General features: G+C 52.9%; 176 protein-coding genes, 1 tRNA gene and 1 other annotated feature (1 of these 178 only partly in view). Of the genes, 83 read left to right on the top strand and 94 right to left on the bottom strand.

Annotation, left to right across the window (positions count from 1 at the left end):
- A protein-coding gene (locus OGX80_RS06775) for an HlyD family secretion protein (RefSeq protein WP_115180976.1) crosses the window boundary here: on the bottom strand, positions 1-974 show its 5' portion. 163 nt of this gene lie to the left of the window's left edge; 974 of the gene's 1,137 nt are visible here — the first part of the coding sequence; the start codon lies at positions 972-974; the stop codon falls past the left edge of the window.
- A gap of 2 nt (positions 975-976) precedes the next feature.
- Positions 977-1,360 (bottom strand): DUF3302 domain-containing protein, encoded by a 384-nt coding sequence (locus OGX80_RS06780; protein ID WP_115180975.1) that lies wholly within the window; start codon positions 1,358-1,360, stop codon positions 977-979.
- Positions 1,361-1,891: 531 nt separating this feature from the next.
- Here OGX80_RS06780 and mtlA point away from each other — a divergent pair.
- The 3 genes from mtlA to mtlR all read left to right on the top strand — a co-directional run bounded on the left by mtlA (position 1,892) and on the right by mtlR (position 5,743).
- The gene (mtlA, locus tag OGX80_RS06785) at positions 1,892-3,805 is read left to right on the top strand and encodes a PTS mannitol transporter subunit IICBA (RefSeq protein WP_012135735.1); all 1,914 of its coding nucleotides are present in this window, start codon (positions 1,892-1,894) and stop codon (positions 3,803-3,805) included.
- Positions 3,806-4,007: 202 nt separating this feature from the next.
- Complete coding sequence (gene mtlD, locus OGX80_RS06790; protein WP_024131058.1) at positions 4,008-5,156, top strand: mannitol-1-phosphate 5-dehydrogenase; 1,149 nt, start codon at positions 4,008-4,010, stop codon at positions 5,154-5,156.
- Positions 5,153-5,743 (top strand): mannitol operon repressor MtlR, encoded by a 591-nt coding sequence (gene mtlR, locus OGX80_RS06795; RefSeq protein WP_012135737.1) that lies wholly within the window; start codon positions 5,153-5,155, stop codon positions 5,741-5,743. The genes mtlD and mtlR overlap by 4 nt, the downstream gene beginning before the upstream one ends.
- A 12-nt stretch (positions 5,744-5,755) precedes the next feature.
- Here mtlR and OGX80_RS06800 read toward each other — a convergent pair whose 3' ends face one another.
- Positions 5,756-5,965, bottom strand: coding sequence for a hypothetical protein (locus tag OGX80_RS06800; RefSeq protein ID WP_012135738.1), 210 nt, complete (start codon positions 5,963-5,965; stop codon positions 5,756-5,758).
- 290 nt (positions 5,966-6,255) lie between these two features.
- On the opposite strand from OGX80_RS06800, the gene OGX80_RS06805 reads away from it, so the two are divergent.
- The 5 genes from OGX80_RS06805 (at position 6,256) to trmL (ending at position 11,122) form a co-directional block, all read left to right on the top strand.
- Positions 6,256-6,618 (top strand): YibL family ribosome-associated protein, encoded by a 363-nt coding sequence (locus OGX80_RS06805; RefSeq protein ID WP_012135739.1) that lies wholly within the window; start codon positions 6,256-6,258, stop codon positions 6,616-6,618.
- A 270-nt stretch (positions 6,619-6,888) separates the two neighbouring features.
- A complete protein-coding gene (gene lldP, locus OGX80_RS06810) occupies positions 6,889-8,544 on the top strand; it encodes an L-lactate permease (protein ID WP_047460287.1) in 1,656 nt (551 codons plus the stop codon).
- Positions 8,541-9,317, top strand: coding sequence for a transcriptional regulator LldR (gene lldR, locus OGX80_RS06815; RefSeq protein ID WP_115180974.1), 777 nt, complete (start codon positions 8,541-8,543; stop codon positions 9,315-9,317). Before lldP ends, lldR begins: the two co-directional genes overlap by 4 nt.
- Positions 9,314-10,504 carry a quinone-dependent L-lactate dehydrogenase gene (gene lldD, locus OGX80_RS06820; RefSeq protein WP_047460285.1) on the top strand — a complete coding sequence of 397 codons (1,191 nt, stop codon included), beginning with the start codon at positions 9,314-9,316 and terminating at the stop codon, positions 10,502-10,504. The genes lldR and lldD overlap by 4 nt, the downstream gene beginning before the upstream one ends.
- Before the next feature lie 144 nt (positions 10,505-10,648).
- The gene (gene trmL / locus OGX80_RS06825) at positions 10,649-11,122 is read left to right on the top strand and encodes a tRNA (uridine(34)/cytosine(34)/5-carboxymethylaminomethyluridine(34)-2'-O)-methyltransferase TrmL (protein WP_012135744.1); all 474 of its coding nucleotides are present in this window, start codon (positions 10,649-10,651) and stop codon (positions 11,120-11,122) included.
- Between the two features lie 81 nt (positions 11,123-11,203).
- Here trmL and cysE read toward each other — a convergent pair whose 3' ends face one another.
- From cysE to OGX80_RS06850, 5 genes are all read right to left on the bottom strand, one after another.
- Positions 11,204-12,025 carry a serine O-acetyltransferase gene (gene cysE, locus OGX80_RS06830; protein ID WP_012135745.1) on the bottom strand — a complete coding sequence of 274 codons (822 nt, stop codon included), beginning with the start codon at positions 12,023-12,025 and terminating at the stop codon, positions 11,204-11,206.
- A gap of 77 nt (positions 12,026-12,102) precedes the next feature.
- Positions 12,103-13,122, bottom strand: coding sequence for an NAD(P)H-dependent glycerol-3-phosphate dehydrogenase (gene gpsA / locus OGX80_RS06835; protein ID WP_012135746.1), 1,020 nt, complete (start codon positions 13,120-13,122; stop codon positions 12,103-12,105).
- Entirely contained in the window at positions 13,122-13,589 is a 468-nt protein-coding gene (secB, locus tag OGX80_RS06840; RefSeq protein ID WP_003024155.1) for a protein-export chaperone SecB, read from the bottom strand. Before secB ends, gpsA begins: the two co-directional genes overlap by 1 nt.
- A gap of 47 nt (positions 13,590-13,636) precedes the next feature.
- Complete coding sequence (gene grxC / locus OGX80_RS06845) at positions 13,637-13,888, bottom strand: glutaredoxin 3 (RefSeq protein WP_047358806.1); 252 nt, start codon at positions 13,886-13,888, stop codon at positions 13,637-13,639.
- A gap of 27 nt (positions 13,889-13,915) precedes the next feature.
- Positions 13,916-14,347, bottom strand: a complete 432-nt coding sequence (locus OGX80_RS06850; RefSeq protein WP_012135748.1) for a rhodanese-like domain-containing protein — start codon at positions 14,345-14,347, stop codon at positions 13,916-13,918.
- 247 nt (positions 14,348-14,594) lie between these two features.
- Between OGX80_RS06850 and gpmM the strand changes: the two genes are divergently transcribed.
- The 3 genes from gpmM to OGX80_RS06865 are packed head-to-tail and all read left to right on the top strand — an operon-like array spanning position 14,595 to position 18,401.
- Positions 14,595-16,139, top strand: coding sequence for a 2,3-bisphosphoglycerate-independent phosphoglycerate mutase (gene gpmM, locus OGX80_RS06855; RefSeq protein WP_115180973.1), 1,545 nt, complete (start codon positions 14,595-14,597; stop codon positions 16,137-16,139).
- A gap of 33 nt (positions 16,140-16,172) precedes the next feature.
- Positions 16,173-17,432, top strand: a complete 1,260-nt coding sequence (envC, locus tag OGX80_RS06860) for a murein hydrolase activator EnvC (RefSeq protein WP_230012564.1) — start codon at positions 16,173-16,175, stop codon at positions 17,430-17,432.
- A 3-nt stretch (positions 17,433-17,435) separates the two neighbouring features.
- Entirely contained in the window at positions 17,436-18,401 is a 966-nt protein-coding gene (locus tag OGX80_RS06865) for a divergent polysaccharide deacetylase family protein (protein WP_115180972.1), read from the top strand.
- Here OGX80_RS06865 and OGX80_RS06870 read toward each other — a convergent pair.
- Complete coding sequence (locus OGX80_RS06870; protein ID WP_115180971.1) at positions 18,388-19,422, bottom strand: glycosyltransferase; 1,035 nt, start codon at positions 19,420-19,422, stop codon at positions 18,388-18,390. The two genes, OGX80_RS06865 and OGX80_RS06870, sit on opposite strands and share 14 nt — an antisense overlap.
- Before the next feature lie 179 nt (positions 19,423-19,601).
- Here OGX80_RS06870 and rfaY point away from each other — a divergent pair, with 179 nt between their 5' ends.
- Positions 19,602-20,288, top strand: coding sequence for a lipopolysaccharide core heptose(II) kinase RfaY (gene rfaY, locus OGX80_RS06875; protein ID WP_115180970.1), 687 nt, complete (start codon positions 19,602-19,604; stop codon positions 20,286-20,288).
- A gap of 53 nt (positions 20,289-20,341) precedes the next feature.
- Here the strand turns inward: rfaY and tdh are convergent, their stop codons facing one another.
- Both tdh and kbl read right to left on the bottom strand, forming a co-directional pair.
- Entirely contained in the window at positions 20,342-21,367 is a 1,026-nt protein-coding gene (gene tdh, locus OGX80_RS06880) for an L-threonine 3-dehydrogenase (RefSeq protein ID WP_012135756.1), read from the bottom strand.
- Positions 21,368-21,376: 9 nt separating this feature from the next.
- Entirely contained in the window at positions 21,377-22,573 is a 1,197-nt protein-coding gene (gene kbl, locus OGX80_RS06885) for a glycine C-acetyltransferase (protein ID WP_012135757.1), read from the bottom strand.
- A 215-nt stretch (positions 22,574-22,788) separates the two neighbouring features.
- Between kbl and rfaD the strand changes: the two genes are divergently transcribed.
- Genes rfaD through OGX80_RS06920 form a run of 7 tightly spaced genes read left to right on the top strand, consistent with a single transcriptional unit; the run spans position 22,789 to position 30,058 of the window.
- Positions 22,789-23,721 carry an ADP-glyceromanno-heptose 6-epimerase gene (rfaD, locus tag OGX80_RS06890; RefSeq protein ID WP_012135758.1) on the top strand — a complete coding sequence of 311 codons (933 nt, stop codon included), beginning with the start codon at positions 22,789-22,791 and terminating at the stop codon, positions 23,719-23,721.
- A gap of 8 nt (positions 23,722-23,729) precedes the next feature.
- Entirely contained in the window at positions 23,730-24,776 is a 1,047-nt protein-coding gene (gene rfaF / locus OGX80_RS06895; protein ID WP_058668282.1) for an ADP-heptose--LPS heptosyltransferase RfaF, read from the top strand.
- 3 nt (positions 24,777-24,779) lie between these two features.
- A complete protein-coding gene (gene rfaC, locus OGX80_RS06900; RefSeq protein WP_060815899.1) occupies positions 24,780-25,748 on the top strand; it encodes a lipopolysaccharide heptosyltransferase RfaC in 969 nt (322 codons plus the stop codon).
- An 18-nt stretch (positions 25,749-25,766) separates the two neighbouring features.
- Positions 25,767-27,050: an O-antigen ligase family protein gene (locus OGX80_RS06905; protein ID WP_175479751.1), complete on the top strand. Its 1,284-nt coding sequence runs from the start codon at positions 25,767-25,769 to the stop codon at positions 27,048-27,050.
- Complete coding sequence (locus tag OGX80_RS06910; protein ID WP_115180969.1) at positions 27,043-28,056, top strand: glycosyltransferase family 2 protein; 1,014 nt, start codon at positions 27,043-27,045, stop codon at positions 28,054-28,056. Before OGX80_RS06905 ends, OGX80_RS06910 begins: the two co-directional genes overlap by 8 nt.
- 1 nt (position 28,057) lies before the next feature.
- Positions 28,058-29,113 (top strand): lipopolysaccharide core heptosyltransferase RfaQ, encoded by a 1,056-nt coding sequence (rfaQ, locus tag OGX80_RS06915; RefSeq protein WP_115180968.1) that lies wholly within the window; start codon positions 28,058-28,060, stop codon positions 29,111-29,113.
- Positions 29,114-30,058, top strand: a complete 945-nt coding sequence (locus OGX80_RS06920) for a glycosyltransferase family 8 protein (RefSeq protein WP_115180967.1) — start codon at positions 29,114-29,116, stop codon at positions 30,056-30,058. It abuts the gene before it with no gap.
- Between the two features lie 25 nt (positions 30,059-30,083).
- On the opposite strand, the gene OGX80_RS06925 is transcribed toward OGX80_RS06920, so the two are convergent.
- Genes OGX80_RS06925 through OGX80_RS06940 form a run of 4 tightly spaced genes read right to left on the bottom strand, consistent with a single transcriptional unit; the run spans position 30,084 to position 34,079 of the window.
- The gene (locus OGX80_RS06925) at positions 30,084-31,076 is read right to left on the bottom strand and encodes a glycosyltransferase family 8 protein (RefSeq protein WP_058668285.1); all 993 of its coding nucleotides are present in this window, start codon (positions 31,074-31,076) and stop codon (positions 30,084-30,086) included.
- Positions 31,077-31,113: 37 nt separating this feature from the next.
- Positions 31,114-32,133, bottom strand: coding sequence for a glycosyltransferase family 8 protein (locus tag OGX80_RS06930; protein ID WP_012135766.1), 1,020 nt, complete (start codon positions 32,131-32,133; stop codon positions 31,114-31,116).
- 31 nt (positions 32,134-32,164) lie between these two features.
- Positions 32,165-32,962 carry a lipopolysaccharide core heptose(I) kinase RfaP gene (gene rfaP, locus OGX80_RS06935; RefSeq protein ID WP_071259183.1) on the bottom strand — a complete coding sequence of 266 codons (798 nt, stop codon included), beginning with the start codon at positions 32,960-32,962 and terminating at the stop codon, positions 32,165-32,167.
- A complete protein-coding gene (locus tag OGX80_RS06940) occupies positions 32,955-34,079 on the bottom strand; it encodes a glycosyltransferase family 4 protein (protein WP_115180966.1) in 1,125 nt (374 codons plus the stop codon). Before OGX80_RS06940 ends, rfaP begins: the two co-directional genes overlap by 8 nt.
- A gap of 422 nt (positions 34,080-34,501) precedes the next feature.
- On the opposite strand from OGX80_RS06940, the gene waaA reads away from it, so the two are divergent.
- A complete protein-coding gene (gene waaA / locus OGX80_RS06945) occupies positions 34,502-35,779 on the top strand; it encodes a lipid IV(A) 3-deoxy-D-manno-octulosonic acid transferase (protein ID WP_012135770.1) in 1,278 nt (425 codons plus the stop codon).
- Positions 35,780-35,787: 8 nt separating this feature from the next.
- Positions 35,788-36,267: a pantetheine-phosphate adenylyltransferase gene (gene coaD / locus OGX80_RS06950; RefSeq protein WP_115180965.1), complete on the top strand. Its 480-nt coding sequence runs from the start codon at positions 35,788-35,790 to the stop codon at positions 36,265-36,267.
- 51 nt (positions 36,268-36,318) lie between these two features.
- Here coaD and mutM read toward each other — a convergent pair whose 3' ends face one another.
- The 4 genes from mutM to radC all read right to left on the bottom strand — a co-directional run bounded on the left by mutM (position 36,319) and on the right by radC (position 38,530).
- Entirely contained in the window at positions 36,319-37,128 is an 810-nt protein-coding gene (gene mutM, locus OGX80_RS06955) for a bifunctional DNA-formamidopyrimidine glycosylase/DNA-(apurinic or apyrimidinic site) lyase (protein WP_071259180.1), read from the bottom strand.
- Positions 37,129-37,226: 98 nt separating this feature from the next.
- Positions 37,227-37,394, bottom strand: coding sequence for a 50S ribosomal protein L33 (gene rpmG / locus OGX80_RS06960; RefSeq protein WP_001051798.1), 168 nt, complete (start codon positions 37,392-37,394; stop codon positions 37,227-37,229).
- Between the two features lie 20 nt (positions 37,395-37,414).
- Positions 37,415-37,651 (bottom strand): 50S ribosomal protein L28, encoded by a 237-nt coding sequence (gene rpmB / locus OGX80_RS06965; RefSeq protein WP_003024071.1) that lies wholly within the window; start codon positions 37,649-37,651, stop codon positions 37,415-37,417.
- 216 nt (positions 37,652-37,867) lie between these two features.
- Entirely contained in the window at positions 37,868-38,530 is a 663-nt protein-coding gene (gene radC / locus OGX80_RS06970) for a RadC family protein (RefSeq protein WP_047460249.1), read from the bottom strand.
- Positions 38,531-38,703: 173 nt separating this feature from the next.
- On the opposite strand from radC, the gene coaBC reads away from it, so the two are divergent.
- The 3 genes from coaBC (at position 38,704) to slmA (ending at position 41,066) form a co-directional block, all read left to right on the top strand.
- On the top strand, positions 38,704-39,924 hold the full coding sequence (gene coaBC / locus OGX80_RS06975) for a bifunctional phosphopantothenoylcysteine decarboxylase/phosphopantothenate--cysteine ligase CoaBC (RefSeq protein ID WP_115182298.1): 1,221 nt from the start codon (positions 38,704-38,706) through the stop codon (positions 39,922-39,924).
- Positions 39,902-40,360 (top strand): dUTP diphosphatase, encoded by a 459-nt coding sequence (gene dut / locus OGX80_RS06980; RefSeq protein ID WP_006687626.1) that lies wholly within the window; start codon positions 39,902-39,904, stop codon positions 40,358-40,360. The genes coaBC and dut overlap by 23 nt, the downstream gene beginning before the upstream one ends.
- Positions 40,361-40,469: 109 nt before the next feature.
- Positions 40,470-41,066, top strand: coding sequence for a nucleoid occlusion factor SlmA (gene slmA / locus OGX80_RS06985; RefSeq protein ID WP_012135776.1), 597 nt, complete (start codon positions 40,470-40,472; stop codon positions 41,064-41,066).
- A 75-nt stretch (positions 41,067-41,141) separates the two neighbouring features.
- Here slmA and pyrE read toward each other — a convergent pair whose 3' ends face one another.
- Complete coding sequence (pyrE, locus tag OGX80_RS06990; protein ID WP_115180964.1) at positions 41,142-41,783, bottom strand: orotate phosphoribosyltransferase; 642 nt, start codon at positions 41,781-41,783, stop codon at positions 41,142-41,144.
- Positions 41,784-41,847: 64 nt separating this feature from the next.
- Positions 41,848-42,564 (bottom strand): ribonuclease PH, encoded by a 717-nt coding sequence (rph, locus tag OGX80_RS06995; RefSeq protein WP_012135779.1) that lies wholly within the window; start codon positions 42,562-42,564, stop codon positions 41,848-41,850.
- Positions 42,565-42,689: 125 nt separating this feature from the next.
- On the opposite strand from rph, the gene OGX80_RS07000 reads away from it, so the two are divergent.
- Together OGX80_RS07000 and OGX80_RS07005 are read left to right on the top strand one after the other, a co-directional pair.
- Complete coding sequence (locus OGX80_RS07000) at positions 42,690-43,553, top strand: YicC/YloC family endoribonuclease (protein ID WP_012135780.1); 864 nt, start codon at positions 42,690-42,692, stop codon at positions 43,551-43,553.
- 257 nt (positions 43,554-43,810) lie between these two features.
- Entirely contained in the window at positions 43,811-44,428 is a 618-nt protein-coding gene (locus tag OGX80_RS07005) for a trimeric intracellular cation channel family protein (RefSeq protein WP_047460236.1), read from the top strand.
- On the opposite strand, the gene ligB is transcribed toward OGX80_RS07005, so the two are convergent.
- Positions 44,425-46,107, bottom strand: a complete 1,683-nt coding sequence (ligB, locus tag OGX80_RS07010) for an NAD-dependent DNA ligase LigB (protein WP_115180963.1) — start codon at positions 46,105-46,107, stop codon at positions 44,425-44,427. The genes OGX80_RS07005 and ligB overlap by 4 nt on opposite strands.
- A 256-nt stretch (positions 46,108-46,363) precedes the next feature.
- Between ligB and gmk the strand changes: the two genes are divergently transcribed.
- From gmk to OGX80_RS07065, 11 genes are all read left to right on the top strand, one after another.
- Complete coding sequence (gene gmk, locus OGX80_RS07015; protein WP_012135783.1) at positions 46,364-46,987, top strand: guanylate kinase; 624 nt, start codon at positions 46,364-46,366, stop codon at positions 46,985-46,987.
- Between the two features lie 54 nt (positions 46,988-47,041).
- The gene (rpoZ, locus tag OGX80_RS07020) at positions 47,042-47,317 is read left to right on the top strand and encodes a DNA-directed RNA polymerase subunit omega (protein ID WP_000135058.1); all 276 of its coding nucleotides are present in this window, start codon (positions 47,042-47,044) and stop codon (positions 47,315-47,317) included.
- An 18-nt stretch (positions 47,318-47,335) separates the two neighbouring features.
- Positions 47,336-49,447 (top strand): bifunctional GTP diphosphokinase/guanosine-3',5'-bis pyrophosphate 3'-pyrophosphohydrolase, encoded by a 2,112-nt coding sequence (spoT, locus tag OGX80_RS07025; protein ID WP_058668291.1) that lies wholly within the window; start codon positions 47,336-47,338, stop codon positions 49,445-49,447.
- A gap of 4 nt (positions 49,448-49,451) precedes the next feature.
- On the top strand, positions 49,452-50,141 hold the full coding sequence (trmH, locus tag OGX80_RS07030) for a tRNA (guanosine(18)-2'-O)-methyltransferase TrmH (protein ID WP_049011031.1): 690 nt from the start codon (positions 49,452-49,454) through the stop codon (positions 50,139-50,141).
- Positions 50,142-50,145: 4 nt separating this feature from the next.
- Entirely contained in the window at positions 50,146-52,227 is a 2,082-nt protein-coding gene (gene recG / locus OGX80_RS07035; protein ID WP_286471137.1) for an ATP-dependent DNA helicase RecG, read from the top strand.
- Between the two features lie 103 nt (positions 52,228-52,330).
- Positions 52,331-53,722, top strand: a complete 1,392-nt coding sequence (gene xanP, locus OGX80_RS07040) for a xanthine/proton symporter XanP (RefSeq protein WP_024131065.1) — start codon at positions 52,331-52,333, stop codon at positions 53,720-53,722.
- A gap of 121 nt (positions 53,723-53,843) precedes the next feature.
- A complete protein-coding gene (locus tag OGX80_RS07045) occupies positions 53,844-55,553 on the top strand; it encodes an AsmA family protein (RefSeq protein ID WP_112001397.1) in 1,710 nt (569 codons plus the stop codon).
- A 249-nt stretch (positions 55,554-55,802) separates the two neighbouring features.
- Positions 55,803-55,897 (top strand) — tRNA-Sec (locus tag OGX80_RS07050).
- Positions 55,898-56,058: 161 nt separating this feature from the next.
- Positions 56,059-57,228, top strand: coding sequence for a tyrosine-type recombinase/integrase (locus OGX80_RS07055; protein WP_097540736.1), 1,170 nt, complete (start codon positions 56,059-56,061; stop codon positions 57,226-57,228).
- A 69-nt stretch (positions 57,229-57,297) separates the two neighbouring features.
- A complete protein-coding gene (locus tag OGX80_RS07060) occupies positions 57,298-58,167 on the top strand; it encodes an HAD family hydrolase (RefSeq protein ID WP_097540737.1) in 870 nt (289 codons plus the stop codon).
- Entirely contained in the window at positions 58,167-58,811 is a 645-nt protein-coding gene (locus OGX80_RS07065) for a hypothetical protein (RefSeq protein ID WP_206804992.1), read from the top strand. The genes OGX80_RS07060 and OGX80_RS07065 overlap by 1 nt, the downstream gene beginning before the upstream one ends.
- Positions 58,812-59,210: 399 nt before the next feature.
- Here OGX80_RS07065 and OGX80_RS07070 read toward each other — a convergent pair whose 3' ends face one another.
- The 3 genes from OGX80_RS07070 to sid are packed head-to-tail and all read right to left on the bottom strand — an operon-like array spanning position 59,211 to position 60,767.
- A complete protein-coding gene (locus OGX80_RS07070; RefSeq protein WP_286471138.1) occupies positions 59,211-59,774 on the bottom strand; it encodes a phage polarity suppression protein in 564 nt (187 codons plus the stop codon).
- A gap of 28 nt (positions 59,775-59,802) precedes the next feature.
- Entirely contained in the window at positions 59,803-60,021 is a 219-nt protein-coding gene (locus OGX80_RS07075; RefSeq protein WP_014830132.1) for an ogr/Delta-like zinc finger family protein, read from the bottom strand.
- A 2-nt stretch (positions 60,022-60,023) separates the two neighbouring features.
- A complete protein-coding gene (sid, locus tag OGX80_RS07080) occupies positions 60,024-60,767 on the bottom strand; it encodes a capsid size-determining scaffold Sid (protein ID WP_286471140.1) in 744 nt (247 codons plus the stop codon).
- 539 nt (positions 60,768-61,306) lie between these two features.
- Here sid and OGX80_RS07085 point away from each other — a divergent pair.
- The 6 genes from OGX80_RS07085 to OGX80_RS07110 all read left to right on the top strand — a co-directional run bounded on the left by OGX80_RS07085 (position 61,307) and on the right by OGX80_RS07110 (position 66,314).
- Positions 61,307-61,573: a helix-turn-helix transcriptional regulator gene (locus tag OGX80_RS07085; protein WP_032983267.1), complete on the top strand. Its 267-nt coding sequence runs from the start codon at positions 61,307-61,309 to the stop codon at positions 61,571-61,573.
- Entirely contained in the window at positions 61,570-62,118 is a 549-nt protein-coding gene (locus tag OGX80_RS07090; protein WP_286471141.1) for a host cell division inhibitor Icd-like protein, read from the top strand. Before OGX80_RS07085 ends, OGX80_RS07090 begins: the two co-directional genes overlap by 4 nt.
- Positions 62,115-62,342, top strand: a complete 228-nt coding sequence (locus OGX80_RS07095) for a hypothetical protein (protein WP_032983269.1) — start codon at positions 62,115-62,117, stop codon at positions 62,340-62,342. Before OGX80_RS07090 ends, OGX80_RS07095 begins: the two co-directional genes overlap by 4 nt.
- Complete coding sequence (locus OGX80_RS07100; RefSeq protein WP_151347784.1) at positions 62,339-62,659, top strand: DUF5375 domain-containing protein; 321 nt, start codon at positions 62,339-62,341, stop codon at positions 62,657-62,659. Before OGX80_RS07095 ends, OGX80_RS07100 begins: the two co-directional genes overlap by 4 nt.
- A 14-nt stretch (positions 62,660-62,673) precedes the next feature.
- Entirely contained in the window at positions 62,674-65,007 is a 2,334-nt protein-coding gene (locus OGX80_RS07105; protein WP_286471142.1) for a primase-helicase zinc-binding domain-containing protein, read from the top strand.
- Between the two features lie 494 nt (positions 65,008-65,501).
- Positions 65,502-66,314 carry a hypothetical protein gene (locus OGX80_RS07110; RefSeq protein WP_042714425.1) on the top strand — a complete coding sequence of 271 codons (813 nt, stop codon included), beginning with the start codon at positions 65,502-65,504 and terminating at the stop codon, positions 66,312-66,314.
- Between the two features lie 408 nt (positions 66,315-66,722).
- Here the strand turns inward: OGX80_RS07110 and OGX80_RS07115 are convergent, their stop codons facing one another.
- The gene (locus OGX80_RS07115) at positions 66,723-67,631 is read right to left on the bottom strand and encodes a LysR family transcriptional regulator (RefSeq protein WP_115180954.1); all 909 of its coding nucleotides are present in this window, start codon (positions 67,629-67,631) and stop codon (positions 66,723-66,725) included.
- Positions 67,632-67,742: 111 nt separating this feature from the next.
- Between OGX80_RS07115 and OGX80_RS07120 the strand changes: the two genes are divergently transcribed.
- From OGX80_RS07120 to OGX80_RS07130, 3 genes are all read left to right on the top strand, one after another.
- Positions 67,743-68,750 (top strand): zinc-binding alcohol dehydrogenase family protein, encoded by a 1,008-nt coding sequence (locus OGX80_RS07120; protein WP_115180953.1) that lies wholly within the window; start codon positions 67,743-67,745, stop codon positions 68,748-68,750.
- A 127-nt stretch (positions 68,751-68,877) separates the two neighbouring features.
- The gene (locus OGX80_RS07125; RefSeq protein WP_058668298.1) at positions 68,878-69,966 is read left to right on the top strand and encodes an AAA family ATPase; all 1,089 of its coding nucleotides are present in this window, start codon (positions 68,878-68,880) and stop codon (positions 69,964-69,966) included.
- Positions 69,967-70,059: 93 nt separating this feature from the next.
- A complete protein-coding gene (locus OGX80_RS07130) occupies positions 70,060-70,962 on the top strand; it encodes a carboxylate/amino acid/amine transporter (RefSeq protein WP_024131066.1) in 903 nt (300 codons plus the stop codon).
- A 44-nt stretch (positions 70,963-71,006) separates the two neighbouring features.
- Here OGX80_RS07130 and OGX80_RS07135 read toward each other — a convergent pair whose 3' ends face one another.
- The 14 genes from OGX80_RS07135 to dagR form a co-directional block, all read right to left on the bottom strand.
- Positions 71,007-71,645: a helix-turn-helix domain-containing protein gene (locus tag OGX80_RS07135; protein WP_012135796.1), complete on the bottom strand. Its 639-nt coding sequence runs from the start codon at positions 71,643-71,645 to the stop codon at positions 71,007-71,009.
- A 16-nt stretch (positions 71,646-71,661) separates the two neighbouring features.
- The gene (locus tag OGX80_RS07140; protein ID WP_115180952.1) at positions 71,662-72,393 is read right to left on the bottom strand and encodes a fimbrial biogenesis chaperone; all 732 of its coding nucleotides are present in this window, start codon (positions 72,391-72,393) and stop codon (positions 71,662-71,664) included.
- Positions 72,394-72,403: 10 nt separating this feature from the next.
- Positions 72,404-73,489, bottom strand: coding sequence for a fimbrial protein (locus OGX80_RS07145; RefSeq protein ID WP_049008083.1), 1,086 nt, complete (start codon positions 73,487-73,489; stop codon positions 72,404-72,406).
- Between the two features lie 14 nt (positions 73,490-73,503).
- Positions 73,504-75,924 (bottom strand): fimbria/pilus outer membrane usher protein, encoded by a 2,421-nt coding sequence (locus tag OGX80_RS07150; RefSeq protein ID WP_223849112.1) that lies wholly within the window; start codon positions 75,922-75,924, stop codon positions 73,504-73,506.
- Between the two features lie 94 nt (positions 75,925-76,018).
- Positions 76,019-76,765, bottom strand: a complete 747-nt coding sequence (locus OGX80_RS07155) for a fimbria/pilus periplasmic chaperone (RefSeq protein WP_012135800.1) — start codon at positions 76,763-76,765, stop codon at positions 76,019-76,021.
- Positions 76,766-76,817: 52 nt separating this feature from the next.
- On the bottom strand, positions 76,818-77,375 hold the full coding sequence (locus OGX80_RS07160) for a fimbrial protein (protein ID WP_114848127.1): 558 nt from the start codon (positions 77,373-77,375) through the stop codon (positions 76,818-76,820).
- A gap of 901 nt (positions 77,376-78,276) precedes the next feature.
- Positions 78,277-79,095 (bottom strand): lipoprotein NlpA, encoded by an 819-nt coding sequence (gene nlpA / locus OGX80_RS07165; RefSeq protein ID WP_104867991.1) that lies wholly within the window; start codon positions 79,093-79,095, stop codon positions 78,277-78,279.
- 160 nt (positions 79,096-79,255) lie between these two features.
- Positions 79,256-79,999, bottom strand: coding sequence for a 2-dehydro-3-deoxy-phosphogluconate aldolase (dagF, locus tag OGX80_RS07170; RefSeq protein ID WP_115180951.1), 744 nt, complete (start codon positions 79,997-79,999; stop codon positions 79,256-79,258).
- On the bottom strand, positions 79,986-81,095 hold the full coding sequence (dgaE, locus tag OGX80_RS07175; protein WP_115180950.1) for a D-glucosaminate-6-phosphate ammonia lyase: 1,110 nt from the start codon (positions 81,093-81,095) through the stop codon (positions 79,986-79,988). Before dgaE ends, dagF begins: the two co-directional genes overlap by 14 nt.
- 3 nt (positions 81,096-81,098) lie before the next feature.
- On the bottom strand, positions 81,099-81,959 hold the full coding sequence (locus OGX80_RS07180) for a PTS system mannose/fructose/sorbose family transporter subunit IID (RefSeq protein ID WP_012135806.1): 861 nt from the start codon (positions 81,957-81,959) through the stop codon (positions 81,099-81,101).
- The gene (locus OGX80_RS07185; RefSeq protein WP_012135807.1) at positions 81,956-82,705 is read right to left on the bottom strand and encodes a PTS mannose/fructose/sorbose/N-acetylgalactosamine transporter subunit IIC; all 750 of its coding nucleotides are present in this window, start codon (positions 82,703-82,705) and stop codon (positions 81,956-81,958) included. Before OGX80_RS07185 ends, OGX80_RS07180 begins: the two co-directional genes overlap by 4 nt.
- Positions 82,706-82,728: 23 nt before the next feature.
- On the bottom strand, positions 82,729-83,214 hold the full coding sequence (locus OGX80_RS07190; RefSeq protein WP_042323421.1) for a PTS sugar transporter subunit IIB: 486 nt from the start codon (positions 83,212-83,214) through the stop codon (positions 82,729-82,731).
- 11 nt (positions 83,215-83,225) lie between these two features.
- A complete protein-coding gene (locus tag OGX80_RS07195) occupies positions 83,226-83,651 on the bottom strand; it encodes a PTS sugar transporter subunit IIA (RefSeq protein WP_115180949.1) in 426 nt (141 codons plus the stop codon).
- Between the two features lie 260 nt (positions 83,652-83,911).
- On the bottom strand, positions 83,912-86,710 hold the full coding sequence (gene dagR, locus OGX80_RS07200) for a transcriptional regulator DagR (protein WP_012135811.1): 2,799 nt from the start codon (positions 86,708-86,710) through the stop codon (positions 83,912-83,914).
- Positions 86,711-86,898: 188 nt separating this feature from the next.
- On the opposite strand from dagR, the gene OGX80_RS07205 reads away from it, so the two are divergent.
- On the top strand, positions 86,899-87,192 hold the full coding sequence (locus OGX80_RS07205) for a YicS family protein (protein ID WP_024131070.1): 294 nt from the start codon (positions 86,899-86,901) through the stop codon (positions 87,190-87,192).
- Between the two features lie 39 nt (positions 87,193-87,231).
- Here OGX80_RS07205 and nepI read toward each other — a convergent pair whose 3' ends face one another.
- The 3 genes from nepI to OGX80_RS07220 form a co-directional block, all read right to left on the bottom strand.
- Positions 87,232-88,425 carry a purine ribonucleoside efflux pump NepI gene (gene nepI / locus OGX80_RS07210; RefSeq protein ID WP_024131071.1) on the bottom strand — a complete coding sequence of 398 codons (1,194 nt, stop codon included), beginning with the start codon at positions 88,423-88,425 and terminating at the stop codon, positions 87,232-87,234.
- Between the two features lie 152 nt (positions 88,426-88,577).
- Positions 88,578-89,030 (bottom strand): DUF1198 domain-containing protein, encoded by a 453-nt coding sequence (locus tag OGX80_RS07215; RefSeq protein WP_012135814.1) that lies wholly within the window; start codon positions 89,028-89,030, stop codon positions 88,578-88,580.
- Positions 89,031-89,041: 11 nt separating this feature from the next.
- Positions 89,042-89,797 (bottom strand): IclR family transcriptional regulator, encoded by a 756-nt coding sequence (locus OGX80_RS07220; RefSeq protein WP_012135815.1) that lies wholly within the window; start codon positions 89,795-89,797, stop codon positions 89,042-89,044.
- 243 nt (positions 89,798-90,040) lie between these two features.
- On the opposite strand from OGX80_RS07220, the gene OGX80_RS07225 reads away from it, so the two are divergent.
- The 5 genes from OGX80_RS07225 (at position 90,041) to OGX80_RS07245 (ending at position 95,411) form a co-directional block, all read left to right on the top strand.
- The gene (locus tag OGX80_RS07225; protein ID WP_115180948.1) at positions 90,041-90,940 is read left to right on the top strand and encodes a dihydrodipicolinate synthase family protein; all 900 of its coding nucleotides are present in this window, start codon (positions 90,041-90,043) and stop codon (positions 90,938-90,940) included.
- 21 nt (positions 90,941-90,961) lie between these two features.
- Positions 90,962-92,479 (top strand): UxaA family hydrolase, encoded by a 1,518-nt coding sequence (locus OGX80_RS07230; protein WP_024130069.1) that lies wholly within the window; start codon positions 90,962-90,964, stop codon positions 92,477-92,479.
- Between the two features lie 138 nt (positions 92,480-92,617).
- Complete coding sequence (locus OGX80_RS07235; protein WP_233644195.1) at positions 92,618-93,853, top strand: MFS transporter; 1,236 nt, start codon at positions 92,618-92,620, stop codon at positions 93,851-93,853.
- Positions 93,854-93,907: 54 nt separating this feature from the next.
- Positions 93,908-94,810 carry a 2-dehydro-3-deoxygalactonokinase gene (locus OGX80_RS07240; protein WP_049008034.1) on the top strand — a complete coding sequence of 301 codons (903 nt, stop codon included), beginning with the start codon at positions 93,908-93,910 and terminating at the stop codon, positions 94,808-94,810.
- Positions 94,797-95,411 (top strand): 2-dehydro-3-deoxy-6-phosphogalactonate aldolase, encoded by a 615-nt coding sequence (locus OGX80_RS07245; protein ID WP_012000764.1) that lies wholly within the window; start codon positions 94,797-94,799, stop codon positions 95,409-95,411. Before OGX80_RS07240 ends, OGX80_RS07245 begins: the two co-directional genes overlap by 14 nt.
- Before the next feature lie 43 nt (positions 95,412-95,454).
- Here OGX80_RS07245 and uhpT read toward each other — a convergent pair whose 3' ends face one another.
- The 8 genes from uhpT to ivbL all read right to left on the bottom strand — a co-directional run bounded on the left by uhpT (position 95,455) and on the right by ivbL (position 104,036).
- A complete protein-coding gene (gene uhpT / locus OGX80_RS07250; RefSeq protein WP_012000765.1) occupies positions 95,455-96,846 on the bottom strand; it encodes a hexose-6-phosphate:phosphate antiporter UhpT in 1,392 nt (463 codons plus the stop codon).
- 144 nt (positions 96,847-96,990) lie between these two features.
- On the bottom strand, positions 96,991-98,319 hold the full coding sequence (locus tag OGX80_RS07255; protein ID WP_012000766.1) for an MFS transporter: 1,329 nt from the start codon (positions 98,317-98,319) through the stop codon (positions 96,991-96,993).
- Positions 98,320-98,328: 9 nt separating this feature from the next.
- The gene (uhpB, locus tag OGX80_RS07260; protein WP_115180946.1) at positions 98,329-99,831 is read right to left on the bottom strand and encodes a signal transduction histidine-protein kinase/phosphatase UhpB; all 1,503 of its coding nucleotides are present in this window, start codon (positions 99,829-99,831) and stop codon (positions 98,329-98,331) included.
- Positions 99,831-100,421, bottom strand: a complete 591-nt coding sequence (uhpA, locus tag OGX80_RS07265; RefSeq protein WP_024130070.1) for a response regulator transcription factor UhpA — start codon at positions 100,419-100,421, stop codon at positions 99,831-99,833. The genes uhpB and uhpA overlap by 1 nt, the downstream gene beginning before the upstream one ends.
- A 167-nt stretch (positions 100,422-100,588) precedes the next feature.
- Positions 100,589-101,590: a glycosyltransferase family 52 protein gene (locus tag OGX80_RS07270; protein ID WP_114848130.1), complete on the bottom strand. Its 1,002-nt coding sequence runs from the start codon at positions 101,588-101,590 to the stop codon at positions 100,589-100,591.
- 251 nt (positions 101,591-101,841) lie between these two features.
- Positions 101,842-102,132 (bottom strand): acetolactate synthase small subunit, encoded by a 291-nt coding sequence (ilvN, locus tag OGX80_RS07275; protein ID WP_012000771.1) that lies wholly within the window; start codon positions 102,130-102,132, stop codon positions 101,842-101,844.
- A 3-nt stretch (positions 102,133-102,135) separates the two neighbouring features.
- Positions 102,136-103,830, bottom strand: a complete 1,695-nt coding sequence (gene ilvB, locus OGX80_RS07280) for an acetolactate synthase large subunit (protein ID WP_233644194.1) — start codon at positions 103,828-103,830, stop codon at positions 102,136-102,138.
- Between the two features lie 107 nt (positions 103,831-103,937).
- On the bottom strand, positions 103,938-104,036 hold the full coding sequence (gene ivbL, locus OGX80_RS07285; protein ID WP_047460165.1) for an ilvB operon leader peptide IvbL: 99 nt from the start codon (positions 104,034-104,036) through the stop codon (positions 103,938-103,940).
- 530 nt (positions 104,037-104,566) lie between these two features.
- On the opposite strand from ivbL, the gene tisB reads away from it, so the two are divergent.
- The 3 genes from tisB to emrD all read left to right on the top strand — a co-directional run bounded on the left by tisB (position 104,567) and on the right by emrD (position 107,040).
- On the top strand, positions 104,567-104,656 hold the full coding sequence (gene tisB / locus OGX80_RS07290) for a type I toxin-antitoxin system toxin TisB (protein ID WP_047460159.1): 90 nt from the start codon (positions 104,567-104,569) through the stop codon (positions 104,654-104,656).
- A gap of 119 nt (positions 104,657-104,775) precedes the next feature.
- On the top strand, positions 104,776-105,609 hold the full coding sequence (locus OGX80_RS07295) for an EamA family transporter (protein ID WP_012000775.1): 834 nt from the start codon (positions 104,776-104,778) through the stop codon (positions 105,607-105,609).
- Positions 105,610-105,855: 246 nt separating this feature from the next.
- Entirely contained in the window at positions 105,856-107,040 is a 1,185-nt protein-coding gene (gene emrD / locus OGX80_RS07300; protein WP_115180944.1) for a multidrug efflux MFS transporter EmrD, read from the top strand.
- On the opposite strand, the gene OGX80_RS07305 is transcribed toward emrD, so the two are convergent.
- Entirely contained in the window at positions 106,967-108,028 is a 1,062-nt protein-coding gene (locus tag OGX80_RS07305) for a cellulase family glycosylhydrolase (protein WP_225622034.1), read from the bottom strand. The genes emrD and OGX80_RS07305 overlap by 74 nt on opposite strands.
- Before the next feature lie 89 nt (positions 108,029-108,117).
- The gene (gene dsdC / locus OGX80_RS07310; RefSeq protein WP_024130072.1) at positions 108,118-109,044 is read right to left on the bottom strand and encodes a DNA-binding transcriptional regulator DsdC; all 927 of its coding nucleotides are present in this window, start codon (positions 109,042-109,044) and stop codon (positions 108,118-108,120) included.
- Between the two features lie 227 nt (positions 109,045-109,271).
- Here dsdC and dsdX point away from each other — a divergent pair, with 227 nt between their 5' ends.
- Entirely contained in the window at positions 109,272-110,609 is a 1,338-nt protein-coding gene (gene dsdX / locus OGX80_RS07315) for a D-serine transporter DsdX (protein WP_012000780.1), read from the top strand.
- 17 nt (positions 110,610-110,626) lie between these two features.
- A complete protein-coding gene (dsdA, locus tag OGX80_RS07320; RefSeq protein WP_012000781.1) occupies positions 110,627-111,955 on the top strand; it encodes a D-serine ammonia-lyase in 1,329 nt (442 codons plus the stop codon).
- 12 nt (positions 111,956-111,967) lie between these two features.
- On the opposite strand, the gene OGX80_RS07325 is transcribed toward dsdA, so the two are convergent.
- From OGX80_RS07325 to OGX80_RS07345, 5 genes are all read right to left on the bottom strand, one after another.
- A complete protein-coding gene (locus OGX80_RS07325; protein WP_181899079.1) occupies positions 111,968-113,080 on the bottom strand; it encodes an anaerobic sulfatase maturase in 1,113 nt (370 codons plus the stop codon).
- A complete protein-coding gene (locus OGX80_RS07330; RefSeq protein ID WP_012000783.1) occupies positions 113,077-113,439 on the bottom strand; it encodes a DUF202 domain-containing protein in 363 nt (120 codons plus the stop codon). Before OGX80_RS07330 ends, OGX80_RS07325 begins: the two co-directional genes overlap by 4 nt.
- On the bottom strand, positions 113,429-113,776 hold the full coding sequence (locus OGX80_RS07335) for a YidH family protein (protein WP_012000784.1): 348 nt from the start codon (positions 113,774-113,776) through the stop codon (positions 113,429-113,431). Before OGX80_RS07335 ends, OGX80_RS07330 begins: the two co-directional genes overlap by 11 nt.
- A gap of 371 nt (positions 113,777-114,147) precedes the next feature.
- Positions 114,148-115,641 (bottom strand): sulfatase-like hydrolase/transferase, encoded by a 1,494-nt coding sequence (locus tag OGX80_RS07340; RefSeq protein WP_115180942.1) that lies wholly within the window; start codon positions 115,639-115,641, stop codon positions 114,148-114,150.
- Entirely contained in the window at positions 115,638-117,353 is a 1,716-nt protein-coding gene (locus OGX80_RS07345; protein WP_024130074.1) for a solute:sodium symporter family transporter, read from the bottom strand. Before OGX80_RS07345 ends, OGX80_RS07340 begins: the two co-directional genes overlap by 4 nt.
- A 167-nt stretch (positions 117,354-117,520) precedes the next feature.
- Here OGX80_RS07345 and OGX80_RS07350 point away from each other — a divergent pair, with 167 nt between their 5' ends.
- Positions 117,521-118,414 (top strand): helix-turn-helix transcriptional regulator, encoded by an 894-nt coding sequence (locus OGX80_RS07350; RefSeq protein ID WP_115180941.1) that lies wholly within the window; start codon positions 117,521-117,523, stop codon positions 118,412-118,414.
- On the opposite strand, the gene OGX80_RS07355 is transcribed toward OGX80_RS07350, so the two are convergent.
- Both OGX80_RS07355 and OGX80_RS07360 read right to left on the bottom strand, forming a co-directional pair.
- Positions 118,411-119,733 (bottom strand): 6-phospho-alpha-glucosidase, encoded by a 1,323-nt coding sequence (locus OGX80_RS07355; RefSeq protein WP_047460135.1) that lies wholly within the window; start codon positions 119,731-119,733, stop codon positions 118,411-118,413. The two genes, OGX80_RS07350 and OGX80_RS07355, sit on opposite strands and share 4 nt — an antisense overlap.
- Entirely contained in the window at positions 119,730-121,349 is a 1,620-nt protein-coding gene (locus OGX80_RS07360) for an alpha-glucoside-specific PTS transporter subunit IIBC (RefSeq protein ID WP_071259109.1), read from the bottom strand. Before OGX80_RS07360 ends, OGX80_RS07355 begins: the two co-directional genes overlap by 4 nt.
- Before the next feature lie 222 nt (positions 121,350-121,571).
- Here OGX80_RS07360 and OGX80_RS07365 point away from each other — a divergent pair, with 222 nt between their 5' ends.
- The gene (locus OGX80_RS07365) at positions 121,572-122,294 is read left to right on the top strand and encodes a GntR family transcriptional regulator (RefSeq protein ID WP_012000790.1); all 723 of its coding nucleotides are present in this window, start codon (positions 121,572-121,574) and stop codon (positions 122,292-122,294) included.
- Here the strand turns inward: OGX80_RS07365 and OGX80_RS07370 are convergent.
- The 3 genes from OGX80_RS07370 to ibpA form a co-directional block, all read right to left on the bottom strand.
- A complete protein-coding gene (locus tag OGX80_RS07370; RefSeq protein ID WP_101744157.1) occupies positions 122,291-123,952 on the bottom strand; it encodes a putative transporter in 1,662 nt (553 codons plus the stop codon). The genes OGX80_RS07365 and OGX80_RS07370 overlap by 4 nt on opposite strands.
- Before the next feature lie 234 nt (positions 123,953-124,186).
- On the bottom strand, positions 124,187-124,615 hold the full coding sequence (gene ibpB / locus OGX80_RS07375; protein WP_047460126.1) for a small heat shock chaperone IbpB: 429 nt from the start codon (positions 124,613-124,615) through the stop codon (positions 124,187-124,189).
- A gap of 112 nt (positions 124,616-124,727) precedes the next feature.
- On the bottom strand, positions 124,728-125,141 hold the full coding sequence (gene ibpA, locus OGX80_RS07380) for a small heat shock chaperone IbpA (RefSeq protein WP_006687722.1): 414 nt from the start codon (positions 125,139-125,141) through the stop codon (positions 124,728-124,730).
- Positions 125,135-125,207 (bottom strand) — a sequence feature (ROSE (Repression Of Heat Shock gene Expression) occurs in the 5'-region of heat shock genes and acts as an RNA thermometer to modulate expression.). It overlaps the preceding gene by 7 nt.
- A gap of 240 nt (positions 125,208-125,447) precedes the next feature.
- On the opposite strand from ibpA, the gene OGX80_RS07385 reads away from it, so the two are divergent.
- The gene (locus OGX80_RS07385; RefSeq protein WP_058668313.1) at positions 125,448-125,780 is read left to right on the top strand and encodes a YceK/YidQ family lipoprotein; all 333 of its coding nucleotides are present in this window, start codon (positions 125,448-125,450) and stop codon (positions 125,778-125,780) included.
- A 1-nt stretch (position 125,781) separates the two neighbouring features.
- Here OGX80_RS07385 and OGX80_RS07390 read toward each other — a convergent pair whose 3' ends face one another.
- Entirely contained in the window at positions 125,782-127,008 is a 1,227-nt protein-coding gene (locus OGX80_RS07390) for a YidR family protein (RefSeq protein WP_115180940.1), read from the bottom strand.
- A 335-nt stretch (positions 127,009-127,343) separates the two neighbouring features.
- Between OGX80_RS07390 and OGX80_RS07395 the strand changes: the two genes are divergently transcribed.
- From OGX80_RS07395 to senB, 4 genes are all read left to right on the top strand, one after another.
- On the top strand, positions 127,344-128,222 hold the full coding sequence (locus OGX80_RS07395) for a ChaN family lipoprotein (protein WP_115180939.1): 879 nt from the start codon (positions 127,344-127,346) through the stop codon (positions 128,220-128,222).
- 7 nt (positions 128,223-128,229) lie between these two features.
- Complete coding sequence (locus OGX80_RS07400) at positions 128,230-129,018, top strand: energy transducer TonB family protein (protein ID WP_114848139.1); 789 nt, start codon at positions 128,230-128,232, stop codon at positions 129,016-129,018.
- A gap of 164 nt (positions 129,019-129,182) precedes the next feature.
- Positions 129,183-131,444: a TonB-dependent receptor domain-containing protein gene (locus OGX80_RS07405; RefSeq protein WP_115180938.1), complete on the top strand. Its 2,262-nt coding sequence runs from the start codon at positions 129,183-129,185 to the stop codon at positions 131,442-131,444.
- Positions 131,445-131,512: 68 nt separating this feature from the next.
- Complete coding sequence (senB, locus tag OGX80_RS07410) at positions 131,513-132,688, top strand: enterotoxin production-related protein TieB (protein ID WP_024130080.1); 1,176 nt, start codon at positions 131,513-131,515, stop codon at positions 132,686-132,688.
- Positions 132,689-132,801: 113 nt separating this feature from the next.
- Here senB and yidA read toward each other — a convergent pair whose 3' ends face one another.
- The 5 genes from yidA to dnaA form a co-directional block, all read right to left on the bottom strand.
- Positions 132,802-133,614, bottom strand: a complete 813-nt coding sequence (gene yidA / locus OGX80_RS07415) for a sugar-phosphatase (RefSeq protein WP_012000803.1) — start codon at positions 133,612-133,614, stop codon at positions 132,802-132,804.
- 201 nt (positions 133,615-133,815) lie between these two features.
- On the bottom strand, positions 133,816-136,230 hold the full coding sequence (gyrB, locus tag OGX80_RS07420; RefSeq protein WP_012000804.1) for a DNA topoisomerase (ATP-hydrolyzing) subunit B: 2,415 nt from the start codon (positions 136,228-136,230) through the stop codon (positions 133,816-133,818).
- A 28-nt stretch (positions 136,231-136,258) separates the two neighbouring features.
- Positions 136,259-137,332 carry a DNA replication/repair protein RecF gene (gene recF / locus OGX80_RS07425; protein WP_012000805.1) on the bottom strand — a complete coding sequence of 358 codons (1,074 nt, stop codon included), beginning with the start codon at positions 137,330-137,332 and terminating at the stop codon, positions 136,259-136,261.
- On the bottom strand, positions 137,332-138,432 hold the full coding sequence (gene dnaN / locus OGX80_RS07430) for a DNA polymerase III subunit beta (protein WP_012000806.1): 1,101 nt from the start codon (positions 138,430-138,432) through the stop codon (positions 137,332-137,334). Before dnaN ends, recF begins: the two co-directional genes overlap by 1 nt.
- 4 nt (positions 138,433-138,436) lie before the next feature.
- Complete coding sequence (gene dnaA, locus OGX80_RS07435) at positions 138,437-139,840, bottom strand: chromosomal replication initiator protein DnaA (RefSeq protein ID WP_060815936.1); 1,404 nt, start codon at positions 139,838-139,840, stop codon at positions 138,437-138,439.
- 583 nt (positions 139,841-140,423) lie between these two features.
- On the opposite strand from dnaA, the gene OGX80_RS22395 reads away from it, so the two are divergent.
- From OGX80_RS22395 to OGX80_RS07480, 10 genes are all read left to right on the top strand, one after another.
- Positions 140,424-140,486 carry a hypothetical protein gene (locus OGX80_RS22395; RefSeq protein ID WP_419951021.1) on the top strand — a complete coding sequence of 21 codons (63 nt, stop codon included), beginning with the start codon at positions 140,424-140,426 and terminating at the stop codon, positions 140,484-140,486.
- A gap of 228 nt (positions 140,487-140,714) precedes the next feature.
- Positions 140,715-140,855, top strand: a complete 141-nt coding sequence (rpmH, locus tag OGX80_RS07440; RefSeq protein ID WP_000831330.1) for a 50S ribosomal protein L34 — start codon at positions 140,715-140,717, stop codon at positions 140,853-140,855.
- 17 nt (positions 140,856-140,872) lie between these two features.
- Positions 140,873-141,232 carry a ribonuclease P protein component gene (gene rnpA / locus OGX80_RS07445; RefSeq protein ID WP_012000809.1) on the top strand — a complete coding sequence of 120 codons (360 nt, stop codon included), beginning with the start codon at positions 140,873-140,875 and terminating at the stop codon, positions 141,230-141,232.
- Positions 141,196-141,453 (top strand): membrane protein insertion efficiency factor YidD, encoded by a 258-nt coding sequence (gene yidD / locus OGX80_RS07450; protein WP_001307474.1) that lies wholly within the window; start codon positions 141,196-141,198, stop codon positions 141,451-141,453. The genes rnpA and yidD overlap by 37 nt, the downstream gene beginning before the upstream one ends.
- Positions 141,454-141,455: 2 nt before the next feature.
- Entirely contained in the window at positions 141,456-143,102 is a 1,647-nt protein-coding gene (gene yidC / locus OGX80_RS07455) for a membrane protein insertase YidC (RefSeq protein WP_012000810.1), read from the top strand.
- A gap of 101 nt (positions 143,103-143,203) precedes the next feature.
- Positions 143,204-144,568 (top strand): tRNA uridine-5-carboxymethylaminomethyl(34) synthesis GTPase MnmE, encoded by a 1,365-nt coding sequence (mnmE, locus tag OGX80_RS07460; RefSeq protein WP_024130083.1) that lies wholly within the window; start codon positions 143,204-143,206, stop codon positions 144,566-144,568.
- A 180-nt stretch (positions 144,569-144,748) separates the two neighbouring features.
- Positions 144,749-145,921, top strand: coding sequence for an MFS transporter (locus tag OGX80_RS07465; protein ID WP_012000813.1), 1,173 nt, complete (start codon positions 144,749-144,751; stop codon positions 145,919-145,921).
- Positions 145,890-146,849, top strand: coding sequence for an HTH-type transcriptional regulator YidZ (gene yidZ, locus OGX80_RS07470; protein ID WP_012000814.1), 960 nt, complete (start codon positions 145,890-145,892; stop codon positions 146,847-146,849). Before OGX80_RS07465 ends, yidZ begins: the two co-directional genes overlap by 32 nt.
- Before the next feature lie 147 nt (positions 146,850-146,996).
- Positions 146,997-147,749 carry a 4'-phosphopantetheinyl transferase family protein gene (locus tag OGX80_RS07475; protein WP_024130084.1) on the top strand — a complete coding sequence of 251 codons (753 nt, stop codon included), beginning with the start codon at positions 146,997-146,999 and terminating at the stop codon, positions 147,747-147,749.
- Positions 147,750-147,789: 40 nt separating this feature from the next.
- Positions 147,790-148,356, top strand: coding sequence for an NADPH-dependent FMN reductase (locus tag OGX80_RS07480; protein WP_012000816.1), 567 nt, complete (start codon positions 147,790-147,792; stop codon positions 148,354-148,356).
- A gap of 125 nt (positions 148,357-148,481) precedes the next feature.
- Here OGX80_RS07480 and adeP read toward each other — a convergent pair whose 3' ends face one another.
- Complete coding sequence (gene adeP, locus OGX80_RS07485) at positions 148,482-149,819, bottom strand: adenine permease AdeP (protein ID WP_012000818.1); 1,338 nt, start codon at positions 149,817-149,819, stop codon at positions 148,482-148,484.
- A 164-nt stretch (positions 149,820-149,983) separates the two neighbouring features.
- On the opposite strand from adeP, the gene yieH reads away from it, so the two are divergent.
- A complete protein-coding gene (yieH, locus tag OGX80_RS07490) occupies positions 149,984-150,649 on the top strand; it encodes a 6-phosphogluconate phosphatase (protein WP_115182297.1) in 666 nt (221 codons plus the stop codon).
- Between the two features lie 121 nt (positions 150,650-150,770).
- Here the strand turns inward: yieH and phoU are convergent, their stop codons facing one another.
- The 20 genes from phoU to asnC all read right to left on the bottom strand — a co-directional run bounded on the left by phoU (position 150,771) and on the right by asnC (position 170,985).
- Positions 150,771-151,496 (bottom strand): phosphate signaling complex protein PhoU, encoded by a 726-nt coding sequence (gene phoU / locus OGX80_RS07495; protein WP_012000820.1) that lies wholly within the window; start codon positions 151,494-151,496, stop codon positions 150,771-150,773.
- 13 nt (positions 151,497-151,509) lie between these two features.
- Positions 151,510-152,283, bottom strand: coding sequence for a phosphate ABC transporter ATP-binding protein PstB (gene pstB / locus OGX80_RS07500; protein ID WP_012000821.1), 774 nt, complete (start codon positions 152,281-152,283; stop codon positions 151,510-151,512).
- Between the two features lie 110 nt (positions 152,284-152,393).
- Positions 152,394-153,284, bottom strand: a complete 891-nt coding sequence (pstA, locus tag OGX80_RS07505; RefSeq protein ID WP_012000822.1) for a phosphate ABC transporter permease PstA — start codon at positions 153,282-153,284, stop codon at positions 152,394-152,396.
- Positions 153,284-154,243, bottom strand: a complete 960-nt coding sequence (gene pstC, locus OGX80_RS07510; protein ID WP_012000823.1) for a phosphate ABC transporter permease PstC — start codon at positions 154,241-154,243, stop codon at positions 153,284-153,286. The genes pstA and pstC overlap by 1 nt, the downstream gene beginning before the upstream one ends.
- Positions 154,244-154,387: 144 nt before the next feature.
- The gene (pstS, locus tag OGX80_RS07515) at positions 154,388-155,428 is read right to left on the bottom strand and encodes a phosphate ABC transporter substrate-binding protein PstS (protein ID WP_024130085.1); all 1,041 of its coding nucleotides are present in this window, start codon (positions 155,426-155,428) and stop codon (positions 154,388-154,390) included.
- Between the two features lie 318 nt (positions 155,429-155,746).
- Positions 155,747-157,576, bottom strand: a complete 1,830-nt coding sequence (gene glmS / locus OGX80_RS07520) for a glutamine--fructose-6-phosphate transaminase (isomerizing) (protein ID WP_115182296.1) — start codon at positions 157,574-157,576, stop codon at positions 155,747-155,749.
- A 239-nt stretch (positions 157,577-157,815) separates the two neighbouring features.
- A complete protein-coding gene (gene glmU / locus OGX80_RS07525) occupies positions 157,816-159,186 on the bottom strand; it encodes a bifunctional UDP-N-acetylglucosamine diphosphorylase/glucosamine-1-phosphate N-acetyltransferase GlmU (RefSeq protein WP_115182295.1) in 1,371 nt (456 codons plus the stop codon).
- 312 nt (positions 159,187-159,498) lie between these two features.
- Complete coding sequence (locus tag OGX80_RS07530; protein ID WP_012000828.1) at positions 159,499-159,918, bottom strand: F0F1 ATP synthase subunit epsilon; 420 nt, start codon at positions 159,916-159,918, stop codon at positions 159,499-159,501.
- Between the two features lie 20 nt (positions 159,919-159,938).
- Positions 159,939-161,321, bottom strand: a complete 1,383-nt coding sequence (gene atpD / locus OGX80_RS07535) for a F0F1 ATP synthase subunit beta (RefSeq protein ID WP_012000829.1) — start codon at positions 161,319-161,321, stop codon at positions 159,939-159,941.
- Between the two features lie 26 nt (positions 161,322-161,347).
- Positions 161,348-162,211, bottom strand: a complete 864-nt coding sequence (atpG, locus tag OGX80_RS07540) for a F0F1 ATP synthase subunit gamma (RefSeq protein ID WP_047460091.1) — start codon at positions 162,209-162,211, stop codon at positions 161,348-161,350.
- Between the two features lie 50 nt (positions 162,212-162,261).
- Positions 162,262-163,803, bottom strand: coding sequence for a F0F1 ATP synthase subunit alpha (gene atpA, locus OGX80_RS07545; protein ID WP_012000831.1), 1,542 nt, complete (start codon positions 163,801-163,803; stop codon positions 162,262-162,264).
- A 12-nt stretch (positions 163,804-163,815) separates the two neighbouring features.
- The gene (gene atpH / locus OGX80_RS07550; protein ID WP_012000833.1) at positions 163,816-164,349 is read right to left on the bottom strand and encodes a F0F1 ATP synthase subunit delta; all 534 of its coding nucleotides are present in this window, start codon (positions 164,347-164,349) and stop codon (positions 163,816-163,818) included.
- A gap of 14 nt (positions 164,350-164,363) precedes the next feature.
- Positions 164,364-164,834, bottom strand: a complete 471-nt coding sequence (gene atpF / locus OGX80_RS07555; protein WP_003827022.1) for a F0F1 ATP synthase subunit B — start codon at positions 164,832-164,834, stop codon at positions 164,364-164,366.
- Between the two features lie 59 nt (positions 164,835-164,893).
- Positions 164,894-165,133, bottom strand: a complete 240-nt coding sequence (gene atpE, locus OGX80_RS07560; protein WP_000429386.1) for a F0F1 ATP synthase subunit C — start codon at positions 165,131-165,133, stop codon at positions 164,894-164,896.
- A gap of 47 nt (positions 165,134-165,180) precedes the next feature.
- Positions 165,181-165,996: a F0F1 ATP synthase subunit A gene (atpB, locus tag OGX80_RS07565; protein ID WP_047460083.1), complete on the bottom strand. Its 816-nt coding sequence runs from the start codon at positions 165,994-165,996 to the stop codon at positions 165,181-165,183.
- 8 nt (positions 165,997-166,004) lie between these two features.
- The gene (gene atpI / locus OGX80_RS07570) at positions 166,005-166,385 is read right to left on the bottom strand and encodes a F0F1 ATP synthase subunit I (RefSeq protein ID WP_012131096.1); all 381 of its coding nucleotides are present in this window, start codon (positions 166,383-166,385) and stop codon (positions 166,005-166,007) included.
- A 615-nt stretch (positions 166,386-167,000) separates the two neighbouring features.
- On the bottom strand, positions 167,001-167,624 hold the full coding sequence (rsmG, locus tag OGX80_RS07575) for a 16S rRNA (guanine(527)-N(7))-methyltransferase RsmG (RefSeq protein WP_047460080.1): 624 nt from the start codon (positions 167,622-167,624) through the stop codon (positions 167,001-167,003).
- 102 nt (positions 167,625-167,726) lie between these two features.
- Positions 167,727-169,616 carry a tRNA uridine-5-carboxymethylaminomethyl(34) synthesis enzyme MnmG gene (mnmG, locus tag OGX80_RS07580; RefSeq protein WP_114848146.1) on the bottom strand — a complete coding sequence of 630 codons (1,890 nt, stop codon included), beginning with the start codon at positions 169,614-169,616 and terminating at the stop codon, positions 167,727-167,729.
- A gap of 372 nt (positions 169,617-169,988) precedes the next feature.
- The gene (gene mioC / locus OGX80_RS07585) at positions 169,989-170,438 is read right to left on the bottom strand and encodes an FMN-binding protein MioC (protein WP_115182294.1); all 450 of its coding nucleotides are present in this window, start codon (positions 170,436-170,438) and stop codon (positions 169,989-169,991) included.
- Positions 170,439-170,526: 88 nt separating this feature from the next.
- Entirely contained in the window at positions 170,527-170,985 is a 459-nt protein-coding gene (gene asnC / locus OGX80_RS07590; RefSeq protein ID WP_012131100.1) for a transcriptional regulator AsnC, read from the bottom strand.
- Positions 170,986-171,136: 151 nt separating this feature from the next.
- Here asnC and asnA point away from each other — a divergent pair, with 151 nt between their 5' ends.
- On the top strand, positions 171,137-172,129 hold the full coding sequence (gene asnA / locus OGX80_RS07595) for an aspartate--ammonia ligase (protein ID WP_115182293.1): 993 nt from the start codon (positions 171,137-171,139) through the stop codon (positions 172,127-172,129).
- 4 nt (positions 172,130-172,133) lie between these two features.
- On the opposite strand, the gene viaA is transcribed toward asnA, so the two are convergent.
- Together viaA and ravA are read right to left on the bottom strand one after the other, a co-directional pair.
- Complete coding sequence (viaA, locus tag OGX80_RS07600) at positions 172,134-173,585, bottom strand: ATPase RavA stimulator ViaA (RefSeq protein WP_012131102.1); 1,452 nt, start codon at positions 173,583-173,585, stop codon at positions 172,134-172,136.
- Complete coding sequence (gene ravA, locus OGX80_RS07605) at positions 173,579-175,075, bottom strand: ATPase RavA (RefSeq protein WP_024130087.1); 1,497 nt, start codon at positions 175,073-175,075, stop codon at positions 173,579-173,581. The genes viaA and ravA overlap by 7 nt, the downstream gene beginning before the upstream one ends.
- Positions 175,076-175,379: 304 nt before the next feature.
- Between ravA and kup the strand changes: the two genes are divergently transcribed.
- The 7 genes from kup to rbsR all read left to right on the top strand — a co-directional run bounded on the left by kup (position 175,380) and on the right by rbsR (position 183,311).
- Positions 175,380-177,248 carry a low affinity potassium transporter Kup gene (gene kup / locus OGX80_RS07610; RefSeq protein ID WP_012131104.1) on the top strand — a complete coding sequence of 623 codons (1,869 nt, stop codon included), beginning with the start codon at positions 175,380-175,382 and terminating at the stop codon, positions 177,246-177,248.
- Positions 177,249-177,420: 172 nt separating this feature from the next.
- Entirely contained in the window at positions 177,421-177,840 is a 420-nt protein-coding gene (gene rbsD, locus OGX80_RS07615; RefSeq protein WP_047460068.1) for a D-ribose pyranase, read from the top strand.
- 7 nt (positions 177,841-177,847) lie between these two features.
- Positions 177,848-179,353 (top strand): ribose ABC transporter ATP-binding protein RbsA, encoded by a 1,506-nt coding sequence (rbsA, locus tag OGX80_RS07620; RefSeq protein WP_012131106.1) that lies wholly within the window; start codon positions 177,848-177,850, stop codon positions 179,351-179,353.
- 5 nt (positions 179,354-179,358) lie between these two features.
- A complete protein-coding gene (gene rbsC, locus OGX80_RS07625) occupies positions 179,359-180,324 on the top strand; it encodes a ribose ABC transporter permease (RefSeq protein ID WP_012131107.1) in 966 nt (321 codons plus the stop codon).
- A gap of 24 nt (positions 180,325-180,348) precedes the next feature.
- Positions 180,349-181,239 (top strand): ribose ABC transporter substrate-binding protein RbsB, encoded by an 891-nt coding sequence (gene rbsB, locus OGX80_RS07630; protein ID WP_012131108.1) that lies wholly within the window; start codon positions 180,349-180,351, stop codon positions 181,237-181,239.
- Positions 181,240-181,379: 140 nt separating this feature from the next.
- Positions 181,380-182,309 (top strand): ribokinase, encoded by a 930-nt coding sequence (rbsK, locus tag OGX80_RS07635; protein WP_012131109.1) that lies wholly within the window; start codon positions 181,380-181,382, stop codon positions 182,307-182,309.
- Positions 182,310-182,312: 3 nt separating this feature from the next.
- Positions 182,313-183,311, top strand: a complete 999-nt coding sequence (gene rbsR / locus OGX80_RS07640; protein WP_080975464.1) for a ribose operon transcriptional repressor RbsR — start codon at positions 182,313-182,315, stop codon at positions 183,309-183,311.
- Here the strand turns inward: rbsR and mdtD are convergent.
- Both mdtD and OGX80_RS07650 read right to left on the bottom strand, forming a co-directional pair.
- Positions 183,277-184,704, bottom strand: a complete 1,428-nt coding sequence (gene mdtD / locus OGX80_RS07645) for a multidrug transporter subunit MdtD (RefSeq protein ID WP_049010855.1) — start codon at positions 184,702-184,704, stop codon at positions 183,277-183,279. The two genes, rbsR and mdtD, sit on opposite strands and share 35 nt — an antisense overlap.
- An 11-nt stretch (positions 184,705-184,715) precedes the next feature.
- Complete coding sequence (locus OGX80_RS07650; protein ID WP_012131112.1) at positions 184,716-185,420, bottom strand: FadR/GntR family transcriptional regulator; 705 nt, start codon at positions 185,418-185,420, stop codon at positions 184,716-184,718.
- Between the last annotated feature and the right edge of the window lie 202 nt (positions 185,421-185,622).

The raw sequence follows: 185,622 nt of genomic DNA on the forward strand, positions 1-185,622 counted from the left end.
AGCACGCCGTCCATCCCCGGCGTTACGCTTAAGGACTGTAATGTTCCCTGCGCCTGGTAAGAACCGCCGGGCACAACCGGTAAAATACTCAACAACTTGCCCTGGAATACCTGGCCGGGCAGCGCATTGAACACCACTTCTGCCTCATCTCCCGCCTCAAGACGTAATAATGAGTTCTGCCGGAACTGGGCGACAATTTGCCGTTTTTGTTCGGGAATAAAAACCATTACCGGGCGCAGCGGCAGCGCGGCGGCATAGCTACCGGGCCGGATAAGCACCTGGGTCACATAGCCATTGCTCGGCGCGCGAATAACCGTCTGTTCAAGATTGTATTTCGCCTCGGCCAGCTGCGCCCGCAGGCTGACGATTTGCGACTGCTCGCCATCGACCATGCTGTCCAGTTGGCTCTGGATCTGCGTTTGCTCAGCAACAGAACCTTTTACCATCGCATCCTGCGCTAAATAGTTTTGCCGCGCGTTATCGATATCGCTTTCAGAAAACGGATTCACCCTCGCCTGACTGCCTTTCAGATAGCGCTGATAATCCTTATAGAGGCGGTCGCGTTCTGCGGACACCCGCGTGGTATTGGCCTGAGCCTCCGCTAATTGCGCCTTCAGGGTATGTATATTATGCGTGGTCGTGACCAGGTCAGCCTGTAACCTGTCGACCCGCGCCTGATACCGCACGGGATCGATTTTGAATAAAACATCGCCTTTTTTAATCAGCTGATTATTTTTATCCGTTACCTCACTCACAATACCTGTTACCTGCGGCGTAATAGGAATAGAAATAACCGCTTTCTGCGCCGTAAAAGTATAGGGGTGGTTATAGTTCATTAATAATATAAGTCCGCTAACTAAAAATACCCCGCCTAATGCCGCCGTGGAAAGTGTCCATTGATTCACCGGAATCCTGAATATTTTAAATACCGCCCAGGCTAATGCTACGTAGGTCAAAACAATCAACAGATCCATGATTAGCTCTCCGACGGGGGAATATCAGGGGACTGTACCTCAGCCAGCTTTCGCTCCAGCGCTTCCACACGTTTCGACAAGGCGATAAGTTCCGTGTCAGGCTCCGGTTCTGGCCCCGGCTCAGGTTCCTTTTCCTGCGGTGAAACATGCGCTTGCATGCCCCAGCCCCGTTCAGGCTGATAAAGCGTGGCCCAAATCCACAGAAACGGCCAAATAACATGAAGCGTAAACAGACTGACCCAACCAGCAGTATGAATAGCATCAGCATGGGGGTGGTTTCGTTTTTTAGCGATCAGATAAGGGATGTCATGAATCATGATGATTCCATAAAAAATCACCAGAAAAACAAAGATCAATACTCCTAACGCGAAATAATTTAGAAACATACCTGCTCCGGCTTCACGCTAATAAGAGTGTTAAATGACAGGCGGCGTATTACGATTCCACCGATATTTTGAACATAATTCGAGTCCGCCATTTTCGCCATCAAACCCAAAGATAATTTTGCACGGCGAGAGGTTGCTCAATTACACATCAGAATGAAGCATGAGGCGGAATCTGCTTAAGATCACACCACACAGGTTTCGGATGAAAATATCTTGTGATTTAGATCACAAAAATTCAACAAACCCTCAAATCAAAAATGTGAAACAGTTCACATTTAAACGCTATTTCCACCGGTGATTCCGGGTTTGTTGTTTTTTTACACAGCTGTTTTGTGATCAATATCACATCAATAACCACCATCTACCCTATATTCATGTGATCTAAATCACACAACAAGCCAGCAACTGGACAGTTGAACGATTCAGTGCCAGATTTCGCACTATCTACAGGGTCCGGCTACCTCTGCCGCTACATTAACAAACCTCGGGCTTCGAGCCTGCGCGACAGCAAACATAAGAAGGGGTGTTTTTATGTCATCCGATATTAAGATCAAAGTGCAAAGCTTTGGTCGTTTCCTCAGCAATATGGTGATGCCAAATATCGGCGCGTTTATCGCGTGGGGTATTATCACCGCATTATTTATTCCAACAGGGTGGTTGCCTAACGAAACGCTGGCAAAGCTCGTTGGTCCGATGATCACCTACCTCCTGCCGCTGCTGATCGGTTATACCGGTGGTAAGCTGGTAGGCGGCGAGCGCGGCGGCGTGGTCGGTGCTATCACCACGATGGGCGTTATCGTCGGTGCGGACATGCCGATGTTCCTCGGCTCAATGATCGCAGGCCCGCTGGGCGGCTACTGCATCAAGAAATTCGATAGCTGGGTAGACGGTAAGATCAAATCCGGTTTCGAAATGCTGGTGAATAACTTCTCCGCTGGCATCATCGGGATGATCCTCGCGATTCTGGCGTTCCTCGGCATTGGCCCGGCGGTTGAAGTCCTGTCCAAACTGCTGGCAGCCGGCGTTAACTTCATGGTTGTCCATGACATGCTGCCGCTGGCGTCTATCTTCGTTGAACCGGCGAAAATCCTGTTCCTCAACAACGCGATCAACCACGGTATCTTCTCGCCGCTGGGTATTCAGCAGTCCCATGAGCTGGGTAAATCCATCTTCTTCCTGATCGAAGCTAACCCAGGCCCGGGTATGGGTATCCTGATGGCGTACATGTTCTTCGGTCGCGGCAGCGCAAAACAGTCTGCTGGCGGTGCGGCAATCATCCACTTCCTGGGCGGTATCCACGAAATTTACTTCCCGTACGTGCTGATGAACCCGCGTCTGATCCTGGCCGTTATCCTCGGTGGTATGACTGGCGTGTTTACGCTGACCATCCTGAACGGCGGTCTGGTTTCTCCGGCGTCTCCGGGTTCTATCCTGGCGGTACTGGCGATGACGCCAAAAGGCGCCTACTTCGCTAACATCACGGCGATTATCGCTGCTATGGCGGTCTCCTTCATCATTGCCTCCATTCTGCTGAAAACCAGCAAAGTGAAAGAAGATGATGATATCGACGCGGCAACCCGTCGCGTGCAGGACATGAAAGCAGAATCTAAAGGCGCATCCGCGCTGTCCGCTGGCGATGTGACCAACGACCTGAGCCATGTACGTAAAATCATCGTTGCCTGTGATGCCGGTATGGGTTCCAGCGCAATGGGTGCGGGCGTACTGCGCAAAAAAGTTCAGGATGCGGGTCTGAGCCAGATTTCCGTCACCAACAGCGCGATCAACAACCTGCCGCCGGATGTCGACCTGGTCATCACTCACCGTGACCTGACCGAGCGCGCCATGCGCCAGGTTCCGCAAGCGCAGCACATTTCGCTGACCAACTTCCTGGATAGCGGACTGTACACCAGCCTGACCGAACGTCTGGTTGCCGCGCAGCGCCACAACACCAACGAAGAGAAAGTACGCGACCATCTGAAAGACAGCTTTGATGAAGGGGATAACAACCTGTTCAAGCTGGGCGCAGAAAACATCTTCCTGGGTCGTAAAGCCGCCACTAAAGAAGAAGCCATTCGCTTTGCGGGCGAGCAACTGGTGAAAGGCGGTTATGTTGAGCCAGAATACATCGACGCCATGCTGGAACGTGAAAAACTGACCCCGACTTATCTGGGTGAGTCTATCGCCGTACCGCACGGCACCGTGGAAGCCAAAGACCGCGTGCTGAAAACCGGTGTGGTCTTCTGCCAGTACCCGGAAGGCGTTCGCTTCGGTGAAGAAGAAGACGATATCGCCCGCCTGGTCATTGGTATCGCGGCGCGTAACAACGAGCACATCCAGGTCATCACCAGCCTGACTAACGCGCTGGATGATGAGTCCGTGATCGAGCGTCTGGCGCATACCACCAGCGTGGATGAAGTGCTGGAACTGCTGGCCGGTCGTAAGTAAGTCCGTTGCCCGGTGGCGCTCACGCTTACCGGGCCTACGATGTGCAGTTCCCGTAGGCCGGCATCATGCCCGGCGACGCTGCTAGCGGGCCTGCGGTGTACGGTTTCCTCTCCCGCAAGGGAGAGGGTTTGGGTGAGGGGGGAAGCCATGCGGTCCCTCACCCCAGCCCTCTCGGGTAAAAACATTAATGAAGGTTAACACTATGAAAGCATTACATTTTGGCGCAGGTAATATCGGTCGTGGATTTATCGGCAAACTGCTGGCTGACGCGGGGATACAACTGACGTTCGCGGATGTAAACCAGGTCGTGCTCGACGCCCTGAATGCCCGTCATAGCTATCAGGTTCATGTGGTGGGTGAAAATGAGCAGGTTGATACGGTTTCCGGCGTTAATGCCGTGAGCAGCATCAGCGATGACGTGGTTGAGCTGATTGCGCATGTCGATTTGGTCACGACCGCCGTTGGGCCAGTAGTACTGGAACGCATTGCTCCGGCCATCGCCAAAGGCCTGGTTAAACGTAAAACGCAGGGGATTGAAGCGCCGCTTAACATCATTGCCTGCGAAAACATGGTGCGCGGCACCACGCAATTGAAAGGTCATGTGATGAACGCCCTGGCGGATGAAGACAAAGCCTGGGTTGAACAACATGTCGGTTTTGTCGATTCCGCCGTCGACCGTATCGTGCCGCCTTCTGCCTCCGCCACGAACGACCCGCTGGAAGTCACCGTGGAAACCTTCAGCGAGTGGATTGTCGATAAAACGCAGTTCAAAGGCGCGCTGCCAGATATTCCAGGTATGGAATTAACCGATAACCTGATGGCATTTGTCGAACGTAAACTCTTCACGCTGAACACCGGGCATGCTATAACCGCGTACCTCGGAAAATTAACCGGTCATCAGACCATCCGTGACGCGATTCTCGATGAGAAAATCCGCGCTGTGGTAAAAGGGGCGATGGAAGAGAGCGGCGCGGTGCTGATCAAACGCTACGGTTTTGATGCCGACAAACATGCGGCATACATTCAGAAAATCCTCGGTCGTTTTGAAAACCCGTATCTGAAAGATGACGTTGAGCGCGTTGGCCGCCAGCCGCTGCGTAAACTGAGTGCGGGCGACCGTCTGATCAAACCGCTGCTGGGCACGCTGGAATACGGCCTGCCGCACGTTAACCTGGTCAACGGTATCGCTGCCGCGATGCACTTTACCAGCGAAGACGATCCGCAGGCCCAGGAACTGGCTGCGCTGATCGCAGAGAAAGGGCCGCAGGAAGCGCTGGCGCAAATTTCCGGGCTGGATGTAAACAGCGAAGTGGTAGCGGAGGCGGTTAACGCATACAACGCGACCAAATGAGGCAAAATACGGCGCAGGTCATCCTGCGCCCGAATGACAGATTGTCAGATATGCAGGCAATAATGGAACAAACCCAGGCCTTTGAAAACCGCGTGCTTGAGCGTCTGAATGCTGGCAAAACCGTACGAAGTTTCCTCATCACCGCCGTAGAGTTACTCACCGAGGCGGTGAATATTCTGGTACTTCAGGTGTTTCGCAAAGACGATTATGCGGTGAAATACGCAGTAGAACCGTTGCTCGACGGCGATGGACCGCTGGGCGATCTCTCGGTGCGTCTGAAGCTGATCTACGGTCTGGGGGTACTCAGTCGCCCTGAATACGAAGATGCGGAACTGCTGATGGCGCTGCGTGAAGAACTGAATCACGACGGTAATGAATATGCGTTCACCGACGACGAAATTCTCGGGCCGTTTGGCGAACTGCACTGCGTGACGGCGTTACCGCCGCCGCCGCATTTTGAGACCTCTGACCCGGGTTTATACGCCATGCAAATTCAGCGCTACCAGCAAGCGGTACGCTCAACGATGGTGCTTTCCCTGACCGAGCTGATTTCTAAAATCAGCTTAAAAAAAGCCTTTCAAAAATAGACCGTCAACCACTTACTGTTTTTCTTCCGGCTGCGGCTGATAGAGCTGGCGATAATATTCCAGACGTTGCAGGTACATCTGCGCATTTGCCTTCGGCACCTCATCAGGAACCATATCGCGCGGCGGCGTTTTATTCAGATACTCCCGAAATGCCTGACTCGAAGCCATAAAATCTACAGCCTTATCAATAAGAAGCGGAACGTTGTCACCTATTTTGACCATGATGATATCTCCATGTATTCTCCGCGTCGGGGAATGCGCGGCCGCTAATTTTAGTTTAGGCTCAGACAGGGTTTTCTATTGGGGAAAACGTGCTTAATCGCAAACCGCCATGCAGAAACCGTTAACATCACGTTTTGTTTATTAAATAAGTATTAAATCAAGACGTTACACAATCAATTAGCATTATAATACTTGCCTTATTTGATTATTTTTATCCCATTAGTTGTGAATAATCCCGCTCTGCGCGCATACTATAGAAAATTCATCCTGGTTCCATCAGAAGCTATCCCATGAAAGAAGTCGAAAAAAACGAAATTAAACGTCTGAGCGATCGCCTGGACGCCATCCGCCACCAGCAGGCCTCGCTATCCCTTGTCGATGCCGCTGACAAATATGCCGAACTGGAAAAAGAGAAAGCCACGCTGGAAGCCGAGATCGTGCGCCTGCGTGACGTTCACAGCCAGAAGCTGAGTAAAGAAGCGCAAAAGCTGATGAACCTGCCGTTTCGCCGCGCGATTACCAAAAAAGAACAGGCCGATATGGGCAAGCTGAAGAAAAGCGTGCGCGGTCTGGTTGTCGTCCACCCAATGACGGCATTAGGCCGTGAAATGGGTCTGAAAGAGATGACCGGTTTCGCAAAAACCGAGTTTTAACCTTCTGCCGGGTACGCGCACGCTTGCCCGGCCCGCCCTTTCCCTCGCCTCCCTCAATTGGCCCAACCAATTATCCCTTAATCCGATCACTGGTTCACAGTTCATTAAAATTCACCTACACTAGCGTTGCCAATAAGCAACATTTGATTAACCATTCATTGTCATTACCCCTACATCCCAATATTGGCAGGGCCACTTTTACACATAATGTGACAAAGAGATGAGCAAAAGACTCATTGCATTATGCGTGTGACCCTCAGGAGACCTGCAATGAATCTCTGGCAACAAAACTACGATCCGGCCGGTAACATCTGGATTTCCAGCCTGATCGCATCGCTTCCGATCCTGTTCTTTTTCTTCGCGCTGATTAAGCTCAAGCTGAAAGGCTACATCGCCGCCTCCTGGACGGTCGCAATCGCGCTGGCTGTCGCGCTGCTGTTTTACAAAATGCCGGTGGATAACGCTCTGGCTGCGGTGGTGTATGGCTTCTTCTATGGTCTGTGGCCGATTGCCTGGATCATTATCGCCGCCGTCTTTGTCTATAAAATCTCTGTCAGAACCGGGCAATTCGACATCATCCGGTCATCAATATTGTCAATTACCCCTGACCAGCGTCTGCAAATGCTGATCGTCGGCTTTTCCTTCGGGGCATTCCTTGAAGGGGCAGCGGGCTTTGGCGCGCCAGTGGCGATTACTGCGGCTCTGTTAGTCGGCCTGGGCTTTAATCCGCTGTATGCGGCGGGTTTGTGCCTGATCGTTAACACCGCGCCGGTCGCGTTTGGCGCGATGGGGATTCCGATTCTGGTGGCCGGTCAGGTCACCGGGCTGGACAGCTTTGAGATCGGCCAGATGGTCGGCCGTCAGTTGCCGTTCCTGACCATTATCGTGCTGTTCTGGATCATGGCGATTATGGACGGCTGGCGCGGCGTGAAAGAGACCTGGCCTGCGGTGATGGTGGCGGGTGGTTCATTTGCTATCGCCCAGTACCTCAGCTCTAACTTTATCGGCCCGGAACTGCCGGACATCATCTCGTCGCTGGTCTCGCTGGTCTGTCTGACGCTGTTCCTGAAACGCTGGCAGCCGGTACGTATTTTCCGCTTTGGCGATATGGGCGCTTCACAGGTCGATCAGACGCTGGACCGCACCCATTACACGGTTGGTCAAATCGTTCGCGCATGGTCGCCGTTCCTGTTCCTGACTGCAACCGTTACCCTCTGGAGCGTTCCGCCGTTTAAAGCGATGTTTGCCCCAGGCGGCGCGCTGTACGACTGGGTGATTAATATTCCGGTTCCGCATCTCGATAAGCTGGTTGCCCGTATGCCGCCAGTGGTGCATGAGGCAACCGCCTACGCTGCGGTCTATAAGTTCGACTGGTTCTCCGCTACCGGTACGGCCATTCTGTTCGCTGCGCTGCTGTCCGTCGTCTGGCTGAAAATGAAACCATCTGCCGCAATCCAGACATTCGGCAGCACGCTGAAAGAGTTAGCGCTGCCGATTTACTCCATCGGGATGGTGCTGGCATTCGCGTTTATCTCTAACTACTCCGGGCTCTCCTCTACGCTGGCGTTAGCGCTGGCGCATACGGGCAGCGCCTTTACCTTCTTCTCGCCGTTCCTTGGCTGGCTGGGCGTATTCCTGACGGGGTCTGATACCTCATCAAACGCGCTGTTTGCCGCCCTGCAGGCGACGGCCGCCCAGCAAATCGGCGTCTCTGACGTGCTGATGGTGGCGGCGAATACCACCGGCGGCGTAACCGGTAAGATGATCTCTCCGCAGTCTATCGCCATTGCCTGTGCGGCAGTGGGTCTGGTAGGGAAAGAGTCCGACCTGTTCCGCTTTACCGTTAAACACAGCCTGATTTTCACCTGCATGGTGGGTGTGATTACCACACTTCAGGCCTATGTCTTAACCTGGATGATTCCGTGATTGTGATGCCAAAACGCCTGTCAGACGAGGTTGCTTCTCGTGTGCGGACGCTGATTGAAGAACAACAGCTGGAGGCGGGCATGAAGTTGCCCGCCGAGCGCCAGCTGGCCGTACAACTGGGCGTGTCGCGCAATTCTCTGCGCGAGGCGCTGGCGAAACTGGTCAGTGAAGGCGTGCTGATCAGCCGCCGGGGCGGCGGAACGTTCGTTCGCTGGCAGCATGAAACCTGGTCCGAACAGAATATCGTTCAGCCGTTGAAAACGCTGATGGCGGACGACCCGGACTACAGCTTCGACATTCTGGAAGCCCGCCACGCCATTGAAGCCAGCACCGCCTGGCACGCCGCGATGCGCGCCACGCCCGCTGATAAAGAGAAAATTAAGCTCTGCTTTGACGCCACGCTCAGTGAGGACCCGGACCTCGCCTCCCAGGCGGATGTTCGCTTCCATCTCGCGATTGCGGAGGCCTCGCACAACGTCGTGCTGTTGCAGACCATGCGCGGCTTCTTTGATGTCCTGCAATCATCCGTGAAGCAGAGCCGCCAGCGTATGTATCTCGTTCCGCCGGTGTTTTCAAAACTGACGGAACAACATCAGGCGGTGATGGACGCCATTCTGGCCGGTGATGCCGACGGCGCACGTAAAGCCATGATGGCGCACCTCAGTTTCGTCCACACCACCATTAAACGATTTGATGAAGACCAAGCCCGCCAGGCGCGTATTACCCGCCTGCCCGGTGACCATAATGAGATTTCCAGGGAGAACAAAGCATGATCATTTCAGCAGCCAGCGATTATCGCGCCGCAGCCCAACGCATTCTGCCCCCTTTCTTGTTCCACTACATCGACGGCGGCGCCTATGCGGAATATACCCTGCGTCGTAACGTGGAAGACTTGTCAGAGGTGGCGCTCCGCCAGCGCGTGCTGAAGAATATGTCCGACCTGAGCCTGGAAACCACCCTGTTTAACGAAAAGCTGTCGATGCCGGTTGCACTGGCTCCGGTTGGCCTGTGCGGAATGTATGCGCGTCGCGGTGAAGTTCAGGCCGCCGCCGCCGCCGATGCGAAAGGGATTCCGTTTACCCTCTCCACCGTTTCTGTCTGCCCCATCGAGGAAGTCGCGCCGACGATTAAACGCCCGATGTGGTTCCAGCTGTACGTCCTGCGCGATCGCGGTTTTATGCGTAACGCGCTGGAGCGCGCCAAAGCGGCGGGCTGCTCCACGCTGGTCTTTACCGTCGATATGCCAACGCCTGGCGCGCGTTACCGTGACGCCCACTCCGGGATGAGCGGCCCGAATGCCGCCCTGCGCCGCTATTGGCAGGCTGCAACCCATCCGCAATGGGCCTGGGATGTCGGCCTGAACGGTCGTCCGCACGATCTTGGCAATATCTCCGCCTACCTTGGCAAACCGACCGGGCTGGAAGATTACATCGGCTGGCTGGCGAACAACTTCGATCCGTCGATTTCCTGGAAAGACCTGGAGTGGATCCGTGAATTCTGGGACGGCCCAATGGTGATCAAAGGGATCCTCGATCCCGAAGACGCCCGCGACGCGGTACGCTTTGGCGCTGATGGCATCGTGGTCTCTAACCACGGCGGCCGCCAGCTCGACGGCGTACTCTCCTCCGCCCGCGCCCTGCCCGCCATTGCCGATGCGGTGAAAGGCGATATCGCCATTCTGGCGGACAGCGGAATTCGTAATGGTCTGGACGTGGTACGCATGATTGCGCTTGGGGCCGATAGCGTACTGCTTGGCCGTGCGTATCTGTACGCGCTGGCGACGGCGGGTCAGGCTGGCGTGGCGAACCTGCTGGATCTGATCGAAAAAGAGATGAAAGTCGCCATGACGCTGACCGGCGCAAAATCAATCAGCGAGATCAGCCGTGATTCGCTGGTGCAGGAACTCGGTAAGTCTGTTCCGGCTGCGCTGGCGCCACTATCGCAGGGTGATGCGGCGTAGGCTGGATAAGGCGTCAGCCGCCATCCGACAATGTAATGTGCATCAGGGATGCCTGATGGCGCTACGCTTATCAGGCCTACTACAGGGTGAGGGTGAACGTATTTTCTGCTATTCTGCCCCCCGCACTTAAGGGGGCAGTTAAGCATGTTGAATATCGTATTATTCGAACCAGAAATCCCACCAAACACCGGCAATATTATTCGTCTTTGCGCCAATACCGGTTTTCGTCTGCATATTATCGAACCGATGGGCTTCACATGGGATGATAAACGTCTGCGCCGCGCGGGGCTGGACTATCACGAGTTTGCCGCCGTACAGCGCCATCACGATTACGCCGCCTTTGTCGCCGCCGAAAACCCACAGCGTCTGTTTGCTCTGACCACCAAAGGCACCCCTGCCCATAGCGCGGTGAGTTATCAGGATGGGGACTACCTGATGTTTGGCCCGGAAACGCGCGGTTTACCGGCGACCATTCTCGACGCGCTGCCCGCAGAACAAAAAATTCGTATTCCAATGATGCCGGACAGCCGCAGCATGAACCTGTCGAACGCGGTGTCGGTCGTGGTGTATGAGGCATGGCGCCAGTTGGGGTATCCTGGCGCGGTATTGCGTCGTTGATTTCTGTCGGATGGCGGCTGACGCCTTATCCGACCTACGGAGTTGGTAGGCCCGGTAAGCGCAGCGCCACCGGGCATAAAGTCAGATGCCGTCGCCGTATTCGAACGTATGGTGAATCCCGTTAAAATGCTGATCCATATCCATTGACGGCTTATCGCTGTCGGGCTTGCCGACAATCCGCGCCGGAACGCCCGCTGCGGTAGTGTGTGGCGGTACGGGCTGCAAGACCACGGAGCCCGCGCCAATCTTCGCGCCGCGCCCCACTTCGATATTGCCAAGGATCTTCGCCCCGGCGCCAATCATCACGCCTTCACGAATTTTGGGATGACGATCGCCGCTGGTTTTCCCGGTCCCGCCAAGCGTGACCGATTGCAGGATCGAGACATCGTTTTCGATTACCGCCGTTTCACCGACCACAATCCCCGTCGCGTGATCGAGCATAATGCCGCGTCCAATTTTCGCCGCCGGGTGAATATCGACCTGGAAGGTGACAGAAACCTGATTTTGCAGGAATATCGCCAGCGCGCGGCGGCCTTCATTCCATAACCAGTGGCCGATACGGTAGGCCTGGAGAGCATGGAAGCCTTTCAGATACAGAAGCGGCGTCGAGTATTTGTCTACCGCCGGGTCGCGGGTGCGTACCGCCTGAATATCACAGGCAGCAGAGGCGATCATTTCCGGGTCGGCGGCGTAGGCCTCTTCCACCACTTCACGGATGGCGATGGCAGGCATAATCGGAGATGCGAGTTTGTTCGCCAGCATATAGCTCAGCGCACTGCCCAGGTTTTCATGCTTGAGTAGCGTCGCGTGGTAGAAACTGGCCAGCATCGGCTCACAGTCCGCCAGAGCCCGGGCTTCGGCTTTAATATTGTTCCAGACGATATCCAGTTCTTCACATGACATTGCTGACTCCAGGTATCAGGCTAACGACCGGCCCGTTCTTCGCGGGCCGGGTCATTTAATAAAACAGATCCTTACGGCTAGTGGCGACTACGCTCGTCCTTGCGTGCACGACCTAATAACGTCAATGCTGCCTCGCGCGCGTTTTTTCCGCAATACAATACTTGATAAATTTCCTCGGTTATTGGCATTTCGACACCAAAACGGTGCGCCAACTCACGAACTTCTTTTGTATTACGGTAGCCTTCAACCACCTGACCAATTTTGTCCTGCGCGCTCTGAACATCCATGCCCTGACCGAGCATCATGCCGAAACGGCGGTTACGCGACTGGTTGTCAGTACAGGTCAGAACCAGGTCGCCCAGACCCGCCATTCCCATAAAGGTGGTCGGATCGGCCCCCAGCGCCGCGCCAAGACGCGACATTTCCGTCAGCCCACGCGTGATCAGCGCGGTACGTGCGTTTGCGCCAAAACCGATGCCGTCAGACATGCCTGCGCCAATCGCAATCACGTTTTTCACCGCACCGCCCAGCTGCACGCCGATGAAATCGGGGTTGCTGTAGACGCGAAAACTCTTACCGCAGTGCAAAAGTTCCTGCAAATCATCCGCGAAGGTTTCGTCCGTCGACGCCAGAGAAATTGCCGTCGGCAAACCCGCCGCCAGTTCTTTAGCGAATGTCGGGCCGGATATCACCGCCAGCGGGATGTCATCGCCCAACGCTTCACGGGCGACATCCTGCAACAGGCGCCCCGTTTCCGCTTCCAGACCTTTGGTCGCCCAGACCAGGCGCGCATCAGGACGCATCAGCGGTTTAATCTGTCGCAGCACCTCGCCAAAGACATGGCTTGGCACCACCACCAGGATGTTACGGCTGGCCGCCAGCGCGGTGGCTAAGTCGCTTTCAAGGCGTAGCGTATCGGGAAAAGGCACATCAGGGAGGAACGCGACGTTGCAGCGGTCTCGCTCAAGGGTCGCGACATGTTTAGGATCGTGGCCCCACAGGACAACCTGGTGGCCGTTTCTCGCCAGGGTGATGGCAAGAGCGGTGCCGTACGAGCCAGCACCGATCACAGTCATTGAAGCATTACTTTGGTTCATCAGGCATCCTGATGTTCTTCAGTACCTTCGCCAGCCTGCTGCTGTAAATAGTTCATGAACAGCGCATCGAAGTTAACCGGCGCAAGATTCAGTTGCGGGAACGTGCCGCGTGAAACCAGGCTGGTGATGCATTCGCGGGCATACGGGAACAGAATGTTCGGGCAGTATGCACCCAGGCAATGCGCCATCTGAGTTCCTTCAATACCACTGATGGAGAAAATGCCGCCCTGCTGAACTTCGCACAGGAAAGCGGTTTCTTCGCCCAGGGAAGCCGTTACGGTAACACGCAGTACCACTTCGTATACGTCATCTGCCAGTTGAGTAGACGCCGTATCAAGATCAAGTTTAACCTCTGGCTGCCAATCTTTCTGGAAAACATGCGGCGCATTTGGCGCTTCGAAAGACACATCCTTGGTGTAGATACGTTGGATCTGGAAAGCCATTTCGGTGTTATTTTGTTCTGACATGTGTAGAAAACCCTTTAGTGTTGTCCTTAAAATACTTGCGGCATGTTTTAACGCAGCAGGGGATCCAGTCCACCACGCGCATCCAACGCATACAAGTCGTCACAGCCGCCAATGTGCTGTGCATCAATAAAAATCTGCGGAACCGTCGTGCGGCCACTACGCTTGATCATCTCTTCACGTTTTACGGCATCGCCGTCAATCGGAAGTTCCTGGAAACTCACACCCTTACTGCTCAACAGCGCTTTTGCACGATGGCAAAACGGGCAGGTTGCTTTGGTGTAGATCTCGATGTTGGCCATGACTTATCTCCCGTGTTGAGTAACGCGTTATTTCCCGCGCACTAATGGCAGGTTCTCACCGCTCCAGCCCGCAACGCCTTCTTTCAGCACAAAAACTTTCTCAAAGCCCGCTTTGATCAGTGCGTTTGCGGATTCCTGACACTGCATACCGGAACCATCAACCACGATCAGAGGCTTATCTTTGTGCTTTTCAAGCTCGCCAACGTTGTTGGCCTTGATTTCGCTCGGCAGCAGGTTAGTCGCACCCGCGATATGGCCTTTGCGGAAGTCGTCACGCTGACGTAAATCCACCACAACGGCGTCTTCTTTGTTGATAAGACGCGTCGCTTCGCCGCGAGTAATAACCTTAACTTTAGACATCAGGCCTTTAAAAGTGGTGAACAACACCGCCACCAGTAGCGCAATCCAGGCGATACTCAGTATGGGATGGCGGCCAACAAATTGCATAATTTCTTGCATGGGGGGTAACAACTCCCGACTCAGTGATTAAAAAACCAGGAAAGGAGTATACCTGCGCGTTGGCGCAAATACAGCCAGAGCGTGCAATGGATTGCATTTTTGCGGGGCGCTACGGAAAAAAAACGTCGATCCGCGCCGTCCCCGGCTCGCTCTCTGCCCCATTCTTTGATCTTCTGAGGCTATTTTATCGATTCAGCTGTAGTAAAATTACGCAATTATTTTGTCTATTGAGTGTGAGGTTGTCGCAATGTCGGTTTCTAAAAAACCTATGGTACTGGTGATTCTGGATGGCTATGGCTACCGTGAAGACAGCCAGGATAACGCCATTTTTAATGCCAAAACCCCGGTAATGGATGCTCTGTGGGCAAAACGTCCGCATACCCTGATCGACGCTTCCGGTCTGGAAGTGGGTCTGCCGGACCGTCAGATGGGCAACTCCGAAGTGGGTCACGTTAACCTGGGCGCGGGCCGTATCGTGTATCAGGATCTGACGCGCCTGGATGTTGAAATTAAAGAACGTACCTTCTTCGCTAACCCGGTACTGACGGCGGCGGTCGATCAGGCGAAAAATACCGGTAAAGCCGTGCACATTATGGGTCTGCTGTCTGCGGGCGGCGTGCACAGCCACGAAGACCACATCATGGCGATGGTCGAACTGGCCGCAGAACGCGGCGCAGAGAAAATTTATCTGCACGCCTTCCTTGATGGCCGCGATACCCCGCCACGCAGCGCGGAATCCTCGCTGAAAAAATTCGAAGACAAGTTTGCCGCGCTGGGCAAAGGCCGCGTAGCGTCCATTATTGGTCGTTACTATGCAATGGACCGCGACAACCGCTGGGATCGCGTTGAGCAGGCCTATGACCTGATGACGCTGGCGCAGGGTGAGTTCCAGGCCGATACCGCCGTTGCTGGCCTGCTGGCTGCTTACGCGCGTGACGAAAACGACGAATTTGTGAAAGCGACCGTCATTCGCGCGGAAGGTCAGGCCGATGCCGCAATGGAAGACGGCGACACGCTGATTTTCATGAACTTCCGTGCTGACCGCGCCCGCGAAATTACCCGCGCGTTCGTTAATGCGGATTTCGACGGCTTCGCCCGTAAGAAAGTGGTTAATCTGAACTTCGTCATGCTGACCGAGTACGCCGCTGATATCAAAACCGCCGTGGCTTACCCACCGGCATCGCTGGCAAACACCTTCGGCGAGTGGATGGCGAAGAACGACAAAACCCAACTGCGCATTTCCGAAACGGAAAAATACGCCCACGTCACCTTCTTCTTCAACGGCGGCGTAGAAGAACCGTTTGCAGGCGAAGAACGCATCCTGATCAACTCGCCTAAAGTGGCTACCTACGATCTACAGCCGGAAATGAGTTCCGCAGAACTGACCGAAAAACTGGTTGCGGCTATCGGGAGCGGCAAGTATGACACCATCATCTGTAACTACCCGAACGGTGATATGGTCGGTCACACTGGCGTGATGGAAGCGGCGGTTAAAGCGGTTGAAGCGCTGGATCACTGCGTTGAGCAGGTTGCTAAAGCGGTTGAGTCCGTTGGCGGCCAACTGCTGATCACCGCAGACCACGGCAACGCCGAGCAGATGCGCGATCCATCCACCGGCCAGGCGCACACCGCGCATACCAACCTGCCGGTTCCGCTGATTTATGTCGGCGCGAAAAGCGTAAAAGCGGTCGAAGGCGGCAAACTTTCTGATATCGCACCGACGATGTTGACGCTGATGGGTATGGAAATCCCGAAAGAGATGACTGGTAAGCCGCTGTTCATCGTGGAATAATCCTTCCCCATGAGGGGAAAGGCGTTTAATTCCATTACACGGGCCGTGAAACCACGCAGGTTTTCAGTCAGGCCCATGATTTACGCCAGCGTGTTGAGCGCTGGCGTATTGTTGTGCGCCTTTTCCGCCCATGCGGATGACCGCGATCAGCTCAAATCCATCCAGGCGGATATCGCCGCCAAAGAGCGTGCCGTACGCCAGCAACAGCAGCAACGCTCCAGTTTGCTCGCACAGCTCAAAACGCAGGAAGAGGCCATCTCCGCCGCCGCGCGTAAACTGCGTGAAACCCAGAATACCCTTGCCCAGTTGAATAAGCAGATCGACGCGATGAACGCATCTATCGCGAAGCTGGAACAACAAAAAGCCATTCAGGAACGCAGCCTTGCCGCGCAGCTGGATGCGGCGTTTCGCCAGGGCGAGCATACGGGGATTCAGCTCATTCTTAGCGGTGAAGAGAGCCAGCGCGGGCAGCGTTTACAGGCCTATTTCGGTTATCTGAACCAGGCGCGCCAGGACACCATTGCCGAACTGAAACAGACGCGTGAAGAGGTGGCGTCTCAGAAGGCGGCGCTGGAAGAGAAACAGAGCCAGCAACAGACGCTGCTGTATGAACAACGCGCCCAACAGGCGAAGCTGGAACAGGCGCGTAATGAGCGTCAGAAAACGATCGCCGGTCTTGAGTCGTCAATCCAGCAGGGACAACAGCAGTTAAGTGAATTGCGGGCGAACGAATCCCGCCTGCGCAACAGCATCGCGCGCGCAGAGGCGGCCGCCAAAGCCCGGGCGGAGCGAGAAGCCCGCGAAGCGCAGGCGGTGCGCAATCGTCAGCAGGAAGCCACCCGCAAAGGCACAACCTACAAACCAACCGAAAGCGAAAAATCGTTGATGTCCCGTACCGGCGGTCTGGGTTCACCGCGCGGCCAGGCATTCTGGCCTGTTCGCGGCCCAACGCTGCATCGTTATGGCGAACAGCTGCAAGGTGAGCTACGTTGGAAAGGGATGGTTATCGGTGCGTCTGAAGGTACTGAAGTCAAAGCAATTGCGGACGGCAGGGTGATTCTGGCGGACTGGTTGCAGGGCTACGGTCTGGTCGTCGTCGTGGAACACGGTAAAGGCGATATGAGCCTTTACGGGTATAACCAGAGCGCACTGGTCAGCGTTGGCACACAGGTTCGCGCAGGCCAGCCTATTGCGCTTGTAGGCAGCAGCGGCGGTCAGGGCCGACCGTCACTCTATTTCGAAATTCGTCGCCAGGGTCAGGCCGTCAATCCACAGCCGTGGTTGGGAAGATAAGTTTTGCCTCACTTTCGTCGCACAATATTCTCACTCGCCAGCCTGCTGGCATTCGCCGCCCCTGTTTTTGCTGGCAAACTCGCCATCGTAATCGACGATTTTGGTTATCGTCCGCACAATGAAAATCAGGTGCTGGCGATGCCGTCCGCCCTCTCCGTTGCCGTCCTGCCCAATGCCCCACATGCCCGTGAAATGGCAACCAAAGCGCACAACAGCGGGCATGAGGTGCTGATCCATCTGCCGATGGCGCCGCTGAGCAAGCAGCCGCTGGAGAAAGATACGCTGCACCCGGAGATGAGCAGCGACGAAATTGAACGCATTATTCGCGATGCGGTGAATAAGGTGCCGTATGCCGTGGGTCTCAACAACCACATGGGCAGCGCGATGACCTCCAGCCTGTTCGGCATGCAAAAAGTGATGCAGGCGCTGGAGCGTTATAACCTTTACTTCCTCGACAGCATGACCATTGGCAACAGTCAGGCGATGCGTGCCGCCTCCGGGACGGGCGTGAAGGTGATTAAGCGCAAAGTGTTCCTTGATGATACGCAGAACGAAGCGGATATTCGTCGCCAGTTTAATCGCGCCATTGAGTTAGCCCGTCGCAACGGGTCAGCTATCGCAATTGGGCACCCACATCCATCAACGGTGCGAGTCCTTCAGCAGATGGTCTATAACCTGCCTGCGGATATTACGCTGGTGCGTCCGAGCAGCCTGCTCAACGAGCCGCAGACAGATACCTCTACGCCAAATCTGACGCCGCCGAAAAACGGTACGCCGGATGCGCCGCGAAATCCGTTCCGCGGCGTGAAGGTGTGTAAATCGAAGAAACCGTTAGAACCTGTCTACGCCAGCCGGTTCTTTAGCGTGTTAAGCGAAAGCATTACGCAGAGCACGATGGTGAACTACTTCCGGCATCAGTGGCAAGGCTGGGGCAAGATCGCTGCCCCCCAGAACGCTAACGCGGATTAATCGCTTTACGGGCAACGCGGTGGTGCGAGGCCGTTTTATCACGCCACCGGTATAACCGGCCCGACCACAACAGCGCCTGATAAGCCGCCTTCGCGCTTCGTATGTTAAGCATCATGCGCTTATACATGCCGGAGGCAAATATTTCGGCGATCATCCGCTGGCGAATAAGCGTGTCCTGCTCCTTACGCACCGCATGACACACCCGCAGCGCTTCCCAGGTAATTTGTTGCTTAAATTCAGGATAGACGGGAATGCGATCCGCATAATCACTATTCAGCTTTTCTAATAAACGCGTGATTTTAATGTAGTGTCGCTGGTAATGCAGATTACGCTCACCTTGTCGTTTCAGGCGGCTAACAGACTGATCGTGAAGAAAATATTTATACAACGCCTGTTCGGTATAGCGTACGCGCGTGGCATTGAACATCACTTCCGTGGTCCACAGGATATCCTGATGATGTAATCCTGGAACAAAGCTAATCGCGTGTTTTTCAATAAGGGCGCGCCGATAAACGCCCATCCAGACAACATGCGTCCAGCGACGTGAAGCCAGCCCCATACGCAGCCAGTCCGGGCCGGTTAATACCCCTGTCGACCGAATGCGATCCGCGGGGATGGATGGCCAGGTATGCCCCGTCTCAAGAATGCACCAGTCTGCATTACACTGCGCCACATCCAGGTCATCCTGTAGCGCCATGGTCATCAGCGTTTCATACATGTTCGGATACACCAAATCATCGGCATCGACAAAAGCAACGTAGTCGCCGGTCGCCGCGGCCAGCCCCCGGTTGCGGGCCACGGACGCGCCTGCATTATCCTGATGCAACAGGTGAACATGTGAATGGGTATCGGCAAAATGCCTTGCGATATCAACGGAGTTGTCGGTAGACCCGTCGTTAACAATGATGATCTCCAGCGCATTCCATGTTTGTGCAATCAAAGATTCCATGCATGCCTGGAAGCTATTACCCGCATTGTATAACGGAATAATAACACTCAGTGTACTTGTGCTGCTTTTCATAGAATGGCCCGTCAGTCTTTAATACATTGGCCCTTTCTACCGTGCTTTCATTAAGAAATTATTAAGTCCAGTGGAGATAATGGTTAAGGCGCACAAAACACCCTACAGATGAGAAGCCTCACCATGTATACTACGCCTTCGTATTATACGTATTTAGAATACTTATCTTGAGGGAAGTGATGACCATCAGTAAGACACATGAAAAGGGCTATACGGTCTATTACAAAGAGGAAAATAAAGACCTTAAGTCCCTGATGGATAAGTATATGAATAACGAAATCAGTGGCAAACCGCTGAACAGCGGCAACGAATTCCGCAGCGTAGAACTTGTTGAATACCGGTCACGGAAGTTCATCATCAAAAACGATCGCGAAATAGACCCACGATTTGAGAAAAAGATTCAGAATTTTCTCTCCGGGCCTTTTTATTCTCGGCTGATCCAAAAACTGGACAGCCTGGCGCCACAAGTGCGTGCCTGTACCGCCGATCTCTACTGTGTGGCCGAGAAAACACGTTTTCGCCAGTGCTATGATGTGTATACCCTTCATGAATATATTGAAGGGGAGCCATTAAATGATATTAATGAAAGCAATAAAGAAGATATTAAGGCGTGTATTCAGCAACTGCACCGGGCAGGTCTGGCCTCCAATGATATTCATGCCGGAAACTTTATCCGCACACCTTCCGGGGAATTGCGCATCATCGACTTATCCTGCAAAGGAAGTCTGAAAATTTGCCAGGCAAATGATATTTTAGTATTACAAAATAAATACCATATGAATATTGAAGGTCAGGGTCTGGTTTATAAACTTATTCAGCTTAAAGAGAAATTCAGACGCTTATCCCGCAAGATGCGCGGAAAATAAAAACGCCATTTTACGGCCAGGTTCGGGAAAACCTGGCCGCCAGCAGGATGCTGTCAGTCCCAGCTCAGAATCACTTTTCCTGACTGGCCTGAACGCATTGCATCAAAGCCTTTCTGGAACTCATCGATGGAGAAACGGTGGGTGATGATCGGAGACAGATCCAGACCAGACTGAATCAGCGCCGCCATCTTATACCAGGTTTCAAACATCTCACGACCGTAAATACCTTTAATAAACAGCCCCTTGAAGATCACCTTCGTCCAGTCGATAGACATATCCGAAGGCGGAATCCCCAGCATCGCGATACGACCGCCGTGGTTCATGGTATCCAGCATGGCGCGAAACGCAGGCGGCGCACCGGACATCTCCAAGCCGACATCAAACCCTTCAGTCATGCCCAGATTAGCCATCACGTCGGTCAGGTTCTCTTTCGCAACGTTCACCGTGTGGATGATGCCCATTTTACGCGCCAGTTCCAGACGGTACTCATTCACATCCGTGATCACGACATGACGCGCGCCCACATGTTTCGCTACCGCCGCCGCCATGATGCCGATCGGGCCGGCACCGGAAACCAGCACATCTTCACCGACCAGATCGAACGACAGCGCCGTGTGTACGGCATTGCCGAAGGGGTCGAAGATAGAGGCTAAATCATCGGAGATGTTATCCGGGATCTTAAAGGCGTTAAACGCCGGAAGTACCAGATATTCCGCAAAACAACCGGGACGGTTAACACCGACACCCAGAGTATTGCGGCACAAATGCGTACGGCCACCGCGACAGTTACGACAATGGCCGCAGGTAATATGGCCTTCGCCGGAAACGCGATCGCCAATCCTGAAGCCTTTAACTTCCTGACCGATACCGACCACCTCGCCGACATATTCATGCCCTACCACCATCGGAACTGGGATGGTTTTTTGCGACCATTCATCCCAGTTATAGATGTGAACGTCAGTGCCGCAGATGGCTGTTTTACGGATTTTAATCAGCAGATCGTTATGCCCGACTTCCGGTACCGGAACGTCAGTCATCCAGATGCCCTCTTCCGCTTTCAGTTTGGATAACGCTTTCATCTCACATCCTCAGGCAATAACGCCCAGTTGTTTACCAATACGTGTGAACGCCTCAACCGCACGCGTGATTTGCTCAGGGGTATGCGCCGCAGACATCTGGGTACGAATACGCGCCTGACCTTTCGGAACAACCGGATAGAAGAATCCGGTCACGTAAATCCCCTCTTTTTGCAGTTCGCGGGCAAATTGCTGCGCAACCACCGCATCACCCAGCATCACTGGAATAATAGCGTGATCGGCGCCAGCCAGCGTGAAGCCCGCAGCGGACATTTGCTCACGGAACTGACGCGCATTCGCCCACAGGCGATCGCGCAGTTCGCTCCCCGCCTCAACCATCTCCAGCACTTTAAGGGAGGCCGCCACAATGGCAGGCGCCAGGGAGTTAGAGAACAGATACGGACGGGAACGCTGACGCAGCCACTCCACCACCTCTTTACGCGCCGCCGTATAACCGCCAGATGCCCCACCCAGCGCTTTGCCTAACGTACCGGTAATGATGTCCACGCGTCCCATTACGTCACAGTATTCGTGAGAACCGCGACCGTTCTCCCCGACAAAACCGACAGCATGGGAGTCATCAACCATCACCAGCGCGCCGTAAATGTCTGCCAGGTCACAGACGCCTTTCAGGTTGGCGATAACGCCGTCCATCGAGAACACGCCGTCGGTGGCGATCAGCACATGACGAGCGCCAGCTTCACGGGCCTCTTTCAGACGAGCTTCCAGCTCCTGCATATCGTTGTTGGCATAGCGAAAACGCTTCGCTTTACACAGGCGAACGCCATCAATAATCGAGGCGTGGTTTAACGCATCCGAGATAATCGCATCTTCTGCGCCCAGCAGGGTTTCGAACAAGCCGCCGTTGGCGTCGAAGCAGGAAGAGTACAGAATAGCGTCTTCCATACCGAGGAAGTCCGCCAGTTTTTGCTCCAGCTGTTTATGGCTGTCCTGAGTGCCGCAGATAAAGCGCACTGAAGCCATGCCAAACCCGTGAGAATCCATTCCCGCTTTTGCTGCCGCAATCAGTTCGGGATGGTTAGCCAGCCCCAGATAGTTGTTGGCGCAAAAGTTGATGACGTGGCTTCCGTCTGCCACGGTGATGTCCGCCTGCTGCGCAGACGTGATAATGCGCTCTTCTTTAAACAATCCTTCCGCACGGGCGGTTTCCAGATCGTTGGTTAACTGCTTATAAAAATCCCCACGCATTGCGATTCTCCAGACTGGGCAAATTTCAGCACATATTACCCAAAGCTATACATTGATACGAGATGACGCATCATCACTTCTTGAAAATGCAGCATAAATCACGCGTACCCGCACAGCTTATCGGTGAATGGCTGAAGCCTGGGCCGTGTAGTGATATGATAAGAAGTATTCGTGTCTGAGATTGTCTCTGACTCCATAATTCGAAGGTTACAGTTATGATCATCGTTACCGGCGGCGCGGGCTTTATCGGCAGCAACATCGTTAAGTCCCTGAATGATAAAGGCATCACCGATATCCTGGTGGTGGACAACCTGAAAGACGGCACCAAGTTCGTCAACCTGGTGGACCTGAATATTGCTGACTATATGGATAAGGAAGACTTCCTGATCCAGATTATGGCCGGAGAAGAGTTCGGCGATATCGAAGCGGTTTTCCACGAAGGCGCCTGCTCTTCCACCACCGAGTGGGACGGCAAGTATATGATGGACAACAACTATCAATACTCCAAAGAGCTGCTGCACTACTGCCTGGAACGTGACATTCCGTTCCTGTATGCCTCCTCTGCGGCAACTTACGGCGGTCGCACCTCTGACTTCATTGAGTCTCGTGAATATGAGAAACCGCTAAACGTTTACGGCTACTCTAAATTCCTGTTCGACGAGTATGTGCGCCAGATCCTGCCTGAAGCCAGCTCGCAGATTGTGGGTTTCCGCTATTTCAACGTTTACGGACCGCGTGAAGGCCATAAAGGCAGCATGGCGAGCGTCGCTTTCCATCTGAATACTCAGCTCAACAACGGTGAAACGCCGAAACTGTTTGAAGGCAGCGAAAACTTCAAACGTGATTTTGTCTACGTCGGCGACGTGGCTGATGTAAACCTGTGGTTCTGGGAAAACGGCGTGTCCGGCATCTTTAACCTGGGCACCGGGCGCGCGGAATCCTTCCAGGCCGTGGCGGATGCCGCGCTGGCTTATCACAAGAAAAGCGATCTTGAGTACATTCCGTTCCCGGAAAAACTGAAAGGCCGTTACCAGGCGTTCACGCAGGCGGATCTGACCAATCTGCGCGCCGCAGGCTATGACAAACCGTTCAAGACCGTTGCCGAAGGCGTAACGGAGTATATGGCCTGGCTGAATCGCGACGCGTAAGAAGAAACATGAAAATACTGGTGATTGGTCCGTCCTGGGTAGGCGACATGATGATGTCGCAAAGTCTCTATCGCACGCTCAAGGCGCGCTATCCCCAGGCGATAATCGACGTGATGGCGCCCGCGTGGTGCCGCCCGTTATTGTCGCGTATGCCGGAGGTCAACGACGCGATCCCCATGCCGCTTGGCCACGGGGCGCTGGAAATTGGCGAGCGGCGCAAGCTCGGTCATCGTCTGCGTGAAAAGCGCTATGACCGCGCCTATGTTTTGCCGAATTCGTTTAAATCCGCACTCGTTCCTTTCTTTGCCGGCATTCCGCATCGCACCGGCTGGCGCGGCGAGATGCGCTACGGCCTGCTTAACGATGCGCGCGTGTTAGATAAAGAGGCCTGGCCATTAATGGTGGAACGCTATGTGGCGCTGGCCTACGACAAAGGCGTTATGCGAACTGCCCAGGATCTGCCGCAGCCTCTGTTATGGCCGCAGCTACAGGTGAGCGAGGGCGAAAAGTCCCTCATCTGCAACGAATTTTCTCTTTCCGCTGAACGTCCGATGATCGGTTTTTGCCCCGGCGCGGAATTTGGCCCGGCGAAACGCTGGCCGCATTATCACTATGCGGAACTGGCAAAGCAGCTCATCGATGAAGGCCACCAGATCGTCTTGTTTGGCTCAGCAAAAGATCATGACGCCGGAAATGAAATTCTGGCTACACTGAATACTGAGCAGCAGGCCTGGTGCCGCAATCTGGCGGGAGAAACGCAGCTGGAACAAGCTGTTATCCTTCTATCCGCCTGCAAAGCCGTTGTCACGAATGACTCTGGTTTAATGCATGTCGCCGCTGCGCTGAACCGTCCGCTGGTCGCGCTGTACGGCCCCAGCAGCCCGGACTTTACTCCTCCACTTTCGCATAAAGCGCGGGTTATCCGTCTGATTACGGGTTATCACAAGGTGCGCAAAGGGGATGCTGCGGAGGGGTATCATCAGAGCCTGATTGACATCACGCCGACGCGTGTCCTGGAAGAACTCAATAGTCTGTTATTACAAGAGGAAGCCTGACGGATGCGGGTTCTGATAGTCAAAACATCATCAATGGGGGATGTGTTACACACATTGCCCGCACTGACTGACGCACAGCAAGTCATCCCGGGTATTCAGTTTGATTGGGTGGTAGAAGAAGGATTCGCGCAAATTCCATCCTGGCACGATGCTGTCGATCGCGTGATTCCCGTCGCTATTCGCCGTTGGCGTAAGGCCTGGTTTTCCGCGCCCATCAAAGCTGAACGTAAAGCCTTTCGCGATGCCGTACAGGCACAGCAATACGATGCGATTATTGATGCCCAGGGGCTGGTAAAAAGCGCTGCGCTGGTCACAAGACTGGGACGCGGCGTAAAGCACGGCATGGACTGGAGTACGGCCCGGGAGCCCCTGGCCAGCCTGTTTTACAACCGAAAGCATCACATCGCTAAAGCGCAGCATGCCGTTGAACGCACTCGCGAGCTGTTCGCCAAAAGCCTGGGGTACAGCAAGCCACAGTCCCAGGGCGATTATGCGATTGCGCAACATTTCCTGAGCAATCTGAATGCAGACGCAGGGCAATATGCGGTATTTTTACACGCGACCACCCGAGACGATAAGCACTGGCCGGAAGCAAACTGGCGAGATCTGATCGGCCAACTGCGTGATGCGGGTGTACGCATTAAGCTGCCCTGGGGTGCGCCCCATGAAGAAGCACGGGCAAAAAGATTAGCGGAAGGATTTGATTATGTGGATGTTTTACCACGAATGAGTCTGGAAGAGGTCGCACGCGAGTTGGCGGGGGCAAAATTTGTAGTGTCCGTTGATACCGGGCTTAGCCATTTAACCGCCGCCCTTGATCGACCTAATATCACGCTGTATGGCCCGACCGATCCGGGACTGATTGGGGGATATGGGAAGAATCAGTGCGCGCAAAAGAGTCATTCAGGGAAGATGTCAACTCTGAGTGCGGATGCCGTCAAAGTATCATTGCTTGATTTTAATTTGCTATAACTTTTAAAGAGATTAATCATGCTTCGTGGACACACGTTTTCTCGCTTTATCCGCAGCACGCAAAATAATCCGTTTAACGTTATCTATTTTTTATTTTATGCCGGGTGCCTGACGACCCTGGCGATGCTGCTGATCAATCCAGACGAAGCTTTAAAAGTTTTTATTGCATGTGCGGTTCTGTCGCTACCGATTATCGGTAAACACAGCAAGTCACTTCTGAGTGATAAGAAAAACCTGCTGTTACCCGTGATGCTGCTGCTCTTCGGTTTAGTACAAATTATTTGGGTTGAGATCTTTAAAGAACCGGGCTCATCCTTTACTGGCGCTTATCGCTCATATCAGAACGGCGGTAAAGTGATGATCTTTGCCGCACTGATTGTCACAGCCCTGCAATCGCCAATCGCATGTGCGATGAAAGATCGTATAACCCGCTACTGGGTGATTGCGACGGCTGTTGGTTTGTATCTTTTTGCGGGTTATCAACTCCTCACCTCACCAGATCCGCTTAACTACCGTGTCGAACTGGGTTTTGAACATCCGACAGGAGCGGCTTATGCGTTGACGTTTGTCGCATTGCTCGCGTCACAGGCCATCATCAACTTGCGGCTGAAGCATACAATCCTGCTCTATTTATTACACTTTTTGGTATCACTGGCGGTTATCACTATAACGCAAACCCGCGCCGCCATTCTGGTCTATCCGGTTCTGAGCATAGGGCTATTTTTCTTACACTATCGGCATAACCGCACCGTTTTGCTGCGTACGTTACTGGCCTTTATTGTTCTCGCGGGGCTGGCAGCAATCCCTTTAAAATCGGTGATTGAAAAGCGCTATAACAGCTTCGTAACCGATATGCATTCTTACAGTAAGAATAACAGTAATACCTCGATTGGCGCCCGACTCGCGATGCAACGAGCGGGTATTGATGCTGGAAAAAACCACTACTGGGGCCAATCACTTGAACAACGCGATGCTGGAATGCGGGATTTTGCCCGACAGGATACCTCGTTAAGAGGAGCACTTGGGTTCGTCGACATCCATTTGCATAACGAATTCATTGATACTTTTTCTCTTAAAGGGATTTCTGGCGTCATCGCTCTGCTCTTTTTGTATCTGGCGATGTTTTTAAAAGCTTATACACAACGTAGCCCTCTGTTATTCATCATTTCCAGTGCTATAGTTATCTATGGTTTAAGCGACTTATTATTATACGCCAAAGGTGAAACTCTGAGCAGTATGCTGGCATTATGCGCGGCGATGATGCTGACACCAGGCACGATGAGAGAGTTATGCCATGATTAACGCTTCAGATTATTTGCTGAGCATTATTATACCGGCATACAACAATGCCGAATTCATTACGGATACGCTGGCGTCTTTACATCAGGGCATCACTAATGAGGTAGAAGTAATCATTATTAATGATGGCTCAACGGATTTGACTGAAGAACGCATAAATGCGTTTTATCGCGAACATCATTGCAATAACGTGAAATACATCTACCAGGAAAATCATGGTGTTGCGATTGCCCGCAACGTCGGGCTGTCACATGCGACAGGGAAGTATATTGGCTTTGTTGACAGCGATGACATTATTAGCCCGGATTATTTTTCGGTTCTTCTCCCTAAATTAAGAGAAGATAAATATGATATCGTTGAATTCAACTTAACCCGTGACATTAATAATCTCTATCAATGCAAAAAAGATAAGCCGGATGCGGTAAAACAGAGTGAAATTACGTTAACTGATGAAAATTTAACGCAGTTATTACCCACTTTCCGTGCGGGTCAATGGCACCTTGTAACAAAATTCTTTCGCCGTGACATTATTGGGCAAGACCGCTTCGAAGAACATCATCGTTATGAGGACATTATTTTTTGTCCATTTCAATACTTTAAATGCCATAAGATCTTAAAAATAGATAACAAGCTATATTATTATCGAATAAACGATCGGAGCATTACCGAGAATATTCTTGAAAATGATGCGCAATATATTTTCTTCGCCATGCGTAAAATGTGTGACTATATAAAAGAAAATGATGAAAAACGAACTGTAGCCACATTAATGATCATTAACTGCTTCCTTGAGGGACGCAAGTTGCTGCGCAAGAAGAAAGGTTATTATCGCTACGAAGAAGATATGATCAGTGACATTCAAGATGCACTAACATGCTGTGATACAAGCATCGTTAAAAGAAAAGTTATTTATAAAATGAAGTACCCACACATTGATCGTTTTATTTCAAAAATACGATTTAAAGCCATAAACGCTTGCAAAATGTTATTTGTTAGCAAGGAAAGTTAATATGTTTGATAAAGTAGAAAGAATTCTTATTTGCAAGCTTAAGTTTTATGGCGATGTTCTGCTCATTACCCCTGTTATTGCCAGTCTCCAGGCACGTTATCCGCACGCAAAAATTGATCTTCTTCTTTATAAAGACACCAGGGCAATTTTAGCTGCTGATGAGAGAATCAACAACTTTTACCTTATTGAAAAAAAGAAAGGTCTGCTGGAAACCATTAAAAATTATATATTGGTACGCCGCCAGCTGAAAAAAAACCACTATGACCTTATTGTCAACTTAACCGAGCAATGGCCTATTGGCGCACTTATCGCTTCCCTACGCCGCCCCTCTATTGCCTTTAAAAGGGACAAGAAGCAGTGGAATTGCCTTTTTACAAAAGTCACACCAACAACCGGAACTCATATTGTTGAGCAAAACTTATCCATTCTAAAAGGCCTCGACTTTAGTGAAAGCGAGCTCAAAAAAGAGATGTTGCTCTGCTATCGCGAGAGTGACTATCAATATTTACTGACTCAGCTTCCCGCGCTTCCCACGCAAAAATACGTTGTGATTCAACCCACTGCAAGACAGTCCTTTAAGTGCTGGGATGATGAGAAATTTGCGCATGTCATAGATTATTTGCAGCAACGCGGTCTGCATGTTTACCTGACCTGTGGACCCGCAGTACAAGAACAGCAGCAGGTAGCGCGTATCGCCGGACTGTGTCAATCACCACCAGACCTGACGGTGGCAGGTAAAACGACCTTCCTGCAACTGGCGGCGTTAATCGATCATGCAGTACTGTATATCGGCGTGGACTCCGCCCCCATGCATATGGCTGCCGCATTAGGTACGCCGCAGGTATGTTTGTTTGGCGCCACAAATTATCAACAGTGGAAACCCTGGTCAGATAAAGCTGCGCTGATCTGGGCAGGCGATTATCATCCAATGCCGACCCGGGCAGAACTGGACAGATCCCGGAAATACCTGACCTGGATACCAGAACACGCAGTTATTGACGCTATCGACACCGTGCTCCATGATAGCAACCCGGTTGAAGGAAATGAGACAGCGTAAATGGATAACAAAACTAACGTAATTAATATTGCCTACTGCACAGATGCTAATTATCTGGAGTATGTTGCCGTATCCATTATGTCTGTCATAATGAATAACCCTGAGCAATCTCTCGCATTTTTTGTCTTTGTCTATGATGTCAGCGATGAAGATATTGCGAAGCTACAGTCGACCAGTCATAAAATTCAGGTTATCACGATCGATAAGGCTGATATTGAAAAATATAACAATGATTTTGCGATAAAACATCTCAATCGCTCAACTTATATGCGTCTGGCTGTGCCCCGTTTACTTAAAGACAAAGTAGAGCGTTTTATCTATCTTGATGCCGATACGCTATGCTTTGACTCACTCAGTGAGATTAACAGCGTTGATATTGATGATGTTGTTTGCGCCGTCAGCCATGACTCTCTCAACATTCATGATAATAAACACGCCCGGCGATTAGGGCTGAGCATCGATCACTATTTTAACGCTGGTTTCCTCTATATTAATGTCGCGAACTGGATTAAGCATGACATTGAGCATAAAGCAAATACCGTGTTATTTGAGCAAGGAAAATCATTGCCTTACTTTGATCAGGATGCACTCAACATTGCAATAAACGGTAATATTACGTTTATTGATAACCGCTGGAATTTCCTGTTTAACTGGTTTACTGACGAACAGAAAGAAAATTTCTTCTATCACAGTGACACACTGCCAAGAATCATTCATTTTACGGGCGGAAGAAAGCCGTGGTATAAAGAACATACGGGGCTGTCGCAACAGCTTTATGTTTTCTACCACCATTTCACGCCCTGGCGGAATGCAGAGTTACGCTCTTATGCCCCTCGTATGAGGCCTACAGATTATCGGGTGTACTCCCGTCAGGCGGCAAAAAAAGGTAATTATTTTACCGCCATAAAATGGTACGCAAAGTACCTCAAAACCAAGATTCATTAAAAAAAGCTCCCCGAGGGGAGCTTTTTTACTTACCTTTGACTTTTTCGGCCAGATAGCCTATGTAGCTGATAATTGAAGAAATATATTTACCCTGTAGCCTTTCATGACGTGACTTCTTCTTATACTGCTTTGGCGTTCTGGCAGGCAACAACGGCACATTCGCCCATGGTGAAGCCTTCCATGCCTCCACAAAATACTGTGCAGACGGATAATTTGCCCAGGAATTCCAGGGTTTAGTTACCCCAATATAGTGAATAAGAATGGTATCTGCCGTTATATATTCTTTATAGCGTGATATATCTTTGCTTTTTAACTCTTGTTTTATACCATATATCGCATTGTAGATACGCGGTAAAAAGATCACTTTATTTAAGAAAAGAATATTTAAAACATCCTGATCGGGGAAAGAGAGTTTCTGATTTTTATCCAGGAGGATATCAAATGCAGCACCAATAAAGTTCTGCTCTTTCCACTTTTTAAGATTCGCATAGATCACACCAGAGTTAAAATAATCACTATTTTTCTCAATATCTCTGGCAGGACTATCATCGACGTCCCTTACTACCGCAGCAACATGCTCATCAAGGTTGAGATGACTCAATTCAACAAGTGAGCCTTTACATATCACGTCTGCATCAATGTACAGGAGTGAATCAACTTTTTCGCCTAAATATTCAAATGCGATAAAGCGGAAATACATCGCATGAGACCAGGCATTACCGCTGGGCAATACCTTTAGCCCCTCGGCATCCATAACATATATTGAGATGTTAGTAGAGAATTGCTGCGCCAGCATACTTATTTTCTGTTGATAATCATCATCCACATAATCAGTAAAAAGATGGAAATGGATATTGATGTCTTTATTATGTATCAACACTGATGTCATCGAAATCGCGGCGCCAAACATGAAGTTTTTATCAACACCCCAGGCGATATTGAGCTGTGGACTCTCCCCGGCTGGTGCTTGATTAAAATCAAGTATCTTTTTTATAGACTGATGGCAATCAAAAATCATTCACTACACCTATTTAAATTTATTTTCAACAAGCCACTCAATGCACTTTAGCGCCGTGTAGCTTATTTTTAATATACATTATATGGCTAAATATAGAACGAATATATTTTCGCTGTATCCTTTCATGGCGTGACTTACGCTTATATAATTTTGCCGTATTTGCATTGAGTAACGATTTTTCGGCCCATGCCGATTTTTTATAAGCCTCAATAAAGTACTTAGAAACCGGATAGTTAGCCCACGTATGCCACGGTTTTGTCACGCCGACATAATGAATTAATACCGTACTCTCAGTGATAAAGTCCTGATAACGATATTCATTTTTATTCTTCAGTTCCTGGTCTACGCCATAAATACAATTAAAATCACGCCTCAGCAGGATCACATGCCCAACAAATAAGATATTCAGGATATCCTGGTCAAAATAAAGCAGTTCTTTCTGACGCTCATGCAAAACTTCAAAGGCTTTGGATAACAGTTTTTTTTCTCTCCAGACATGGAGATTAGCGAATACCACCCCTGAATTAAAATAGTCACGAGCTAACTCAGGAATACCCAGTCTCTGCCCGGATTTTAAACGTACTCGATCAATATCATTAACAACAGCCGCATATTCTCCGGCAAAATGAATATCCGTCAGTTCCCGCAGCGAATTTTTACAAACGATATCGGCATCCAGATACAGCACAGAATCCAGTTCACGACTTAAATACTCGAACGCAAAATAGCGATAGTACATCGCATAGGTCCATGCTTTAGTACTCGGCAACTTGCGAAACGCCTCATTATCAAAAACTAAGACCGTTACCGTTGTACCATACATTTGCGTGAGTCGTTCCACGCTTTCCAGGTACTCATCATCAACATAGTCCGTCACAACATAGAAATGGATATCAATATCAGGGTTGTTCACCAACACTGATGTCATTGAAATTCCAGAGCCAAATAAAAAATTTCGATCTACACCATATGCAATATTCAACTTTTTGCTTTTCTGGTGTGTAGCGTTGTCGATAACCTTTTTTTGAATTATTACGTTTTCAAAATCAATGTTCATGATGAGATCACCTCAAACCCTGTATGTGATTTTATAACGCTTTTCTTATCGTTCTTTGTTTGATTTTTTGTGCTTTCGCCGCCGCTTGCTCAAGCAAACTGGCTTCCTTGCGAAGAATTTCACGCAGTGGCATCGAGAAATAAACGCGTAAAAAACGATAAATATCTCTCGAGGTCAGGCCAATTTCGAGTGAGGAGAAATAGAGTCCAATCAGATCCTTATCACGCCAGCGACGCGGCACCCGGCGACGAATTTGCGCGCGATGCAGATCAATCACGGAAAGTTTTATATCAGCCACATCAGCCGGTAATGGTTGCTGTAGTAAAAAATGGCAAATATAACAATCCCGATGATTCACCCCACCGCGATGCATTTTCCCCACCATCTCCGCCAGTCGGGTGATAATGGTTCGTTTTAAGGTGAGGTCAGGACGTTCTTCACTCCACCTGGCGCAAAAGTCTTCAAGACTTATTGCCGGCGAGAGATCTTCCGTGATGATAAACGATGTCCGCTGCAACGGATTAAACCCTTTTTGCCCAAACGCGACGCCGGTCATGGTATCAACATTCAGTGATTGCAGACGGTGAATAGCCAGCCACTCGCGATCCGCGCCAAGAACGGGCATACGCAAGGAAATGAGGTTTTTTAGCACTTCTTTCAGCGTGGTTCCGTGATGGTATTTCAGGAAATACCCTTTACCCATCATCTCAAAACGCAGCGTCCTCCGGGTCTCCAGAGCGCGGAAAACCTCTCCGTCCAGTTTCGTTACTTCGACAAACGGATCTTTACCTTGCCACTGCGTAGTGAATGGCTCTTTTAATTCAATCATTCTCAAAACCTAAAATGATATCAGCCGCTTTATCAGCCAGACTGTAGAGATCTTCTGTATCGGCAAAGTATCTTGCATTACTTGCCCATTCACTTCGCTGCTCACCTTTCTCCAGCGCATCGCAGAGGGAATCATTCAGGACTTCCTGTGCAAAAGGCTCCGGTATAACAACGCCACACTGCGCAGCATTGATATAGTGCGCATATCCACAAACTTCGGTGGTCAGCACGGGTAGCCCGGCGACAATCGCCTCTAATAATACGATTCCGGCCGCTTCCTGAACGGCAGGATGAAGCAGCAAATCAGCAGCAGACATCAGCGCTGAAATATCATCGCGCCCTGAAAAAAACTGCACCTGCTTCTCAATCCCTAGTTGACGCGCCTGGGCCTGATACCGGTCGGCCTTGTCTTGCCCGACAACCATCAATCGCGTACGTTGACGTATTGCTTCAGGTAAAGAAGCTACCGCCAGTAACGTTCTTGGTACGCCTTTGCGTTTAAAATCCGAACCTACCTGCAAAAGCAGGAACTGATCTAACCCAATGCCATTTTTTTCTCTGACAATCTGTCTGCTGTTTTCAGGTTGCTGGCTGTATTTCCTGTCCGGGTATATCCCTGGCGGCAAAATATGAAAACGGCGATCCTCAGTATGATAATGATGCTTAAAGTCACCGATTTGCTTATTTGTTAACATCAAAAGCTCGGTATGAGCACCTTGCTGGAAGGTCGCTTTTTCAAAAGCTGCATAGTGCTTATAACGACTGGTCAGCTTATAAAAGAAACCCTTTTCACGGGCGACTTTTTCCGCGTAGCACACATCTGCCGCATAATAGACATCGAGCCCGGGCATTTTATTAAACCCAACGACGCGATCGACGGGATGTTGGCTCAGGTAACTCTGAACCCACTGATAATACTGTTCATTTTTTCCATGATTAGTTCTGGCAGTCACCGGAACAAGGATAATTTCAAGGTCGGAGGGACGTTCGCCCTGCCACTGCTGAGTCAATACCTGAACATGATGGCCACGCGCCGCAACCGTATGCGCTATTCGCAGGAAATCACGCTGCAACCCGCCATAGGGAAAATATTTGTACAAACAAAAAGCAATGGTCATGCAATAATATCCGCGTTACGTCGCCAAACATCCCAGGCCAGGCAGGTAAAAGCGCCGTAATCCTTGTCTGCAAACAAAGACTACCCTCCATATTCCCGGCGCCCTGAAGGCTGATGGCTGCCTGAATTTGCGCAGTAGTATACCATTGATTAGCTCCCGAACCGAAATGAATGTTTTTTAAGCAAAAAGTTAATTTTTAATTTCAAAACAATAAGATGTAAACCATTACTACTGAAGGACAGAGCACAATTTCACGCGTTATTCGGCGTTAACAGCCTGTTTTGATGTATCTGGAGAAAAACACCTACCGCAAATAATGTATTGTCAATTCAGGTGTTTTAGTGCAACAAGGATAAAAATGATGGTAAAGCCCAGGCTAAATACATAGAATCCCCAGCACATCCATCAGTCAGCTATTTACTATGCTCGAATTGCTTTACACCGCCCTTCTCTACCTTATTCAGCCCTTGATCTGGATACGGCTTTGGGTGCGTGGACGTAAAGCGCCAGCCTACCGTAAACGCTGGGGCGAACGTTACGGTTTTTACCGTCATCCGCTTAAACCTGGCGGGATCATGCTGCATTCCGTCTCTGTGGGTGAAACACTGGCGGCAATTCCTTTAGTTCGCGCCCTGCGACACCGTTATCCTGATTTACCGATTACCGTCACCACCATGACGCCTACCGGCTCAGAGCGCGTACAGTCCGCATTCGGCAGCGATGTTCAACACGTCTATCTTCCTTATGATTTGCCCGATGCGCTCAACCGTTTCCTGAATAAAGTTGACCCTAAACTGGTGTTGATTATGGAAACCGAGCTCTGGCCGAACCTGATTGCCGCGCTGCATAAACGTCATATTCCGTTGGTTATCGCCAACGCGCGCCTTTCCGCCCGGTCGGCTGCTGGCTATACAAAGCTGGGGAAATTTGTTCGCAGACTGCTGCGTCGCATTACGCTAATCGCGGCGCAAAATGAAGAAGATGGCGCGCGTTTTATCGCGTTGGGTGCGAAAAATAACCAGCTCACCGTCACCGGCAGTCTGAAATTTGATATTTCCGTGACACCGCAGCTTGCAGCAAAAGCGGTTACGCTACGTCGCCAGTGGGCGCCGCACCGCCCGGTGTGGATCGCCACCAGTACGCATGACGGCGAAGAGAGTATTGTTATCGCCGCTCATCAGGCATTGCTGCATCAATTCCCTAACCTGCTGCTGATTCTGGTTCCTCGCCATCCAGAGCGGTTCCCGGATGCGATTAACCTCGTGCGCCAGGCAGGGCTCAGCTATACCACGCGTTCCTCAGGAGAGGTGCCGTCCGCCAGTACCCAGGTTGTTATTGGCGATACAATGGGCGAATTAATGCTACTGTATGGTATTGCGGATCTCGCATTTGTCGGCGGTTCGCTGGTTGAACGCGGAGGACATAACCCGCTGGAAGCTGCCGCACACGCGATACCGGTATTGATGGGCCCTCATACCTTTAACTTCAAAGATATTTGCGCCCGACTGGAGCAAGCAAGCGGGCTGATTACCGTAACCGATGCCACAACGCTGGTAAAAGAGGTTTCGTCTTTACTGACCGACGCGGATTATCGTAATTTCTACGGTCGACACGCCGTTGAAGTGCTGTACCAAAACCAGGGTGCGCTACAGCGTCTGTTACAACTGCTGGAACCTTACCTGCCACCGAAAACGCATTGAGGGCTGTCATGCAAAAACGGGCGATTTACCCAGGAACCTTCGATCCGATCACCAACGGCCATATTGATATCGTGACGCGCGCGACGCAGATGTTTGATCACGTTATCCTCGCCATTGCCGCCAGCCCCAGCAAAAAACCGATGTTTACCCTTGAAGAGCGTGTAGCGCTGGCGCAACAGGCGACGGCGCACCTCGGCAACGTGGAAGTCATGGGATTCAGCGATTTAATGGCCAACTTCGCGCGCATTCAGAAGGCCAATATTTTGATTCGCGGCTTGCGCGCCGTGGCTGATTTTGAATATGAAATGCAGCTGGCGCACATGAATCGCCATTTAATGCCGCAGCTTGAAAGCGTCTTCCTGATGCCTTCAAAAGAGTGGTCTTTTATCTCTTCTTCGCTGGTAAAAGAAGTGGCGCGCCATCAGGGCGACGTTACCCACTTCTTACCGGAGAACGTTCATCAGGCCTTGATGGATAAGCTGAAGTAAAATGCTTTTGCCGGATGGCGCGTCAGCGCGTTATCCGGCCTGCAATCCATCTTATTTCTGACACTGACGGCAGTAGAACGTCGCCCGTTGCGCGTGTTTAGTTGCAACGATCGGCGTACCGCAAACCCGGCACGGTTCCCCTTTACGTCCGTAAACCTGCAACTCCTGAGCAAAATAGCCCGGCTTACCGTCGCTTTGCAGAAAATCTTTCAACGTTGTACCACCCTGCTCGATGGAACGCAGTAAAACGGCCTTAATCACGCGGGCCAGCAGCTCACACTCAGCCTGCGATAATGACGACGCCAGACGGTCAGGATGGATGCCAGCCGCAAACAACGACTCGCTGGCGTAGATATTTCCCACGCCCACCACCAGTTTGTTATCCATCAGCCAGGGTTTAATTGCCGTTTTCTTCTTCGCACATTTCTGCTGCAAATAGGCCCCGTTAAAATCGTCGCTCAGCGGCTCCGGGCCGAGATGCGCCAGCACGTTATGCCCTTCCAGCTCTTTCGTCCACAGCCAGGCGCCAAAGCGGCGAGGATCGGTGTAGCGCAGGACTTTGCCATTGCTCATCACCAGATCAACGTGGTCATGTTTTTCAGCGGGAAGTTCTTCAGGAAGGATACGCAAACTGCCCGACATTCCCAGATGAATGATGATCCAGCCATCCGGTAACTCCAGCAGCAAATATTTCGCGCGGCGTTGAACGCTGAGCACGGGTTTATCGCTCAGGCGGTAGATCTCTTCCGATACCGGCCAGCGCAGACGTCCATTGCGCACATTGGCATGCAGAATGGTTGCCCCAACCAGATGCGGTTCAATGCCGCGGCGGCTGGTTTCAACTTCAGGTAATTCAGGCATAACGTCTCCGGCTCTGTTTCAGGTCTCATTAATATGGGGACGGCCAGAAAACAAAAAACCCCGCCGAAGCGAGGTTTTTCACTACATCAAAGCGAGAATTATTTGATTTTCGCTTCTTTGTAGATAACGTGCTGACGGACAACTGGATCGAACTTTTTCAGTTCCAGTTTTTCCGGCTTAGTACGTTTGTTCTTCGTGGTGGTATAGAAGTGACCAGTACCAGCAGAAGAAACCAGCTTGATTTTCTCACGAATACCTTTAGCCATGATTTATTTCCTCTAAGTACTTAGTACTTTTCGCCACGGGCACGCAGTTCGGACAGAACTGTTTCGATGCCTTTCTTATCAATTACACGCATACCTTTAGCAGATACACGCAGGGTGACAAAACGCTTCTCGCTCTCAACCCAGAAACGGTGAGAGTGCAGGTTAGGCAGGAAACGGCGTTTAGTCGCGTTCAGTGCGTGGGAACGGTTGTTACCGGTCACCGGACGCTTGCCAGTAACTTGGCAGACTCGGGACATGTCTATTCTCCAAAAATCAAATTAGCTCGAGCTTCGTATGGGGTATTGGCGCCTCGTCAGGCTTCTCAGCCTGGTTATCGCAGTTCATTGTGAACTCTCGATTGCCAGGCCCAAATGCCAAACCCGAGATTCTCAAAGGTGGCGTAGTATACGCTGTGTAAGCGATGTGCTCAAGTCCCGAACAGACAAAGATCCCGATGGATCGCGCGAAGTGTTCTAAATCCAACCACGTTCGGCAAAAGAAACGTACTCTCCGCGCCCAATCACAAGGTGATCCAGTACTCGTATATCCATGAACTGACAACATTTTACGACACGTTCGGTGATGAGTTTATCCGCTTTGCTCGGTTCTGCACACCCCGAGGGGTGATTATGCGCAAGGATCACCGCAGAAGCATTTAATTTTATCGCCTCGCGGATAATCTCGCGCGGATGCACCTCGACATGATTCAGCGTGCCGGAAAAAAGACGGCTGTGTTTAATCACCCGGTGCCGGGCATCCAGAAAGATCACCAGGAAGATCTCCCGCTCTTCCCCCGCCAACTGGCTTTGCAGAAACTCACGCGTCATTTCCGGGCTCAACAACGCGTTTTCCTTCATCATGCGCGCTTTGTAATAGCGCCTTGCCAGTTCGGCAATCCCCTTAAGCTGCGCATACTTAGCGATACCGATACCTGTACCGCGAAATTGCGCGAAATCCGCAGACAGCAACCCATAGAGCGACCCACTGCGTTGCAGCGTTTCATGCGCCAGAGCCATCACATCTTTTCCTGGCACTCCTGTACGTAAAAAGAGCGCCAGCAGTTCAACATCCGTCAGCGAACCAATTCCTGACTTCAACATTTTTTCCCGGGGCATTAAACGTTCCGGCGCATCCATACGTTCACCTCCTTAAGCACGCCTCATGGTGGCATAGCTCCTGGGGTGAATCGACGCCCGTATTTCACTCCTGCGTAGCGCCTCGCAAAGTGAATTACGGGCAACTGCACGACGGGATTCAGGATTGTGATAAAATGTCCGCCTTCTGGTGCAATCCAACAGGAAAGATCATGATGAGCCTGGCTGGCAAAAAAATCGTTCTCGGCGTGAGCGGCGGCATTGCTGCCTATAAAGCCCCTGAACTGGTGCGTCGTTTACGCGAACGCGGCGCCGACGTCCGCGTGGCGATGACCGAAGCGGCAAAAGCCTTTATCACGCCCCTGAGCCTACAGGCGGTGTCGGGTTATCCCGTTTCTGACAGTCTGCTTGACCCTGCCGCAGAAGCCGCGATGGGCCATATTGAGCTGGGGAAATGGGCGGATTTAGTTATCCTTGCGCCAGCCACGGCAGATCTGATCGCTCGCGTCGCTGCCGGTATGGCCAACGATCTGGTTTCAACGATTTGTCTGGCGACACCCGCCCCGATTGCCGTACTTCCGGCCATGAACCAGCAAATGTATCGCGCCGCCGCCACGCAACATAATCTGGATGTACTCGCGTCACGCGGAATGCTCATCTGGGGGCCGGACAGCGGCAGCCAGGCGTGTGGAGACGTGGGGCCAGGACGCATGATCGACCCGTTGACCATTGTGGATATGGCGACAGCGCATTTCTCCCCTGTCAACGATCTGCAACATCTCAACATCATGATTACGGCGGGTCCGACGCGCGAGCCGCTCGATCCGGTGCGTTATATCTCTAACCACAGCTCCGGTAAGATGGGATTTGCCATTGCCGCCGCCGCCGCACGACGCGGCGCCAACGTTACGCTGGTTTCCGGCCCCGTTGCGCTGCCCACGCCACCTTTTGTTCAGCGCATTGATGTGATGACCGCGCTGGAAATGGAAGCGGCAGTCCAGGCTGCAGTTCAGAAGCAGCATATTTTCATCGGCTGTGCTGCGGTTGCTGACTACCGTGCAGCCGCCGTCGCCAGTGAAAAAATTAAGAAACAGGCGACGCAGGGCGATGAATTAACAGTAAAAATGGTCAAGAACCCTGATATTGTCGCCGGGGTCGCCGCACTCAAAGACAAGCGACCTTATGTCGTTGGGTTTGCCGCGGAAACAAATAATGTGGAAGAATACGCCCGGCAAAAACGTATCCGCAAAAACCTTGATCTGATCTGCGCGAACGATGTTTCGCTTTCAACTCAAGGGTTTAATAGCGACAGCAACGCATTACACCTTTTCTGGCAGGATGGAGATAAAGCCTTACCGCTCGAACGGAAAGCGCTCCTGGGCCAATTATTACTCGACGAGATCGTGACCCGTTATGATGAAAAAAATCGACGTTAAGATTCTGGACCCGCGCGTTGGGCAGCAATTTCCGCTTCCAACTTATGCCACCTCCGGCTCCGCCGGACTTGACCTGCGCGCCTGTCTCGATGACGCCGTAGAACTGGCGCCTGGCGCAACGACGCTGGTGCCGACCGGTCTGGCGATTCATATTGCCGATCCGTCTCTGGCGGCGGTAATGCTGCCACGTTCCGGCCTGGGCCATAAGCATGGTATTGTGCTCGGCAATCTGGTCGGCCTGATCGACTCTGACTATCAGGGTCAGTTAATGGTTTCCATCTGGAACCGTGGCCAGGACAGCTTTACCATTGAGCCAGGCGAACGTATTGCTCAGATGGTTTTCGTACCGGTTGTACAGGCCGAATTTAATCTGGTGGAAGAGTTTGAAGCCACCGACCGTGGTGAAGGCGGCTTCGGCCATTCTGGTCGCAAGTAAGACATTTACGCATCCTGATAACGACATAACATCGCCGCAAACGCTGAGTTTGCGGTCATAGTGTGGATGCTCGCCTGGCAAGTGCTTATTTTCAGGGGTATTTTGTAACATGGCAGAAAAACAAACTGCGAAAAGGAATCGTCGCGAAGAAATACTTCAGTCTCTGGCGCTGATGCTGGAATCCAGCGATGGAAGCCAACGCATCACAACAGCGAAACTGGCAGCCTCCGTCGGCGTTTCTGAAGCGGCGCTGTATCGCCATTTTCCCAGTAAGACTCGCATGTTCGATAGTCTGATTGAGTTTATCGAAGACAGTCTGATTACCCGTATCAATCTGATCTTAAAAGATGAGAAAGACACCAGCGCGCGTCTGCGTTTAATCGTGTTGTTGATTCTGGGCTTCGGCGAACGCAACCCAGGCCTGACGCGTATCCTCACCGGTCATGCGTTAATGTTTGAACAAGATCGCCTGCAAGGACGGATTAACCAGCTGTTTGAGCGCATTGAAGCGCAGCTGCGTCAGGTTCTGCGGGAAAAAAGAATGCGCGAAGGAGAAGGGTACGCCACGGATGAAACCCTGCTGGCAAGTCAGTTGCTGGCGTTTTGTGAAGGGATGTTGTCCCGCTTTGTACGCAGCGAGTTCAAATACCGCCCAACGGACGATTTCGACGCCCGCTGGCCGTTGGTTGCCGCGCAATTGCAGTAACAGCGTAGCCGGATGGCGGCGATGCCTTATCCGGCCTTACAGGCCCGGTAAGCGCTACGCCGCCGGGCAATTCACTTAAACACCGTACGCTTCCCGATACGCACGCACTGCCGCCAGATGCTCCGCCATCTCTGGTTTCTCTTCCAGATACGCAATCAGGTCTTTCAGCGTGATAATCGAGATCACCTGACACCCGTAATCGAGTTCCACTTCCTGAATTGCGGAAATCTCGCCACGGCCACGCTCCTGACGATCCAAAGAAATCAGCACCCCCGCCAGACTTGCGCCATTCGCCTGGATAATCTCCATTGATTCACGAATCGCAGTACCCGCAGTGATCACATCATCCACCAGCATCACGCGTCCCTGTAATGGGCTCCCGACCAGACTTCCGCCTTCACCGTGGTCTTTGGCTTCCTTACGGTTAAAGCAGTACGGCAGGTCTTTATCATGGTGTTCCGCCAGTGCAACAGCGGTGGTCGTCGCAATCGGAATACCTTTATAGGCCGGACCAAACAGCAGATCGAAATCGATACCCGAATCCACCAACGCTTCGGCATAAAAACGTCCCAGCAGAGCCAGATCGCGCCCGGTATTAAACAGCCCGGCGTTGAAGAAATAGGGGCTTTTGCGCCCGGATTTCAGCGTAAATTCGCCAAACTTTAGTACCTGCTTGTTAAGCGCAAACTCAATAAACTGGCGCTGATACGGTTTCATGGATTCGCTCCTCATTTCACTTTATTACAGACAAAAAAAAGGCGACTCGCTGGTCGCCTTAAAATCAATTTTCTAACGCCGCTTTCTGCGTCGCTACAATGGATTCGATTCCCCCTCGGGCTAATGCCAACAAGGTAAGGAGTTCTTCGTGACTGAACGGCTCGCCTTCTGCCGTTCCCTGCACTTCAATAATTCGACCGTCTTCGGTCATTACCACGTTCATATCGGTTTCAGCCGCGGAGTCTTCAACGTACTCCAGATCGCAGAGCGCTTCACCATTCACGATGCCGACGGAAACCGCAGCCACCATCCCTTTCATCGGGTTGGTTTTCAGCTTACCGTTCGCGACCAGCTTGTTCAGCGCATCGGCCAGCGCAACGCAAGCCCCGGAGATAGATGCAGTACGCGTACCGCCGTCCGCCTGGATCACATCGCAATCCAGAGTGATAGTAAACTCGCCAAGCGTTTTAAGATCGACAGCAGCGCGCAGCGCGCGGGCGATCAGACGCTGGATTTCCATCGTGCGGCCGCCCTGCTTGCCTTTCGCCGCTTCACGCGCGTTACGAGTATGCGTAGCGCGTGGCAACATGCCATATTCTGCGGTGATCCACCCTTGGCCCTGCCCTTTCAAAAAGCGCGGTACGCCTTCTTCGATGGATGCCGTGCACAGCACTTTGGTATCTCCAAATTCGACCAGCACCGAGCCTTCAGCGTGTTTTGTATAGTTACGGGTCAGGGTTACGGGACGCACCTGATTAGCGCTACGGCCTGCTGGACGCATATTGAGATCTCCGGCTTGAAACGAATGTGGCTGCGCATTATACGGACTTCCGGCGGTTATTCCTATCCTGACAAGGCATGGATGGCTATAATCCTTCCATCTCTCCTTTAAAAACAGGAACGTCTATGATCCGCAGTATGACCGCCTACGCCCGGCGTGAAATCAAGGGTGAATGGGGTAGCGCTACCTGGGAAATGCGCTCGGTAAACCAGCGTTATCTGGAAACGTATTTTCGTCTGCCGGAACAGTTCCGTAGCCTTGAACCTGTTGTACGCGAACGCATTCGTACACGCCTGACGCGCGGAAAAATCGAATGTACTTTACGCTTTGAACCCGATGCCAGCGCGCAAGGCGAACTCATTCTGAATGAGAAGCTGGCAAAGCAGCTCGTTGCCTCCGCGAACTGGGTCAAAATGCAGAGCGATGAAGGGGAAATCAACCCGGTAGATATCCTGCGTTGGCCGGGCGTCATGGCCGCCCAGGAACAGGATCTGGACGCGATTGCCGCAGAGATCCTCGCCGCGCTGGACGGGACGCTGGATGACTTCATTGTCGCCCGGGAAACCGAAGGTCAGGCTTTGAAAGCGCTAATTGAGCAGCGTCTGGAAGGCGTCAGCGCTGAGGTAGTGAAAGTCCGCGCCCATATGCCGGAAATCCTGCAATGGCAGCGCGAACGTCTGGTAGCAAAACTGGAAGACGCACAGGTACAACTGGAAAATAACCGTCTGGAGCAAGAGCTGGTGCTGATGGCACAGCGCATTGACGTGGCGGAAGAGCTGGATCGTCTGGACGCGCACGTCAAAGAAACCTACAACATCCTGAAGAAAAAAGAGGCGGTTGGCCGTCGTCTGGACTTTATGATGCAGGAGTTCAACCGCGAGTCGAACACGCTGGCCTCCAAATCCATCAATGCTGATGTCACCAATTCTGCAATTGAGCTGAAAGTATTGATCGAGCAAATGCGCGAGCAGATTCAGAACATCGAGTAAACCTCATTCCCACGTAGCCCGTCGCGATGCGATGGTGCTACGTGCTTCCTTTACACTCCGTACTGCCCTCGCCACTTTCGAATTACTTTTTCTTATCCATTTTCTAATCCATTAAAAATGAATAACGCATAAATAGCGGATGAATCGCAATATCTGCATAAACTATAGTTATTAAAATTGCTTCACCTTAGAAAATCTCAATCGTGATATTACGCACAAATCGTTAGTCTCTGCCCTCAGTAAACCAGGGGGAAGACATGCTGTTACACGTTCTCTACTTAATTGGCATTACTGCCGAAGCCATGACCGGGGCGCTTGCTGCGGGTCGACGCCGCATGGATACATTTGGCGTTATTATCATTGCCACCGCGACAGCAATTGGCGGCGGTTCCGTACGCGATATTCTGCTCGGTCACTATCCGCTCGGTTGGGTACAGCACCCTGAGTACGTGATTATTGTCGCTTCTGCTGCGGTTCTGACGACGATCGTCGCCCCTGTAATGCCTTACCTACGCAAACTGTTCCTTGTACTTGATGCGCTGGGCTTAGTGGTCTTTTCTATTATCGGCGCTCAGGTTGCGCTGGATATGGGGCATAGCCCGGTCATCGCTATTGTGGCGGCTGTCATTACCGGCGTATTTGGCGGCGTATTGCGTGACATGTTCTGCAAACGTATTCCGCTGGTCTTCCAGAAAGAGCTGTATGCCGGTGTTTCCTTTGCGTCTGCCGTGTTGTACATCGCGCTACAACACTACGTATCCAACCACGACGTCGTGGTTATCTCCACGCTGGTTTTTGGCTTTACCGCTCGCTTGCTGGCGCTGCGTCTCAAACTTGGCCTGCCGGTGTTTTACTATCGCCACGAAGGTCACTAAGGGCTAAAGCCGTTAATATGCCGGGCAGCCAGCCAGTTGCCCAGCGCCCGTATTTCCGGGTTATCCCGCCACTGGATGACCCGCCTGGCGCGCCCCTCCCCTGTCGTCGGAAGCTGTTGCCAGTATTCTACCGTGCGTGCCAGTAACTGCCCCCATGAACGATCGCCGTTGGCCTTAAGCGCCCCCTGCGTTAACGGTATGCCCATCGCCATCACCCAGCGGATAAATGGCCGATGCCGCACCAGGTTAAACTGATGCCACAATTGCTTGCTTTTTTCTTTACTAAACCCAGGTGTCGCCTGTAGTTGTTCCTGCGTTAACGCGAGCCAGGAGAAAATATGCTCGAAACGATGCGCCTGGTGAAGCACACGCCATCCTGCTTCCCCCATCCCGTCAACCTCCAGCGCCTCCTTCGACCCCAGCCAGACCAGCCTGGCGATGAACTGCTCCTGGCATACCTCAGTCGCATAAAAACAGGTTAATGCGTTATAGCGATTCCCCGGCGGTGCGGGCTTATCCCGTTGAGTGCTACGCCAGACAACCTTATCAATACGCGGAATCCCCTGTCCGGCAAGGCTGACAAGAATGTGGTCACCTGGCGCAATGTCCCACTCCTCCCAACGCCTGACAGACCCTACATTTACGCGCTTCACCCGTTTATCATCCAGCATTACTGGCGCAAGCGACGCCACAACCGAGATTTTCCCGCTCTTGCCGACAGCAAACTGAACCCCGGTGACTTCAGCCACTTTTGCGACCGGAGGATACTTCCAGGCAACCAGCCAGTCGCCCTGCCCGGGCATCCAGTGTCTGGCCTCAGGTTCTTTACCCGTTCTTACCACGACCCCATCGGTAACGAACGGTAATCCCGTTGTCCACCATGCTGTACGCACGCGTTCAACATCATCAGCGCTTTTCACCGGTTGAGAATATTGTTGTGCAAAGCCAAATCCTGCCCCGGACAGTTGACGCAAGCGCTCAGGCATCGTTGCCGGGCCATCAGGCCATGCCCAGATGAAAACAGACAGCGACTGGAGCGACGAGGTGTTATTCTGGCGCATCATCATTCCGGCGACCTTCGAGCGGGCATTCATTCCTCCCATCTGCCGCTGAATATGGTTGTCGCGCAGCAAAAAAATCTCACCCTGCAACGTGCTATTGGCAAGCGCGCCTTTTGTGCTTTGCGGTACTGCGGGTATTAAACGCACCTTCTGCGTCCAGTCCTCGCCTTTAAGCCCGTTCCCCCGGCTAATCGCTCTGACCAGACGCCCATCCCGGTATACGAGAGTAACCGCCACTCCATCCACTTTCGGTTGCACCCACAAATCGCTGCGCTTACGCATCCACTGCTGCACCGCCTGTTTGTCCGCAAGCTTTCGCACACCCGTATGCGGAACAGGATGGGGCAATGAGCCGCTCACTGGCGGCGCCAGTTCTGCCCCGGTATCACCGCCAAAGCAGCGTTGCCATTGCACCAATTGCGCGCTGAGCTGATCGTAAACACTATCTTCTACCGCACTAACCCCCTGCTGCCAGTAACTGTCGTTCCACTGGGCAAGCTGCTGCTGTAGCCGGGCGATTTCGTCATTCGCTCTGGCTGGCGACCAGTCAGGGCAAGCCGCCCATACCGGGAAATGCCACAGCAACAGACTCAGCACGATACTTTTCCCTCTTCTCATCAGTACCTCCGCTGTAGATTGCGGGCCAGGTATAACGCAGGGCGTCATCAAAACCGAGAGGCAAAAAGCGATCGTGCGAACACGCTTCCAGACATTTTCATTGATTGCAGTAACTACACGGTAAATCAGGAAACAGGTACGCAAAACGCAATAAACTGACGCAAAAAGTGTGACAAAGGCTACGTCACATAGCGGCGACGTGTATAATAAGCTCGTATGTAGGCTCTCTTTCGATAATCACATACATAAGATACTCATGGCTCAAGGCACGCTTTATATTGTTTCTGCCCCCAGTGGCGCGGGTAAATCCAGCCTGATTCAGGCGTTGTTAAAAACCCAACCGTTGTATGACACCCAGGTTTCTGTTTCACACACCACGCGCGCGCCGCGTCCGGGTGAAGTGCATGGCGAGCATTATTTCTTTGTCGATCATCATGAGTTCAAAACCATGATTGGCAGAGATGCGTTTCTGGAGCACGCTGAAGTGTTTGGTAACTATTACGGCACATCGCGTGAAACCATTGAGCAAGTGCTGGCAACGGGTGTGGATGTTTTTCTGGATATCGACTGGCAGGGCGCGCAGCAAATTCGTGAGAAGATGCCGCAAGCGCGCAGTATCTTTATTTTACCGCCGTCCAAAATTGAGCTGGACCGCCGCCTTCGCGGGCGCGGTCAGGATAGCGAAGAAGTAATCGCAAAACGTATGGCGCAAGCTGTTGCAGAAATGAGCCATTACGCCGAATATGATTACCTTATTGTGAATGATGATTTCGACACCGCCCTGGGCGATCTGAAAACCATTATTCGCGCCGAACGTCTGCGCATGAGCCGCCAAAAGCAGCGTCATGACGCTTTAATCAGCAAACTGTTGGCAGACTGAACCCACTTTCAGTATTATGCCCAGTCATTTCTTCACCTGTGGAGCATTTTAAATATGGCACGCGTAACTGTTCAGGACGCTGTAGAGAAAATTGGTAACCGTTTTGACCTGGTACTGGTCGCCGCGCGTCGCGCTCGTCAGATGCAGGTAGGCGGCAAGGACCCGCTTGTACCGGAAGAAAACGATAAAACTACCGTAATCGCGCTGCGCGAAATCGAAGAAGGTCTGATCAACAACCAGATCCTCGACGTCCGTGAGCGCCAGGAACAGCAAGAGCAGGAAGCCGCTGAATTACAAGCCGTTACCGCTATTGCTGAAGGCCGTCGTTAATCACAAAGCGGGTCGCCCTTGTATCTGTTTGAAAGCCTGAATCAACTGATTCAAAACTACCTGCCTGAAGACCAGATAAAACGTCTTCAGCAGGCGTATCTCGTTGCACGTGACGCTCACGAGGGTCAGACACGTTCAAGCGGTGAACCCTATATCACGCACCCGGTTGCGGTAGCCTGTATTCTGGCCGAGATGAAACTCGACTATGAAACGCTGATGGCTGCGCTGCTGCATGACGTGATTGAAGATACTCCTGCGACCTACCAGGACATGGAACAGCTTTTTGGTAAAAGCGTTGCAGAGCTGGTAGAAGGGGTATCCAAGCTTGATAAGCTTAAGTTTCGCGATAAGAAAGAAGCGCAGGCTGAAAACTTTCGCAAGATGATTATGGCGATGGTGCAGGATATCCGCGTCATTCTCATCAAACTTGCCGACCGCACTCACAACATGCGCACGCTGGGCTCATTACGCCCGGATAAACGTCGCCGCATCGCCCGTGAAACCCTTGAGATCTACAGTCCGCTGGCGCACCGTTTAGGTATTCATCACATTAAAACCGAGCTGGAAGAGCTGGGTTTTGAAGCGCTGTACCCAAACCGCTATCGCGTGATTAAAGAAGTGGTAAAGGCCGCTCGCGGCAACCGCAAAGAGATGATTCAAAAAATCCTCTCTGAGATCGAAGGACGTTTACAGGAAGCAGGCATTCCGTGTCGCGTGAGCGGGCGTGAAAAGCATTTGTACTCTATCTACTGCAAAATGGTGCTCAAAGAGCAGCGTTTTCACTCCATCATGGACATCTACGCCTTTCGCGTGATCGTACATGATGCCGATACCTGCTATCGCGTACTCGGCCAGATGCACAGCCTGTATAAGCCGCGTCCGGGGCGCGTAAAAGACTATATCGCCATTCCCAAAGCGAACGGCTATCAGTCTTTACACACTTCGATGATCGGCCCGCACGGCGTTCCGGTTGAGGTACAAATCCGTACCGAAGACATGGACCAGATGGCGGAAATGGGGGTTGCAGCGCACTGGGCTTATAAAGAGCACGGTGAAACCAGCACCACCGCGCAAATCCGCGCCCAGCGCTGGATGCAAAGCCTGCTGGAGCTGCAACAGAGCGCCGGTAGCTCGTTTGAATTTATCGAGAGCGTTAAATCCGATCTCTTCCCGGATGAGATTTACGTTTTCACACCGGAAGGGCGCATTGTTGAGCTGCCTGCCGGTGCCACGCCGGTCGACTTCGCCTATGCCGTACATACCGATATCGGTCATGCCTGCGTAGGCGCGCGCGTCGACAGGCAGCCATACCCGCTGTCACAGCCGCTTACCAGCGGTCAGACCGTCGAAATTATTACCGCCCCTGGCGCACGCCCGAATGCGGCATGGCTTAACTTTGTCGTCAGCTCAAAAGCTCGCGCCAAAATTCGCCAGCTGCTGAAGAACCTCAAGCGTGATGATTCCGTCAGCCTGGGGCGCCGTTTGCTCAACCATGCCCTCGGCGGCAGCCGTAAACTGGCTGAAATCCCGCAGGAGAATATCCAGCGCGAACTGGAGCGTATGAAGCTCGCAACGCTGGACGATCTGCTGGCGGAAATTGGTCTGGGCAATGCGATGAGCGTGGTGGTGGCGAAAAATCTTCAGCAAGGCGAAGCCGCCGTACCTGCCACAACGCAGTCCAATCATGGGCATTTGCCGATTAAAGGCGCGGATGGCGTGCTGATCACCTTTGCGAAGTGCTGCCGCCCGATTCCAGGCGACCCGATCATTGCGCACGTCAGCCCAGGTAAAGGGTTAGTGATCCACCATGAATCCTGCCGCAACATCCGTGGTTACCAGAAAGAGCCAGAGAAGTTTATGGCTGTGGAATGGGACAAAGAGACGGAGCAGGAGTTCATCACCGAAATTAAGGTGGATATGTTTAACCACCAGGGGGCGCTGGCCAACCTGACGGCGGCAATCAACACGACGACCTCCAATATTCAGAGTCTGAATACGGAAGAAAAGGATGGTCGCGTCTATAGCGCCTTTATTCGCCTCACCGCGCGTGACCGTGTTCATCTGGCGAATATCATGCGCAAAATCCGCGTGATGCCGGACGTGATAAAAGTCACCCGTAACCGAAACTAGTTTTATGAACTTACAGCGTTATGCGCGTATCTGCGAGATGCTCGCCAGGCGTCAGCCTGATCTGACGGTCTGCATGGAGCAGGTCCACAAACCTCATAATGTCTCGGCGATCATTCGCACCGCCGACGCAGTAGGTGTACACGAAGTTCACGCCGTCTGGCCGGGCAGCCGTATGCGCACCATGGCGTCGGCGGCAGCGGGCAGCAATAGCTGGGTACAGGTGAAAACCCACCGTACCATCGGCGATGCGGTCAGCCATTTGAAGGGCCGGGGCATGCAGGTTCTGGCGACTCATCTCTCTGATAAAGCTGTTGATTTCCGCGAAATCGATTACACGCGCCCAACCTGCATCCTGATGGGGCAGGAGAAAACCGGCATCACCCAGGAAGCCTTAGACCTGGCGGATCAGGACATCATCATCCCGATGATCGGCATGGTGCAGTCACTTAACGTTTCCGTCGCTTCCGCTCTGATTCTCTACGAAGCGCAGCGCCAGCGGCAGAACGCCGGCATGTACCTGCGTGAAAACAGCATGCTGCCGGAAGACGAACAGCAGCGCCTGCTGTTTGAGGGCGGCTATCCGGTGCTGGCGAAAGTCGCTAAACGCAAGGGCCTGCCCTACCCTCATGTAAACATGCAGGGTGAGATCGAGGCCGACGCCGCCTGGTGGTCCACGATGCAGGCGGCAGGGTAATCACATGAAAGGCCGTTTGCTGGATGCCATCCCGCTCAATTCCTTAACCGGCGTTGGCGCGGCGCAAAGCAGCAAACTGGCGAAAATTGGCCTGCACACCGTGCAGGACCTCCTGTTGCACCTTCCCCTGCGTTATGAAGATCGCACCCATCTTTACCCGATTGGCGAACTGCTGCCGGGCATTTACGCCACTGTTGAAGGCGAAGTGCTGAACTGCAATATCACCTTCGGCGGTCGCAGGATGATGACCTGCCAGATTAGCGACGGCTCCGGCATTCTCACCATGCGCTTTTTCAACTTCAGCGCGGCAATGAAAAACAGCCTGGCGACCGGGCGGCGCGTACTGGCCTATGGTGAAGCCAAACGCGGGAAGTACGGCGCGGAGATGATTCACCCTGAATGCCGCGTGCAGGGCGATCTCAGCACGCCGGAGCTTCAGGAAACGCTCACGCCCGTTTATCCGACCACCGAAGGCATTAAGCAAGCCACGCTGCGTAAGCTCACCGACCAGGCGCTGGACCTGCTTGATACCTGCGCCATTGCCGAGCTTCTGCCGCCTGAACTTGCGCAAGGAATGATGAGCCTGCCGGAAGCCTTGCGCACGCTGCATCGCCCACCACCGTCGCTACAGCTTAGCGATCTGGAAACCGGGCAGCATCCGGCGCAGCGACGCCTGATTCTGGAAGAACTACTGGCGCATAACCTGAGCATGCTGGCGCTGCGTGCCGGCGCGCAGCGTTTTCACGCCCAGCCGCTTAGCGCGAACGATTCACTGAAGAATCAGCTGCTGGCCGCATTGCCGTTCAAACCAACGGGTGCGCAGGCGCGCGTGGTGGCGGAGATCGAACGCGACATGGCGCTCGATGTGCCAATGATGCGTCTGGTGCAGGGCGACGTCGGTTCCGGTAAAACGCTGGTCGCCGCGCTGGCTGCGCTACGCGCCATTGCGCACGGCAAACAGGTGGCGTTGATGGCGCCGACAGAACTGCTGGCCGAGCAGCATGCCAGTAACTTCCGCAACTGGTTTGCACCGCTTGGTATTGAAGTGGGTTGGCTGGCAGGTAAACAGAAGGGGAAAGCGCGCCTGGCGCAGCAGGAAGCCATCGCCAGCGGGCAGGTACAGATGGTGGTCGGCACCCACGCGATTTTCCAGGAGCAAGTGCAATTTAACGGGCTGGCGCTGGTGATTATCGATGAACAGCACCGCTTCGGCGTCCATCAACGCCTGGCGCTGTGGGAAAAAGGTCAGCAGCAGGGGTTCCACCCGCATCAGTTAATCATGACCGCAACGCCGATCCCCCGCACCCTGGCAATGACCGCCTATGCCGATCTCGATACCTCCGTGATTGATGAGCTACCGCCGGGTCGCACACCTGTCACTACCGTTGCCATCCCGGACACCCGTCGTAGCGATATTATCGATCGCGTCCGCAATGCCTGTACCCAGGAAGGCCGCCAGGCATACTGGGTCTGTACGTTGATTGAAGAGTCGGATTTGTTAGAAGCCCAGGCTGCGGAAGCGACATGGGAAGAGCTCAGGCTCGCCTTACCGGAGTTGAAGATTGGTCTGGTTCATGGGCGAATGAAACCCGCAGAGAAGCAGGCGGTGATGGCGGCCTTTAAGCAGGGTGAGCTGCACCTGCTGGTCGCAACAACGGTGATTGAAGTCGGGGTGGATGTCCCCAACGCCAGCCTGATGATTATCGAAAACCCGGAACGGTTAGGTCTGGCGCAATTACACCAGTTACGTGGACGCGTGGGCCGTGGCGCGGTGGCCTCCCATTGCGTACTGCTCTACAAATCACCGCTCTCGAAAACCGCGCAGAAGCGCCTTCAGGTCTTACGGGACAGCAACGACGGCTTTGTGATTGCGCAAAAGGATTTAGAGATTCGCGGCCCCGGTGAACTGCTGGGCACGCGTCAGACGGGTAACGCCGAGTTCAAAGTGGCGGATTTGCTGCGCGATCAGGCCATTATCCCGGATGTTCAACGCATTGCCCGTCACATTCACGAACATTATCCGCAACAGGCAACCGCCCTGATTGAACGCTGGATGCCCGAAACCGAGCGTTATTCCAACGCCTGATAACCCCCGCCCGAGACCGTTTGTAAAATTTATAAATGCAATCGTTTGCTTTTACCATCTGGTCAGATAAAATCACCGCTTTTCCACCATGGGATTGCCTCTGATGTCTGTTAACACCGTCGAGTCGGCAAATGCGCAACCGGTTGCGCAGACGCAAAACAGCGAACTGATTTACCGTCTTGAAGATCGCCCGCCACTCCCTCAAACCCTGTTTGCCGCCTGTCAGCACCTGCTGGCAATGTTCGTCGCGGTCATCACGCCAGCGCTGTTAATCTGCCAGGCGCTCGGTTTACCGGCACAAGATACTCAACACATTATCAGTATGTCGCTGTTCGCCTCCGGTGTGGCCTCAATTATTCAAATCAAAGCATGGGGGCCGGTCGGTTCAGGGTTGCTATCTATTCAGGGCACCAGTTTTAACTTTGTCGCCCCGCTGATTATGGGCGGCACCGCGCTGAAAACCGGCGGAGCGGACGTCCCCACCATGATGGCGGCGCTATTCGGCACGCTGATGCTGGCAAGCTGCACCGAGATGGTTCTCTCCCGCATACTGCATCTGGCGCGCCGCATTATCACACCGCTGGTCTCCGGCGTGGTGGTGATGATTATCGGCCTGTCGCTGATCCAGGTGGGTTTAACATCCATTGGCGGCGGCTATGCCGCAATGAGCGACAACACCTTTGGCGCGCCCAAAAACCTGATGCTGGCAGGCGTTGTACTGGCGCTGATCATCCTGCTTAACCGCCAGCGCAACCCTTACCTGCGCGTGGCTTCGCTGGTGATCGCGATGGCGGCAGGCTATCTGCTGGCCTGGTTTATGGGGATGTTGCCGGAAAACACCACACCGGCAACACAAGACTTAATCATGGTGCCCACGCCGCTGTACTACGGTCTGGGCATTGACTGGAACCTGCTGCTGCCGCTAATGCTGGTCTTTATGATCACCTCACTGGAGACCATCGGCGATATCACCGCCACCTCCGATGTCTCCGAGCAGCCGGTCTCCGGGCCGCTGTATATGAAGCGTCTGAAAGGCGGCGTGCTGGCTAACGGCCTGAACTCCTTTGTTTCCGCCGTGTTCAATACCTTCCCCAACTCCTGTTTCGGGCAGAATAACGGCGTGATTCAGTTGACCGGCGTGGCCAGCCGCTATGTCGGCTTTGTGGTAGCGCTGATGCTGATCCTGCTCGGCCTGTTCCCGGCAGTAAGCGGCTTTGTGCAGCACATTCCTGAACCGGTGCTCGGCGGCGCCACGCTGGTGATGTTCGGCACCATCGCCGCTTCCGGCGTGCGTATCGTCTCCCGTGAACCGCTGAACCGCCGCGCTATCCTGATTATCGCGCTGTCGCTGGCTGTCGGCCTGGGCGTTTCTCAGCAGCCGCTGATCCTGCAATTTGCGCCAGACTGGGTGAAAAACCTGCTCTCCTCCGGCATTGCCGCTGGGGGCATCACCGCTATCGTTCTGAACCTGATTTTCCCGCCAGAGAAACCGTAAGCGAAATGCGGCGATGATCGACAATCATCGCCGCTGTAACGCTCTTTCACCATTCCCGCCTTGAGGATTGCGCGTAAATCGTGCATAACTCAGATGTGTGCACTTCGCGGGATGGAAGACCATGAAATTTATTGGAAAGCTGATTCTCTACATATTGATTGCCCTTTTGGTGGTGATCCTCGGTCTCTATTTTCTGCTGCAAACCCGCTGGGGCGCGGAGCATGTGAGCGCCTGGATATCAGAGAACAGCGGGTACAGCCTGACATTTGATGTCATGGACCACCGCTTCTCCGCACCGTCCCACGTTTTGCTTGAGAACGTTACGTTTGGCCGGGATGGCCAGCCCGCCACGTTAGTCGCGAAAACGGTGGATATCGGCCTGAGCAGTCGCCAGATAACCGATCCCCTGCACGTCGACGCCATCCTGTTGCAGGACGGCACGCTTAATATCTCCCCGCAGACCGCACCGCTTCCTGTTCAGGCTGACCGCCTGCAATTACAGAACATGGCGCTTAACAGCCCGGGCGGTGAGTGGAACCTGAGCGCTCAGCGCGTTAACGGCGGCGTGGTTCCCTGGCGTCCCGAAGCGGGCAAGGTATTGGGGAATAAGGCGCAGATACAACTCAGCGCTGGTTCGCTCACGCTGAATGATGTTCCCGCGACCAACGTGCTGATTGAAGGCAGCATTGATAAGGAACAGGTAATCTTAAGCAACATTGGCGCAGACATTGCGCGCGGCGCCTTAACCGGCGTGGCGCGACGCAACGCGGACGGCAGTTGGGTGGTGGAAAATCTGCGTCTGAACGACATCCGGCTGCAAAGCGATAAATCGCTGACCGACTTTTTTGCCCCGCTTACCGCTATCCCGTCTCTGCAAATTGGCCGTCTTGAAGTGACCGATGCCCGCCTGCAAGGCCCGGACTGGGCAGTAACCGACCTCGATCTCAGTTTGCGCAACCTGACGTTCAGCAAAGATGACTGGCAGACGCAAGAAGGCAAACTGTCGATGAATGCCAGCGAGTTCATCTACGGTTCGCTGCATTTCTTCGATCCCATTCTGAATGCCGAATTCTCACCGCAGGGCATTGCGCTACGCCAGTTCACGACCCGCTGGGAAGGCGGTATGGTCAGAACATCCGGCAACTGGCTGCGTAATGGCAAAGCGCTAATCCTCGACGATGCCGCCATTGCCGGGCTGGAATACACGCTGCCGGAAAACTGGAAGCAGCAGTGGATGAAACCTCTGCCTGGCTGGTTAAACAGCCTGACGCTGAAAAAATTCAGCGCCAGTCGCAACCTGGTGATTGATATCGACCCGGCTTTCCCGTGGCAACTCACCGCGCTGGATGGTTATGGCGCAAATCTGGGACTGGTGCAGAACCATCAATGGGGCGTATGGAGTGGGAACGCAACGCTTAACGCGGCAGCCGCGACGTTTAACCGAGTGGACGTGCGTCGCCCCTCCCTGGCGCTGGCGGCAAACAGCAGCACAGTTAACATCAACGAGCTGAGCGCATTTACGGAGAAAGGGCTGTTAGAAGCCACGGCCAGCGTTTCACAACTCCCCCAGCGCCAGACAAAAGTCAGCCTGAACGGACGCGGCGTGCCAATGAACGTCTTGCAGCAATGGGGATGGCCTGCGCTGCCCATTTCCGGCGACGGCAACATCCAGCTTACCGCCAGCGGTAATATCCAGGCGGACGCCCCACTGAAGCCAACGGTAAACGGCCAGTTGCACGCGGTAAACGCCGATAAACAGCAGGTGACGCAAACAATGCGGGCAGGCGTTGTGTCAGGAGCGGAAGTCACGCAACCACAGCCTGCGCAATAGTGTGTTTTGCCCGGTGGCGCTACGCTTACCGGGCCTGTGACAGGTTTTCTCACGAAACGTCGCATGAACGTTATGCGTACTCATAATTCCCAAAAGATATGAAAACAGGTAACTCATGGATTTTGTGAAGATTTATATGAAACCGATCATGGTAAGGCGAAAGGCTGATGAAAAAAGTGAGAGGGGGGATGTGGAAACCTTGAGAAAGTAGCTATAATGCGCCCCGCCTCCATGTAGCAATGTGGGCGCGGAAGATCGTCGTCTCCGGTGAGGCGGCTGGACTTCAAATCCAGTTGGGGCCGCCAGCGGTCCCGGGCAGGTTCGACTCCTGTGATCTTCCGCCAAAATTCTTCCGCCGCCATCCGAGAAAGTCTTAAAATCCTTTATTTTCAAAATAGATAGTTAATCACTCATCCGTAACCGTCCGACAAGTTCTCCCTGAATCCATGAAAAATATGTATAGTGATGTGTATAGATTTTTTATACACATTTTTGACTTATACACATGCCACTATCAGACATACAAATTAAACGAGCAAAGCCCCAAGATAAGCCCTACACATTGAACGATGGGCAAGGCCTGTCATTACTCATCAATCCAGACGGCTCAAAGGGCTGGCGCTTCCGCTTTCGTTTTGCCGGTAAAGCACGGCTAATGTCATTTGGCAGCTACGACCTTGTGAGCCTCGCAGAAGCTCGTGAGAAACGTGATGCAGCTCGTAGGCAGGTAGCAAAAGGCATAGACCCAGTGGAAGAACGTAAAGCCCAAAAACTGGCGCAGCAACTCTCAACAGAGAACTCATTCGAAGCCATATGTCGAGAATGGCACACCAACAAAGCTGACCGCTGGACAGTGGCCTATCGCGAAGAAATCATTAAGACATTTGAGCAAGATGTGTTCCCGTTCATTGGTAAACGTCCTATCAGTGAAATCAAACCGTTAGAACTGCTTGAAGTATTGCGACGAATAGAAAAGCGTGGAGCACTAGAGAAGACCAGAAAAGTGCGGCAAAGATGTGGTGAGGTCTATCGGTATGCGATCATAACTGGCCGCGCTGAATACAATCCAGCGCCTGATTTAGCTATCGCTCTGGCCGTTCCTAAGCAAAAGCACCATCCTTTTTTGTCTGCTGAAGAGTTACCTCATTTTGTTCGGGATCTTGAAGCGTATACCGGCAGCATCATCACAAAAAATGCGACTAAGATTGTTATGTTAACTGGTGTAAGAACACAGGAAATGCGCTTTGCTACTTGGGATGAAATGGATTTGGATAAAGGACTATGGGAGATACCAGCGGATAGAATGAAAATGCAAAGACCACACATAGTCCCTCTCTCTTCTCAAGTTATTCAATTATTTCTCCAATTGAAGCCAATAACGGGAAGATATCCTTATATATTCATAGGAAGAAATAACCGCAGCAAACCGATTAGTAAAGAAACAGTCACACAAGTTATAGAGTTGTTGGGTTATAAAGGACGAGCTACAGGGCACGGATTCCGACACACAATGTCAACAATACTTCATGAGCAAGGATTTGACAGCAAATGGATTGAACTGCAGTTAGCTCATGCTGATAAAAATTCCATTAGGGGGATATATAATCATGCACAATACCTTGAAAATCGTCGGATTATGATGCAGTGGTACAGTGATATGTTATATCCAACCTGAACACATCATTAATAGAAAAGCATTGTAAAATGTTTTATAATATATGAAATCAAATATTTTGGAGTTTACATGAAAAAGACAGTATTAATAACAGATCTTGATAATACACTTTTTGATTGGTTTAGTGTTTGGTACAATAGTTTTAATGCCATGTTGAACAAAGTGGTGGAAATTTCAGAAATACCTAAAGCTGATTTAATTGAACAAATCAGGCCTATTCATCAAAAATATGGCACTGCTGAGTATTCATTTATTCTTGAAAGCATCCCATTGCTACAGAAAAAATATGGGGACCGCGAGTCTATTAATTTAGCAATGGATGAGGCTATCCACGCTTTTAGAAGCGCAAGAAAAAAGCATTTAATGCTGTACCCTACAGTATTAGAAACTTTGAAAACCCTTAAAGAAAAAGGGTGCTTTATTGTCGCTTACACTGAATCAAAAGCTTACTACTCAAATTTTCGACTTACTAAATTGGGGCTTGATGGCATTATTGATGTTTTGTTTTCGCCAGAAGATCATGAAATACCAGATGGTGAGGAAAAACAGGTGAAATATAATCTTGTGCATACTAAACAAGAATATACTCCTAAAGATGAAATCAAGCCAAACCCTCAACTACTTTTAGATATTATTGCATCCATTGGGGCTGCTCCAGAAGAATGTGTTTACATTGGCGATAGTGAAATGAAAGACATTGAAATGGCGCAAAATGCCAATGTTAGTGATGTATTCGCCAGTTACGGAACTGGTCATTTTGAGGAAAATAAAGATGGTTATGATCTTTTACGTGCTGTCACACACTGGACAGATGAAGATGTAGAAAGAGAAAGAAAAATAAAAGAAAATGCCTCTGGTGCCAAACCAACTCATACCGTAGAAGTTTTCTCAGATATTTTATCTATTTTTGAATTTTCAGAATTTAAAGGAAATAAATAATGGCGATGACCGATGAGGAGAAATTTTTAGCCACGATTAATCTTGAAGCGCTAAAGCTCAAGGTTGACGTATGGAAGACAATTATTGATGTGCAAAAGCACTTCAATGATCTCGAAATGAAAGTTCGTAACTTTGGGATTCTTATATTATCAGCATTTATTGGTGCAATAGGTGTTAGCTTTAACTCAAGCTCAAGTTTAGTCATTTTTGGAGGCAGCTACTCAGTTGCGGGAATGCTTGCATTTGGAGCAGCTATTGTTTGGTTGCTTTTCTATTTTGTTGACGTCTATTGGTATCATCCATTATTACTCGGCGCAGTAAAAAAGGGATTGGCTATTGAAAAAGAGATCGGTGTAGATATTGTAAATATAGATCTTACTAAAACAATCGGTGACAATAGCCCTAGGGACATTCTCTTCTTTAAGAATGTTCACAGCACTACCAAGGCTAAAATATTTTATTTTGGTGTGTTGGCTGTCCTATTAATCACAGGAGGTTGCATGATGATTTTTAGCTCTCCAAGCAAAACCAACCCTTATGAGCAAATAAAAATAGAAGCTCAGTGCACCAGGAATATAAACTATAATGGTTATCAGTGTTCTTTTAACTCCTTGCCAGAAAGCGCCAACAAGAAACAAAATTAAATTTCTCATGTAAATATATTCTCGTGGAAATAAAAGTAATCTTCCATCTTTCTAATAATGCCGCACTTTAGCGGCATTATACTAATTCCCCCCCTCCGACTTAACGCCCTCTAAGCTCACACGATGAATAACCTCATATAATAAATTATTGCCATTATGACGCCCTGAGATCAGAAAAATAAATTAATGTTAAGCCGCTAGCGCGCAATGCTCTCCCCGCCCCGCCTGCCCGCTTAAGGGGGCGCATTTAACGCAGGTGCATGACCTGCCTCAGGGCGCGCCAGTGCTGGCGCTGGCGGGGGTTCCAGTATCGGTAAAACGCATGCAAAACCATGCACCTTATGCATGCATGGCTTTTTTAGGGGAAAAAGGCGGGATTTTCGTGAATTTTTGAAAGGACTACTGTGCGGCCAGCTCTGCGCGTCGGCGGGTGTAATTCAGGTTCTGTGCGGGTGTGAATTTTTCACGATTATCATCGCGCGAGGCCGCATCAGGCCTGAATCCGATGGCCGTTAAATTGTCATTATCCTGCGCCGAATAATTAATTTTTTCACCGGCGGCCAGCCAGACCTGCAGCGCTTCACGCAGATAGTCGAGTGAGTGCTGCATGACGCAGCGCTGAATGGCGGAATGCTGCCCGGAATAATTCATCAGCTCCGGGGCAAGGGCGGCGGCCAGCTCCGCGCCGTGCGCCTGCATAAAATCATTCAGCCGGTTACGGATGCTGATTCGCTGCACCTCCTCATGCGAGCGGATATAACGCCCGGCAGCCTGATTTATTTCCCACTTTTTCACGTCGATAATTTCGCGCAGGGTTTGCAGGCTCCGGCCGCTGTGGCCGTTACCGGCAAGCTGTTCACGGTACGCCTGTTCGGCCTGCTTCAGTTCATCCCGGCGTTGCAGCCAGGCGGATTTATTTGCCTGACAGGCCTCAAAGGCTTTCTGTAGCGTCAGTGTGGTCACGTATGTCTCTCCTGATGTCTGACCGTGCTCACGCACCGGCACGGTTAACGGTGGCCGCCGGTGCGGGTACAGGGATAACCGGCTCAGTAACCGGTGAACGGATAATCCCGTCAACGGATTCAAGCGTACGGAAGGTCGCCGAGCACTCGACGTTCACGCACTGGTGATAGCGCTGTTTGACGTTCTCAGACAGATAGCGACTGGTGCGGGCGTGCGCACTGGTTTTGCAGAACGGGCAGTGAAACATGCTTATACCTCCGCTTTTGTCTCGCCATTATCAGCCAGTTTTCTGGCGAGCATCATTCTCTTCGCCGGGCTGCGTAACAGCTCCATATCGACACCGTTAATCTGCGGCCGGTGCATGCCCGTCACGGACAATACCGGCTCCTGCTTCATATCGAAGTGATACAGGCTGCCCTGACGGCTCAGCGCATCGCGCAGCTCGCCGACGACAACGGACTGGGGTGCACTGTCACCCTGCATTTCGAGGGCGCGAATGCGCAGCAGGAAAGCACGAATGAGCGCGGCGGGGAGCGTGTTGACCGCCTGAGCCCATTCCGCACCGGCATAAGTGGTAAAGGCATCATCATGCGCTGACAGGTATTTACTGGCGGTCGAGCAGGCATTCAGCATGGCGCGTGTCCGGTCAGTTTCCAGCTCCGCAATCAGGCCGGTGAACTCGTCGGCCAGCTCGCGACTGGCGATACGCCTGCTGTGCTCAGCTTTCATTTCAGGGGTGAGATTGCCGCGCAGGGTGCGGAAGCGACTGCGCCAGTCCTGCTCCGCCTCTGCACTCTCACTGAGGGCGGTCTGCCGCTCCTGCTTACAGCGTTCAATGGACGTATCAATCTCTTTCAGTTCCTGCATGCTGGCTGCGTGCGTGTCTCTGGCCGCAGTGAATGCGCTCAGCTTGTCGGTGATGCGCTGGCTGCTCTCTGCTGACTGTTGAGAGGCTACATTCTGCAGGGCGGTAATGACTGTTTCGGGTTTCATGTTCAGGCTCTCCGTGTGTTCAACCTGAAATGATTCTGCCCTTCATGACACAACATCTCGATTCATTGCAGTTGTGGCAGTTCTGGCACAAACAGCACTCAAAACCCGGCTTGCCAGAGAAAGGTCTCAGCAAAACCTTACTCATCGTTTGTTTTTTTACTGATAACTGTTCACCACTGTTCACCATAAATAAAAGTATAAATAATACAGTAAGTTAAAGGGTGAACAGTTGCAGGTCTGACTGTTCACCGTCTGTTCACCACTGTTCACCTGCCGTTCTGGCTTATCTTGGGGCTTTTATATTTTATTCCGGTCAATGCAGGAGGTATTAATCAGTAAAAGTAATCATGGGTTTTCCATCAATTGCCACTGATTGCCAGCAGTTGCCATGGGTTTGCCACATTCGATAAATCAACGGTCTGGATGCAAAATTGTCCGTAAAAGACTTGTTGCCCTGAGGATAAATATTCACAAAATAGAGAGCTACCCGAGGCCGGACGGACACGACCGGCACAGTATGGACTTTATGAGGTAGCCCGATGCACACCGCTTTTTCTTCCCCGTCTTCTGCCCCTGCCGCCCCGATGATGCCGGTCTCTGATGCCGTTCAGGAACGCTTTATCCGCCTGCCCGAAGTGATGCATCTTTGCGGTCTGTCCCGGTCGACCATTTACGACCTCATCAGCCGGGAGGCTTTCCCGAAACAAATCTCTCTCGGCGGAAAAAACGTGGCGTGGGCGCAGTCTGAAATCACGGCATGGATGGCAGATCGCATTGCCGAGCGTAACCGGGGCTATGACGCATGATGATGACCGTTCAGCAAACAGCCCCTTTTTCTGGCTTGCTTCCTGTCGCTGTTTCCAGGTATAGTTTTCCCGCTGTCGCAAAATCGACAGCCGGGCGTGAGAACCCGAGTTTAACTATGGCGACACCGGACGCGCCATGCGTCTTTTTTTGTGTCTATGCTTTTGTGCACCCATTTATCGGGCAACGGTTCTATGTCTGTTGCGCCTTCAAAATAATGGTGGCTCAGGCGGGGCAGCTTTCGGGCTGGCCGGTTTCCATAGTTGCCGGTTTCTCACCCCCGTCTGGGCTACCACCATTGCGTGAGAACTTCGGTGGTAGCTGTACACAGCTAACTATGGAGGTTGCCGCTATGGCTACGACCCTAACCCCGTCTCATCCGCAGTTTGTCTTTGTGTTTGCCGCCGTTCGTCGGGCAGACCGTAAACCCCGTATCTGTATGCTCCGCACCGTTGCCGGTGATGAACACGCCGCACGCCTGTCCCTCGTTCGCGATTACGTTCTGTCGTTCGCTGGCCGCCTGCCGGTTGCGGAGGTGCGACCATGAAACAGACCCTTATCACCCCTCATGATATCGAGTGCCTTGAGCATATGCGTAATCTCGGCCAGCTCGTTGACGAGCTGATGAAGGTGCAGGACTCAACCTCCGTTTGTCGCGACCCGGCGCAGCAGTTGCAGCTCACCTCCGTGATTTACCTCATGACCGCCCAGCTCGACGGCGTGGTCGAGCGCTGCAAAAAGCGCTGGCTGACCGGGGAGGACAACGTATGAAAAAGCCTCTTTCACCCGTATTACGCGCCGCGCTCTATCGCCGCGCCGTGGCCTGTGCATGGCTGACAGTATGCGAGCGTCAGCACCGCTACGAACACCTTACCCTTGATGCGCTGGAAAGCGCGATTGCCGACGAGCTGGAGGGCTTCTATCTGCGCCAGCACGGTGAGGAAAAAGGCCGCCAGATTGCCTGTGCACTGCTGGAAGATTTAATGGAAGCCGGACCGCTCATGGCCGCGCCGTCGCTGTCCTTTCTCGGGCTGGCCGTGATGGAGGAACTCTGCGCCCGTCACATTCAATCGCCTGTTATGCACTGAGGGAGAAAATAACGATGAAAATGAACGTAACGGAAACCGTAAAACAGGCGTGCGGCCACTGGCCGCGCATTCTCCCGGCGTTGGGTGTGAAGGTCATTAAAAACCGCCATCAGGCCTGCCCGGTGTGCGGCGGCTCTGACCGCTTCCGCTTTGATGATAAAGAGGGGCGCGGCACATGGTTCTGTAACCAGTGCGGTGCGGGTGACGGTCTTAAGCTGATAGAGAAAGTATTTGGCGTGACCGCATCAGAGGCAGCCAGAAAGGTAGATGCCGTGACCGGCAACCTGCCACCGGTTGCCCCCGAAATGATTGTGGCCGCAGAGGCTGAAACCGAAGCCGACCGTAAAGCGGCGGCCGCGCTGGCCGTCAGACTGATGGAGAAAACCCGCACGGCCAGCGGCAACGCCTATCTGACCCGCAAGGGATTCCCCGGTCATGAATGTGTCATGCTGACGGCCACACATAAAACCGGCGGCGTGACGTTCCGCGCCAGTGATGTGGTTGTCCCGCTGTATGACGATACCGGCGTGCTGGTTAACCTTCAGCTTATCAATTCTGAGGGGCTCAAACGCACCCTGAAAGGCGGGGCGGTAAAAGGAGCGTGTCACACCATCGAAGGAAAAAAACAGGCCGGAAAACGACTGTGGATTGCGGAGGGCTATGCAACCGCGCTCACCGTGCATCACCTGACAGGCGAAACCGTCATGGTGGCACTGTCGTCCGTGAACCTTCTTTCTCTGGCGAGCCTTGCCCGTCAGAAACACCCGGCCTGTCAGATTGTCCTCGCTGCTGACCGTGACCTTAACGGCGACGGCCAGAACAAAGCCACCGCGGCCGCAGAAGCCTGTGAGGGTATTGTCGCCCTGCCGCCGGTGTTTGGTGACTGGAATGATGCGTTTATGCAGCACGGCGGGGAGGCCACCCGAAAAGCGATTTATGATGCCATCCGGCCACCGGTACAAAGTCCGTTCGATACCATGAGCGAGGCGGAATTTACCGCCATGAGCGCCAGCGACAAGGCTCTGAGGGTGCATGAGCATTACGGCGAAGCGCTGGCGGTGGATGCGAACGGCCAGCTCCTGTCCCGTTATGAAGCAGGGATATGGAAAGTCGTTCAGCCGTCCAGCTTCGAACGCGACGTAGCCGGGCTTTTCCAGCGCCTGCGCGCCCCGTTCTCGTCGGGGAGAATCACCTCAGTGGTGGAGACGCTGAAGCTGATTATTCCTCAGCAGGCCGCACCGGCACGCCGTCTGATTGGTTTTCGCAACGGGGTACTCGATACCCGGAGCGGCCTGTTCAGCCCACACAGCAAATCACACTGGCTGCGCACGCTGTGCGACGTGGATTTTACTCCGCCGGTCGAGGGGGAAACGCTGGAAACCCATGCCCCGAATTTCTGGCGCTGGCTCGACCGTGCTGCCGGTAGCAGACCAGAAAAACGCGACGTGATTCTGGCCGCGCTGTTTATGGTGCTGGCGAACCGTTACGACTGGCAGCTCTTTCTCGAAGTCACCGGTCCCGGCGGGAGCGGGAAAAGTATACTGGCCGAAATCGCGACCCTGCTCGCCGGAGAGGATAACGCCACGTCGGCCGATATCGATACGCTGGAAGACCCGCGCAAGCGTGCCTCCCTGATTGGCTTCTCGCTAATCCGTCTGCCAGACCAGGAAAAATGGAGCGGTGACGGTGCAGGGCTGAAGGCCATCACCGGCGGCGATGCAGTTTCAGTTGACCCGAAATACCAGAATCCGTATTCAACGCATATTCCGGCTGTGATTCTGGCCGTGAATAACAACCCGATGCGCTTCACCGACCGCAGCGGCGGTGTGTCACGTCGCCGGGTGATTATTCACTTCCCGGAGCAGATTGCGCCGGAAGAGCGTGACCCGCAGCTCAGGGATAAAATTGCGCGCGAGCTGGCCGTCATCGTGCGCCAGCTTATGCAGAAATTCAGCGACCCGATGGCCGCGCGCGCACTGCTCCAGTCGCAGCAGAACTCCGACGAGGCACTCAGCATCAAGCGCGATGCTGACCCGACGTTTGATTTTTGCGGCTATCTGGAAATGCTGCCGCAGACTAACGGGATGTTTATGGGCAATGCCAGCATTGTCCCGCGTAATTACCGTAAATATCTCTATCACGCGTATCTGGCCTATATGGAGGCCAACGGGTACAGAAACGTGCTCAGCCTGAAAATGTTCGGGCTGGGGCTGCCCATGATGCTGAAAGAGTACGGCCTGAATTATGAGAAGCGGCACACAAAGCAGGGGATACAGACCAACCTGTCGCTGAAAGAGGAAAGCTACGGCGACTGGCTGCCGAAATGCGACGAACCTGCAGCGACTTAACCAACTCCAGACCGGCACCAGCCGGTCTTTTTCTTTCCGACCATTGTCATAAGGTGAACACTCCACTGTTCACCCTTCACCGTATATTCACCCTGTATCGCTTTGAAATTATTGATAAAAAACAAAAGGTGAACAGTGTGAACAGTAAAACCGGAAAAAACTTTTTATACCCCCCGTGTATTGCCTGACCGGGCGCAGCCAGAACGAGCAAAACGAACAAAGGTGAAGAGTCGACTGTTCACCCTTCACCAACTCATCACCACTTAACTTCATGATATAAAATGAGAAATAACAGAGGTGAACAGTGTGAACAGTCAAATGCAAAAGAACTTTTTTGTAGGTGTAGTCGAAACTAGTGCTTGAATGGAAAGTACTGCGTGCCCATAGTAACTAAAATGTTAATCCTTGATAGAAATCTCAATAATCGATTCATCTTTATGTTAAACAAGCATATATTTTAAGTATTGTCATGCAACATATAAGGAATCATTCAGATGGATGATGATAATTTCGATATTATTGAGCTTAGAAATGAAATAGATAGTTTAAATCCTTCTAATAAAAAAAGATTAGCAGAACAGTTTGCTCTTGCAGCATTAGGGAGCATACCTTGGATTGGAGGTTTTTTAGGTGCTATTGCAAATTTTAAAAGCGAAGAAGGCAATATAAAATTAAACTCATTACAAACAAAATGGCTTGAAGAACATCATAAAAAACTAGAAAATTTAAATTCAACTTTAAATATTATAGCAAAGAGATTTGAACAACTAGGCGAGGATATCAATGAAAGACTTGAGTCTGAGGAGTATCTTGATTTAGTCCGCAAAAGTTTTCGTGTATGGAATGATGCTGATACACAAGAAAAAAGACAGCTAGTCTCTAATATGATAACTAATGCCGTCAGTTCTAAAATATGCTCTGATGATATTATTCGTTTATTTATAGATTGGCTTAATATTTATCACGAAGTGCATTTTCAAGTCATCAGAATTATTTATCAAAATCCAGGCGTAACCCGTTATGAAATATGGATGGAATTGCATGAAATAATTCCTCGCGAAGATTCGGCTGAAGCTGATCTCTACAAAATGTTAATTAGAGATCTGTCAACAGGTGGAGTGATTAGGCAAGCACGTAATACCACAGAAGATGGTCAGTTCTTAAAACAAAGACATGCCCCGCAAGCCAAGCGAGGCACATCAACGCTTGAGTCTGCTTTCGAGAACACAAAATCTTATGTACTGACCGAACTAGGAAAGCAATTTGTGCACTATACAATGAATGAAGTAGTGACCAAGTTGGATTGAGCCGGTGTTAGATTGCTATACACTATTCCACAGTACATGTGTATAGCAATGCGTATAAACACATCATAATAAACTTAAAATGACAATATAAAACAATAATTTACAACCAAATATTGACTCCTGTGATCACCAAAGTTCCTCACTCTTCCCCTGGGTCTTAAGCCAATTCCCCAAACTCATTCCTTCATTGCGACCTGATCTTTAAACGCCCTCACCCATTATTAAGAAATCGATTATGGCTGTATCGTCCTGACGGCCTGGAGCGAACGGGAGAAAACATTACCTGGTGAACTAAAAGAAGCACAACCGCAGTTAAAAAGGATTAAGGGCGCGCTGATTCCCCTCGTCATATTGTGCGCCGGATGGCGCTTACGCTTATCCGGCCTACAAACGGCAACGCGTATCGCCTCACATCGGGGGGAGTTCCAGCCTTTCGCAGCGCGCTTTTACCGCTTCGTGCAGCAGGCGGACTGCCGTCGAAAGCTGTTTGCGGTGCGGGCAGATCATGTTCAGCGGGACTTTCTCTCCCTGATAATCTGGCATCAGGCGCTGCAATCGCCCGTCACGCACATCTTCAGAGACATCAAGCCAGGATTTATACGCCATCCCCTCTCCGGCGATAGCCAGTCGCCGGATAACTTCAGCATCGTCGCTCATCATGGTGCCGTTGACCTGTACGCTGCTGACGTCACCGTTGCGGATGAACGACCAGCGGTCATGCAGGCGTCCGCGCAACACGAACGTTAACGCATTCAGATTCGCTAAATCATCGGGATGACGCGGATCGCCGTGTTGCGCGACCCAGTCCGGCGAAGCCACCAGCACACGCCGGTTATCGGGGGAGACGGGCAGCGCGATGTAAGAAGCATCTTCCGTATTGCCGTAACGGAACGCGACATCAACCGGATCTTTAAATACATCGGCAACCTGATCGGAGAAAAACACCCGCAGGCGCAACGCAGGGTGGCGACGGCGAAACGACTGGAATACCGGGAGCAGTAAATTGCGCCCAAGATCGGAGGGCACGGCGATTTGCAGCGTACCGGAGATCTCATCTTCCGGCGTCTGAATTTTTTGCAGCCCGGCGTGCATCACCTCAAGCATCTGCCTGGCGTAAGGCAACCAGACCTCGCCTTCCGGCGTTAGCCGTAAGCTGCGGGTCGAGCGTGCGAACAGGCGAATATTTAACGTAGACTCCAGCCGTTTGATGGCGGAACTGACCTGGGCAGGCTGTACCCCGGCTTCCCGCGCCGCATCGCTAAAACTGTTTAGCGCCGCCGCGCGAACAAACAACGTGAGATCTTCAAGCCGGAACATTTTCACTCCCCGAATATAAGTCCTGTCGTCGTGAGGCTATTTTTCCCGTTCTGCTGGCGGTTTACCATCGAATTATACAAACGATAAACCTGTTCCCACACCGGAGACGTTATGAAAGCCATCGCAATTACCCGCGCCGCGCCAGAAGGCAGCAATATTGAGTTTTTACAGGACATTGACCTCCCTGTTCCGGTCGCCGCCGGACATGACCTGCTGGTTGAGGTGAAAGCCATCTCCGTTAACCCGGTCGATACCAAAGTACGCGCGGGTTTTAACGCAGAGACCCCGCGCGTGCTGGGCTGGGATGCCACAGGCGTAGTGAAATCAGTCGGCGAGGCGGTGACATTGTTCGCACCGGGGGATGAAGTCTGGTATGCCGGCGCGTTGGGCCGTCCGGGAAGCAACAGCGAGTTCCAGCTTGTTGATGAGCGCATCGTCGCGTTGAAACCCAAAACGCTGGATAATGCCGCCGCAGCAGCGCTGCCGCTGACCTCGATCACCGCATGGGAAATGTTGTTTGACCGCCTCGGCGTTGAAGAAGGCGGCAACGAAGGGGATACGTTGCTGATTGTCGGCGCCGCAGGCGGCGTGGGCTCCATCCTGACGCAGCTGGCCCGCAAACTCACCCGACTAACGGTGATCGGCACCGCATCGCGCCCGGAAAGCCAGAAATGGGTACGCGAAGCCGGTGCGCATCATGTCATCGACCATAGCAAACCGCTGACGGAAGAGCTGGCGCGGATCGGCATCAACACGGTGACGCACGTCGCCAGCCTGACCCACACTGATAAGCATTACCCGCAGCTCATCGAAGCCCTGGCGCCGCAGGGTAAGCTGGCGCTGATAGACGATCCGGCAACGCTCGACGCACGACCGCTGAAAACAAAGAGTATTTCGCTGCACTGGGAGTTTATGTTTACCCGCTCAATGTTTGAAACCGACGACATGCTCGCCCAGCATCAGCTACTGACCCGCGTGGCGCAGCTTATTGATGCTAAGGTGATTCACACCACGCTGGGCGAGCATTACGGAGCCATCAACGCGGCGAATATTCAGAAAGCGCACGCACAGCTTGAAACGGGCCGCTCCGTCGGCAAGATTGTGCTGGAAGGCTTCTGATAAGCCCCCCAGGGGCGAGAAAGTCGCCCCTGCTTTTTTATACGCCGCGTAAAACTATATGAACGGGTTGTCTCTTCCGGGACGAAATCGCTATGCTTGCCGCATCGCCCCTCTACCGCTAACGCCCATGATCAAAACGCTGCACATCGAAAACTACCGCTCGATTCGCCATCAGTCTCTGGAACTGGAACAGCTCAATATCGTCTTCGGCCCTAACGGCACCGGAAAGTCGAATATCTATAAGGCGATTCACCTGATGCACAGTGCGGCGCAGGGGCAGTTCTCACAGGCGCTGGCGAACGAAGGCGGCATTCTGAAGGTATTCTGGGCCGGGAAAACGCGCAGCGACCAGTTACGGCGCATGACTCTGGCGGTAGAAACAGAAACCTATGAATACGAGTTACAGGTAGGGTTTGTCGAGAAGCTCCCCTACCCGTCGCAGTTCGATCTCGACCCGGTCATCAAAGAGGAGTCTGTCTGGTTGAGCGGGCACACTCGCCGCCCCTCCTCACAGTTGATGAAACGTAAAAACCAGGTCGTATTCCTCAATAATATCCATCACGAGAAAGTCACCCACAGCGGCACGCTGTATGAGAACGAGTCGGTATTCGGCCAGTTGGGAGAGCCACACCTCTACCCGGAGGTATCGCAGATGCGAGAAATGCTGCGCAACTGGCGCTTTTATCATGAGTTTTCAGTCTCGTCTGGTTCTGCGATTCGTGTTCCACAGGTGGGATTCCGCTCACCGGTTCTGGCCAGCGACGGAGCAAACCTGGCGGCAGCGTTCCAGACAATCGTCGAGATTGGCGATGAACTGCTGCTGATGCGGATTCTCGATCGGGCATTTCCCGGTTGCGTATTCTACAGCGATAACAGCGGCGGCCGCTTTCGCCTGATGATGAAACGTGAAGGGTTGACCCGTCCGCTGGAACCTGCGGAGTTCTCGGATGGCACGCTACGTTTCCTGTGCCTGGCCGTAGCGCTGTTAAGCCCGCGACCGCCAGCTTTTATCGCGCTCAACGAACCGGAAAACAGCCTGCATCCGCAGATGTTGCCCGCCCTCGCCCAACTGATCGCCGAAGCCAGCCGCCATTCGCAAATCTGGCTCACCAGTCATTCGCCTGAACTGGCCAATCTGATCGAGAAACATGCCGCGTTTTCGCTGTATCAACTGGCGATGGAGGACGGTGAAACACAGCTTACCCGACTGTCGTAAAAGTGGGCGATGCTAACGCCCGTCTCGTTTGTGCCGCCATCTCTGCTATGATGCCTGCACATAAAAAAGACAAAACACCATGTTGAGGAAAAAATGGGGTCCACCAGAAGAGGGATGCTGAACGTCCTGATTGCCGCCGTATTATGGGGAAGTTCAGGAGTTTGCGCGCAGTACATTATGGAACAAAGCCAGATGTCGTCGCAGTTTCTGACCATGACGCGTCTGATATTCGCCGGGTTGATTCTGCTGATGCTCTCGTTTGTTCACGGCGACAAAGTATTCTCCATTTTCAAAAACCGCCAGGACGCCCTAAGCCTGCTGTTCTTTTCCATCATGGGGGCGCTTACCGTACAGCTCACCTTCCTGCTCACCATTGAGAAATCCAATGCCGCCACCGCAACGGTGCTGCAATTTTTATCGCCGACGATTATCGTGGCGTGGTTCTCGCTGGTACGGAAAGCGCGCCCCGGCATTCTGGTGCTGACGGCCATTCTCACCTCTCTTATTGGCACCTTTTTGCTGGTAACACACGGTAATCCGACATCGCTGTCTATCTCGCCTGCCGCGCTATTCTGGGGGATTGCCTCCGCGTTTGCCGCAGCGTTTTATACGACCTGGCCCTCTACGCTGATCGCGCGTTACGGCACGCTTCCTGTCGTTGGCTGGAGCATGTTGATCGGCGGCGTGATATTGCTGCCCTTCTATGCCGGACAGGGAACGGATTTTGTGGTCAGCGGCAGCCTGATTCTGGCGTTTTTCTATCTGGTGGTCATCGGCACATCGCTGACTTTCAGCCTGTATCTGAAAGGGGCGCAAATGATTGGCGGGCCGAAAGCGAGCATTCTGAGCTGCGCGGAACCGCTAAGCAGCGCGTTGTTATCGCTGCTGTTGCTGGGCATCAGCTTCACCCTGCCGGACTGGCTTGGTACATTGCTGATCCTCTCGTCGGTGGTGCTGATTTCAATGGATTCCCGCCGTCGCGCCCGGGCGGCATAAGGCAAAAGAGTGGACTCCAATAATCTGGTCCACTCTTTTATCGCTTATAATGTCGCGTTAATGTTTATTAGCCTTTTGTATAATCTGCAATTTTTCTGGTCGATAAGCTTACGCGTCAGCGCCCAGCGCTCCCGATAAACCAGTTTATCGCTCACATTTAATTCCAGTGCGATTTCTTTAACCGACATGCCTTGTAAGAGATGAAACACAATTTGCTGCTCACGCAGCGTGAACAAGAAACTACTTGAACGGCATTTTCTATTACCATTAATCACCGCATTACAATGCACCATGAAAGCATCCATGCGCTCCCTGACCGCCGTAAGGCCATGCAGTCCGGCAACCGAAAGGAAAGAGGTATGGTCAGGGTTATACATATCGACAAAAAAGAGTATATGATTAAAACGCATTCGCTTTATCTCTTCCCCTTTTGCCGAGAGGGTAATATCGTGTTCGAGCGTGCGACTGCGTTGTTTATACGTCGCATCAAACCGCAATGAAAACGGAATAAAATTACTGTACTTATCGATCAGGTGAAAGGGTATATCTTCATTAAGCCCCATTTTCAATCCTGATTCATGCAGGGCATCTTCAAAAAGTGTATGAATGGCAATACCATCATAAATATTTTTTGTCAGGTAAATAAATTTAAAACGTAAGGATGAAGGGTTAAAATTAAGCATAACGTTATCCTTCGCATTAGTAGTTATAGGTATTGACCACGCCATAATCATCAATCCATGAGAGTGTTTTGACTGTGCCCTCCCCTTTTGTGTTTTTGGGTAAAACAACCGTTTTAGTTGACAATGGCGCCCAAAGACCATCATCAGGTAATTGCTTTATTTCTGTACCGTCATTCAACGTAAGATCCATTAATGTTACGTACAAAGGTGAGTTATTCTTTACTAACAGGCAGCGTTTCCCTCCACAATCAGATAAAGAGATGTGTAATTCTTTTATACTTTCCTCAAGGGTGATTGCTGCCAGTGCAGTGGGCCGCCAGAATAACTTCACCCGAGTACGAAAAGCGACCTGTAGCGCGCTCTTCTCCGCTTTACTATCAGCCACAGGAGGGACTTCCAGCGTGTTCAGCCAGAATAAAGATTCTCTGTCAGCAGGTAATGTATGCTGGTCGCCAGTAAACTGTACCCGCACCGCCCGGGATGTTTTTCCTTCAAGCCGAAAAATCGGAGGTAAAATGATAAACGGTGTTTTAATCTCCTCGGGACGATCAAAAATATTGTCTTTTTCAGTCCACAACTGCAATAAAACGGGTTTCAGCCCTTCATTGTAAATAGTAAATGATGTTTCGCGCGCCTTTTCATTAATTATCACTCGCGTGTAATTAATATACGTTGCCGACATAGCCGATGACGGCAATAAAAGTAAAATCAGGAAGTGGTTCAGAACATATTTTAGCCGTTTCGCCATGCCCCCTCCTCTATTTATAGACAAGGGTGAATGTCACTGCACCTCTGACATCGCCAGAAGAGACATTTGCCGCAGTCTGATATAAACCGGCACGCAGTGGCACGGTATAATTCGCATTGTCCTGAGCCGGATCATAATCCGTCAGGAGATATGCCGTATTAAACGACAGAGGGATATTCTGATCGTCCAACAACTGAATACCCACGCCACTCGCCGTTGAGGTGCTCGCCAGCGCAAAAACACCGTTGGCGTTATCAATAATGGCCGTGGTCGGCGTAAACAAATAGCTGATGCTCGATAACCCTGCCGGGCATTTTGTAAAGTTCAGATTAAAATCAGTACGCGCGGCGGTATAACCTATGCCACTAAAATCCGTTCGGCTAACAGCCGGTAAATTAACCGTGACATCCGACGTCGTACAGGTTCCCCCGGTGGTGGATATGATCAGTCCTCCCGCCAGAAAATCAGCGATCATATAGGTGCCGCTGCCAACAGACGTACTGCCCCCGTATGTCTGGTAGTGTCGCATATACATCGGGTCAAAGACGGAAGTGCTGCCTGCGGTTAACGATGTCGACGTTTTTACAAAACGGATTTGGACATCCACGCCGAGATTCCATGAACTTCCATCGCCTGTCACCGTAAATAACTGCGAAGGCGTCTGCTGCCCTCCGGTCGCAATGGTAAGAGGATACCAGTCGCTGGTTTGCCCTTTTACCGTATAGCGCCAGCGAGCGATATACCCCAACCCGGTTTTTACCGTCGTGTTATAGACAGTATACGTTTGCCCATCGACCTGGGTAGTTCCCCAAACGGTGTAGGGGGGATACCCCTGTACCGCCATCGGGATGGCGTAGCTTTGATAATTGGTACGATGAGAGCAGGTCCATGCCGTCGGGTTATAAGAGGTCGCCCAGGTACCTAATAAATCGCCTACGGCAGCATCTTTACCCACCTGTACGGTCGTAGAGTCAAAGTACTGGTAGTAGCCATTGGTACGCTCACAGTTCACCCACGTCCCGTCCGCTCGCGCCACGCCGCACATCGCCGCCAGTGCCAGAAAAGAGAGGGCAATGCCCGTTACGATAGTTTTCATCTTTCACTCCTTAATTACTGGCATACCGCATCAGCCCGACGTAAGTCGGCGACATCTGCGCTTTTCTGCTCTGATAAGCGGTAACTGAACTGGCACTCCTGACCCGATCCACTTCCCCATTTCACGCGCAATTTGCCCGCCAGATTCTTAACGCGCGCAAAACTTTGCCCACCCTGGGCGATGTAACCGACAGTATTGCCGCTCTCATCGACCACATCGGCGCCAAAAGGCAGCACATCACCGGCATGGCGGAGAGTGAAAAGCACGGAATACCCTGTATCCGTGGCGTATTTCATCAACACCACGGCACCTGCGGTAGGGACGCTGTTCTGGCTGGTGACGTCCAGGGAGATGTCATTCGATAGCCCCCGAGGGTCGAGCTCAATCGTGTTCTGGCGATAGGGTGAGAGGTAAGGCACTGCGGCATTACCATTGCGGTTAAGGCTAAGGCTGCTGTTGTTTGCCACCTTTGCGCCTCCCGCATGTTCCGCTTCAATGACCGCCATGGTGTCCCCCATGATCGGCGTCAGCACAACGCCATTTTGCCAGGCGACAACACCGCCAGAGAGGTTCATGCCGTATTGCTGGTAGCCCTGGCCTGCTGAGAAACTGCCGCCCATGCTGGTCCACGGCGAAGTCCAGTTACCACTGACGCCGCCCGTGGTTTTATTGCTGCTATGGTCGTAGTCATCCTGATTGACGAACGCGCCCCAGTTATACTGACGGTTCTCCCCGGAGGTGCCGGCGATTGAGTTTTGCAGCCCCCGATGCCCGCTTTCCTGAACATAGGTGGTACTGAGATAAGCCGAGCGCGCGCTGTTCCCTAACGGCAGGGAAATCCCTATCGCGATTTTGTTATCCCATTTGTCTTTCACTAAATCGCGGGTACGGCTGGCGTTGAGGTTAAAATTGAACCACTTGAACGCATTGGTGTAACCCAACTGATACTCGGTATCACGCCCGCTTTTGTTCCAGTAATCCTGAGTGCTGGCACTGAGATTAATGCTCCCAAGCGTCTCGGAAATAGTTTGCGTTGCGCTGAGTTGCAGACGATTCTTGCGGTTAATACTGCTGGAATAAGCCCCTTTATTTGTCCGCTCTAAATCACGCATCAACATCGCATCGTCAATATCGTAATAACCGGAGCTGGAATAGCGATAGCTCGCCAGGGTGATATTGGTATCAACGACGGGCAGAATCCTGGCAAATGAAAAGCGGATGCTCTGGCCTTCACGTTTGCTGTTATCCGCAAGCGTCGTTCGCGCATGCGTTATGTCAGCAGAAAGCGCGCCAATGAGCGTATTGAGCGCGACGCCACCTGCGACCGATTGATAATCCTCCCCGCCCATCGCACCGGTGTAAGTGGTCAGTAAGTTAGTAAAACCATGACGGAATGTCCCCATCGCAATCTGTGGTTTCTCATTCACGGAGGTATTCCGATAGCGCCCCGCCATCAGCGAATAGCGACTGGTTCCCGGGCGGAGCAGTTCAGCGATGGAAGCATAGGTCACGGTAAAACTGTGCTCACTCCCATCTGCCTCTTTAATCGTTACCAGCAGATCGCCGCCGGTGCCATTGGGATACAGGTCATCAATACGGAACGCGCCAGGCGGAACCGTCGTTTGATAGATACGCGCGCCGCGCTGACTCACGCTGACGAGTGCGTTGGTGTTTGCAACACCAGTAATGACTGGCGCATAGCCTCGCTGGGAATCCTCATACATACGATCGTCAGAAGTCAGCATTACGCCCCGAAAACCAACGCTGTCGAAGACCTGGCCATCCGTGGTGGAATCACCCATCACCAGTTTGCTGCGCAGCGGAATAATGCCGCGCTCAAGATAAGTGCTGGTTGAGTCATAATGCCAACCCTGATCGTTGTTCCAGTTGAAAACACCGCGATAGCGTAAGCGCCAGGCATCCCAATTGAGCCCTCCCATCAGGCTCAGATACTGAGATGACATAGAGTCCGTTCCAGACATCTCTGCATGCCATGCGTTGTAATCATATTGCAACGTCGCAGCAGGAATACCGTTATCCCATAATTCAGGATTAACATAGCCGCGAACCTGGCGAAGCAGCCATATCTGAGGCGCCTGCACATTGATGCGCTGTGTCGTCACATCGTAATAAGCTGTTAAATCAGAAGATATATCACCAATACGCACACAACTTTCATTATTCTTTAACGACTGGCGCAGCATTGGATCAATTTTATCAATATCGATTCCCAGCGTTGATATCAGCTTCAGCGTAAAACACGGTTTGGCTACCACGGCATTGCTTTTATCATTTTCGAACTTAACTTCACCACGCCCTCGCCATTTGTCGTTCACATACAGATCGACATTATATTGTCCCTGCGGAACCGGGTTTCCCTGAGAATAGTTGCTAACATCAATCGCTGAGCGTAAAAAATCACTATTAAATTGCACTTCATCATTTTCAGCGAAGGCAACCTGAACAGAAATAAAAGATAAAACAACGAATTGAGCAATGCGGGTTAATCTCAGAGGACAAGAAATAACGTTATGGGCTACTTTGTAATTTTTGCTCATTTGTTGTTTCTCCACCATAATCATTTATTACACTGTAAAAAACTGAAGCACCGCTCAATTGCGTCGATTTTTTATTAGCGAGCGGAAATACTATTTCGCTTTTTGGCTTCACCATACGCTGGGGGAAGTTTTCTACAGCAGCTAATACAGCTGACCCTGTTGTTCGACGAATCTCAACCTTGCTGAAAGTGATGTAATAGGGAGAGTCGTTTACTACTTTTATGTTGTTCCCTTGTTGGAATATTTTTAATTCTTTATAAGACTGTAATGGTGTTGGTTGCAGATTATCCGGGCGGTAGAATAATTTTATTCGGGTACGAAATGCCAACTGCATATGTGTTTTGCCCGACGTTGAATCCTGTGCTTTTGGCGGAATTTCCAGCATGTTGAACCAAAACAAGGACTCCCTGTCCTGCGGCAATGACGGGTTCGTCGCCATGATTCGCACAGCTTGCCCCTTCGCCGGATCAATACGAACAACGGGAGGAGCAATGAGGAACGGAACCGTGATCTCCCCAGGCTTTGCATTTGGGTTACCATCATCCATCCATATTTGTAAAAGATAAGGATTATTCCCCCGGTTTTTTAACTGTACCGTTGATTCCTTGTCTTTTGCATTAAATACAATGCGTGTTCCGTTAATCACAACGTCAGCCATAGCGTTCAGTGAGAACGCCGAAAATAACAATACCAGCCCGGAAGATAATATCTTTAACATCTCATCACCTCATAATCAGGAGTAAAGGACGCCGCCTTTACTCCTGTCTTTATTACTCGTAAACCATGGTGTAATCGACCTGAGTCGTTACAGAACCCGCAGTAGATGCGCCAGTAGCATAATATTGCGCAAAGTAATTCAGCGTACCGTTTCCAGAAGAGATATCGACAGGGATATCATTCTGGCCATTCGCTACTGAAGCCCCTGCAACAATGGCGTCACGATCGGCGTTTAATAATTGAACCTGCACGTTAGTCGCTGCATCTGCCGCTGCTGAATCAATGTTCAGACGACCGGTTGTGCTATCAACATAAGCGCCAGGTTCGAAGTAGGTGCTGGCGGTATTTAAAGATGTTCCTGAGCAGTTACTCAGCGAGATAGTGAACGGCGTAGCACCTGCCGTTGCGCCTGCTGCGCCGAGCGTAGTAGCCGAAACGGTCGGCAGCGTTACCGTTGCATCATTACTGCCACCGTCGACAGAAATAGTACAAGTTGTATCAGTAATTTGTCCGTTAATTGTAATAGTTCCATCCACCGCAAATGCTGAAGCAGTAAATGCGGAAGTGATAACCATTGCTAACGCGGATAACGCATAATTATATTTACGCATAATAAATTCCCCTGGTGTTGTTGATATAAATGAACGACGTATTGAATGTGTTATTAAGGCAAAACAAACCTCACCCCATTATCAAAAATGAGTACTGAATAACACCTTCCGGTTCCATTGACATAATATACGCAAAACTTTCATCCGCAATATTAGGATTTTTCAACCAAAAGAAATCAAATCCAAATGCTTACAGGAAAATAAAGTACCGCATAATATCTGCGCTATTCACCATGCAAAATATATCGATAACCAGGTTTTTATAAGACAGTATCAGTTAAAAAAAGATAAAATTTTATAAATCAAATAAATTGATCCAGATCACTGCACGACCCAAAATAGTCGAAATTTAAACATATAAAAAACACAATAAAAACCAAATATCAAACAAACAGGAACAAAACGATCACATTTATTGCTGCATTATTAGCCAGAAAACACCACTTTTAGAATTACGAGAATAATCCTGACAATACGACTAAAGTATTTTATATAATTTATTAATAATTAATGGGTTATTACAAACAAATCATTTTTTTAATTTTTTGCAAGAATAATCCTATTTAGATTCTAAACGTAACTATTGTTAAGCCAAGGTTACAATACATACCATTTCCAGGAATTTTACCGGAACGATCTTTTCTTTTAATCACCTACTATTTCTCAGTATAAAAATCTAAAGATTGCTTACCACAACCTTACAAAAAAGGACAATCCACTATTAGAATCGGCTTTTTTGAGCACAAAAAAGAATGGAAGGGGAAAGTTTGTTGAAAACTCCGAACGGGGAAAAAAGAAGAGAAATTTCGCTATTGTCGTTAAGCGGGAAATACCATGCTGCATGGTATCGCCAGAAAAGAGTCTCTGGCGATAAAGTTCATTTAACTTAAAGCGTTACCGATCACCACCCCGGCACCGCGCCACCGTTAAAGATAGTCTCTGCGGCTTTCGCAACTTCCGACGATTGATAAGACTGCAAAAACGCTTTCACATTTTCAGCATCTTTGTTGTCTTCCCGCGCCACCAGTATGTTCACATACGGCGAGTTTTTATCTTCGATAAAGACGCTGTCATGTACCGGCGAAAGTCCGGTTTGCTGGATGTAGGTGGTGCTAATGATCGCCACATCCACTTTCGCATCGTCCAGTACGCGCGGCAGCTGCGCGCCTTCCAGTTCCATAATATTCAGATGACGTGGGTTGTCGGTGATATCCAGCGCCGTTGGTAACAGACCTTTCCCCTCTTTCAGGGTAATCAACTTCTCTTTTTGCAGCAGCAGGAGCGCACGCCCGAGGTTGGTCGGATCGTTAGGAATGGCGATCGTCGCCCCGTCTTTCAGTTGATCAACCGTTTTAATTTTTTTCGAGTAGCCCGCCATCGGGAAAACAAAGGTGTTGCCTACCGCTACCAGCGTGTAGTTATGGGCTTTGTTATCTTGTTCGAGGAACGGTCGATGCTGGAACACGTTGGCGTCCAGTTCGCCGTGATTGGTCGCATCGTTAGGCAGCAATGAACCGCTGAATCCTACCAGTTCCACATCAAGACCGTACTTCTCTTTGGCAACTTTCTTCGCGACTTCCGCCACATCCTGCTCGGCGCCGTTAATCACGCCGACTTTGATATGTTTCGCGTCGCTGCTTTGCTGATCGCACCCCGCCAGCAATATGCCCGCCAACAGTACCGCCGCCCCTGCCCGTAAATGAGGTATCGTCAATTTCACGTTTTTATCCTTATTAAATAACCATCTGATGGGTAATGAAATGACTATAGCGGGAAGGCCGCTGCGGTTTAAAAAACGAAAAGGCATCAGCAAGAAGAAAAAGGCATATACAAAAAGCCCGGTGGCGCGAACGCTTGCCGGGCCTACGTAAACTACGCCATCAAACCAGCGCTTTCACGATCTCTATTAACCTGACGATATCTTCAGGCCGGGTGTTTCCGGTTTGCGGATCGATAATCGAGCTGTAAACATGCGGCATCACGCGCGGCACGCCCGCCTCCAGACAGGTTTGCAAAATAACGCCGAAATTTTCCAGGGAAATGCCGCCGGTCGGTTCGATCAGCGTCATCCCGTTGCGGGCTGCGCTGGTTGCCAGCACATACAGCTCCGGTAACGACGTCTCGCCGCCCATCGGGAAAAACTTCGCCGCGTGCGCCCCCATATCCTGCATCATGCGTACCGCTGCATCGCAGGAAACGCGGGCCGGCGTCCCCTGGCTGCTGCAAACGCCAGTGGAGATAAGCACCTCGCCCGGCGTGCCTGTCGGGCTGACCAGCGCGTTGATATGCGTTTTTTCGCCGCCCGTTGCCGCCAGCGCGCCAGCGGCAAAACCACATCCGGTAAAGGTCTGGTTGACGTGCGCCGGGTGTACCTTTGCAGCAATCATCGCCGCCTTATAGTATTGCGCCGGATCGCCCGCTCCCAGCCCCACGGAGATGCACGGCACCTCCGCCATCCAGCGTTTTACCTCCTGAACACCGTCCTCCACTGAGGCAAACTGTGCGGAGAGGACGCCGATCGCCGCATGGCCTTCGGCAGCATCATAGATTTCCCTGGCATTGGCGATATCTTTCGCCAGTACGTTAATCGCCACACGATTACGATAAAAATTAATCTGCTGCATGGTCGGCAATCTCCTTCAGTCGCGCCACGATTAACGCCATTTCCCCTTCTGCGACCGTTCGCGGGTCGAGGCTGAAAACGCCCTGGTGGAGGTTATAGCGACGGGCATAAATGGCGATATCGCCGCCGCGCAGCTGAGCTTCGACTTCGCGGGCATCCAGCCCCAGTTCACGGGCATTCACCCGAATACGAATACGCCAGATCGCGCGCCCGGCCTCATCCTGCTCGATATCCGCACTCAACCCACGAATCGCTGAAATGGCGTCGGCTACCGGCTGAAGCTGTTCGGCGGTGACTACCGTCTGCCCCTGGTGATAATTCTCCAGCGCATATACCAGCCCAACCATATTCTCCTTACCGATCTTCATCGCTCTGGCGATGCCGTGATGCTGCGCTTTGCAGGCGGCGATCCACGTTCTCTTGCCGGTGATAAATCCAGAGGTTGGCGCATTGAAGGCTTTCGCGCCGCTGTAGACAACCATATCCGCGCCGCTCGCCACCCAGACGTGCAAATCCTCCTCGGCAGCAGCATCAACAATTAACGGCAGGTTGTGAATCTGCGCCACCTGGACGAAGTCTTCAATGCCCAACATCCCCTTCTGCACGCAGTGATGTGATTTCACATACAGCAGGGCGGCGGTGTCATCGGTAATCGCACTCTCCAGTTGCCAGCGCGCGGCCAGGTTGCTCGACCCCACTTCCACTACGCGCCCGCCTCCCAGACGGATCGCGCTGGTGATCGGCGCGCCGTAATCTACATTATGCCCACGCAGCATCACCACTTCATTGGCCATACCGGTACTGTCCGGCATCTGCGTGACCCGGGCCCGATCGCCACGGGTAATGGCGGCGGCAACGGCAATCGCAATTCCCGCCGAGGCGCATGAGGTAACATAACTGTCTTCAGCGCCGGTATAGCGGGAGACCCGCTCACCGGTTTTTTCCACCAGCTTGTCGATCTCGACAAAAGCGGAGGCCGCACGCGCCGTGGCGTGCATCACCTCCGGCGTGACGCTGGAGACGCCAAGAATCGTCATCTTGCCGCAGGCGTTAATCACCTGCTTCAGCCCCAGCTGTTGATAGATATTCTGTGTCATGGCTTACAACACTCCCAGCAGCGAGCAGACCACGCTAAGCGCCACAATCGACAGCAGAATGGTGGTATAACGCGGCCCTTTCTTCACCAGAAAGATGTAGATGGCAAATACTGCCGCCAGCGGCAGCAGGCCAGGCGCAATCGAATCGAGGATCTGCTGAACCACCACTTCAGAACCTTTCAGGGCGCTGATTTTCAGCGGGGTAGTGATCTTGACGTAGCTCGCCGACAGCGCCCCCATCATGATCAGCCCCAGCACGTTAGCGCCGTAGATCAGTTCCTTGATTCGCCCCCCTTGCAACAGCCCGACGATGGAATCACGCCCCAGCGTATAGCCTTTGTGAATCAGGCCGTAGCTGATCGCCAGCGTAATGGCCGGATAGAGAATCAGCGGCGCAATACCCCCGAATGCGCTGCCATTGGCGGCGAACGGAATAAAAATCGCAATCAACAGCGGCATCACCGCCGCCCAGACGATGGAATCACCCATCCCGGCCAGCGGCCCCATCAGGCCGGTTTTAATCCCGGTGATGGAGGCGTCGCTGATCGGTTCGCCACGCGTTTTCTGCTCTTCCATAGCGATGGAGATGCCCTGGATCACCGCGCCAAAGGTCTGTTCTGAGTTAAAGAAGTTCAGATGGCGCTTCAGCGCTTCCACCTGTTCCTCTTTTTGCGGGTAGAGTTTTTTGATGATCGGCGTCATCGAGGCGCAGAAAATCAGGCTCTGTAAACGTTCATAGGAGTTAGAAACCTCCGCGCCCAGCCAGTAGATAAACCACGCCCTGGTGATGTCCGCTTTGGTCAGCGCTCCGGTTTCCCGCGCACGCTCAACCAGTTCATGTTGCATTACGTCGCTGCTCATCATGCTGCTCCTTCATTTTTCGCCAGGCCTTTAATCAGGAAGGCCACACAGGTGCCGAAGATTGCCATCGCCATGATGTCAACCTTGAGGTACAGCACCGCGAAGAATCCACCGATAAACCACGGCAGCAGACTCTTTTTGCCGATCACCATAATGGTGATGGCGAAGCCCAGCGCCGGGAGGATCCCGCCCATGATTTCAAAGGAGTGGGTCAGCCAGTGCGGCATCAGCTTGAGGAAGCTTTCCACTACGTTCTGGCCGAAATAGTTGGCGGCGAACACCACCGGGAAACGCAGCGCCAGACCGAGTAACGCCGGGTAAAGGAAAGCGCAGCGCATAATGCCTGCCATGTTTGCCGTTTCCGCGTGTTTGTCGGCCATATGTACCCAGGCGGCGTTCAGCGTACGGCGTAGCTGGTCGAGGAATACGCCGATCACGCCAAACGGAATCGCCAGCGCAATCGCCAGGTTGGGGTCCATTCCGGCTTTAACCGCAATGGGGATCGAGATACAGGCCGCCAGCGCCGGATCTGACGGCACGTTGCCGCCCGGCGTCGAGGTCACGCCCAGATAGACGAGCTGCATACCCGCCCCGATGATCATCGCCGTCTGCATATTCCCGAGCAGCAGCCCCACAAAGACCGCGACAACCACCGGCTGAAGCAGCATGGCGGAGAAGGTGTAGCCAAGGCGTAATCGGGCAAACCAGTAATACAACCCCATCAGGCTTGCAAAGACTAAAGTATCCATAGTGTTATCCCATTATCAGAGGGTTAGAATTTTTTCAGGATATCGTCCAGCGACTGTGGTTTATCTTCCGGGATAGTCTGGAAGAACACCTGAATCCCACGACTTTTCAGGTCGTTAAGAATGCCAACGTCTTTTTCATCGAGCGTAATGTTCTGGAAAACCGCTTTGCGGTTTGGCCCACCGCCTAAGCCCCCAACCTGAATGGTGGTGACATCAAATCCCTGCTGCACGGCCTGTTGAATAGCCGCCAGAGACGGGAACAACACCAGCACATTGCCGTCGCCGAGTTGGTTTTCTTTCCACGATGCCGCAAAGCTCTGGTTGCTGTAGCAATCCACTTTGATGTTTGGCGGCGCGGCCATCAGGTAGATATTTTTCATAAACGGATCGGCGTCCAGTTCGTCACTGACCACGGCAATCCGGTTTGCCTGGGATTGTCCGACCCACTTCGTCACGACCTGCCCATGAATCAGACGGCTGTCGATGCGACATAACACGATGTTTGCCATAATGATTTTCCTTATTGTGATTGTTGTAATTGACGAACATGGGCGACGACATCCAGACAACTGCTGCGCCCGGCTTCCACCAGACCGCTCACGCAGGCGGTAAGCGGGCCGTGTTCGCGCCGATCCAGCGCCTCCAGCAGCAGCGAGGCGTTCAGCCCGGAAACCACCGCCACCGGATAATCCGCACTCAGTCGTGCCGCCACGTTGGAGGTCGTGCCGCCAACAAAATCGGTCAGAATAAGTGAGCCTGCCGGCATGGTTTTCACCACGGCTTCGACACGTTGATAAAACTCGCCCAGCGTATCCACGGGCATGAGCGCAATTTCTGTTACGCCTTTAATTTCCCCCATCACCATGCGAAGGCTGTTGCAGAGCTGTTGTCCCCAGCCGCCATGCGTCAGCAGCAGGATCTGGGGCAAGGATTCAGTGGTAGTCAAAATGGCCTCCTGGCTCGATTACATGAGACTGACAATGCCCGATAGCGTCACCGCCGTAGGCCGGATAAGGCGTTTACGCCGCCATCCGGCACACATTGCCCGGTGGCGCTACGCTTACCGGGCCTACGAACCGGGCCTACGAATAGCAAACGCCATCCGGCAAAACTCATCAGAGTAAGAGCAAAGGCTGTGCCAGGATTTGTGTCACGCGAGGGGAGAAGAGAGGTCTGGCGAGGCGCAGCGCCACGCCAGATAAGGGATCAGCTATAGAGTAATTCGTAGATATAAAAATATTCCGCGTCCGATAAACGGATGGCATAAGCCTCTTCAATCGGCAGGAAAGCCGATTTGATGACACTAAACGCGCGGGCATCCAGATCCGGTTTGTTTTCCAGCGCCATCTGTAACGGTTTTCGGTTAATCACGATACGCTCGACCATGCAGCAGCAGTGGATCAGGAAGCGCAGTGTCACCTGGCGGCTTGGTTTCAGCGAAAGCGTGGTGGTCAGATGGTTAAGCACCCCTTCCATTTCTTTCAGAATGCGCTGCGGGTTAAGCACTGAAATATGGTTGATGATGCTCTCCATCGTCAGCGCGCTGATAAAGCGCATTGCGCTACGTTCCATTTCCAGGCGGCGTTCAGCGCTGGTGAGGTCCGGCGTTAACAGGCTCAACACCAGTTCCGGCCCTTGCTCAGAGAACAATTCCTCCAGCGAAATGAATGGAATATCCGGCAGCCCCGGCTGGAAGGTGCCAACAATACCCGCCAGTCGTTCACTGGCATGCAGCGACTGCTGGACGCGCTCCAGGCTGCGAACATCGTTGTAATCGAGGATCACCATCCGCGTGTCCTGCGACATCAGCTCGCCAAAACTCTCCTCCAGCACCTTTTTGATTTTTTCCGCCGTGCCCATGCCGGTAATACAGGAGATAACCAGCACTTTGCCGCCGTTTTCCTGCTGTGGCGTACAAAGCTGGCAGGGGATGCTTTTACCCTGCATTAACGCCGCCAGCTGCGGCAGGTCGCTGGTTTCATAGCTTAAATCCAGCCCCACCTCCAGCAGGCTGGTCAGGGTTATATTTGGCATCAGCAGAACGTCAATCTGGAATAATTTGCTGATCGTACTGCCAAAATGTACCAGCGAGCCGATGTCCACCATCAGGATCAGCCGCTGATAACGTCGGGTCTGAATCATCTGGGTCAGGGTTTCCAGCGTGTCATGCACCGACTGCTCAAACGGCATATCAATAGCACTGAACAACTCGCGCTCCAGCACCCGATTCACATACTGCGCCATGCTTGTGGCCGTTGTTGCGCCGTGAGCAATCAGGATCACCCCGCAGTCCGGGCTGGCGTCGATACGCTGACGATAATGACGACACTCTTTGAGGAACAGACACAGCCAGACCACTTCCGTCGCCGGACACTGAATATGCAGCAATTCATTGATTTTTCGGCACAATAATGTGGCGTTATCGTACTCATCTTTGCAACGATCGAGGATCAGGCTGGAAGAATAAAGCTGCGGGATCAGGCCGCGCTGAACGTAGCCAATCAGCGCCAGAAAATGTTTACGCAGCGGATTTACCAGGTTCTCCGGCAGCGTAAACGTAAGCACCTGCTCCACGCAGCCAATAAGCAGCGTCACGCGTTCCTCAATCTGGTCGCCATAACGCGGCGGATGCGCAATATTGTCGCGACTGTAGAGGCCATATTCAAAAATCGAGCTGAGCTTATTTTTCAGGATCGCCAGCGTTTCCGCCGGAGGCACGTTACTGTTGCGCAGATTGACGTATTCGCGGGTCAGGAAGCTGTAAAAGAGATCGCTCTCTTCAATCTCGGCACCCGTCGCCAGCGACGTTTTCAAGGCGGGCAACGTGCGCGCGTCAACGTTCAAGCGCTCTTTGCCGTCAAACAGCGTGTCCACCAGCAAACGTTGCTCCGGCGTGGCGTTAAACGGCATTTCCGCCAGCCGTTTATCCAGTTGCAGCGTATCGTTATGCTCCGTCATCCCCGACGCCCACGCCTGAGCGCAGAGGAACTGGATATCACTCTTGAGCTGGCCGATGTTGCCTTCCAGCGGCTTATTCAGCAGCCAGAGCAGCAGCGTCTTGTCGATACTCACCGTGCGCTCAATTTTGCGACTTTCACGTTGCAAAAAGCCGACAATCAGCTCCACCTGTTCTTCGATTGAACGCTGGCGAATGCCCGGCAGATCGATACAGACCTGAATACGCCGCTGAAAAGTACGCAACAACGCCGAACTTACCGGTTCAGTCGTCGCGCAAATCAGGCGTACCGATATCGAACGCGCCTTGCTGCTTGCCCCCAGCGGACGGTATTCACCTTTATCGAGAATGGAGAACAGCTTTTCCTGCCCTTCATATGGCAGACGGTGTACCTCATCCAGCAACAGATAGCCGCCGTCCGCCTGCTCCACCAGGCCTGGTTTATTCTCGCTCGCTCCGGTAAACGCTCCCTGTCGATGACCAAACAGGTGCGAAGAGAGCAGTTCCGGGTTATGGGCATATTCCGCACAGTTAAAATAGACCAGCGGCGGCAGGGAGCCAGCGGCGTGCTCGCAGGCAAAGCGGTGCATCAGTTCAGCAAAGAAGGTTTTGCCAACGCCGGAAGGTCCGGTCAGCAACACATGCAACCCGTGGGGGTAAAGCACTGCGGCGCGGCCTTTTTCTACTGCATCGCGCAGGCTGCGATCGTAGCCAATCAGACCGGTAAAGGGATCGTCGATTGTGTGCCCTTCCTGACGCGGCAACAGATCGGCAATCGTACGTACTTCACGTTCGGCGTCATCCAGCTTACGCCCCAGCAGCGTTTCCAGCGCCTGACGGTGCAGGAAAAACACCGGGCGGCCCCGGCTTTTGATCGCCAGACCATCATTGCAGAGTTGATTGAGATCTTTACTGACCGAGTTGCGCGCCAGCCCGAGGTTAAAGCCAATGGCTTCCGCCGTAAATGCCGTCTCCTGCGCCAGATCGGCAAGATTCAGCCCGCGCGTCAGCCGTTCGAGTTCCCCCAGTATTACCTCAATCCGTCTCATCTCTTTACCGCTTAAGAAATAAATGATTGTTCAGAACATACACTATTCTGCTACGCAAGAAAGTGAGAGAGCGGGGAGAATCCGCCTACAACTTACAGACGAGACGGTTTTGCGAAGTAATGCGGACCGCTGAGAGAGTCGTGTTCTGTCTATACTTATGCTTAAACTTTGAATACTGGATGATGACGATGAAACAAACCGCCCTGCTGCTTTTTACCGCCCTTCTCGCGCTGCCAGGCATTGCGTTGGCTAACTCGCCTTATAGCTCGCTTCAGACCGCTAACGAAAAAAGCACCGTCCTGAAAGAGCTACGCAAAATGTGTACACCGCAGGCATCGCTGTCGGATGAGGCATGGGAGAAAATGATCATGTCGAATGAGAGTAATCAACAGCACATCCGCGAGGCGATCGTGGCGATAGAAAGGAACAACCAGAATAACTACTGGGAAGCGCTCGGCAAAGTCGAATGCCCGGATATGTAAAACGTCATGGGTGACCGAATCGTCACCCCTTTTGACGTATTATCGCGTCGTTTGTATGCGAACTTTTACCGTCACCAGCAGCGCCGTCAGCAACATCAGGCTGCCGGAGAGCGCCAGCGGCGACAGCAGACCAAGGTTATCAAGCGCATAGCCGCCAACAGCCGCACCGCAGGTATTGGCAAGCTGGATCACCGCAACCTGAACGGACCCGGCTTTTTCCGCCTGATCGGCAAGCGTACGGGTGATCCACGTTGACCACCCTACCGGCACCAGCGCAAACGACAGCCCCCAGACAATCGCGATCCCTGCCGCCACCACTTTTTCGCTTCCCCACAACGTCAGCACCAGCGCGCTGACGGCCAGAACCAACGGCGCGCCTGCCAGCGCCAGTTTGACCGAGCGTTTAAGAATAAAAGAGGAGAGCGACGTTCCCACAAAACTGGCGATGCCAAAGCTCAGCAGCACCAGCGTCAGGCCATCGACATCAAAGCCCGCCAGATTCATATACACCGGGCGGATGTAGGTAAAGAACGCGAACTGTCCGGCAAAGGACATAAAGATGGCGATCATCCCCGCCATTACGCCGGGACGTTGCAACAGACTGAAGATATTTTGTTTTTGGTGAGACGGTTCGCCAGGCAGCGAAGGTAACGATTTCACTACCCAAATAACACACAGTACGCCCATCACCGCCGCCGCGTTAAAAACATGACGCCAGCCAATAATCCCACCTAAAAAACTGCCCAGCGGCGCGGCGATCACCAGCGCGATGGAGACCGCGCCAAAAATAACCGACAACGCTTTAGGCACGGTACGCGGCGGCACCAGACGCATCGTCAACGAAGCCGACATCGCCCAGAATCCCCCCAACGCCAGCCCCAGGCAGGCACGCCCGGCCAACAGCAGCGTGAAGGAAGTTGCAAACGAGACCAGCAGACAGGAAAGCGTTAATAAAACGGCAAACAGGATCACCACATAGCGACGATCGGTCGCCTGAATAATTTGGGTGATAAACAGGCTGGCAAACATGGCGACAAACGCCGTTACCGTTACCGACTGCCCGGCGACGCCTTCAGAGATTCCGAGGTCCTGCGCCATCGGCGTCAGCAGGCTGACGGGCAAAAACTCAACGGTGATCAGGCAGGCAACACAGAACGCCACAGCGAAAACAGCCGACCAGTTTGGCCGGATAATCGTCTCAGCATGGGATTGTTCTTCGATTCTTGCACTCATTTCGTTACCTGCGTCTTTCTCTGCCAGAAAAGCCGTGCAGTGTAACATCTAAAGTGTGACGCATTTAACGTTTTAGCAACTATATTAATAGCCGGATGGCGCTGACGCTTATCCGGCCTACAGATTCATCGTGCCTGCGGGAATGGACGACTTCAATGCAACCAGTGCACGCCATCTTCAGGTTGAAAAAGGGCGTTGTAGCGTATCTGGAAGGCGTTAATCTCTTGCATATCCGGTTCTATTTCGCGCAGAAATCCCAGCGCCAGGCGTACCTGCGCGTCAGTAATTGGCGCGGCCAGACGCGTTTTTTGCAGCTGACGATACCACTGTTGCAGGTTCTGATCGCTGCCATCCACAATCACGATCTGCCAGATTAGCAATATCTGGGCGGCATTTTGCAGATGTGATTCATCAGGACGATGCAGGTACTGTAAAAACGCCTCTCCAGGCGCTTTACCCATCTGGTCGATCATTGACTCCACCGGCACCACGCTGATGCCCAGACGCTCGCTTAACCGACGAATCGCACGCCGGGCCCCCGAGGTGAGCACCCTGAAGCCAACAATAAACACCACGACCAGCGTGGCCAGCATAATCCAAATCATAACCTGCCCTGTTAAACCAACTTTGCAGAAAGCGCCTGACAGGCTTCACGAACCCACTGCGAATATTGTGGAATGCACTCTTTTGGCATTTGCAATTCAACACCGCTGATACTGATCGCAGCAATCACCTCATGATTACGATTAAACACCGGCGCAGCGATACAATAAATACCTGGGGAATCTTCCGCGTTATCAAAGACCCATCCTTGCTCACGGATTCTGGCAAACTCCTTTAGCAAGGCTTTCTTACTGGTGATGGTGGTCTCAGTGTATTGCGGTAACTGCTCATCCGGCAAAAGTTCGTCCATTTTGTCCTGCGGTAACCAGGCACAAAGCGCTTTCCCCACGCCGGAACTGTGCATCGGCAGCTTTTTACCGACCCAGGTACGAATACCGATTGGCTGAGTGTTCTCAAGCTTCATCAGGTAAATGGGCGCGACTTCATCCAGGATACCCAGATGGCAGGTCAGATCAGTTTGCTCACGCAATTTCTCCAGAACAGGCAGAGCAACGTTGCGGATATCAAATTGCTCCAGCGAACGATTACCCCATTCGTACAATTTCAGGCCCAGGAAAAAGCGCCCCTTTTCCAGACGCAAAAGGTGATGTTCGACCAATGCGTTTAACAATGATGACGTGCTGCTTTTAGGTAATGCTAAATCTTGTTGGATCTGGCTGAACGTCGCCCCTGGTGTATTGAAGAGGTAATTACAGATTTTTACCGTCTTATCCAGTGCGGGAACAGAGGTCGTAATATCCTGGCTCATACGAAATTAATCTTTTCTATTCATAGACTCCTCTCAGTATACCGCAATCACTTTCCTCAGGAATGCGGCTTTTTTGCGCATAGAGGAAGCACAGGCAATTCCTGAAATGTTAACCACCTAAATCAGATCGCTATCACAATTGTTCATTTGTTCTGCAAAAATCATTGACGAATGATTTGGATATTTGCTGTACTAATTTCAATATACAGAACATTAGTTCCATATACTGAACAAGAGGTAGCAATGTCGAACGTATTTAAAGGTATCTTTCCGCCAGTCCCAACCATTGTTGACAATCATGGCGAATTAGATCGCGCCGGAATGGCCACCATGATTGACCATGTCATTAACAACAGGGCTGACGGAATGCTGATTCTGGGCAGCGGCGGCGAGTTTTCACATTTTTCCACTGAGCAGAGAAAACAGATCGCCGAATTCAGTCTGCAATATGTTGCAGGAAGAGTACCGGTGTTAATTGGTATTGCCTGCGCCAGCACCGCAGAAACTATCCAGTTAGGTGAACACGCACAAAACGCAGGCGCTACGGGCGTACTGGTGGTGAATCCTTACTATGCGAAACTCAGTGATGACGCGCGTTTCACGCATTACAAACGCATTGCCGAAGCACTCAGTATACCTGTCTTTTTGTATAACTTCCCTGAGTTAACTGGCCAGGATATCGGTCTGGACGTGATCACCCGACTCGCCCGTGAAGTGCCTAATATTGTAGGAATTAAAGACACCATTGATAACATCAGCCACACCCGGGAAATTATTAATCGCGTCCACCCATTCCGCCCGGAGTTTATTGTCTTTAGCGGTTATGACGAATATTTGCTTGATACGCTATTGTTGGGCGGTCACGGTGGAATCCCTGCAACATTTAACTTTGCCCCACACATTACCAGAGGCATATATCAGGCATTTATTCGTGAAGACCTCACTACGGCTAAAGCACTACAGCAGCAACTGGCAACGCTTTCTCCTCTGTATACATTAGAACAGCCTTTTTTTGGCGTCATCAAGACAGCTATCAAATTAACTGGAGTGGATATTTCAACTGCCGTAGTTCCACCAGCCTTACCACTCAATGAGGAAAAAACAGCCCTTGTTCGAAATATTCTGGCCCGTATTACTCTGTAAATCAGCATGAGAGCAATGATAATGAACATCAACCCTGTACTAAAACTCAATCCAAAAGATGATGTGGTTATCGCAAGACAGTGTGTTCCCGCTGGCACCTGGCTTGAAGAAGAACAAATTACAGTTATCAGCGACATTCCCGCAGGACATAAAATTGCCCTACGCTCACTAAACATCGGAGAGGCAGTGAAACGGTATGGGCAGATTATCGGTTTCGCTACCCAACCTATTCAAGCCGGCGAGCATATACATATGCACAACCTGGGCATGGGCGATTTTGAGCGTGATTACGCCTGGGGCGTGGATCGGCATTCCCCCACACCCGCCGAACATCAGGATATATTTCAGGGAATTCGTCGCGCTGACGGGCGTGCCGCCACGCGTAACTATATTGGCATTTTAAGTTCGGTTAACTGTAGCGCGACGGTCGTCAGAGCGATTGAGGATCATTTTCGTCTACACGGTCTGGCCGATTACCCAAATGTCGATGGCGTGGTGTCGCTTCCACAAAGTTTTGGTTGCGCGATTGGCTCTAAAAGTGAGTCCATGGCGGTCATGCGGCGCACGATGGCAGGTTACGCCACACACGCCAACTTTGCTGGCGTCATTATTATTGGGCTGGGTTGTGAGTCCAGCCAAATCAAAGACATGATGAATGCCCATGGGTTGGAAGATGGTCCAATGATGCACAGCTATACTATCCAGGACGTTGGCGGAACACGGCATGCCATTCAGAAAGGGATTGATCTGGTAAATCAAATGCTTCCCCTCGCGAACCGGGTCATCCGCGAACCCATTCCCGCCTCGGAAATTATTCTGGCGCTGGAATGCGGTGGCTCTGACAGCTATTCCGGTATTTCCGCCAATCCAGCGCTCGGCTATGCGGTGGATAAGCTGGTACAGCAGGGTGGCACGGCCATTCTGTCTGAAACATCAGAAATTTATGGCGCAGAACATTTATTGACCCGCCGCGCTGTCTCGCGCGAGGTTGGCGAAAAACTGATTGCGCGGATTCACTGGTGGGAAGACTACTGTCGTCGCAGCGGAAGCGAAATGAATAACAACCCTTCAGCAGGTAATAAGGTTGGCGGACTTACCACGATTCTGGAGAAATCCCTCGGCGGTATTGCCAAAGCCGGAACCACTAATCTGACAGAGGTTTATGAATACGCAGAACCAGTTACAGCAAAAGGGTTCGTCTTTATGGATACCCCCGGCTATGACCCTATTGCCGTTACCGGGCAAATCGCAGGCGGCGCGAATCTGCTTTGCTTCACCACTGGCCGGGGTTCGGCATTTGGATCCAAACCAACGCCCAGCCTGAAACTGGCTACCAACAACGCGCTCTGGCTGCGCCAACAGGAAGATATGGACATTAACTGCGGCACCATTGTCGAAGGTGAAGAGACGATCGCAGAAGTCGGTGAACGTATTTATCAAATGATCCTTGATATGGCATCCGGCAAAAAAACAAAAAGTGAAGAATTTGGCTATGGTAGTCAGGAATTTGTCCCCTGGACAATTGGCTCCATAATGTAACGCTCCACAATATAACAATACCTCGTACCGCCATGCTCACTATGAGCATGGCAAGGAGTTCCTATGTCTATTGTTAACGTAAATACTGAAGAAGAAAAATTAAAGGCTACAACAGTAAGATGGCGAATATTTATTATTATGCTTTTGTTGGGTGCGATTAATTATATTGATCGCACATCGCTTTCTATTGCCATGCCCTATATTACCGATGAATTTGGCATTACTGATACCCGGGTTGTCGGTGTTATCCATAGCGCTTTCTTCTGGGCTTATGCACTGATGCAAATTCCCAGCGGCGTGATTGCAGATAAGTTCAAAGCCAGAAATATTATCGCACTGGCTACCATCTTATGGGGAGCATTCCAGGCCGTTGCCGCCTTATGTCACTCCATTTTCACGCTTTCACTTTCCCGTCTTGGTCTGGGCGTCACAGAATCCCCTATCATGCCCGCAGGCGCAAAATTAATGGGGACATGGTTAACGCCAACTGAGCGTGGGCGCGGCTCAATGTTGCTCGATGGCGGCGCGCCATTAGGAACCGCGCTGGGTGCGGTCATCATCGCCGGGTTGATTGCCTTTTTCGACTCGTGGCGTATGGCGTTTGTTGTCGCGGGGGTTGGCACGATGCTCGTCGGTTTACTGGCATGGTGGTATATCCGTACTTATCCGTCAGAACACCCACGTATTAACCAGGCGGAACTGGACCATATCACCGCGGAAAACGGCCCAGCCACCAACAGTAAAAAATACCGTCTCGCTGATATCAAACCTTACCTCAAGCAGCGCAATGTGCTTGCGTTGATCGGCGGATGGGTATGCTACAGCTTTGTGTTCTATGGCCTGATGACCTGGCTGCCACTCTATTTCCAGGCCACTTATGGCTTTGATATTAAGTCGATGGGTGGCGCGATGGCGCTGATCTTCCTGCTGTGCTTTATTGGTCAGCTCACAGGCGGTTACATCATGGATAAATGGCGCAGTAAAGGCGCAAAAACCAGCCGCGTTATGCATACCATGTTGGCAATTTCCGCCACTACCGCAGGGGTAGGGATTTTTCTGTGCGCCCAAAGTTCAACACCAGCCATTGCGATTACGTTGCTGACAATCGCGCTCTTCCCGTTACGTTGGGCCAGTGTCTACTGGTCAATACCGGGTCTGCTGGGAGCACAATCGGTAGCAGGGACTATCTGTGGCACCATGAACTTTACCAGTAACCTGTTCGCTGCCATTTTGCCTATTTTTATCGGCTTCCTGGTGCAATCTACCGGTAATTACTATGCCGCGATGATGTTCTTTGCGCTGGCCGCAGTGGGTTACCTCATCTGCTCGCTGCTCATTAACTTCGATAAAAAAATGGATATTGCTGAAAAGTAATTACCCGTCTCCGGCCCGCTCGCGGGCCATTTTTTATGGCATCAGGAACGAAGTATGTTCAATTCAGAGAACTTTATTGCCGTCGACTGGGGCTCCAGCAACCTACGCCTGTGGGTTTACCAGAAGGGGAGCTGTGTCTGGCGTCACGCCAGTCATGATGGGGTGATCAATCACCATGCAGGGCAGTTCAAAGATATTTGGCTGACATTGCTCGAACAGTGCCCACACACTCTGGCAGATAATACGACGGTTATCATGAGCGGCATGATTGGCAGCAATATTGGCTGGGTAGACAGTCACTATTTACTCTGTCCGGTCTCCCTGCAAACCCTGTCGCAGCATCTCACTCAAGTTCATGACGCGGGCCATCTCCCTGTATTCATCATTCCTGGTTTGCAGTTAGCGGGATCTGAAACCTGTAACGTGATGCGCGGTGAAGAAACACAGCTTCTTGGCGCGTTATCAGAAAATAGCTGGTATGCCTTCCCTGGCACCCACAGTAAATGGGTACGCATGGAGAACGATACGGTCCGTGATTTTCAAACCATCATGACCGGCGAATTTTTCCACCTGCTGACCCGACACTCCATCGTGGGAAAACACGCAACGGTACAACAGCACAATGTCGATGCTTTTTTAGCGGGCGCAAAACGTGGTCAACATGAAAACTGCCTTTCTCGCGGCGTCTTTGATCTCAGAGCACGAACACTAAGTCATATCCTTCCTCAGGACGCGCTTTTTGATGCCTTATCCGGTCTGCTGATCGGCCATGAAATCGCACAAATGCTGCAACATTACGCAATCCCTGCACACGAAGAAATTGTACTGGTCGGCAGCGACGAGCTGCTCGTCCGCTACCAGACCGTATTCCAGCTTTTTGGCCAGCGCTGTCGCCTCCTCAACGGTGAAACAGCATTCATTAACGGCATCAGGAGTGTTTTACATGAACATCCGTAATCCTTTAGTCGCAATACTACGAGGTATAACGCCCGATGAAGTTCTGGCGCATATTGATGTACTCGCAACAGCAGGTTTTACCACCGTAGAAATTCCGCTGAATTCCCCCGACTGGCAAACCAGTATCGCCATAGCCGTTGCACACTATGGTCAGACGATACATATCGGCGCAGGAACCGTGACCGCCGTTAGCGAAGTTAACCTGTTATCCGCATTCAAGTGCTCGTTTATTTTGACGCCGAATACCGACCCGTCAGTTATTGACGCGGCACGAGATGCCGGAATGACGACCTGTATCGGCTGTCATACCGCCAGCGAAGCGTTTGTCGCGATCCATCACGGCGCCAGCGCATTAAAAATTTTCCCGGCAGGCGAACTGGGGCCAGGATACATCCGCGCATTAAAAGCCGTTCTACCGACGCATATTCCACTCTATGCCGTCGGTGGCATCCGTCCCGACAATCTGGCTGACTATCTGAATGCAGGATGCATTGGCGCAGGATTAGGCAGCGATCTGTACCGCGCCGGACAAACCGTAAACCAGACGGCAAAAAATGCCCAGGCCTTTATCGAGGCGTGGAACGCCTGTAAGCAGCAATAAAAAAGCCCGGCGCCAGGCCGGGCAAAACGTTACCAATACACACTTAAGCGACTTTCAGTTGCTGTATTTTTTTCTCGCGGCGAATTTTGCGTTCTTCCAGCACCGCGACCATCGCCATCAGGCAGATGCAGCTAATGGCAGCGGCATCCAGCGCGGCGAAGGTGCCCGCCCAGCCGGTCAGACCAAAGACTGGCGTACCGTCGGCAATCATCCCCAGCCCCAGCTTGGCGAAGCTGTCGCCGATCAGGTAAGCGAAGGTGCCTTTAATGCCGTCCGCCGCGCCGATCGCTTTTTTCGGAACGAAGCCGACTGCCGCCACGCCGATCAGCAACTGCGGGCCAAACACCAGGAAGCCGAGCGCGAACAGGGACGCCAGATAGACGTACTGGTTGCTGGCATGCTGGTAAACGCCGAGGGTGGCGATAATCAGCGCCAGCGCAACGCAGGCCACCAGCGCGCGACGACCGTTCGCCAGATCCGACAGCCAGCCCCACAGCAGCGTGCCGACCAGCGCGCCCACTTCAAACAGGGTAAAGCCCTGAATCGCCACTTCTTTAGAAAGTTTCAGTTCCTGGAATGCGTAAACGGTAGACCACTGGTCGATACCAATACGCACCACGTACAGGAAGATGTTGGAGAAGCACAGCAGCCAGATCACTTTGTTTTTCAGGACGTATTCCACAAAGATCTGCCACTTGGTCATCTCATTTTCTTCGGTCTCTTTGTCCTCTTCGCTGATCTCTTCGCCGAATAACTCTTCCGCCTTACCAAGACCATAAGATTCCGGGGAGTCGCTGCCAAAGCGCAGGCCGATGAAGCCCACAATCAGCGCGATGATCGACGGGAAGATAAACATGCCGATCACATGGCCGTCGAACAGGTAGTTCGCGCCGAACAGCGCCACGCCTGCCGCGCCAGCGCCGCCGAGGTTGTGGGAGATATTCCAGAAGCCGAGGAAGGTGCCGCGCTTACGACGGGGCGTCCATTTGGTGATGGTGGAGTAACTGCACGACCCGCCGGTACTCTGGAAGAAACCGCTCAGCGCGTAGAAGGCGATCATCAGGAACAGGCTAACGGAACCACTCCCCATGCTGGCGCTGAAGCCCAGCATACAGATAGCGGAAAGAATCAGCATAAACGGCAGGAACTGCTTGGTGTTTTTGCCGTCGGCATAGTAGGAAACCAGCGTTTTGCCTACGCCATAGGTGATCGAGAAGCCCAGACCAATCATCCCCAGTTGCGTCATGCTCAGCCCGTAGGTGGAGATCATGTCGTTCTGGGCGATGTTGAAGTTTTTGCGGATCAGGTACATGGTCAGGTAGCCGATAAAGACCACCAGATAGGACTGCATGAACGGTTTGAACCACATTTTGCGCCGTACATCGAGCGGCAGATCCAGGGTCGGCTTACGCACCTGGTTTAAGAAGTTCAGCATGGGACGGGTATCTCCTGATTTTTTAAGCCTGCTTTATTGCAGGCATTGTAAAAATCAGTCGCCCAACCAGCCTGAGACAGCGTCCAGGCGAAACCGGGAAAATTTCTTAGTTTTGCCCCACTCGGGGTAAAAAGGTGAAGTCCGTCACGTAATGCTGGCCTCGCGCGGCGCCTGCGCGTTCAAAAACGGCAGCAGCAGCAAGGCGGAAATGCCCGCCGCAATGGCAATCACCACAAAGAACCCGGTCCAGTGCCAGGTTTCCATCACCTGCGCCAGCGGCCAGCCGGAGAGCGATGCGCCAAGATAGGCAAACAGACCGACAAAACCGGTTGCCGCCCCCGCCGCCTCTTTGTGCGAACATTCCGCAGCCGCCATGCCGATCAGCATCTGTGGGCCAAAGACAAAAAAGCCGGTGGTGAAGAAGCACGCCGCCTGCATCACGTAACTGGCGAACGGCATCAGCCATAACGAACCGACAGAGAGCAGTATTCCGGCAGCGAAAATCAGGTTCATTGGCCCACGGTTGCCGTTGAACAGTTTATCTGAACCCCAGCCCGCCACCAGCGCGCCGATAAACCCGCCCAGCTCGAACATCGTGACCGCCGTGTTGGCGGTGACCAGATCGACACCCAGCGTCTCCGACATATACAGGTTGCCCCAGTCGTTGATCGCCGCGCGTACCACGTACACCAACACATAGCACAGCGAGAGCAGCCAGATATAGGGATTCAACAGCACGTATTTGGTCAGGATCTCTTTGCGGGTCAGCCCCGCGCCCTCCTGCTGCTGAGCGATTTCCAGCTCATCATGCCGCCAGTCTCCGACCGCTGGCAAACCGATAGCCTGTGGCCTGTCGCGCAGCCGCCAGCAGAGAAAAATACCGACGATAATCGCCAGCGTTCCGGCAATCATCATCCCGGCGCGCCAGCCGTAATGCAGAGCGGCAGCAGCCATGACGATCGGAATCAGCGCCCCACCGACGTTATGCGCAGTATTCCAGATAGCCCACCACCCGCCACGCTCATTACGCGAGTACCAGGACGTCAGCAGACGGGCGCACACCGGCGCTCCCCAGCCCTGGAAGAAGGCATTCAACGCCCACAGTAATGCAAAGGCCCACAGCGACGTGGAGAAACCGAACAGGATATTCACCACGCCGGTGGCGATCAGCCCAATGCCCATAAAATAACGGGCGTTGGAACGGTCGCTGACGATGCCAGAGACAAACTTCGACAGGCCATAGGTGATGTAAAACAGCGTCGCCAGCAGGCCGATATCACTGCGGGTCAGCACACCGCTGACGAGGATCTCCGGCACGGCGGCATTAAAACTTTTACGGGTGAAATAGAACAGCGCGTAGCCAAGCCAGATGGTAAGTAAGATCTGTCGCCGCCAGTAGCGGTAACGCGCATCGACTTCGTGTTTATCGGTTATCAACGGCGCATTTGCCGGAGCTTTCAGAAACGTCAGCATCGCCGCTCCTTAAATGTAACGCAGAGGCAACGACACGCTAACGCGCGTGCCGTGCGTACAGGAGATGGCCAGCACGCCGCCAAGCGCCGTCACGCGCTCGCGCATCCCGGTCAGACCAAAGCCTTGCTGGCCGGAATCCGGCGGCAGGCCGCTGCCATCATCTTCAATCACCAACATCAGCCGCTCATCCTGCTGCCAGCCCTGTAGCGTAACCGCGCTGGCATTAGCGTGTTTCACAATGTTGTTCAGCCCTTCCTGACAGACGCGAAACAGCGTTACCCGCTGGCTTTCGCTGAGCGCAGACTCGTCTATTCGCCAGTCGATATGGCTGATGATGCCGCGACTTTCCAGCTCCATTTCCCGCATCAGCGAACGGATAGCCTGTTCCAGCGTCAGGTCATCCAACTGGCGTGGACGCAAGCGCCCCAGCAGGCGACGCACCGCGTCATACACGCCCAGCGACAGTTGCTCAATGTGCGCCCCGCTCTGTTTTACGCCGCCATTATCCACCGCCAGTCGCTGTACAATTCCCGCCTGAGTGCGAATGGCGGTGATGGTCTGACCGATGTCGTCGTGCAGTTCCCGCGCTACGTCGCGCCGCACGCTCTCTTCCGTTTCCAGCAGGCGTTCCGCCAGACGATGGTTACGCGCCAGCTCATTTTGCAGCGACTGGTTGAGTTCGCGCAGGCGCTGAATCCCCGCGCCAAGCAGCAGCCCGGTCAGGCTTTGCGCCAACAGAGAAAGCAGTAAATCAACGGGATGATCGTGCCAGGTCTGGCTGGCAATCAGCGCGATGGCATTCATCAACGTCGCGATCAGCGCCCCTTGCCAGCCGTAATGCCAGGCGAGCGCAATAATCGGCAGCGCAAGGCAGAACGGCGTAAAGCGTGACAGCTCAGCCGGTAGACCCAGTTGTAGCCACAGGCTGACAGTGAACAGCAGCAGATACCAGACCAGATGCCGCCCGCGCCAGTTCACCGGCTGCGAGACCAGCGCCGGGCCGAGCGGTAACCAGGTGGTGCTGGTCAGGTAATGCCAGAACACCAGACAGATGGGCGCCAGCGTCAACCCGCCGGTAAGCGTCAGCAGCAGCGCGTTTAACGTCTCTTCCCCCTGGCCTAACCAGGGCAGAGACTGTAACAATGCCGCCGCCGTCAAGGCCGCGCCCTGTAACAGCAGGGTGCGCCAGTCGCGCTGATGGCGATAGCGGGAGATTAATGCCACAGGCAGCAGCGTCAACAGGCTTCCGATCATCAAAAGCGGTAGATGCGCCAGCGCCACTTCCTGCGCCAGCCACCAGACCAACAGCCATTCCGCGCCCAGCAATACCGGCCAGTAGCTGCGCGGACACTGCAACATCAGCCCCAGGCGTAAACCGAACGGGAACAGCAGTACCGCCAGCTCCGGGCGCTCAACCAGGTGCAGGCTGATGCTCCACAGGCAAAACCACGCGGCGGAGAAGATAAAAAAGCAGGCGATAACGGTAATTAACCGGGAGAGGATGGTTTTCATCACCAGCCATCAAACATGCGGCGCGCCAGTTCAACATCGTTGCTGACGCCCAGCTTTTCCAGAAGATTGGCGCGATGTACGTGTACCGTTTTTGGCGACAGCCCCAGCTCGGCGGCGATCTCTTTCACCGCCATTCCCTGCGCCAGCTTTTCCGCCACCTGGCGTTCACGTCTGGTCAGCGGGTCCTGCCGTCCGGCCGCCAGTTTAACGGCGATATCCGGCGTCAGGTAACAGCCGCCCGTCGCCACCGTGTGTACCGCGGCAATCAGCTCGTCAGGGCTACAGCGCTTGGAAAGGAAACCGCGCGCACCGGCGTTCAGCGCCTGTTCCACCAGCGCCGGACTGTCATGTACCGACAGCATTATCGTCGCCATCCCTTTAGGAAGCTGACTTAATAACTCCAGCCCGGAGATATCCGGCATGGAGATATCGCAGATGCAGACCTGCACGCCGCGCCCCGGTAATCCCGCCAGCGCCTCCTGCCCCGAGCCAAACTCGGCCACAACCTGTAAATCAGGTTCCAGCCCCAGCAGCTGCGCAAAGCCGGAGCGGACGATAAGGTGATCGTCAATAAGGGCGATGGTGATCATGGTTCTGTCCTGGTACTTGAAAGTGCCTGATGGCGCTGCGCTTATCAGGCCTACGGATGGGAGCCGTTGTAGGCCGGCCATCCAGCAAAGCGCTTACCTTAACGATAAGCGCATGGCTGTTCAAGCCGTGAGCAGTATTCAATGCGTCTGGCGGGCGTACGGCTCCGTTACGGTTCCATACAGTCCAGGTCGCAGATACGCACTTTGTCGCTATCAGAAAAAAGCGCAAAGGAATCCCGAATATCGGGCCGGATCAGGGTGGTTTTGAGCAGTGTGATGTAAACATTCTCTAATTTCATCACATTAAGCTGGCAAGTGCTTGCAAAACCAAAGACATTCACTCGCTGGTAAGCCGAGGATAACTGGCAAATATAATCTTCAGAAATGGCATTCAGCGTAATTTCCGTCATGCCAAACACCTGCTGGCTGTACTCTCTTGGGTGCCTGAGGTACTGGAGTGAAGGATAGTGCGCTGCGAGCGTCTCTATCTTATGAATCAACGCAATAAGGTTGGAATCATTTTTCACATCAAGGATATCTTTAAATTTCGAGCCCACAAAGACATTGATCTCCCCGGCATAGACAGGCGCACTGCGCTCAGTATGCAAGCGCTGTTTCTCCTCTGAGAGAACATCAATATAAACAATATCGCAGTCTACATTTCTACTTTTGCTTTTATGCTTTACGATAGAGAAATGCAGCTCACTTCTTTTCGCGATATCCCTGATATTATAATGCTGACCAAGCCACATTCGCGTTAACTTACGACCGGGGCCTTTTCGTAGTTTTATTTGTTTATCAAGATAGCCTGCGGAGTTGATACTCAGAATGCCATCATCAAACGTTCTAATCTTAACGTCATCAGACAACATTTTTAGAATGTATTGCACTGAAAGATGGCTGATATTCGCCATATAGACATAATGGATTGTTTTATGAGAAAGAAAGCGATTGATTTTCAGCATGTTAATAAAGCCATAATCCATACTGGCGACTAAGCCAGAAGAGAATTCATTATTAACCGTTTCATATATATAGGACTTTAACTCTACCTTTGTTTTAAGGTAGATGATATGAAAACGCGCGTGTCTATACCTCGCTTTAATCTTAGAAACAATTCTGAGCTGAAGCGGGGAGCAAACAATAAAAAGATGCTCAACGATTTCCATTAGTTATTCGCTCTGAATCACAGCAACCCGGCGCATAATATCATTGCAATATGACATCGTAAAGAAGCGCCCCGGACGCTCAGGCGAGTATTGGTCACTTTGTCCGAAAAGATACTTTCTATACTGCAAATAAGACAGTTCATAAACCGGATAATAAAGACACGTCACGTCCGAAAATATTACTTATGGTTATATAACACTCTCAAATAATTAACCTGAACAAGGGTTTCCCCTTGTTCAGATAGCCATTATTACTCAAAGAAAACCGAGATTTTATTAAACATCGACGGATCGGACTGATTACGCGCCACTTTCACCACATCTTCCAGTTTATCGATCTGACTAATCATCTGCTCCAGACGCTGATCGTCGTTGACCAGTAGCCAGATGCGGCTCTGGTCGCTGCTCTGGATGGGTAGACAAAGAATCCCTTCCACGTTGAAAGCGCGACGGGCGAACAGCCCGCAAACGTGCGTCATGACGCCAGGGTGGTTACGGACGGTGAGTTCCAGGATAACGTTCTCATGTGATTGTTTCTGCATGGTTTATTCCCCCACCATCTCAGTATTGGCCGCACCCGGCGGCACCATCGGATAAACTTTTTCGTCTGCATCAATACGTACATGGATCAGCGCCGGTCCTGGGCGGCTGATGATTTCCCGCAGCGCCGCTTGCGGATCGGCTTCATTATTTAAATCACAGGTTTCCAGACCAAAACCCGCAGCAATCTGCATAAAGTTGATCATCCCCGGATAGGTGGCAGCAAACACGCCCTGCTTGTAGAACAGGCTTTGTTGCTGATGCACCAGCCCCAACGCTTCGTTATTCATCAGGATAATTTTTACATCCAGTTGGTTTTCGCTGGCGGTCGCCATCTCCTGAATATTCATCATCAGGCTGCCGTCGCCGGAGAAGCACAACACTTTCTTGTCCGGGTTCGCCAGCGCCGCGCCAATCGCCGCAGGCAAGCCAAAACCCATCGTCCCCAGCCCGCCGGAAGTCAGCCACTGACGCGGACGGTTGAGCGGATAAGCCTGTGCGGCCCACATCTGGTGCTGGCCTACATCGGTCGTGATAATCGCGCTGTCATCCACGCAGGCGGCAACGGCATTAATCAGCCCGTAATGGCTGAGCGGATCGCTGGCTTCAGGGATCGCGTACGGGAACTCGCGCTGCAAATCCGCCACCAGTTGATGCCACTCTTCGCGTGGCTGAGCCTCAATGTGCGGAATCAACTGCGCCAGAACGTCATCAACATCAGCCTGAATGGCAACGTGCGGTTGTTTAATTTTACCCAGTTCCGCGCGATCGATATCCACATGGATGATTTTGGCATTCGGGCAGAATTGTTCGGTTTTGCCAATCGCCCGGTCATCAAAACGCGCCCCCAGAACCACCAGCAGATCCGCCTCTTGCAGAATATAGTTTGTGCTGCGCGCGCCATGCATGCCCAGCATCCCCAGAGAAAGCGGATGCGCCTTCGGCAGTATGCCCAGCGCCATCAGAGTCATAGTGGTGGGCAGTCTGGCTTTTTCCGCCAGTTCACGCACACGCGCAGGCGCGTTAATCACGCCGCCGCCAAGATACAGCACCGGGCGCTTCGCGGCGTTGATCATCGCCGCCGCATCACGAATGCTCTCAGCGCTGAATTCCGGCGTCGCCATTTTTTCAGCCGGAGCAGGCAACGCTTCAATGTCAAACACCGCCGTCTGTATATCCTTAGGAATGTCTATCCACACCGGCCCAGGGCGCCCGGACTGGGCAAGACGAAACGCATCGCACATTACCTGTGGCAACTCATTGATATCTCTGACCAGATAGTTATGTTTTGTGATGGGGATAGAGATGCCGTAGGTGTCAACTTCCTGAAACGCATCGGTGCCGATCATCGAGGCCGGAACCTGACCGGTGATGCATACCAACGGAATGGAGTCGAGACGCGCGTCGGCAATGGCGGTGACCAGGTTAGTCGCGCCCGGCCCGCTACAGGCCATACATACCGCGGGTTTACCGTCGGTTCGCGCCATCCCCTGAGCGATAAACCCCGCCCCCTGTTCATGGCGCGCCAGGATGTGGCGAATTTGCGTACTTTGGCTTAAGGCGTCGTAAACGGGGAGAATCGAACCGCCCGGAATGCCAGTGACGATGTTAATGCCCTGACGTTCCAGAAAATGAACGATAAACTCTGCGCCCGTAAAGCGCGTACGCGGGGATGTTGATGTTGTGCCCGAACTTGCCATGCTCCAGTCCTTTTATTCTGGGCCGACTTGCCGGGAAGGTGTCTTAAACGAAAAACCCCGCCCGGTTTGCGCCGGCGGGGTTTTGGAATCGTGTGTTGTTCCAGTCCCTACGGCGCATTGCCGACGACCACCACCACACGCACGACGACCACTGCGGCAGGTTGCGCAGTTTTTAGTAGGGTCGCAGTCAGCATGGAAGGGTTCATTAGGGACCTTGTCTGTTTATGGATTAACAGGTTTTATACAAGCACAGCTTTTCAGGCATGACAACGGAAAATTTTTCATCTGCACAAAAATGCGTCGACGATCACGCTTTGCCAGATGCCGACGCTGGCCTGCAAAACAAAAAACCCCGCCGGAGCGAGGTTTTTATCAGCGTTATGCGGTTGGTTGCCGCAAAGCACACTGTGTTATATCAACATCAGAAGTATACGCGTTCCGCGAAGAACACGCAATTTCGGCACGAATTTTGACGCATTTGAGTATGGATCAGAAGTCGCGATCCGTCCACAAAATACTGTTCATTCATACAGTATTTATCTATAATATCACTGTACGCAATGTGTTATAGGGGGCCGCATCGTAACCGGCGCAACAAAGTCCTGGCTGAAACGGGTGGTGCCGTCAGCGCCTTAACCCCCGTGTGAGCACACTGTGTTATGTCAACAAAAGGTGCTGACAACAGGCGGCGGAGAGGTACGTCAGCACCGTGCTCCTTTTACCAGAAGGAGAGCGTATGAGCCTCGTGGATATCGCTATTCTTATCCTGAAACTCATTGTTGCTGCACTGCAACTGCTTGATGCCGTTCTGAAATACCTCCGGTAATTCAGATTCAAGCCGCACCGAAGGGGAGCGGGCAACCGCTCCCCTTTCATCATCTGCCTGGTGCTTGTCCATCGTCGATATGTTACGTTTTTATGACAACCACTGACGATACCTGAACCATGACCCTTTCCATTTTCTGCATTTTACTGTTCGCCGCGCTGCTGCATGCCAGCTGGAACGCCATCGTGAAGGCGGGAAATGACAAACTTTACTCCGCAATCAGCGTCAGTGGTTCCGCAGCGTTGATGGCGCTGGCGTGTCTGCCCTTCGCCCCGCCCCTTCCCGCCGCCAGCATCCCTTTTTTAGCCGCCTCCACCGCCTTACAGGTGGTTTATACCGTGCTGGTCGCCAAAACCTATCAGGTTTCGGATATGAGCCAGACCTATCCCCTGATGCGCGGCACCGCACCGCTGCTGGTGGCGATAATTAGCGTCCTGTTTCTTGGCGATAGCCTTTCCACAATGGCCTGGCTCGGCATCGCGGTAATTTGCCTGGCGATTCTCGGCATGGCCTGTAACGGTCGCGCCCGCTCCCGGCGGGGTATCACGCTGGCGCTGATCAACGCCTGCTTTATCGCTGGCTATACGCTGGTGGACGGTACGGGCGTGCGGGTGTCAGAAACCGCGCTGGGTTATACGCTGTGGACCTTCTTGTTGAACGGCACCTGTCTGCTTGGCTGGGCGATGATTGCCCGGCGGCGGGAAGCCTCGCGCTATCTGGCGCAGCACTGGAAGAAAGGCATTTTTGGCGGTATCGGCACGATGGGTTCCTATGGGCTGGCGCTGTGGGCGATGACTCAGGCGCCGCTGGCCGTGGTGGCCGCACTGCGTGAAACATCCATTCTGTTCGGCGCGCTGATTGCCTGGCTGCTGCTCAATGAGAAAGTCGCCGGGCTACGGTTGGTCGCGGCTGGCGGGATTGCCGCCGGGGCGATATTACTGCGTTTATCCTGATTGCCGGATGGCGGCTACGCCTTATCCGGCCTACGGGAGCCGCCGGGCACCATCAAACTGCGGTGAAATAATCTCTCGGCAACAATTGTTGCCGCTTTTTGTTTACATATCCTGCCGTTCGGCTCCCGCGCTATTCCCGCCGTGAATATGGCCTTCTTTTTTTAGTGTGGTAGATTCCACTCGCATTTATGGGAATGCGTAGCACCTTATTCTTATTTTTTTCTTTTTTAAAAAGTAATCAGCGAAATGAAAAGGCAGAGAAGCGTCAATTTGTTGTTGATGTTGGTATTACTGGTGGCCGTCGGGCAGATGGCGCAAACCATTTATATCCCCGCCATTGCCGATATGGCGCGTGAACTGAACGTTCGTGAAGGGGCAGTACAAAGCGTCATGGCCGCTTACCTGCTCACCTACGGCGTATCGCAACTGTTTTACGGCCCGCTTTCCGATCGGGTAGGGCGCCGCCCGGTAATCCTCGTCGGGATGTCCATTTTTATGCTGGCTACGCTGGTCGCGATTACTACCCACAGCCTGACGGTATTGATTGCCGCCAGCGCGTTACAGGGCATGGGCACCGGCGTCGGCGGCGTGATGGCGCGTACGCTGCCGCGCGATCTGTATGAAGGCACGCAGTTACGCCACGCTAACAGCCTGCTGAATATGGGGATTCTGGTGAGTCCGTTGCTGGCGCCGCTGATTGGCGGACTGCTGGATACCGTCTGGAACTGGCGCGCCTGTTACGTTTTCCTGCTGGTTCTCTGCGCAGGCGTCACCTTCAGTATGGCGCGCTGGATGCCGGAGACGCGCCCCACAGGCGCACCACGTACCCGCCTGATCGCCAGCTACAAAACATTATTCGGCAACGGCGCATTTACCTGTTATCTGCTGATGCTGATTGGCGGACTGGCGGGAATCGCCGTCTTTGAAGCCTGCTCCGGCGTGCTGATGGGAGCGGTACTGGGTCTGAGCAGCATGGTGGTGAGCATCCTGTTTATTCTGCCAATTCCGGCGGCGTTTTTCGGCGCATGGTTTGCGGGTCGCCCGAATAAGCGCTTCTCAACGCTGATGTGGCAGTCGGTATTCAGTTGCCTGTTGGCGGGCGTCATGATGTGGGTCCCAGGTCTGTTTGGCGTGATGAACATCTGGACGCTGCTGATCCCCGCCGCGCTGTTCTTTTTCGGCGCCGGAATGCTGTTCCCACTGGCGACCAGCGGCGCGATGGAACCTTTCCCGTTCCTCGCCGGAACGGCTGGCGCGCTGGTGGGCGGCCTGCAAAACATCGGCTCCGGCGTGCTGGCGTGGCTCTCCGCGATGCTGCCGCAAACCGGGCAGGGTAGCCTCGGCTTTTTGATGACGCTTATGGGGCTGCTGATTTTACTGTGCTGGCTGCCGCTGGCGTCGCGTGTGCCGCATCAGGGGCAGACGATTTAATCGAATGATGGCCCGGTTTCCCGCCGGGCTTTTCACATACCGGCGAGATCATCGTGGTCAGGAGCGGCTCCAGCGCCGGACGCCACGCCCCTTCTTCTCCGTCATAAAACTGCGTATCCGCGTTAATCGCATACGGAATATTCACCCTTTGCAACTCGCACGCCATAAACCGGGCAAACGCGAGCTGCGAAGCGGAAGGGCTATTTTTGATTGATTCACCCGGCGCCCAACCGCCAACCCAACTGACATGGCCGGTTTTTTGCTGCCAGCGCACGGCGGCGTTAATTCGCGCGCGAATCGCCGCTTTCTCCGCCGCCGTGCCCGACGTCCACGGGTATTTACCGTTATTTTTCAACGGCCCCCACGGAAAGATATGCCACTCCGCCAGCACGTAATTCTGGCTTTGCGGGGGCAGTTTTAGGGCCGACAACGCTTCCGGCGCGGCGCGCAGACGAGGCGCGACAAAAATCATGCGTTGGGGGTCAATCGCGTGAAGGGTGCGGATGGTTTTGTCATATACCCGGTTCAGGGAAGCCTGGCTGTGGTTGAGTTTCTCCGCCGGTTCATAAATCAGGTCAAACCCCAGCAGCGGCGAACGTTGCGCAAAATAGTGCGCGACGGCTACCCACCAGTTGATCACCTCTTGTTCATTGCCGGGGCTGGGGTCGTTTTTATACTCATCGGCCTGATAAGCAATGATCGGAATCACGCCATACTGCTCACACGCCTCCACCAGTTTTCGCAGGTGGATGAGTCGCGCTTCCGTCGGCTCTCCCGCGACGCGTATGCGCACATGCTTAAATCCCTTCGCCTGAAAATCACGCACCACCAGAGGATCAAACTCCCGGATACCCCGTTCGGTGCGCGCCCAGTCAACGTCCATCCCCACACCAAGCTGCTGCGCATAGCGCGAAGCGGTCAACGGCGGCTGAGCCGCGCACACCGTGGCGCTGACGAGCAGGAAGAGAGAAGCAAGCGGCTTTAACACGATTGTCCTTAAGCAAATCATCAGGAGTCATATCACGTATTTAGCACGCTTTCTGGCTTTACATGCAATAAATCTTCGCGTGGCAAACGCTACGTCGCCTGCTCCTGCAACCAGCCGATAAACGCCTCGATTTTCGGCCACTGTCTGCCAGGCAGCGTGGTCACATAATAGTGCTGGTGGCATTTCAGCGTCATCTCGCCGAAAGGCGCAATCAGTTCGCCGCTATCAAGACGCTTTTGCACCAGCCGTTTACGCCCCATCGCCACACCGATATGGTTCATTGCCGCAATAACGGCTAAATCGGAACGATCGAAGCCAATGCCCGACGATGTCGGCAGATTCACGCCAAAATGCTGCGCCCAACTGTGCCATTCATCGGTGCCGGAGTCGTTGCTCCATGCCTGTCGGTCATGCAGGAGCGTACAGTGGCGCAGGTTAACCCGCGCATTCGTTAAGTCATGATGACGGGCATATTCGGGGCTGCACACCGGCAGAATGGCCTCATCCATCAGGAAGTGATGCGTCAGCTGCGCCGAGGGCGCATCATCAAAATAGATCGCTAAATCAATCCCTGCCCGCTGGAGATTCACGTTGTCATTACCGGTCAACATGGTCAGCGAGATGGACGGATAGCGACGAGTAAAGTCTCCCAGCGCAGGCACCAGCCAGCACTGAGCAATCGAAGGCCGCGAATAGACGGTCAGCGTCCCTGACAACTCCTGATTTTTAATATCGAGGATTTCCTGATTCAGCGTATCCAGCGACGATTTCAACGCCCAGAATACCCGCTTGCCCTCATGGGTGAGTTCCACTTTGCGGTGCGAACGGACAAAGAGCTGAATCCCCAGCTCCTCTTCCAGTTGATTGATTCGATGGCTGACCGCGCTGGGACTTAGCGACAGCTCATCCGCCGCCAGCGCAAAAGACTGATGCCTGGCCGCCACTTCAAAGGTGTACAGCTTTGATAATTGCCAGCCGTTGAGTAAACGGTTTCTGCCGTCGCGTAAGGGTTCCATCGCCGCCTCTGTGACCTCTTTTTGGCTTTGCAGTGTAAAAAAATACGCCTGGAAAATCAGCGTAAAGATGAATCAAAGTGAACCATATCGCATAAACAGCCCATTATTGGATGCAAATCACCCTTTTGATTCAATCTGGTTCATGCGAAGGGCAATTTATATCGTTTGTCAGCAAGTGCCGTTTTTTCGTCCAATACGCCTATGTTAATCACAGGGCAAGGTGAGATATGCACTCTCAAATTTGGGTTGTGAGCACGCTGCTGGTAAGCATCGTGCTAATCGTGCTGACCATCGTGAAATTCAGGTTCCACCCGTTTCTGGCACTGCTGCTGGCCAGTTTCTTTGTGGGCGCGATGATGGGCATGGGGCCGCTGGAGATGGTCAATGCGATTGAAAGCGGTATTGGCGGCACGTTAGGCTTCCTCGCCGCCGTCATCGGTCTCGGAACCATTCTCGGCAAAATGATGGAAGTGTCCGGCGCGGCAGAACGGATCGGCCTGACGCTCCAGCGTTGCCGCTGGCTTTCCGCTGACGTGATCATGGTGCTGGTGGGGCTGATTTGCGGCATCACGCTGTTTGTGGAAGTGGGTGTGGTGCTGCTCATCCCACTGGCATTTTCGATAGCGAAGAAAACCAACACGTCGCTGCTGAAGCTGGCTATTCCGCTGTGTACCGCGCTAATGGCGGTGCATTGCGTGGTGCCGCCGCATCCGGCTGCGCTGTTTGTGGCGAATAAGCTGGGTGCGGATATCGGTTCCGTTATCGTCTACGGTTTGCTGGTTGGGCTGGTGGCGTCGCTGGTCGGCGGGCCGCTATTCCTGAAGTTCCTCGGCAACCGCCTGCCGTTTAAGCCGGTGCCGGCGGAGTTTGCGGATCTCGAAGTGCGCGATGAAAATACGCTGCCTTCTTTACGCGCGACGCTGTTTACCGTCCTGCTGCCGATTGGCCTGATGCTGGTAAAAACCGTTGCCGAACTGAATATGACGCAGGGCGGCACGCTGTATACGCTGCTGGAGTTTATCGGCAACCCGATCACCGCAATGTTTATCGCCGTTTTCGTGGCCTATTACATTCTCGGCCTGCGTCAGCATATCGGTATGGGTACGTTGCTGACCCATACCGAAAACGGCTTTGGCTCGATTGCTAACATCCTGCTGATTATCGGTGCAGGCGGCGCGTTCAACGCTATCCTCAAAAGCAGCGGTCTGGCGGATACGCTGGCGGTGATCCTCTCCAATATGCACATGCACCCGATTCTGCTGGCCTGGCTGGTGGCGCTGATTCTGCACGCCGCAGTGGGTTCCGCAACGGTTGCGATGATGGGCGCGACGGCGATTGTCGCGCCGATGCTGCCGCTCTACCCCAACGTCAGCCCGGAGATCATCGCCATTGCCATCGGTTCCGGCGCGATTGGCTGCACGATCGTGACCGATTCCCTCTTCTGGCTGGTGAAGCAATACTGCGGCGCCACCCTGAATGAAACATTTAAGTACTATACAACCGCGACATTTATCGCGTCGGTTGTTGCTCTGGCGGGCACATTCCTGCTTTCCTTTATCATCTAAGCGCAAAGAGACGTATTATGGAAAACGCTAAAATGACTTCACTCATCGCTCAGTATCCTCTGGTAGAGGATCTGATCGCCCTCAAAGAAACGACCTGGTTTAACCCAGGCACCACCTCTCTTGCGGAAGGTTTACCCTATGTTGGTCTGACAGCGCAGGATGTACAGGATGCGCATGCCCGCCTGGCCCGTTTCGCGCCGTATCTGGCAAAAGCCTTCCCGGAAACCGCCGCAACCGGCGGGATTATTGAGTCTGAACTGGCGATCATCCCCGCAATGCAGCAGCGGCTGGAAAAAGAGTACGGACAGAAAATCAGCGGCGAACTTCTGCTGAAAAAAGACAGTCACTTACCGATTTCCGGTTCGATAAAAGCCCGTGGCGGGATTTATGAAGTGCTGGCCCACGCGGAAAAACTGGCGCTGGAGGCGGGTCTGCTGACGACCGAAGATGACTACAGCGTAATGCTTTCACCGGAGTTCAGGCAGTTCTTCAGCCAGTACAGCATTGCCGTGGGTTCAACCGGTAATCTGGGGCTGTCGATTGGCATTATGAGCGCCTGTATCGGCTTTAAGGTGACGGTGCATATGTCTGCCGACGCCCGCGCCTGGAAGAAAGCCAAACTGCGCAGCCACGGCGTAACGGTAGTGGAATACGAAGAGGATTACGGCGTAGCGGTTGAGCAAGGACGCAAAGCGGCACAGTCCGATCCAAACTGTTTCTTCATTGACGATGAAAACTCCCGCACGCTGTTTTTGGGCTATGCGGTGGCCGGGCAGCGCCTGAAGGCTCAGTTTGCGCAGCAGGGGCGCGTGGTGGATGCCGACCATCCGCTGTTTGTCTACCTGCCGTGCGGCGTTGGCGGCGGCCCTGGCGGCGTGGCTTTTGGTCTGAAACTGGCATTTGGCGACAACGTCCACTGCTTCTTCGCCGAACCAACCCACTCTCCGTGCATGTTACTGGGCGTGTATACCGGTCTGCATGATGCCATTTCCGTCCAGGAGATTGGCGTCGATAACCTGACGGCGGCAGACGGCCTGGCGGTGGGGCGCGCATCCGGGTTTGTAGGGCGGGCAATGGAACGTCTGCTGGACGGACTGTACACCCTCGACGATCGGACGATGTACGACATGCTGGGTTGGCTGGCGCAGGAAGAAGGCATTCGCCTGGAGCCGTCCGCACTGGCGGGAATGGCCGGGCCGCAGCGTGTTTGCCGTTCGACGGATTACCAGCAGATGCACGCCTTCAGCGCTGAGCAGCTTAATCACGCCACGCATCTGGTGTGGGCGACCGGCGGCGGTATGGTGCCGGAAGAAGAGATGGCGCAGTACCTGGCGAAAGGGCGCTAAACGTCACTGACCTTAACGCAGCATCGCCATCAGCTCCATCGGTGAGCGATGCTGTTTAATCAGATCCCGCATGACGCGCATATGCGGCGACGTGTGGTTAATAAACGCTTTATACCCGCCGCACAGCACGCTTTTCCCGCTTAAATTCCGATGCTTTGGACAATCACCGTTGCAGAATCGCAATAAGGCGCAGTCCAGGCAATCCGCCCCCAGCGTTGATTTTTTCTGCTGTCCAAATTCACTCGCCTGCGGGCTGGCATTCAGCATATGTAGCGGCGTTTGATGGATATTACCCAGCCGGAACGCCGGGTAGACATAGTGATCGCACTGATAGAGATCGCCGTTTGCTTCCAGGGCGAACGCGTGACCGCAGGTTTCGCTAAGCGCGCACATTTGTGCCGGATGCCCGCTCCACACGCCCAGCATCGAATCAAACAGTTGCACAAAAACGCACCCAATATCTTCCCGAACCCAGAGATCAAACACATCGTTGAGAAAACGCCCCCAGTCTTCCGACGTCACGGAATCAGCGGTCAGTTTGCCGCTATCGTCACGTTCAACCAACGGAATGAACTGAAGAAAAGGCGTGCCAAGCTGGCGAAGATAGCGATACATACGCGCAGGCTGCTGGCTGTTCAGCCGATTCACCACCACCAGCAGGTTGAAGTCCACGCGATGGGCAACCAGCCTTGCTATCGCTTCCACCACCTTATGATGCGTTGGTTTTCCACTACGGCTAACGCGGTAAGCATCATGTAAATCGGCGGGGCCATCCAGTGAGATACCGACCAGCCAGCCGTTATCGCGTAAGAATCGGCACCACTCGTCACTGAGTAAAATGCCGTTGGTCTGGAAGGTATTCTGGATGCGTTTCCCCTCTCCATAGCGTTTTTGCAACGCGACCACGCGGTGAAAAAAATCGAGTCCACACAGCGTCGGCTCTCCGCCCTGCCAGGCAAACAGCACATCATCAACCGGCTGCGCGGCAATATGCTGGCAAATAAAAGCCTCTAAGGTCGCGTTATCCATAACGGGTTGAGAGGGTTTATCGATATAAAAACAGTAATGGCAATCAAGGTTACAACGTGAGCTGGCCGGTTTAGCCATGACCTGACATCCTGTCATGCAACATCCCTAATAAAGACGATAAGTTGACGAATATGCGTTACAGCAAACAGTATTGCGAGGGACAACACCGCGAGAGAGATCAAAAATTTGTCACGCACGGCGCGAGATTCGGAAAAATCACTGTGCGCCACATCCATCAGGTTACGGCTGCGGGTATAGCGCCAGAGGATGAGCGCGACAATCGCCAGCACGCCAATAGAAACCCAGAACAGAAACCCCGCCTGATGCCAGTTATGTTTCAGCGCCAGCGCCATCAATGCGCCATAACCTAACAGGGTACGAAACCAGGCCAGCGACGTGCGCTCCGGCTGTAGGCCGGGATCAACCTGACGGCGGGCTTTGCGGCTATCCGGCATACAACACCAGCGCCATGACAATCACCGCAACAATCATCAGCATCAGGCTGATTATCATCAGGCTATGGGTGTACGGCAGGTCTTCTTTCAGACGCATCGCTTTTTCGTTGCGTAGCCAGCGCAGATAGCCATAAATCGCCAGGCCGCCCGCAAAGAGACACAGCAGCAGCGCCAGCAGTTCGCGAATCACCGGCGTGGCGAAGTCCGGCGCGAGTTGGTCAAGCCCGACGCCCGCCGCCAGAAACCCCAGCGCGGTGCGAATCCACGCCAGAAAGGTACGCTCATTTGCCAGCGAGAAGCGGTAATCCGGAGCTTCTCCGAGGCGGGAAATCTTCATGACGGCTCCTTTAAATTATTGCCGGATGGCGGCGTAAACGCCTTATCCGGCCTACGGTGTTGCGTTTTTGTAGGCCCGGTAAGCGCAGCGCCACCGGGCATCATTATTGCCGGATGGAGGAGTAAGCGCCTTATCCGGCCTACGGTATTGCGCTTTTGTAGGCCCGGTAAGCGCAGCGCCACCGGGCATCATTATTGCCGGATGGCGGCGTAAACGCCTTATCCGGCCTACGGTATTGCGCTTTTGTAGGCCCGGTAAGCACAGCGCCACCGGGCATCATTATTGCCGGATGGCGGCGTAAATGCCTTATCCGGCCTACGGTGTTGCGCTTTTGTAGGCCCGGTAAGCGCAGCGCCACCGGGCATAACGCATCAAAACTTCTGCTTTTTCTCTTCTACTTTCACGCCTTGCGTGGGCAAACCGGTATCGTAATCACGTACCACCGGAGAATAACCGTCTTGCGGGCGTGGGCGGAATGCCCCCATCCAGCGCGGCCGGGCATCTTTACGCCACGGACGCAGGCTCCACTGATACGTGCGGAACGGGTCGCGGATTTTATCCATGTAATCCAGCAGCGCGTCGTGCATCTGACTGCGAACACCGGCAAATTCCGGCGCAGCAATCAGATTATGCAGTTCATCCGGGTCATTACGCCTGTCGTACAGCTCATCGCTGGTAAACAGGTTCAGCACCAGCTTCCAGTTATCCGTCACCCAGCAGCGCACCGGAATAAAGCCGCCAAAGCTGTCATGCTCGATCTCATAGCGGTTGAACTCCACCATCACCCCGCGCGGCGCTTCAACGGCCAGGATGTTTTCACCCGGAAGAATATCGGGCTTATCAATCCCCGCCAGCGCCATCATCGTAGGCAGCAGGTCAATATGGCTGACCGGCGTATCGATCTGCTGCGGCGCTCCCTGCGGCGGGCGCATAATCAGCGGGATGCGGGTAATGTCATCATACATTGCCGCCCCTTTGCTGATGAGTTTGTGCGCCCCCATCATTTCACCGTGATCGGAGGTATAAATCACCCAGGTATTCTCACGTTGTTCCGGGGTTAACGCATTGATCACCCGCCCAATCTGATCATCAACAAAGTCATTGCAGGCAAAGTAGAGCGGATGATGATAACAGCCATCATCGCCCACCGGGGACGGCATCGCCTGCGCCCATAGCCGATGGTGCTCAGGTTTATTGCTCAGCGAATCCTGCGCCTTCGCGCCCAGGTCATAATAAAAATCCTGATACTTCTCCAGATACTCAACCGGACAGGTAAACGGATGATGCGGCTCATCATAAGAGACCACCATCAGAAACGGTTCGTCATCTCTCGCTGGCTGATGGATAAAATCAACCGCCCGGTTGCTGATGCGATACGCCCAGGTAAAGGTCTCATCAATATTATTGGTCTGCAAATCCTCAATACTGTTCAGTCCGTTACGCCACAGGCTGATTTCATTCTCCGTCAGTTCAGAAAGGTAGTTCGCGCCGTCATACCAGTAGTCGGCATCCCACTCAGGCGGGCACTCGCCGGTGCCAAAGTAATCGTGCCCGTCGAGGTGCCATTTACCGATATAGCAGGTGTGATAGCCTGCATCCTTAAAATAACGCCCCATCGTGGAGATGTTCTTCCCTGGCGCGACGTTGTTCGTCCACGGGCCGGACTGATTGGCATAAATACCGGTAAAAAGCCCCGCGCGGGCTGGCGTACACACCGGCGAGCAGGTATACGCGGAGTTAAAGCGAATCCCTTCAGCGGCCAGGCTGTCAATATGCTGCGTGTTCAGCGGCTTACCGCTATAGCAGCCCACCATATTGGTCGCCTGTGTATCGGTCATAATGAACAGAAAATTCGGACGGGTCATGCTTTATCCTTAGCGTCAGAAACATAAACCACAGGCGCGGAATGGCGCGTCTGCCATGAGCTGTAAATCAGGTAAACAACCACCGCAGCGGTGATGGCGTAGCTGAGAATGGTCAGCCACCGGGTCTGATAGCCACCGAACTGCGCCAGACCAGAATAGACGCCAATCATCGCGAACAGGACGCCAACGGCGGCGATCTTCACGTTTTTCCACGGTTTCATGTCGACCGCAAACGCATCATGAAATTTAAACGGCGTTGCACGCGGCTTAATCACGCCAATGAGCAGCATCACCACGACGTTGATACAGAAGGTGCAGGCCAGCACATAGAGGAAATGAAAATCAAATTTCACCAGGTAGTTGATGGTGATGTAACTGACAATACCGAGTCCCATTGCGACCTTCGCGGCCAGCGCCGGAATACGCGGGAAGAAGAAGCCCATAATAACAATGGTCACCAACGGCACGTTATAAATCCCGTTGAGCTGTTTCATCCAACTGTAGAGCCCTTGCGGCGCATAGGCGATCCACGGCGCTACCAGTACGGAGATCACGGCCACAATAAAGCCAAAGCGACGACCAACAGTGACCAGTTTATCGGGGCTGGCCTGTTCATTAATCAGTCGGCGATAGATACCGAGGCTAAACAGGGTCGAAGCACTGTTCAAAAAACCGCAGAATGCGCTGATAATCGCGCCAAACAGCACCGCGCTAAAAAAGCCAATCAGCGGCAGCGGCATCACTTTGTTCACCAGCGCCGGGTAGGCCATGTCTGCTTTCGGTAGATCCTGAAAGAGATGAAAAGCGATAACGCCCGGCAGCACCAGAATCAGCGGGTCCAGCATCTTCAACACCGCCGTAAGCAGCGCCCCTTTTTGCCCTTCCGATAAACTTTTTGATGCCAGCGTACGCTGAACGATCCCCTGGTTGGTGCACCAGTAGAACGTATTGACCAGGATAAGCCCGGTCAACGCCGCGCCAATCGGCACCGGGTCGTTGCTGCCGCCAATCGAGTTCAGCATCTGGCTGTGATCCTGGGTTAAACGCGTAATACCTTCGCTCAGACTGCCTTTCCCCATCGCCATCAGACCAAACAGCGGCACCATCAGGCCGCCAATCACCAGGCCGATACCGTTAATCACATCGGCAATGGCAATCGCCCGCATCCCGCCGACGACAGCATACAGGATGCCGCTAATCCCCAGTACGACAGCCATCAGCCAGATCGCCGTATGTTGTGAAATACCAAAGGTTTCAGTGACATGAAACATGCTGTTAAAGGCAAGCGCGCCGGAATACAGAATGATGGGTAAAAAACAGATTCCCGTCGCAATCAAAAAACAGCAATCAATAATGATGCGGGTGGTTTTGTCATAGCGCTCTTCAATAAAATCCGGGATCGTTGCAATGCCGCGTTGCAGATAGCGTGGCAGAAAGATCAGCGCCAGAAAAATAAGCGGAATTGCGGAGATGACTTCCCATGCCATTACCGACATACCGCTGCGGTAAGCCTGGCCGGTTAATCCCACCAGTTGTTCCGTTGAGAGGTTAGTTAACATCAGCGAGGCGGCAATAACCGGCGCTTTTAACGAACGTCCCGCCAGAAAATATCCCTGCTGCGAACCGGTATCCGCTTTTCGTAACTTCCACCAGGTGATAACCGCCACCAGTAGCGTAAAACCAACAAAGCTCAAAATTTGTAGCGTATTCATCTCATAGCCCTTGTTTTTCATTATGTCCCGGCAGCGGTAGGGTCAACACGAGGTAAAGCGTGCCGGGTCAGGCAGTCAGATTTCTTAATTACAAACATCGCCTCCCTGAAGCATTCACTTTCTGTTATGTTCAGGTTGTGGGCATCATTCTCCGGCGAGAAAATAAAATGAATGGAAACTTGCTAAGTTCGCATGTAAAAAACGAAACTACGTACAATATTCCCCTGCTGATTAATGAAAATGTGATCTCCAGCGGAATTTCATTGATCTCGCTGTGGCATACCTACGCTGACGAAAATTACCGTGTTATATGGCCGCGAGATAAGAAAAAGCCGCTAATCGCCAATTCGTGGGTCGCGGTCTATACCGTACAGGGGTGCGGGAAAATCCTGCTGAAAGACGGTGAGCAAATTACATTAAACGGCAACTGCATTATCTTTTTAAAACCCACCGATATACAGTCTTACCATTGCGAAGGTTTATTGTGGGAGCAATACTGGATGGAGTTTACCCCAACCAGTATTATGGATATTCCTATCCGACAACAAAGCATTATTTATAATGGTGATGTTTATAATCAGGAACTGGCCGAAGTTTCACAATTAATTACCCGCCCGGAACCGATTAAAAATAATCTCGCCGTCGCGTTTCTCACGAAAATTATTTATCAGTGGATTTGTCTTATTGACTCAAACGGGAAAAAAGACCCACAACGCATACAGGTTGAAAAGTTAATTGCAGCGTTACATGCCAGCCTGCAACGCCGCTGGAGCGTGGCGGATATGGCAGCCACGATCCCCTGTAGCGAAGCCTGGCTGCGTCGTCTGTTTTTACGCTATACCGGGAAAACACCGAAAGAATATTATCTGGACGCCCGGCTGGAACTGGCATTATCGCTGTTAAAACAGGAAGGGAATTCGGTGGGTCAGGTAGCGGATATGCTCAACTTCTTTGACTCATTTCATTTCAGCAAAGCATTTAAGCATAAATTTGGCTACGCGCCGTCGGCGGTGTTGAAACATCCTGACCGGCACCCGCTGGATGCCGGTCAACAAGATTAGTGCAGTTCAGGCCAGTATTCTTTGTTGGCTTCAATCAGATCATCAAGAATCGCTTTGGCGACAGACGCGCTCGGCACGGTTTTGGAGAGCGTAATCGCCTGCCACAGACGCTGATAGGAGCGATGCTCCCAGGCATCGACCACCAGTTTCTCGACGGCCACCTGCTGGCTCATCAGCCCTTTCTGGAACTGCGGAATATCGCCAACCGTCAGAGGTTCCGGCCCGTTATGCCCCACCAGGCAAGGGATCTCCACCATCGCTTCATCATCAAAGTTATGAATCGCCCCGTTGTTTGGCACAATCAGCAGCATCCGCTCCTGCGTATTAAAGGCGATTGCCGTTGCCAGATCGACGATATAAGACGCATGTTCATCAATTTCCAGCTCGCCAGCGGAGGAGTGGCCCGCTTCAATAATGGCGCGGCAGGAGCCAAATACCTGTTTTTCACGGTGATCCATCACCTCATTAGCACGCGTGCGCGCCGGGTTCGAGTGCTGCACCACATAGTCCGGGAACAGATAGTATTTCAGATAGGTGTTCGGCATGGTGTCCGGGTCCAGCGCCTGCACATCCTTCGCTTTGGCGAACGTATCATTCCAGCTCGCTTCAGTATGCGGATCGTTAGATGGCGGAACATAACCGTGTTTCGCGACGTATTCCCGCAGTTTCGGCATCAGGTCGTTACCCTGCAAGTCCTCAATCGACGTCCACCAGCCAAAGTGGTTCAGCCCGTAATAACGCACGCGCATTTGCTTACGATCTTGCAGGCCGACAATCTGCGCCATCCGCCCTTCAATGCCGATCGGCATATCACAGATATTGAGGATTTTGGCGTTCGGGCGCAGACGGCGCGTCGCCTCGGCCACTATCGCCGCCGGGTTGGAGTAGTTCAGCATCCACGCGTTCGGGGAGTATTTCTCCATGTAATCCACCAGCTCCAGCACGCCGCCAATAGAACGCATCCCATACGCAATCCCGCCCGGACCACAGGTTTCCTGGCCTAACACGCCGTGGCGCAGCGGGATTTTTTCGTCTTTTTCCCGCATCGGGTATTTGCCCACGCGGATATGCGCCATCACGAAATCAACATCGGTAAACGCTGCTTCGGGATCGGTGGTGTAACTAAACTCAATCTCCGGCGCCTGCTCTTTAAGGATGATTTTGCACGCTTCGGCAATCACTTCCTGGCGAGCGCCGTCGTTGTCATAGAATTTCAGCGCGCGAAGCGGAAAACGGTCCTGGTTTGCCAGCAACATCAATACGATGCCCGGCGTAAATGTGCTGCCGCCGCCTGCGATAACCACTGAGAATTTTTTCATGATACTGCCTCCGTCATGGGGATTTGTTCGGTCGATAAGGGGGATTTCATTAGCGTTTCAAGCTGGTCACGCACCTGGGGCACATGCAGGCCGACAATCACCTGGATGCCATTGCCACGGCGAACCACGCCGTGCGCGCCCAGCGCTTTAAAGACGTCATCACTCTGGGTCTGCGCCATATCGTGGAGCGCGATACGTAAGCGCGTGGCGCAGTTATTAATGCTTTCGATATTGCCCGCGCCGCCCAGCGCCTGGAGGAACCCAGCTGCCTGCCCAAGTTTTGCGTCCGGCGCGGGCGCCGTTGTCTGTCCACGCGCAGCCTTGTAATCCGCTTTGCTGTAGAGTCTGACTTCACTCTCTTCACGACCCGGCGTTTTCAGGTTGAAGCGCAGGATCAGGGTGCGGAAAACCACAAAATAGAGGGCGGTGAATGCCAGCCCAATGCCTATCTGGGTAAACATCATTCCGGCATGGTTGTGGAACATCGGGATCCAGTTTTGCGGTAAGAACTGATCCAGCAGTCCGCCGCCCATATTTCCTACCACGCCGCAGATATACATCACCGTCGCCATTGAGGCCGCCAGCACCGCGTGTACGGCAAACAGCAGCGGAGAGATAAACAGGAAAGTGAATTCCAGCGGTTCCGTGATGCCCACCAGTACAGCGGTCAACGTGGCGGGGATCAGCAAACCGGCGACCTTCACCCGGTTTTCTGGCGATGCGGTGTAATAGAGCGCCAGCGCAATCCCGACGGAGCCAAAGATTTTTGAGTTACCGTGCAGGGCAAAACCGCCTTCCGGGAATAACGTCTTCAGCGATTCCGTGCTCTGGCTGAACGCCTGCATGTGTTGCGCCCAGTAAACCTGAATGCCACCTTCTACCGCCGCCGGGCCAAAAATGAAGGGGCCATAGACGAAGTGGTGCAGCCCTGTCGGGATCAGAATACGTTCGAGGAAGGTGTAGACCCACACGCCCAGCGCGCCCGCTGAACGCAGGAAGGCCTGTAGGGATTCAATGCCCATCTGCACTTTTGGCCAGCCGAGCAGCGTCAGCCAGGCGCAAGGGATCATCACCAGGAACGCGATAATCACCACAAACGACGTGCCCTGAAAAATACCGAGGAACACGGGCAACGGCTTATCGAAATAGCGGTTGTGCAGCGCGGTGACGATGCCCGAAATCATAATGGCGCCGATAATGCTGGTATCGAGCGTTTTTATTCCGGCCATCATCGTCAGACCGCTGCCTGCCGTCGGATCTACGCTGAAGTCTACGCCGAAAAAATGACCCCAGGTCATGCCCATGGCATTAATGAAATAGTTCCATGTCAGGAAGCTGACCAGCACCGCCAGACAAGCTCGGCCTTGCGCCTGTTTAGCCAGGCCAATTGGCAAGCCGACGGCGAAAATCAGCGGCATATTACGGAAAACCGTCCAGCCGCCTTCTTCAATAATATGAACGATTTGCGCGAATAAACTGTTGGGATCGGTCAGCGCTTCGCCAACAAAAAGCGGGTTGCGCAGCATGATGGCGATACCCACGACAATACCGGCGAACGGGAACAGCAGTACCGGGGTAAACATAGCGCCGCCAAAGCGTTGTATTTGACTGAGCATTTTTACATCCTCATATAACAACCAGTAGGGAGAGGCCTTTTTTGTAGTGATTGCTGGCCTGATACGAGAATAGGTAGTTGCGATTCTGAGAACATGACGCGCCGCTTCGATTCGTGATCGCATTCATGGTTTTAATTCAGTCAATGATGTCTACTTTTTACATAAAAGTTAGACATCAAAAGGTTCGTAGCGCGGAAATTAAAGGGAAAAAGAGGTCTGGTAGTGATCTATAAATCGATAGCGGAACGACTAAGAATCCGGCTCAACTCATCTGATTACAACATCGGTAGCCCGTTGCCTGGCGAAAAAAAGCTGGCGGAAGAGTTTGCTGTGTCACGAATGACCATCCGCAAAGCCGTCGATATGCTGGTGGGATGGGGACTGGTGGTGCGGCGGCACGGGAGCGGCACATACGTGGCGCGTAAAGACGTTCATCATGAAACCACCAACCTGACCGGACTGGCGGAAGTGCTGCGGCGTCAGGGAAAAGAGGTCACCAGCCAGGTGCTGGTATTTGAAGTGATGCCTGCGCCCCCCGCCATTGCCAGCCAGTTGCGGATTCAGATCAACGAACGTATCTACTTTTCCCGCCGCGTGCGCTATGTGGATGGCAAACCGCTGATGCTGGAAGACAGCTATATGCCCGTCAGGCTGTTCCGTAACCTCTCGCTGATCCACCTGGAAGGGTCGAAATTTGATTATATTGAGAAAGAGTGCGGCATCACCATCAGTGGCAACTATGAAAGTCTGACGCCCGTACTGGCCGATAAACAGCTCTCCGCGCAAATGAACGTCCCCGAGCAAACGCCGCTACTGCGGATCACATCGCTTTCTTACAGCGACAGCGGGGAGTTTTTGAATTATTCGGTCATGTTCAGAAATGCCAGCGAATACCAGGTGGACTACCATTTACGGCGCGTCCACCCGGATGCAAACCTGACCTAGCCTAACCCCCAGAAAAGCACCGCCAGCAGTTGTGGGGTGATAATCCGCAGGAACATTACCAGTGGATAAACGGTGGCGTAGGAGAGCGCCGCCGCACCGCTGGTGGCATGCAGGTTGTTAGCAAACGCCAGTGCAGGCGGATCGGTCATTGACCCCGCCAGCATCCCGCATAGCGTCAGGTAGTTCATTTTGGCAAAGATACGCGCCAGAAGACCGACGGTAATCAGCGGAATGGCAGTAATAAAGATGCCGTAACCAATCCAGCTCAGACCATCACCCTGAGTCAACGTATCAATAAAGTCACCGCCAGATTTCAGCCCGACCACCGCGAGAAACAGCACGATCCCCAGCTCACGCAGCGCCAGGTTGGCGCTTGGCGGCATAAACCAGTACAGCTTGCCGATGCTGCCGATACGTCCCAGAATCAGCGCCATGATCAGCGGCCCGCCCGCCAGTCCCAGCTTTAACGCTACCGGGAATCCAGGGACAAACAACGGAATCGACCCCAACAGCACGCCCAGACCAATACCGATAAACACCGGTAACATCTGCACCTGTTGCAGTTTTTGCTGGGCGTTACCCACAACATTGGCCACCGCATCAATTGAAGAGGGACGGCCAACCAGATTGAGGATGTCACCGAATTGCAGGCTGGCGTCGCTACTGGCCACCAGCTCTACGCCCGCACGGTTCAGACGGGAGATCACCACGTCATAGCGCTCTTTAAAATGGAGGTCGCGAATGCGTTTTCCGAGCACCTTTTCGTTAGTGACCACGACGCGTTCAACGCGCAAATCCGTCCCTCGCGTTGAGAGCGAGGTGTCCACCTCCTGACCAATGACCAGCTGCGCGTTATGCAGATCGGCGGGCTGTCCCACCAGATGCAGCAGGTCGCCCGACTGGATGATCGTTCCCGGTGAAGGCACCATCAGCGTCTCGTCGCGTTTCAGACGCGAACAGATGATTTTATCGCTGTTCAGGATAGGCACATCCTGGATCGCCATATTGTTGAGATTCGGGTTCTCAACACGGATATTCATGGTCTGGATTAACGAGTGTCCATTGCTAAGCGTGTCTTCATGCTGCTTCGCTTCCGCCTCCACGTTGACGCGAAAAATCATCCGCATCAGCCACATGGTGAGCAAAATACCGCAAATCCCGAAAGGATAGGCCATCGCATAGCTCATCCCCATCTGATCCACCGCTTCCATTGGCGTTCCCAGATCGCGCAGAATTTGCTGCCCGGCCCCCAGCGCTGGCGTATTGGTGACCGCGCCGGAGAAAATCCCCAGCACCACCGGTAGCGGGATAGCGAAGATTTTATGCAGAATGGCGGTAACCAGCCCACCGATAATGACAATCAGGATGGCAAAGAGATTAAGGCGCAACCCTGAGACGCGCAGAGAGGCAAAGAACCCCGGGCCCACCTGAATACCAATGGTGTAAACGAAGAGTATCAGGCCGAATTCCTGGATAAAGTGCAGCATGTCACTGCTCAGCGTCATCCCGGCCTGATCGACAAAGTGGCCGACGATAATCCCGCCGAACAGTACGCCGCCAATGCCAAAACCGACACCCCGCACCTTGATATTGCCGATCCACAACCCGACAACCGCCACCAACGCCAGAACGCTGACCGTCAATGCTATATCACTCATCTTCTTTTCCCTGTGAATAACATTATTAATTAAATGGATTCTCGCAGAGTACAAGCGGTATGTATGGGTGGTAAAGCACAAAAATGCCCCGTCATTGCTGGCGGGGCGGTTTGTTGAAAAGCATGATGCCGGACCTACAGGTTCGGCATCGCTTTGTAGGCCCGGTAAGCATAGCGCACCGGGCGATTTGCCGGATGGCGGCTACGCCTTATCCGGCCTACAGGTAGTCCTGGATTAGCTATTTAACGCGGGACGTTCGCTAATAGCGATACGCTGCGGAGCGATGGTTTCCGGCTCGTTGCGGGTTAAATCAATGTGCAATAACCCATTGGTGAAGGTCGCGCCGCTGACCTCCATATTTTCTGCCAGAGTAAAACTCAGACTGAATGGCTGTGTCACCAGGCCCTGATGCAACCATTTGGTTTCTTTTTCCGGCTGCGCTGGCGTGCCTTTTACGGTCAGGCGCGTGCCTTCCAGCTGAATATCCAGATCTTCCTGACGGAAACCGGCTAACGCGAGGGTAATGCGGTAGTGGTTGTCATCGCTTTTTTCAATGTTATAGGGCGGGAAGCTCTGGCTTTCACCGGTGTTTTGCAGGGCGTTGGCCAGTTTGTCAAAACCGATCCATTGACGCAGCAGTGGGGATAAATCGTAATTACGCATGATAATAATCTCCTTCTAAGAAGCGAGTAATACCCAGCGAATCCTCAGATTCGCATATGCTCCCTGACGGCGAGCATGGGGATAACAGGCCGCCGGCGGCGACCTGACTGAATCAGTTAATTTCGATACGGCGCGGTTTGTTCGCTTCTGGAATCACGCGCTCCAGGTCGATATACAGCAGACCGTTCACCAGGTTAGCGCCGCGAACATGAATGTTCTCTGCTAACTGGAATTTGCGTTCAAAGTTACGCTCTGCGATACCCTGGTAGAGATAGGTACGTTCTTTTTGCTCATCCGCGTGAGCGCCTTTTACCACCAGCAGATTATCCTGAGCGGTAATTTCCAGTTCGCTTTCCGCAAAGCCTGCAACGGCAATCGCAATGCGGTAATGGTTTTCATCCACCAGCTCGACGTTATACGGAGGATAACCGCCATTACTCTGGCTCTGGTTGTTTTCTAAGAGGTTAAACAGACGATCAAAACCAATGGCAGAACGGTACAGCGGGGATAAGTCAAAGTTACGCATAATGAATAGCTCCTGAAATCAGCGAGAATAGTTGACCTTCCATCATGGACAGGTCAGGTAGCCAGAACACCCATCAGGCGTGCTCTTTATTTGCCTACACCCTAAAAATGGGTCTGGAAATGAACTTTTCAAGCGCTTGCAGGGGACTTTTTTTGCAGTTTGTTGTCTATCGCATAGACTGGGTGAACAGCACACATTGTTAAAGTGCGATAAGCGCCACAGTGCGACGTGATGGTGATGTTATTTTTCGCGACGGATCGCTATAACTCATCATGCAAACATCGATAATCAACAGATGAATAAATCATGATAAAAAATGTGTTGTTAACGCTGATGATGTGCAGTGGATTGGTTTTACTGGGTGGCTGCTCCAGCGTAATGTCACATACCGGCGGCAAAGAGGGGACCTACCCCGGCACACGCGCCAGCGCCGAAATGATCGGCAGCAGTGATACAAACTGGGGCACCAAATCGCTGGCAATCCTGGATATGCCCTTTACCGCCGTCATGGATACGATACTCTTGCCGTGGGACTTCTTCCGCACAGACAGCTCAGTGAAGTCGCGAGTGGAAAAGAGCGAGGAGAAAACGAAGATGACCAACGCTGTTATCCCCCCGGCAAAAATGCCCGCTCACTGATTTATCGTTTGGTTTCCGTCACCCAAAGCTGGCGGAAACCGTCAACCTCTTCCATCCACGCGATTAACGCTCCATCCGGCGAAAAAACAACGGCGTCCACTGAAGGCGGGCTGTCATGACGCTCCGTTAAAAAGGCGATGGCCCCGCTCTGCGCGTCGCAGCAGGCAATGCGGTTTTCCAGCACAAACCCCAACCACTGGCCTGACGGGTGCCAGTTGAACGCTGACTGAATATCAGTCGCGTTATGCGTAAGCTGGCGCGGCTCTCCCCCCTGCGCCGGGATCAGCCAGAGCTGGACAATACCGCGATCATCGCGCATCAAAAACGCAATGTCCGTGGCTTGCGGGTTACTCCGCACCCAATGTCGCGGAACGTTTACCAGCCCAGGGAAAGCGCGATCGTGCGTAAAGGTCAGACGGCGCTGAACAACGCCCGCAGGCGGCGCTGGCAGCGTTGATTCTGTTCCGGTCAGCGGCATATCGCCTGCCTGTTTCCAGCCTTTTTCATCCTGCGGCAACGCCACCAGAAACAGCTCCGGCACTTTTTCACCCTTCGCCGACAAGGTATCGCCAATAAACGCCAGCGCATGATCGCCCACCCAACCCTCTTCGTAGGCGCGGTTAATGTCATCGCTGCCCGGCCGTGGCGCCGGCGTGGTCTGGCTCACTAACACGCACCAGTGGCTGCCGCTGTACTCCCGAGGATGCTGAACCGCCACCGTAACCGGGCCATACGGCACCGCAACGCCGACGTTGCGCAAGTCCAGTGCCGGATCGCGCTCACGCAGTACATGGTCGTTATAGGTGAAGCTGACACGCTCGCCGTTCGGACTGAACACATGCACATGGCTGCCGCCGCGCAGCGCGCCGGGCGTATACGGCACGGTGATGTCCATTGCATCCAGATTCGTCACGCGGTTTTGCGCCGCTATCACGCCGCGACGATGGTGGAAATCATAATGCCACGTCTCGCCCGGGTTCTCCGGGCCATGAATGAACACATAGCGATCGTCTTGTGGATGAACGGTCACCACGCCAACGTGCGCGCCCTGCGTAGCGCGATAAATGACCTCAATCTCGCCAGTCCGTACGTTGACGCGCTCAATCGTCTCACCGGTAAACGAGGCGCCTGACGGACGCACATCAAAAACCAGCCACTGGCTGTCCGCCGTCCAGGTGTTGGTATTCGTAAGCTGATGATGACGCGAAGCGAAAGTGATTTGTTTCATGGAGATACCCTGATGCGCGGTTTTCGCATCAGGGTATAGCATTGGAAGAAATTAGCCTACCCGTTTAACGTCGCCGACCAGCAGGATATAAGAGAGCTCCATTTGGGGAGGGTAGCTACCGCTTTTAAAAACTCAGAATATTAACTTACTAACAGTCATGTTATTGCGATATTTAACTAAAATACTGGCAACAAAAAGTGAATTCAGGATGCTGCTAATGATAATGTAGGTGATAATGAGTTTCATTCGCGATTATGGTTTGTTAACATACCTGCCTGTTATAAACCAGTCTGCATCAATAAAATGGCCAGTGAAGGCCTCTTCCAGGCAGAAATATGCGAAAAAAAATAATCCTGACTTCTTTGATAGCGTTAGCCAGTCTGAGCCTGAGCTCCTGTAGCCAGCCTGCATCAATAAACCAGAATAAACCATTACAAACAGCCCGCGTTTCTGACGGGCAAATAGTTGATTTAAAAAGCGATAAAACCATTACCAAACAAGAGCTTTTGGCTGAGCTTGCCGTTGCCCGGCAGCTTATTATTGGCGAAAAACACGATAATGCCGGACATCATCAGATTGAGCTCTGGCTTATTCAAAACCTGCCCACCCGGCGACCACAGGGGAGTGTGCTGCTTGAGATGCTAACGGCAGACCAGCAGCCCCGCGTTAACCAGGTTAAACGCTGGCTGAAAGATGATCCCGTGGTCCGGGATGGCCGTATTCAGGAACTGCTTAACTGGCAAAAAGGGTGGCCCTGGGAGATGTATGGCGACATAGTCATGCAGGCATTACGTGCGCCTTACCCTCTGCTCAATGCCAACATTGACCGGGATCGGGTAATGGCGCTGTACAAAAAAAACGAATTTCCTGAAGGGAAAAAATCCACAGCACCTGCGGTACAAGAAGCTCTGCGCGAAACCATCATAGCCATGCATGAAGGCAACATTGAAGGCCAGCAACTGGCGTCAATGCTCTCTGTTCAGCAACAGCGGGATCGCTACATGGCCCGCCAGCTTCTGGATGCCCCGGCTCCGTCGTTGTTGATTGCAGGAGGTTATCACGCGTCAAAAAGTATCGGCGTACCGTTACACATAGAAGATCTCGCCCCCGGCACCCAGCCTGTGGTGCTGATGCTCGCAGAAAAAGGGATGAACATCACCATAGATCATGCTGACTACGTGTGGTTCGTGACGCCAGACACTGCAAAACGGTAAACCATGGATGATGAATATTCTCTACCTTCCACGACCGGCAAAATGGAGCGGCTGGTTTATCTGTTCACTGCTGCTTCATGGACTGCTTTTCCTTGCGTTTGTCTGGCGGTTTTCCGACGTACAGCCCGCCACGCCTCCTGCCCCGGCGATAATGCTGCAATGGGCCGATAATATCGAGGCTCCTTCTTCTCCTCTTCCGCTTCCGGTGGGAATCGCTCAGCAGGAATCCGCAGCGGCAGAAGAAAAGCAGCAGGCTGAGGACAGGCAGCAGCGTCCTGTCACTGAAGACAGGGATGCGACCATTGAAATAACCAGGAAGAAAAAGGCATCCGACGGGGAAAAGAAAAAGCCACGTCCGCCACGTAAGATAAAGGATCAAACCAGCGACAGCAGCCACGCAGCCGTTTCCAGTAATGCCGCGCCTCAGGCCCCGGTCGAATCATCCCGTATTGCTGCGCCTTTCAACAGCGACTCAGCGAAGCGAGACAATTCCGGTACATCCTGGGAAAGCAGAGTGAAAGGCCACCTTAACCGTTATAAACGTTACCCAGGCGATGCCAGAAAACGCGCACGAACCGGCACAGCCATAGTGACTTTTACCGTTAACGCACAAGGCACCGTTGTCAGTAATTCTCTGGCAACGTCTTCGGGAACCCTCTCTCTCGATCGCGAAGCTGTTGCCGTTTTAGAACGCGCTCAACCACTTCCCAGACCACCAGCTGAAATATTAGAGGGAGGCTTCTTTAAAGTAAAAATGCCGATTACCTTTGATCTGACGGAGTTAAGGGAAAATTAGCGACTCTGGTTCGTTTAACTGAAATTTGATATTCATTTTTATGCTGAACATTTTATCAGACTTCACTGCTGTCGAAAAAATCAGGAAAACGTCAGAGAAGTTTTATTAAAAAAATAAACAAAGATCTGGATCTTTTATTTATTACGATACTTCTAAGGATATGTATGAACGTTATTAAACTGGCCATCGGCTCAGGCATATTATTGCTCAGCTGCGGTGCTTACGCACAATCCATCAGTGAAAAAACAGGTACCGATAAAAAAGGAGCGGCAGAATTCAGCCCGCTCAACGTTTCTATCGGGAAGACGACCAGTGAGCAGGAGGCTCTTGAGAAAACAGGCGCGACCAGTTCCCGGACAACGGACAAAAACCTGCAATCACTCGACGCAACGCTGCGCAGCATGCCCGGTACTTATACCCAAATCGATCCAGGCCAAGGAGCAGTAAGTGTGAATATTCGCGGCATGAGCGGATTTGGCCGCGTAAACACTATGGTGGACGGTATCACCCAAAGTTTTTATGGCTCCTCAACCTCCGGTACCACTGCACATGGCTCAACCAACAATATGGCTGGCGTACTTATCGACCCTAATTTTCTGGTAGCAGTTGATGTTACGCGCGGCGACAGCAGTGGCCCGGCAGGAGTCAACGCCCTGGCCGGTAGTGCAAACATGCGTACTATTGGCGTTGACGATGTGATATTTAACGGTAATACATATGGCCTTCGTTCACGTTTCTCAGTCGGCAGCAATGGGCTTGGGCGCAGCGGAATGATCGCCGTCGGTGGAAAAACCGACGCTTTTACGGATACAGGCAGCGTTGGCGTTATGGCCGCTGTGAGCGGCAGTTCTGTTTACTCTAATTTCTCAAATGGCTCTGGAATTAACAGCAAAGAGTTTGGTTATGATAAATATATGAAGCAGAACCCCAAATCCCAACTGTATAAAATGGATATCAGACCAGACGAATTTAACAGCTTCGAACTTTCCGCTCGAACCTATGAAAATAAATTTACACGTCGTGATATAACCAGTGACGACTATTACATTAAATATCATTACACCCCTTTTTCTGAATTAATTGACTTTAACGTAACGGCCAGTACCAGCCGCGGTAATCAAAAGTATCGTGATGGCTCGCTGTATACTTTCTACAAAACCTCAGCGCAAAATCGTTCTGACGCGCTGGATATCAACAATACCAGCCGGTTCACTGTCGCGGACAATGACCTGGAGTTTATGCTGGGCAGCAAACTGATGCGTACCCGCTATGACCGGACCATTCACTCAGCGGCGGGCGACCCGAAAGCGAATCAGGAATCGATCGAGAACAATCCGTTCGCACCCTCCGGCCAGCAGGATATTTCAGCGCTGTATACCGGGCTGAAGGTTACGCGCGGCATCTGGGAGGCAGATTTCAATCTCAACTACACACGTAACAGGATCACAGGGTACAAGCCCGCCTGCGATTCACGCGTTATCTGCGTGCCACAGGGTAGCTACGATATTGACGATAAGGAGGGTGGCTTCAACCCTTCAGTTCAGCTTTCTGCTCAGGTAACACCATGGCTTCAGCCGTTCATTGGCTACAGCAAATCCATGCGCGCCCCGAACATCCAGGAGATGTTCTTCTCTAATTCAGGAGGCGCATCCATGAACCCATTCCTGAAGCCTGAACGTGCAGAAACCTGGCAGGCGGGTTTTAACATTGATACCAGAGATTTACTGGTCGAACAGGATGCCCTGCGCTTTAAGGCTCTGGCGTACCGCAGCAGGATCCAGAACTACATCTACAGCGAGTCTTATCTGGTTTGTTCTGGAGGTCGTAAATGCAGTATGGCTGAGGTGATTGGCAATGACTGGGAGGGCATGAGCGATGAATACAGCGACAATATGTACATCTACGTTAACTCGGCAAGCGACGTTATCGCAAAGGGCTTCGAACTGGAGATGGATTATGATGCAGGTTTTGCTTTTGGCCGACTCTCTTTCAGCCAGCAGCAAACAGACCAGCCAACCTCCATCGCCAGCACCTACTTTGGCGCAGGGGATATGACCGAACTGCCCAGAAAATACATGACGCTGGATACCGGTGTTCGCTTCTTCGATAACGCGTTGACCCTGGGCACTATCATAAAATACACAGGCAAAGCTCGTCGCCTGTCGCCTGATTTTGAGCAGGACGAACATACCGGCGCAATAATCAAACAGGATTTGCCGCAGATCCCAACGATTATCGATCTCTATGGTACTTACGAGTACAACCGCAATCTGACACTGAAACTTTCGGTACAAAACCTGATGAACAGAGATTATTCGGAGGCGCTGAATAAGCTCAACATGATGCCAGGTCTTGGTGACGAGACCCACCCAGCCAATTCCGCGCGTGGCAGAACATGGATATTTGGCGGGGACATTCGTTTCTGATGACAATTTCCGCCAGGTTCAGACAGTACGTTTTCTCTCTTATGTCAATTTTATTGCAGGAACGAAAAATGAATATTTTCACTTTATCCAAAGCACCGCTATACCTGTTAATTTCACTATTTTTACCCACGATGGCCATGGCTATCGATCCACCTGAACGCGAACTTTCGCGATTTGCCCTGAAAACGAATTACCTTCAGTCCCCTGACGAAGGCGTCTATGAACTGGCTTTTGATAATGCCAGTAAAAAGGTGTTTGCAGCAGTCACCGATCGTGTAAATCGTGAAGCCAATAAAGGCTATCTGTATTCGTTTAATTCAGATTCGCTGAAAGTCGAAAATAAATACACGATGCCATACCGGGCATTTTCGCTGGCGATAAATCAGGATAAACATCAGCTCTATATCGGACACACCCAGTCAGCGTCCCTGCGTATCAGTATGTTTGACACCTCAACCGGCAAACTGGTAAGAACCAGCGACAGGTTAAGTTTTAAAGCGGCAAACGCTGCAGATTCGCGTTTTGAGCATTTGCGCCATATGGTTTACAGCCAGGATTCCGATACCCTGTTTGTGAGTTATAGCAATATGCTGAAAACGGCCGAGGGCATGAAGCCTCTGCATAAGCTGTTAATGCTCGACGGGACGACGCTTGCCTTAAAAGGCGAGGTTAAGGATGCTTACAAAGGTACAGCGTATGGTCTGACGATGGATGAAAAAACACAGAAAATCTACGTTGGCGGAAGAGATTACATCAACGAAATTGATGCGAAAAATCAGACGCTGCTGCGTACCATCCCGTTGAAAGATCCGAGACCACAAATCACAAGTGTGCAGAATCTGGCGGTGGACTCCGCTTCTGACCGTGCCTTTGTGGTGGTATTCGACCATGACGATCGCTCCGGTACAAAAGATGGACTCTATATTTTTGACTTACGCGACGGTAAACAGCTTGGCTATGTGCACACAGGAGCCGGAGCTAACGCGGTGAAATACAATCCGAAATATAACGAACTGTATGTCACCAACTTCACCAGCGGCACCATCAGCGTAGTGGATGCCACCAAATACAGCATCACCCGTGAATTTAACATGCCGGTCTACCCAAACCAGATGGTGTTATCGGACGACATGGATACCCTTTACATTGGCATCAAAGAAGGCTTTAACCGCGACTGGGATCCAGATGTGTTTGTAGAAGGGGCTAAAGAACGCATTCTGAGCATTGATTTGAATAAGTCGTGATCGGACCGTTCCCCCGTCAAACTGGCCGGGGGAACGGCAAACCAGCGAAGTACTGTAGTCCGCCGCGTCAGTGGGTTCCCGGATGGCGGTTTCTCTTAATCCAGGCCAGCCACTTAATTCAGCACAAATTTCTCAATTGCGTATGCCACACCGTCTTCCAGGTTGGATTTGGTGACAAAATTAGCCACCTCTTTCACCGACGGAATCGCGTTGTCCATCGCCACACCCATGCCTGCATATTCGATCATCGCGATGTCGTTTTCCTGATCGCCAATCGCCATGATTTCTTCCGGCTTGATCCCCAGCGCATCAGCCAGCGATTTCACGCCAGTGCCTTTATTGACGCGTTTATCCAGGATTTCGAGGAAGTACGGCGCACTTTTTAACACGGTATATTTCTCTTTTACTTCCGCCGGAATACGCGCAATGGCCTGATCAAGGATGACAGGTTCATCAATCATCATCACTTTCAGGAACTGCGTTGCCGGGTCCATTTTCTCCGCTTCACAGAACACCAGCGGAATGGTGGCGACATAGGATTCATGTACGGTGTAGTAGCTGATATCACGGTTTGCGGTGTACAGCGTGTTGCGATCCAGCGCGTGGAAGTGTGAGCCGACTTCGCGGGACAACTTCTCCAGAAAGCGGTAATCGTCATAGCTCAGCGCCGTTTGCGCAACGGTACTGCCATCGCCCGCTTTCTGCACCAGCGCGCCATTGTAGGTGATGCAGTAGTCGCCGGGTTGTTCCATGTGAAGCTCTTTCAGATAGCTATGGACACCCGCATACGGACGGCCGGTGGTCAGCACCACGTTAACGCCACGGGCGCGCGCGGCGGCAATCGCCGTTTTTACCGCAGGTGAAATGGTGTGATCGGGCAGCAAAAGGGTGCCATCCATATCGATAGCAATGAGTTTGATAGCCATGAGTTCCCCGGATTAAATGAGTCCGTCCTCATGCTAACGCGATTCCGCTCAAAAAACAGCAACGAAAAGGGGGATAGAAAGGGGAACCGGGATTCCCCTTTTGCAGATCGGTTGTAGGCCGGATAAGGCCTAAGCCGCCATCCGGCAGCTTAGGCTGATGAACTGCCTGATGGCGCTTCGCTAATCAGGCCTATAAGCTGATTAGATATCGATGTTTGCCGCTTTCAGGGCGTTCTCTTCGATAAAGGCGCGACGCGGTTCAACGGCATCGCCCATCAGCGTAGTGAACAGCTGGTCGGCGGCAATCGCATCTTTCACGGTGACGCGCAGCATACGACGGCTTTCCGGGTCCATCGTGGTTTCCCACAGCTGATCCGGGTTCATCTCGCCCAGCCCTTTATAGCGCTGAATCGCCAGGCCACGACGGGACTCTTTCACCAGCCACTCCAGCGCCTGCTCGAAGCTCGCAACCGGCTGACGGCGCTCGCCACGTTCAATGAACGCATCGTCTTCGATCAGACCGCGCAGCTTCTCGCCGAGCGTGCAGATGCGACGGTATTCGCCGCCGGTAACAAACTCGTGATCCAGCGGATAGTCGGTATCCACGCCGTGAGTACGCACGCGAACAATCGGTTCGAACTGCTGCTGTTCGGCGTTCTCGCGAACGTCAAACTTCCACTGGCTGCCGTGCTGCTCTTTCTCGTTCAGCTCGGTAATCAGCGCGTTCACCCAACGGGTGACAGCCTGTTCGTTGCTAAGATCGGCTTCCGTCAGCGTCGGCTGATAAACCAGCTCTTTCAGCAGCGCTTTCGGGAAGCGACGCTCCATACGGCCAATCATTTTCTGCGTCGCGTTGTAATCAGAAACCAGTTTTTCTAACGCTTCGCCCGCCAGTGCCGGTGCGCTGGCATTGGTGTGCAGCGTTGCGCCATCCAGAGCGATGGAGATCTGGTACTGATCCATTGCCTCATCGTCTTTAATGTACTGTTCCTGCTTGCCTTTCTTCACTTTGTACAGCGGCGGCTGCGCAATGTAGACGTGACCACGCTCGACGATTTCCGGCATCTGACGATAGAAGAAGGTCAACAGCAGCGTACGGATGTGCGAGCCGTCGACGTCCGCATCGGTCATGATGATGATGCTGTGATAGCGCAGTTTATCCGGGTTGTACTCGTCACGACCGATGCCGCAGCCCAGTGCGGTGATCAGCGTCGCCACTTCCTGGGAAGAGAGCATCTTGTCGAAGCGCGCTTTCTCCACGTTGAGGATTTTACCCTTCAGCGGCAGAATCGCCTGGTTCTTGCGGTTACGACCCTGTTTAGCAGAGCCGCCCGCGGAGTCCCCTTCCACAAGGTACAGTTCAGACAGCGCCGGGTCACGTTCCTGACAATCCGCCAGTTTACCCGGCAGACCCGCCAGATCCAGCGCGCCTTTACGACGCGTCATTTCACGCGCACGACGCGCGGCTTCACGCGCACGCGCCGCATCGATAATTTTGCCGACCACGATTTTGGCGTCGGACGGGTTTTCCAGCAGGTATTCGCTCAGCAGCTCGTTCATCTGCTGTTCCACCGCCGATTTCACCTCGGAAGAGACCAGTTTATCTTTGGTCTGGGAGGAGAATTTCGGGTCCGGCACCTTCACGGAAACCACGGCAATCAGGCCTTCACGCGCATCGTCGCCGGTGGCGCTGACTTTGGCTTTCTTGCTGTAGCCTTCTTTATCCATATAGGCGTTCAGGGTACGGGTCATCGCCGCACGGAAGCCTGCAAGGTGCGTACCGCCGTCACGCTGCGGAATGTTGTTGGTAAAGCAGTAGATGTTTTCCTGGAAACCATCGTTCCACTGCAATGCCACTTCCACGCCGATACCGTCTTTTTCGGTGGAGAAGTAGAAGATATTCGGGTGAATCGGCGTTTTGTTCTTGTTGAGGTACTCAACAAACGCTTTGATGCCGCCTTCGTAGTGGAAATGGTCTTCTTTACCGTCGCGCTTGTCTTTCAGACGAATAGAGACGCCGGAGTTCAGGAAGGACAGCTCACGCAGACGCTTCGCCAGAATTTCGTATTCAAATTCGGTGACGTTGGTGAAGGTTTCCAGGCTCGGCCAGAAACGCACCATCGTACCGGTTTTGTCAGTTTCGCCGGTCACCGCCAGCGGCGCCTGCGGTACGCCATGCTCATAGATCTGACGGTGGATTTTGTTATCGCGCTGGATAACCAGTTCCAGTTTCTGGGACAGGGCGTTAACCACGGAAACACCCACGCCGTGCAGACCGCCGGACACTTTATAGGAGTTATCGTCGAATTTACCGCCCGCGTGCAGCACGGTCATGATCACTTCCGCAGCAGAAACGCCCTCTTCCGGGTGAATACCGGTCGGGATGCCACGCCCGTCATCCTGCACGGATACGGAGTTATCGGCATGAATGGTGACGATAATGTCTTTACAGTGACCCGCGAGCGCTTCGTCGATAGCGTTATCTACCACCTCGAATACCATGTGGTGCAGACCGGTGCCGTCATCCGTGTCGCCGATATACATACCCGGGCGCTTACGCACCGCATCCAGCCCTTTCAGGACTTTGATACTGGAGGAGTCATAAGAATTCGACATCAACGTTTCTCGCTCAATTTATCTTGGGTTAATCCGTTATTTTACCCTTTTCCACGGTGAACATCTTCGAATTTTTGTCCGACATGTCCAGAACGTGTTCAGCGCTGATTGCGCTGACAAAGACCTGTGATTGCGTCGCTTTCAAGCGGCTGGCCAGCAGCCCGCGACGCGCATCATCAAGTTCAGAGGCAAAATCATCTATCAGGTAGAGACACCGCCGCCCGCTTTCACGGGTGAGGAACTCCCCTTGCGCCAGTCGTAAAGCGCACATCAGCAGTTTAAGCTGCCCACGCGATAAGGTATCTTCCACCGGCGCACCGTCAGCACGAATGCGGAAATCCGCTTTGTGCGGGCCATGCGCGGTGTAGGTCAACATGCGATCGCGTTCGAAGCTCCGCTCCAGCACCTCGGCATAATCCGTCTCTTTTTCCCAACCGCGCTGAAAAGAGAAGGTGAGGGAGAACTCCGGTAGAAATTGCTGGCAGGTATCCGCCATATCCTGCGCAATACCAGCACTGTACTCAGCACGCCAGGTACTGATTTGTTCCGCGAGAGGAATCAACTCCTTATCCCACGGACGCAATTGTTCATAACGGCTTACCTGGCGCAGCGCCGCGTTGCGCTGCTTGAGCAACCGCTTCAGGTTGCTCCAGGCGGTAAAAAAACCGACTTCGTTGTGAAAGCATCCCCAGTCAAGGAACGCTCTTCTGTATTTGGGGCCGCCGTTGAGTAAAGTAAACCCCTCAGGGGTAATCAACTGCATCGGCATCAGGTGCGCCAGCTCCGCCACTTTGTGGCCGTCGGTGCCGTCGATGCGCACTTTGCTGTCGCCCAGCTTGTCTTTCGTCAGGCCGATAGCGGTTTCGCGCTCTTCCCCTTGCAAACGTCCGTGGAGGACAAACGACTCCTGCTCATGACGAATGACGCGGCCAATCTGCAAACTGCGAAACGCCCGGCCGTGGCCGAGCGTATAGATGGCCTCCAGCACGCTGGTTTTGCCGCTACCGTTTGCGCCAACCAGGAAGTTAAAGCCGGGGGATAAAGCGAGATCCGCATTTTCAATATTGCGAAAGTCGCGGATCAACAGGCGGGTGAGCGACATTACAGTCTCATTGGCATCACAACATACGCAGCACTTTGAGACGCCGCATCTTCAATCTGTACGCTGGAAACGGAGTCTGTCAGCAGAATACGCACGGTTTCACATTTCAGCGCGTTTAGCACATCGAGCACGTAGCTGACGTTAAAGCCGATCTCCATCTCAGTACCGCCGTAGGTGACGTCCAGAATCTCTTCCGCTTCTTCCTGTTCCGGGTTGTTGGCGGTGATTTTGAGTTGGTTTTCGCTCACATACAGGCGTACGCCACGGAATTTCTCGTTGGAGAGAATCGCCGCGCGGGCAAACGCCTGCTTGAGAATATCGCAACCCGCTTCCAGCGTTTTGTCCGGGTTCTTCGGCAATACGCGGCGATAATCCGGGAAACGACCATCAACCAGCTTGGACGTAAAGATAAAATCACCGACGTGGGCACGGATGTTGTTACTGCCGATCTGTACGCGCAGCGGGGTTTCGCCGCCGTCGAGCATACGCATCAGCTCAATCACGCCTTTACGCGGCACAATCACCGAATGGTTAGGCAGAGATTGCCCGACCGGCATAGAGCAGACCGCCAGACGGTGACCGTCGGTCGCGACGGTACGCAACTCTTCACCTTCAGTCTCAAACAGCATGCCGTTTAAGTAGTAACGCACGTCCTGATGCGCCATTGAGAACTGGGTGGCTTCAATCAGGCGCTTCATCGTTGCCTGCGGCAGGGTGAATTCGACTTCGCTCTGCCAGTCATCCAGATTAGGGAAATCGGCGGCAGGCAGCGTGGAAAGCGAGAAACGGCTACGCCCGGAGCGCACCAGCATCCGATCGCCTTCCAGCTGGACGGCAATTTCAGCCCCTTCCGGCAAGCCACGGCAGATATCAAAGAATTTCCGCGCCGGGACGGTAGTTGCGCCTGGTTCATGAGGTTGAATCAACGCAACGCGCGCCACCATTTCCATTTCAAGATCGGTGCCCGTCAGCGACAGCGTACCGTCAGCCACCTGCAACAGCAGGTTACCGAGAATGGGCAGCGTAGGACGACCGCCCAGCGGGCCACTGACCTGCTGAAGCGGTTTTAATAAATGTTCACGTTCAACGGTAAATTTCATAGCGTCACGAAGATAATGTTCTGATTAAGTTTGAGAAATCTTCTTTAATATCATGGCTTTCTTCACGCAGCTGCTCAATTTTACGGCAGGCATGAAGTACGGTAGTGTGGTCACGTCCACCAAACGCGTCGCCAATTTCCGGCAGACTGTGGTTGGTGAGCTCCTTTGCCAGCGCCATAGCCATCTGACGCGGGCGCGCTACCGAGCGAGATCGACGCTTGGAAAGCAGATCCGCGATTTTAATTTTGTAATACTCCGCCACCGTCTTCTGGATATTGTCGATGGTGACCAGCTTTTCCTGCAACGCCAGCAGATCGCGCAGCGCTTCACGCACAAAGTCGATAGTGATAGCGCGTCCGGTAAAGTTAGCGTTAGCGATCACGCGGTTCAGCGCCCCTTCCAGCTCACGCACGTTAGAGCGTAGTCGCTTGGCAATAAAGAACGCCACCTCACCAGGCAAACGAATATCATTTTCGTCCGCTTTTTTCATCAGGATCGCCACGCGGGTTTCCAGCTCAGGCGGTTCGATCGCCACCGTCAACCCCCAACCGAAGCGGGATTTCAGACGATCTTCAACGCCGTTGATCTCTTTTGGATAACGATCCGACGTCAAAATGATCTGCTGATTACCTTCTAACAGGGCGTTAAAGGTGTGGAAAAACTCTTCCTGGGATCGTTCTTTATTGGCGAAGAATTGAATGTCATCAATAAGCAGTGCGTCAACGGAACGGTAGTAGCGTTTAAACTCTTCGATCGCGTTGTTTTGCAAGGCTTTAACCATGTCCTGCACAAAGCGCTCGGAGTGCATATACACCACTTTCGCATTCGGTTTGCGCGCCATAATGCCGTTGCCCACCGCATGCAACAGGTGAGTTTTACCCAGACCGGTGCCGCCGTAGAGGAACAAGGGATTGTAGGCGCCGCCGGGGTTGTCCGCCACCTGACGCGCCGCCGCGCGCGCCAGTTGGTTGGATTTACCTTCGACGAAGTTATCAAACGTGTGTTTCACGTTAACGTTAGAGCGGTAGGTCGGTTCTGCCGGAGCCGGCACGTTATCCCAGCCCGGGCGCGCCGCGGCTGGCGCCGCACGCTGTGGCTGCGCCTGAGCGACCTGCGCAGGCGCAACAACATTGTTGACCGGCGTTTTGAGCGTTTGAGTGACGGGTTTCGTCCCGACCTCAAAACGCAGTTGTGGGGCATCCGCTCCGCAGAAATTATTCAGCAGTCCATTGATATTATTGAGGTACTTGTCTCTTACCCAATCGAGCACAAAACGGTTTGGCGCATACAAAGCCAGCGTGTTATCGCTCAGTTCCGCCTGCAACGGGCGTATCCACATACTGAATTCTGTGGCTGGTAACTCATCCTGCAATCGGGCAAGACACTGCTGCCAAAGCGAAAGTGACACGGCGGACTCCACTCGAACAAAAGTCGATAAATGACAAAGGCTGAAACATTCATGATTGTTGACGCACGTCGAAAAGACCCTGTGCATAAAAGGGTGACGTGCGAATTGCTATCTGCAATTTTACCCGATCAGGATCCGTTGAAACGATCAGGACCGCGGATCATAGCCTAAACTGAGCAAGAGATCTTCTGTTTCTCACAGATTCTTCCCGATTTATCCACAGGATGATCCAGAACCGGGTAAGTGTAAACGATCCAGGCGAAGTGCTGCACGATTTCGCGCGCATATTGAAAAAATTAATGAGTAAAGATGCCAGGCTGTGCCCTCAATTGCGCGTGGCGTCGACGCTGAGCCAGAAACGCGTAGTCAAGGCGGAAGGCGCTGGACATAGTGGGCCTATGTTCAAGCCTGACAACGCAGAGTACGCGTTTCTGGCACGCGTCCCGAAGGGCTGGGACTATTTTGGCCCATTGCCGCGTTGCTCTCCGCGCATTTGGGCCCCCAAACCCCACGGTTCGCGCCTTGCCCTGGGCCAAAATAATCGCCAGCGACGTTCACGATCAATTGAGGGCACAGCCTGATACTGCATAAACGATCTAATAAAGATCCCGTGCGATCCTTGCGCTTTGTTCGGCAGTCCGTATAATCCTCCACCCGTTGTACAATGCCCATCGTACGGCGTTAGCGCTGCTTGTTTTTCGCGCGAAAAGGTGCGGAAAAACGCAGGGTTTTAAGGAAAGAGAATTGACTCTGGAGTGTACAATTATTACAATCCGGCCTCTTTAATCACCCACGCTGAGGCGTAAGTCGTTCGATAATCGTTCGGGTATACGCAAAAGTCAGTGAATTTATTCAAGTTTAGGTAGAAATCGCCATGAAACGCACTTTTCAACCGTCTGTACTGAAGCGCAACCGTTCTCACGGCTTCCGTGCTCGTATGGCTACTAAAAATGGTCGTCAGGTTCTGGCACGTCGTCGTGCTAAAGGCCGCGCTCGTCTGACCGTTTCCAAGTAATAAAAGCTAACCCCTGAGTGGTTAAGCTCGCATTTCCCAGGGAGTTACGTTTGTTAACTCCCAGTCATTTCACATTTGTCTTCCAGCAGCCACAACGGGCTGGCACGCCGCAAATCACCATTCTCGGCCGCCTGAATTCGCTGGGGCATCCCCGCATCGGTCTAACCGTCGCCAAGAAAAACGTTCGACGCGCGCATGAACGCAATCGGATTAAACGTCTGACGCGTGAAAGCTTCCGTCTGCGTCAACATGAACTCCCTGCAATGGATTTCGTGGTGGTGGCGAAAAAAGGGGTTGCCGACCTCGATAACCGTGCTCTCTCGGAAGCGTTGGAAAAATTATGGCGCCGCCACTGTCGCCTGGCTCGCGGGTCCTGATAGCCCTTATACGGGTCTATCAACGCCTGATCAGTCCGCTGCTTGGGCCGCATTGCCGTTTCACGCCAACCTGCTCAAGCTACGGAATTGAGGCATTGCGCAGGTTTGGAGTGATAAAAGGCAGTTGGTTGACGGTGAAACGCGTATTAAAATGCCACCCTTTACACCCTGGTGGTGACGATCCCGTCCCGCCCGGACCATTTGATACCAGAGAACACTAACGATGGATTCGCAACGCAATCTTTTAGTCATCGCTTTGCTGTTCGTGTCTTTCATGATCTGGCAAGCCTGGGAGCAGGATAAAAATCCGCAGCCTCAGACCCAACAGACCACGCAGACAACGACCACCGCAGCGGGTAGCGCCGCCGACCAGGGCGTACCGGCCAGTGGCCAGGGGAAACTGATTACGGTTAAGACCGACGTGCTTGATCTGACCATCAACACCCGTGGCGGTGATGTTGAGCAGGCCTTGCTGCCAACTTACCCGAAAGAGTTGGGTTCTAAAGAACCGTTCCAGTTGCTGGAAACGACTCCGCAGTTTATCTACCAGGCGCAGAGCGGCCTGACCGGTCGTGACGGCCCGGATAACCCGGCTAACGGTCCGCGTCCGCTGTACAGCGTCGATAACGACACGTTTGTCCTCGCGGATGGCCAGAACGAACTGCATGTTCCGATGACCTGGACTGACGCCGCTGGCAACACCTTCACCAAAACGTTTGTCCTCAAACGCGGTGAATATGCGGTCAACGTCAACTACAGCGTGCAGAACGCCGGTGAGAAACCGCTGGAGATCTCCACCTTTGGTCAGTTGAAGCAATCCATCAATCTGCCGTCTCATCGCGACACCGGTAGCAGCAACTTTGCACTGCATACCTTCCGTGGCGCGGCGTACTCCACGCCGGATGAGAAGTACGAAAAATACAAATTCGACACCATTGCCGATAACGAAAACCTGAACGTCAGCTCCAACGGCGGTTGGGTCGCCATGTTGCAGCAGTACTTCGCAACGGCATGGATTCCACGTAACGACGGCACCAATAACTTCTATACCGCTAATCTGGGTAACGGCATTGCCGCTATCGGCTATAAATCTCAGCCGGTTCTGGTACAGCCGGGTCAGACTGGCGCCATGACCAGCACCCTGTGGGTTGGCCCGGAAATTCAGGATAAAATGGCGGCCGTTGCACCGCACCTGGATCTGACCGTTGATTACGGTTGGCTGTGGTTCATCTCTCAGCCGCTGTTCAAACTGCTGAAATGGATTCATAGCTTCCTGGGTAACTGGGGCTTCTCCATCATCGTTATCACCTTTATCGTTCGTGGCATCATGTACCCGCTGACAAAAGCGCAGTACACCTCCATGGCGAAGATGCGTATGCTACAGCCGAAGATTCAGGCTATGCGCGAGCGTCTGGGCGATGACAAACAGCGTCAGAGCCAGGAAATGATGGCCCTGTACAAAGCTGAGAAGGTTAACCCGCTGGGCGGCTGCTTCCCGCTGATCATCCAGATGCCTATCTTCCTGGCGTTGTACTACATGCTGATGGGCTCCATTGAACTGCGTCATGCGCCGTTCGCACTGTGGATCCATGACTTGTCCGCACAGGACCCGTACTACATCCTGCCGATCCTGATGGGCGTGACGATGTTCTTCATCCAGAAGATGTCTCCGACCACCGTGACCGACCCGATGCAGCAGAAGATCATGACCTTTATGCCGGTCATCTTCACGGTATTCTTCCTGTGGTTCCCGTCCGGTCTGGTGCTGTACTATATCGTCAGCAACCTGGTAACCATCATCCAGCAGCAGCTGATTTACCGTGGTCTGGAGAAACGTGGCCTGCATAGCCGCGAGAAGAAAAGCTCCTGATTCCATGTAAGCCGGGTAAGCGTAGCGCCACCCGGCAATCAGAACAGCGATGACAGGGCGGTCAATTGACCGCCTTTTTTATTAGCAAAAAAGAGAAGATCATGAGCCATAACGACACTATCGTCGCCCAGGCTACCCCACCGGGACGCGGTGGCGTCGGTATCCTGCGCATTTCCGGCCTCAAGGCGCGCGAGGTGGCCGAAGCCGTATTGGGCAAGCTACCAAAACCGCGTTACGCCGATTACCTGCCGTTTAAAGATGCCGATGGCACGGCGCTGGATCAGGGGATCGCGCTGTGGTTTCCCGGCCCGAACTCGTTCACTGGTGAAGATGTACTGGAACTGCAAGGGCATGGCGGCCCGGTCATTCTCGACCTGCTGTTAAAACGTATTCTGACGCTCCCCGGCCTGCGCATTGCCAGACCGGGCGAGTTTTCCGAGCGCGCGTTCCTCAATGACAAGCTCGACTTAGCCCAGGCAGAAGCGATTGCCGACCTGATCGACGCCAGTTCCGAGCAGGCGGCACGCTCGGCGCTGAACTCGCTACAGGGGGCATTTTCCGCGCGTGTGAATCATCTTGTGGAAGCACTCACTCACCTGCGCATCTATGTGGAAGCAGCCATTGACTTCCCGGACGAGGAGATCGACTTCCTCTCCGACGGCAAAATTGAAGCCCAGCTCAACGGCGTGATCGCCGATCTTGATGCGGTACGCGCCGAAGCGCGTCAGGGCAGCCTGCTGCGTGAAGGGATGAAGGTGGTCATTGCCGGACGCCCTAACGCCGGGAAATCGAGCCTGCTGAACGCCCTGGCGGGCCGTGAGGCCGCCATTGTCACCGATATCGCTGGCACCACCCGCGACGTGCTGCGCGAGCATATTCACATCGACGGAATGCCGCTGCACATCATCGATACCGCCGGTCTGCGCGATGCCAGCGATGAAGTGGAACGTATTGGGATTGAGCGCGCCTGGCAGGAGATAGAACAGGCCGACCGCGTGCTGTTTATGGTAGATGGCACAACCACCGATGCCGTTGATCCGGCGGAAATCTGGCCGGACTTTATCGCCCGTTTACCGGCGAAACTGCCGATCACCGTTGTGCGCAACAAAGCTGACATCACTGGCGAGACGCTGGGTATCAGCGAGGTGAATGGTCACTCACTTGTCCGTCTTTCCGCCCGTACCGGCGAAGGCGTGGACGTATTGCGTAACCATCTCAAACAAAGCATGGGCTTTGACACCAATATGGAAGGCGGCTTCCTTGCCCGCCGTCGCCATCTTCAGGCGCTGGCAGAAGCCGCAGAACATCTCCAGCAGGGCAAATCACAGCTGCTTGGCGCCTGGGCTGGCGAACTGCTGGCGGAGGAGCTGCGTCTGGCGCAGCAGGCGCTGAGTGAGATCACCGGCGAGTTTACCTCCGACGATCTGCTGGGCCGTATTTTCTCCAGCTTCTGTATTGGCAAGTGATGTTGTTTTGCCCGGTGGCGCTACGCTTACCGGGCCGACTAAATCTGTAGGCCGGATAAGGCAAAGCCGCCATCCGGCAATAATAAATTTCCTCACAGGAAATCACCGTTGTCCAAATGGCAACTCGCGTCACTGAAAAGCTCCCCGTATTCTTAGCGCCACGCTTATTGTGAGGACGCTATGACCCGCTTTCTAATCTGTAGTTTTGCCCTTGTTTTACTCTACCCAGCCGGTATCGACATGTATCTGGTCGGTTTACCCCGTATTGCCGCCGATCTGAACGCCAGCGAGGCGCAGCTGCACATCGCGTTTTCGGTATACCTGGCCGGGATGGCTACCGCAATGCTGTTTGCGGGTAAAGTTGCAGACCAGTCAGGGCGCAAACCGGTGGCGATAGCGGGCGCGGTGATATTCATCATCGCCTCCATGCTTTGCTCACGAGCAACGGACGGGTCGCTGTTCCTGACCGGGCGCTTTATTCAGGGCATCGGGGCGGGGTGCTGTTATGTGGTGGCGTTTGCGATTCTGCGCGACACGCTTGACGATCGCCGCCGGGCAAAGGTGTTATCGCTATTAAACGGAATTACCTGCATTGTGCCGGTATTAGCGCCAGTGTTAGGGCATTTGATTATGCTTAAATTCCCGTGGCAAAGTCTGTTTTACACGATGATAGCGATGGGTATCGCGGTATGCCTGCTCTCGGTGTTTATCCTGAAAGAAACGCGCCCGGCAACATGCTCATCGACCTCGCGCCCTCAGCAAAATGCAGAGTCGCTGCTCAACCGCTTTTTCCTCAGCCGTCTGGCGATCACCACGTTGAGCGTGTCGGTGATCCTCACATTTGTAAACACCTCGCCGGTGTTGCTCATGGAAATGATGGGCTTTGATCGCGGTGAATACGCCACCACAATGGCGCTGACGGCAGGCATCAGCATGGCGGTGTCGTTCTCAACGCCCTTTGCGCTGAGCGTATTTAAACCGCGCACGCTGATGCTCACGTCGCAAGGGCTGTTTCTGGCTGCGGGCATCGTACTCAGCCTCTCATCCTCTCACGCCGTCACGCTCTTTGGCCTGACGCTCATCTGCGCGGGGTTTTCAGTTGGCTTTGGCGTGGCGATGAGCCAGGCATTAGGCCCATTCTCACTGCGTGCTGGCGTCGCAAGCTCTGTACTCGGCATTGCACAGGTCTGCGGGTCATCGCTATGGATATGGCTGGCGGCAGTCATTGGCTTTAACGCCCTGAATATGCTGATCGGGATTCTGATTGGCTGTAGCATGGTCTGTATCCTGTTACTGATGACCATACAGCCCGCAGCGCACTATGAAAAAATCCATCACCAGTCTCGATCTTAATCTGTTGTTATGTTTGCAGCTTCTGATGCAGGAGCGCAGCGTCACCAAAGCGGCGAAGCGGATGAACGTCACGCCCTCGGCGGTGAGTAAATCGTTGTCAAAGCTGCGAACATGGTTTGATGACCCGCTGTTTGTGAACACGCCGCTGGGGCTGACGCCGACGCCGCTGATGGTCAATATGGAACAAAGCCTGGCGGACTGGATGCAGATGAGCAATCAGCTGCTTGATAAACCGCATCACGAATCGCCACGCGGCCTGAAATTTGAACTGGCGGCAGAATCGCCGCTGGTAATGATCATGTTCAATTCTCTGTCGCAGCAGATTTATCAGCGCTATCCGCAGGCCACAATCAAGGTTCGTAACTGGGATTACGACTCGCTGGATGCCATCACACGCGGCGAGGTGGATCTCGGCTTTACCGGAAGGGAGAGCCATCCCCGTTCGCGGGAGCTTCTCAGCCTGCTACCGCTGTCTATCGATTTTGAAGTCCTGTTCAGCGACCTCCCCTGGGTCTGGCTGCGGGAAGATCACCCGGCGCTACAAGAAGAGTGGAATCTGGAAACATTTTTACGCTATCCGCATATCAGCATTTGCTGGGAGCAAAGCGACACCTGGGCGCTGGATGATGTATTGCAGGAGATGGGCCGCAAACGCAATATCGCCTTAAGTTTACCGGGGTTTGAACAATCGCTGTTTATGGCCGCCCAGCCGAACCACTCGCTGCTGGCGACCGCGCCTCTCTACTGCCAGCGTTATAACCAGCTCCACCAGCTCCCGTTGGTCGCGCGTCCTCTCCCTTTTGACGCCGCCCAGCGAGAAAAGCTGATGGTGCCTTTTACCCTCCTTTGGCATAAACGTAACAGCCATAACCCTAAAATTATCTGGTTAAAAGAGACCATCAAAACGCTCTATAGCCACCTCTCCTGACGGTAAATTAACCACGACCGCGTCAGAAATGTAAAAGTCGCGTAAGCGCCGCTGTTTTCGTCGAACTTTTGACCAGTAAAACCTGTCCATAATCTACGTAAATGTTACTCTCGTAATAATCACGGACCATTAATCACGGAGCGAAAAATGGCGACACATTTTGCCAGAGGGATTCTTACGGAGGGACACCTGATTTCAGTCCGTCTGCCTTCTCCATGCCACATCGAAGCCAGAAACCTTCCCGCTCACCGCCGGACACGTTTTTTGGCTTCACGCGGCTTACTCGCTGAACTGATGTTTATGCTCTACGGAACCAGCGAGCTGCCAGAAATTGCTATTCAGGCCAAAGGGAAGCCTGTCTTTCGCGATAAAAATCTGCCTGCGTTCTCCATCTCATATGCCGGGAATATGGTAGGCGTGGCGCTGACAACGGAGGGGGAATGCGGCCTGGATATGGAATTACAGCGAGCCATGCGAGGCTTCCATAGCCCACTCTCAGCCGAGAGCCCGGCGTTCTCCAGCAACGAAAATCTGTGGATCAACAATCAGAGCGATCCCAACGAAGCGCGCGCGCAACTGATCACCTTACGCCAGAGCGTGCTAAAGCTAACCGGTGACGTACTGAATGACGATCCGCGTGAACTCCAACTCCTTCCCGGCGCAGGCCGCCTGAAATGCGCCCACGTTACGCAGGTGGAGGCAATATGCGACGCGGAAGATATTCTGGTCTGGTCGGTGGCGGTTACGCCAGCCATTGAAAAACTGAATGTTTGGGAGTTTGATAGTAAGCAAGGATGGAAAAGCCTGGCCGATATCCAGACCCGGGCGAATGAACCTACCGGTCGCCTGATGCGATTCGCTCAATTATCCACAGCAAAGTCATCTTATACACTTAGCTGATTCGGCCCTGTCCCGGCCGCCATGATGAAAAGGAGTAATCATGTCCGAAACGTTGAATGTTGTTACGTTACTGGGGAGCCTGCGCAAAGGTTCATTTAACGGTATGGTCGCCCGCACGCTGCCGAAAATTGCCCCGGCAGGCATGGAGGTCAGCGCATTACCTTCGATTGGCGATATTCCGCTGTATGACGCTGATGTGCAGCAGGAAGAGGGGTTCCCGGCGAGCGTTGAAGCGCTGGCGGAGCAAATCCGTAAAGCGGACGGCGTCGTCATCGTCACACCGGAATACAACTACTCGGTGCCTGGCGGACTGAAAAACGCGATCGACTGGCTGTCCCGCCTGCCAGAACAGCCGTTAGCCGGGAAACCGGTGCTGATCCAGACCAGCTCAATGGGGGCAATCGGCGGCGCTCGCTGTCAGTATCATCTGCGCCAGATTCTGGTATTCCTTGATGCGATGGTAATGAACAAACCGGAGTTTATGGGCGGCGTGATTCAGAACAAAGTTGACCCGCAAACCGGGGAAGTGGTTGATCAAAGCACGATTGATCATCTTACCGGCCAGCTAACCGCGTTTGGCGATTACATTCAGCGCGTTAAAGCGTGATAACAGCGCGCGCGTAGGACCGCAGGCCGGATAAGGCGTTTGGCCGCCATCCGGCTATCAAATTTGCCTGATGGCGCTACGCTTGTCAGGCCTGGACACCTCGCGCAGCGCCGTATCAGCGGCAATTAGTGCGCGTCGATAAACACAATCTTCAGCACAAACAACAACGCCACAACCACCACGCAAGGGCTCAGCTCACGCAGACGTCCGGTGCCGATTTTCATCACACAGTAAGAGATAAAGCCCAGCGCGATACCTTCGGTAATCGAGAAGCTGAACGGCATCATCACGGCAGTAATAAACGCCGGAACAGACTCGGTAAGGTCCTGCCATTTCACGCGCGCCAGACTGGAAGTCATCAGTACGCCAACATAGATCAGCGCCCCGGCAGCGGCATAACCCGGCACCATTCCCGCCAGCGGCGACAGGAAGATAACCAGCAGGAACAGCAAACCGACAACAACGGCGGTCAGGCCCGTGCGCCCGCCGACGGATACGCCGGATGAGGACTCGATATAGGCAGTAACCGACGAGGTTCCAATAAACGCCCCGGTCACAGAAGAGACGCTATCGACGAACAGCGCCTGCTTCATCCGCGGGAATTTACCTTTCTCATCAGCCAGACCGGCTTTGTCGGTAACGCCAATCAGCGTGCCGGAGGAGTCGAACAGGTTCACCAGCATGAAGGAGAAAATCACGCCAGCCAGACCAATGTTAAACGAGCCCGCCAGATCCACATGCCCGATCACAGAGCTAACGCTTGGCGGCGCAGAGACAATGCCGTTGTAATGCACATCACCCATCATCCAGCCGAGCAGCGTCGTTACAATAATAGAGACCAGCACGGCGGCATGAATGTTACGTGATGCCAGAATAGCGATGATGAAGAAGCCCAGCACGCCGAGCAGTACGCTGTGAGAGGTCAGATTACCGATGCTCACCAGGGTTTCCGGGTTCGCGACGATAACGCCTGCGTTTTTCAGCCCCATCATGCCGATAAACAGGCCGATACCGCTGGTGATGCCCACGCGCAGACTGACCGGAATGTTAGCAATCATCCAGTAACGCACGCGGAAGATGGTCAGCAGCAGCAGGCCGATCGCTCCCCAGAAGATTGCGCCCATACCAACCTGCCAGGACAGCCCCATCGCGCCAACGACCACGAAGGCGAAAAACGCGTTCAGACCCATAGCCGGCGCCAGCGCGACCGGTAAATTAGCAAACAGCCCCATCAGAATGCTGCCGAACGCCGCGATAAGACAGGTGGTAACGAAGACGGCGCTGGTGTCCATGCCAGCAACGCCAAGAATCTGCGGGTTAACAAAAACGATGTAAACCATCGTCAGGAAGGTGGTAAAACCGGCGATCACTTCGGTTCGTGCCGTCGTGCCATGTTCGCGCAGTTTAAACACGCGTTCCAGCATACCCTGACCAGAAGTCTGGGTGGTGTGTTGTTGACTCATTATCTATTTCCGAACAAGGAGGGAAAATTCGTCGCTATCCTATACCAAAATGCGACAATAAGGGCAGTTGTGAGACACTTTTTTCATTGAATTTGCTTATACGGCAACGATTGCGTCGCACAATAAGGCATTACGAAAACGTTAAACTAGCGAGAAAAGAAAGCATGTCCCAGATTCAAGCGGTATTTTTCGACTGCGACGGTACGCTGGTCGACAGTGAAGTCATTTGCTCCCGCGCGTATGTCGCGATGTTCCAGGAATTCGGCATCACGCTCGATCTCGAAGAGGTGTTCAAACGCTTTAAAGGCGTAAAACTCTACGAAATCATCGATATCATTAACGAGGAACAGAGTGTGTCGTTAGCAAAAGCGGATTTAGAACCCGTTTACCGCGCCGAGGTCGCACGCCTGTTCGACTCAGAACTGGAGGTGATCGCAGGGGCGAATGCGCTGCTGGACAGCATGACGGTGCCGATGTGCGTCGTCTCTAACGGCCCGGTCAGCAAAATGCAGCATTCACTGGGCAAGCTGGGCATGTTGCATCATTTTCCAGAAAAATTGTTCAGCGGCTATGACATTCAACGCTGGAAGCCCGATCCGGCTCTGATGTTCCACGCGGCAAAAGCCATGAACGTTAACGTGGAGAATTGCATTCTGGTGGATGATTCCAGTGCCGGCGCCCGGTCGGGAATCGATGCGGGAATGGAGGTGTTCTACTTCTGCGCCGATCCGCACAACAAACCGATCGATCATCCGAAAGTAACGACGTTTACCGATCTGGCACAGTTGCCGGGATTGTGGAAGGCGCGGGGTTGGAATATCGTCGATTAAACCGTAGGCCTGATAAGCAAAGCGCCATCAGGCGAATGGCGCAGAATGCCGGATGCGGCGTAACGCCTTATCCGGCCTACAATAGCGACGCCGGGGGATCCCGGCGAACGCAACAAGCCGCTTATTCCTTCGGATCTTTCCCCGCCAGCAGTTTATCCAGCTCGTCACCGCCGACGTGGCGGAAATCCTGTCCCTTCACGAAGTAGAAGATGTACTCGCAGATATTCTGGCAACGGTCGCCGATGCGCTCAATGGAGCGTGCGCAGAACAGCGCGGTCAGCACGCTTGGAATGGTGCGCGAATCTTCCATCATGTAGGTCATCAGCTGACGCACGATACCTTCGTATTCCTGGTCAACTTTCTTGTCTTCACGGTAGATACGCACCGCTTCGTCAATATCCATTCGCGCGAACGCGTCCAGCACGTCATGCAGCATCTGTACGGTGTGACGCCCCAGCGACTCCAGGCTCACCAGCAGCGGCTGGTGCTGGTGGGAGAATTTCTCCAGCGCGGTACGACAAATTTTGTCCGCCACGTCGCCAATGCGCTCCAGTTCAGCGATGGTTTTGATGATCGCCATCACCAGGCGCAGGTCGCTCGCTGTCGGCTGGCGTTTGGCAATGATGCGCACGCACGCTTCATCGATCGCCACTTCCATCATGTTGACGTGCTTATCGCCGTCAATAACGCGTTTCGCCAGTTCGCTATCCTGATTATGCATCGCGGTGATCGCATCAGAAAGCTGTTGCTCCACCATGCCGCCCATGGTCATCACCTGGGTGCGGATGCTTTCCAGTTCTGCGTTGAACTGGCCGGAAATGTGTTTGTTAAGGTTTAGGTTGTCCATGGTTAGCTCCAAATCAACCGTAGCGGCCAGTAATATAATCTTCGGTTTGCTTTTTAGCGGGCTTAGTGAACAGATCGTCCGTGTTGCTGAACTCAATCAACTCGCCCAGATACATAAACGCCGTGTGGTCGGAACAACGCGCAGCCTGCTGCATGTTGTGCGTCACGATCACCACGGTGTAGTCCTGCTTCAGCTCAGTGATCAGCTCTTCAATACGCCCGGTGGAAATCGGGTCCAGCGCTGAACACGGCTCATCCAACAGCAGAACTTCCGGGCGAATGGCGATACCACGCGCAATGCACAGACGCTGCTGCTGACCACCCGAGAGAGAGTACCCGCTCTGGTGCAATTTATCTTTGGTTTCGTTCCATAATGCGGCTTTGGTCAACGCCCACTGAACGCGTTCGTCCATATCGGCGCGAGACAGTTTCTCAAACAGGCGCACGCCAAAAGCGATGTTGTCATAGATAGACATCGGGAACGGCGTCGGCTTCTGGAACACCATCCCCACTTTGGCACGCAGCAGAGCGATATCCTGGGTGTTGGTGAGAATATTATCGCCATCCAACAGGATCTCGCCTTCCGCGCGCTGCTCTGGATACAACGAATACATTTTGTTAAAGGTACGCAGCAGTGTGGATTTACCACAGCCAGACGGCCCAATAAACGCCGTGACCTGGTTCTTCGCGATATCCAGGTTGATATCCTTCAGGGCATGGAATTTGCCGTAGTAGAAGTTCAAATCACGAACCTGAATCTTACCCGGAGCAGTATCAACCATACTCATTTCAATCTCTTCCTCATTCGGCGTCGCCGTTGGCCGCGCCGTAAAAAATTAACCGCTGTTCACATCTGTAGGCCAGATAAGACGTTTACGCCGCCATCCGGCACCTGAAATTAACCGTGTTTACTCTTCGCAAAAATGATGCGCGCCAGAATATTCAGCAACAATACGCACAGGGTAATGATCAACACCCCAGCCCAGGCCAGTTGCTGCCACTCCGCGAACGGACTCATCGCAAATTTAAAGATAGTGACCGGCAGGTTAGCGATAGGCTGCATCATGTCGGTGCTCCAGAACTGGTTAGAAAGCGCAGTAAAGAGCAGCGGCGCGGTTTCACCCGCAATACGGGCAACCGCCAGCAGTACGCCGGTGATGATCCCGGAAATCGAGGCTTTCAGGGTAATCGCCGAGATCATTTTCCATTTCGGCGTCCCCAGCGCATAGGCCGCTTCACGCAGGCTATCCGGCACCAGTTTCAGCATGTTCTCTGTGGTACGAATGACGATAGGCACCTGTAGCAGCGCCAGCGCAATCACGCCCGCCCAACCGGAGAAGTGCTCCATTTGCGCCACCACGATGGTGTAAACAAACAGACCGACCACGATAGACGGCGCGGAAAGCAGGATGTCGTTAATGAAACGGATCACTTCCGCAAGCCAGGATTTACGGCCATATTCCGCCAGGTAGATCCCCGCCATGATGCCAAGCGGCGTACCAAATACCGTCGCCCACAAAATTAACAGTCCGCTCCCCGCCAGGGCGTTCGCCAGACCACCGCCAGCGGTATTCGGCGGCGGCGTCATTTCGGTAAACAGCGCCAGCGACATGCCGTCGAAACCACGCGTAATGGTGGACATCAGGATCCAGATGAGCCAGAACAGCCCAAACGCCATCGTCGCCATTGAGAGCGTCAATGCGATGCGGTTTCTCGTGCGGCGCTTAGCCTGCATTTTACGGCGGGATTCCGCCAGTTCTGCGGTCGTTTGCATTTCAAGCGTAGCCATTAGCGTGCCCCCTCATTCTTCGCCAGACGCATAATCATCAGCTTAGAAATCGCCAGCACAATGAAGGTAATCACAAACAGAATCAGACCCAGTTCCATCAACGCGGCAACGTGCAGACCAGACTCCGCTTCGGCAAATTCGTTCGCCAGCGCAGAGGTGATACTGTTGCCCGGCATGTACAGCGAAACGCTGTCGAGCTGGTAGGTGTTACCGATGATAAAGGTCACCGCCATGGTTTCACCCAGCGCACGACCCAGTCCCAGCATAACGCCGCCAATCACCCCATTTTTGGTGAACGGAAGGACGATACGCCAGATAACTTCCCAGGTGGTGCAGCCGATGCCGTAGGCCGACTCTTTCATCATCACCGGGGTTTGTTCGAAGACATCGCGCATAACTGCCGCGATGTAAGGAATGATCATAATGGCGAGAATAACGCCCGCCGCCAGAATACCGATACCAAATGCCGGGCCGGAGAACAGTGCGCCAACAAACGGAATGTTGGAAAGAATATTCCCGACCGGTTCCTGGAACCAGGTGGCAAACAGCGGCGCGAAGATAAACAGACCCCACATGCCGTAGACGATACTGGGGATAGCCGCCAGCAGTTCGATGGCGATGCCCAGCGGGCGACGCAGCCAGCCCGGCGCCAGTTCCGTCAGAAACAGGGCAATACCGAAGCTCACCGGAACGGCGATCAGCAGAGCGATAAACGAGGTAACCAGCGTGCCATAAATGGGAACCAGCGCGCCGTAGATATCGTTTGGCGCATCCCACTCTTTAGTCCACAGGAACGAGAAGCCAAACTTCTCAATGCTTGGCCAGGAGGAGATAATCAGCGAGACAATAATGCCACCCAACATCAATAGCACAATCAGCGCAGCCAGTTTTACCAGCGCGCTGAATATCATGTCACCCTTTTTACCCGGCGGGTTAAAAGCAGGCTTGGTTGCAGCCATAAATTACTCTTTCCATTAAACGCGTTTACGAAGTTGCCCATGCCGGATGGCGCTACGCTTATCCGGCCTACAAATCGGGCCTACAGTCGGAACTGTAGGGCGGATAAGCGTAGCGCCATCCGCCAGTTCGTTAAAGATATTCTATTAGTACAGCGCTTTACCGCTGCTGTCCTTCACATTGGTCTTCCATGCTGCACGAACCTGCTCAACAACGCTGTCCGGCAGGCTGGCGTAATCCAGGTCATTCGCCTGTTTGCCGCCATTTTTGTATGCCCAGTCGAAGAACTTCAGCACTTCAGCGCCCTGCTCAGGTTTCTTCTGCTCTTTGTGGACCAGGATGAAGGTGGTGGAAGTGATTGGCCACGCATCGTCACCTTGCTGGTTCGTCAGATCCTGAGCGAAAGAGGTGCTCCAGTCAGCGCCTTTCGCGGCGTTAGCAAAGCTCTCTTCGGTCGGGCTTACTGGTTTACCATCCGCTGAAATCAGTTTGGTGTAAGCCAGGTTGTTCTGCTTCGCATAAGCGTATTCAACATAGCCGATAGAGCCCGGCAGACGCTGTACGAATGCGGCGATACCGTCGTTACCTTTACCGCCCAGACCGGTCGGCCAGTTAACGGTAGAGCCAGCGCCGACTTTAGATTTCCACTCTTCGTTCACTTTCGCCAGGTAGCTGGTGAAAACGAAAGAAGTGCCGGAACCATCTGCACGACGCACAACGGCGATGTTCTGAGAAGGCAGTTTCAGACCCGGATTCAGTTTGGTGATGGCTTCATCATCCCACTTCTTAATTTTACCCAGGTAGATGTCACCCAGGGTTTTCCCATCCAGCACCAGTTCGCCAGACTTCAGACCCGGGATATTCACCGCCAGCACTACGCCGCCAATGACGGTCGGGAACTGGAACAGACCTTCCTGCTCCAGTTTTTCGTCAGACAGCGGAGCGTCGGATGCACCGAAATCAACGGTGTTAGCCGTAATTTGTTTTACACCACCGGAGGAGCCGATACCCTGGTAGTTTACTTTGCTACCGGTCTCTTTCTGATAGGTATCAGCCCATTTGGCATACACCGGCGCAGGGAAAGTTGCACCTGCACCTGTCAGGCTCGCTGCTGCGAAAGCAGAGAACGCGCTCATGGATAAGGTCGCGGCGACAACAGTTGCGACAGTGGTACGCATGACTTTCATAATGTCTCCTGCAAGATTTTCGTAAATCATTGTTAAGTGGCTACGATGAGCAAAATAGGACAAACAGGTGACAGTTAAATGTACGAAATATGACAGTTTTATGACAACGAAAACTGATGAAATAAATCACAGAAAAAATAATTTATAAACAATCAGTTAATTCACTTCATGACAATGCGATTTCATGAAAATTTTCTTTTTATGACACTGAAAACAGTAGCTGAAGATGACGGTTTGTCACATTAAAACGACGGGAGAATTGATTAAAAACAGAACAGCGCAGAAAAAATGCCCCGCTTTCGCAGGGCATCGTCACGATTACTCAACGGTAACAGATTTCGCCAGGTTACGCGGCTGGTCCACATCGGTGCCTTTGATCAGCGCAACGTGATACGCCAGCAGTTGCAGTGGAACGGTGTAGAAGATCGGTGCAATCACCTCTTCCACATGCGGCATCTCAATGATGTGCATGTTGTCGCTGCTGACAAAACCGGCATCCTGGTCGGCGAAGACGTACAGCTGGCCGCCACGGGCGCGGACTTCTTCGATGTTGGATTTCAGTTTTTCCAGCAGTTCGTTGTTCGGCGCCACCACGATAACCGGCATATCTGCGTCGATCAGCGCCAGCGGGCCGTGTTTCAGCTCACCTGCCGCATACGCTTCTGCGTGAATATAAGAGATCTCTTTCAGCTTCAGCGCGCCTTCCAGCGCGATCGGATACTGATCGCCACGGCCCAGGAACAGGGCATGGTGTTTGTCAGAGAAATCTTCCGCCAGCGCTTCGATACGTTTGTCCTGAGACAGCATCTGTTCGATACGGCTCGGCAGCGCCTGCAAACCGTGAACGATGTCGTGCTCGATAGACGCATCCAGACCTTTCAGACGCGCCAGCTTCGCCACCAGCATCAGCAGAACGGTCAGCTGAGTGGTAAACGCTTTGGTGGAGGCCACGCCGATTTCCGTCCCGGCGTTGGTCATCATCGCCAGATCGGATTCACGCACCAGGGAAGAACCCGGAACGTTACAGATGGCGAGAGAACCCAGATAGCCCAGCTCTTTCGACAGGCGCAGACCGGCAAGGGTATCCGCCGTTTCGCCAGACTGAGACAGGGTGATCATCAGGCTGTTACGACGTACGGCAGATTTGCGATAGCGGAATTCAGAGGCGATTTCGACGTCGCACGGAATACCGGCCAGCGATTCAAACCAGTAGCGAGAGACCATACCGGAGTTATACGACGTGCCGCAGGCGATAATCTGAATATGTTCAACCTGAGACAGCAGTTCGTTCGCTTTTGGCCCCAGCTCGCTTAAATCCACTTCACCGTGGCTGATACGCCCGGTCAGCGTATTTTTAATCGCATTCGGCTGTTCGTAGATCTCTTTCTGCATGTAGTGACGGTAAATACCTTTATCGCCCGCGTCATATTGCAGACTGGATTCGATATCCTGACGTTTCACTTCCGCGCCGGATTTATCGAAAATGGAGACCGAACGACGGGTCACTTCCGCAATATCGCCTTCTTCCAGGAAGATGAAGCGACGGGTTACCGGCAGCAGCGCCAGCTGGTCGGAAGCGATAAAGTTTTCGCCCATACCCAGACCGATAACCAGCGGGCTGCCAGAGCGCGCCGCCAGCAGCGTATCCGGGTGACGGGTATCCATGATTACCGTGCCGTACGCGCCGCGCAGTTGCGGAATCGCACGCATAACCGCTTCACGCAGCGTCCCGCCCTGTTCCAGCTCCCAGTGCACTAAGTGAGCAATCACTTCGGTGTCGGTCTCAGAAACGAAGGTATAACCACGCGCTTTCAGTTCTTCACGCAGTGGTTCATGGTTTTCGATGATGCCGTTATGCACCACCACAATGTGGTCAGAAACATGCGGATGCGCGTTTGCTTCCGAAGGTTCACCGTGGGTCGCCCAGCGGGTGTGAGCAATACCGGTGCCGCCATGCAGAGGATGATCTTCCGCTGCCTGGGCCAGCATCTGTACTTTACCAAGGCGACGCAGACGGGTCATGTGACCTTCCGCATCAACCACGGCCAGACCGGCAGAGTCATAACCACGGTATTCCAGACGACGTAAACCTTCGAGAAGGATTTCAGCTACATCACGTTGCGCGATAGCGCCAACAATTCCACACATAGTATTTAATTCCGATTTTGGCATTAAGCCTGTCGTTGTCGCCGACCTGTATACCCGTATTCCGGGCGCCCCGAGCCTTGTAGAGAGTGGGGTTATTTTTATAGGTACTGCTTTTGGGCGAGCGATATATCTTTATCGCCTCATCCCTCATCTGCCGGATGGCGCTTACGCTTATCCGGCCTACAGAACGTCATCGAACGTAGGTCGGATAAGGCAAAGCCGCCATCCGGCAAAAAGACTTACTTCTTCTTCACCGGACGCTGCCAGCCCTGCTTATGCACCTGCGGCACGCGGCTTAACACCAGTTCGTTATCCGCAACGTCGCGGGTAACGGTTGTGCCGGCGGCGATGGTCGCACCTTTACCCACAGTAACTGGCGCCACCAGCTGAGTATCAGAACCGACAAACACATCATCGCCAATAATCGTTTTGAATTTATTTGCGCCATCGTAGTTGCAGGTAATGGTGCCCGCGCCAATATTCACGTTGTCGCCAATTTCCGCATCACCCAGATAGCTCAGGTGGCCCGCTTTCGAACCTTTCCCCAGACGCGCTTTTTTCATTTCAACGAAGTTGCCGACATGAGCGCCTTCCCGCAGTTCCGCACCAGGGCGCAGACGGGCAAACGGACCAATAGTACAGGCCGCTTCCAGGTGCGCATCTTCCACCACGCTGTACGGGCTGATGTCACAGTCATCGCCAATTACACTGTTTTTAATAACGCAACCCGCGCCAATCTTCACGCGGTGACCCAGCGTGACGTTGCCTTTGATGATAACGTTAGTATCAATTTCAACATCGCGCCCGTGGGTGAGAGCGCCGCGCAGGTCAAAACGCGCGGGATCGCGCAGCATCACACCGGCCAGCAGCAGCTTTTCAGCCTGCTCGGACTGATAAACGCGTTCCAGACGAGAGAGTTGCAGACGGTTGTTTACGCCTTCCACTTCGCTTAAACGATCCGGGTGTACAGCAGCGATTTCGCGGCCTTCCTGATATGCCAGCGCAATGATGTCGGTAATGTAATATTCACCCTGAGCATTATTGTTAGTCAGTTTCGCCAGCCAGCGCTTCATGTCCGCACCATTAGCGATCAGGATACCGGTATTGATTTCCTGGATCTGACGCTGTTCGTCGGTGGCATCTTTATGCTCAACGATGCCGGTCACTTTACCGTTCTCACGCGTAATACGACCGTAACCGCTCGGATCGTCCAGCTTCACGGTTAACAAACCAATGCCGCCCTGCGGTTTGGCGTCACGCAGACGCTGTAAGGTTTCCACAGAGATCAGCGGCACATCGCCATAGAGCATTAAAATGTCTTCGTCATCGCTAAAGAACGGCGCCGCCTGCTGCATCGCATGACCCGTTCCCAGTTGCTCTGCCTGCAAAACCCAGTTCAGGTTGTCATTTTTAAGGGTGTTTTTAAGCAGATCGCCGCCGTGGCCATAGACCAGATGCACCTGAGATGCGCCTAATTCATTAGCGGCATCAATGACATGCTGAACCATCGCTTTTCCCGCAAGGGTATGCAGCACTTTAGGAAGATCGGAATACATACGCGTGCCTTTGCCTGCGGCAAGGATCACTACGCTCATAGCACTATTCAACATACGCGTCCTGACTGTAATTTGAGAACGAATTTATACCGTTTCACATTGAAAATACTACATTTTTTTCATCGTGAAATGGGCAGAAGAGAAAACGCTCAACGCGGGGTTTTCACCGCTTGTTAATGGGATATTTTCGTTCATCACCCTGCCTTTTGTCTTCATAAAAGTCAGACTTACCTTTCATTAAAGGCTTAGGTTAATGTTTTTGCTATTTTTTTGACCCATGAATAAAGATGAGACAGCACGGAATAACATTCAGGCAAAAAAAAACCAGCCTGATTTCAGACTGGTTTTTATGCTTTCAAGCCGGTGTTACATCGCTTTTTTGGTCAACTCGATAACGCGCAGTTTGGCGATCGCTTTGGCCAGTTCCGCAGATGCCTGAGCGTAATCCACGTCACCATGAGAGCTCTTAATGCGCTCTTCAGCCTTACGTTTCGCTTCCAGAGCTCGCGCTTCGTCGAGATCCTGGCCGCGAATCGCGGTATCAGCCAGTACGGTCACACTGCCAGGCTGCACTTCAAGAATGCCGCCAGACAGGTAGATAAACTCTTCATGACCGAACTGTTTAACGATGCGGATCATACCAGGCTTAATGGCGGTGAGCAGCGGCGCGTGGCCCGGGTAAATACCCAGTTCACCTTCACTACCCGTTACCTGGATTTTTTCGACCAGACCAGAGAACATTTGTTGCTCTGCGCTGACGACGTCCAGGTGGTAAGTCATTGCCATATCACCCTCCGATTAAGGCGTTAAAGTTTTTTGGCTTTTTCCACGGCTTCGTCGATGGAACCGACCATGTAGAACGCCTGCTCCGGCAGGTGATCGTATTCGCCTTCCATGATGCCTTTAAAGCCACGGATGGTGTCTTTCAGGGAGACGTATTTACCCGGAGAACCGGTAAATACTTCTGCCACGAAGAACGGCTGGGACAGGAAGCGCTGGATCTTACGTGCGCGAGCTACCACCAGTTTGTCTTCTTCAGACAGTTCATCCATACCCAGGATGGCGATGATGTCTTTCAGTTCCTGGTAACGTTGCAGGATAGACTGTACGCCACGCGCGGTGTCGTAGTGCTCCTGACCAACAACCAGCGGGTCCAGCTGACGGCTGGTGGAATCCAGCGGGTCAACGGCCGGGTAGATACCCAGAGACGCAATCTGACGGCTCAGTACCACGGTTGCGTCAAGGTGCGCAAAGGTGGTGGCTGGAGACGGGTCAGTCAAGTCATCCGCAGGTACGTATACCGCCTGTACGGAGGTGATAGAACCGGTTTTGGTGGAGGTGATACGTTCCTGCAAAACACCCATCTCTTCCGCCAGGGTCGGCTGGTAACCTACCGCTGAAGGCATACGACCCAGCAGTGCGGATACTTCCGTACCGGCCAGGGTGTAACGGTAGATGTTGTCGACGAACAGCAGAACGTCACGACCTTCGTCACGGAATTTCTCCGCCATGGTCAGGCCGGTCAGCGCAACGCGCAGACGGTTTCCCGGCGGCTCGTTCATCTGGCCGTAAACCAGGGATACTTTGTCGATAACGTTGGAGTCGGTCATTTCGTGGTAGAAGTCGTTACCCTCACGAGTACGTTCACCTACGCCCGCAAACACGGAGTAACCGGAGTGTTCGATCGCGATGTTACGGATCAGCTCCATCATGTTTACGGTTTTACCTACACCCGCACCACCGAACAGACCCACTTTACCGCCCTTCGCGAACGGACACATCAGGTCGATAACTTTGATACCGGTTTCCAGCAGTTCCTGAGAGTTTGACAACTCTTCGTAGGACGGTGCCGCACGGTGGATAGCCCAACGCTCTTCTTCACCGATCTCGCCTTTCATGTCTACTGGTTCGCCCAGTACGTTCATGATACGACCCAGCGTTGCTTTACCTACCGGGACTTCGATCGGGTGCTCAAGGTCTTTCACATCCAGACCACGACGCAGGCCGTCGGAAGAACCCATGGCGATGGTACGTACGATACCGCCACCGAGCTGCTGCTGAACTTCCAGCACCAGATGTTCATTACCATTCTGCACCTCAAGGGCGTCGTACACGCGCGGTACGGCATCCTGAGGGAACTCGACGTCAACTACGGCGCCGATTACCTGGACAATTTTTCCAGTAGCCATCTTGAATCCTCTACGAATTAACCTGGTTATACCGCGGATGCACCACCGACGATTTCGGTGAGTTCCTGAGTAATGCTGGCCTGACGAGCTTTGTTGTATACCAACTGCAACTCTTTAATCAGGCTACCGCCATTGTCGGTCGCGGCTTTCATCGCCACCATACGTGCGGCCTGCTCGCTGGCCAGGTTTTCTACCACGCCCTGATAAACCTGAGATTCCACATAGCGACGCAGGAGGGTATCCAGCAGCGCTTTCGGATCGGGTTCGTACAGGTAATCCCAGGTTTTACGTTTCAGTTCATCATCTTCTGAAGCCGGTAACGGCAGCAGCTGAGTGATAGTCGGAACCTGAGACATGGTGTTAATAAATTTGTTGCTGACAATGTAAAGCTTGTCCAGACGGCCTTCATCATAGGCCTGCAACATCACTTTTACCGGGCCGATCAGTTCGGACAGGGATGGGTTATCCCCCATACCCGTCACCTGGGCGACAACATTGCCACCTACGGAACTAAAGAAAGACACGCCTTTAGAGCCGATCATTGCGAGGTCGCACTGAACGCCTTTATCGGACCATGCTTTCATATCCGCCAGCAGTTTCTTGAACAGGTTAATGTTCAAGCCACCGCACAGACCACGGTCGGTCGACACCACCAGGTAGCCCACGCGCTTAACGTCGCGTTCTTCCAGATAGGGGTGCTTATATTCCAGATTACCGTTCGCAAGGTGACCAATCACTTTGCGCATGGTATCTGCATAAGGACGGCTGGCCGCCATGCGATCCTGCGATTTACGCATTTTGGAAGCGGCGACCATCTCCATCGCTTTAGTGATCTTTTGCGTGTTCTGGACGCTTGCGATCTTACTACGTATCTCTTTTGCGCCGGCCATGAGCTTCTCCTCAATGCCTTGCGGCCTGCCTTAAGGCAGGCCACCAGACGTTACCAGGACTGGGTTGCTTTGAAGGAATCGAGGATGCCTTTCAGCTTGCCTTCGATTTCGTCGTTATAGCCACCGGACTGGTTGATCTCTTGCATCAACGGAGCGTGATCACGGTCGACGTAAGCCAGCAGAGCGGCTTCGAAGCTACCGATTTTCGCCAGTTCTACATCCGCCAGATAACCACGTTCTGCCGCGAACAGAACCAGAGACTGCTGCGCAACGGACATCGGCGCATACTGTTTCTGTTTCAGCAGTTCAGTCACTTTCTGACCGTGGTCAAGCTGTTTACGGGTTGCATCGTCAAGGTCAGATGCAAACTGGGAGAACGCCGCCAGTTCACGATACTGCGCCAGCGCGGTACGGATACCACCGGACAGTTTCTTCATGATCTTGGTCTGCGCTGCACCACCAACACGGGATACGGAGATACCCGGGTTAACCGCAGGACGAATACCAGAGTTAAACAGGTTGGTTTCCAGGAAGATCTGACCATCGGTAATAGAAATTACGTTGGTCGGAACGAACGCAGAAACGTCACCCGCCTGGGTTTCGATAATCGGCAGCGCAGTCAGAGAACCGGTTTTCCCTTTCACTTCACCTTTAGTGAAGGCTTCAACGTATTCAACGTTAACACGCGCAGCACGCTCCAGCAGACGAGAGTGGAGGTAGAATACGTCGCCCGGGAATGCTTCACGTCCTGGCGGACGACGGAGCAGCAGGGAGATCTGACGATAAGCAACAGCCTGTTTGGACAGGTCATCGTAGATGATCAGCGCATCTTCGCCGCGATCGCGGAAGTATTCGCCCATTGCGCAACCGGCATACGGCGCCAGGTATTGCAGTGCAGCAGATTCAGATGCGGTTGCAACCACAACGATGGTATTTTGCAGCGCGCCGTGTTCTTCCAGCTTACGAACCACGTTAGAGATGGTGGACGCTTTCTGGCCGATAGCCACGTAGACGCACTTGATGCCGGAATCACGCTGGTTGATGATGGCGTCGATTGCCAGAGCGGTTTTACCGGTCTGACGGTCACCGATGATCAATTCACGCTGACCACGACCGATTGGGATCATGGAGTCAACGGCTTTATAACCCGTCTGAACAGGCTGATCAACGGACTGACGTTCGATTACGCCCGGCGCGATAGCTTCAACAGCAGAGAAGCCGTCGTGCTCAACCGGACCTTTACCGTCGATTGGCGCGCCCAGGGTGTTAACCACACGGCCCAGCAGGCCACGGCCAACCGGAACTTCCAGGATACGGCCAGTACATTTAACCTTCATGCCTTCGGCAAGGTCAGCGTACGGACCCATCACAACCGCACCTACAGAGTCGCGCTCCAGGTTCAGTGCGATAGCGTAACGGTTACCCGGCAGGGAGATCATTTCACCCTGCATACAATCGGCCAGGCCGTGAATGCGGATAACACCGTCACTTACAGAAACAATAGTACCTTCGTTGTGAGCTTCACTCACAACATTGAACTGAGCAATGCGCTGCTTGATCAGTTCGCTGATTTCGGTGGAATTCAGTTGCATGCTCCAGTCCCCTTAAGACTGCAAGACGTCTGCAAGGCGTTCAAGACGGCCGCGTACGCTGCCATCAATGACCATATCACCCGCTCGGATGATAACGCCTGCCATTACAGACTTATCGATTTTGCAATTCAGCTTAACTTTGCGTGACAGACGTTTTTCCATCGCAGCGCTAATTTTCGCAAGCTGTTCTTCACTCAATGCGGTGGCGGAAGTTACCTCAACTTCAGAGGTGGACTCACTCGCGGCGCGCAGGTGAATAAACTGCTCCAGAACATCCGGGAGCGCGTTCAGACGATTATTTTCAGCCATCACCCGAATCAGGTTCTGACCGTTTTCGTCCAGCTGCTCACCGCAGACTGCGATAAACGACTCAGCGAGCGTTTCCGGCGCCAGCGCGCCAGAGAGAAGCTCTGCCATTTGTTCGTTCTTGGTTACCTCGGCGGCAAACGCCAGCATGTCCTGCCAGCGCTCTACACTTTGGTGTTCGACGGCAAAGTCAAAAGCTGCTTTGGCGTAGGGGCGAGCTACCGTAACAAATTCAGACATCAGCCCCTCCCTCCTTACAGTTCAGCGACAAGTTTGTCCACGATGTCGCTGTTAGCAGCTTCATCCACGGAACGTTCGATGATCTTCTCGGCGCCAGCAACAGCCAGGATAGCAACTTGCTTACGCAGCTCTTCACGGGCACGTTTACGCTCGGCGTCAATTTCCGCCTGCGCCTGGGCCACGATTTTAGTACGTTCCTGCTCTGCTTCAGTTTTGGCTTCATCCAGGATCTGAGCGCGACGTTTGTTCGCCTGCTCAATGATTACCTGAGCTTCCGCCTTCGCTTTTTTCAGCTGGTCGGTCGCGCTGGCCTTTGCAAGGTCAAGGTCCTTATGTGCTCGTTCTGCGGAAGCAAGACCGTCAGCAATTTCTTTTTGACGTTTTTCGATGGCAGCCATTAACGGCGGCCATACGTACTTCATGCAGAACAGAACGAACAGGACAAACGCGATGGCCTGGCCGAGGATTGTTGCGTTAAGATTCACAGCACAATGCCTCTATCTAGTTAACGTTCTGATATTGCTCTTAATTCAAGCAACGCTTACTACGCGACAGCGAACATCACGTACAGACCCAGACCTACAGCGATCATCGGGATAGCATCCACCAGACCCATAACGATAAAGAACTGAGTACGCAGCAGAGGAATCAGATCAGGTTGACGCGCTGCGCCTTCCAGGAATTTACCCCCGAGGATGCCGATACCGATCGCAGCACCGATTGCCGCCAGACCCATCATCACAGCGGCAGCCATGTACAGCAGATCCATATTCAGGTTTTCCATGACAGTCTCCAGTTTGTTTCAGTTAAAACGTAGTAGTGTTGGTAAAATTAATGCTCTTCAGACGCCATCGACAGATAGACAATCGTCAGAACCATGAAGATGAAGGCTTGCAGCGTAATGATCAGGATGTGGAAAATGGCCCACGGCACATTCAGAATCCACTGTGACCACCACGGCAACAGACCAGCAATCAGAATGAAAATCAGCTCACCGGCATACATGTTGCCGAACAGTCGCAGACCGAGTGATACCGGTTTGGACAGCAGACTTACCCCTTCAAGGATTAAGTTGACAGGGATGAACGCCCAGTGATTGAACGGCTGTAGCGTCAACTCTTTCGTGAAGCCGCCGATGCCTTTCATTTTGATGCTGTAGAACAGAATGAGGATAAATACGCCCAGCGCCATCGACAGGGTGATGTTCACGTCAGCGGACGGAACGACACGCAGTGCCGGCAGACCGAAGATATGCTCACCGATATACGGCAGCAGATCGATAGGCAGTAAGTCCATCAGGTTCATCAGGAATACCCAGACGAAGATCGTCAGGGCCAGCGGCGCAATCAGCTTGCTTTTGCCATGGTACATGTCTTTCACGCTACCATGCACAAAGCCGATGACCAGCTCAATCGCGGTCTGAAATTTACCTGGTACGCCGCTGGTCGCCTTTTTGGCTACGCTGCGGAACATAAGCAGGAACAACAGACCCAGCACCACCGAGAAGAACATGGAGTCAATATTGAGCGTCCAGAAGGTGGCTGGGGGGTTATGCGGATCCACCAGCGAGAATGTACGCAGGTCCAACTGAAGGTTGTTCAGATGGTGTCCTATGTAATCCTGCGGCGTCATATTTTCTGAAGCCATGATGCCTTTTACCCTTTGTTGTTAATTACAGCCGGCGCCAGTATCTGAACCACCAGCACCAAAACCCACGTAACGATCAGCGGCAAAAATACCGCCTTAAAAACCGCCAACGCCACCACCAGTAGAACCAGCATCGCTAACACCTTGAAGGCTTCGCCGAAGGCGAATGACCAGGCCACGCGGCCTTTCGCAGGTGTATGCGCCTGGTGACGCCAGGCAAATATCATAAACAACATGTTAGGCAGCAACACTGCCAGGCCTCCGCATAAGGCGGAAGCGCCCCAGAAGGGGTCTTTGAGGCTAAACAGCAATCCACTTGCTATTACCGCCAGAAGCTGAATGAACAGAAGCTTACGAGCAACGTTTCGACTCAAGAGCGACACAGACATCACGTTTTTACTCCTGCTCCCTTCGAGGTATGCCGCGTGTCGTATAAAACGTTCTTTAAGGCTTAGAGTCAAGCATCAAAAAGCGGTCAAATTATACGGTGCGCCCTCGTGATTTCAAACAATAAGTAGCTAAAAGGTGAATAAATGTTTAAATATTTTTCCCTGGTGCACATTTATCACTTTTCATCAAACTGTGAACGATCATGCAAAACTGCAAATGGCGCGTAAATACTGGTGATAAAGCGTGCTTCGGATCACATATTGAGCATATTCGCCCCGGCAGTATTTATTTACTTGGCAAATGATGCCTTTTCATCTTTCTGATATTTAAGCCTAAAATCACTCACTATTTAAAAAACACCCGGTTACAAGCTAAAAACCATTCATTGACATTTATAATAAAAATTCAACATACCTGAGTGATTCTTAGGTTCAATTTTTAGCAACCTGATATTTTCAATGTTGATTAATTCATTTTTTAATAAAAAGAGCTACGTTGTAGCAATGATACAAAACGGTGAACTCATGGTTAACAGTAACAAGGTATAACTATTCGTTACCTCGCGATTGTTAACACGCGAGCGCCCGTTTTTTTTCTATTTTTTTTGATAAAAATTAAATTTTGTTTGGCTTAATGACCACCAAATGACGTTCGCCTTCCAGCTGTGGGACACGCAGTTTAACCACGGACTCGACGCTGAACGCCGCAGGCAGCGAGGCGATTTCCTCTTCCGGCAACTGACCCTTTAACGCATAAAAGCGGCCATTTTCCCCCGGCAGGTGGCGACACCAGCTCAACATGTCATCGAGAGAGGCGAATGCACGGCTGATCACGCCATCAAACGGCGGCTCAGAAGGGAACTCTTCAACGCGGCTCTGCACTGGCGTAATATTTTCCAGCTTGAGTTCGTGCTGAACCTGGCGCAGAAAGCGTACCCGCTTGCCCAGGCTATCCAGCAGCGTGAAATGCGATTCAGGACGGACAATGGAGAGCGGGATCCCCGGCAGCCCCGGTCCCGTACCGACGTCAATAAAACGCTCCCCTTGCAGGTGCGGCGCCACAACGATGCTGTCCAGAATATGGCGTACCAGCATCTCGTTAGGATCCCGCACTGACGTCAGGTTGTAGGCTTTGTTCCATTTGTGCAGCATATCGACATACGCAATCAGCTGATTTTTCTGGTGATCGGTAAGCGAAATGCCTGCTTCATCCAGCAGACGGGAGAGTTTGTTAAGCACGGTCGTTACCTGTTAATAATCAAATGCCCGATGCGCTTTCGCTTATCGGGCCTACAAATTTGTAGGGCGGGCAAGCGAAGCGCCCCCGCCAAATTAGTGTTATCAAGCGCTGCGACGCAGCATTCCCTGTTTCTTCAGCCACACCAGCAAAATTGAAATCGCCGCGGGCGTAACGCCGGAAATGCGCGACGCCTGACCGATAGAGACCGGTTTGTGATCGTTCAGCTTGGCGATAACTTCATTTGACAGACCAGAAACCTGGCGATAATCCAGCGTTGCAGGCAGCAATGCGTTCTCGTTACGCAGCTGTTTTTCGATCTCATCCTGCTGACGGGCGATATAGCCTTCGTATTTTACCTGAATCTCAACCTGTTCAGCGGCCTGCGCATCATCAAGACCCGGAGCGAACGGCGTCAGCGAAGTCAGCTGCGCGTAGGTCATTTCCGGGCGACGCAGCAGATCTTCGCCGCTGGCTTCACGCGACAGCGGCGCAGTCAGGTGAGCGTTCACTTCGCCGGCCGATTCCGCCGACGGCGTTACCCAGGTGGATTTCAGACGCTGACGTTCGCGTTCGATATTCTCCAGTTTCTCGTTGAAGCGCGCCCAGCGCTCATCATCCACCAGGCCCAGCTCGCGGCCCATTTCCGTCAGACGCAGGTCGGCGTTATCTTCACGCAACATCAGGCGGTATTCCGCGCGGGAGGTAAACATGCGGTACGGTTCTTTGGTGCCCAGCGTGCAAAGATCGTCCACCAGCACGCCGAGGTAAGCCTGAGAACGCGCAGGCGCCCAGCCTTCTTTGTCCGCAGACAGACGGGCGGCGTTCAGACCAGCGAGCAAACCTTGCGCGGCCGCTTCTTCGTAACCTGTCGTCCCGTTGATTTGCCCGGCGAAGAACAATCCCTGGATAAATTTGCTCTCCAGCGTTGGTTTCAGGTCGCGCGGATCGAAGAAATCGTACTCAATGGCATAACCTGGACGCACAATTTTCGCGTTTTCCATCCCCTGCATTGAGCGGACGATCTGCATCTGCACATCGAACGGCAGGCTGGTGGAGATACCGTTCGGGTAAATTTCGTTAGAGGTCAGTCCTTCCGGTTCCAGGAAGATCTGATGCTGGTTGCGATCGGCAAAGCGCATGACTTTATCTTCGATCGACGGGCAGTAACGCGGGCCGATCCCTTCGATCACACCGGCATACATCGGGCTGCGATCGAGGTTGTTGCGGATCACATCATGGGTTTTTTCGTTGGTATGCGTGATGTAGCACGGCACCTGCTGCGGATGCTGGGACGCATTGCCCATGAACGAGAACACAGGCATCGGGTTATCGCCGTGCTGCTGCGCCAGTACGCTGAAATCAATGGTGCGCGCATCAATACGCGGCGGCGTACCGGTTTTCAGGCGGCTGACGCGCAGCGGAAGTTCACGCAGGCGACGAGACAGTGGAATGGATGGCGGATCGCCAGCACGGCCGCCGCTGTAGTTATCCAGACCAATATGAATTTTGCCGTCAAGGAAAGTCCCGACGGTGAGAACCACCGCTTTAGCCCGGAATTTCAGGCCCATCTGGGTAACTGCGCCCACGACGCGATCGTTTTCAACAATCAGATCTTCAACCGCCTGCTGGAAGATCATCAGGTTCGGCTGATTCTCCAGCGCAGTACGCACCGCCTGACGATATAGCACGCGATCCGCCTGTGCGCGAGTCGCACGAACGGCCGGACCTTTGCTTGCGTTTAGTATCCTAAACTGGATACCCGCCTGGTCGATCGCTTTCGCCATCAGCCCGCCGAGCGCATCCACTTCTTTTACCAGGTGTCCCTTCCCAATACCGCCAATGGCCGGGTTGCAGCTCATTTGCCCCAGCGTGTCGATATTGTGTGTCAAAAGCAGGGTCTGTTGTCCCATACGCGCTGCGGCCATTGCGGCCTCAGTGCCTGCATGACCCCCGCCAATGATGATGACGTCAAAAGGATCCGGATAAAACATGGTAATTGCCTCGCATACGGCGGTGTGAAAGTGGATTGAAGCCCGGGTCGTGGATTCTACTCAACTTTAGTCGCTGGAGAAAGTCCCGGGATCCTGGGTATTAAAAAGAAGATCTTTTTATTTAGAGATCTGTTTTATTGTGATCTCTTATTAGGATCGCGATTGTCTGTGGATAACCAGGATCTGCTGAATAAGATCAACAAGTTGTTGAGGATCATTAGCTGTGAATGATCGGTGATCCTGGCCCGTATAAGCTGGGATCAGAATGAAGGGTTATGCACAACTCAAAAACTGAACACCGGTTGTTCTTTGGATAACTACTGGTTGATCCAAGCTTCTTACCAGAGTTATCCACACTCGATCGCACGATCTTTACACTATTTTGAGTAAATTAATCCAGGATCCCAGCCAAACCTCTGCCGGATCTTCAGGAATATCGTGTTCAAGGATGTTGATCTTGAGGGTTTCCCCGATCGATTTTGCGCCTGATGTCTTGAGCGCGGCCTCTATTTTATCGATGGCGCCGCAGAATGTGTCATATTCACGACTTCCGATGCCGATGGCGCCGAAACGAACCTGAGAAAGATCGGGGTTCTGCGACTGAAGCGCTTCATAGAAAGGAGCAAGGTTATCCGGGATATCGCCCGCGCCATGCGTGGAGCTGATAACCAGCCAGGTTCCTGACGCTGACAGATCCTCTAATAGCGGACCGTGCAAGGTTTCGGTTGAAAAACCTGCATCTTCCAGCTTTTCAGCCAGATGTTCTGCAACATATTCGGCACCGCCAAGGGTGCTGCCGCTGATAAGAGTAATGTCTGCCATACGAGCCCATCCTTATAAAGAGGGGCTATTGTACGCTGTGAGCGAGCTGGGATCTACCTGTGGAAAAATGTGGGATTAAAAAAGCCGATCACGGCCGGATAGTACGCATGATCGGGTTTTGCAGGGAGATCAATGTCTCGGTGGACTGAATTTCATCAATTGTTTGGATCTTGTTGATAAGTACCTGTTGCAGGGCGTCGATGGATCGGCACATAACCTTAATAAAGATGCTGTAGTGGCCGGTGGTGTAATACGCTTCGGTCACTTCGTCCAGGCTTTCGAGCTTCGCCAGCGCGGATGGGTAGTCTTTCGCGCTTTTTAAAATAATGCCGATAAAACAGCAGACGTCGTATCCGAGCTGTTTTGGACTGACGTCAATCCGCGCGCCGGTAATGATCCCCGCCTGCTTCATTTTTTCTACGCGAACGTGAATCGTCCCCGGGCTGACGCTAAATTGTTTGGCCAGTTCAGCGTATGCCGTACGCGCATTTGCCATTAACGCTTCCAGGATGCCGCGATCCAGATTGTCGATCTGATAATTTTCCATAGGTTTTTCTTATGTAGATTAGTGATTCACTCTATTTTAGCGTCTTATTTTATCGAATCAAAAGTGAAGTCGGCTTTTTGTTTGTGGATTATTGAATATCACCCTCAATCTGTTGCTTAATCATAGGCAACAGGACGCAGGAGTATACAAAATGAAAACCGCTTACATCGCCAAACAACGTCAAATTAGCTTCGTGAAATCTCACTTCTCTCGTCAACTGGAGGAGCGTCTGGATCTGATTGAAGTTCAGGCGCCGATCCTTAGCCGCGTAGGAGATGGCACGCAGGATAACTTGTCGGGCTGTGAAAAAGCGGTACAGGTAAAAGTGAAAGCGTTGCCGGATGCCCAGTTTGAAGTGGTGCATTCACTGGCAAAGTGGAAACGCCAGACGCTGGGACAACACGACTTCAGCGCGGGTGAAGGGCTGTACACGCACATGAAAGCCCTTCGCCCTGACGAAGACCGCCTCTCCCCGCTCCACTCCGTCTATGTCGACCAGTGGGACTGGGAACGCGTTATGGGCGACGGTGAGCGTCAATTCGCCACCCTGAAAAGCACGGTAGAGGCTATCTGGGAAGGCATTAAGGCAACCGAAGCCGCGGTAAGCAAAGAATTTGGTCTGGCGCCGTTCCTGCCGGAGCAGATCCACTTTGTTCACAGCCAGGAGTTGCTGGCCCGTTACCCGGATCTGGATGCGAAAGGGCGCGAACGCGCGATCGCGAAAGAGCTTGGCGCCGTTTTCCTGGTCGGTATCGGCGGGAAACTGAGTGACGGTAAACGCCACGACGTGCGTGCGCCGGATTATGATGACTGGAGCTCTGCTTCTGATCTGGGCCATGCTGGTCTGAACGGCGATATCCTGGTCTGGAACCCAGTACTGGAAGATGCGTTTGAGCTTTCCTCAATGGGGATCCGTGTCGACGCCGATGCGCTGAAACGCCAGCTTGCTCTGACCGGAGATGAAGATCGCCTGAGTCTGGAGTGGCACCAGGCGCTGCTGCGCGGCGAGATGCCGCAAACGATCGGCGGCGGTATTGGTCAGTCTCGCCTGACGATGCTGCTACTGCAACTGCCGCACATTGGTCAGGTTCAGTGCGGCGTGTGGCCTGCGCAGGTTCGTGAAAGCGTCGCTTCCCTGCTGTAATTCTCTAACGCCGCCAGCGTCGTAGCAGGCGGCTTCGCATCCCGGTATCAAAGCGCCAGATATGGTCGAAAATGCGCATGATGCCGGGTTTGCCATGTGCCGACATCGCCACCGCATGAAAGCGATGCTGGTGTACCCGCTGTAACTCCCCTACTTTATTCACAACATCGTCAGGTAAGCGCTGGGCGATAAAATCTGAAATGACTACCGCATCCGCATCAAACCACTCTCGCCCCTGCATCCGTTCAATAATGGCGCGAAAACAGCTGGCGATATCCGTGCCGCCGCGAAAGCGCTGGCTCAAAAAGCGGATGGCCTGCTCGATGCCTTCTGGGCCAGACAGTTCATAGCGCACGACCTCTGTGGAAAACAGCATGATGAAGCAGCGACGGTTATCCGCCAGCGCGACGCGCATCAGCGCCAGGCAAAAGGCTTTCGCGCACTGCTCGTTAAATCCGCCCATTGAGCCGGAGGTGTCCACGCAAACAATGAATGGCCCGCGCGGCTGTTCGTCAAAATCCTGATGAACGACCGGGCGCTCAGTCACTTTCTCACGCCACGCTTCGCCGTGCAGACGGTACGTGAGCAGCTGTTTTTCCACCAGCCGTCGGTAGAATTCATATTCCAGTTCGGTAATGCCGAGCGTTGCCAGCTCAGGCGGCAGCAGGCGCAGAATGTCGTCGCTTTGCTGAATTCCGTCAACCTGTTCTGGAACGGTCGCCGGTTCGCGCACCAGCGTACGAAACGTCTCCATCGGCGCATCTTTGCGCGGCACCGATTTGGCTTCCCGGGAGCGGCCTAACTGTTCCGCCAGGCGTTTCAGTTCGGGTTGTTCTGCCAGGAAGTCGCCATATTTTACGATCAGCTGATAATCGCCGCGTTTGAGTTGCCCTGCGCTCATGTCCCACAGGCGGCCGGCTGCATGGTCATTTTCCGCCAGGACCGGCTCCAGTTGCCCGCTGAGCGTCATACGTTCCTGCACTTCACTCAGCAACTGCTCGCGCTCCTCTTCCAGCAACTGGTGATTTAAGGCCGTGGTTTGCACGATCAGGCTTAAACGCCAGCGTTGCAGAAAAAGCGTGTGCAGCGCTGGCGTAAAAGTGGCGTTACTGTCCACCAGTTGCTGGGCTTGCCCGGCATAGGGCGAATGTAGCCGGTGCAGCAACGCTAATATCTGCGGCAATTGCACAATAAACTGCGTTGTTCCGAGAAGCTGGCTTTGTTGATAGCACATCACCTCTTCCGTGAGTTCCGGCGGCACGCGCGCGTCTTTAAGACGGCTGCGCAGCGCTTCGCGCCAGCGGGGAAGATCGTCGGAAATGGCTCTCTTTAATCGGGGGAATTTCTCGAAGAAGATAGCCAGCTGCGGGGAGGCCAGCAAAGTGAGGATAATCTCTTCGATAATCCCCTCTTCACTGACCGCCAGCATGACATTCAGCGTGTCCAGTGTCAGCATTGCTGCGCCTGGCGGATCTGCGCACCAACATCCTGTAGGCTTGCTTCAATACGACCTAACCAGTCGCTATGGATAAACAGACATTTTTGCTGTTCGCTGAACCGGCTGTGCTGCTGGTGCCATTCGCTGTCCAGCGCCTCAAGCTGCTGTTTGATTTCGCCGGGCATTCCCTCTTCTGAACTGCCCGGTAGCGCCAGACGGCTGCCCTGTAGGCTGACGTCGCGCACCACCAGATGCTGAGCGCTATCAACTTCCATATTCAGCGTCTGGGCAAAACCGATCCCGTTGAGTTTGCCGCGGATCTCTCCGCCTTTTGCCAGCCACTGCTCAAGGGCGCTGCGTTCAAAAGCGATATGAATGACTTCCATATCATGCAGTTTAAGCGGTTGTTGCAAAAGCAAGGTTAGCACTGGCGCGCTCGCCTCTGGCGGCAGATCGTAATGGGGACGGCGGCTGAACATTCCTCCCTGACGAACAACGGTAAAGGCTGTTTTATCGCTTTGCTGCTGTTGCAACTGAAGGCGACGTTGCACAATGCCGCCGAGGCGCGTCAGCATTGCCTGTTGCTGCCAGGCGTGCCCGGTCATCAATATTTCAAGCTGTTGCTGCATCAGATTCAGGCTTTGCGCGTCATACCACAGGCAATCTTTCAGCAGGATAAGATCGATTGGCGCAACGGCGTCGCGTCCGCTAAAGAATGCGCTGGCCTGTAACAGACGAATGGCTTTTTTCCAGCGACGGTCGGAGACATAGGGGGCGTCTGGCAGCGCATCAAGCTGCTGGCGCAGCGTGAAAATCAGTTCAAATACATGATCGGGCAGCGTAATGGCGGAAATATCCTTCTGCCACTGATAATACTCTTCATCAGTCACCTGTAATGAGGCTGGCACCGGGTTGTCGCTTTCGTCCTGCTGGCTTACCAGCATGGAGCGGAAATTCGCCTTATCCTGTACTTTATCCAGCCACAGACGAATGAGCATACGGTCGTATAACGCCTCCAGACTGCTGTCTGCTTCGGGAAGCTCGTTTGAGGCCGCCACCAGCAGGCGCATCGGAATTTTTTCTTCGTGCGCGCCGTTACGGAAATGGCGTTCGTTAATGGCGGTCAGCAGAGTGTTCAGGATTGCCGGACCCGCTTTCCAGATCTCATCCAGAAAGACGATTTCCGCTTCAGGAAGATAACCCGTGGTCAGACGCTCATAGCGACCTTCATCTTTTAGCGCCTGAATGGAGAGAGGACCAAAAACCTCCTCGGGCGTGGAGAAACGCGTCATCAGATACTCAAAGGCGCGGGCGTGCTGAAAGGCGAACTTCAGACGACGGGCTATCAGGCTTTTGGCAATGCCTGGCGGGCCAAGTAAAAAGACGCTCTCACCGCTCAACGCTGCCAGCAGGCAAAGGCGAATGGCGTGGCTACGTTCATAAAGTCCCTTTTCCAGGGCGCTGCTCAGACGGGAAATTCTTTCCGCTAATAAATGTGGGTGAGCCATAATAAGGTGGCGTCCTTCCGCCAGATGTATCATGTTAACAGCGAGTATAGACGTTTCGCCACGAAGCAATAATAGACTGAAGCATCGTTTCTTTTTCTTTGCGCCAGGTTAATCTGACGTCGATTAGGGGTACGATTTTGCGATTAATCGTGCATACTGTGCGCCTTTTTTGTGGGCCAAGGGACTACGCACACATTTCATATATATACACTAAATCATTCAAACTGCATCAAGGTGGCAAAGGAGTGGATCCCCGGGAGCCTTGTCGTTTGAAAGATGTCATGTATAAACGAAAGACGAGTCTATGAGCACTGATAATAAACAATCATTGTCTGCGATCACTCTCGCAGCGATTGGGGTTGTCTATGGTGATATTGGTACCAGCCCACTTTATACACTTCGTGAATGCTTGTCCGGTCAGTTTGGTTTTGGTGTTGAACGTGATGCCGTATTTGGCTTTCTGTCGCTGATTTTCTGGCTGCTGATCTTTGTTGTTTCTATCAAGTATCTGACTTTTGTCATGCGCGCAGATAACGCCGGTGAGGGCGGGATTCTGACCTTAATGTCGCTAGCCGGGCGTAATACGTCGGCGAGAATGACGTCCACGCTGGTCATTATGGGGTTAATTGGCGGTAGCTTCTTCTACGGCGAAGTGGTGATTACACCCGCGATCTCAGTCATGTCGGCCATTGAAGGTCTGGAAATTGTGGCGCCGGAACTGGATACCTGGGTTGTCCCGCTTTCTATTATTGTGCTTACTCTGCTGTTTATGATTCAGAAACACGGAACGGGGATGGTCGGTAAGCTGTTTGCGCCGATTATGCTGACGTGGTTTTTGATTCTGGCCGGACTCGGCCTGCGCAGTATCATCGCTAACCCGGATGTGCTTCATGCCCTCAATCCCATGTGGGCGGCGAAATTCTTCCTTGAGTACAAAACGGTGTCGTTTATTGCGCTGGGCGCCGTGGTGCTTTCGATTACCGGGGTTGAGGCGCTGTATGCGGATATGGGGCATTTCGGCAAGCTGCCGATTCGTCTGGCCTGGTTCTCGGTTGTTCTTCCTTCATTAACGTTAAACTACTTTGGTCAGGGCGCATTGCTGCTCAAACACCCGGAAGCGATTAAGAACCCGTTCTTCCTGTTGGCGCCGGAGTGGGCGCTGATCCCGCTGCTGATTCTTGCCGCGCTGGCGACGGTTATCGCCTCTCAGGCGGTGATTTCCGGCGTCTTCTCGCTGACGCGCCAGGCGGTGCGGCTGGGATATTTATCGCCCATGCGCATTATCCACACCTCCGAAATGGAGTCCGGGCAGATCTATATTCCGTTCGTGAACTGGATGCTCTATTTTGCGGTGGTTATTGTTATTGTCAGCTTTGAGCGTTCCAGCAACCTGGCGGCGGCATACGGTATTGCCGTTACCGGTACGATGGTGCTGACCTCGATTCTTTCTACCACCGTGGCGCGTAAAAACTGGCACTGGAATAAGTATTTTGTCGCGCTGATCCTGGTGGCGTTCCTGTGCGTTGATGTTCCGCTGTTCTCGGCAAACCTCGACAAGCTGCTGTCGGGCGGCTGGTTGCCGCTGACGCTGGGGATCGTGATGTTCATCATTATGACGACCTGGAAGAGCGAGCGTTTCCGTCTGCTGCGTCGTATGCATGAGCACGGTAACTCCCTGGAAGCCCTGATCGCCTCGCTGGAGAAATCGCCTCCGGTACGCGTCCCCGGTACGGCGGTGTATATGTCCCGCGCGCTGAACGTCATTCCGTTTGCGTTGCTGCATAACCTCAAGCACAACAAGGTGCTGCATGAACGCGTGATTCTGCTGACGCTACGCACGGAAGACGCGCCATACGTACACAATGTTCGCCGGGTGCAGATTGAGCAACTGTCGCCAACCTTCTGGCGCGTGGTGGCCAGCTACGGTTGGCGCGAAACGCCGAATGTGGAAGAAGTTTTCCACCGCTGCGGGCTGGAAGGGCTGAGCTGCCGGATGATGGAAACCTCTTTCTTTATGTCGCATGAATCGCTGATCCTCGGCAAACGTCCGTGGTATTTGCGTTTACGCGGCAAGCTCTATCTGCTGTTGCAGCGTAATGCGCTGCGTGCGCCGGATCAGTTTGAAATCCCGCCAAACCGGGTTATCGAACTGGGAACGCAGGTCGAGATTTAAGCCTTTTAAAATGCCGGGCGGCGTAGCGCCGCCGGGCAATTATCCCCCGCCGCATTTCACTTAGCGAAACGTTTCGACCCCGATCACAATTCCGTTACGTCATGATGGTTTTCTGCTCACTTCCGGGAGTAAACTTATTACCAGCGAAACGTTTCGCTAGTGGGGAAAGAAAATGAAGAAAGGCGCGGTACTTAATTCTGATATTTCATCGGTCATCTCCCGTCTGGGGCATACTGATACGCTGGTAGTGTGTGACGCAGGTTTACCTGTTCCATCCAGTACAACGCGTATCGATATGGCGTTAACCCAGGGCGTACCTTCTTTTATGCAGGTACTGGATGTCGTGACCCATGAAATGCAGGTTGAGGCGGCTATTCTCGCGACGGAAATCAAAGAACATAATCCGCAACTCCACGAAACGTTGCTCAGCCATATTGAGCAACTGCAACAACACCAGGGAAACACCATAGAAATTCGTTACACCACGCATGAACATTTTAAAAAACTAACCGCAGACAGTCAGGCGGTGATTCGCAGCGGGGAGTGCTCCCCGTATGCGAATATTATTCTCTGTGCCGGCGTCACGTTCTGAGGCCATCATGGACGCATTACTGCAACTCAAAGGGATCGATAAAGCGTTCCCGGGCGTGAAAGCGCTATCTGGCGCCGCGTTAAATGTCTATCCAGGCCGCGTAATGGCGCTGGTGGGCGAAAATGGCGCGGGCAAATCCACCATGATGAAAGTCCTGACCGGTATCTATACCCGTGATGCGGGATCGTTATTGTGGCTGGGTAAAGAAACGACCTTCAATGGCCCAAAATCCTCGCAGGAAGCCGGGATCGGCATCATTCACCAGGAACTGAACCTGATCCCGCAGCTCACGATTGCCGAGAATATCTTTCTGGGGCGTGAGTTTGTAAATCGCTTTGGCAAAATCGACTGGAAAAAGATGTATGCCGAAGCGGATGTTCTGCTTGCCAGACTCAATCTGCGCTTCAAAAGCGACAGGCTGGTGGGCGAACTCTCTATCGGCGATCAGCAGATGGTCGAAATCGCCAAGGTACTGAGCTTCGAATCCCGAGTCATCATTATGGATGAACCCACGGATGCGCTCACTGATACCGAAACGGAATCGCTGTTCCGCGTCATCCGCGAGTTGAAATCGCAGGGACGCGGCATTGTCTATATCTCCCACCGCATGAAAGAGATCTTCGAAATTTGCGATGACGTGACGGTTTTCCGCGACGGGCAGTTTATTGCCGAGCGTGAAGTGGCATCGCTGACCGAAGATTCGCTGATTGAAATGATGGTCGGACGTAAGCTTGAAGATCAGTACCCGCGTCTGGATAAAGCGCCAGGCGAGGTACGCCTGAAAGTCGATAACCTGTGCGGTCCCGGGGTTAATAATGTCTCCTTTACTCTGCGCAAAGGGGAAATTCTGGGGATCTCCGGTTTGATGGGCGCCGGGCGTACGGAACTGATGAAAGTGCTGTACGGCGCGCTGCCGCGCACCAGCGGTTACGTCACGCTCGACGGGCATGAAGTGATTACCCGTTCACCGCAGGATGGCCTGGCTAACGGTATTGTTTATATCTCTGAAGACCGTAAACGCGACGGCTTAGTGCTCGGCATGTCGGTAAAAGAGAATATGTCGCTCACCGCGCTGCGTTATTTCAGCCGCGCTGGCGGCAACCTGAAACATAAAGATGAACAGCAGGCGGTGAGTGACTTTATCCGTCTGTTCAATGTGAAAACGCCGTCGATGGAGCAGGCTATCGGGTTGCTCTCTGGCGGCAATCAGCAGAAAGTCGCCATTGCGCGTGGACTGATGACCCGCCCCAAAGTGCTGATCCTCGATGAGCCAACCCGCGGTGTGGACGTTGGCGCGAAAAAAGAAATTTATCAGCTTATCAACCAGTTTAAGGCCGATGGTCTGAGCATCATTCTGGTCTCATCTGAGATGCCAGAAGTATTGGGTATGAGCGATCGCATTATCGTCATGCATGAAGGGCATCTCGGCGGTGAATTCACTCGCGAGCAGGCCACCCAGGAAGTGTTAATGGCTGCCGCTGTGGGCAAGCTTAATCGCGTGAATCAGGAGTAAAAAAGATGACTATCCAGGCTGTTTCTGGTCGCCGTTATTTCACTAAAGCGTGGCTGATGGAGCAGAAATCGCTCATCGCTCTGCTGGTGCTGATCGCGATTGTTTCTACCATGAGTCCCAACTTTTTTACCGTTAATAACCTGTTTAACATTCTCCAGCAAACGTCCGTCAACGCCATCATGGCCGTTGGGATGACGCTGGTTATCCTGACGTCAGGCATCGATCTGTCCGTTGGTTCCCTGCTGGCGCTTACCGGCGCGGTTGCCGCTTCAATTGTAGGGATTGAAGTGAATGCGCTGGTGGCCGTTGCGGCGGCGCTGGCGTTAGGCGCCGCCATTGGCGCGGTGACCGGCGTGATCGTGGCAAAAGGTCGCGTGCAGGCGTTTATCGCCACGCTGGTGATGATGCTTCTGCTGCGCGGCGTCACGATGGTGTACACCAACGGAAGCCCGGTGAATACCGGCTTTACGGATAACGCCGATCTCTTCGGCTGGTTCGGGATTGGCCGCCCGCTGGGCGTTCCGACGCCGGTCTGGATTATGGGCATCGTCTTCCTGGCTGCGTGGTACATGCTGCATCATACTCGCCTGGGTCGCTATATCTATGCGCTGGGCGGCAACGAAGCGGCAACGCGTCTGTCGGGTATCAGCGTCAGTAAAGTCAAAATCATCGTCTATTCGCTTTGTGGTCTGCTGGCCTCGCTGGCGGGCATCATCGAAGTGGCTCGTCTTTCCTCCGCGCAGCCAACGGCGGGTACGGGTTATGAGCTGGATGCCATCGCAGCGGTTGTGTTAGGCGGCACCAGCCTGGCGGGCGGTAAAGGGCGCATTGTTGGGACATTGATCGGCGCATTGATTCTCGGTTTCCTTAATAATGGTTTGAATTTGTTAGGTGTTTCCTCCTATTACCAGATGATCGTCAAAGCGGTGGTGATTTTGCTGGCGGTACTGGTAGACAACAAAAAGCAGTAACAACGACTACAGGACATCTTAAATATGAACATGAAAAAACTGGCTACCCTGGTTTCTGCTGTTGCGCTGAGCGCCACCGTGAGCGCGAATGCGATGGCGAAAGACACCATTGCTCTGGTGATCTCCACGCTCAACAACCCGTTCTTTGTCACCCTGAAAGAGGGGGCGCAGAAAGAAGCGGATAAACTGGGCTATAACCTGGTCGTGCTGGACTCCCAGAACAACCCGGCGAAAGAGCTGGCTAACGTTCAGGATTTAACCGTTCGCGGCACTAAAATTCTGCTGATCAACCCAACCGATTCCGACGCGGTAGGCAACGCGGTTAAGATGGCTAACCAGGCGAAGATTCCGGTTATCACCCTTGATCGCCAGGCAACCAAAGGCGACGTTGTCAGCCACATTGCTTCCGATAACGTGCTGGGCGGCAAAATCGCCGGTGATTACATCGCGAAGAAAGCAGGTGAAGGCGCGAAAGTGATTGAACTGCAAGGCATCGCCGGAACATCCGCAGCGCGTGAGCGTGGCGAAGGCTTCCAGCAGGCCGTTGCAGCACACAAATTTAATGTACTGGCCAGCCAGCCTGCTGACTTTGACCGCACCAAAGGTCTGAACGTCATGCAGAACCTGCTGACTGCGCATCCTGATGTGCAGGCGGTATTCGCACAGAACGACGAAATGGCGCTGGGTGCGCTGCGCGCTCTGCAAACCGCAGGTAAATCTGATGTGATGGTGGTTGGATTTGATGGTACGCCGGATGGCGAGAAGGCGGTAAATGATGGCAAACTGGCTGCGACTATCGCTCAGTTGCCGGATCAGATTGGCGCTAAAGGCGTTGAAACCGCTGATAAAGTACTGAAAGGCGAGAAAGTTCAGGCCAAATATCCGGTTGACCTGAAACTTGTCATCAAGCAGTAATAACGGCTCAGGCCGTTCGCGGTCTGATGGCGACATAAATACGCCATCCTCAGAGAGTTGTTTGAAGATGAAAGCGTAAAAAGAAAAGCAGGGCACGCGCCACCCTAACCCGGTGGCGCACTTTACTGGACATCCCGAACATGAAAACCGCAGGCAACCTTGTCGTCCTTGGCAGTATTAATGCCGATCACATCCTCAACCTCGAATCTTTTCCTGCGCCAGGCGAAACCGTAACGGGCACCCAATATCAGGTGGCATTCGGCGGTAAAGGCGCGAATCAGGCGGTGGCCGCAGGGCGCAGCGGCGCAAATATCGCGTTTATTGCCTGTACTGGCGATGACGATATTGGCGAGAGCGTGCGTAAACAGTTAGCCAGCGATAACATTGATATTGTTCCGGTCAGCGTGATTAACGGGGAATCTACCGGAGTCGCACTGATTTTTGTTAATGGCGAAGGGGAAAATGTCATCGGCATTCATGCTGGCGCCAATGCCGCATTGTCGCCTGCGCTGGTGGAAGCGCAACGCGAGCGTATCGCCGGGGCTTCTGCGCTATTGATGCAGCTCGAGTCGCCGATTGAAAGTGTGCTGGCGGCGGCAAAAATTGCGCATCAGAACAACACTACCGTTGCGCTTAACCCGGCTCCGGCGCGTGAACTGTCTGATGAGCTGCTGGCGCTGGTGGACATCATTACGCCAAATGAAACCGAAGCGGAAAAGCTCACGGGAATTCGCGTCGAAAGTGATGAAGATGCCGCTAAAGCAGCGCAGGTGCTGCATGATAAAGGCATTCATACCGTACTGATTACGTTAGGCAGCCGAGGCGTGTGGGCCAGCGTGAAGGGCGAAGGCCGTCGTGTGCCGGGGTTTAAAGTGAACGCCGTTGATACGATAGCCGCCGGGGATACTTTTAATGGTGCGTTAGTTACCGCCTTACTGGAAGAGACGCCGCTGCCGGAGGCCATTCGCTTTGCCCATGCCGCTGCTGCGATTGCGGTGACACGTAAAGGTGCGCAACCTTCTGTTCCGTGGCGTGAAGAGATAGAGGCGTTTTTAGGTCAGCAGAGGTAACGTTTGGCTACAATGAAGGATGTTGCCCGTCTGGCGGGCGTTTCCACTTCAACTGTTTCGCACGTTATTAATAAAGATCGCTTTGTCAGTGAAGCTATCACCGGGAAAGTGGAAGCGGCGATTAAAGAGTTAAACTACGCGCCTTCAGCGTTGGCGCGTAGCCTGAAATTAAATCAGACCCGCACAATCGGCATGCTGATCACCGCCAGTACCAATCCTTTTTATTCAGAACTGGTGCGCGGCGTTGAACGTAGCTGCTTTGAGCGGGGCTACAGCCTGGTATTGTGTAATACCGAAGGCGATGAGCAGCGAATGAACCGCAATCTGGAAACGCTGATGCAAAAGCGGGTCGATGGCTTATTGCTGCTCTGTACGGAGACGCATCAACCCTCCCGGGAGATCATGCAGCGTTATCCCTCTATTCCTACTGTGATGATGGACTGGTCACCCTTTGATGACGAAGGGGATTGCGATCTGATCCAGGACAACTCCCTTCTGGGCGGCGATTTAGCGACGCAATACCTGATTGATAAAGGTTTTACCCGAATAGCCTGCATTACCGGCCCACTAGACAAAACGCCCGCGCGTTTGCGGCTGGAAGGGTATCGGGAAGCCATGAAACGCGCGGGGCTGGAAATTCCTGAAGGGTATGAGATCACAGGAGATTTCGAGTTTGGCGGCGGATTTGAAACCATGCAAATGCTGCTGTCCCATAAACAACGCCCACAGGCGGTATTTGCCGGCAATGATGCAATGGCCGTCGGTGCGTATCAGGCGCTTTATCAGGTAGGGTTGCGCATCCCGCAGGATATGGCGGTGATTGGCTATGATGATATTGAACTGGCGCGCTACATGACGCCGCCGCTGACGACGATTCATCAACCGAAAGATGAACTGGGTGAGTTGGCCATCGACGTGTTGATTCACCGTATGGCACAACCCACGCTACAACAGCAGCGTCTGCAACTTACTCCTGTTCTGATGGCGCGGGGGTCGGTTTAGGTTTGTGCCGTTCTTTGATCAGATTGCGGCCATCTTTGGCTTTCAGCAACATGAACATCAGCGCGGATACCACCGTAATAGCGCCCATCGTAATAAAGGTATAGTGGAACTGTTCAACCGTATTGGTTCCCTCAATCCCTTCATAGAGACGCAATACGGCAGCGCTGATCGCTACCCCTAAACTGATGGAAAGCTGCTGCGTGACGGCCAGCAGACTGTTGCCGCTGCTGGCGTTATCATCGGTCAGGTCCGCAAGGGTGATGGTGTTCATGGCGGTAAACTGCGTGGACATCGCCATACCCAGAACAAACAGCGGCAGAATCAACATCCATACCGGCATGGCGGGGGATTGCAAAGAGAACTGCGCAATCATCAGGCCAATAAATACCGTAATGCCGACCAGCGTCGTCTTGTACCCCAGTTTGCGCAGCACCTGAGTGACCGCTGATTTCGCCAGAATAGAACCCAGCGCCGTCGGGGCCATCATGCAGCCGGCTATCAGCGCCGGGTATCCAAATCCTACCTGTATCATCAGCGGCATCAGGAAGGGAACGCATCCCGTTCCCAGACGCGTGGCGAGGTTTCCTGCTATCCCAACGGAGAACGTGCGCGTTCTGAACAGCGAAAGTGAAATCAACGGCGTTGGGTGTCGACGCGCATGGTGAATATAGGCCAGCAGCAGCACGATACTGCTCAGAATAATGGTTAATGCTATCCAGGTTGCGACGATCTTCTCGCCGAAAAGCTCCATTCCGCTGGAGAACAGCACCAGACTCAAACCAAAGAGGAAGAAGCCGGTCATGTCGAAACGGCGTCGCGGCGTGGTGAAGTTTGGCATGTACTTACGGGCATACAGGATACCGACAATGCCAATGGGAATATTAATCAGGAAGATCCAGTGCCAGCTTGCCCATGTCACCAGTATGCCCCCCAATACCGGGCCGAGGATAGGGCCGACCAGGCCTGGCATCGTCACGAAATTCAGAACCGGAAGCAGTTCACTTCGGGGGTAAGCGCGTAATAATGCCAGACGGGCGACCGGCATCATCATTGCGCCGCCGATCCCCTGCACCACGCGGAAAACAACCAATTCAGCTAATGAGCCAGAAAGCGCGCATGCCAGCGAGCCGAGCGTAAACAGACTGACGGCAATAATAAAGACGCGACGGGTGCCAAAGCGATCGGCCAGCCATCCGCTTACCGGAATCAGCATCGCGACCGTCAGGGTATAACTGATAATAGCGGACTGCATGGCAAGAGGAGAACGGTTGAGGCTGTGCGCGATAGCGGGTAGAGCGGTATTAAGAATGGTGGCATCCAGCGCCTGCATAAAAAAAGCCATAGCCGCTATCCACGGCAACCCGGCCATACTGCGCGCTTTTTTCTCTGACATTCGGTATCCCGTTACTTGTCCGGTTGTTCGTTCGGCGCTATCAACAATGCCTGGCACGCTTTAAAGGCGCGATCGCCATCACTGTCGGCTATGGCATCTACAATAGCCTGGTGTAAATCCAGCTTCACCACATCGTTATAGGTAATAGAGGTGAAGTAGGTGTGATAGACCGAATGGAACAGCGAGGCAAAAGAGATTAAGAACGGATTCGCGCTCATTTCATAAATATGCTCATGCCACGCCATATCGACTTCAATCCAGCGTTCGCGTCTGAAGTTCTTCTTCAACGCCACCATCTCTTCCATTAAGGTATTCAGATGCGCTTTCTGTTCCGCTGATCCGATCGTTGCCGCCAATGAACATGCCTGCGGTTCGAGACTGATACGCATCACCAGAAAATGATTAATAACCTGATGGAAGTTTTCTTCTGTCATCCACCAGGTGAGCAGTTCCTGATCGAGGAAGTTCCAGTTTGCCTGCGGCATAACCCGCGTACCAATACGAGGACGGGGCAACACCATGCCTTTTGCTGTTAGCGTCTTCACTGCCTCACGTACCGCCGTGCGACTCACGCCAAATTGCTCGCCCAGTTCGATTTCTCCGGGAAGAATGGTGCCGGGCGCGTATTCACCCTTTAAGATTCGCTGCGCCAGCTTCTCAGCCAGAACGTAGGAAAGATTTTTCTGTGCAGCTAACTGTTGTGCGCTTAAAGGCATAAATGTTTGTCCTTTCTCTTTTCTTATTCATTAGTATGCCATCAGGAAGTGTGATTAAGGTTGTAAAAACGGCAAATTGCTTATTTTATGGCATGTTAATAGTGGTTTTGCTTAAAAAGAAAGCAGTCGGAAAATAATTTTAAATTTCCCCTTGTCAGGCCGGAATAACTCCCTATAATGCGCCTCCACTGACACGGAACAA

Origin of the sequence: Citrobacter sp. CK194, from assembly GCF_030333395.1 — a bacterium.
GTDB classification, from domain to species: Bacteria; Pseudomonadota; Gammaproteobacteria; order Enterobacterales; family Enterobacteriaceae; genus Citrobacter_B; species Citrobacter_B koseri.

Coding starts and splice junctions, on each gene's coding strand:
- OGX80_RS06780 (WP_115180975.1), bottom strand. CDS start 1,360: ATGTTTCTAAATTATTTCGCGTTAGGAGTATTGATCTTTGTTTTTCTG.
- mtlA (WP_012135735.1), top strand. CDS start 1,892: ATGTCATCCGATATTAAGATCAAAGTGCAAAGCTTTGGTCGTTTCCTC.
- mtlD (WP_024131058.1), top strand. CDS start 4,008: ATGAAAGCATTACATTTTGGCGCAGGTAATATCGGTCGTGGATTTATC.
- mtlR (WP_012135737.1), top strand. CDS start 5,153: ATGAGGCAAAATACGGCGCAGGTCATCCTGCGCCCGAATGACAGATTG.
- OGX80_RS06800 (WP_012135738.1), bottom strand. CDS start 5,965: ATGGTCAAAATAGGTGACAACGTTCCGCTTCTTATTGATAAGGCTGTA.
- OGX80_RS06805 (WP_012135739.1), top strand. CDS start 6,256: ATGAAAGAAGTCGAAAAAAACGAAATTAAACGTCTGAGCGATCGCCTG.
- lldP (WP_047460287.1), top strand. CDS start 6,889: ATGAATCTCTGGCAACAAAACTACGATCCGGCCGGTAACATCTGGATT.
- lldD (WP_047460285.1), top strand. CDS start 9,314: ATGATCATTTCAGCAGCCAGCGATTATCGCGCCGCAGCCCAACGCATT.
- trmL (WP_012135744.1), top strand. CDS start 10,649: ATGTTGAATATCGTATTATTCGAACCAGAAATCCCACCAAACACCGGC.
- cysE (WP_012135745.1), bottom strand. CDS start 12,025: ATGTCATGTGAAGAACTGGATATCGTCTGGAACAATATTAAAGCCGAA.
- gpsA (WP_012135746.1), bottom strand. CDS start 13,122: ATGAACCAAAGTAATGCTTCAATGACTGTGATCGGTGCTGGCTCGTAC.
- secB (WP_003024155.1), bottom strand. CDS start 13,589: ATGTCAGAACAAAATAACACCGAAATGGCTTTCCAGATCCAACGTATC.
- grxC (WP_047358806.1), bottom strand. CDS start 13,888: ATGGCCAACATCGAGATCTACACCAAAGCAACCTGCCCGTTTTGCCAT.
- OGX80_RS06850 (WP_012135748.1), bottom strand. CDS start 14,347: ATGCAAGAAATTATGCAATTTGTTGGCCGCCATCCCATACTGAGTATC.
- gpmM (WP_115180973.1), top strand. CDS start 14,595: ATGTCGGTTTCTAAAAAACCTATGGTACTGGTGATTCTGGATGGCTAT.
- OGX80_RS06870 (WP_115180971.1), bottom strand. CDS start 19,422: ATGAAAAGCAGCACAAGTACACTGAGTGTTATTATTCCGTTATACAAT.
- rfaY (WP_115180970.1), top strand. CDS start 19,602: ATGACCATCAGTAAGACACATGAAAAGGGCTATACGGTCTATTACAAA.
- tdh (WP_012135756.1), bottom strand. CDS start 21,367: ATGAAAGCGTTATCCAAACTGAAAGCGGAAGAGGGCATCTGGATGACT.
- kbl (WP_012135757.1), bottom strand. CDS start 22,573: ATGCGTGGGGATTTTTATAAGCAGTTAACCAACGATCTGGAAACCGCC.
- rfaD (WP_012135758.1), top strand. CDS start 22,789: ATGATCATCGTTACCGGCGGCGCGGGCTTTATCGGCAGCAACATCGTT.
- rfaF (WP_058668282.1), top strand. CDS start 23,730: ATGAAAATACTGGTGATTGGTCCGTCCTGGGTAGGCGACATGATGATG.
- rfaC (WP_060815899.1), top strand. CDS start 24,780: ATGCGGGTTCTGATAGTCAAAACATCATCAATGGGGGATGTGTTACAC.
- OGX80_RS06905 (WP_175479751.1), top strand. CDS start 25,767: ATGCTTCGTGGACACACGTTTTCTCGCTTTATCCGCAGCACGCAAAAT.
- OGX80_RS06910 (WP_115180969.1), top strand. CDS start 27,043: ATGATTAACGCTTCAGATTATTTGCTGAGCATTATTATACCGGCATAC.
- rfaQ (WP_115180968.1), top strand. CDS start 28,058: ATGTTTGATAAAGTAGAAAGAATTCTTATTTGCAAGCTTAAGTTTTAT.
- OGX80_RS06920 (WP_115180967.1), top strand. CDS start 29,114: ATGGATAACAAAACTAACGTAATTAATATTGCCTACTGCACAGATGCT.
- OGX80_RS06925 (WP_058668285.1), bottom strand. CDS start 31,076: ATGATTTTTGATTGCCATCAGTCTATAAAAAAGATACTTGATTTTAAT.
- OGX80_RS06930 (WP_012135766.1), bottom strand. CDS start 32,133: ATGAACATTGATTTTGAAAACGTAATAATTCAAAAAAAGGTTATCGAC.
- rfaP (WP_071259183.1), bottom strand. CDS start 32,962: ATGATTGAATTAAAAGAGCCATTCACTACGCAGTGGCAAGGTAAAGAT.
- OGX80_RS06940 (WP_115180966.1), bottom strand. CDS start 34,079: ATGACCATTGCTTTTTGTTTGTACAAATATTTTCCCTATGGCGGGTTG.
- waaA (WP_012135770.1), top strand. CDS start 34,502: ATGCTCGAATTGCTTTACACCGCCCTTCTCTACCTTATTCAGCCCTTG.
- coaD (WP_115180965.1), top strand. CDS start 35,788: ATGCAAAAACGGGCGATTTACCCAGGAACCTTCGATCCGATCACCAAC.
- mutM (WP_071259180.1), bottom strand. CDS start 37,128: ATGCCTGAATTACCTGAAGTTGAAACCAGCCGCCGCGGCATTGAACCG.
- rpmG (WP_001051798.1), bottom strand. CDS start 37,394: ATGGCTAAAGGTATTCGTGAGAAAATCAAGCTGGTTTCTTCTGCTGGT.
- rpmB (WP_003024071.1), bottom strand. CDS start 37,651: ATGTCCCGAGTCTGCCAAGTTACTGGCAAGCGTCCGGTGACCGGTAAC.
- radC (WP_047460249.1), bottom strand. CDS start 38,530: ATGGATGCGCCGGAACGTTTAATGCCCCGGGAAAAAATGTTGAAGTCA.
- coaBC (WP_115182298.1), top strand. CDS start 38,704: ATGAGCCTGGCTGGCAAAAAAATCGTTCTCGGCGTGAGCGGCGGCATT.
- dut (WP_006687626.1), top strand. CDS start 39,902: ATGATGAAAAAAATCGACGTTAAGATTCTGGACCCGCGCGTTGGGCAG.
- slmA (WP_012135776.1), top strand. CDS start 40,470: ATGGCAGAAAAACAAACTGCGAAAAGGAATCGTCGCGAAGAAATACTT.
- pyrE (WP_115180964.1), bottom strand. CDS start 41,783: ATGAAACCGTATCAGCGCCAGTTTATTGAGTTTGCGCTTAACAAGCAG.
- rph (WP_012135779.1), bottom strand. CDS start 42,564: ATGCGTCCAGCAGGCCGTAGCGCTAATCAGGTGCGTCCCGTAACCCTG.
- OGX80_RS07000 (WP_012135780.1), top strand. CDS start 42,690: ATGATCCGCAGTATGACCGCCTACGCCCGGCGTGAAATCAAGGGTGAA.
- OGX80_RS07005 (WP_047460236.1), top strand. CDS start 43,811: ATGCTGTTACACGTTCTCTACTTAATTGGCATTACTGCCGAAGCCATG.
- ligB (WP_115180963.1), bottom strand. CDS start 46,107: ATGAGAAGAGGGAAAAGTATCGTGCTGAGTCTGTTGCTGTGGCATTTC.
- gmk (WP_012135783.1), top strand. CDS start 46,364: ATGGCTCAAGGCACGCTTTATATTGTTTCTGCCCCCAGTGGCGCGGGT.
- rpoZ (WP_000135058.1), top strand. CDS start 47,042: ATGGCACGCGTAACTGTTCAGGACGCTGTAGAGAAAATTGGTAACCGT.
- trmH (WP_049011031.1), top strand. CDS start 49,452: ATGAACTTACAGCGTTATGCGCGTATCTGCGAGATGCTCGCCAGGCGT.
- recG (WP_286471137.1), top strand. CDS start 50,146: ATGAAAGGCCGTTTGCTGGATGCCATCCCGCTCAATTCCTTAACCGGC.
- xanP (WP_024131065.1), top strand. CDS start 52,331: ATGTCTGTTAACACCGTCGAGTCGGCAAATGCGCAACCGGTTGCGCAG.
- OGX80_RS07045 (WP_112001397.1), top strand. CDS start 53,844: ATGAAATTTATTGGAAAGCTGATTCTCTACATATTGATTGCCCTTTTG.
- OGX80_RS07055 (WP_097540736.1), top strand. CDS start 56,059: ATGCCACTATCAGACATACAAATTAAACGAGCAAAGCCCCAAGATAAG.
- OGX80_RS07060 (WP_097540737.1), top strand. CDS start 57,298: ATGAAAAAGACAGTATTAATAACAGATCTTGATAATACACTTTTTGAT.
- OGX80_RS07065 (WP_206804992.1), top strand. CDS start 58,167: ATGGCGATGACCGATGAGGAGAAATTTTTAGCCACGATTAATCTTGAA.
- OGX80_RS07075 (WP_014830132.1), bottom strand. CDS start 60,021: ATGTTTCACTGCCCGTTCTGCAAAACCAGTGCGCACGCCCGCACCAGT.
- sid (WP_286471140.1), bottom strand. CDS start 60,767: ATGAAACCCGAAACAGTCATTACCGCCCTGCAGAATGTAGCCTCTCAA.
- OGX80_RS07085 (WP_032983267.1), top strand. CDS start 61,307: ATGCACACCGCTTTTTCTTCCCCGTCTTCTGCCCCTGCCGCCCCGATG.
- OGX80_RS07090 (WP_286471141.1), top strand. CDS start 61,570: ATGATGATGACCGTTCAGCAAACAGCCCCTTTTTCTGGCTTGCTTCCT.
- OGX80_RS07095 (WP_032983269.1), top strand. CDS start 62,115: ATGAAACAGACCCTTATCACCCCTCATGATATCGAGTGCCTTGAGCAT.
- OGX80_RS07100 (WP_151347784.1), top strand. CDS start 62,339: ATGAAAAAGCCTCTTTCACCCGTATTACGCGCCGCGCTCTATCGCCGC.
- OGX80_RS07105 (WP_286471142.1), top strand. CDS start 62,674: ATGAAAATGAACGTAACGGAAACCGTAAAACAGGCGTGCGGCCACTGG.
- OGX80_RS07110 (WP_042714425.1), top strand. CDS start 65,502: ATGGATGATGATAATTTCGATATTATTGAGCTTAGAAATGAAATAGAT.
- OGX80_RS07115 (WP_115180954.1), bottom strand. CDS start 67,631: ATGTTCCGGCTTGAAGATCTCACGTTGTTTGTTCGCGCGGCGGCGCTA.
- OGX80_RS07120 (WP_115180953.1), top strand. CDS start 67,743: ATGAAAGCCATCGCAATTACCCGCGCCGCGCCAGAAGGCAGCAATATT.
- OGX80_RS07125 (WP_058668298.1), top strand. CDS start 68,878: ATGATCAAAACGCTGCACATCGAAAACTACCGCTCGATTCGCCATCAG.
- OGX80_RS07130 (WP_024131066.1), top strand. CDS start 70,060: ATGGGGTCCACCAGAAGAGGGATGCTGAACGTCCTGATTGCCGCCGTA.
- OGX80_RS07135 (WP_012135796.1), bottom strand. CDS start 71,645: ATGCTTAATTTTAACCCTTCATCCTTACGTTTTAAATTTATTTACCTG.
- OGX80_RS07140 (WP_115180952.1), bottom strand. CDS start 72,393: ATGGCGAAACGGCTAAAATATGTTCTGAACCACTTCCTGATTTTACTT.
- OGX80_RS07145 (WP_049008083.1), bottom strand. CDS start 73,489: ATGAAAACTATCGTAACGGGCATTGCCCTCTCTTTTCTGGCACTGGCG.
- OGX80_RS07155 (WP_012135800.1), bottom strand. CDS start 76,765: ATGTTAAAGATATTATCTTCCGGGCTGGTATTGTTATTTTCGGCGTTC.
- OGX80_RS07160 (WP_114848127.1), bottom strand. CDS start 77,375: ATGCGTAAATATAATTATGCGTTATCCGCGTTAGCAATGGTTATCACT.
- dagF (WP_115180951.1), bottom strand. CDS start 79,999: ATGCAGCAGATTAATTTTTATCGTAATCGTGTGGCGATTAACGTACTG.
- dgaE (WP_115180950.1), bottom strand. CDS start 81,095: ATGACACAGAATATCTATCAACAGCTGGGGCTGAAGCAGGTGATTAAC.
- OGX80_RS07180 (WP_012135806.1), bottom strand. CDS start 81,959: ATGATGAGCAGCGACGTAATGCAACATGAACTGGTTGAGCGTGCGCGG.
- OGX80_RS07185 (WP_012135807.1), bottom strand. CDS start 82,705: ATGGATACTTTAGTCTTTGCAAGCCTGATGGGGTTGTATTACTGGTTT.
- OGX80_RS07190 (WP_042323421.1), bottom strand. CDS start 83,214: ATGGCAAACATCGTGTTATGTCGCATCGACAGCCGTCTGATTCATGGG.
- dagR (WP_012135811.1), bottom strand. CDS start 86,710: ATGAGACGGATTGAGGTAATACTGGGGGAACTCGAACGGCTGACGCGC.
- OGX80_RS07205 (WP_024131070.1), top strand. CDS start 86,899: ATGAAACAAACCGCCCTGCTGCTTTTTACCGCCCTTCTCGCGCTGCCA.
- nepI (WP_024131071.1), bottom strand. CDS start 88,425: ATGAGTGCAAGAATCGAAGAACAATCCCATGCTGAGACGATTATCCGG.
- OGX80_RS07215 (WP_012135814.1), bottom strand. CDS start 89,030: ATGATTTGGATTATGCTGGCCACGCTGGTCGTGGTGTTTATTGTTGGC.
- OGX80_RS07220 (WP_012135815.1), bottom strand. CDS start 89,797: ATGAGCCAGGATATTACGACCTCTGTTCCCGCACTGGATAAGACGGTA.
- OGX80_RS07225 (WP_115180948.1), top strand. CDS start 90,041: ATGTCGAACGTATTTAAAGGTATCTTTCCGCCAGTCCCAACCATTGTT.
- OGX80_RS07230 (WP_024130069.1), top strand. CDS start 90,962: ATGAACATCAACCCTGTACTAAAACTCAATCCAAAAGATGATGTGGTT.
- OGX80_RS07235 (WP_233644195.1), top strand. CDS start 92,618: ATGCTTTTGTTGGGTGCGATTAATTATATTGATCGCACATCGCTTTCT.
- OGX80_RS07240 (WP_049008034.1), top strand. CDS start 93,908: ATGTTCAATTCAGAGAACTTTATTGCCGTCGACTGGGGCTCCAGCAAC.
- OGX80_RS07245 (WP_012000764.1), top strand. CDS start 94,797: ATGAACATCCGTAATCCTTTAGTCGCAATACTACGAGGTATAACGCCC.
- uhpT (WP_012000765.1), bottom strand. CDS start 96,846: ATGCTGAACTTCTTAAACCAGGTGCGTAAGCCGACCCTGGATCTGCCG.
- OGX80_RS07255 (WP_012000766.1), bottom strand. CDS start 98,319: ATGCTGACGTTTCTGAAAGCTCCGGCAAATGCGCCGTTGATAACCGAT.
- uhpB (WP_115180946.1), bottom strand. CDS start 99,831: ATGAAAACCATCCTCTCCCGGTTAATTACCGTTATCGCCTGCTTTTTT.
- uhpA (WP_024130070.1), bottom strand. CDS start 100,421: ATGATCACCATCGCCCTTATTGACGATCACCTTATCGTCCGCTCCGGC.
- OGX80_RS07270 (WP_114848130.1), bottom strand. CDS start 101,590: ATGGAAATCGTTGAGCATCTTTTTATTGTTTGCTCCCCGCTTCAGCTC.
- ilvN (WP_012000771.1), bottom strand. CDS start 102,132: ATGCAGAAACAATCACATGAGAACGTTATCCTGGAACTCACCGTCCGT.
- ilvB (WP_233644194.1), bottom strand. CDS start 103,830: ATGGCAAGTTCGGGCACAACATCAACATCCCCGCGTACGCGCTTTACG.
- ivbL (WP_047460165.1), bottom strand. CDS start 104,036: ATGAACCCTTCCATGCTGACTGCGACCCTACTAAAAACTGCGCAACCT.
- tisB (WP_047460159.1), top strand. CDS start 104,567: ATGAGCCTCGTGGATATCGCTATTCTTATCCTGAAACTCATTGTTGCT.
- OGX80_RS07295 (WP_012000775.1), top strand. CDS start 104,776: ATGACCCTTTCCATTTTCTGCATTTTACTGTTCGCCGCGCTGCTGCAT.
- emrD (WP_115180944.1), top strand. CDS start 105,856: ATGAAAAGGCAGAGAAGCGTCAATTTGTTGTTGATGTTGGTATTACTG.
- dsdC (WP_024130072.1), bottom strand. CDS start 109,044: ATGGAACCCTTACGCGACGGCAGAAACCGTTTACTCAACGGCTGGCAA.
- dsdX (WP_012000780.1), top strand. CDS start 109,272: ATGCACTCTCAAATTTGGGTTGTGAGCACGCTGCTGGTAAGCATCGTG.
- dsdA (WP_012000781.1), top strand. CDS start 110,627: ATGGAAAACGCTAAAATGACTTCACTCATCGCTCAGTATCCTCTGGTA.
- OGX80_RS07325 (WP_181899079.1), bottom strand. CDS start 113,080: ATGACAGGATGTCAGGTCATGGCTAAACCGGCCAGCTCACGTTGTAAC.
- OGX80_RS07330 (WP_012000783.1), bottom strand. CDS start 113,439: ATGCCGGATAGCCGCAAAGCCCGCCGTCAGGTTGATCCCGGCCTACAG.
- OGX80_RS07335 (WP_012000784.1), bottom strand. CDS start 113,776: ATGAAGATTTCCCGCCTCGGAGAAGCTCCGGATTACCGCTTCTCGCTG.
- OGX80_RS07340 (WP_115180942.1), bottom strand. CDS start 115,641: ATGACCCGTCCGAATTTTCTGTTCATTATGACCGATACACAGGCGACC.
- OGX80_RS07345 (WP_024130074.1), bottom strand. CDS start 117,353: ATGAATACGCTACAAATTTTGAGCTTTGTTGGTTTTACGCTACTGGTG.
- OGX80_RS07350 (WP_115180941.1), top strand. CDS start 117,521: ATGAATGGAAACTTGCTAAGTTCGCATGTAAAAAACGAAACTACGTAC.
- OGX80_RS07355 (WP_047460135.1), bottom strand. CDS start 119,733: ATGAAAAAATTCTCAGTGGTTATCGCAGGCGGCGGCAGCACATTTACG.
- OGX80_RS07360 (WP_071259109.1), bottom strand. CDS start 121,349: ATGCTCAGTCAAATACAACGCTTTGGCGGCGCTATGTTTACCCCGGTA.
- OGX80_RS07370 (WP_101744157.1), bottom strand. CDS start 123,952: ATGAGTGATATAGCATTGACGGTCAGCGTTCTGGCGTTGGTGGCGGTT.
- ibpB (WP_047460126.1), bottom strand. CDS start 124,615: ATGCGTAATTACGATTTATCCCCACTGCTGCGTCAATGGATCGGTTTT.
- ibpA (WP_006687722.1), bottom strand. CDS start 125,141: ATGCGTAACTTTGACTTATCCCCGCTGTACCGTTCTGCCATTGGTTTT.
- OGX80_RS07385 (WP_058668313.1), top strand. CDS start 125,448: ATGATAAAAAATGTGTTGTTAACGCTGATGATGTGCAGTGGATTGGTT.
- OGX80_RS07390 (WP_115180940.1), bottom strand. CDS start 127,008: ATGAAACAAATCACTTTCGCTTCGCGTCATCATCAGCTTACGAATACC.
- OGX80_RS07395 (WP_115180939.1), top strand. CDS start 127,344: ATGCGAAAAAAAATAATCCTGACTTCTTTGATAGCGTTAGCCAGTCTG.
- OGX80_RS07400 (WP_114848139.1), top strand. CDS start 128,230: ATGATGAATATTCTCTACCTTCCACGACCGGCAAAATGGAGCGGCTGG.
- OGX80_RS07405 (WP_115180938.1), top strand. CDS start 129,183: ATGAACGTTATTAAACTGGCCATCGGCTCAGGCATATTATTGCTCAGC.
- senB (WP_024130080.1), top strand. CDS start 131,513: ATGAATATTTTCACTTTATCCAAAGCACCGCTATACCTGTTAATTTCA.
- yidA (WP_012000803.1), bottom strand. CDS start 133,614: ATGGCTATCAAACTCATTGCTATCGATATGGATGGCACCCTTTTGCTG.
- gyrB (WP_012000804.1), bottom strand. CDS start 136,230: ATGTCGAATTCTTATGACTCCTCCAGTATCAAAGTCCTGAAAGGGCTG.
- recF (WP_012000805.1), bottom strand. CDS start 137,332: ATGTCGCTCACCCGCCTGTTGATCCGCGACTTTCGCAATATTGAAAAT.
- dnaN (WP_012000806.1), bottom strand. CDS start 138,432: ATGAAATTTACCGTTGAACGTGAACATTTATTAAAACCGCTTCAGCAG.
- rpmH (WP_000831330.1), top strand. CDS start 140,715: ATGAAACGCACTTTTCAACCGTCTGTACTGAAGCGCAACCGTTCTCAC.
- yidD (WP_001307474.1), top strand. CDS start 141,196: ATGGCGCCGCCACTGTCGCCTGGCTCGCGGGTCCTGATAGCCCTTATA.
- yidC (WP_012000810.1), top strand. CDS start 141,456: ATGGATTCGCAACGCAATCTTTTAGTCATCGCTTTGCTGTTCGTGTCT.
- mnmE (WP_024130083.1), top strand. CDS start 143,204: ATGAGCCATAACGACACTATCGTCGCCCAGGCTACCCCACCGGGACGC.
- OGX80_RS07465 (WP_012000813.1), top strand. CDS start 144,749: ATGACCCGCTTTCTAATCTGTAGTTTTGCCCTTGTTTTACTCTACCCA.
- yidZ (WP_012000814.1), top strand. CDS start 145,890: ATGAAAAAATCCATCACCAGTCTCGATCTTAATCTGTTGTTATGTTTG.
- OGX80_RS07475 (WP_024130084.1), top strand. CDS start 146,997: ATGGCGACACATTTTGCCAGAGGGATTCTTACGGAGGGACACCTGATT.
- OGX80_RS07480 (WP_012000816.1), top strand. CDS start 147,790: ATGTCCGAAACGTTGAATGTTGTTACGTTACTGGGGAGCCTGCGCAAA.
- adeP (WP_012000818.1), bottom strand. CDS start 149,819: ATGAGTCAACAACACACCACCCAGACTTCTGGTCAGGGTATGCTGGAA.
- yieH (WP_115182297.1), top strand. CDS start 149,984: ATGTCCCAGATTCAAGCGGTATTTTTCGACTGCGACGGTACGCTGGTC.
- phoU (WP_012000820.1), bottom strand. CDS start 151,496: ATGGACAACCTAAACCTTAACAAACACATTTCCGGCCAGTTCAACGCA.
- pstB (WP_012000821.1), bottom strand. CDS start 152,283: ATGAGTATGGTTGATACTGCTCCGGGTAAGATTCAGGTTCGTGATTTG.
- pstA (WP_012000822.1), bottom strand. CDS start 153,284: ATGGCTACGCTTGAAATGCAAACGACCGCAGAACTGGCGGAATCCCGC.
- pstC (WP_012000823.1), bottom strand. CDS start 154,243: ATGGCTGCAACCAAGCCTGCTTTTAACCCGCCGGGTAAAAAGGGTGAC.
- pstS (WP_024130085.1), bottom strand. CDS start 155,428: ATGAAAGTCATGCGTACCACTGTCGCAACTGTTGTCGCCGCGACCTTA.
- glmS (WP_115182296.1), bottom strand. CDS start 157,576: ATGTGTGGAATTGTTGGCGCTATCGCGCAACGTGATGTAGCTGAAATC.
- glmU (WP_115182295.1), bottom strand. CDS start 159,186: ATGTTGAATAGTGCTATGAGCGTAGTGATCCTTGCCGCAGGCAAAGGC.
- OGX80_RS07530 (WP_012000828.1), bottom strand. CDS start 159,918: ATGGCAATGACTTACCACCTGGACGTCGTCAGCGCAGAGCAACAAATG.
- atpD (WP_012000829.1), bottom strand. CDS start 161,321: ATGGCTACTGGAAAAATTGTCCAGGTAATCGGCGCCGTAGTTGACGTC.
- atpG (WP_047460091.1), bottom strand. CDS start 162,211: ATGGCCGGCGCAAAAGAGATACGTAGTAAGATCGCAAGCGTCCAGAAC.
- atpA (WP_012000831.1), bottom strand. CDS start 163,803: ATGCAACTGAATTCCACCGAAATCAGCGAACTGATCAAGCAGCGCATT.
- atpH (WP_012000833.1), bottom strand. CDS start 164,349: ATGTCTGAATTTGTTACGGTAGCTCGCCCCTACGCCAAAGCAGCTTTT.
- atpE (WP_000429386.1), bottom strand. CDS start 165,133: ATGGAAAACCTGAATATGGATCTGCTGTACATGGCTGCCGCTGTGATG.
- atpB (WP_047460083.1), bottom strand. CDS start 165,996: ATGGCTTCAGAAAATATGACGCCGCAGGATTACATAGGACACCATCTG.
- atpI (WP_012131096.1), bottom strand. CDS start 166,385: ATGTCTGTGTCGCTCTTGAGTCGAAACGTTGCTCGTAAGCTTCTGTTC.
- mnmG (WP_114848146.1), bottom strand. CDS start 169,616: ATGTTTTATCCGGATCCTTTTGACGTCATCATCATTGGCGGGGGTCAT.
- mioC (WP_115182294.1), bottom strand. CDS start 170,438: ATGGCAGACATTACTCTTATCAGCGGCAGCACCCTTGGCGGTGCCGAA.
- asnC (WP_012131100.1), bottom strand. CDS start 170,985: ATGGAAAATTATCAGATCGACAATCTGGATCGCGGCATCCTGGAAGCG.
- asnA (WP_115182293.1), top strand. CDS start 171,137: ATGAAAACCGCTTACATCGCCAAACAACGTCAAATTAGCTTCGTGAAA.
- viaA (WP_012131102.1), bottom strand. CDS start 173,585: ATGCTGACACTGGACACGCTGAATGTCATGCTGGCGGTCAGTGAAGAG.
- ravA (WP_024130087.1), bottom strand. CDS start 175,075: ATGGCTCACCCACATTTATTAGCGGAAAGAATTTCCCGTCTGAGCAGC.
- kup (WP_012131104.1), top strand. CDS start 175,380: ATGAGCACTGATAATAAACAATCATTGTCTGCGATCACTCTCGCAGCG.
- rbsD (WP_047460068.1), top strand. CDS start 177,421: ATGAAGAAAGGCGCGGTACTTAATTCTGATATTTCATCGGTCATCTCC.
- rbsA (WP_012131106.1), top strand. CDS start 177,848: ATGGACGCATTACTGCAACTCAAAGGGATCGATAAAGCGTTCCCGGGC.
- rbsC (WP_012131107.1), top strand. CDS start 179,359: ATGACTATCCAGGCTGTTTCTGGTCGCCGTTATTTCACTAAAGCGTGG.
- rbsB (WP_012131108.1), top strand. CDS start 180,349: ATGAACATGAAAAAACTGGCTACCCTGGTTTCTGCTGTTGCGCTGAGC.
- rbsK (WP_012131109.1), top strand. CDS start 181,380: ATGAAAACCGCAGGCAACCTTGTCGTCCTTGGCAGTATTAATGCCGAT.
- mdtD (WP_049010855.1), bottom strand. CDS start 184,704: ATGTCAGAGAAAAAAGCGCGCAGTATGGCCGGGTTGCCGTGGATAGCG.
- OGX80_RS07650 (WP_012131112.1), bottom strand. CDS start 185,420: ATGCCTTTAAGCGCACAACAGTTAGCTGCACAGAAAAATCTTTCCTAC.